This window comes from Psychrobacter fozii (genome assembly GCF_003217155.1).
Classification (GTDB): Bacteria; Pseudomonadota; Gammaproteobacteria; order Pseudomonadales; family Moraxellaceae; genus Psychrobacter; species Psychrobacter fozii.
Window position 1 is genome coordinate 57,672 of the sequence record NZ_QJSU01000007.1, and the last position, 164,941, is coordinate 222,612.

General features: G+C 41.5%; 142 protein-coding genes, 3 tRNA genes, 1 rRNA gene and 2 pseudogenes (1 of these 148 running past the window's edge). 75 read left to right on the forward strand and 73 right to left on the reverse strand.

The window, feature by feature from the left end; all coding sequences use genetic code 11:
- On the forward strand, window positions 1-345 hold the end of the coding sequence (locus DFP82_RS09910) for a UvrD-helicase domain-containing protein (RefSeq protein WP_110923581.1). Its footprint begins 1,155 nt before the window's first position; 345 of the gene's 1,500 nt are visible here — the last part of the coding sequence; its start codon lies beyond the left edge, outside the window; its stop codon occupies window positions 343-345.
- 76 nt (window positions 346-421) lie between these two features.
- Complete coding sequence (locus DFP82_RS09915; protein WP_110923582.1) at window positions 422-1,444, forward strand: tRNA dihydrouridine synthase; 1,023 nt, start codon at window positions 422-424, stop codon at window positions 1,442-1,444.
- Window positions 1,445-1,521: 77 nt separating this feature from the next.
- Here DFP82_RS09915 and DFP82_RS09920 read toward each other — a convergent pair whose 3' ends face one another.
- On the reverse strand, window positions 1,522-1,947 hold the full coding sequence (locus DFP82_RS09920; protein WP_110923583.1) for an MAPEG family protein: 426 nt from the start codon (window positions 1,945-1,947) through the stop codon (window positions 1,522-1,524).
- A 14-nt stretch (window positions 1,948-1,961) separates the two neighbouring features.
- Window positions 1,962-2,375 (reverse strand): OsmC family protein, encoded by a 414-nt coding sequence (locus DFP82_RS09925; protein ID WP_110923584.1) that lies wholly within the window; start codon window positions 2,373-2,375, stop codon window positions 1,962-1,964.
- Window positions 2,376-2,928: 553 nt separating this feature from the next.
- On the opposite strand from DFP82_RS09925, the gene DFP82_RS09930 reads away from it, so the two are divergent.
- Complete coding sequence (locus DFP82_RS09930) at window positions 2,929-3,447, forward strand: RNA pyrophosphohydrolase (protein WP_110923585.1); 519 nt, start codon at window positions 2,929-2,931, stop codon at window positions 3,445-3,447.
- 105 nt (window positions 3,448-3,552) lie between these two features.
- Here the strand turns inward: DFP82_RS09930 and DFP82_RS09935 are convergent, their stop codons facing one another.
- Both DFP82_RS09935 and DFP82_RS09940 read right to left on the reverse strand, forming a co-directional pair.
- Window positions 3,553-4,368 (reverse strand): NRDE family protein, encoded by an 816-nt coding sequence (locus DFP82_RS09935; RefSeq protein ID WP_110923586.1) that lies wholly within the window; start codon window positions 4,366-4,368, stop codon window positions 3,553-3,555.
- 73 nt (window positions 4,369-4,441) lie between these two features.
- On the reverse strand, window positions 4,442-6,103 hold the full coding sequence (locus tag DFP82_RS09940; RefSeq protein WP_110923587.1) for a DUF4139 domain-containing protein: 1,662 nt from the start codon (window positions 6,101-6,103) through the stop codon (window positions 4,442-4,444).
- A gap of 434 nt (window positions 6,104-6,537) precedes the next feature.
- Here DFP82_RS09940 and urtA point away from each other — a divergent pair, with 434 nt between their 5' ends.
- The 11 genes and pseudogenes from urtA (at window position 6,538) to DFP82_RS09995 (ending at window position 20,828) form a co-directional block, all read left to right on the forward strand.
- On the forward strand, window positions 6,538-7,842 hold the full coding sequence (urtA, locus tag DFP82_RS09945; protein WP_425450606.1) for an urea ABC transporter substrate-binding protein: 1,305 nt from the start codon (window positions 6,538-6,540) through the stop codon (window positions 7,840-7,842).
- Between the two features lie 176 nt (window positions 7,843-8,018).
- A complete protein-coding gene (gene urtB, locus DFP82_RS09950) occupies window positions 8,019-9,857 on the forward strand; it encodes an urea ABC transporter permease subunit UrtB (protein WP_425450604.1) in 1,839 nt (612 codons plus the stop codon).
- Between the two features lie 10 nt (window positions 9,858-9,867).
- On the forward strand, window positions 9,868-10,938 hold the full coding sequence (urtC, locus tag DFP82_RS09955) for an urea ABC transporter permease subunit UrtC (protein WP_110923589.1): 1,071 nt from the start codon (window positions 9,868-9,870) through the stop codon (window positions 10,936-10,938).
- A gap of 32 nt (window positions 10,939-10,970) precedes the next feature.
- On the forward strand, window positions 10,971-11,783 hold the full coding sequence (gene urtD / locus DFP82_RS09960) for an urea ABC transporter ATP-binding protein UrtD (RefSeq protein WP_425450607.1): 813 nt from the start codon (window positions 10,971-10,973) through the stop codon (window positions 11,781-11,783).
- Between the two features lie 85 nt (window positions 11,784-11,868).
- On the forward strand, window positions 11,869-12,567 hold the full coding sequence (gene urtE / locus DFP82_RS09965; RefSeq protein ID WP_110923591.1) for an urea ABC transporter ATP-binding subunit UrtE: 699 nt from the start codon (window positions 11,869-11,871) through the stop codon (window positions 12,565-12,567).
- A 320-nt stretch (window positions 12,568-12,887) separates the two neighbouring features.
- On the forward strand, window positions 12,888-13,772 hold the full coding sequence (gene lgt / locus DFP82_RS09970; protein ID WP_110923592.1) for a prolipoprotein diacylglyceryl transferase: 885 nt from the start codon (window positions 12,888-12,890) through the stop codon (window positions 13,770-13,772).
- 33 nt (window positions 13,773-13,805) lie between these two features.
- Window positions 13,806-14,426, forward strand: a pseudogene (thyA, locus tag DFP82_RS09975) (thymidylate synthase); the annotation flags it as partial.
- A gap of 99 nt (window positions 14,427-14,525) precedes the next feature.
- A complete protein-coding gene (locus DFP82_RS09980) occupies window positions 14,526-15,761 on the forward strand; it encodes a tyrosine-type recombinase/integrase (RefSeq protein WP_110923593.1) in 1,236 nt (411 codons plus the stop codon).
- Window positions 15,758-18,214, forward strand: a complete 2,457-nt coding sequence (locus DFP82_RS09985) for a site-specific integrase (protein ID WP_110923594.1) — start codon at window positions 15,758-15,760, stop codon at window positions 18,212-18,214. The genes DFP82_RS09980 and DFP82_RS09985 overlap by 4 nt, the downstream gene beginning before the upstream one ends.
- Window positions 18,214-20,322, forward strand: coding sequence for a site-specific integrase (locus DFP82_RS09990; RefSeq protein ID WP_110923595.1), 2,109 nt, complete (start codon window positions 18,214-18,216; stop codon window positions 20,320-20,322). Before DFP82_RS09985 ends, DFP82_RS09990 begins: the two co-directional genes overlap by 1 nt.
- Complete coding sequence (locus DFP82_RS09995) at window positions 20,319-20,828, forward strand: hypothetical protein (RefSeq protein WP_110923596.1); 510 nt, start codon at window positions 20,319-20,321, stop codon at window positions 20,826-20,828. The genes DFP82_RS09990 and DFP82_RS09995 overlap by 4 nt, the downstream gene beginning before the upstream one ends.
- A gap of 170 nt (window positions 20,829-20,998) precedes the next feature.
- Here the strand turns inward: DFP82_RS09995 and DFP82_RS10000 are convergent, their stop codons facing one another.
- Window positions 20,999-21,850 carry a thymidylate synthase gene (locus tag DFP82_RS10000; RefSeq protein ID WP_110923597.1) on the reverse strand — a complete coding sequence of 284 codons (852 nt, stop codon included), beginning with the start codon at window positions 21,848-21,850 and terminating at the stop codon, window positions 20,999-21,001.
- Between the two features lie 300 nt (window positions 21,851-22,150).
- On the opposite strand from DFP82_RS10000, the gene DFP82_RS10005 reads away from it, so the two are divergent.
- Window positions 22,151-22,741 (forward strand): recombinase family protein, encoded by a 591-nt coding sequence (locus tag DFP82_RS10005; RefSeq protein WP_110923598.1) that lies wholly within the window; start codon window positions 22,151-22,153, stop codon window positions 22,739-22,741.
- Between the two features lie 492 nt (window positions 22,742-23,233).
- The gene (blaRTG, locus tag DFP82_RS10010; RefSeq protein ID WP_110923599.1) at window positions 23,234-24,130 is read left to right on the forward strand and encodes an RTG family carbenicillin-hydrolyzing class A beta-lactamase; all 897 of its coding nucleotides are present in this window, start codon (window positions 23,234-23,236) and stop codon (window positions 24,128-24,130) included.
- A 207-nt stretch (window positions 24,131-24,337) separates the two neighbouring features.
- Here blaRTG and DFP82_RS10015 read toward each other — a convergent pair whose 3' ends face one another.
- The 4 genes from DFP82_RS10015 to DFP82_RS10030 form a co-directional block, all read right to left on the reverse strand.
- Complete coding sequence (locus tag DFP82_RS10015) at window positions 24,338-24,697, reverse strand: hypothetical protein (protein WP_110923600.1); 360 nt, start codon at window positions 24,695-24,697, stop codon at window positions 24,338-24,340.
- 349 nt (window positions 24,698-25,046) lie between these two features.
- Entirely contained in the window at window positions 25,047-26,675 is a 1,629-nt protein-coding gene (locus DFP82_RS10020) for a BCCT family transporter (RefSeq protein ID WP_245905699.1), read from the reverse strand.
- Window positions 26,676-26,838: 163 nt separating this feature from the next.
- Window positions 26,839-28,932 (reverse strand): acetate--CoA ligase family protein, encoded by a 2,094-nt coding sequence (locus tag DFP82_RS10025; protein WP_110923602.1) that lies wholly within the window; start codon window positions 28,930-28,932, stop codon window positions 26,839-26,841.
- 62 nt (window positions 28,933-28,994) lie between these two features.
- Window positions 28,995-30,161: an acyl-CoA dehydrogenase family protein gene (locus tag DFP82_RS10030; protein ID WP_110923603.1), complete on the reverse strand. Its 1,167-nt coding sequence runs from the start codon at window positions 30,159-30,161 to the stop codon at window positions 28,995-28,997.
- A gap of 281 nt (window positions 30,162-30,442) precedes the next feature.
- On the opposite strand from DFP82_RS10030, the gene DFP82_RS10035 reads away from it, so the two are divergent.
- From DFP82_RS10035 to caiE, 3 genes are read left to right on the forward strand one after another with little or no spacing between them, the layout of a single operon-like run.
- Window positions 30,443-31,228: an enoyl-CoA hydratase-related protein gene (locus DFP82_RS10035; protein ID WP_110923604.1), complete on the forward strand. Its 786-nt coding sequence runs from the start codon at window positions 30,443-30,445 to the stop codon at window positions 31,226-31,228.
- Window positions 31,229-31,241: 13 nt separating this feature from the next.
- Window positions 31,242-32,024: an SDR family oxidoreductase gene (locus DFP82_RS10040; protein WP_110923605.1), complete on the forward strand. Its 783-nt coding sequence runs from the start codon at window positions 31,242-31,244 to the stop codon at window positions 32,022-32,024.
- Between the two features lie 16 nt (window positions 32,025-32,040).
- On the forward strand, window positions 32,041-32,631 hold the full coding sequence (gene caiE, locus DFP82_RS10045) for a carnitine operon protein CaiE (RefSeq protein WP_146221336.1): 591 nt from the start codon (window positions 32,041-32,043) through the stop codon (window positions 32,629-32,631).
- Between the two features lie 41 nt (window positions 32,632-32,672).
- Here the strand turns inward: caiE and DFP82_RS10050 are convergent, their stop codons facing one another.
- Together DFP82_RS10050 and DFP82_RS10055 are read right to left on the reverse strand one after the other, a co-directional pair.
- Window positions 32,673-33,629, reverse strand: coding sequence for a GlxA family transcriptional regulator (locus DFP82_RS10050; RefSeq protein ID WP_110923607.1), 957 nt, complete (start codon window positions 33,627-33,629; stop codon window positions 32,673-32,675).
- A gap of 550 nt (window positions 33,630-34,179) precedes the next feature.
- Window positions 34,180-35,472 carry a hypothetical protein gene (locus tag DFP82_RS10055; protein ID WP_110923608.1) on the reverse strand — a complete coding sequence of 431 codons (1,293 nt, stop codon included), beginning with the start codon at window positions 35,470-35,472 and terminating at the stop codon, window positions 34,180-34,182.
- 84 nt (window positions 35,473-35,556) lie between these two features.
- On the opposite strand from DFP82_RS10055, the gene DFP82_RS10060 reads away from it, so the two are divergent.
- Both DFP82_RS10060 and DFP82_RS10065 read left to right on the forward strand, forming a co-directional pair.
- Window positions 35,557-35,766: a helix-turn-helix domain-containing protein gene (locus tag DFP82_RS10060; RefSeq protein WP_110923609.1), complete on the forward strand. Its 210-nt coding sequence runs from the start codon at window positions 35,557-35,559 to the stop codon at window positions 35,764-35,766.
- A 179-nt stretch (window positions 35,767-35,945) separates the two neighbouring features.
- Window positions 35,946-36,584 carry a Cap15 family cyclic dinucleotide receptor domain-containing protein gene (locus DFP82_RS10065; RefSeq protein ID WP_102092630.1) on the forward strand — a complete coding sequence of 213 codons (639 nt, stop codon included), beginning with the start codon at window positions 35,946-35,948 and terminating at the stop codon, window positions 36,582-36,584.
- Here DFP82_RS10065 and DFP82_RS10070 read toward each other — a convergent pair.
- A complete protein-coding gene (locus DFP82_RS10070; protein WP_110923610.1) occupies window positions 36,573-37,673 on the reverse strand; it encodes a nucleotidyltransferase family protein in 1,101 nt (366 codons plus the stop codon). The two genes, DFP82_RS10065 and DFP82_RS10070, sit on opposite strands and share 12 nt — an antisense overlap.
- Window positions 37,674-38,007: 334 nt before the next feature.
- Between DFP82_RS10070 and hsdR the strand changes: the two genes are divergently transcribed.
- The 6 genes and pseudogenes from hsdR to DFP82_RS14885 all read left to right on the forward strand — a co-directional run bounded on the left by hsdR (window position 38,008) and on the right by DFP82_RS14885 (window position 45,369).
- On the forward strand, window positions 38,008-40,434 hold the full coding sequence (gene hsdR / locus DFP82_RS10075; protein WP_220034740.1) for an EcoAI/FtnUII family type I restriction enzme subunit R: 2,427 nt from the start codon (window positions 38,008-38,010) through the stop codon (window positions 40,432-40,434).
- 124 nt (window positions 40,435-40,558) lie between these two features.
- Entirely contained in the window at window positions 40,559-42,034 is a 1,476-nt protein-coding gene (locus tag DFP82_RS10080; protein ID WP_110923612.1) for an N-6 DNA methylase, read from the forward strand.
- Window positions 42,035-42,036: 2 nt separating this feature from the next.
- Window positions 42,037-43,839, forward strand: a complete 1,803-nt coding sequence (locus DFP82_RS10085) for a restriction endonuclease subunit S (RefSeq protein WP_110923613.1) — start codon at window positions 42,037-42,039, stop codon at window positions 43,837-43,839.
- 217 nt (window positions 43,840-44,056) lie between these two features.
- Window positions 44,057-44,341: pseudogene (gene thyA / locus DFP82_RS10090) on the forward strand (thymidylate synthase); the annotation flags it as partial.
- A gap of 64 nt (window positions 44,342-44,405) precedes the next feature.
- On the forward strand, window positions 44,406-44,975 hold the full coding sequence (locus DFP82_RS10095) for a dihydrofolate reductase (protein WP_110923615.1): 570 nt from the start codon (window positions 44,406-44,408) through the stop codon (window positions 44,973-44,975).
- A gap of 262 nt (window positions 44,976-45,237) precedes the next feature.
- Window positions 45,238-45,369, forward strand: coding sequence for a hypothetical protein (locus tag DFP82_RS14885; protein ID WP_265090868.1), 132 nt, complete (start codon window positions 45,238-45,240; stop codon window positions 45,367-45,369).
- Window positions 45,370-45,455: 86 nt separating this feature from the next.
- On the opposite strand, the gene uvrC is transcribed toward DFP82_RS14885, so the two are convergent.
- On the reverse strand, window positions 45,456-47,300 hold the full coding sequence (uvrC, locus tag DFP82_RS10100; RefSeq protein WP_110923616.1) for an excinuclease ABC subunit UvrC: 1,845 nt from the start codon (window positions 47,298-47,300) through the stop codon (window positions 45,456-45,458).
- A 266-nt stretch (window positions 47,301-47,566) separates the two neighbouring features.
- The gene (locus tag DFP82_RS10105; protein ID WP_110923617.1) at window positions 47,567-49,093 is read right to left on the reverse strand and encodes a DUF3360 family protein; all 1,527 of its coding nucleotides are present in this window, start codon (window positions 49,091-49,093) and stop codon (window positions 47,567-47,569) included.
- 516 nt (window positions 49,094-49,609) lie between these two features.
- Here DFP82_RS10105 and DFP82_RS10110 point away from each other — a divergent pair.
- Complete coding sequence (locus tag DFP82_RS10110) at window positions 49,610-50,173, forward strand: DUF4442 domain-containing protein (protein ID WP_110923618.1); 564 nt, start codon at window positions 49,610-49,612, stop codon at window positions 50,171-50,173.
- 218 nt (window positions 50,174-50,391) lie between these two features.
- Here the strand turns inward: DFP82_RS10110 and rplS are convergent, their stop codons facing one another.
- The 4 genes from rplS to rpsP form a co-directional block, all read right to left on the reverse strand.
- Window positions 50,392-50,784, reverse strand: a complete 393-nt coding sequence (gene rplS / locus DFP82_RS10115; protein ID WP_110923619.1) for a 50S ribosomal protein L19 — start codon at window positions 50,782-50,784, stop codon at window positions 50,392-50,394.
- A 212-nt stretch (window positions 50,785-50,996) separates the two neighbouring features.
- Window positions 50,997-51,770: a tRNA (guanosine(37)-N1)-methyltransferase TrmD gene (gene trmD / locus DFP82_RS10120; RefSeq protein ID WP_110923620.1), complete on the reverse strand. Its 774-nt coding sequence runs from the start codon at window positions 51,768-51,770 to the stop codon at window positions 50,997-50,999.
- Window positions 51,771-51,873: 103 nt separating this feature from the next.
- Window positions 51,874-52,407 carry a ribosome maturation factor RimM gene (rimM, locus tag DFP82_RS10125; RefSeq protein WP_110923621.1) on the reverse strand — a complete coding sequence of 178 codons (534 nt, stop codon included), beginning with the start codon at window positions 52,405-52,407 and terminating at the stop codon, window positions 51,874-51,876.
- Between the two features lie 188 nt (window positions 52,408-52,595).
- Window positions 52,596-52,865 carry a 30S ribosomal protein S16 gene (rpsP, locus tag DFP82_RS10130; protein ID WP_110923622.1) on the reverse strand — a complete coding sequence of 90 codons (270 nt, stop codon included), beginning with the start codon at window positions 52,863-52,865 and terminating at the stop codon, window positions 52,596-52,598.
- A 601-nt stretch (window positions 52,866-53,466) separates the two neighbouring features.
- Between rpsP and DFP82_RS10135 the strand changes: the two genes are divergently transcribed.
- The gene (locus tag DFP82_RS10135; RefSeq protein WP_110923623.1) at window positions 53,467-54,945 is read left to right on the forward strand and encodes an ATP-binding protein; all 1,479 of its coding nucleotides are present in this window, start codon (window positions 53,467-53,469) and stop codon (window positions 54,943-54,945) included.
- 56 nt (window positions 54,946-55,001) lie between these two features.
- Here DFP82_RS10135 and DFP82_RS10140 read toward each other — a convergent pair whose 3' ends face one another.
- The 13 genes from DFP82_RS10140 to DFP82_RS10200 form a co-directional block, all read right to left on the reverse strand.
- On the reverse strand, window positions 55,002-55,181 hold the full coding sequence (locus DFP82_RS10140) for a hypothetical protein (RefSeq protein ID WP_110923624.1): 180 nt from the start codon (window positions 55,179-55,181) through the stop codon (window positions 55,002-55,004).
- A 177-nt stretch (window positions 55,182-55,358) separates the two neighbouring features.
- Window positions 55,359-57,047: an ATP-binding protein gene (locus tag DFP82_RS10145; RefSeq protein WP_110923625.1), complete on the reverse strand. Its 1,689-nt coding sequence runs from the start codon at window positions 57,045-57,047 to the stop codon at window positions 55,359-55,361.
- A 309-nt stretch (window positions 57,048-57,356) separates the two neighbouring features.
- Window positions 57,357-58,073: a response regulator gene (locus DFP82_RS10150; RefSeq protein ID WP_021812806.1), complete on the reverse strand. Its 717-nt coding sequence runs from the start codon at window positions 58,071-58,073 to the stop codon at window positions 57,357-57,359.
- Window positions 58,074-58,611: 538 nt separating this feature from the next.
- On the reverse strand, window positions 58,612-59,028 hold the full coding sequence (locus DFP82_RS10155; RefSeq protein WP_011514632.1) for a F0F1 ATP synthase subunit epsilon: 417 nt from the start codon (window positions 59,026-59,028) through the stop codon (window positions 58,612-58,614).
- A gap of 115 nt (window positions 59,029-59,143) precedes the next feature.
- Window positions 59,144-60,577, reverse strand: coding sequence for a F0F1 ATP synthase subunit beta (gene atpD / locus DFP82_RS10160; protein WP_110923626.1), 1,434 nt, complete (start codon window positions 60,575-60,577; stop codon window positions 59,144-59,146).
- 38 nt (window positions 60,578-60,615) lie between these two features.
- The gene (gene atpG, locus DFP82_RS10165) at window positions 60,616-61,497 is read right to left on the reverse strand and encodes a F0F1 ATP synthase subunit gamma (protein WP_110923627.1); all 882 of its coding nucleotides are present in this window, start codon (window positions 61,495-61,497) and stop codon (window positions 60,616-60,618) included.
- Between the two features lie 227 nt (window positions 61,498-61,724).
- On the reverse strand, window positions 61,725-63,269 hold the full coding sequence (gene atpA, locus DFP82_RS10170; RefSeq protein WP_110923628.1) for a F0F1 ATP synthase subunit alpha: 1,545 nt from the start codon (window positions 63,267-63,269) through the stop codon (window positions 61,725-61,727).
- Window positions 63,270-63,362: 93 nt separating this feature from the next.
- Window positions 63,363-63,986 carry a F0F1 ATP synthase subunit delta gene (locus DFP82_RS10175; RefSeq protein WP_110923629.1) on the reverse strand — a complete coding sequence of 208 codons (624 nt, stop codon included), beginning with the start codon at window positions 63,984-63,986 and terminating at the stop codon, window positions 63,363-63,365.
- Between the two features lie 13 nt (window positions 63,987-63,999).
- On the reverse strand, window positions 64,000-64,470 hold the full coding sequence (locus DFP82_RS10180) for a F0F1 ATP synthase subunit B (RefSeq protein WP_110923630.1): 471 nt from the start codon (window positions 64,468-64,470) through the stop codon (window positions 64,000-64,002).
- Window positions 64,471-64,587: 117 nt separating this feature from the next.
- On the reverse strand, window positions 64,588-64,836 hold the full coding sequence (gene atpE, locus DFP82_RS10185; RefSeq protein WP_010197960.1) for a F0F1 ATP synthase subunit C: 249 nt from the start codon (window positions 64,834-64,836) through the stop codon (window positions 64,588-64,590).
- Window positions 64,837-64,869: 33 nt separating this feature from the next.
- Entirely contained in the window at window positions 64,870-65,736 is an 867-nt protein-coding gene (gene atpB / locus DFP82_RS10190; protein WP_110923631.1) for a F0F1 ATP synthase subunit A, read from the reverse strand.
- A gap of 685 nt (window positions 65,737-66,421) precedes the next feature.
- On the reverse strand, window positions 66,422-66,820 hold the full coding sequence (locus tag DFP82_RS10195; protein ID WP_110923632.1) for an ATP synthase subunit I: 399 nt from the start codon (window positions 66,818-66,820) through the stop codon (window positions 66,422-66,424).
- Between the two features lie 265 nt (window positions 66,821-67,085).
- The gene (locus DFP82_RS10200; RefSeq protein ID WP_110923633.1) at window positions 67,086-67,970 is read right to left on the reverse strand and encodes a metal ABC transporter solute-binding protein, Zn/Mn family; all 885 of its coding nucleotides are present in this window, start codon (window positions 67,968-67,970) and stop codon (window positions 67,086-67,088) included.
- A 168-nt stretch (window positions 67,971-68,138) separates the two neighbouring features.
- On the opposite strand from DFP82_RS10200, the gene DFP82_RS10205 reads away from it, so the two are divergent.
- The 6 genes from DFP82_RS10205 to gluQRS all read left to right on the forward strand — a co-directional run bounded on the left by DFP82_RS10205 (window position 68,139) and on the right by gluQRS (window position 73,918).
- Window positions 68,139-68,702 carry a transcriptional repressor gene (locus tag DFP82_RS10205; RefSeq protein ID WP_110923634.1) on the forward strand — a complete coding sequence of 188 codons (564 nt, stop codon included), beginning with the start codon at window positions 68,139-68,141 and terminating at the stop codon, window positions 68,700-68,702.
- Window positions 68,703-68,863: 161 nt separating this feature from the next.
- Window positions 68,864-69,607 (forward strand): ATP-binding cassette domain-containing protein, encoded by a 744-nt coding sequence (locus DFP82_RS10210; RefSeq protein ID WP_110923635.1) that lies wholly within the window; start codon window positions 68,864-68,866, stop codon window positions 69,605-69,607.
- A gap of 99 nt (window positions 69,608-69,706) precedes the next feature.
- Window positions 69,707-70,525, forward strand: a complete 819-nt coding sequence (locus DFP82_RS10215) for a metal ABC transporter permease (protein WP_110923636.1) — start codon at window positions 69,707-69,709, stop codon at window positions 70,523-70,525.
- Window positions 70,526-70,810: 285 nt separating this feature from the next.
- A complete protein-coding gene (locus DFP82_RS10220; RefSeq protein WP_110923637.1) occupies window positions 70,811-71,659 on the forward strand; it encodes a metallophosphoesterase in 849 nt (282 codons plus the stop codon).
- 488 nt (window positions 71,660-72,147) lie between these two features.
- Window positions 72,148-72,585 (forward strand): RNA polymerase-binding protein DksA, encoded by a 438-nt coding sequence (gene dksA, locus DFP82_RS10225; RefSeq protein WP_110923638.1) that lies wholly within the window; start codon window positions 72,148-72,150, stop codon window positions 72,583-72,585.
- A gap of 406 nt (window positions 72,586-72,991) precedes the next feature.
- On the forward strand, window positions 72,992-73,918 hold the full coding sequence (gene gluQRS, locus DFP82_RS10230; RefSeq protein ID WP_110923639.1) for a tRNA glutamyl-Q(34) synthetase GluQRS: 927 nt from the start codon (window positions 72,992-72,994) through the stop codon (window positions 73,916-73,918).
- Between the two features lie 122 nt (window positions 73,919-74,040).
- Here gluQRS and ftsW read toward each other — a convergent pair whose 3' ends face one another.
- Window positions 74,041-75,237 (reverse strand): putative lipid II flippase FtsW, encoded by a 1,197-nt coding sequence (ftsW, locus tag DFP82_RS10235; RefSeq protein WP_181416295.1) that lies wholly within the window; start codon window positions 75,235-75,237, stop codon window positions 74,041-74,043.
- On the opposite strand from ftsW, the gene DFP82_RS14715 reads away from it, so the two are divergent.
- Complete coding sequence (locus DFP82_RS14715) at window positions 75,122-75,364, forward strand: hypothetical protein (protein WP_110923641.1); 243 nt, start codon at window positions 75,122-75,124, stop codon at window positions 75,362-75,364. The genes ftsW and DFP82_RS14715 overlap by 116 nt on opposite strands.
- Window positions 75,365-75,512: 148 nt before the next feature.
- Here the strand turns inward: DFP82_RS14715 and murD are convergent, their stop codons facing one another.
- Window positions 75,513-76,925 carry a UDP-N-acetylmuramoyl-L-alanine--D-glutamate ligase gene (murD, locus tag DFP82_RS10245; protein ID WP_110923642.1) on the reverse strand — a complete coding sequence of 471 codons (1,413 nt, stop codon included), beginning with the start codon at window positions 76,923-76,925 and terminating at the stop codon, window positions 75,513-75,515.
- Between the two features lie 661 nt (window positions 76,926-77,586).
- On the opposite strand from murD, the gene DFP82_RS10250 reads away from it, so the two are divergent.
- The 4 genes from DFP82_RS10250 (at window position 77,587) to DFP82_RS10265 (ending at window position 82,273) form a co-directional block, all read left to right on the forward strand.
- Complete coding sequence (locus DFP82_RS10250) at window positions 77,587-79,086, forward strand: SulP family inorganic anion transporter (RefSeq protein WP_110923643.1); 1,500 nt, start codon at window positions 77,587-77,589, stop codon at window positions 79,084-79,086.
- 171 nt (window positions 79,087-79,257) lie between these two features.
- Complete coding sequence (locus DFP82_RS10255; protein ID WP_110923644.1) at window positions 79,258-80,112, forward strand: universal stress protein; 855 nt, start codon at window positions 79,258-79,260, stop codon at window positions 80,110-80,112.
- Window positions 80,113-80,592: 480 nt separating this feature from the next.
- Complete coding sequence (locus DFP82_RS10260; protein ID WP_010197981.1) at window positions 80,593-80,931, forward strand: P-II family nitrogen regulator; 339 nt, start codon at window positions 80,593-80,595, stop codon at window positions 80,929-80,931.
- A gap of 79 nt (window positions 80,932-81,010) precedes the next feature.
- Complete coding sequence (locus DFP82_RS10265) at window positions 81,011-82,273, forward strand: ammonium transporter (RefSeq protein ID WP_110923645.1); 1,263 nt, start codon at window positions 81,011-81,013, stop codon at window positions 82,271-82,273.
- Window positions 82,274-82,758: 485 nt separating this feature from the next.
- On the opposite strand, the gene DFP82_RS10270 is transcribed toward DFP82_RS10265, so the two are convergent.
- The 3 genes from DFP82_RS10270 to DFP82_RS10280 form a co-directional block, all read right to left on the reverse strand.
- Window positions 82,759-83,142 carry a DUF2147 domain-containing protein gene (locus DFP82_RS10270; RefSeq protein WP_110923646.1) on the reverse strand — a complete coding sequence of 128 codons (384 nt, stop codon included), beginning with the start codon at window positions 83,140-83,142 and terminating at the stop codon, window positions 82,759-82,761.
- Between the two features lie 259 nt (window positions 83,143-83,401).
- Complete coding sequence (locus DFP82_RS10275) at window positions 83,402-83,665, reverse strand: hypothetical protein (protein ID WP_110923647.1); 264 nt, start codon at window positions 83,663-83,665, stop codon at window positions 83,402-83,404.
- A gap of 86 nt (window positions 83,666-83,751) precedes the next feature.
- Window positions 83,752-84,573, reverse strand: a complete 822-nt coding sequence (locus DFP82_RS10280; RefSeq protein WP_245905701.1) for a DNA/RNA non-specific endonuclease — start codon at window positions 84,571-84,573, stop codon at window positions 83,752-83,754.
- Window positions 84,574-84,778: 205 nt separating this feature from the next.
- Between DFP82_RS10280 and DFP82_RS10285 the strand changes: the two genes are divergently transcribed.
- Together DFP82_RS10285 and DFP82_RS10290 are read left to right on the forward strand one after the other, a co-directional pair.
- Window positions 84,779-84,869, forward strand: a tRNA-Ser gene (locus DFP82_RS10285).
- Between the two features lie 283 nt (window positions 84,870-85,152).
- The gene (locus tag DFP82_RS10290; RefSeq protein ID WP_110923648.1) at window positions 85,153-86,511 is read left to right on the forward strand and encodes a tyrosine-type recombinase/integrase; all 1,359 of its coding nucleotides are present in this window, start codon (window positions 85,153-85,155) and stop codon (window positions 86,509-86,511) included.
- Here the strand turns inward: DFP82_RS10290 and DFP82_RS10295 are convergent.
- Complete coding sequence (locus DFP82_RS10295) at window positions 86,508-87,440, reverse strand: hypothetical protein (protein WP_110923649.1); 933 nt, start codon at window positions 87,438-87,440, stop codon at window positions 86,508-86,510. The two genes, DFP82_RS10290 and DFP82_RS10295, sit on opposite strands and share 4 nt — an antisense overlap.
- A 545-nt stretch (window positions 87,441-87,985) precedes the next feature.
- Between DFP82_RS10295 and DFP82_RS10300 the strand changes: the two genes are divergently transcribed.
- The 7 genes from DFP82_RS10300 to DFP82_RS10330 all read left to right on the forward strand — a co-directional run bounded on the left by DFP82_RS10300 (window position 87,986) and on the right by DFP82_RS10330 (window position 93,650).
- A complete protein-coding gene (locus tag DFP82_RS10300; RefSeq protein WP_110923650.1) occupies window positions 87,986-88,879 on the forward strand; it encodes a YagK/YfjJ domain-containing protein in 894 nt (297 codons plus the stop codon).
- A gap of 170 nt (window positions 88,880-89,049) precedes the next feature.
- Complete coding sequence (locus DFP82_RS10305; RefSeq protein ID WP_110923651.1) at window positions 89,050-89,331, forward strand: hypothetical protein; 282 nt, start codon at window positions 89,050-89,052, stop codon at window positions 89,329-89,331.
- 56 nt (window positions 89,332-89,387) lie between these two features.
- The gene (locus tag DFP82_RS10310) at window positions 89,388-90,380 is read left to right on the forward strand and encodes a DUF932 domain-containing protein (RefSeq protein WP_110923652.1); all 993 of its coding nucleotides are present in this window, start codon (window positions 89,388-89,390) and stop codon (window positions 90,378-90,380) included.
- 115 nt (window positions 90,381-90,495) lie between these two features.
- Window positions 90,496-91,608, forward strand: a complete 1,113-nt coding sequence (locus DFP82_RS10315; RefSeq protein ID WP_110923653.1) for a YqaJ viral recombinase family nuclease — start codon at window positions 90,496-90,498, stop codon at window positions 91,606-91,608.
- A 140-nt stretch (window positions 91,609-91,748) separates the two neighbouring features.
- Complete coding sequence (locus tag DFP82_RS10320; RefSeq protein ID WP_110923654.1) at window positions 91,749-92,660, forward strand: recombination directionality factor; 912 nt, start codon at window positions 91,749-91,751, stop codon at window positions 92,658-92,660.
- 162 nt (window positions 92,661-92,822) lie between these two features.
- Window positions 92,823-93,065: a helix-turn-helix transcriptional regulator gene (locus DFP82_RS10325; RefSeq protein WP_245905702.1), complete on the forward strand. Its 243-nt coding sequence runs from the start codon at window positions 92,823-92,825 to the stop codon at window positions 93,063-93,065.
- A 114-nt stretch (window positions 93,066-93,179) separates the two neighbouring features.
- Entirely contained in the window at window positions 93,180-93,650 is a 471-nt protein-coding gene (locus tag DFP82_RS10330; RefSeq protein ID WP_110923656.1) for a hypothetical protein, read from the forward strand.
- Between the two features lie 76 nt (window positions 93,651-93,726).
- Here the strand turns inward: DFP82_RS10330 and DFP82_RS10335 are convergent, their stop codons facing one another.
- From DFP82_RS10335 to DFP82_RS10365, 7 genes are all read right to left on the reverse strand, one after another.
- Window positions 93,727-95,007, reverse strand: coding sequence for a hypothetical protein (locus DFP82_RS10335; protein WP_110923657.1), 1,281 nt, complete (start codon window positions 95,005-95,007; stop codon window positions 93,727-93,729).
- 8 nt (window positions 95,008-95,015) lie between these two features.
- On the reverse strand, window positions 95,016-96,263 hold the full coding sequence (locus DFP82_RS10340; protein ID WP_110923658.1) for a nucleoid-associated protein: 1,248 nt from the start codon (window positions 96,261-96,263) through the stop codon (window positions 95,016-95,018).
- Window positions 96,264-96,394: 131 nt separating this feature from the next.
- Complete coding sequence (locus tag DFP82_RS10345) at window positions 96,395-97,333, reverse strand: hypothetical protein (RefSeq protein WP_110923659.1); 939 nt, start codon at window positions 97,331-97,333, stop codon at window positions 96,395-96,397.
- Window positions 97,334-97,458: 125 nt separating this feature from the next.
- The gene (locus tag DFP82_RS10350; protein WP_110923660.1) at window positions 97,459-97,890 is read right to left on the reverse strand and encodes a hypothetical protein; all 432 of its coding nucleotides are present in this window, start codon (window positions 97,888-97,890) and stop codon (window positions 97,459-97,461) included.
- Window positions 97,891-97,929: 39 nt separating this feature from the next.
- A complete protein-coding gene (locus DFP82_RS10355; protein WP_245905703.1) occupies window positions 97,930-99,195 on the reverse strand; it encodes a restriction endonuclease subunit S in 1,266 nt (421 codons plus the stop codon).
- Window positions 99,185-100,822 carry an HsdM family class I SAM-dependent methyltransferase gene (locus tag DFP82_RS10360; protein ID WP_110923662.1) on the reverse strand — a complete coding sequence of 546 codons (1,638 nt, stop codon included), beginning with the start codon at window positions 100,820-100,822 and terminating at the stop codon, window positions 99,185-99,187. The genes DFP82_RS10355 and DFP82_RS10360 overlap by 11 nt, the downstream gene beginning before the upstream one ends.
- On the reverse strand, window positions 100,816-103,899 hold the full coding sequence (locus tag DFP82_RS10365) for a type I restriction endonuclease subunit R (RefSeq protein WP_110923663.1): 3,084 nt from the start codon (window positions 103,897-103,899) through the stop codon (window positions 100,816-100,818). The genes DFP82_RS10360 and DFP82_RS10365 overlap by 7 nt, the downstream gene beginning before the upstream one ends.
- Before the next feature lie 473 nt (window positions 103,900-104,372).
- On the opposite strand from DFP82_RS10365, the gene DFP82_RS10370 reads away from it, so the two are divergent.
- From DFP82_RS10370 to DFP82_RS14890, 8 genes are all read left to right on the forward strand, one after another.
- On the forward strand, window positions 104,373-105,278 hold the full coding sequence (locus tag DFP82_RS10370; protein ID WP_245905704.1) for a helix-turn-helix transcriptional regulator: 906 nt from the start codon (window positions 104,373-104,375) through the stop codon (window positions 105,276-105,278).
- 88 nt (window positions 105,279-105,366) lie between these two features.
- Window positions 105,367-106,911, forward strand: a complete 1,545-nt coding sequence (locus DFP82_RS10375; RefSeq protein WP_220034737.1) for a hypothetical protein — start codon at window positions 105,367-105,369, stop codon at window positions 106,909-106,911.
- A 93-nt stretch (window positions 106,912-107,004) separates the two neighbouring features.
- Complete coding sequence (locus tag DFP82_RS10380; RefSeq protein WP_110923664.1) at window positions 107,005-108,135, forward strand: hypothetical protein; 1,131 nt, start codon at window positions 107,005-107,007, stop codon at window positions 108,133-108,135.
- A 12-nt stretch (window positions 108,136-108,147) separates the two neighbouring features.
- Complete coding sequence (locus DFP82_RS10385) at window positions 108,148-108,411, forward strand: YkgJ family cysteine cluster protein (protein ID WP_110923665.1); 264 nt, start codon at window positions 108,148-108,150, stop codon at window positions 108,409-108,411.
- Between the two features lie 697 nt (window positions 108,412-109,108).
- Window positions 109,109-110,272 carry a leucine-rich repeat domain-containing protein gene (locus DFP82_RS10390; RefSeq protein ID WP_110923666.1) on the forward strand — a complete coding sequence of 388 codons (1,164 nt, stop codon included), beginning with the start codon at window positions 109,109-109,111 and terminating at the stop codon, window positions 110,270-110,272.
- A 131-nt stretch (window positions 110,273-110,403) separates the two neighbouring features.
- Window positions 110,404-111,117 carry a hypothetical protein gene (locus DFP82_RS10395; protein ID WP_110923667.1) on the forward strand — a complete coding sequence of 238 codons (714 nt, stop codon included), beginning with the start codon at window positions 110,404-110,406 and terminating at the stop codon, window positions 111,115-111,117.
- 1,074 nt (window positions 111,118-112,191) lie between these two features.
- Window positions 112,192-113,580 (forward strand): GntP family permease, encoded by a 1,389-nt coding sequence (locus DFP82_RS10400; protein ID WP_110923668.1) that lies wholly within the window; start codon window positions 112,192-112,194, stop codon window positions 113,578-113,580.
- 184 nt (window positions 113,581-113,764) lie between these two features.
- Window positions 113,765-113,887, forward strand: coding sequence for a hypothetical protein (locus tag DFP82_RS14890; RefSeq protein ID WP_281269553.1), 123 nt, complete (start codon window positions 113,765-113,767; stop codon window positions 113,885-113,887).
- A gap of 307 nt (window positions 113,888-114,194) precedes the next feature.
- Here the strand turns inward: DFP82_RS14890 and DFP82_RS10405 are convergent, their stop codons facing one another.
- The 6 genes from DFP82_RS10405 to DFP82_RS10430 form a co-directional block, all read right to left on the reverse strand.
- Window positions 114,195-115,259 (reverse strand): hypothetical protein, encoded by a 1,065-nt coding sequence (locus DFP82_RS10405; protein WP_181416296.1) that lies wholly within the window; start codon window positions 115,257-115,259, stop codon window positions 114,195-114,197.
- A gap of 81 nt (window positions 115,260-115,340) precedes the next feature.
- On the reverse strand, window positions 115,341-116,879 hold the full coding sequence (locus DFP82_RS10410) for a YHYH protein (protein ID WP_220034738.1): 1,539 nt from the start codon (window positions 116,877-116,879) through the stop codon (window positions 115,341-115,343).
- A 313-nt stretch (window positions 116,880-117,192) separates the two neighbouring features.
- A complete protein-coding gene (locus DFP82_RS10415) occupies window positions 117,193-118,170 on the reverse strand; it encodes a hypothetical protein (protein WP_110923669.1) in 978 nt (325 codons plus the stop codon).
- Between the two features lie 100 nt (window positions 118,171-118,270).
- Window positions 118,271-118,816: a hypothetical protein gene (locus DFP82_RS10420; protein ID WP_110923670.1), complete on the reverse strand. Its 546-nt coding sequence runs from the start codon at window positions 118,814-118,816 to the stop codon at window positions 118,271-118,273.
- A gap of 127 nt (window positions 118,817-118,943) precedes the next feature.
- Window positions 118,944-119,249, reverse strand: coding sequence for a hypothetical protein (locus DFP82_RS10425; RefSeq protein ID WP_110923671.1), 306 nt, complete (start codon window positions 119,247-119,249; stop codon window positions 118,944-118,946).
- A 26-nt stretch (window positions 119,250-119,275) separates the two neighbouring features.
- On the reverse strand, window positions 119,276-119,572 hold the full coding sequence (locus DFP82_RS10430) for a hypothetical protein (RefSeq protein ID WP_110923672.1): 297 nt from the start codon (window positions 119,570-119,572) through the stop codon (window positions 119,276-119,278).
- A gap of 651 nt (window positions 119,573-120,223) precedes the next feature.
- Here DFP82_RS10430 and DFP82_RS10435 point away from each other — a divergent pair.
- Both DFP82_RS10435 and DFP82_RS10440 read left to right on the forward strand, forming a co-directional pair.
- On the forward strand, window positions 120,224-120,766 hold the full coding sequence (locus DFP82_RS10435; protein ID WP_110923673.1) for a redoxin domain-containing protein: 543 nt from the start codon (window positions 120,224-120,226) through the stop codon (window positions 120,764-120,766).
- A 191-nt stretch (window positions 120,767-120,957) separates the two neighbouring features.
- Window positions 120,958-121,752 carry a YdcF family protein gene (locus DFP82_RS10440; protein ID WP_110923674.1) on the forward strand — a complete coding sequence of 265 codons (795 nt, stop codon included), beginning with the start codon at window positions 120,958-120,960 and terminating at the stop codon, window positions 121,750-121,752.
- 60 nt (window positions 121,753-121,812) lie between these two features.
- Here the strand turns inward: DFP82_RS10440 and DFP82_RS10445 are convergent, their stop codons facing one another.
- The 7 genes from DFP82_RS10445 to rsmH all read right to left on the reverse strand — a co-directional run bounded on the left by DFP82_RS10445 (window position 121,813) and on the right by rsmH (window position 131,679).
- Window positions 121,813-122,733 (reverse strand): putative RNA methyltransferase, encoded by a 921-nt coding sequence (locus DFP82_RS10445; RefSeq protein WP_181416297.1) that lies wholly within the window; start codon window positions 122,731-122,733, stop codon window positions 121,813-121,815.
- 197 nt (window positions 122,734-122,930) lie between these two features.
- Window positions 122,931-124,049 (reverse strand): phospho-N-acetylmuramoyl-pentapeptide-transferase, encoded by a 1,119-nt coding sequence (mraY, locus tag DFP82_RS10450; RefSeq protein ID WP_110923675.1) that lies wholly within the window; start codon window positions 124,047-124,049, stop codon window positions 122,931-122,933.
- Window positions 124,050-124,052: 3 nt separating this feature from the next.
- A complete protein-coding gene (locus tag DFP82_RS10455; RefSeq protein ID WP_110923676.1) occupies window positions 124,053-125,513 on the reverse strand; it encodes a UDP-N-acetylmuramoyl-tripeptide--D-alanyl-D-alanine ligase in 1,461 nt (486 codons plus the stop codon).
- Between the two features lie 356 nt (window positions 125,514-125,869).
- The gene (locus DFP82_RS10460; RefSeq protein WP_181416298.1) at window positions 125,870-127,621 is read right to left on the reverse strand and encodes a UDP-N-acetylmuramoyl-L-alanyl-D-glutamate--2,6-diaminopimelate ligase; all 1,752 of its coding nucleotides are present in this window, start codon (window positions 127,619-127,621) and stop codon (window positions 125,870-125,872) included.
- A 78-nt stretch (window positions 127,622-127,699) separates the two neighbouring features.
- Complete coding sequence (locus tag DFP82_RS10465) at window positions 127,700-129,784, reverse strand: peptidoglycan D,D-transpeptidase FtsI family protein (protein ID WP_110923678.1); 2,085 nt, start codon at window positions 129,782-129,784, stop codon at window positions 127,700-127,702.
- Window positions 129,781-130,263: a cell division protein FtsL gene (ftsL, locus tag DFP82_RS10470; RefSeq protein ID WP_110923679.1), complete on the reverse strand. Its 483-nt coding sequence runs from the start codon at window positions 130,261-130,263 to the stop codon at window positions 129,781-129,783. The genes DFP82_RS10465 and ftsL overlap by 4 nt, the downstream gene beginning before the upstream one ends.
- 324 nt (window positions 130,264-130,587) lie before the next feature.
- Window positions 130,588-131,679 carry a 16S rRNA (cytosine(1402)-N(4))-methyltransferase RsmH gene (gene rsmH / locus DFP82_RS10475; protein ID WP_281269554.1) on the reverse strand — a complete coding sequence of 364 codons (1,092 nt, stop codon included), beginning with the start codon at window positions 131,677-131,679 and terminating at the stop codon, window positions 130,588-130,590.
- A gap of 310 nt (window positions 131,680-131,989) precedes the next feature.
- Here rsmH and gltX point away from each other — a divergent pair, with 310 nt between their 5' ends.
- From gltX to DFP82_RS10500, 4 genes are all read left to right on the forward strand, one after another.
- Entirely contained in the window at window positions 131,990-133,516 is a 1,527-nt protein-coding gene (gltX, locus tag DFP82_RS10485; protein ID WP_110923681.1) for a glutamate--tRNA ligase, read from the forward strand.
- 158 nt (window positions 133,517-133,674) lie between these two features.
- Window positions 133,675-134,052, forward strand: coding sequence for a hypothetical protein (locus DFP82_RS10490; protein ID WP_110923682.1), 378 nt, complete (start codon window positions 133,675-133,677; stop codon window positions 134,050-134,052).
- Between the two features lie 122 nt (window positions 134,053-134,174).
- Window positions 134,175-134,250, forward strand: a tRNA-Ala gene (locus DFP82_RS10495).
- Between the two features lie 145 nt (window positions 134,251-134,395).
- Window positions 134,396-134,471: transfer RNA gene (locus DFP82_RS10500), tRNA-Glu, on the forward strand.
- 132 nt (window positions 134,472-134,603) lie between these two features.
- Here the strand turns inward: DFP82_RS10500 and DFP82_RS10505 are convergent.
- Together DFP82_RS10505 and DFP82_RS10510 are read right to left on the reverse strand one after the other, a co-directional pair.
- Window positions 134,604-135,209, reverse strand: coding sequence for a hypothetical protein (locus DFP82_RS10505; protein ID WP_110923683.1), 606 nt, complete (start codon window positions 135,207-135,209; stop codon window positions 134,604-134,606).
- 33 nt (window positions 135,210-135,242) lie between these two features.
- Window positions 135,243-135,542, reverse strand: coding sequence for an SH3 domain-containing protein (locus DFP82_RS10510; protein ID WP_110923684.1), 300 nt, complete (start codon window positions 135,540-135,542; stop codon window positions 135,243-135,245).
- 284 nt (window positions 135,543-135,826) lie between these two features.
- On the opposite strand from DFP82_RS10510, the gene DFP82_RS10515 reads away from it, so the two are divergent.
- Together DFP82_RS10515 and DFP82_RS10520 are read left to right on the forward strand one after the other, a co-directional pair.
- Window positions 135,827-136,480 (forward strand): LysE family translocator, encoded by a 654-nt coding sequence (locus DFP82_RS10515; RefSeq protein ID WP_110923685.1) that lies wholly within the window; start codon window positions 135,827-135,829, stop codon window positions 136,478-136,480.
- Window positions 136,481-136,512: 32 nt separating this feature from the next.
- On the forward strand, window positions 136,513-136,971 hold the full coding sequence (locus DFP82_RS10520) for a hypothetical protein (RefSeq protein WP_110923686.1): 459 nt from the start codon (window positions 136,513-136,515) through the stop codon (window positions 136,969-136,971).
- A 113-nt stretch (window positions 136,972-137,084) separates the two neighbouring features.
- Here DFP82_RS10520 and acnA read toward each other — a convergent pair whose 3' ends face one another.
- Complete coding sequence (gene acnA, locus DFP82_RS10525) at window positions 137,085-139,925, reverse strand: aconitate hydratase AcnA (protein WP_110923687.1); 2,841 nt, start codon at window positions 139,923-139,925, stop codon at window positions 137,085-137,087.
- A 312-nt stretch (window positions 139,926-140,237) separates the two neighbouring features.
- Window positions 140,238-141,245 carry a DUF3025 domain-containing protein gene (locus DFP82_RS10530; protein ID WP_110923688.1) on the reverse strand — a complete coding sequence of 336 codons (1,008 nt, stop codon included), beginning with the start codon at window positions 141,243-141,245 and terminating at the stop codon, window positions 140,238-140,240.
- Between the two features lie 113 nt (window positions 141,246-141,358).
- Between DFP82_RS10530 and DFP82_RS10535 the strand changes: the two genes are divergently transcribed.
- Window positions 141,359-142,075, forward strand: a complete 717-nt coding sequence (locus tag DFP82_RS10535) for a metal-dependent hydrolase (RefSeq protein ID WP_110923689.1) — start codon at window positions 141,359-141,361, stop codon at window positions 142,073-142,075.
- Window positions 142,076-142,120: 45 nt separating this feature from the next.
- Window positions 142,121-142,693, forward strand: a complete 573-nt coding sequence (locus DFP82_RS10540) for a YchJ family protein (RefSeq protein WP_110923690.1) — start codon at window positions 142,121-142,123, stop codon at window positions 142,691-142,693.
- A 42-nt stretch (window positions 142,694-142,735) separates the two neighbouring features.
- Here DFP82_RS10540 and DFP82_RS10545 read toward each other — a convergent pair whose 3' ends face one another.
- From DFP82_RS10545 to DFP82_RS10560, 4 genes are read right to left on the reverse strand one after another with little or no spacing between them, the layout of a single operon-like run.
- Window positions 142,736-145,384, reverse strand: coding sequence for an SIR2 family protein (locus tag DFP82_RS10545; protein WP_110923691.1), 2,649 nt, complete (start codon window positions 145,382-145,384; stop codon window positions 142,736-142,738).
- 35 nt (window positions 145,385-145,419) lie between these two features.
- A complete protein-coding gene (locus tag DFP82_RS10550; protein ID WP_110923692.1) occupies window positions 145,420-146,328 on the reverse strand; it encodes a class II glutamine amidotransferase in 909 nt (302 codons plus the stop codon).
- On the reverse strand, window positions 146,329-146,658 hold the full coding sequence (locus DFP82_RS10555; RefSeq protein ID WP_245905705.1) for a putative signal transducing protein: 330 nt from the start codon (window positions 146,656-146,658) through the stop codon (window positions 146,329-146,331).
- A 47-nt stretch (window positions 146,659-146,705) separates the two neighbouring features.
- Window positions 146,706-147,875 carry a homoserine kinase gene (locus DFP82_RS10560; RefSeq protein ID WP_110923693.1) on the reverse strand — a complete coding sequence of 390 codons (1,170 nt, stop codon included), beginning with the start codon at window positions 147,873-147,875 and terminating at the stop codon, window positions 146,706-146,708.
- A gap of 190 nt (window positions 147,876-148,065) precedes the next feature.
- On the opposite strand from DFP82_RS10560, the gene hisF reads away from it, so the two are divergent.
- The 7 genes from hisF to glmS all read left to right on the forward strand — a co-directional run bounded on the left by hisF (window position 148,066) and on the right by glmS (window position 156,036).
- Window positions 148,066-148,848, forward strand: coding sequence for an imidazole glycerol phosphate synthase subunit HisF (gene hisF / locus DFP82_RS10565; RefSeq protein ID WP_110923694.1), 783 nt, complete (start codon window positions 148,066-148,068; stop codon window positions 148,846-148,848).
- 353 nt (window positions 148,849-149,201) lie between these two features.
- Window positions 149,202-149,723: a 6,7-dimethyl-8-ribityllumazine synthase gene (ribH, locus tag DFP82_RS10570; protein ID WP_110923695.1), complete on the forward strand. Its 522-nt coding sequence runs from the start codon at window positions 149,202-149,204 to the stop codon at window positions 149,721-149,723.
- 240 nt (window positions 149,724-149,963) lie between these two features.
- A complete protein-coding gene (nusB, locus tag DFP82_RS10575; RefSeq protein ID WP_110923696.1) occupies window positions 149,964-150,806 on the forward strand; it encodes a transcription antitermination factor NusB in 843 nt (280 codons plus the stop codon).
- Window positions 150,807-150,808: 2 nt separating this feature from the next.
- Window positions 150,809-151,840 (forward strand): thiamine-phosphate kinase, encoded by a 1,032-nt coding sequence (gene thiL, locus DFP82_RS10580; protein ID WP_110923697.1) that lies wholly within the window; start codon window positions 150,809-150,811, stop codon window positions 151,838-151,840.
- A 3-nt stretch (window positions 151,841-151,843) separates the two neighbouring features.
- On the forward strand, window positions 151,844-152,425 hold the full coding sequence (locus tag DFP82_RS10585) for a phosphatidylglycerophosphatase A family protein (protein ID WP_110923698.1): 582 nt from the start codon (window positions 151,844-151,846) through the stop codon (window positions 152,423-152,425).
- Between the two features lie 195 nt (window positions 152,426-152,620).
- Window positions 152,621-153,997: a bifunctional UDP-N-acetylglucosamine diphosphorylase/glucosamine-1-phosphate N-acetyltransferase GlmU gene (glmU, locus tag DFP82_RS10590; protein ID WP_110923699.1), complete on the forward strand. Its 1,377-nt coding sequence runs from the start codon at window positions 152,621-152,623 to the stop codon at window positions 153,995-153,997.
- A 194-nt stretch (window positions 153,998-154,191) separates the two neighbouring features.
- On the forward strand, window positions 154,192-156,036 hold the full coding sequence (gene glmS / locus DFP82_RS10595) for a glutamine--fructose-6-phosphate transaminase (isomerizing) (protein ID WP_110923700.1): 1,845 nt from the start codon (window positions 154,192-154,194) through the stop codon (window positions 156,034-156,036).
- Window positions 156,037-156,253: 217 nt separating this feature from the next.
- Here glmS and ahr read toward each other — a convergent pair whose 3' ends face one another.
- The 5 genes from ahr to DFP82_RS10620 form a co-directional block, all read right to left on the reverse strand.
- Window positions 156,254-157,261: an NADPH-dependent aldehyde reductase Ahr gene (gene ahr, locus DFP82_RS10600; protein WP_110923701.1), complete on the reverse strand. Its 1,008-nt coding sequence runs from the start codon at window positions 157,259-157,261 to the stop codon at window positions 156,254-156,256.
- Between the two features lie 311 nt (window positions 157,262-157,572).
- Window positions 157,573-158,388 carry a sulfite exporter TauE/SafE family protein gene (locus DFP82_RS10605; RefSeq protein WP_110923702.1) on the reverse strand — a complete coding sequence of 272 codons (816 nt, stop codon included), beginning with the start codon at window positions 158,386-158,388 and terminating at the stop codon, window positions 157,573-157,575.
- A gap of 69 nt (window positions 158,389-158,457) precedes the next feature.
- Window positions 158,458-158,970 carry a flavin reductase gene (locus tag DFP82_RS10610; protein ID WP_110923703.1) on the reverse strand — a complete coding sequence of 171 codons (513 nt, stop codon included), beginning with the start codon at window positions 158,968-158,970 and terminating at the stop codon, window positions 158,458-158,460.
- A gap of 52 nt (window positions 158,971-159,022) precedes the next feature.
- Window positions 159,023-160,051, reverse strand: coding sequence for a methionine synthase (locus tag DFP82_RS10615; RefSeq protein WP_110923704.1), 1,029 nt, complete (start codon window positions 160,049-160,051; stop codon window positions 159,023-159,025).
- Between the two features lie 50 nt (window positions 160,052-160,101).
- Complete coding sequence (locus tag DFP82_RS10620) at window positions 160,102-161,124, reverse strand: DUF1852 domain-containing protein (RefSeq protein WP_110923705.1); 1,023 nt, start codon at window positions 161,122-161,124, stop codon at window positions 160,102-160,104.
- A 443-nt stretch (window positions 161,125-161,567) separates the two neighbouring features.
- Between DFP82_RS10620 and DFP82_RS10625 the strand changes: the two genes are divergently transcribed.
- Window positions 161,568-162,896, forward strand: a complete 1,329-nt coding sequence (locus tag DFP82_RS10625; RefSeq protein ID WP_220034739.1) for an esterase-like activity of phytase family protein — start codon at window positions 161,568-161,570, stop codon at window positions 162,894-162,896.
- 167 nt (window positions 162,897-163,063) lie between these two features.
- Here DFP82_RS10625 and DFP82_RS10630 read toward each other — a convergent pair whose 3' ends face one another.
- From DFP82_RS10630 to rrf, 3 genes are all read right to left on the reverse strand, one after another.
- Window positions 163,064-163,657, reverse strand: a complete 594-nt coding sequence (locus DFP82_RS10630; RefSeq protein WP_110923707.1) for a 2-hydroxychromene-2-carboxylate isomerase — start codon at window positions 163,655-163,657, stop codon at window positions 163,064-163,066.
- 56 nt (window positions 163,658-163,713) lie between these two features.
- Entirely contained in the window at window positions 163,714-164,442 is a 729-nt protein-coding gene (locus DFP82_RS10635; protein ID WP_110923708.1) for an SDR family oxidoreductase, read from the reverse strand.
- Between the two features lie 410 nt (window positions 164,443-164,852).
- Window positions 164,853-164,941, reverse strand: a 5S ribosomal RNA gene (gene rrf, locus DFP82_RS10640); the annotation flags it as partial.

Genomic DNA, 164,941 nt, shown 5'->3' on the forward strand with positions numbered 1-164,941 from the left:
TCTGAAACCAATGAAGGCAGTGATCTTAAAACTCTGGTGAAATTGGTCGACGATCATGGCACTAACGTATTGAGCCAAGCGGTCAATAGCTTGACCAGTATCGAAAATGCGGACTATGTCATCTCAACTGCTCACAAAGCCAAAGGGCTTGAATGGGGAAAGGTGCAGTTGGACGATGACTTTTATTATGATGTCACCACCAATGCGGTCAAGATAAGTCCAGAAGAGTTGCGCTTACTATATGTCGCTTGCACGCGTGCCCAGACCAACTTAGACATTCATAATATTAAAGACTTGATATCAGGATTGCAGACAGGCAAGAAAGTGATTTTTGGTAAGACTTAATTATCCTCCATCTCTGCCAATCTCAAGCTTCATTCTATCTTTCGTTATAGCAACCTTTTAGCAGTGAACAACAAGCATGAATAATAGTCAGCAACTTCAAGCACGTCAAAATACCATCCGTCAGTTATTTGCCAATCCCGTCCGCTTACTTGCGCCAATGGAAGGGCTAACCGATCCGTTGATGCGGCAAATTCTAACGCAGATTGCGGCAGATTTAGGTCGTCCCTATGACTGGTCGGTGAGCGAGTTTATTCGGGTGACTCAGCACGTTTTGCCCGCGCATGTGTTTTATAAATACGTTCCAGAATTGCGTCATGATGCCAAGACGGCCTGTGGCACACCGATTCATCTGCAACTTTTAGGCAGCGAAGCACAACTCATGGCAGACAATGCTGCTTATGCTGCCGAGCTTGGTGCACCTGCCATTGATATCAATTTTGGTTGCCCTGCTAAAACGGTAAACAGCCATCGTGGTGGTTCAGTATTACTGGATGAACCCGAAACCATGTATCAGATTATCAGCGCGGTGCGTCAAGCAGTACCTGCCGATATTCCGGTATCGGCCAAGATACGTTTAGGCTACACCGATACCAGTAGAATGGATGATATTCGTGGCGCGATTAACGACAGTGGTACTGATTGGCTGACCATTCATGCACGGACCAAAACCCAAGGCTATAAGCCACCCGCCTATTGGGATAAGATTCAAAGTTTTAACGCGCTCGATATTCCAGTCATTGCCAACGGTGAAATATGGAATGCAGAACATGCACAGAACTGCATGACGCAAGCTGCTACAGAACATTTAATGTTAGGTCGCGGTGCGGTTACCCGTCCAGATTTAGTTGCTCGTGTGGATTGCGGTTCAGATGATGCCATGCTAAGTACGGCAACGTTGTCGTGGAAAGCGATGGTCACCCATCAGATAAAGTTCTTGGAAGGTCAGGCTAAAACTGAAGTGATATTGGTTGGTCGCTATAAGCAATGGCTCGCGATGCTCATCAAAGGCTATAGCGAAGCAAAAGTCTTATGGGATGCTATCAAACGAGAAAAAAACAAAGCAGTGATTATCAGCGCACTGCAAGCCAGTGTAGGCTAATGATAACTGCTTTTATCTAAAAGCTAAGCTGTCTTAAAACTCATTCATCTTGAAGTTAATAGACTTAACAAACTGTACTAAATACTTACTCGAATCGCTAAATAAAATAGCATCAAAGAACAAGCCATCGATAACGCCCAAAGTATCGAGCGAAAAGCCGACAAATTGGTGATATAAGCCACACAAAAACCAATACGAATCAGCACATATAGCCAAGCCAATACATTGATAATCGCCTGCGGAACGAAGAATAGCATCGCCGTTAAGACAGCCGCCAAAAATATAGGCAACGTCTCATAGCTGTTTTGCTGTGCTGCATTAGCGCGTGCCGCCATTCCTGTCGCATGCTGAAAAAAATCGCGAGGATGCGCATTATTTCTGAGCTTAAAACCGCCAGACGCTTTTGCAACGATTGATACTAACCATGGTAATAAGCTTGCCACCACCATTGCCGAAATGGCAGATGCTGCGGTATTAGAGACCAACTCCAAAAGTGCATTCATTAATATATTCGCCTCTACCCTGCTATAACTTCAAAATCATGAGTGACGTTCACGCCGCCCTGTACCAACATTCTACTGGCTGAGCAGTATTTTTCTGCTGATAAATGGATGGCTTTTTCGACTTGTTTTTCTTTGACATCTTGACCCGTCACCACGAAATGCATATGAATATCGGTATATACCGCTGGTACGGTTTCAGCGCGCTGGGCGGTTAGCTCACAACGTACATCTGTCACTGCTTGACGTGATTTCTGTAAAATCTCTACCACATCATAGCTAGCACAACCACCAAGCCCCAATAGAATCAGCTCCATTGGACTGGCACCTTTTTCTTTGTCTGCATCGATTTGTACATTATGTCCTGACGGTGACACGCCCATAAATGCTTTGTTTTCTTGCCACGTAACACTTGCTTTTGACTCTGACATTTCGCCTATTCCTTATTTCAATTATTAGATTTCAATTAGCAGGTTCTCTACTTTTTATTTTTAATAATACCCGTTGCCTTAATACCGTATTGGTAGTTATATCACGTTGCTAGTGTAGCATAAGCCAAAGCGAGATTTTATATCGCCATTGTCGTTAACTGTCGTTAACTGTCGTTAACTGTCGTTGGCTATTACCATATGCAACTCGTCTGACTTCTTTAATTCACGGTTTGTTGATAACAATATTTTTTTGAGTCGTAGATTAAGACCAATACACTTATATTACCGTCATTACTGAAACTTACCCCTGCCGTAATACCCTTTAAATAAACTTACAAAAGTCTATTTATAACTACTTGATTTTAAACAGCTAAACTCGTGAAACATTTTATAGCAAAATACTGTTACACATTTTGCTTGTTTCTTGGTTTAATAACGGTAATGAATCTTATTTTGACCTAATATCGACAACAATCACCTTATAATAATTATGATTATTGTCATGGTTTTAGATTGAGATAAGCTATTTTAAATAAATTAAAAAGGTTTAGTCATGATAGATGCAGACGGCTTTCGCGCCAATGTCGGCATCATCTTGGCAAATACACAAGGGCAGGTTCTGTGGGCAAAACGTATTGGTCACAACGCTTGGCAGTTTCCGCAAGGCGGTATCGACCGCGGAGAGACGCCGATGGATGCGATGTATCGCGAGCTCTGGGAAGAGGTCGGCCTACATCCGCGTCATGTAGACTTGTTGGCAGTGACGCAAGATTGGTTGCGTTATCGTCTGCCAAAACGCTATGTGCGGCATGGACAACACCCTTTGTGTATTGGGCAAAAACAAAAATGGTTTTTGCTGCGCTTAGATGAGGCAAATACTCAACATATCCGCTTCGATGAAGGGAAGCCGGAATTTGACCATTGGCAATGGGTCAGTTACTGGTATCCACTCGGACAAGTGATTCATTTTAAACGAGGCGTTTATCGCCGTGCCTTGCAAGAACTGGTACGCGAGCTTCCCTTAAAGCAAGAACTGATTATTCCTGAACAAGAAAATCATTTGATAGTGTAATAAATCGCTCAATTTATAATGTAATAAAAAACACCCTTGGTAATTGCTAGAGTTTTTAGCCATTACCAAGGGTGTTTTTTATTGTTGTTCAGCTATCGAATGCAGTCACTTTGAATGATGGTCAAACTCTCGACTGGTAATATTGGCCGTGAAGTTTGCGCCCGTAGCGCCCTCTTTGCGCAACGTCAAAATACTTTGGGTACGAGTCCCATAAGTGGGTACATTGTTTTCTGTATTGCCAAAAGCCACTGGTTCAATATAAACAGAAGACAGCATCTGCTCCACTTCAAACGCCACGCCAGTATCAGGCAGCTTATCTGCTGGTGCGGGTGTACTATCAGATAATACGTCAAAGGCGGCCTCTTGCCAGTACTCTGGTGCACTATTTTTAGCAATGAGCGGCAATACCTCTTGGCGCAATCGTCCTCGCAGTTTTTCCGTCTTAAACCAGCTGTCCTCTGGCTGACCGTTAGAAAGCACATGCAAACCTGCATATAATGGCGTTGGCGCATGACCGCGATTATTGACAATGACGGCTTGTGCTGTATCACCAATAATAAGATTAAAACCAGCATAATCTTGCAAAGTAATATTTCGGGCAAAATCCATTGGGCTAATAGTACTTGTCAAAAAGTCAGTTACGAGCGCACCGCGCGAACGTTCGTTTGTTCCTGCCTGCACGCCATCACGAAAGTTTAGTACCGCAGCCCAACGACCATTCTGCTCAAAAAAACCTGTCTTTTTTTCTTGATGAATGCCTAACCACGTGCCACCGCTTTGCTTATCACGCCCAGCATAAATAGGTTGATCAGACCATTGATGTAGCGACTCAGTTGGACGCTCCAGAAACTCATCACGATTGGACAATAATACCAATGGCAGCTCATCAAATAACTGCCAAGCAATGGCGACGATACACATAGCATTCCTTTTATAATAATCTGTTATACCAACGCTTTTTAGCAAAAATAAAGAGCATCGTTTAAGGTTTTACTTATTGATTGCCAGCTAGCATTTTATTGGCGGGATAGCTAACCTGAGACGTTGAGCGTATCACTTGTGACTGCTTGCTTGGTAAGTCAAACTCCCATGCTACTATGCCTTGATTGTCATTCCAATCTCGTTCGGTTACAGGCGGCGTATTAGTGACCGTAACCTTCAGACTGTCATCGCGACTGATAGGCTCACTGCCCAATACCTGCAAGCGTACACTGCGATTATGCTGATTGGTAAACTGATAGGCGTTGGTGGTCGTTATGGTTTGCGTACGGTTCAGCACGCCTTTCTCGCCTTGCTTGTCTTCATTGGTCAGCTCTTTGACCATCATATTTGGATCACTACCAAAGCCAATGCCTTGCTCTTTTAGCATTTGGTAGCTATAACGTGACTGACCCACATAGTTGTCATCACGGTATAGCTGTAATGACCCATCAACCCAGTCTGGTGTTAGAAATGGCGCTGATGCATACCAATAGGCGGCAGTCTCGACGCTTGGTGTGCTGCGAATCCATAGCTTACTGCTACCAGATTGCTCTCCAATCACTGTACGTACCCGTCTACCATCACTTGGAATACTAACCAGCTGCGGTAAGCGATACTCGATGATACCGTTTTTGTTTTGACTACTGACGGTGAAATTCGGTAGCGGTGCCATACTGACTCCTGCTCCTTTGGTGTAAGCTGCTTCTGCCATCATAACAGGAGCAGCATCCATCATAGGTGACTCACGCCTAACATTAGCATCTTGATTCTCTTCATATAATGACAGACGCTGCACATACGGCAGTTGCCCTGTCGTACTCTGGTTGGGGTTCACGGTACTGAGCGTCACAGGTACGTTTGTCCAATTCTCACCGGTTTGCTGAGCAATAATCGCAGAGGCGGTGATACTTAACTGCTCACTAGTCGTATTTAGGCGGGCTTGATACGCCGGCTCCCAACCTGCGCCGCGCACTTGGTAGTGCAACTTAATATTACTTGGCGAGCGACTGGCGGTACGTACACTCACCTGTGTCACATTATTAAAGGTTGATGTCGCACTGCCTGACATAAGCTGATTAAGTGCGTCTTGAGCGCGAGCCTGACGTTGCTGAATCTCTAAAATTCTTTGGTTAATACTGGTCGCTTGGGTCTCTATATCACGTGCATTGTTAGCAATCGTACTATCCGTATTGACCTGTGTGGCTTTGGTCAAATTCTGCAAGTATGCTTTTGCTAAGCGTGCTGCTTCCAATTCTGCATTGATATTGGCTAACGTATTTTGCTGCGTCTGTACCTTAGCATCACCTTGATATTGACATTGTGCTGCTTGCTCCCCTGTCAGCTCTTCAATACTGATTTCACCGACGTTGACGTTACCCACCGCCTGTACCTGTACACTCAAGCTCTCTTTGTCCATATGAGGTGACAAGCATGAAAATACAACGGTTTGCTCACCATTACCTGTGATGGGCAGTGCCCGTGTCACGCTTGCCGAACCTTGATAAATAGTGACTTGTTCAACGTTGCTCGTGGCCGCTTGCGCCGAAGACAATCCCAATACGGCACTACCACCAAACATAAGCGGCAAAACCAAACATCTAGTCATTTTATTAAGCGGCGGTAATGCGCTGCCATAGTCTGTTGAAACAGACGCCTGTATTACATGTGCGTTCATACATCATTCCTTAGAAGTAAAATCCATTATGGCAGCAGCGCACTTTTACTATCAGACTTGCCATCCTATAAGCGCGCAAGACAATTTTATCAAAAATAATATCTCTCAAAGATATAACCGTAGCGTTTTTGACACTTTTTAGCAACAAATGTCTCTTTCAGAATTAACGTCCTATTCTTATATGCCGCACGGTTTCTCTGTTTATTCCCTTTTATGGTGCAACTTATCAAAGCCTATGCACTAGATTAATGAAAAAACGCTACAATCTTTAATTATTGTGCTGTTATTTCCCGAATAATGGCCTTTTTAACTTGGCACGGAACTTGAACTATTAATTACTGTTAAGTAACAGTATTTTATCTTTTGTATTTACTTAGGAGATGTCCATGTTTTCGTTACCAATTTTAGCCAACCCTCAGTTTGTTGAGTCGAATATTCCTAGCAAACTCAAATCACGCGCGTCATTATTAGCGATAGCTGTCATTAGTAGTTTGAGTCTCGCTGCCTGTCAAAAACCTGCAGAAACCGCGACATCGACAGAGACAACAGCTGAAACGACCACAGAAACAACGACCGAGCCTACCGCTGATGGCGATACTATCAAAGTAGGTATATTGCATTCACTGTCTGGCACCATGGCCATCTCCGAAACCTCTCTAAAAGATACCGCATTAATGACCATTGATGAAATCAATGCCAATGGCGGTGTACTAGGTAAGCAGCTAGAACCTGTAGTCGTTGACCCTGCCTCTGATTGGCCATTATTTGCTGAAAAAGCACGTCAGTTATTAACTCAAGATAAAGTGGACGTCATCTTTGGTGGTTGGACATCGGTATCACGCAAATCCGTATTGCCTGTGGTTGAAGAGTTAAACGGGTTGATGTTCTATCCAGTGCAGTACGAAGGACAAGAGCAATCAGAAAATATTTTTTATACGGGTGCTGCGCCGAATCAGCAGGCCATTCCAGCGGTAGAGTACTTGATGAGTGAGGAAGGTGGCGGTGCAGAGCGATTCGTATTGCTAGGCACTGATTACGTCTATCCACGTACCACCAATCAGATTTTAAAGGCATTTTTGAAGTCAAAAGGCGTGGCTGATGCAGACATCATGGAAGAATACACACCATTTGGTTTCAGCAATTATCAAACCATCGTATCTAATGTCAAAAAATTCTCAACGGGCAAGAAGACAGCGGTAATTTCTACTATCAATGGCGATTCAAACGTTCCGTTCTATCGTGAGCTTGCCAACCAAGGCATCAAAGCGTCAGATATTCCAGTCATGGCATTCTCAGTCGGTGAAGAAGAGCTACGTGGTATCGACACCAGTTTATTACAAGGGCATTTGGCGGCATGGAACTACTTTATGTCAATCAAAAACCCAACCAACAGTGAATTTACCAAACGCTATATGCAATATGCATTAGACCAAAAACTACCGAACGCTGAAAAAGTCGTAACCAATGATCCAATGGAAGCTACCTATGTCGGTATCAATATGTGGAAGCAAGCTGTTGAAAAAGCAGGCACCACTGATGTCGATAAAGTACGTATTAGTATGGCTGGTCAGACGTTCGATGCGCCTTCTGGTTACACATTAAAAATGGATGACACAAACCATCATTTATGGAAGCCTGTGATGATTGGTCAAATTCGTGCCGACGGACAGTTTGACACGATTTTTAAAACTCCAGAGGTTATTCAAGCGCAGCCATGGAGCGAGTACATTCCTAAATAAGCTATCCACTGAATAAATCTGTGCTGATAGGTGCATAAACCAACGACCCAGCACCTACTCTTCACATTTATTTTCAACACGTTATATATCTATACACCTTATCTACACCTCTATTGCTTAGTACGCTAAGCAGTAGAGTCAAGAATTTGTTGACCGTGGAACACAGGGAGCCGCACATGCAGCGTCACATTTTATGCCCCATAGCAGGGCAAATATCATCTAAGAATGGTAATGATCAGCAAGCACCAACGAGCGGGTTAATGAGGCACGCTGCGATTTTTTCAATATTTATACCTTTGCGGCTACTTGCTCTGACTGCATTATTTATAACGATTTTCATCACCTCTGCGCATGCTGACCATGACGGTCAACCACATGACCATGATACAAATACTGCTCATAATGAGCCATCATTGGTCACAACTGCGAACGTATCCACTTCTACTCAAGCCAGCACCTCAGGTACCTCAAATATTTCAATAGCAACTTCTACAAGTTCAGGCGATGCCATTCAACAATTTGTGGCGGGTGATTTTAGCCAGCGTCAAGCCATGTTAAGTGATTGGCCAGGCTCGGTTGAAAGTTTAGATAGCTTGGTTGAATTCATTGCAAATGATGAACTGTATCAAGGTAACAGTGGGCAAACATATTTACTGAATAAAGATGATCAGCTATTTACCTATCCCAATAAAGAAGAGACAGCCGACTGGCCTAGTGACTTATCACAAATAACCTTGACCAATGCGCTGCGCTCGGCGCTCATTTTTGGACAAGCTAAGGTCAAGCTAGCATCTGACAAACCTGCACAGCGACTACAAGCAGTTGATATTTTAGCCAACAATATTGACCAAGTAGATCCGGCCATTATTACGACAGCAGCGGCAAATGAAGACAGTGCTAAAGTCAAAAAGGCACTAACTGCATTACAGGCTCGTATTGATTTCAAAAATGGTGACCTACCCACTCAAATCGCAGCCGCAAAGCTACTTGCTGATAGTGATAACCCACAAGTTTTGGTCGATATTGAATCTGCTCTCGCGGCTGATGGCTTAGATGCCTCGCTTAAAACGGCGCTTATCGATGCTGAATCCAGTGTGTCACGGCGTATTGAAATAAGTACATGGACGGGTCATATTTTCACTGGTATGAGTACCGCCAGTATTTTACTGCTAGCGGCTCTTGGCCTTGCCATTACCTTTGGCTTACTTGGCGTGATTAATATGGCGCATGGTGAGCTGATTATGATTGGGGCTTATACCACTTATATGGTGCAAAACTTCTTTCAAGCTTATATGCCAGATATGGCAGGTTGGTATTTGCTTGCCGCTATTCCGGCTGCTTTTTTAGTCAGCGCTGTTATCGGCATGATTATTGAGCGCATTGTCATTCGCCCACTATATGGTCGTGAGCTAGAAACATTGCTGGCAACATTTGGGGTGAGCTTAATATTGATGCAACTGGTGCGGATGATTTTCGGTGCTCAGAACGTTGAAGTTAGTAACGTGGCATGGCTCAGCGGTGCATATCAAGTGTCATCAAGTTTGGTACTACCTTATAACCGTATCGCCATTATTGGTTTTACGGTCATCATCGTGGCGCTACTGGTGTACTTACTTAATAAGACCCGATTTGGATTATTTATACGCGCAGTCACCCAAAACCGCCAAATGGCAAAAGCAGTTGGTATTCCTTCTGCACGTATCGATATGATGGCATTTGGTTTGGGTTCTGGACTTGCAGGCATGGCAGGCTGCGCGCTTGCTCAAGTAGGCAATGTGGGTCCTGACTTGGGACAAACCTATATCATTGATACATTTTTAGTCGTCGTCGTCGGCGGTGTCGGTCAAGTATGGGGTGCAGTACTAGCAGCCTTAGGACTTGGTGTGAGTGGTACGGTACTCGAGATTGGTATCGGTGCAGTACTGGCTAAGATTGTATTGTTGGTTCTTGTGATTCTGTTTATTCAGAAACGGCCACAAGGTTTATTTGCACTTAAAGGCCGCTTTGTCGAATAAGGAGATTCCTATGATACTGACCAAATTACTGTCTGATACCCCGCGTAGTGCTATTTTAATTGGCTTATGTTTTGCCGTACTACTGATACTGCCTTGGCTACATCTTATGCCGGAGACCTCAGCCTTTCACCTTTCAGCCTACTGGATTACCCTGATTGGTAAAATCATGGCACTGGCCATGGTCGCTCTGGCGCTAGATCTCGTCTGGGGCTATGCTGGTATTTTGAGCTTGGGACATGGTTTGTACTTTGCCTTAGGTGGTTATGCATTTGGCATGTACCTAACACGCGAAACGGCAGGCGATGCGCTTCCTGATTTTATGCGATTTTTGAGCTGGACCGAGATGCCATGGTACTGGGCTGGCACGCAGCATTTTTGGTGGGCAGTCGCACTGGTTGTATTAGTGCCTGGCTTGGTTGCTTTTATCTTTGGTTTCTTTGCCTTTCGCTCCAAAATCAAAGGGGTGTACTTTTCTATCATCACTCAAGCCATGGTCTATGCAGCAGCCTTGCTATTCTTCCGTAATGAGACAGGCTTCGGCGGTAACAATGGCTTTACTGGTTTTACTACCCTTTTAGGCTACGACATTACCGCTGCCTCTACTCGTTCAATGCTGTGCTTTGTCACTGCCGTAGCATTGTTAATCTCTTATATAGGTTTGCGTCATTTAATGAATCAGCCGTATGGGCGAGTGCTTGGCGCTATTCGTGATAGCGAAAACCGCTTGCAGTATTTAGGTTACCGTACGTTGTGGTACAAGCTATCCGCTTGGGTGTTGTCAGCTGTCATCGCTGGTATCGCAGGTGCGCTATATGTGCCGCAGGTAGGCATTATCAATCCGAGTGAAATGAACCCAGTGAACTCGATTGAGATAGCTGTCTGGGTAGCGACTGGTGGTAGAGGAAGCTTAATTGGCGCTATCTTAGGTACTGGTGTGGTGAATGCTGTGAAAACCTACTTTACGGTCGCCTACCCTGAATTTTGGCTATTGATATTAGGTGGACTGTTCGTCGTCGTGACGTTGTTTTTACCCAATGGCATTATGGGCTTGTTCGATCGCTTCAAAAAGGAGAAACAATAATGTTAAATGATAAACCGTCAACGACTGAGCAAATTATTAATGAGTATGGACGTAATCATGGCGGTACTGGCCGCAGTCACCCAAAGCCATCAGGCGTCGATTTTAGCCATGGCATTGCATTATATTTAGAAGGTTTAAGTGTTTGGTTTGATTCATTTCGAGCACTCAATAACTTATCGCTATATATCGAAGAAGGTGAGCTACGCTGTATCATCGGTCCAAACGGTGCTGGTAAAACCACATTAATGGATGTCATCACGGGTAAAACTCGTCCTACCGAAGGTAGCGTATTTTTTGGTCAAACGCACAACCTTGCTAATTTATCCACCGAAGAAATCGCTGAAGCTGGCATCGGACGTAAGTTTCAAAAACCTACTGTCTTTGAAAATTTTACCGTGATGGATAATCTGTTACTTGCTGCGCCGAAAGACAAACGTGTGGTCAAAAGCTTGTTTAATAAACTCAATGCCGATACTCGCGATACTCTTGACGCGACCCTACAACAAATTCGCCTGACCGATAAAATCAACAAGCCAGCTGGTTTGCTCTCACATGGGCAAAAACAGTGGTTAGAGATTGGCATGCTACTAATGCAAAGCCCCAAGCTAATTTTGCTTGATGAGCCTGTAGCAGGTATGACTGATGCCGAAACTGAACATACCGCCGAGCTGTGTCTACGCCTTAAAAAGAATCATACTTTGGTCGTGGTCGAGCACGATATGACCTTTATCGATGCCATCAGTGAAAAAGTCACGGTATTAGCACAAGGAGCGATTTTGGCTGAAGGTACGTTAGCGGAAGTGCAAGCTAATGAAGCCGTGATTGAGTCCTATTTAGGTCGATAGCTGAATTGATAGCTGAAATAATAATATTGACAAACTGCTATGCCATTTAGAGATTAGGAAACGATTCGAATGTTAGGAGACAGCCATGTTACAAGTTAACGATATCAATCAATATTACGGCGGCAGCCATATTTTACGAGACGTCTCGCTTACCGCGCCCATCGGCGAATGCAGTGTGGTACTTGGTCGTAACGGCGTGGGGAAGACTACGCTACTCAAATGTTTGATGGGGATATTACCGATTAAATCAGGAGAGATTTTGCTCAATGATAAAGACATTAGCAAAATGTCATCCGAGCAGCGAGTACGAGCAGGATTGGCTTATGTGCCTCAAGGTCGTGATATCTTTTCGACACTGACCGTAGAAGAAAATATCTTGATTGGTATGGCTAAGTTTTCACGCAGCAAGGCAAAACACGTACCCAAACATTTATACGATATTTTCCCCGTACTCGATGAGATGAAACATCGTCGTGGTGGTGATTTGTCTGGTGGTCAGCAGCAGCAGCTTGCCATTGCGCGCGCCTTAGCCTCCGAGCCGACTGTGTTGATTTTAGACGAGCCAACTGAAGGTATTCAGCCGTCTATTATTAAAGATATTGGCCGAGTTCTACGTGACTTGGCTGACAAAGGTGACATGGCAATTGTACTGGTTGAGCAGTTTTATGAGTTCGCAGAAGAGCTGGCTGACAATTACACCGTGCTATCACGCGGCAAAGTAGTGTCACAAGGCGCTGGCGATACGATGGTTGAAAACAAAGTACAAGATCTGGTCGCTATCTAGCTGCTTTTACTTAACTGCATTTATTTATGAGCACTTGGTAGTGAACACTCAATAACGCTAAAAATTGCGTTTTTATCCTGAGCTGCTAGCTACCAAGATTGGCGCTTGTTCGACAAGTCATCACGAAACCTTTTCACGATTACAGTCATTTGTCCTATTTCCTCCATCATCTTACCTGCTTCCTACCCTATGTGTTCTGCACTGTATCGACCGTTCAACTTCTCGATGCTAACTGATTGGCATCATAGCAATTGTGTATGCTCGACGAATGAAATTTGCTATTATAGTCAGCACTTTATTACCAATATTATGATGCCCTTATGATGATTCATCCTCAGTACGATCCTGTAGCGTTAGCCATTGGGCCTGTTGAAGTCCATTGGTATGGGCTGATGTATTTACTGGCATTTGCTGCCGCTTACGGTCTAGCTTGGTATCGCAGCACCAAACGCGATAACTGGACCACCGACATGGTGTCCGACTTGGTATTCTTTGGTGCGCTTGGCGTCATTTTAGGCGGCCGTGTTGGCTACGTCTTGTTTTATCAGTTCGGTGAATTGCTACAAAACCCTGCCTATCTTTTCAAGGTCTGGGAAGGCGGCATGTCATTCCATGGTGGCTTGATCGGCGTCATGCTTGGTATGCTATATTTCGCTCGCAAGTATAAAAAGACACCATTCCAAGTACTGGATTTCGTCGTGCCATGTGTACCAACGGGCTTATTGTTTGGCCGCATTGGTAACTACATCAATGGTGAGCTGTGGGGCCGTGTGTCTGACGGCGGCTATAATTGGTTGACGTACTTCCCGCAAGCTGCTGCTGCTGATATGCAACAATTGCAAACCAATCCTGAACTCCAAGAGCTGATGACTGAAGTTAATGGTCAGTATCTGCTGCCGCGTCATCCTTCGCAGTTGTATGAAGCGCTTGCTGAAGGTCTACTGCTGTTCTTATTCTTATGGTGGTATTCATCAAAACCACGTCCTCGTATGGCAGCGACCGGTATTTTCATGTTAGGTTATGGCGTTAGCCGTTTCATCATCGAGTTCTTCCGTCAGCCAGACGTCGACCAAGGATTCATCCTGTTAGGTTGGATGACCAAAGGGCAAATGCTAAGCGCCCCGATGATAATCATTGGCTTTATCCTATTAATCTATGCCTACAAACGCGGCATCTATGACTGGGGTAAGCAAGCTGCTTATTGAGCCGTATATTAAACAATACCGACGAGCATTTTTATGATTAACAGCAATAACGAGCAGGGCTATTTAGACTTGCTCAAACACGTTTTATCCACAGGCACGGAAAAAGGCGATCGTACTGGCACTGGTACGCTCAGCCACTTTGGCGCACAGCTACGTTTTGACCTAGCGTCAGGGTTTCCGCTATTGACCACCAAAAAAGTCCATTTTAAATCCATCGCCTATGAGCTATTTTGGTTTTTAAGTGGTAGTACTCACGTTGATTACTTGCAAGCCAATGGCGTACGCATTTGGAATGAATGGGCTACTGTAGAGCAGACGGCGCGCTTTAATCGTCCTGCTGGTGATTTGGGCCCTGTCTATGGTCATCAATGGCGCAATTATGGCGCAACCAAAGATGAAGACGGCAATTACCATGCTGATGGTGTCGATCAAATCACCCAAGTCATCGAGCAGATAAAGACCAACCCTAACTCACGCCGTTTGATTGTGTCTGGTTGGAACCCTGGAGAAGCAGATCAAGTCGCCTTACCGCCTTGTCATACCATGTTTCAATTCTTCGTCGCGGACAATAAACTGTCATGCCAGCTCTATCAGCGTTCAGCAGACTTATTTCTGTTATTCCCCTATAATGATAATTCACAGTATGAATTATTAGCAGCCTAGGAACATCTCATTCCTCTATACTTATAGTGAACATCAGGTCATGCATAATATGATATACAATTTAATCTATGTATTACTTTGGCCTACATTATGGATATTAAGATTTGTTCCAATAGAGAATTAGACCTATCCAAATCTTATTTAATTAGTGAAATACTAGACTTATCATTGGATCAGAAAGTCAAAGTGAATGGGGTTGGTGTATTTGATGATAGTGGTAAAATCCTCCCTATTATCTCTGAGTATTTATCATATCAATTCAAGCACGAGAAGATTGCTTATGAAACAGCAAATACATATGGCAAAAACCTAACTTACTTCTTAAAGTATATCCGTAGTCGTCCAGACTATAACGATGATGAAACTGATGAAGTATTCATTACAGTCCCAGGATATGTAATTCAGGAATACTTTACTTTCTTAAGTAGTGAAGAGCGTAGAAGTTCAGCTACTATTAGAAATCGTGATGGGGCAATATACGCTTTCATTAATTTCCTCTGCAGTTGCACGGAAGACCGTCAGCCGCTTAGAGAGGATAATCCATATAGTAATGGATACCTTTCAAAGGTGCCGAAGCGTACACCCATTATTTCATGCACTCTTGATGATCTCTTCATATTGATTAAATCTACTCAATCAGAACGAGAAAGAGTAATACTTCAGTTTTTATATGACTCTGGTGTAAGGCGTTCGGAGCTGATCAGGGTTACTCTTAAAGATTTTAGAGATCCTATCAACTTTAACTCTGAAAAATTTATTTCAGCAGATTCTGATCAACCTATTCATGCAGGCTACGTACCTTTAGCCATTAAAGGTAGCAAAGGGCGTGGAAATCAAATCAAACCAAGGTGGTCTTTAGTTAGTTCGGCAACCATTAAACGCATACAGAAATATCATGCGTCTCCGCTGTACAAAAAACATGCTCGCAAATATTCAAGTCCAGATGAAACCCCAGCATTTTTTAATGCTAAAGGTACTCCTTATACACGTAGCGCGATCAACAAATTACTTGAGCGTCTGAGCAAGCGTGCAATAAAGAAAGGTCGCCTCAATAGAATCATCTCTCCTCACAAGTTACGGCATGGTAATGCCTATGCAATATTACAATCAAATGACTTGGGATCCGACTATCTAGATCGGCTCGTTATTGTGCAGAAAAACTTAGGTCATAACCAGCTTAGTACTACCCAGATGTATACCAGCATTCCTCAGGAAATCTATAATAGTATTTGTGACGAGAACGGTGACTTAATAACTAGATCCGAGAAGATGAGGCGCTTGTCTGAACAGACGCAATTAAAAATTGGCATTAAGGACATCAAATGAAAAGGTATGGAATAGCAATTGATGGGATTCATGATGATCTTTATGAGCTAGAAACTATCGAAGTAGACTCTAAGAAAATTGAAGAAAAAAAACGGCAGGTTAAAGATGCTCAAGCAGCTGTTATAGAGTGGGTGTCAAGAACAGTCACAGATGTAGAAATACTGTGGGAAATACCCATTAGCAGGGCTAAAAATATTTTAGGTTTTGGTGTATTCACAGAATATATACAAAGTGCAGTAGGAATCTCACACCCTGAAGCACATAAATACAGAGAGCTTACGAACCCTTTGATTGAACAGATGATTAGAGAGGGGATTATAGTAATACCAAATGAAAAATTCAAAACTGCTAGCATCGAAAACAGAAGAAAGCTACTAAATTGGTACAGACAGCTATCAAAAGAAGAAAAGTATGCATTACCTATTTTTGGTAATAAGATTTCGTTTGGGAAAATGTCCTCGGGACAATTTCCCATAAAAATAAATTCCTTAAAGCTTCACGTTGTTAAAGAGGCTTTAGACTTTATTCACAAAGATCTCGAAAAAATTGGTCTAATCAATCCTAACTATAAAAGCGTTGCTGAAAGAACAAATGAAGCGGATATCAATAGAAAAAATCCCCTTGAAAGTCAGATAAGCCGTTTTAATAGATTAGCAGCAACGAACTTAAATACTGCTAGCAACTTCTTTGTTCCTTCAGAATCAGAACCATTTATTCAGGTTGAACAACTATTTGCTTCACAATGCAAGGCTATCTATTCAGAATCAGGCAGGAGCAATTATAGAATTGCGAGTAGTTCATTTATTAATTTTCTGTCTGAACTATATGGAACTGGGCCTTTAAAAATCATGGAAGTTATTGATGAACATACTCTATCTAGATATCGGAAATATTTAGAGCAAAAAATAATAAGCAAAGAGATATCAAGTCATCATGCAAATACAACTTTGAGTTCAGTACGTAAAACACTATCTAGGCTAACTCAAGTACGCGACATGGAGTATAGTTTTTTCGATATAAATGGGTTTGCTACGAGTAGAGAAACAGATACTAAAAAGCCATTTACAATGAACGAGCGGATCCAAATATTGGATGCTATTGAAAAAGGATTAATAGAATCTAGAGCATCTCTTACACCTTACGAAAAAACGGGTATAGGTAGAAATCCTTTGGACAAAAAAGGTTTCATTATAAGAGGTCTCTCGACATTAGAGAATGCGCGATGGCTCTTTGAAAACCTCTTAATGTGTAAGCCAGTTCATTACAATACAGCTAAATCATCTATTGAGAAGTCTTTCTTAAGAATTATTGCCAATTCAGACAAGGGTCTGAGCAAGATATATGACGAATGGGGTGTTACCCCGATAGTACATGTAGACATACTCACACCCTACCTTTTAAGGCTTGCCCAAATTACTGGTTTAAATGTAGATCCTTTACTTTCTCTTAATATGAATGATTATGTAGATTCTCACCCAGCAACATCACGACCTTGTCTCAGATATTGGAAAGAGCGATCTGATGGTCATAAAGAGTACCACCTTGATCTTTTTAATGCAGAACTGACATGGCTTACATCATCTCAAACTAAGTCGGTAAAAATTATTTTTGAAGAATTAGACCAATTAACTAGTGGGATTCGGCAAGACATTGAAGATGATGCTTTTAAAGACAGGTTGTTCATCTATCAGTCGGATAGTACAAAAAAGCACGGCAGAGTGTCTCCAATATTAGGAAACAAACAAATAAATGCAAAAGCATTAGGAGCTAGTTTATCTAGGTTTGTTGAGAAATATAATTTAAAAAATGATGCAGGAGAGCCGCTAACTCTTACAATAAGTCGGTTTAGACCAACTTTTGTTAGTGAGATGCTTAAAAATGGCGTACCTCTACGTGAAATCCAGCTCATGTTGGGACACTCCTCAATTCAAACGACTATTGGTTATCTCGATTCTTTAGATCTTAACTCAATAAGTAGAATCAAGATAAATGATAAATTAAGAGAGATACATCAATCGACTCTGGATAAACAGATTGAGAAGTTGCCAGAAGATATAAAGTCCAAAAACAATCATGAGTTAGTAACGAGCTTTCATACTCCATTAGCTGAGTGCAGAAACATCTTTGACCCGCCAGACTTTGTAAAAAATCTTTCGTCCTACATACCTGGTACTCCATGTTCACAATATAATAAGTGTTTAGGTTGTGACAATGTCATTATTACAGCCAAGAACCTCCCTGAAATTTTTGCAATGAAGCGTGACTATACTCTTTTGGTAGAGCACAATCGCGTCATGGACACACCCTATGGGCATGTGATTTCAGAAAATTTAGAACTGATAAAAGGCATTACAGACCCAGAGCTATCTGATTTTTCCTTAGAAGATTTAGAGAATGGGCAACGTTTAGCAGAATACATTGAAACGACCACACTAGTTGACGGAGTAATCTAATGAACTATGAAACAAAGCTTAATGTATTAACAGGTTTTGTAGGGCATCGTTTCTATATTTTAGATACTTTAAATCCTACTATAGAGCAGCAAAGTGAGTACCGTAATGATGAGTACACAGATAATATAGAATATATGACATCTCTTATGGAAAAACCTGTATCGAAATTATCAAAGTTTTCTGACGTCTCTTGGGACTTTAATAACGACTATCCTAATGCTGCACGAAATGTTCAGGGTGCAAAGCTTCGCATTAGTTTTTCAAAGTATACAGAGATCCCACTATTCGTTTTAATAGAAATGAAAGTTATATTTGAGTTGGCCTTGCTAAACAATTCGATTTTCAAGCTTCAGAGTAAGGAAGGACAAAATCGAACAAAAAAAGTCTTAAAAGCTAATTCCTTAATTACAGTTTTCGAAAGTGGCTTAACATTTATTAATGAAGTCTTTAAACAAGCCTCTCATGAGTTAGGTTTCGAATTTATTCATGAAAAGATCAGGTCTATATCTGACATAACACCCGATCTTTATCACAAAGCCGCTCAAAGCTACGATCGCGTAAAAGGTGTAGAACTAGATAAGTTTTTCAAATATCTACGCAGCCCAGCTTCTGTTAAGTATGTATTTGAAAAGCCTATCGCTTATGTAGAGTTAAATAGCCTGAAATGGAAGAGAGTTGCTAATACTAATCCTTCGAAAAAAGAACAAGTACTGCCAGATCTGGTATTTGAATCTCTCTCGAAAATGGCTTCCTTTATCATAGTTGACTTTTTAAGTGCTATAGGAGCTTCAGCAAAAATATCTGACTCTAACTCCTTTAAAAGGTTTGATACAAGCAACCATCTATCATGGGCAAACAAAGAAAGAGTAACCCACGAAATTTTAAATGCTTATATTGCTATGAGACTAGGAACTAAAGGTTATTCCGCGATTTTCGTTACAAATATGGTGGAGCCCTATAACTGGATGCTCAACAAAAATTCTAATGTTATGGGTGGACTGACTTTACGTAAAGCATTGAAAAAACGTGGTTATAAGTTAGATAATCTTAGAGAATACTTTAACCTCGTAACGTATGCATGCACATATTTAGTAGGTCAGTATACAGGTATGAGACCATCTGAATTATCAGAAGTAAGAGTTCAGGATTGTTCGTGCTTAGTTTACAGTGATGGCGTTTGGCTGATTGAAAGTACGGTCAAAAAACATAAGGGTGAGATTAGTACGGGTTTGTTTGACGATAGATGGGTAGCTATACCGATTGTTCAAGATGCAATATTAGCAGCTTCTTATATTTCAAAAATTAAAGTTTCACCTTATTTAGTTTCTAATGTAGATACAGTTAAACCTGGTAGTTCCCCTCAGTCAATGGATAGTAAGGGCGTTACACATCAAATGAATATTTTCATAAGTCAACTACTCGGTAGAAGCATTGAGAATGAACTAAAATTCAACCCCTACATGCTAAGACACACATTAACATATCAGTTGTTTAAGGCTGAAGTGGGTCTACCTCTAATATCGTTTCAACTGAAGCATTTTGTAGAGAGTATATCCAAATATACATCTACTGGCTCTACTTCAACAGTAACGCTGGGTTATGGTGATATAGGTGAATTGCTGTCAAGAGATGGGAATCGAAAAGGTGATAAGAAATCACTGCGTCGAGCAGCTGAATTAGAGGCTATTAAAACTGCCCATAATCCAAATGGCATATATTATGGTGGTAAAGCGAATGAGCATAAAAAAGGTCTGATCAAGACGTTTAGTGGATATATAGCTGAAGGCTATACGGAAGATGAGATTTATGAGGCTATGGTAGATCAAGGGGTTGCCATGGTCTATATGGGACAAGGGCTTTGCTATGGTGGTAGAGCGGAAGAAGATGACTCAAGCCTACCTTGTATTGGTTCACTACGCTGCAATCCAGCTCGATGCAAACAAGCCGTTGTAACTATTAAACATGCCCCTAAATGGCGTGAAGTTTATACATTAAACAAGGTCAATCTCAATAAACCAGAATATTCACACAATCGCGAGCAAATTCTAGCAGCAATGAACGAAGCCAAAATGGTATTGGAAAATCTTGGTGAGAAAGTTGAACTATGAATGCTTATGACCAAAAGAATAGCGATGATTATGAAGCAAATACATTGTCATTGAAAAAGGCGTTATCAGACATTAAAGGCAATAAGACGTTGAAAGCCACTATCGCACAACTTTCAGAAATGACTGGTATTCATCGGAACACCATCTCAAACAGAGTTTGGCCTGTCCAAAAGCTAAAACAGATCAGAGAAGCCCGAAAGACTAAAGACAAATTGCATGAAGAACAAGTACGTTTAAGCACTACCGATGTAAAAAATGCACTTGAAGCAAAGCTAAGTCGAACACAAAATGAGACTGTTTACTGGTTTAATGAATATCAAGATATGAAACGTGTCGCTCAACATTCAGATAAACGGTTACAACAAATGAGAGAGTCACGAGATTACTATAAGACACTATCTGAAACAGATAAGAGGTCACTATCAGAAGCTGAACTAGAAATTAAGAAGTTGAGAAAAGTGTTAGCTTTAGAAGATACCATATCGAAGAAACAGTTTATGCACTAATCTGTCGAAAATCAATTATGCTATAAAAAGTATAGTCTTAATCCCCTCTTACTTAAAGCTAGGGAGAGCTTAGCTAATAAGCATATACCCTATAGCATAGATCACATATATTAATACTTTATGCCTAACAAAAATTTATCAATTTTCTCAACTTTTACCTTATATCTATATCAAACTGAGAATGGATACGCAATAGACTCATGATACTGGTATCCTTCAACCTCAAAGTCATCCAATGTTACCCAGGTTTCAATATCTTCGAGAGACTTAATTTCAGGGTTGATGTGAAGCTTAGGTGCTGGATACGGTTCGCGTTTTAATTGCACATCGCGCATTAACTCTAATTGGTCTTCATAAATATGTGCATTTACAATCTTGTGATAAGCTTTTCCAGCCTCATGCCCCGTAATTTGAGCCATTAAAGCTAACAAAGCAAAAACCTGGACTTGATTGAAATTTTGACCTAATGGCACATCACAGGAACGTTGGGAAGAAGTCAAATACAACTTTCCTCCTAACGATGAAAACGTATGGGTATGCATACAAGGACGTAAGCATCCCATATGAAACTCACCTGGATTATAGAAAGTTAGGATTTCACCTCGGTCATCAATACCGTTCCGCAAGTTATCATAAATCTTACGAAGCTGATCAAACTCCTCTCCTACTGAATTACGCCATCTCCGTCCTTGTACACCATATACTCGGCCCATATCATCCTCACCTTTACGATAAGGGTTGGCCAACCAAGCTTCATTTTTATTGGCATTGGCATTCCATGTATTACATCCAATAGCTCGAAACTGAGCTGCGCTATCATAACCACGTAGATATCCCAACAACTCTGCGATAGCCGTTTTCCAATAGCTTTTTCGGGTAGTCACTAAAGGAAACTCATTAGCGCCTACGTCGTATTCTAAATCAGCATTAATAACGGTTAAGCAACGCTTTCCAGTCCGTTCATTTTCGACCCATACGCCTTCATCAACTATACGTTGACATAAATCTAGATATTGTCTCATTCAATAACCTTAATTGGACTGTATACTTTTCTCATGAGGTAATTTCTTATTGGCCCGTAATCACAACACATTTTACCTCATGATTTCATTGAGCATTATAAAGTTTAAAGGCATGAATGTACAAACCTGTTCGTAAAGACTCACTGGCTTAAAAATCTATCAATAGACTATACTCAAAAGACAATATCTCTAAACGATAACCTATCTATCATTAGACTTGTTTATATTATTAAACGATAGTAATATCTTACTATTATCAATGAACATTAATTATCAAGTCTAAACAATAGAGGTGGCGCTATGACCGTTCGTATTTATGTGAGAGCCAGTACTAAGGATCAAGACGCTACCAGAGCATTGGCTGATTTAATTACTTTTAGTACAAGCTATAGTGATAACTACATGGAGTACGTTGAGCACTTCAGTGGTACTAAGCTCGATAGACCAGCATTAGCTAAGCTGCTAGAGGACGCTGAGCAAGACGATATACTACTAGTTGAAAGTGTTGATAGACTTAGTCGTCTCTCACAAGATGATTTTGCGATTCTAAAGCAGCGTATCAAAGACAAGGGATTACGATTGGTGGTGGCTGATCTACCAACCACGCATACGGTTAACGAGGGTATGACAGGTGAGATCCTAAGAGTGATTAACGATATGCTGATCGATTTATTGGCGACCATGGCAAAGCTTGATAACGATAAGCGTAGAGAGCGCATTAAACAAGGGTTAGCCAACAGTGGCTATAAGCCCACTGGTAAGAAAGCCAATACCGCAAAACACAATCGTATTAAAGAATTGGCCAGTCAAAACAATATGACAAAAGAGGAAGTCGCTAATGCAGTTGGTGTTGGCGTAGCTACGGTTTATCGAGTACTAAAGCAAGGATGATATCTGAGGTATTTTAACCAGGAATCCTGACTTGATCTTGATTGCCTCCAAAATTTTCGGCGTAGTTTAGGTTGAGTTGAACAGCCCTAGGATTGTCATAGATTCAATATTCTTCAATTGGATATTTGATGAATACTAGCTTGACAATAAGCGAGATATTTATTTATATAGGTTGAGTATTTGAGTATTTGAGTATTTGAGTATTAATTTAGACGTAAAGCCGATCATCTGATACTCGTAGATACGCTCTGATAAACATAAACACCTAAAATAGTCTGTTATAAGTGGTTCCATTATACCAGTCTGTTTTAAGTGGTCTGTTAATAGGTTTGAGGGGTGAGTTAGGTGGTTCCCTTGGGGTATACCCTAAAATCAACAATCCAAAATAAGCTAAGTTAATAATGAATGAGATATAATTATGCTATTAAATATACTTGTTAATTACATATTATATAATCTAAAAATTTGATCCAAAAGGAAAGTTAACTCATCATGGACGTACGTCAACACAAGGCTAGTTTTTTTAGCGTAGTAATTACTTTTTTATGTCTCACGCTATCATTAAATGCTAATGCCACAGACTCAATACTTGAAGCGGTTACCAATGCTGAAACTGAATTAGGCGCTAGAATTGGTCTAGCTGCGCATGATTTGGAAACGGGAAAACGTTGGGAACATAAATCTAATGAACGTTTTCCTCTAAGTAGTACCTTCAAAACACTTGCCTGTGCAAACGTTCTTCAAAGAGTTGATCTAGGTAAAGAAAGAATTGATAGAGTTGTGAGATTCTCTGAAAGCAATCTCGTTACATACTCACCTGTAACAGAAAAACATGTGGGTAAAAAAGGGATGTCGCTCGCAGAGCTGTGTCAGGCCACATTATCAACCAGTGATAATTCAGCTGCCAATTTTATTCTACAAGCGATTGGGGGACCTAAGGCTCTAACGAAATTTTTACGTTCCATTGGCGACGATACTACGCGCCTTGATCGCTGGGAAACAGAACTTAACGAAGCGGTGCCTGGAGATAAGCGAGACACGACAACACCAATTGCAATGGTAACGACACTTGAAAAGTTACTAATTGACGAAACACTATCTATCAAATCTCGTCAACAACTAGAATCTTGGCTTAAAGGTAATGAGGTTGGCGATGCATTGTTTCGTAAAGGCGTTCCAAGTGACTGGATAGTAGCAGATAGAACAGGCGCTGGTGGTTATGGGTCGCGTGCTATTACTGCGGTGATGTGGCCTCCAAATCGCAAGCCTATCGTAGCCGCTCTATACATTACAGAGACAGACGCCTCGTTTGAAGAAAGAAATGCTGTCATTGCGAAAATTGGTGAGCAAATAGCGAAGACAGTATTAATGGAGAATAGCCGTAACTGATTTATTTATAGTTCGAAGCCTGTATAGCGCACCGATCACTAATGGAATATTTATGGTAAGTACACCATGAAGTACACTGCGACTGTTTCAGTGAGCAAAGCCGTTGATACCATTAGCCCATAGCCAAAGATTCAAGTCCTCACTAGGGAACCGAACCTGATTGGTTCGGTGTAGGTATGTCTTAATATGACAATACCTTTAAGACAGTTAGTTTAGTTGGCTCATATCCTTGTCTATCAGAGTAGAGTGGTCAATTTTAAATATTGGATACACATCAATAATAGTCAGTCTTTTAGCGTATAAATCCTGATAATTCAAATATTCTATAATGATCTGATTTTCACATATCATGACCCTCATCGCTCCTTCTTCATATATCTTAAATATCAATGCTTCATCTTGATATATATAAGCAGATATTGAGTTCTGCATATCACTGATAGAAAAAACCATTTTTTTATCTTGTGTATCAATGAATGTGGATTCTAGCAAACCATCATTGTCTATATGACTCTCACATCCAAACATCTCCATAAAATCTACATCTTTAGGATAAAAGAACGACATTTTCTTTCCTATGATCAAAGTCTGTGGTCAATTAATTTCGTACAATTTAGGATGATAGACGAAAGAATGCTAATTATATAGCCATTGCTTCGCTACCTATATGGCAAACGGAACATGTTCCCATAACGCGCGTTATGACAAATGACTTTGGATAGAAGGATTCGGTTTCATTGGTTCCCTTAGGGCATACTTACCTTTAATGCCCAAAGAAATCAGAGGCTCCGGTTGGGAGCCTCTGATTTCGAGAAGGATTTAAAAAGCCGGCTGAACTGTCAGTCTTGTTGCATTGAGTTTAAGGCTTCAGTTCTAGCTCGGCGTTGGCGAAGTAATCCGGATTGGAATTGAACACCTATTCTTTGCCGTTGTCGAGTATCACTTTCTTGCCATCGTCGTACTGTTGTACCACTACATTCTTTCCCTGAACCTGACAGCGGGCGATGGCGTATGGAGAGAGTTCGGCACCAAAGTCACGGTAGGCCCAGCGAACCAAGGATGCAGACATGATAATGAGTACTGGTATCATCGGTAGCGCTACTAGGATAGTGGAGGTCTGAACCGCTTTGAGACCACCAACGGATAGCAGCCCTATACCAACCAAGGCAAGCATAAGAGTCCACAAGATACGATTCCATCTGGCAGGCTCTTCATAACCAGTGAGTTCCTTGGTACAGATCGATGCCAGCATGTAGGCAGAGGAATCTACGGTTGTGGCCAGAAACACAAAGCATAGCAATGTGAATAACGGGATGACCAGCCAGGCTACCGGCAAGGTTTTTAAGATCGCTACGACTGTTGCCGGTATGCCATCACTGCTCAGAATCGCCTGCAGATCGACTGCACCACTAAGCTGCAGGTCAATAGCATAACCGCCCCAGATTGCAAAGAAGGCCCAGCAACCGAGGGTACCCCAGACTACGCCATGAACGATTATGTTCTTAATGGTACGACCGCGCGAGATACGTGCTACAAACAAACCCATCATAGGCGCGTAAGCGATCCACCAGGCCCAGTAGAAAATGGTCCAACTCTCAGGGAAGCCACCCTTTGCCACTGGATCAGTCCAGAAGTTAATGCGGAAAAAATTATCTAAGAACAACCCTACACTGTTAGTCCAAAGGTTCAACAGAAAGATCGTTGGCCCCACAATCAAGACGAAAAACAGCAGTAGAAAACCTAGCGCCGCATTGATATTTGATAGCGTCTGAATTCCCTTGTTCAGACCATTATAGACACTCCAGGCTATCATCGCGGTCCAGGCGGTCAGAATCCCCATCTGCAATCCAAACGAATCTGCCAGTCCGAACATCTCCTGAAAGAGAGCGGACACCAAAGGCACGGAAAGTCCTAGAGAGGTTCCCACACCACCGACGATTGAGAAGATCACAATGACGTCGATCAGCTTGCCGATAGGGCCGTCCACCGCTTTGCCGAGTATACCGCGGCAGGCTTCGCTGAGGCGTAGTACATTGACCTTGCGTACGTACAGAACATAAGCCATAGGCAGGGCAGGCATCAGATACAGCGCCCAAGGCACTACGCCCCAATGGAACATCGGATACATGGCAGCCCATTCGGCTGCCTCAGTGGTGCCGCCTTCAATACCCAAAGGTGGGCCTGACAAGAGGTAGAGCGGTTCTACAAAGGCCCAGTTACAGATTGAGATGCCAATTCCCGCACAGAACAGCATGGAAATCCAAGGAACTGTCTTGAACTCCGGCTGCTCGTCGGGTGCACCCATTTTGATCCGCCCCAGAGGACCGTATGCAAGCCAGACCATAAAAAAGAAACTGCCGATTCCGGTTAGTAAGTAGAGCCAACCGAAGGTGCCGGTGAACGAACTTAAAAGTCCATCAACAGCGGCTTTTCCCGCCTCCGGATATAAAGCAAGAGGAATGCTTGCAGCTAAAATAGCAATTAGCGAAGACCAGAAAATTCCCGGGTCGATCGTTAATTTTTTGTTTTTTTGAACGGTATTCATTACCTTTACCTCACACATAGTCCTTTAGGGAGGGGTACCTCAAGTTTTATTTGTTATTACTTGAGGTGATTATTACCGGCACTTTCAATTATTGATACCTTATATTTTTCTAATATTTAAAAAATTGTTTCAATAAAAATGTGTGTGAACCGGTAGAAAAAAGCTACTGTTGTAATCGAATCAAGGCATCGGCAGCGACTGCACCTTTACCTTTAGGCCTGACCATCAAAGGGTTGATATCCAGTTCGGTAACACTGTCCCAGTGATCCATAGCAAAATCAGCTACGGCCATAATGGCATCTACTACGGCTTCCAAGTCGCCTTCCGGGCGCCCTCGAAAACCTCGCAGCAACGCGCTGCCTTTGAGTGATAGAACAGCCGTACTAGCTGCTTCTCGGGTGATTGGCAGCAGCATAATTGCACTGTCGTTGAGCAGGTTGACTAGAATCCCGCCCGTACCAATAATCAATGCCAGTCCGAACTGTTCATCTCTTTTGAGGCCAATGATCAGCTCGCCAACAAAGTCTGAAATCATAGGTTCGATCAGAAAGCGGGCATCGGCGAGCCCCTGTTCGGCTAAGCGGCCCGCCATTACCTCAACGGCGCTGGCCACGGCGCTGCCATCTTTAAGATTGAGCATGACGGCCCCAGCCTCGGTCTTGTGAGCCAGTCGGTCACTGACCCCTTTCATCACCACCGGGTAGCCAACTTCGTCCGCTGCTTCTACCACATCTGCTTTGCTTACACAGCGACCGCCAGGTAGTTGCAGACCATAGCGGCTAACCAGTTGCTTAGAGGCCCACTCATCTAGCATCTTGCTCTCGCCTTCCACCAATGAAGGCCCGCGCAGAAGTAATTGCTCAGGGTCATCCATTGCGGCCACTTGACGGCGGCGCTCGCCATAACGCACAAGCCGTGCCAACGCTGCAACACCATCTTTCAGGCTTTGCAATGGTGCAATACCAGCTTTCGCTAACCGCTGACGGGCGTTCTCCGGCATTAGCTCGCTGAGGTTAGAGATCACGGCGCAGGTCTTGGGGTGGTTGGCGTGAGCGGCGATTAAAGAATCAACCGCTACTTGCCATTCGTGATCGTCACCAATGCCCTGTTTGGGGAAATCTAACGCTAATACGGTAGCGTCGCAGTCGCCCTCCATCATAATGCCAAATACCTCGGTACAGGCTTCAAGGTTGCCCCAAATCGAGGTGTTGTAGTCTAAGGGGTTGGAAAGACTGGCAAAATCGGGCAACCATTCACCTAGTTTTTGTTCCTGTACCTTGGATAAGCTTGGTAGCTGAAGATTATAGTGATCCAGACTATCGGCTAGCATGGCGCTATCACCGCCGGAGCAGGTCAGCACGCCGATACGATCCCCTTTGGGAAGTTCGCACAGGGAAGCAATCTTCAGGGTTTCAAGCAGCTCAGACAAAGAGTGCACACGAAGGATGCCCAACCTATCGAACATTGCTTGATACATATCATCAGAGCCCGCTAAGGAGCTAGTATGACTCATGGTCAGCTGGGTGCCGATCTCCGAAGTACCTGCCTTGAGCACTACCAGAGGAACGCCTTTCTCTAAAGCCTTCAAGGCAGCACGGCTGAACGTTTCAATATCTTTCAGCCCCTCGATATAAAAACCGATGGCGGTTACACGATCGTCTTCGAGCAGTGGTTCGATATAGTCGCCTGCGCCTAACACCGCCTGATTGCCAACGCTGATTACATGGGTGATTGAAAGTGAGCGGCCGTGCATGGTCAGATTCAGCGCTACATTACCACTTTGGCTGATAATAGCGACGCCTTTGTCGGTACGCTCACCAGAAAGGCGGTCCGGCCATAACGCGACACCGTTGGTGAAATTTAGTAAGCCATAGCAGTTGGGGCCCACTAACGCCATGTCTCCGGCCGCTTCTACCAGTGAGTCTTGGAGTTCATCGCCATTGTCGCCTACCTCAGCAAAGCCAGCTGCGTAACAAACCACGCCACCGCACCCACGTTTATTCAGGTCGGCGACGGCTTGAACCGTCAGCTTAGCGTTGATGGATACGAACGCTGCGTCAGGAGTGCCAGGTAAATCAGCAATACTGGCGAAACAGGGTATACCAGCAATTTCGGCGCATTTGGGATTAACTACCCATATTTCGCCATCAAAGCCGATGTCTCGAGTGTTTTGGATGGGAAGTGCTAGGTTGGAACCGCCAACAAATACAATGCTGCGCGGTGAAAATAGTCGTTGAAGATTTTCTTGTTTTGTCATGATTAGAAACCTTATAAGCCCAAAAAAAGAGTTAGGGCGCGCTTGTGCGTGCCCTAGGGGACTTACCAACCAGTGTAAATATCGAGGCCACGCTTCTTAATTTGGCCGCTGATAATGACACGTTGGATTTCTGAAGTGCCTTCCCAGATTCGGTCGACTCGGGTATCACGCCACAAACGCTCAACTGCTTGTTCACGCATATAACCGCGACCACCCAGAATTTGTACAGCTTTATCGCAAACTCGGCCCACCATTTCGGAACAATACAGCTTCAATGCTGCCGCTTTGGCGTGATTAAGCTTGCGATCGCCAGTCTGGTCGATTTCCCAGCTCAGTCGATAGAGCATAGACTTGGCGGCCATGATTTCGACGCCCATATCAGCAAGCATGAATTCGATCGCTTGAAAGTTATTAATCGGTTGGCCAAATTGGATGCGTTCGGCGGCAAACTTGTTTGCTTCTTCAGCGGCTCGAATGGCGCCACCAACGCAACGGGCGGCTATTCCTAGGCGTGCTTCAACAAACCAATCCTTGGTCATATCGTAGCCTTGGCCGATTTCGCCTAGAACTTTGTCTTCTCCAACAATCACGTCGTTGAAGATGTACTCAGGGTGCTTGAACGCAAAATGGTGGGTATAAAGCGGTGTGCGTTTGAGCTCTACACCAGGTAGGTTCTTTTCAACAAAAAATACGGTGGGTTTGGTTGAATCGCCATCTACGTGAGCGTGTACTAGAATATAATCTGCAATGTCTCCGATGGTTACGAACCACTTCTCACCGTTGATTTTCCAGCCACCTTCGACCTTGTCTGCACGGGTCATGCACTGAGTCGGGTCAGAGCCGGCATCAGCTTCAGTAATCGCGTAGGCGTCGCGACGTTTGCCCTGACAAGTCGGGATTAAATATTCTTCTTTTTGGGCCTGTGTAGCGAAGCGCATGGGATAAGAGGGATACCAAAGTGCATCCCAGATGGCGCCGGTGGCTTTGCCTAGTTGCTCGTTGAGAATGGTTTGTTCAAAGATACTGAAACCTTGGCCGCCATCTTCCTTGCTGTGGTTTGGTGCGTTAAAGCCCCACGCCAATGTGGCATCAATAATCTTTTGGTGGGTTTCACGGCTAATGCCGTCATTTTCTTCACACTCCATTTCATGAGGGAAGAGAACGGTTTCGGTAAACTCTTTGGCTTTTGCCTGCAGTTCAAGATGCTCTTTGGAAAGATTAAAATCCATTGTAAAGTCTCCAGGGAATGTTAGTGTTGCTGATTACGTGCCGTTTGTTTACGGGCCTAAACTCTTATTTACTCTACGCAGGAGTGCAAGGGTGTGGTTGACCAAAAACGACGTATTTATCGTGAAATACGACAATGAGCGGTGTCGTTTTGTGGCGTAATATCTGTTCTGTCGTTTTGGTGCATTTTTATGACGATTTTGTGCAATGGGTATATCGGGCTTTGCGCTAAGGTGGTGGCAAGGGAACAACCAATACAAAAATAACAGAGGGATTGAACAATATGTCAGTGTCTGTACATACCGAACATAGGGGCTCAGTGTTATTAATCACATTGAACAGACCCAAAGCTAATGCGATAGACTGCGCTACAAGTTTTGAGATTTATGAGGCCTTGGCTAAATTTGAGCAGAACCCTTCTCTTCAGGTTGCGATTATTACTGGAGCCGGACAACGCTTCTTTTCAGCGGGCTGGGATCTTAAAGGCGCCGCTGCGGGGGAAGCGGTAGATGCTCACCACGGCCCTGGTGGTTTTGCCGGGCTGACCGAACTTTTCAGTCTGACCAAGCCTGTTATTGCAGCGGTTAACGGCATGGCAGTTGGTGGTGGTTTTGAACTGGTTTTGGCCTGCGATTTAATCGTAGCAGCTGACCATGCTCAGTTCTTCCTACCCGAAGCTCAGATTGGTATTGCTCCTGATTCAGGTGGCGTGTTTCGTCTGCCCAAGCGATTGCCTCGAGCGATTGCCATGGAGATGCTACTAACGGGTAAGCGCCTGAGTGCAGAGGAAGCTCTGCGCTGGGGGCTAGTAAACGCTGTTGTTGCCCCGGACGAATTAATAGCGACCGCACTAGCGCTGGCCGAACGAGTCGCTGCAAGCGCCCCCTTGGCTCAACAGGGAATCATGGAACTAGTCTCTGCCGGAGAATCACTTTCCGTTCAGCAAGCGTTTGAACTTCAGCGTAGCGGATCGCTGCCGGCCTACAAACGCATGCTTCAATCACAGGATGCCGAAGAAGGTAGCAATGCTTTCGCCGAAGGCCGCCCCCCAATCTGGAAAGGGTGTTAAAAGGAGATAGGTTATGGAAAATATATTTAGATCTGATTTGTTTGCTGGTAAAACGGTTCTGGTAACCGGTGGCGGGAGCGGCATTGGACTAGCAATAGCTCGTAATTTCGGCACTTTGGGGGCTCGGGTGGTGATTGCAGCGCGAGACCAGGAGCGATTGATTGAAGCGGGACAGAGCCTGCGTGAGGCTGGTATCGATGCGATCGAACTGGCCGTCAACATCCGCGATAACGATTCCGTGGCAGATCTGATAGAACAGCTGGAGCTGCAGGGAATTGGTATTGATGTATTGGTTAATAACGCTGGCGGACAATTTGCTGCGCCTGCCCTAGACCTCTCTGCCAATGGATTTCGGTCGGTTGTTGACCTTAACCTCACCGGCACTTTTCTTATGTGTCAGGCTTTTGCCCGGCACTGTATGAATCGCAAGCTACCCGGATGTATCATTAATATTGTTTTGTGCCAGGCCAACGGGCTGCCTGGTATGGCGCACGCGGGTGCTGCCAGAGAAGGTGTCGTCAACTTAACCCGAACTCTAGCTTGGGAGTGGTCAAATCTGGGTATTCGAGTGAATGCCGTGGCACCAGGCACTATTAAGACTGAAGCACTGGATCAGTATGACCCAGTTGCGCTGCAAGAGGGCATCGATAAGCTGCTGATAAAGCGCATGGGCTTACCCGAAGAAGTTGCTCAATCAGTAGCTTATTTAGCATCACCCGCCGCTGGTTTTATCACTGGCACATGTCTCGCTCTGGATGGTGGTGAACACTTGACAGGCGCGTCTCCGCAACGCTAATCAAAGGATGACTTTTATGCCCTGTTATGAGTTTGAAGGTTTGATTCCGGTGGTGCATCCCAGTGCTTATGTTCACCCTACAGCAGTCCTGATCGGTGATGTGATTGTTGGCCCCAATGTTTACATTGCTCCGCTAGCATCTCTGCGTGGAGACTACGGCCGCTTAATCTTAGAAGATGGTTCCAATCTTCAGGACAGTTGTGTGATGCATGGATATTGCGACACCGACACCGTTGTTGAAGCTAACGGCCATATTGGGCACGGCGCAATTCTTCATGGCTGTGTGGTTAAGCGTAATGCACTGGTAGGCATGAATGCGGTAGTGATGGACGGTGCCATTATTGGTGAGGACAGCATCGTTGCCGCTGGCAGCTTTGTTAAGGCTGGCTTTAAGGGGTCGCCCCGCCAGTTGTTGGTAGGTTCGCCTGCCAAAGTGATTCGTGAGGTCAGCGAACAGGATTTGCATTGGAAAGGTCTCAATACCCAAGAATATCAGGCGCTAGCTTGGAGATCGGCTGCGAGTATGAACGTGGTTTTGCCGCTGCTGGAGATGGAGGCGGACCGCCCTAGACTCAAAGGAGTAACCGTCGTACAACCCAAGGTGTAAGTCAGAACCAACGCGGCGCATTCAAGATTTCTTTATACAGGCTAGCGGTCTTCACTCGGGCTGCGAGCGAAATATTTGCGGTAGCTTCGGGTGAAATGGGGAGCTGAATTGAATCCGCAGATGATTCTGATTTCAGAAATGCTTAAGCTGGACTCTTTCAGTAACTGTCGAGATCGTTCAAGCCGCAACTTCATGTAATAGCCAGAAGGTGAATCGTTCAGAAAACTGCGAAACAAGCGTTCCAATTGCCGAACAGAAATATGGGCATATTTTGCCAGCTCTTCGGTGGACAAGGGCGACTCCAGATTTGCTTCCATATTTTCCAACACTCGCAGAAGGCGTGGATGGTATATTTTGAGACGTGCGGATAAATCGATTCGTTGCTTGTCCGATTTCTGACGGATACCACTTTTTATAAACTGTTCACAAACCTTGATTGCGAGACTGTGGCCGAGCTCTTCCTGAATGATATAAAGCATCAGATCAATTGCCGAGGTTCCGCCGGCACAGGTAATCAGATTATGATCCACTTCAAACAGCTCGTTGGTGAGTTCCAGTTCGGGGTAATCTTCCTGAAACGAAGGTGCTGCTTCCCAGTGCAGGGCTATTTTGTGCTTTTTCAGAAGCCCAGCTGCAGCCAGAAGATAGCAGCCGGTGTCCATGGCACCTATTAAAGAGCCTCTCCGGTTGAGTTTTTTAAGCCAAGCAATGGTGTCATCCCGGATATAGTTTTTCGGATTAAAACTAGAGCAGACAAAAACATTAAGGGGGACTGCGGCATCACAGATAGCAACCGTTTGTTGCAATGCTAGTAGGTTGCTCGCTGCTACCGGTGGGCCGTCCTCAGAAAGCAGTTGCCAACGAAAAATCTCGCGGCCGGCAAAACGATTGGCTACTCGCAGCGGCTCAATGGCAGACAGTAGTGCGACCATTGCATATTCAGGTAAAAGCAGAAAGGAAATAGTAAAGACACCGTCTTTATCAGGCTTCAGGATCATAGTCATAAACCAAATTTTTACTGAATACTATAACAGACAACAGAATATCTAAGTATCTACACTAGATAAATTTGTCCCCGAATTCAGGTTTTTAGGCTAAGTCCAGTCAGTTATTTCCTATCTAGCTTACTTGGTTGCTTATTTGTAGTTTCTAACTTTCCAAAACCCATTAAGTTAACCGTACGAAGACTTTCAGCAACAAGCTTCTTTAGAATTACTATCTATAGTCGCTATGGGGACGCAGTGATAATATCGATAATTTCTATCGGTTCAAACTAGATTATAGCCTATGTTTATTGCCTTCCAGACAACGACACACCATCCAAATAATTCCTAGAATCAAGAATACGCACGCCTACAGCCCTTCTGGGAAAATTTAATTAGACTAACTCATGAATCCTTGCCTTATAATCATTTGTGTTCTTTGAATACCTGCTTCAGCCTGCCAAAAATGAGCCACACAAGGAGCTAATACTTGGCAAAACTCCCCCGAAAAAATAAAAACCGTAGACTTTAAATCCAGACAAGTGACCCCTTTCGAGAGTTAATGCTATCTACAATATTTCAAATCACTGACTGTAATTGAGCAATCAGTATTTTGCACACCTCCTAGAGTTGTGTAACTTACTTGCTCTAGAGCTCTCTTAGACCTATATGGACTAAATAGCTCATCAAGAGTGTGGTAAAAACCACCATCATCTATTCCAAATACATAATCAAAAAATACCTTAGCCATTGCAGACTGAGGGTGGCTAGCATCGCGAAAAGATTTATTGCGATTCCAACTACCACTATGTATTTTACCGAATACTCTTTCTATATTACCAGAAATAGAGTTTGATGCATGCTTTCTAGTAATATGAGGTTTTTGCACGTATGCAGCGGCACTTTCAACCGCTTTATAGATTATATAGTGCATAACAGAGACAGAGTATTCAGCTAAACATGCTCTGAAAATGCTAATTAGCTTATCGCCAATAGGCGGTGCTAGATCGTTCAGTCTTGACCTAGTGATTAGGTAGCTTAAACACTCTCCTAGCTGTACCTTTTCACACCAGCTCTTAAATTGACTATCCGCTACTAGAGCACTGGTATTTTTTCTAGATTTAGCGTTTATCAAGATTTTAGTAAGATTCTCAATACTATAAGAAAACTCAAAAATCGCTTGATAGAAATCTATCTCTAGCTCTTTTTCTTCGTTGATAGTTACGTATTCGTAGCTATTTTCAGGAGCTAGTATGAGCAGATTTCGGTTAAAGAGATGATGTAGTATCTCTTCATCTAATTTAGAGAATGGTGATAAAGGTAATGATAAATTGTCACGTAGAGAGACTGTATTCCTTAAATTATCTGCCCCTAGGCTCTCTACAGTCGCTGCGAGTAGAAGTTTATCCACGTCGTTAAGCTCAGTGACTGAAGGAGTACTGCTTAATTGAATGCTTCTGCATTGATTGATGTACTCTAGAGCGGTCTGTCTTCTCTCTTCTTCTAAATGCTTTTGTTTAAGACGATACTCTAAGTACTCTTGATCCATTCTTTTTTGAAGCGCCTCCCCGCAATCATCACACCGCCATCTAATAAGATCCAATTGAATTAGTTGTGAACGAGTGTAGCAAATCTTAGTTGTACCGCAGTCTATGCATTGGCAGTCTAGTACAGCAAGATGAGCATTTACTTTAACGATACTAGGTATATCTTGATGCCTAATATCAAACTCTTGACCTATCTCTCTACAGGTATATATAAAACCACTTCGTTTATCACCTTCTCTTAACCAGTATCTTTCACAGATAAGTTTATTAGTTTCTGTTATATCTGACTGATACTCTAGTTTAGTTTTCACGCTCACCCCTTAATACCGACTATATCCCGTGGATATTGTAGCTTACCACTGTGAGTATTGCTATCTTTAGCAGTGGTTAGTGAGATGACGACAGACGAACGTATGATTGCCTTTGGAAAGCGTGTCCGTGAAGTACGTAAAAGCAAAGGAATATCCCAAGAAAGATTGGCGGAGATGGCAGGTATTGATCGTAGCTATATGGGCAATATAGAGCGCGGCGAGAAGAATATTACATTGAAAAAAGCATATGAGATATGCGATGCGTTGGATATTGAGATACAAAATTTAGTATAAAATGCTGATTATGTAAGTTTTAGAGGTCTGTGTATATTTTTAAATCACTTTAATTAAACGTAAGTAGTAAATACATAACTCTTCATAATTAATATCAGTTTATAGGTATATTTTAGTAGTCTATAATAAGCTGAAAATTATCGTAAAATACGTTAAATGCTTTTAGAAAAGAGTTCAATATGGTAAAAGACGGTCATGAATATTGCGTTCAGAATGGATATAACAGATCACATGTAGGTAGATATGTATATGCCTTTGCTACAGCAGTTTCTTGGTTATTGATTTATGCTTTGTTGAAAGTATTTGGTGAGCTTCCATCTCATTGGAATACGATCTTGTCAACGCTTACTACAGGTACACTTTTTTTAGCAGTTTATTTTTTATTTGAGAAATGGATGTGGAAAACCACTCTGTTTTTTAAGATATTAAAATATCCAAACATATCTGGAAAGTGGTCTTGCGATGGAGTTTCAAGCTTTCAGCAAGAAGATGATGATATGATCAAGCAAGATTTTAAATGGAAAGGTGACGTCATAATACTTCAAAGTTGGGATAAAGTTAGAATTAGGCTAGAAACAGAGTATTCCGTATCGAACAGTATTTCTGCAGCTATTGTTTATGATGAGATTGATGAATATAAAATACTTTACAGTTATGAAAACCGACCTAAAGACTTAAATCATGCTGAATTACGTATTCACCGAGGATTTGCAGAGCTAACCCTCAATAGAGACAATGAAAGTGCTACCGTCAAGTATTACAATGTTGACGGTAGGAAAACAATAGGAACAATGTTCTGGAAACGACTAACTAGTTAAATAATGAGACTCTAAACTACTATTATATGAATAGCCTAGATCCTTTTTAATCTCTTTCACGAGATTATCTAAAGCTAGGCTCATAGTTGTTAAAGATGATTTCTTATCTTCAGTATCAAAAATTAATCTAGAATTGTCAGGTGTAAATAAAAGATCCCTACGAAAAGAGTTATTATATAAATAATCAAAAAATCTTTGTGTCTCTAATACAACTGCTAACGGGTAATGACTACCTTTTTTTAAGTTATCTAAGTTTGCATGATACATAATAGATGCTATATCAAAGCTACTGAGGTGTATTTTAGAACCTTCTGTAATTAAGTCAGCCTTTAAAGTCTTACACAGCCGTATAGACTTTTTCAGCCCACCCTCTGTTAAATACCTACACCTAGTATCAATAAGGTAAATATGTCTAAAAGGTAAGTTCATCAAAGTAGTTGGAGTTTTACTATCAAGTATGTTGACTCCAAGATCATACGCCTTTTTTTCTTGTTGGTATTTATCTGTTCTTACCCAGTGAGAAGGCACAACATCAACTTCACGTTGAAGCGAACCACCTACTAACTTAATACATTTGGCACCAGTATTGTCAACTGTTACTGCAGGGTAGGCACTTTTTAATTGGGTGTGACATGCTGCTCTTAATTTGCTTATTTCTGTAATATCTTGAGAACGTAAAGTTTCCAAATAATGCTCTGATCTATAATGTGACTCATCAATAACAAGTAAATCAACATCACTAATACCCTTTATATGTACGTTCAAAGGTACAGAGCCTTGGAGTCTATACGCAGTATTTATACCATGATTATCCAGCAACCTAGATTTAAGCTGTTTTTGAACTCTAACTGCAGTTTCAACGGATATCTCCGTATAACGCTTTCCTACTTCTTGCATTGCACCTAAAGCATAACGTACAGACGGTTTATCTGATGCGGACTGCCAGCTTTCCATAGACTCTTTTAAGGTATCAAGTTCTCTTTTTAAAACTGTATCTTCATTGAGACCATCAAATGAGTAACTAAAATTAGAACCTTTCCTGCGCTCTTCTAACCTATTTAGACGTTGATTAAAGTTAATGTCGGACATATGTTCCTTAGATTATCAGTTAATTGTGACTAAACGTAGTAGTCATCTGTGAATGTAAGTAGAAGACGAAATGTATACCACCTTAAAATAAATATACAATTATTACCTAATGCTATTTCTTAAAATGGTAACTATTAGAATTAAAGTATAAGTTAGTTACCGCTAAGCTAATACCATAGTATTTTTATATCACGTTAATTATGCACTAATATCATATCAAAGGTCTTTAAGTACTTAAGGTTGACACTTCAATAGAAGGATAATACAGAACATATGTTAAAGTATAAGTTACCCCCAACACTAGCTAGATAGGAAGCCTACTGCCATGGCTGGTATCAACAAATTAGAGTTATCCGAAACAGATATTATTAGCAAGTTCATTCTGCCTGCCATTAAGAGTTCAGGTTGGGATGACATGACTCAAATTCGCGAGGAAGTGAAGCTTCGTGACGGTAAGGTTATCGTCCGTGGTCAAATGGCAGTGCGTAAGACGGTCAAATCTGCTGATATTGTTCTGTATCACAAGCCTAATCTGCCGCTTGCTGTTATCGAGGCCAAAGCGAACAAACACTCTATTGGTAAAGGAATGCAGCAAGCGCTTGATTATGCTGGGCTACTCGAAGTGCCGTTCGTGTTTTCATCCAATGGTGATGGCTTTATTTTTCATGATAAAACCAGTACCACTGTCCTCGAAACAGAGATTTCACTAGAGGATTTTCCAACACCAGCCGAGTTATGGGATAAGTACTGCCAGTGGAAAGGCTATACGCAAGCTCAACTGCCTATTATCACTCAAGACTATCATGATGATGGCAGTGGTAAGTCACCACGCTATTATCAGCTACAAGCCATCAATAAGACCATAGAAGCCATTTCTCGTGGACAGGATCGCATCCTGCTCGTAATGGCGACAGGGACAGGTAAAACCTATACCGCATTTCAAATCATCTGGCGTCTGTGGAAAGCGAGAGAAAAGAAACGTATCTTGTTTTTGGCAGATCGCAATATTTTGGTCGATCAAACTCGGGTTAATGACTTTCAGCCGTTTGGCACTGCGATGACTAAAATAGAAGGACGTACCGTTGATCCAGCCTTCGAGATTCATCTTGGCTTATATCAAGCGTTAACAGGTCCAGAAGAGCATCAGAAGGCCTTTAAACAGGTCGCACCAGACTTCTTTGACCTGATTGTCATTGATGAGTGCCACCGAGGTAGCGCTGCTGAAGACAGTGCTTGGCGTGAGATATTGGAGTATTTTAATAGCGCCACACAAATAGGCTTAACAGCGACACCTAAAGAGACTGAAGAGGTATCTAATTCTTATTACTTTGGAGATCCTGTTTATACCTATACCCTAAAACAGGGTATTGAAGATGGGTTTTTAGCGCCCTATAAAGTGGTTCGAATCGATATCGATGTCGATATGCAAGGCTGGCGTCCAACCAAAGGACAGACAGATAAGCATGGCGAACTGATTGAGGATCGTATCTATAACCAAAAAGACTTTGATCGCACTTTAGTGATTGATGAGCGTACTCAATTAGTGGCTCAGACCATTACAAGCTATCTTGAGCGTACTGACCCAATGGCCAAAACCATTGTGTTCTGTAATGACATTGACCATGCAGAGCGCATGCGCCGTGCTTTGATTAACTGCAATCCCGAGCAGGTCAAAAAGAACGAAAAGTATGTCATGAAAATCACGGGTGATGATGAGTTGGGCAAAGCGCAGCTTGATAACTTTATCAATCCAAAGAAAGCTTATCCTGTGATAGCAACAACGTCAGAGCTGATGACGACTGGTGTTGATGCTCAAACTTGTAAGCTAATCGTACTAGATCAAAACATCAAATCGATGACCAAATTTAAGCAGGTTATTGGCCGTGGCACCCGTATCAATGATAAATATGGCAAGCTTTGGTTTACGATTCTCGACTTCAAAAAAGCGACTGAGCTATTTGCAGATGAGCGCTTCGATGGTATTCCTGAACGTATCATGACTGTGACACCATCACAGATTAATGAAGGGAGCGCTGAACTGGACGAAGTGGTAGATGGTGAGTCAGACGCAGAGTTAGATATTGTTAATGGTACTGATCTGGCTTACACAACCCAAGATGATAAGAGCGGCTTTGATTTAGGGGCTGGTATGGGTGATGATATGGGTGTCAGTGAGCCTGCGAAAAAATACCATGTGAAAGGTGTAGCTGTCCAAGTCATGGCGCAGCGTATCCAGTATTATGATACTGATGGTAAGCTAGTCACCGAGTCTTTTCAGGACTATACTCGCAAAACTTTCACCAAGCAGTTCGCTAGTTTGGATGAGTTTACCAAGCGTTGGAATGATACTGAGCGCAAACAGACCATCATTGATGAGCTGGCAAACGCTGGTATTATTTGGGAAGCGTTGCAAGAAGAAATCGGTTCGGACATGGACCCCTTCGACCTAATTTGCCATGTGGTATATGATCAGCCACCTTTGACCCGTCGTGAACGTGCGAATGAAGTTAAGAAGCGCAATTACTTCACCAAGTATTCAGACACTGCCCAAAAAGTGCTTAATGCCTTGCTCGATAAATATGCTGATGCGGGGGTAGAAGAAATCGAAAGCCTAAACGTGCTCAAAGTAAAACCGCTTGATCAGTTAGGTAGTCCGATGGAAATCGTTAAACAAGGCTTTGGTAGTAAACAAGATTATCAGCAAGCCATTAGTGATCTTGAAAATGAAATCTATTGGGCACCGCCACCTAAGCAGGCTTAAGTAACTAGAAAAAATTAGCTACAATCTATATATCTAAGCCTCTTATTGAGGCTTGTTTTATTCATACTATTTATTAAAATCTATCGTTCATTAAGATCCACTGTTTATTAAAAAGAGAAACAACATGTCAATCAGTTCAGTTATCAAGTCTATTCAAGATATCATGCGTCAAGATGCTGGTGTCGATGGTGATGCTCAGCGTCTAAGCCAATTGTCATGGTTATTGTTTCTCAAGATATTTGATGCACAAGAAGAAGCGCTTGAGTTTGAACAAGAAAACTATAAGTCACCTATTCCTGAGAAATACCTCTGGCGTAATTGGGCAGCTGATCCCGAAGGCATCACTGGTGAGGAGTTACTAGAGTTCGTAAACGATGAGATATTCGTTGAGCTAAAAAACCTAACAGCGCCAGTAGATACCAATCCTCGTGGCTTTGTGGTGCGTCAAGGTTTGAGCGATGCCTACAACTATATGAAAAACGGCACGCTACTACGCCAAGTAATTAATAAGCTCAACGAAGTGGATTTTAACCGCTCAGATGAGCGTCATCTATTTGGTGATATTTATGAGCAGCTACTGCGTGATTTACAGAGTGCAGGCAATGCAGGTGAGTTTTATACCCCTCGTGCTGTGACACGCTTCATCGTTGACCGTGTCGATCCAAAGCTAGGTGAGCGCGTCATGGATCCAGCTTGTGGTACAGGTGGGTTTTTGGCCTGTTCATTTGATCATGTCAAAAACAACTATGTCGAAACTGCTGAAGATCATCAAGTGCTACAGCAGCAGATTTTGGGGTTTGAAAAGAAACAACTGCCGCATTTGCTCTGTACGACCAATATGATGCTGCATGGTATCGAAGTACCCGTACAGATACGCCACGATAACACCCTAAATAAGCCACTATCGAGCTGGGACAGTGATATTGATGTCATCGTAACTAATCCGCCTTTTGGTGGCACTGAAGAGCACGGTATCGAAAAGAACTTCCCTGCTGAGTTCCAAACGCGCGAAACGGCAGATTTGTTTTTACAATTAATCATTGAGGTCTTGAAAGATAAAGGCCGCGCTGCCGTCGTATTACCTGATGGTACTTTATTTGGCGAAGGAGTAAAAACCAAGCTAAAGAAAATGCTGACAGAAGAATGTAATCTACATACCATCGTGCGCTTACCAAACGGTGTGTTTAACCCTTATACGGGTATTAAGACCAATATTCTCTTCTTTACCAAAGGTCAGCCAACCAAAGATATTTGGTTTTATGAGCATCCTTATCCTGAAGGCGTCAAAAACTACAGCAAAACCAAACCAATGAAGTTTGAAGAGTTTCAAACCGAGATTGACTGGTGGGGTGATGAGTCTGACGGCTTTACCAGTCGTGTCGAAAATAATCACGCTTGGAAGGTCAGTATTGAAGAGGTCATCGAGCGTAACTATAACCTTGATATCTCCAACCCTTACCAAGGCGAGGTCATTGATTATGACCCTAATAAGCTACTGGCTGACTATGCAAAGCAACAACAGGGCATCGATACGTTACGCAGCCAATTAAAAGATGTACTGGGCGCTGCGCTGTCTGCTAACACGACAGAGGGTAACTAGTCATGAGAGTAGAGATAGGTAAAGACATAAGCAAGCCAGAGCAACTAATTACTGAACATATCGATATCTGGACCAGCGCTGTATTGGCTAAATCTACCAGTGGGCGTGGTAGCAGCAAAAAGTATGAGCTCTACGGTATTACTAAATTGCGTGAGCTGATCTTGGAATTAGCAGTACGTGGCAAGCTTGTCCCACAAGATGATAATGATGAGCCTGCATCTGTTTTGTTAGAAAAAATATCTGATGAAAAAGCCTATTTGATTAAAGAAGGAGAGATCAAAAAGACAAAATTACTTCCAGAGTTAACCGAAGATGAAAAACCCTTCGAATCTCCACAAGGTTGGTGCTTTTACCGTTTAGGTGATTTAGTAGAAAAACTTGGATCAGGTAGCACTCCAAGAGGCGGAAGGAATGCTTATGTTTCTGAAGGAATTCCTTTCTTACGCTCCCAGAATGTAAGAAACGAAGGGTTAGATGATAGCGATATAGCGTACATCAGTAGTGAAACACATCAACGTATGAACAATACAATTGTTTATCCTGGTGACATACTTCTCAATATAACTGGAGCGTCTCTTGGAAGAACTATTATCTTTCCTAATACTTACCCAGAAGCGAATGTTAGTCAGCATGTTACGATTATTAGACTGATTGACCCCAATATCACGCCATTTATATATTTATGCATACGTTCACCTTTACTTCAGAAGATTGTTTGGGAAAGACAGGTTGGAATGGCTATTGAAGGATTAAGTAAAAAAGTTTTAGAGCTCTTCGAAATACCTATACCTCCGCTTGCAGAGCAAAAACGCGTAGTCGCCAAAGTCGATGAGCTGATGATGCTATGTGATCAGCTAGAGCAGCAAACCGAATCCAGTATCGACGCTCATGCGACGCTTGTAGAAGTATTATTAGCCACATTGACAGATAGTGCGGACGCTGATGAGCTGGCACAAAACTGGGCGAGAATTTCTGAGCATTTCGATAGTCTATTTACCACTGAGCAAAGCATCGAAGCCTTAAAGCAAACTGTGTTGCAATTAGCAGTAATGGGTAAGTTAGTTCCACAAAATCCAGAAGATGAACCTGCTTCGGTATTGTTAGAAAAGATTGCGGAAGAAAAAGAGCGACTGATTGAAGATAAGAAAATTAAGCCACGTAAAGCATTACCACCTATTGAAAATGAAGAAAAATTATTTGATTTACCATTAGGGTGGGAATGGTGTCGATTAGATGATATATGCGATGGTATAACTTCTGGATCAACGCCACCTAAGAGTTCATTTATAGATGAAACAGGTATTCCATACTTGAAGGTTTATAATATAAGAAACCAAAAAATAGATTTTGAATACCAACCACAATTTATTGAGGAAGGTTATCACTCTTCAAGTTTGAAGCGCTCTCAGCTTTGCCCAGGAGATGTGATAATGAATATCGTGGGTCCACCTCTTGGAAAGATAGCTATCATTCCCGATACCTATCCACAATGGAACTGCAATCAGGCGATTGTGATGTTTAGACCATTCATTTCAGATCTAAATAAATTTATCTATACCTACTTAGTTTCAGGTATGTTTCTTGATAAGATTGCGCTAATAGGAACAGCTGGTCAGGATAATATTTCAGTCACAAAAAGTCGTTCAATCTTATTGCCAACACCACCTCTTGCAGAACAGCTGCGCATCGTTGCTAAAATCGACGAGCTAATGGTTATTTGTGATCAGCTAAAATTAAGTTTAAAGCAGTCTCAAGAGACGCAAGTTCAGCTTACCGATGCGTTGGTTGATCGAGCTTTAGGGTGAGTTTTAGTATTGGGCTAAGTGTTTTATATGTCTTGATAAGATATAATACCTCTTATCAAGACATGCATTCAGTAAATCAGATAATGTTGGTATTGCTGCTAGAGATAACTGACTGATTACATAGTTCGTAGTGTGCAGAATTAAAAATGCACAGTCAGAATATAGCGCTCTACATTAGAAAATAAAACGACTTGTGCATAAATTAGGGGTTGTAAAATTTCTAGGTGTGCCATTTAATATTGCCAGCTATGCCCTGCTTACCCATATGGTCGCGCAAATTTGTGGTCTAGAAGTGGGCGAATTCATCTGGACAGGTGGTGATTGCCATATCTATCAAAACCACCGTGAACAAGTTGAATTACAGTTGACGCGTTCGCTACATACACTGCCAACGTTGATGCTTAACCCTGATGTTAATAATATTTTTTCCTTCAATTACGAAGACATTAGCGTTGAAGGTTATGAGTCGCATCCTGCTATCAAAGCGAAAGTTGCGGTATAGCATTGGTCTGATTGACTGATTTAAATAAGCTTAAAATTGTAAAAGATAATAAAAAGGATAGATTATGAGTTATGCCCATACCGAAGTTGCCCAAATCGCTGCTATCAGTAGCAACCGTTGTATCGGTAAGGATAATGAGCTGCCGTGGCATATCTCAGCAGACTTGCAGCACTTCAAAAAGATGACGACCAAACAAACGGATGGCGGTATACAAGGTATCGTCATTATGGGTCGTAAGACGTTTGAATCAATGGGCAGCAAGCCTTTGCCAAAACGTGTTAGCTTCATTATCAGCAGCCAATTGGATTACGCTGAGCAAAAAGGCCTCGTTGGAAAAGACAATGCTTACGTAGTACACAACCTAGACGATGCTTTGACACAAGCAGCCAGTCTGGCGCATGGCGCGCACCTTGATACCATTTGGGTGATTGGCGGCGAGCGCGTCTTTAGCGATGCCCTGATGTATACCGACCGTATTGAACTGACCCATGTAGACACCGAAATTACCGATGGTGATGCCTTTTATCCTGAATTGCCAAGTGAATTTGAAGTAGCAGAAGAGTCTGAGCAGATGCACGATGAGAAAAGCGCGTTGGATTTTAAATTTGTGACTTATAAAAGTAAACAAGGCTAATGCCATTTAATGTGGCATTTATCATTTATAAACTATTACTAAGGAGAAACCAAATATGCAAAATTAAAAAAGCCCAGCAAAATTAATTGCTGAGCTTAAAAAACTTTTAGATACGACAACTGTGGAGCTAGGCTCCCTTGTTAGCATACTAATAAATTTTATTTACCTTGGACGGTTCATATATTTTATAGTAAATGCTAATAAGTGTCTACGTCTAGTCTCCATGGTTATGAATTCCTAATCATAATTGTGGAGGTCACTAATGGCTATTCAATGCGGTTATCCTAAAGCTGTGCATGTTCGTTGGTATTTACGCTATCGATTTAATCGTTGGGAGCGCGTTTGCGAACACTGCCGTAGCTATCCAAACCAGCAGCTAAGTTTTGATTTTTAGAGATTAGAGGTTTTAACCTGCTAAATATTACTAACGTTAAAACGACAACAGATTTGGTTCTGTTGTCGTTTTTTTAATATGTCCAGCTACTCATGCAACACTTTATAGACGGTTTTTGCTAGTACTGGTCCAATACCTTGCACCCCTGACAGCTCTTGCTGAGACGCACCAAGTAATTGCTGCATACCGCCAAAGTGATTGAGCAGGTCACGACGACGCTTTTCACCCAGTCCGGGTATGACTTCTAATACTGAGGATGAACGGCGCTTATCACGCTTTTTACGGTGAGCAGTAATCGCAAAACGATGCGCCTCATCACGAATATGCATCAATAAATGCAGCGCTTTGCTATCCATTGGTAGGTCAAGTGGCTCATGATCGATAAAGTGCAATACTTCAAGCCCGGCCTTGCGCCCTTCCCCTTTTGCCACACTAATGAGCAAAGTGTCACCCAGAATACCCAACTCAGTTAATACTTCTTTGGCAATACCAAGTTGACCTTTACCACCATCAATAAGCAATAGATCTGGCAACGGCTGCTTTTTATAACGCCTTGTCAGTACTTGTTTCATCGCTGCATAATCATCACCACCTACGATGTCATGGATAGCATATTGACGATAATCACGGCGACGCGAGCCGCCTTGGTCAAATACCACACAACTACCAATAGTCGCTTCACCCATCGTATGTGAGATATCAAAACACTCAACCCGATCAATGGTTCGATCGGTGACATCCGCCAATACATCTTTCAATGCACCAAAGCGTGCATGCAATTCTAAATAATCGCCCAGCTTGGTTTTTAGCGCGTTATTGGTGTTCAGTTTTGCCAAATCTAACCACTCTGCACGATGTTCACGTACATTGGTTTTGATAACGACTTTGCTACCAAAATGCGTCGCCAATGCCTCACTCACTGCCAGCTGATCAGGTAGCTCATGAGTTAGCATAATTTCTGCAGGCAGATCATCTGTCACCTGAAAATAGAAAGAGGTAATAAAAGCAGATAAATTATCCGCGAGCGACTCGCTGCTGTCGACATCCGGAAAATAGTTCTTACCACCCAGTACCCGCCCGCCACGGACAGTCAGTACGTTGACACACGTCATGCCTGCCTGACTGGCAATCGCAATCACATCGGCCTCACCTTGTACGGTATAGACAGCTTGCTTGGCCTGCACTTCGCGCAGCATAGAGAGCTGATCGCGATAAAATACCGCTTTCTCAAAATCTAACTCTTCAGCTGACGCTTCCATTTTTTCAATCAGAGTGGTATGAATATCGCTAGAATCACCCTTTAAAAAACGAATGGTATTGTTGACGTCCTCGGCATACTCTTCTGCTGATACCAGACCCACGCAAGGCGCGCGGCAGCGTTTGATTTGATATTCAAGACATGGGCGCTTACGTTGATTGAAGAAAGTATTGGTACATTGGCGCATTTGAAACATTTTTTGCATCAGCACCAATGTCTCTTTTGCCGCATGCGCAGATGGAAACGGTCCAAAGAATCGACCTTTTTGATGATTGCCTTTACCGCGACCGTACGCCAATCTCGGATAAGGCTTGTCGGCTGAGATAAACACATAGAGGTAAGATTTATCATCACGCAATAGCACATTATATGGTGGACGGTATTCTTTAATCAGGTTTTGCTCAAGCAGCAGCGCTTCAGTCTCACTACGCGTGATAATGGTTTCGATATCATGGATACGCGCCACTAACGCTCGAGTCTTTGGATGATCGATCGTCTTTGCAAAGTAGCTGTTTACGCGGCTTTTAAGTGATTTAGCTTTGCCAACGTATAAGATATCACCGTTTTTTCCCAGCATTTTATACACACCTGGTAAATTTGGTAGGCGCTGAATTAAATGCTTAAGACGGGCTTTTTTATCATCGATAGGGCTCGATTCTGAGACATTAACCATAGAATTTACTGCTCTCAAGATACTGATATATAGCTAGTTATGGGGCGATAATTAGCATTTTGCAAGAATACTTATACTACCAATCCTCAAAAATATGAATAGTCGTGTCAAACTCGCTGAATCTACTGCAAACCTACTTAGTCTACTAATGATAATTCTTGCCTCTCGTCTTACTCACAACTCAAACTAGAGAAAATATTAGCTTAGCAATAGCCACAAAAAAGCCAGCACTAGGGCTGACTTTTTCATAGGTGAGTAAGACACGATCAATGACGGAAGTTTGCCATCAATGCTGGAATGCCTGGTAGCATACCAACGATAGCCATCACACCAGTCAATACAACAAACATAATACCCGGTATGATCCAGCGGCTCATTTTAGTTAAATTGGCACTGCGTTCTTTAGAACCAATCAAGCCCAAGTTATCGAGCAACAACGTGAGTGACCAACCAAATGCAGGATTTACCAATGCAGACGCGAATACCACGATAGCAGCAGACTGGGTCGTTTTTCCTTCGCGAGTCATTTCCATACCAGCTTCAAGCAGTGGTATAAACACCCCAACGATCAATGCCACACACATCACTGGCTGCCAAATAGCCAAATCCATTGGATAGCCCCAAACCCCTGCGATAATACAAAACAATGCCGTCAATAAGGCACCGGCAGGAATCGGACGTTTGGCAATCGCTGCTGGCACAATATAGGTGCCCCACGATGACGCAAAGTTAGCACCGCCCAATACAGAGCCTACTACCTGACGAAACGAAGCGCTGGTCATTGTGTCATCGATATCCATGAGTACCTTTTCAGTACGTTTAGGATAGCTGATTTTTTGAAAGACCTGATGGCCTAAAAAGTCTGGTGACCACATCGCAACGGCCAAAATAGCAAATGGCAGTACGACAATAAAGCTTTCAACCGTAGGTAATCCTAGCATCCAACCAGTATTTTCACCCCACCAATACATTGGATTCATATTCGGCAAGCCTGGTGCTGTTTTAAACTCAAAGGGCGCGCCCAATGCAAAGGCGAGACCGCCACCTAAAACACAGCTTAGCGGAACCGCAAGCCAGCGTTTTTGCCAATGCTCAAGTAATGCATATAGCAGGATAGTGGCCAAAATAATGAAGAAGGCAATATGCGACATGCCGATACCTTCTGCCCATGCAAAGAGGTTTTTGACCTGTGAGGTAGTACCGATAAACCCTAAGTAAATCAACAGGCCACCGCACACACCTTTACTAGTCAGATTTGCCAGCAGACTGCCCCCTTTACTGATTGCCAATAGCAAGCCAAAAGCACCAATGAGCAGACCAAATGCCATTGGATGGCCACCAGCGGCCACTACAATAGGAATTAGGGGAATAAGGGGGCCGTGAGTACCTGCAAGGTTGGCTGTCGGGAGTAGAAATCCTGAAAATAAGATGATAAAGAATGAAACGATTAATAGCTCATAACGAACGTTTTCTAAAACAAACGCATCGCCCAAACCAAGTGGACCTGCAAATGTTGCAGCAATCGCACCCACCATAACCACTTTACCAATCGTCGCTGCCATTGCAGGAATAGTATCTTCATACTCAAAGCGATAATCACGAAAGGGCAAATTGGGACGCCAGCGTTTGGGCTGCATGATTTGCAATTCATGATTGAGATAATCATCACGACTCTCAAAACTCGAACTTGGTTTGTGCAAATCGACATAGCTACCTGATAACTCTGTGTCGTAATCGGATGGGTTTGACGGCTGTTGATTAGACCCTGAAGAAGGGATCTGAGAGTTACTCATCACATTTCCTTGTGTCGTCTGAGGCTTGATTTAACTGATAATTTGATAATGACATTCAATGTGACTAAAGCGTCCATTAAAAATTGCAAGCCATTGTATGACATGAGAACTCGAAATGCGAACTTAGAACCACTCAAAAAGCCAATACACTATTATAATCTATAAATTAAAGTTTCTATTTAATGCAAAATTTAACTTAATAGAAAACCATGAGGAAAAAACATACCTAATATAGGCTTTAAATTAGAATAAATGAACTTTTTCTTGATAATTATCCGTATCTAGACATTTGTTATCACATAACTAAATATTAAAGATAGGTATAATAAATAGTTTAATATAACTTTTAAGTAATTCTAGAAAATCTATGTCAGTTACGCTTTAAGGCTAGCGGTCTTGATGTTTTTTACTTATGATAAATACCCCCTAATGATTATGCTCAATACAGATACCTTTCAGATAATCAGCTATATCAAAATAAATAGAAAAACTTAGAAGCAATAACAGGATAAGTTCATGCATTTACTACCATCCAATTTTGAGACCTTAAAACGTCGGGCTAAGCAAAGCATCATGCCATTACTGACACCACATTTACTTAAGCTGCGTATCAACACCTACGCACCTTATGTCGGTGCAGGCATCAAAATCGATCATATAAGTCTGGATCAAGGTCTATGCGTCGTCAGTATGGGACTCAATGCTTTGAACAAAAATATCGTCGGTACTCAGTTTGGGGGCAGTTTATATTCTATGGTTGATCCATTTTATATGACTATGCTCATGCACCAACTCGGTAGTAGCTATGTTGTGTGGGACAAAAGCTCAAATATTGATTTTATCGCGCCGGGTTATAGCAAAGTTACCGCACGCATGAAGATTGCCAGCTCCGAAATTATTACCATTCAAGAAATGGCGAAAGATGGTGATGCGGTCTTTCGCGAATATAAAGTCGATATAGTCGATGAGCAGCAAAAAGTTATTGCGGTCGTCACAAAGACGATATATATCAGACTGCGTAAGTACAGTAAGTCTAAAGACCAAAGCAGTCGTATAGATAATTTTGATGACGAAGGTTAGAGCCTACTAAACATGTCATGCTCAACTCTCATTTAAACCCCCACATACAAAAACCCCAACCTAGCTTTCGCATAGATTGGGGTTCTGTCTTTTTTGGTATGGCCCGCTTATTTATATGATAAACCTATGAATAAGGGCTTGTATCTACTTTTGCGTAGTTGCCTTGCCACTTCATTAGCAGCTCAGCAACCGTAGCAAGTTTAAGCAGTTGCTTAAACTTATGCTTTAGCGGCAGCTTTCTTTGGAGCAGCTGCACGCGGAGCAAGTTTTTCGCGGATACGTGCTGATTTACCAGAACGCTCACGTAAGTAGTACAATTTCGCACGGCGAACAGCACCACGGCGTTTAACTTCAATGCTTTCAATGATTGGTGAATGCAATTGGAATGCACGCTCAACACCAACACCGCTTGAGATTTTACGTACGGTAAACGCTGAGTTTAGACCGCGGTTACGCTTAGCAATTACAATGCCTTCAAAAGCCTGTAAACGCTCACGCTCACCTTCACGTACTTTTACTTGAACCACAACGGTATCGCCGGGTGCGAAGCTTGGGCGCTCAATCAATTGAGCATTTTCGATGACCTGAACTAATGGATGCTTGTTGCTCATGAGAGTTATCTCCTCACATTAGATAATAGAGGCTTAACGCATATCACCTGTTTGTAATAATTAATCGCGTCTCTTTATGGTGAGACACAACGTAAATGGTTTATAACCAACGGCCACTATGCTATGACCTGTTTTATTGTTGCTCAAAATTGTGTTTTTTAACTGTTTATCGAATCCGTGCTTTATAAGACAGTTTTTTATCAATCCTAACCTTATAAAGTCTTATTTTTTTCTGCTTTTGCCAATGCTTTCAACCACTTTGCTTGCTCTACCGTTGGTGTGAACGCTTGCCACAAGTCTGGACGACGCGCTTGCGTACGACTGACTTGCTGACTAAAGCGCCACTTAGCGATATTGGCATGGTGACCTGACAGTAAAACCTCAGGAACCGCCATACCAGCAAAATTATGTGGCTTAGTATAATGTGGACAATCAAGCAATCCATCAACGAAGGAGTCTTGCTCAGCTGACTTATCATCGCCCATAATGTCAGGCAGACGACGTATCACACTATCCATTAGCACCATTGCTGGTAGCTCACCACCAGTCAAGACATAATCACCTAGTGACACTTCCATATCGACATACTGTGACAGTAAGCGCTCATCAATACCTTCATAACGACCGCATAATAAAATCATGCCATCGTAATCAGTCATACTGACCACACTACTCTCACTGAGCGTCTGCCCTTGTGGCGACATATAAATCACCGGACAGTGCTCACTATCGACACGGCAGCCATGTTGACTGGCTCGTAAGCGCGCATCCTCAATAGCTTTTGACAATGGCTCAGCCATCATCAGCATTCCAGGACCGCCACCATACGGGCGTTCATCAATACGGCGATAGTTATCAGTGGTATAATCACGTGGATTAATGCATTCAATCGTCACTTGCTCCTGAGTGACTGCCCGCCCCGTGATACCAAAATCACGAATCGTGGCAAACATCTCAGGGAAAATACTAATAACGGCAAAATACATCTGATGTCTACTTGGCGTAGTGGTTAATAATAGTTAAATAAATCGGTATGATTATCGATGATACTTAACAATAAAGCCGAAACTTATATCGTTAAAGCTGTTATCAATAATCACTTGGCCAAGACACTAGCACTGTTTTTTCAGTCATATTGACCTTCATTACAGTTTGCTTATGCCATGGAATTAGGCGCTCTTCATTATCCAAACTGTCTGAGTTTGCCGTTACACGCATGATGTCATGGGCACCGGTCTCAAACATTTCAGTGATATTGCCTAGATATTCATCTTGCTCGTTCATCACGCGCAAGCTGACCAAATCCGACCAATAATATTCGTCTTCAGCTGTTTCAGGCAAAACGTTTTGTTCGACCCAAACGGTAACACCGTTCATGGTCTCAGCAACATTACGATCAGGAACTTGCTCAAATTGAGCCACGATTCCTGTTCCTTGCTCACGCCAAGCTTTAACAGTCAAAGGTTTCATGCCTGTGGCAGTTTTCATCCACCACGGATGCATGTCAAATATTGCCGTGCGATCATCTGTATCACTAAAGACCCAAAGCCAGCCTTTAATACCATAAGGCTTTTTCAGCTGACCAATTTTCATAAGGGCACTAGCGTTTGGAACTGATGACATAACGGCTAACCTAACAATGATTAAAACAGAAATTATAATTACATTTCAATCAAAAGCGATAAACGCAATCAAAATCAATAAACAGTTAATGGCGTACCCTGGTTAGACCAGTTACGCTATATTTACTAAAGTCTACTGAGGTATGCTCATGATTTTGCTATCAGCATCTCAGTAATAGTAACGAAAACTTAAGCAGTTGCTTCAGTTTGTGCTACAGACTTGTTGTAAGCTTTTGCTAATGAAGCAACGCGATCTGAAGGTTGTGCACCTTTTGCGATCCACGCATTGTACGCTTCCATGTTTAGGCGCACTGCTTCTTCTGAATCTTTAGCGAGTGGGTTAAAAAAGCCGATGTTTTCAATATAGCGACCGTCACGCGCGCGGCGTTGATCAGCAACAACTACTTGATAAAATGGGCGTTTCTTGGCACCGCCCCGTGCTAAACGAATAACAACCATGTGAATTCTCTCTTTCGCAGGTATACCAAAAAGGGCATAATTATATCACAGTCTTTATTTATTGAAAACATAAACTGTGCTTATTTAATTATTTATTAACAATAGCTTAAATGCACATCGATGTAAAACATAATTGCTCATAACCTTTTATTTTCAATCAGTAATTTGACTGTCTTCAGCATATGAAATAGCTAAAATACAAAGTCACCTCATCCCAATTCTCACACGCATTTTAGAGAGTCATATGGCTGGTTTATCAAGTCAAAGCGACGTCAGTACCTTTCATTGATTATGCTATAGTTGAATTTAAATAATTTCGAGACAAGGACACCGAGTGCAAGTTATACATTAGTATGCTTAGCGAGGATGACAATGTAGCGTATTTATATGGATTTGATTGTATTCTATGATATGTCTAGCGACCTAATATACAAGTTGCTCAGTATACGTATCAAGCCATATATACTGACCAAGTTCGACACCGTCATCTAGTTGATAATAACCGAGTCTAAAAAGCAGAGTTCATCCTGTAAGCAGTATAATAACGGTTTGGCTCAATAGTCGATTTAATAAAATACCTCTCTCAACATGTTGGATTCATATGACCACCTCACACCCAAAACCACGTCGTAAAGGTTGGCTACCACGCTCCTATTCCAACACTTGGCTGACAACCTTAATGGTCTCCTTTATTGTCCTTATCAGTGTTGGCTTATCGATTTTGTTTTTTTGGCGAAGCTTGTATTTGCCAGAGCTAAAAAACCATGCTCGCTATTTAACGAGCGAGCTACAGCTGATGAACAGTGTCAATCAAGACTGGAAAGACCGTCCTGAGGTACGCCGATGGATTTATCAGCATTCTCATGTGGTGGTGGTGAATAATCCGAATGACTTTCCAGAAGTGTCTGATAAGGCGTTTGTTGGTGTCTTTACTGATGTGTTGCAACGCGAAATTGGTGCACAGTTAGGTCGGCCTGTTGAAGTATATTTTAAATTTAAACCAACACCGCAGCTTTGGGTACAAGACAGCCGAGACGACAGTTTTTGGATTCGTGAGCCAGTGGTCTATTATTCACAGTACAGTCCAGGATTGTTGGTACTATTCCTCATTGGATTGCCTATTCTGTCGCTGCTAACCATTATCTTACTGGCACGACAACTAAACCGCCCATTGCGATATTTACAGCGTGCTGCAACCAACTATATTCGCCTTGGTCACGCAACCACTTTACCAACACAAAAAGGCCCTACAGAGATACGCCAAGTCAATATGGCATTCAATCGTCTATTTACGACGTTAAATCAAGCGCAAAAAGAGCGCACAATTATGCTTGCTGGCATCTCACATGATCTGCGTACACCTTTGACTCGTATGCGATTGACCGCTGAAATGCTACCAGACGACTTCTTTCGAGAAGGACTGATTTATGATATTGAGGATATGGATGCCATCTTGGAGCAGTTTATTTCATTTATGAAAGATGGTTCTGATGAGCCAGTGAGCCTGACTAATTTGAATACCATTTTTAATGAAATCATGGTGCAGTTTGCACCGATGGAATTTATTTATCAGTCAGAGTGTCACAAAGTTGTTCCTATACGCCCCATGTCTATCAAACGCCTCATTATAAATCTGGTAAACAATTCGAAGCGTTATGGTAAAGGACCTATTTATCTATCGGCGACTGTGATGCCGACATTTATAGAGACTATTGAAGATGAAGATAGTGACGTGGTCAGTGAAAGTGCTGTCAATCAGGAAGCACAAGAGCAACTAATGATATGCGTAAGGGATTGTGGTGACGGCGTTGCAGAGGATCAATTAGAGCGTATTATGCAACCTTTTGAACGGGGAGAGACCGCACGTACCACCCAAGGTAGCGGTTTAGGTTTGGCTATCGTAGACCGTATCGCAAGATTGCATCATGGCACAGTAGAAGCTATCAATCATCCTGAAGGTGGTCTACAGGTTTGTGTACGTATACCTTTGCTTTCTAAAGTTGCTGGAGATAAGACTGTCGCTGCCGATACTGAAGAGCGTTCAGGTTCTGATAACAATCTATTGAATAAAGACGACTAAACTGAAAGTGACTAGAGCTAGAAAATACTTCATTGCAGCTTTTGCATGAATAAAAACTAGTCTCTAGTTCCGATGACAGGGGGAATATACTTGGCGCTATTGGTAAACTCTAATGGCTGAGTAATACTTTCTTGCGCAGCTTTTAACGTTTGAGTCGTCGAGGGCTGCTGCAAGAATAAATAATATCCTAGCGTTATTGCATTTAAAACCACCAAACCACCAAATAAATACGGCATCCTTTGCCCTCCTCTACTTTCAAAAAATCTACTTTTAAAACCATTATTGGTACTGCAATACTGATGATGATTACAGCTAAAAAATAATTAGACTGGTGGTAATTTATAACCTATTAATTTATGTCTCAACTACTCTTTAAGAGTAGCTATGACATTATATATTGCCTTTATTTATCATCACTTGTCATCGAAACCACGTTCACTTTTCTCTTGCGTCAACTCGTCAGCAGCCAGAATTTGTGTCAGTGGTTTAATCGGCCATGTCATGACAAATCGGGCACCACCAAGTGGCTCGCTCTCATCGACTTTCATACTACCATTAAACCAAAAAGCAATACGCGATACAATAGACAAGCCCAGACCGTAGCCACCTGATGCACGCGTACGACTATCATCTAGGCGTGAGAATGGAATAAATACTTTTTCGCGATCTGCTTCTGGAATACCATGGCCATCATCTTCAACACTCACAAACGCATTGCCTTTTTTGACACCTGCACTAATGACAATCGTGGTCTCTGCATAGCGTAATGCATTGCCTGCAAGGTTTTGAATCACACGATGTAGATAACGTCGGTCTGCAATGGCGGTTACTTTAGCATTCGGCAGCTTGGTCACTATCTTGATTGGCTTACCTAGTGCATTGGTCTCACGTTCAATCTGCTCAAGCAATTCTCTAAGATTGACTGGCTCCAAATCTAGTTTTGGCGAGCCTTCTTCAAGCTTGGCATAGGTCAAAATCTCATCAATCAAACCATTGAGCGACTCAATATCTTCATCAATATAGTCGCGCTGCATAAAGCGTGAGTCTTCATCATCAGTATCAGCAAGCATATCGACAGCAAAGCGAATACGAGCCACAGGCGTACGTAACTCATGTGACACTGCTCGCGTCAGCTCTCGCTGCGACTCAATCAAACGTTTGATATGTGAAGTCATCGCATTAAAGGTCGCTGCTAAACGGGCAATTTCATCTTGCCCAATCACTTGCACCTGACTTTCAAGGTTACCTTTACTGACTTCATTGACACCGACCTGAATCAACTGCAATTTGCGTTCAAGCGGGAAAATCAATGCATATACACCCAAGCTGATCAAAAACATGCTGATCAAAATCATACTTATAATCAAATTGAGGGGAAACCAGTTAAATAAAGGTACTGGCCCAATCAAAATGGCCATATCATTGATTTCAGAAGGCACTACTATCTGGATAGCCGAATTACTTTTACTGCTATTGGTGTCCTGCAGTGAGATAACAACCTCATCACGGCGCAATCGACCCATCTGATCGGTATCCAAATCCAGCGTATTAACTGCTTTGAATTCCAATGGGAAGGAGAACTTCTCTTCTAACTGAGCCAAGCGTGCACGTTTATCAGGCAGCGTCACGTGATAAGACAAATCATCTAATAAGAATACAGCTATTGCACGCACTTGCTGTTCAGTGACTTGCGTAACCCTAGCCGTTAGGACATTTTTATTGTCAGGTAAACGATAATAGACATCGGCATGCACAGGCTGAGTAACATAGCGTACGACTGTATTGTCATTTTCAAAACGTCGCAATTCACTGGCATTAAAGTCCACGTCAGTAATAGGCACAATACTGAATTTCGAGCCAAACAAACTACTCGCATCAGACAGCCAATACTCACGCTGCTCCGCACTCTCCTGATGAGAAACACCTTCGCTCACCAGATGAAAAGCGCCCTTGGCCATATTTTCACGATAGGACTGTACACGCTCTTTATTGATTGTATCCATCAATAACTGGGCAAATAACGCCACACATAAACAGACTATGAGTAGTCCAGCATAGATACGAACAAAAATACTGTGTTTTAAAGAAGAGACTAATGACATACGTGCCGTGACCAACTTAATGAATAAAAACTGCTGATATCATGCAGCACATAAGCGCTGTATAACAAATAATATCAAACAGTATGGAGTAAAAACTATCCTAGCTATTATGTTTTTTGTGTTGAGCTGATACTTAGCACACTTTGTATCATGTGCAGGGTCTCAGTCACTACAATAATTGTTTAATTAAACCACATAACACTATAATTAAGTTCAAAAATTCAAATTTAGCCATAAAAAAACCAGCATAGTTGCTGGTTTTTTATATGACGATTATCAATAATAAGTAATTGCTCAAAGGAACGAAAATTAGTTGCCTTCTTTCACAAATAAATAACCTTTGCTACGTACGGTTTTAATACGTTTAGGGTTTTCTGGATCATCACCAATCTTTGGACGAATACGTGAGATACGTACGTCAATTGAACGATCTTGACCATCATATTCAATACCGCGTAGACGCTCAAAAATATCTTCACGAGATAGAATACGACCAGCATTAGAAGCTAGCAACCATAAAAGGTCATATTCAGCACTGGTGAAATCAACCAGCTCATCGCCTAGATTCACTGAACGACCACCATTGTCGATGACTAACTCACCAAACTCTAGACGCTGTGGCACGTCTTCTGATGGTGCATTTTCTGAACGGCGTAATAATGCACGAATACGGGCAAGCAAGACACGTGGCTGAGCAGGTTTTGCGACATAATCATCGGCGCCCATCTCAAGACCTAGTACCTGATCCATATCTTCAGTACGAGCCGTCAGCATCAAAATAGGATTTTGGTAATGCGGGCGAACTTCACGACAAACCGTTAATCCATCGCTACCAGGAAGCATCACATCAAGTACAACCAAATCTGGTTGCTCATTGACGATACGGCGAATAGCACGATTACCATCTGTTTCAATCGCTACTTCTAAACCGTTTTTGACCAAGTAATCTTGGGTCAGCATGGCCAGACGCTCATCATCCTCAACAATCAAGATTCGGGGGGTGTTGTCTTCTTCATTCGTTGTCATTGTTATATCCTCTAATACATCTAATTTAAAAGTAGTAAAAGTAAGAGCGGTAAATTAATAGCACCATCACGTGGCACAATTGATGTTCGTATAGCTGTTACAAACTTGGTAGCACAGTATACTATTAAATATACGGCTTCCTATACTATAGCTTATAGTCGTTAACAAAACCTATAAACTACACCTATTAAAACGTTAGTTTACGTCCAAAAAATACGTGATTTACGCAAATAACAGCAGACAAGTTGGTTTTATCACTCTTTGAATGTCTAAATATTGGTAAGTAAACTAACCAAATTAGCTTTTCAAGGAACTTCTAATCGCTTTACTCTCACTCAAAACTTACTCTCTATGACATATAATATAGCGACATATTGTTGTTGTCGCCAGTGACTTTTTAGAAATTGTCTAATATTCTTTGATTCACATATATTTAGTATGGTCACTCTAAAAACAGGCATAAAAAAACAGCCCATAATGGACTGTTTTTTTATCATTGAAAGACTAAGAACAAAGCCTAGCCTTTCAAACAAAAATTTTAAGCACGGTTTTTGTACTTACGGATAGTCTGTAGCTGTGCCACAGACTCTGCTAATGATGCTAAAGCTGCATTAGTCTGTACAGTGTCCGATTGATTGACAAGCATTTGCTCAGCCTTTTTACGTGCTTCAACAATTTTGCTTTCATCAAGGTTATGTGCACGCATGGCTGTATCAGCCAATACGGTAACCATCTTCGGCTGTACTTCTAATACACCGCCTGATACATAGATCACTTCTTCTTCACCGTCTGGTGTTTGCACTCGCATCGCACCCGGTTTTAACAAAGTAATAAGCGGTGTGTGACCTGGCAATACACCAATCTCGCCTTCGGTACCCGTCGCTATTAACATGCTAATTTCGCCTGAATACAACTCTTCACGAGCACTTACGACGCGACATTGTAACGTTGCCATACTTAACTCCTTACTATCAAAACGCGATCAAAAAACAGTAAAAACTGCGATGCGTTACTGATGAGTAGATAAACGTATTATAGCCTATCTACTCGTTAGCCAATGCTTAAGCAACTTACGCTGCAGAAGATTTCATTTTTTCTGCTTTGGCAACAACTTCATCGATGCCACCAGCCATATAGAATGCCTGCTCTGGCAAGTCATCGTATTCACCAGCGATGATTGCTTTAAAGCTAGCAATGGTATCGCGTAGTGGTACATATTTACCAGGTGCACCAGTAAAGATTTCAGCAACGTGGAATGGCTGTGATAAGAAGCGCTGAATCTTACGAGCGCGATAAACAACCAGTTTATCTTCTTCTGATAACTCATCCATACCCAAAATTGCGATGATATCTTTAAGCTCTTTATAGCGCTGTAGGATTTCCTGTACGCCACGAGCAACATTGTAATGCTCTTCGCCGATCACTTGTGGATCTAGCTGACGTGACGTTGAATCCAATGGATCAACCGCAGGATAGATACCTTGTGAAGCGATATCACGGCTTAGTACAACTGTTGCATCCAAGTGAGCAAACGTCGTAGCAGGTGATGGATCGGTCAAATCATCCGCAGGTACGTAAACAGCTTGAACTGAAGTAATAGAGCCTGACTGAGTTGAGGTGATACGCTCTTGAAGCATACCCATCTCTTCAGCTAGTGTTGGCTGATAACCAACTGCTGATGGCATACGGCCTAGTAGTGCTGATACTTCAGTACCAGCTAGTGTATAGCGGTAGATGTTATCAACAAACAGCAATACGTCACGACCTTTGCCAGTAGCAGGATCTTTGGTATCACGGAAGTACTCAGCCATGGTCAAACCAGACAGCGCAACACGTAAACGGTTACCCGGTGGCTCATTCATCTGGCCATATACCATTGCTACTTTAGATTTGCTAAAGTCTTCAGTGTTTACAACGCCAGCTTCTTGCATTTCGTGATAGAAATCATTACCTTCACGAGTACGTTCACCAACACCAGCAAATACTGACAAGCCTTCGTGCTTAAGTGCGATGTTGTTGATCAATTCCATCATGTTGACGGTTTTACCAACACCAGCACCGCCAAACAGACCAACTTTACCACCTTTTGCAAACGGGCAAAGTAAATCAATAACCTTGATGCCTGTTTCTAACAGTTCAGTGCTGTTTGACTGCTCTGCATAGCTTGGGGCTTCACGATGGATAGACCATTTTTCATCAGCAGCAACAGGACCTTCTTCATCGATAGGACGACCAAGAACATCCATGATGCGACCTAGTGTACCAATACCCACAGGTACAGAAATAGGTGCGCCAGTGTTAGTAACTGGTAGGTTACGCTTTAGGCCTTCAGTTGAACCCATTGCGATAGTACGTACGATGCCATCACCTAGCTGTTGCTGTACTTCTAGGGTGGTTTCGGTACCGTCTACTTGCAAGGCATCAAAAATTTTAGGAACTTCGTTACGGTTGAACTCAACGTCAAGAACCGCGCCAATAATCTGTACAATACGACCGCTACTCATTGCGTTCTCCTTGAACTTCTATATATAGGTGTAGTCAATTATGAAACAGCAGCAGCACCGCCAACGATTTCCGAGATTTCTCGAGTAATCGCCGCTTGACGCAGCTTGTTATAAACCAACTGTAAATCGTTAATAAGGTCACCAGCATTATCTGTAGCCGCTTTCATCGCAACCATACGTGACGACTGCTCAGAGGCAATGTTTTCCATTACCGCTTGATACACAATCGACTCAATATAACGGCCAAGCAATTCATCAATCAAAGTCTTGATGTCAGGCTCGTAGATATAATCCCAGCTAAGCTCAGTCTGCATGCCGCTGTCTTCATCAATAAGCGATCCCTCTGGAAGAGGTACTAACTGACTGACTGTCGGCTTTTGAGTCATGGCATTGATAAACTGGTTATATACCACATAGATACGGTCTAAATTACCGTTACTATAGTCCTCAAGCATCGCCTGAACAGGTGCATTCAATTGCTCAAACGTTGGCTTATCACCATAATCGGTCACGGCCGAGGTAACTTTACCACCAAAGTTTTTGAAAAAACTCACACCTTTAGCGCCAATAGCTGCAAACTCAGTCTGTACAGACTGGTCTTGGTATTGCTGGATACTTTTAGTTAAAGCTTTAAATAGGTTGACGTTCAAACCACCCGCTAGACCACGGTCAGAGGTAATGACAATATAGCCAACCTTATTGACTGGGCGCGATACCATATACGGATGTTTGTAGTCTGATGAAGCGTGCACCAAATGTGAGATAACCCGGCGCATACTATCAGCATACGGGCGACCCACTTCCATGCGCTCTTGTGCACGGCGCATTTTACTTGCTGCAACCATTTGCATTGCGCGAGTAATTTTTTGGGTGCTTTTAATACTGGTGACTTTGGCACGTATCTCTTTTAAGCTTGCCATAATGATTCCAATATAAGAGGGTTAAAAAGCATTGGCGCAAGCGACAATCATTTAATATACAACATTAATCTGACAGAGTAATATTTTATATCTTGTGCATTACGCGTTCTAATACCGTCAATGGTTAAAACAGTGGCGCTCTATCTTGGCAAAAATATGATCAGACAACGCGCCACTTTATCAGCTATCAAAGATAGCCATAACCAAATTCGGCTTAACCCGTTAAATTAATAACTGTGATTTTGTTTAAATGTCTCTAGAGCTGACTTTAAACGACCTGCGATATCATCGTTGTAGTTCGCAGTGTCATCAATCTCACGCATCAATTCACTCTGCTCATCATGCATATAGCGTAAGTAAGCTTCTTCGAAAGAACCAATTTTTTCAACAGGCACGTCAGATAAAAATCCTTCATTCGAAGCATAAATAACTGCTGCTTGCTCAGAGATAGACATTGGCTGATACTGCTTCTGCTTCATAAGTTCAGTCACACGCTCACCATGATCAAGCTGTTCGCGAGTTGCGTCATCAAGATCTGAGGCAAACTGAGCAAATGCGGCCAGTTCACGATACTGAGCTAGTGCGGTACGGATACCACCAGATAGCTTTTTGATGATCTTAGTCTGTGCAGCACCACCAACACGAGATACCGAAATACCAGCGTTGACTGCTGGACGGAGACCTGATGCGAATAAACTAGACTCTAGGAAGATCTGACCATCAGTAATTGAGATTACGTTAGTCGGTACGAATGCAGAAACGTCACCAGCTTGGGTCTCAATGATTGGCAATGCAGTTAAAGAACCTGTTTTACCAACAACTTCACCATTAGTGAACTTTTCTACATAAGCAGCATTTACACGTGATGCACGCTCAAGTAAACGTGAGTGTAAATAGAATACGTCACCAGGATATGCTTCACGGCCTGGCGGACGACGTAGCAATAGTGAAATCTGACGATAAGCAACAGCTTGCTTTGATAAGTCATCAAAGACAATCAGAGCATCTTCGCCGCGGTCACGGAAATATTCGCCCATCGTACAACCTGAGTACGGTGCGATATACTGTAGTGCTGCTGGCTCTGATGCTGATGCAACCACAACCGTGGTATATTCTAATGCACCAGTTTGCTCAAGCTTACGTACCACGTTGGCGATGGTCGAACGTTTCTGACCGATAGCTACGTACACACACTTAATGCCAGATGATTTCTGTGCAATAATCGCATCGATAGCCATTGCGGTTTTACCCGTCTGACGGTCACCAATGATAAGCTCACGCTGACCACGACCAATTGGGATCATAGTATCAACGGCTTTATAACCAGTCATTACTGGCTGATCTACTGATTGACGGTCGATAACGCCTGGGGCGATCTTTTCGACTTTGTCAGTCATCTTGGCATCGATAGGACCTTTGCCATCGATAGGATTACCCAAAGCATCAACAACACGGCCTAGCAGCTCAGGACCTACGGGTACTTCAAGAATGCGACCAGTACAATAGGCTTTTTGACCTTCTTGTAACTTTAGGAAGTCACCTAGTACTACCGCACCAACAGAATCACGCTCTAAGTTAAGCGCCATTCCATAGACTTCACCTTCAAACTCAATCATTTCGCCGTACATGGCATCTTCAAGACCATGAATCTGCACGATACCGTCAGATACTTTGACAATCGTGCCTTCATTCTTTGCAGTTGCACCCGCATCAAGGTCTTGAATACGCTGCTTAATCAGGTTACTGATTTCCGCTGGATTCAATTGTTGCATTGCCTTGTTTCCTTTAATTTATGATAACCCGCCCACTGACTTAAATGCTCTTACTATCACGCAGATATTAAATGACTGCGTTGATGAATGGCATTAGGCAGTTAGCTGTGTTTTTAACTGTTGTAACTTGCCGCGCATCGAATCATCAATGATTTTGTCACCGACTTTGATCGTAGCACCTGCCAATAGACTTGGATCAACTGATTCGTGAATCACCACACTAGCGTTTAGCGAGGCAGCGAGACGTGTTTGAATCATTTGACGTTGGTCATCCGTTAATGGATAAGCAGAAGTCACATATGCGTCAAGCTGCTTTAAGCTTACTGCCTTGTGATGACGATAATGCTCATAAACTTCAGGAAGCAGCGCCAGACGCTCTTGTTCTGCCAGCTGCTTAATAAAATTATTGAGCGCTGGTGATACTTTAGGATAGCTAATACTATTACCGTAGCGAGAACCTTTGTTCTCACCTAATAGCTGTTTAAAAGCAGAGTCGTTATCACCAGCCACTTGTGAGTCATAAAGATCAACCAAAGCAGCTGACTTATGCTCAGCCGTAACGGCTGGATTTTCTAGCCAAGTACGGAACGCTTTGTCATTGACAATTGCACCAGCGATAAACAAGAAATTTTCCCACTCGTCTACGGCCCCGTTTTCATTGGCATAGTCAAACGCGGCTCTAGCGTAGGGTCGTGCTAAGGTTGATAAGTCAGCCATTATATCCTCACAGTTACAGCTTCGCCGCCAGTTGGTCTAGCATACTGGCATGTTTTTGCACATCGACTTTGTCTTGCAAAATCTTTTCTGCACCAAGTACAGCCAGTTCAGCAACTTGGGCACGTAATGAGTCACGCGCCTGATTGATTTCTTGGTCGATAGACGCTTGCGCTTGTTGACGAATGCGCTCGCCTTCCACTTGGGCCTGCGTTTTTGCATCTTCGACAAGCTGGTTGGCACTCTTGTTCGCTTGCTCGATTAGAGCAGCAGCTTTAGTCTTTGCAAGAGTAAGCTCCTGCTGGACATCTTGCTCCGCGGTCGCCAGATCTGCTTTTGCTTTTTCTGCGGCATTCAGGCCTTCAGCAATTTTACGCTGACGCTCATTGATGGCACCAATAAGTGGTGGCCACACGAATTTCATGCAGAACATCACAAAGATTGCAAAAGCAATGGCTTGACCGATGAGGGTAGAATTGATATTCACGTGATCACCTCTTTGTTAATGAAAAATCAGTTTCATTGATCATATTTGATAGCCAAACTTTGGCTATGGTTAAGATACAAACTTTGACTACCAAACATTTACAACTGAGCTTTCTGATTAACCTGCTAGAGGGTTAGCGAATAACAATAGCATAGCAATACCAACACCGATCATCGGAATAGCATCAAGAAGACCTGCTACGATGAACATACGAGTTTGTAGCTGTGAGCCTAGTTCTGGCTGACGTGCTACGCCTTCTAGGAATTTACCACCTAGAATAGCAAAACCAATACCTGTGCCAAGTGCGCCAAGACCGATAAGTAGCGCTACTGCGATAACTGTGTAACCACCTAATACTGGATCCATTGATGTATCCTCATTTACCTATTGAATGTCTAATTAATGTTCAGTTGATGATGCGAGCGACATATAAACTATCGTCAGCATCATAAATACGAACGCTTGAAGTGTAATAACTAAGATGTGGAAGATAGCCCACGGTACCGATAACGCCCATTGAATCCAAAACGGCATTAGAGCAATCAGTATGAAAATCAATTCCCCAGCATACATGTTGCCGAATAGACGCAAACCAAGTGATACAGGTTTGGCTATTAGAGTAACTGCTTCTAGGATGAAGTTGATGGGAATCAAAATCGCTTGTACGATTGGGTTTTTGGCGCCAAATGGATGTAGTGTTAATTCACCGATAAAGCCGCCCAAACCTTTTTCTTTAATGCTATAAAAGATAATCAGTGCAAAGACAGAGAACGACATGCCAAGCGTGATGTTAGGATCAGTCGTTGGAACAATCTTAAAGAAAACATGATGTGGATCATGGCCCATTGCGGCACCAATTTGTCCCGCAATACCTGGAACGAAGTCAACAGGTATTAGATCCATCAAGTTCATCAAAAAGATCCAAACAAAGATGGTCAACGCCAATGGTGCAATCAGTTTTGATGTACCACTGTATGAATCACGAACGTTGTTATCAACAAACTCAACGATCAATTCAACTGCTGCCTGCATTTTACCTGGCACGCCTGAAGTGACTTTTTTGGCAACCATCCAAAAGATGGTACAAAATAGAATGCCCAGACCAATTGACCATAGCATAGAGTCAAGATGGATAGCTTTAAAGCCCATTAGCCCTGCTTCTTCAGCAGTATAGGCAACTTTCCAACCTTCGCCCGGCAGATAGCCGTACGTCCAATTCGTTAAGTGGTGAGAGATATATTCTGATGATGTTTGCTCGGATGCCATAATGTAAGCTTCTTATTAATCAACGATTTAATCAACTACCAAAAATATGGTTGTCATCTGATGAGGTTTAGTGTTTTATTTGATGTGCTTATAAGCAAGCAAATAATTCATGCTAACGCGCTCATGTAATCAATAACATCCAACCCATAGTTCTATTACTAGTGCGCAACTCAATAGCTACAAATGAAATTTAGCTATCAAAAAAGGGCTTATGATGAATCAGTAATAGCCCTTGCATGTGTACGAAAAATTATTATATATGTGCTCGCCTACTGTCGTGTTCCACGACTGGCGCCTTATACAAGGTTTGTAAGCAAAATATTTAGCTGCCTATATTAATGCAGCGTTGTATTCGTGTAAAGTCAATTGTTACTTTTTTATCCGTTGTATGAATAAGTTAGCAACGCTTAACGTTTACCAATATAGCTTTACGGCTGTAATTTAATTGTAATAATTTAATTACAAATGATAACGATAGCGAAACTTGCCCTACCCTATCACCGCATTCTTAAATGCTACATTCATTTAGAACACTTATACCACAGTTTTTATAGTCACTAGCGCTGTCATAAGACAGATTTTTATGTTTTGACTTTTTAAAACTAGTCATAGAGAAGCTGGACGGCAGGGTGGCTTGCATAGCGTTATTAATCACAAAACCATATAAATAGTTACATGATTAACCCTAGCGTATATGCCACAACATCCAACTGTGACTAATTTGCATTACCATAAAACCGATAAACAGCGCAGGCGCAGATAGGGGTTGTACGGTAATAAAAATTAGTGCGAAACCTAACACGGCTAATAGCCATTTGGCCATCTGCCCTCGATATAGCTGGCTAACAATATGTTGGCGTGCGCGATATCCAGTATGCCAAAAGATAAAAAAAGCAAATACGGCTTGAGTAGTAAAACTTAGCAACGCACCAATTGCGGCGCTTTTCGTTACAGTAAGCTCACTATCTAACCAAATAGCATCTAGAATCCAAACATCAATAATCAGGATAAACAATACCCAGGCTTGGCGTTTGATATAGATACCAATCTTATCTTTCTGCGTGCGTTTGGCAGGCTTGGTCATCGGTATTCCTATAGCCTTACAATATTGGGATAATCTAGTATCCTTGTGACACTTTTATCCGTGAATCGCTCACTCTACAGGTAATGCCTTTCAACCAAAATTAAACGCCACTTATTATAAGGAGCATGTGAGTTTTAAGCAAGCATAATATGAAATTTGTCAACTATTTAGCATGAAAACACACCTCAAACTAGGCCACACTTCATTTGAAAGCACTTAGTTTGAGGCATGGTAACATTTATTTGAAGAATACTTCGATTTATTCCTACTTATCATCCACACAATTGTTAATTTGCTGTGCCATATTCGTCCACCCTTTTACAAAGTCTTGACTGTCGCTCATGTCTTCGATTTGAGCAGTGGTACTAATTGGTTGCAACTTAGCAAGCAGTCCTTTAGAAACTGCACCTTGGTTAACCATACACATCTGCTTAACAGGACGGTTCTCATTCAACCAACGCAATTGACTTGCTTTCGGAGAGATATGGTGGTCTGGGCTTAAACTACCTGCTAACTTTATATGCGCAGCTTTTTCAATATATTGATAGGCATCATGATAAGCCCAGTAAGGACGGTTTTTCTGTGAGGCTTGTTGTATAGTGGCAACTGCTGTATCCATACGAGCAGCGAATTTTTTAACATTGGCTTGGTAAGTGCTTGCGTACTCTGGGTTAGCACGGCTGTGTATCACGGCCAATGCACGAGTAATGGCTTTGGCATTTTCAGGATCTAGCCAGATATGCGGATCAAGCGTGCCTGCAATCGGCGCGCCTTTCACATCACGAAGTGGATAGCGGTTGAAGGCTTTAAAGTCAAACATAGCAATGGCATTAGGGGCTGTCTCTAAACTGCCAGCCAAGCTGTTTTCTAATGAAGGTCCAAACCAAACGACGAACTTACTGTCTTTAATCGCTTTAATATCGCTTGGACTGACGCTTCCATGATGCCCTACATCACCTGGTTGTAGAATTCTATTGGCGGATGGTGTTCCTTCAGTCACCGCTTCACTGAGTAAAAACATCGGATAGTTGCTCACACTAACGGTTGCTGCTTGAGCATTTAGCGTTAAAAATCCTAGTAGTGCTCCAGAAACTAGCAGACGTTTTATCTTGATGATTGGATGTAGTAACTGATTGAAAGCTGAGTTCATAGTAGGTGTCTTTGATATATGGTTGATAGTGTCGAAATATCATGTTTAGTGAAAAGTGACGATACAGTAGATAACATAAGACAGCTTATCTTATCTTCGTTTTATTATGTTATACTATAACAATAAAAAATATAATAAAACAGCCATTTATTTTTAGGAGTCTGCACCATGTCTATCCACTCATCAGATTGTGAACATCTACATGATGCGCAAGACTTTACGCCGCATGATGTTGTCGAGCGCTTAACCGAAGCAAAAGAGCGATGCCGTTTAAATGGATCGCGCTTTACATCTTTACGTCAGCAAATATATCAGTTGGTATTAGAAGCCAATAAGCCCATCGGTGCCTATGACCTAATCACTCTATTACAGAATATGCGCCTGTCAGATTCTCAGAGCAGTGATGATAGTAAAGAGGCTGACTCAAAAAAGTCCTCATCAAAAAAACAAACCAACAAAAACGTCGCCCCACCAACGGTCTATCGCAGCTTGGAGTTTTTATTGAGCGAAGGTTTAATTCATCAATTAACGTCTATCAATGCTTATGTTCCTTGCTGTCACCCAAGAGCGCAGCATACGGCGGCTTTTTTAATCTGTGGTCAGTGCCAGCGGGTACAAGAATGCAGCAGCCTGCCAGTACGAGAGATGATGAGCTTTGCTGAGCAAGATGTTGGGTTTGTTGTGGAGAATAGTGTTATTGAACTTAGTGGTCGATGCCAAGCTTGCCAATAATCTATCAGTCTTGTTTTCACTATTTTTAGTACTTTTTATTGGTTTTTAATAGCAATATTCTGATTATTTCTATCTTTTACTTATCCATTCGTTGTCATATTATGAGCCCATCTACTTCAATATCTAATCAGCCGCTCTCCCCTACTGCTGATAACCGTCCCATGAAAGATACCAACCAGCTGCTGAGCTTAAGCAATATCAGCTACCATGTTGGACAGCAACGTATCCTTTCAAATATCGATATTGACATTGCGGTCAATGAGACGGTAAGTCTGGTGGGACCTAACGGTGCTGGCAAATCAACGTTGGTTAAACTTATTTTAGGTTTGATTGATCCGACTAAGGGCAATATCACAGCGCATCAGCCACTACAACTTGGCTATGTGCCGCAGCGATTTACCGTACCGCCTATATTGCCCTTGCGAGTCAGTGACCTACTGGGTCAAGCAAATAAAAAGCGTCTAACCGACGAGCAGCGCCAGTTCATATTTGATAATTTAGCATTGACGCATTTGCTGTCACGGCAGATGCTGCATTTGTCAGGTGGCGAAACACAGCGCGTTTTATTAGCCCGAGCCTTACTGGATAAACCCAATTTATTGATTTTGGATGAACCCATGCAAGGGCTTGACCCTGATACTGAGGTTTGGCTCTATCAGTTCATTGACAAGCTACCAGATTTCTTACATTGTGCCATGTTAGTGATATCGCATGATTTGCATTGGGTAATGAGAGGTAGTCGACGTGTTATTTGCCTCAATAAACATATCTGCTGCGAGGGGCAACCAAGCGAGCTGGCCATTAGCACCGAATTTAAAAAGCTATTTGGTCATTATTATGAGCAACCTTATGTGCATCAGCCACATGCTTGCCAGCATCACGCACCAAACGAGCTCGAACAATAATCATCAAAACCAAATATATGATGGCTGTATCTAGCCAGATATTTTTGATATTTACTGATACTGCCTCATGCCTTTATAAAAATTTTACGGATATTTATTATGACCACTTGGTTAACCATTATTGCTCCTGCTTGGATTGCTGGCAGTATTTTAGCACTACTATCAGCACCATTAGGGTGTTTGGTATTGTGGCGCCGTATGGCCTTTTTTGCTGATGCTCTGGCACATGGCACTTTACTTGGTGTGGCCTTAGCTGCTTGGTGGCAACTGCCGATGGGCATTGGTGTTTTGTTAGTCAGCATTGCGGTAGTGTTAGGACTGGTATTAATTGATGATGAACGCTTACCAGCGGATGCCGTATTGGCGGTGGTGGCTGTCTCATTATTATGTTTAGGATTATTGACCTTAACCCAGCTGACAGATCAGCAAGCCAATGTATTAGGCTTTTTATTTGGTAATTTATTGGAGCTAGATTGGGCCGATTTACCTCTACTTGCAGGTAGCGTGCTGGTGGGTTTGGGCTTACTACGCTATATATGGCCAGCGCAAATTAAGCTAGCAACTCACGAAGCATTGGCACGTATTCAAGGTATCAACCCGACACGCCAGCGATTGTTCTTTATGGGGATATTGGCAGGGTTCTGTGCTGTTGCGCTACAGGCAGTCGGCAGCTTATTGATTAGTGGATTGTTGGTATTGCCAGCACTAACCGCACGCTTATGGGTTACATCACCAAAACAAATGGTCATTATATCTTTAGTTATTGCTCAGTTAGGTGTTACTTTAGGAGTTTGGGGCAGCATTTGGCTAGATATTCAGACTGGACTATCTATTGTATTGATATTGGCCATTTTGTTTTTTTTGGCACTGATTTTATCAAAGGTGATAACCTCAAAATTTTGGGTGGCGCGTCATTAGCAGACTATAAAACACCGCATAAAAGAGATCTTGCTTAATTATTCAACTTTATTTGATTAATATTGCTAGAGCTTTGTTTTACTTTATGTTATAAACTTGCCTCGACACTATTGGTATCATTAATAATAGAAAGCTGCCTATAATAGCTGTTGAAAATATAGTGTGGTAACTGCGATTAAATATCATATACGATGGAAAAAGTAGTGAAAACAGATAATAGTGACTCGTTTACTTATGGTCATGTTGACAGCGTCAATTGCTCTGCTTTAATAAGGGACTGACCCAATGCCAAGCAATACTATCAGTAGCATCAGTACGCTAGATGAGCAAGTTAATATCTTACAAGTCACCGATTTACACTTATTGACACCTAGCGCTTTTATTACAGATAACGATAATATTGACAGTGATGAAGCTGCCATTTATCAGCATAGCTTTGAGAAGGTGCTTCAACAAGCATTGAATGAAGATATTCGCTGTGACCTCATTCTCGTGACAGGTGACTTGGTCAATAAAATCATACCTACGATTTATGACCATATCTTTAAGGTATTACAAGCGACCAACATTCCTTTTGCTTGTATTGCTGGTAATCATGACGTCACTGATGAAATTGGCTGTCATTTGCCGTTTTTGCAGCGCACATTGGTTGCTCAGCCTGCTGACCCTCGTTTATTGAGCCAACATATTATTGAAACTGAGTATTGGCAGTTACTGCTGCTAGATTCCTCCATTAGTGGTGAGGTAGCAGGCGAAATAACACCTGCCGACATGAGCTGGTTATGTGAAAGACTCAGTGCTTGTAACAAGCCTACGCTAATCGCCCTACACCATCATGTTATACCGGTAGGCTCTGCTTGGATTGATGCTCACATGGTAGAAAATAGCGAAGATTTTTGGCAGCATATGCTAGCTTTTGAGCATCTAAAAGTAATCATTAGTGGACATATTCACCAAGACCAAGTTCGCTATCGTCAAGGCGTTTCTGTCTATACAACACCCTCAACCTGCTATCAGTTCATGCCCAACGAAGATGACTTTGCTTACGATGAAGACGCTCGACCTGGTTACCGTTGGTTGCAATTAGCCAACAATGGAACGGTTGCAAGCTGGGTTGAAAGACTGGATACTTGATGGCCATAATTACTGGCTCAAAGATAATTTTAACCCTTATATATTAAGCATTTAGCTAACATTAACCACCTTAATATAAAATGGATATCGAAGTAAAATAGCCACCAGTATAAAAAATCACTTCATTATTATTAGAAACAATGATACAACTTATAAAATGAAGACTGCCTAACACCTACCATTAGGTACAATCATAATGGCTAGGATGACTAAGTCGACCATAATTGAGGTTTTAACCGTCAGTGGTTTGCAGTATTTTTTAAACAAGACTATTTAAATAAAGATAAGCGTAACCATATATTTGACCATCGCTATGTTGATGTCAGCATAGCAAGATAGCCATACTATTAGATCAGCTGTGTTACTTGTGTTACCAAGTGGTAAAACGTTTTATAAATGGAAAGCATTATAGCGTTCGTAAAATTAATAACGTCTTATCTGTTGATACGTCGTTTTATTGAATTAATTTGAAAAAGTAGGATACCCATATGAGCACCGTGACCACGAATCCGAGTGAAGTGAAGTTTACTCCTTATGTGCCAGCCAAAGACGAAGAATATATGTCTGATGCTCAGTTAGAGCATTTTAAAGCGATTTTATTGGACTGGAAAAACCAACTGATTGGCGAAGCAGATCGTACCAAGACTTATATTCAAGATGAGTCAAGTGCCATGCCAGATATCAATGATCGCGCGACTCAAGAAGAAGAGTTTGCGTTGGCTTTGCGTACGCGTGACCGTGAACGTAAACTCATTCGCAAAATCGATAAATCTATGTCAGAAATCGAAAATGATGACTATGGTTTCTGTGAGACTTGTGGTGTAGAGATTGGTTTGCGTCGCCTTGAAGCACGCCCAACAGCGACTCAGTGTATCGACTGTAAAACGCTATCTGAAATCAAAGAACGTCAGAACCAAGGCGCTTAGATAAGATAGCTTCAATCAAGCATAAGAAGACCATATTTAAGTACGAGCGACCATATTATTGGTCGCTCGTTGCGTTTTAGGCTATCGTTTCTTTGCTGAATAACCTTTAATCAATCTATAAATATAGCCGCTGACGATAATAGCCCCTAACGATAAGCATTAAAAAACCAATTTTATTTTTAGAAGTCATGTAGTCGGTTCAATATAATTTGGATACAAGGAAGCCGAGTGAAAGTACTACAAATTGTAGGCTGAGCGAGGCTGACACCGTATCCAATTTATAGAGGATTGACTATACTCCTAACAAATTATCTCATTTAATAAATATCTTTTTGGACCCAACTTTATTATTCTATCTGAATAACGCTATCATCGATAACCACCTATTTAAAAAATCAAGACTCCTATGCCTACTCCTTCTCAGCCTATCGGCCGTTTCGCACCTTCACCCACTGGTGAATTACACCTTGGCTCTTTAACGACAGCACTTGCCAGCTTCTGCCATATAAAATCACTGGGTGGTCAATGGTTACTACGCATTGAAGATACCGATATTGAGCGCTGCGATCAACAGTTCACTGAGCAAATCTTGATTGATCTAGAAGCGCTTGGCTTACACTGGGACGGCGATATCATTTATCAATCTGAGCGTATTGATATCTATAATGATTACTTAAACTCTGCTTTGCATTCGCTCACTTATGGCTGCCAATGCTCACGTAAAGGTTTAGAGCAATATTGGGCAAAAGAAGAACAGAGCCAAATTCATAATGAAAACCAGCCAAATAGAAAGCGTTATCCACGCTGCTGTGTCGCCGCTGACCTTGATAGACAGCAGCATAAACTACGCATACAGCTACCAGACTATAAAATTGGCTTCAATGATGGTATTCAAGGAATGCAATGGGATAACCCTCAGCAGACATTAGGTGATATGGTGGCTCGTCGCCAAGATGGCATGATCAATTATATTTTGGCTGCGAGTCTCGATGATGGCTTACAACAAGTTACCCACATCATGCGTGGCTTGGATATATTACCCATGACCACAGCCCAAATTAGCATCATGAATGCTGCTCACTTACCCGCTATCGACCACTGGTATCACTTGCCGTTGATATGCAATCCTGATGGACAAAAACTCTCCAAACAAAACCTTGCACAACCCATCGATACACGCAATACAAGTCAGTTAATCGCTCATGCACTAAAACTATTACAACAACCCGTCGTAGACAGGGATACCCCTGAAAACATGCTCAAGCAAGCCATTGCGCAGTGGGACAACACGCCTCTGCAGAACCAACAACAATTAAACCTGCCTAACTTATAAGAAATGATACTCAAACAAGATGATACTCAAACAAGAGGCAACAAAAAGCGCCACTCATTAGCGACGCTTTTTTAAAGGAAACCAAGCACTAGTTATTAAGCACCATGCATAATAATAAACTGCTAATAATAACGACACTGGCTTTTTTCGATCTCAGGGCTTTCTTTATAAATTTTCAGCAATAGCGCAACCATCACTAGGCTAATCAACATAGATGAGCCACCATAACTAAAGAATGGCATGGTCAAACCTTTGGTCGGAATCGCGCCCATATTCATCGCTGCATTAATAATCGTCTGTGCGATAAATACCACGCCAATACCAAAGGCCGTATAACTCATACGCATCTGCCGACGTTTTAACGCGTTATAACTGATACGCATCGCACTACCGATAATCAGTGCTTCGAGCACCAACACCATAGTGACCCCAACAAAACCTAACTCTTCACCCGTAATTGCTAGTAAAAAATCCGTGTGTGCCTCTGGCAAATGCGATAATTTTTGTACGCTCTCACCATAGCCAACACCCGTAAACTGCCCACGACCAAAAGCAATCAAACTACGTGCTAACTGGTAATCGGTGTCTTGCACATCATCGAACGGATCCATGAACGACATCACACGTACCAATCGATACTGCGCTGTCGTGACCATCAATACTGCGCCACCAACAGCAGCCGCAGCCAATGCTAAGAAGTGCTTATAAGGCGCACCAGCGATATAAAATATCGCAAAGATGGTGCCCAAAATCACGACAAAAGAACCAAAATCTGGCTGCGATAACAACAGCATAGTAATGAGCGCGACCACTAGCATAATTCGCAAAAAGCCATCTAAACCATTACGAACTTCGAAAGACCGGCGTACCACAAAGTCAGATACAAAGACAATCATAACTAGCTTGGCAAGCTCTGCTACCTGAAAGTTAAAAACTCCCAAATTCAACCAGCGCTTAGAGCCATTAATAGGCGTACTAAACAAGGTTGCTACTAATAGCACGCCCGTAATACCGAGTAGCATAAATTGGGTTTCGGTCTTATATAGTGTTCGTAAGGACACGCTATAATAAGGAATAGACGCGATAACCAGTCCAATCGTCATATACAGCAGTTGGTTGTTAAAAAAGTACAGCTCTGTCATACCGCGACTGAGCGCAAAAGGAATAGACGCAGAAGCGACCATTAGTAAACTGAGCACCAGCATGCAGCCGACGCTCGATATCAAAACAGCACGTGCTGACGGCATAGAAAGAATACCATCAGAGCCAGCGGCTTGTTTTGGTTGGGACGAGGAACGAAAAAACGAAGGGAGCGCCATAATTTTATATACACTAACGAACGAAAAACACGGCGTCTATGAAACGCCACCGTTTAAAAAATATGAAGAAGATAATACCAAACAGATCACTTGTCTGGTTATGATTGACAGTAGCAGCAATCTATAAGCAAAACAATCATTTATACAGAAAATGCTTTCTGAGAATAAACACTAACTAAATAACGTTTTATTATTCAATATTGTTGTTTATTCTCAGAACAACTAATTATCAAGCCAGTTAGGTATCAAGACAAATAGCCTTTATGCTAATTTCATTACACACATTCAAGTTGGCTGACCAGTTGACTAAAATGCTCACCGCGAGCAGCGTAGCCACTATATTGATCAAAACTGGCACAAGCAGGAGACAGTAGCACCGCTTGTACTTGCGATAGGCTACTTGATGTCACCTGTTGAATCGTAGCAAAAGCTTTCTCTAGCGTTTGACACTGATGTAATGCCACATCAGTATTAATCTTCGCTGCACGCAGATGTTGTTCAATCAGCTGAGCATCTTCACCGATAAATAGCACTTGGCTAACGTATTGATTAATGAATGGCGTCAGCTCGCCAAATGCTTGGCCTTTACCTTGTCCACCCAAAATCAATAATAACTTGCCGTCTTTTGGCGCATAGACCGCACCTAGCCCTTCGATTGCGGCCATGGTTGAGCCAATATTAGTACCTTTGGAATCATTAAAATAATCAATATCGGCAGCATGAGCGATATATTCACAGCGATGCTCAAGTCCAGTGAAGTGCTGTAACGTATCTAGCATACTATCAAGTGGTAAACCAGCAAGCTCGCCTAAGGCTAAGGCTGCCTGTGCATTGAGCAAATTATGACGACCTTTAATCAACAGTTTGTCTGCCGACAGTAGCAATTCTGTACCACGAGCGAGATAAATCTGACCTTCAGGATCAACGATAAGGCCATACTGGCTTTTATCAGGAGCATGAATACCTGTGCTTACTCTGGTTAAGTTATCAGCGACTAACGGGCGCGTCAGTGCGTCTTCACGATTAATAACGATGGACTTAGCACCCTGAAAAATACGGTGCTTGGCTTGATGATAACCCAACATATCGCCATGACGGTCTAAATGGTCAGGCGACATATTGAGAACTGTCGCTACCTGCGCACCCAAATTAGTGACAGTTTCTAGTTGAAAACTGGATAACTCCAACACAGCCAATGCCATTTCAGGATTATCAAGTAGCGTGAGCGCTGGCACACCAATGTTGCCACCGACACCCACATTGATACCAGCATCTGCGGCCATTTGACCGACCAACGTGGTTACGGTACTTTTAGCATTAGAGCCTGTAATAGCCACGATCGGTACCGTACAAGCTTCACAGAATAGCTGAATATCACTGACCACTGGAATGTGAGCTTGGCGTGCAGCAGCAACGGCTTCGGTAGCCAAAGAGATACCAGGGCTGATAATGATACGTGCTGCTTGCTGTAAGAGCTCGGCATCGATTGCACCGAACTGACGGATATCAACTTCAGCTGGCAATTGATCCGCTAATGTAGGTGCTTCTTGTGCATCAGTGACTGCTACTTGATAGCCTTGCTTGGCCAGATAGCGCGCAACGGATAGACCAGATTGCCCCAAGCCGACCACGACTTGTAGACCACTGCCTTTATGAAGTAAGGCATCTGTTACAGTGTTGGTGGTCATATATATTCCTTCTATTTTACGAGCAAAATGGCATCAAGCAGACCTAATCTATAAAGAGTCCAAATAATGCCTTCAAGATGAGAAGCATCATAACGGTATCGTTCAGATTTCGGTACTGGTTTTTTATGACTTTATGCTATTATGCGCCTGTTTTTATATTAAGTGGCTAGTGCTATAATAGTCGCCCTAAGCTATGAATGGTTGGGTATTCCCCCAAGCATTTTAGTTTAGCATGTTGCCACAGTTAACGCGCTATTCGCGTGTGATTGTCACTTATCTTTAACAGAGATTGGTGTTGCGGTCATGCTCTATCAAGCGACAATGTTTGTTTGACAGATTATTTACCACCCTCTACCGCACAAAGTCATTACTGACTCTATTCATTATTTTAGGTGCTATTTTACGCAACCTATTTTAAACAATATTTTTTAGGTAATCTCACTGAATTTATCATCGTATTAGTGATTGGTGAGCGTATTAGTGATACCAATCATAAATCAGTAGACATACTTATTATCGACCTTTAATAATTCAATGCCACCACATGATGCAATGCGTGTCGTGGTAAAAGAAAGATGGATAGCTACTTTTGTAGCGACGCGATCATTTTATTAATGAGTAATGATTACTTTTTTTGCCTCTAACCCTACGCAGTTTACTTATGACATCTTTTATTGATAACTTACGTGACGAGTGGTTTTCCAACGTTCGCGGTGACGTCTTATCAGGTTTGGTCGTCGCACTGGCACTGATTCCTGAAGCTATTGCTTTTTCTATTATCGCGGGTGTTGACCCAAAAGTCGGCTTATATGCCTCATTTTGTATCGCTGTCGTGATTAGTTTCGTTGGTGGCCGTCCGGGTATGATTTCGGCTGCGACAGGCGCCATGGCACTGGTGATGGTCGACTTAGTCGCCGATCATGGTTTGCAATATTTACTGGCCGCTACCCTATTATGTGGCGGTATTCAGGTTGTGATGGGCTTACTAAAGCTCGGCAATTTGATGCGCTTTGTCTCTCGCTCAGTGGTTATTGGCTTCGTCAATGCACTGGCTATATTGATATTTGCGGCTCAGATTCCTGAGCTTAACCCCATGACTGAACGTGTTGGCATGACGGTTTATATCATGACGGCAGCCGGCTTAGCGATTATTTACCTATTTCCGCTTATTCCTAAGATTGGCCGTGTGATTCCCTCGCCACTTATTTGTATCGTTGGCTTGACGGCTGTCGCGATGTATATGAATCTCGATATTCGTAACGTCGGCAGCATGGGTGATTTGCCAGATTCATTGCCAATGTTTTTATTGCCTGACATTCCATTGAATCTCCAAACCCTACTGATTATTGCGCCTTACTCTATCGCGTTGGCCGTTGTCGGTTTATTAGAATCTATGATGACCGCGACTATCGTTGATGAATTGACTGATACGCCAAGTGATAAAAATAAAGAATGCCGTGGTCAAGGTATTGCCAACGTTGTGTCAGGTTTCTTTGGTGGCATGGCAGGCTGTGCGATGATTGGTCAGTCGATGATTAACGTCAAATCTGGCGGACGCACGCGTCTGTCTACCTTGATGGCAGGTGTTGTCCTACTCATCATGGTTGTATTCTTAAGTGAATGGGTCAGCCAAATTCCAATGGCAGCGTTGGTCGCTGTGATGATTATGGTATCTATTGGGACGTTTAATTGGCAGTCAATTCGTGAGTTTAAAACGCACCCAATGTCATTTAACATTGTCATGCTAGCGACTGTTTTGACGACGGTATTCACGCACAACTTAGCTTATGGTGTGGGCGTGGGCGTTCTACTATCTGCCCTAGCATTTGCCAATAAGATTGGTCAGTTCTTAACCATCTTTAGTGAGTATGATGATAGCAGCAACACCCGCTATTATTACGTGCAAGGACAAGTATTCTTCGCATCTACCACACAATTTTTAGCTAGCTTTGATACCAAAGAAGCACTAGACAGCATTGAAATCGATGTTAGCCAGGCACACTTCTGGGATGTCAGTGCCGTAGATACTTTGGACAAGCTGGTCATGCGCTTGCAACGTGAAGGTATTGATGTCAAAGTGGTTGGACTCAACAATGCAAGTCGAACACTGATTGATCGCTTCTCTGTCCATGATCGCCGAGATATTGGCCTATTGGATTAAGCAGAGTACGTCTGCATGGTAAATGCTGGTGTTGCTTGATAGCATCTAAATAAACAATTGAATAAATAGTTTAATACACAGCTGCAGTGGTTGAGAGAATTGGGTATCAGCATTACCATCCAACTCTTAAACCAAGCAGCTGTATTTTCATTAGAATGATGTGGTGGTCTTATGAGTAATTTAAAACCAGATAGCGTAATCGCCTGCTTAGACTGCCCTGATCACGTGCAAGCGGTGTTAGAGGCTAGCATGTGGGCCTCGACTCGCCTACAAGCGCCTATCGGACTGTTGCACTCTGTGCCGAGCTTACAACAAAAAGCAGCGGTGAATTATTCTGGCTGTTTGAACATCGATGATGAAAACATGCTGCTCGAGCAATTCACAACCAAAGAGCATTTGAGTAACTGTGAGCTAAAGTCTCAAGGCAAGCTATTGCTACATCAAGCCACAACCTATTGTGAGCAGCAGCGCAAAAAGCTGAAGACATATACCTTGCATCGGCACGAAAACCTCAATGAGAGTATCGATTATGTTGACGATAAAGCACAACTTATCATCATAGGCCATAATGTTACCTGCAAAGCAACACTGAGCCAGCTGGTTAGAGTCAGTCACTGCCCCATTTTGGTGACTCATGCACCATTTTTGCCCCCTACTACTGCGTTATTTGCATTCGATAACAGTCCAACGTCGCATAAATTGCTTAATTGGCTCTGTAAAACATCGCTTGTGCGTGCATTGACTGTGCATATTGTGATGATCGGCAAAGACAACTCAGAAAACTGTGATGCCCTACGTGAAGCTTATGCACGTCTCAAACAAGCAGGTATTAAATCTAAAAAAGCATTGCTAGACTGCCGCGATGTCACTGCTGCTCTACATTATTATCAGAATGAAAATGACATCGGTCTACTGATGACAGGAGCCTTTGGTCAATCTCGTATCCGCACATTGTTACAAGGTAGCGATACCAAAAAGCTCCTAGGCAGTACTAAAACACCTTATCTGCTATTCCCTAAAGCGTAGGCTCAAAATAGCCTGTAGCCCACTACATGACTATTATTATCTTGTTAGATGCAGAGCATGAGTACTAATATCAGGCTCTGCCGCCCAGCTTTGCTATATATCAATACACTCTCTAATACTTCTCTCCATCTAGCGCTCAATGCATTTCCACACATTAAATCAATTTAGCAAATCATCACATGAAATACATGGATAGCCTCCCCAAGCACCTAAAAAGTTGGTTATAATAAAGTTTTCGTTGATTCAACGCTAAAGGTTTATACAGGCCATTTATACCCATAATGACAGTGCTTACCGTGGTAGCATAGTCATTACTCTTTGCCCTGAACGTGAGTTTTTTGAGCACAAAGTTCCAATCTTACCTATCCCCCTTGAGTAAATTGGCACAGTTCTTGAATAACTTATGATAAGCAAGGCAGAGATACGATGTACCACAATGCCTCTATCAATCTGCAGCATCACACAAATAAGGAATATTTTATGAAGCTAATCACTGCGATCTTAAAACCGTTTAAGCTCGATGATGTACGTGAAGCGCTTTCTGACATCGGTGTTAAAGGTGTCACCGTTACTGAAGTTAAAGGTTTCGGTCGCCAAAAAGGTCATACCGAACTTTATCGTGGCGCAGAATACGTGGTGGACTTTTTACCTAAAGTAAAAGTTGAAGTGGCTGTTATCGATGAGATGGTTGAACCTGCTATCGAAGCAATCACTCGCATTGCGAGCACTGGCAAGATTGGAGACGGCAAAATCTTCGTCACCGCTCTTGAACAAGTCATTCGTATCCGTACAGGCGAGACGGGTCCTGACGCTATCTAAAAGCATATGACCAACCTATAAACAAAAATTATAGATCACACCGATAAGCTGTATTGCATCAATTCAAGGGGGAATTAATATGCAAAATCAAATCTTCGAGCTCCAGTACGCACTTGATACGTTTTATTTTTTGATATGTGGGGCGCTAGTCATGTGGATGGCAGCGGGCTTCACTATGTTAGAAGCTGGCCTAGTTCGTTCAAAAAACACCGTTGAGATTTTAACCAAAAACATCGCACTTTTTGCGACCGCTTGTACTATGTACATGATTTGCGGTTACGCCATTATGTATGGCGGTGATTTGTTTTTGAGTGGTATCGCAGGTGGTGACACACTAGTAGAAGAGGCTTTGACAGCATCAGCTGAAAACGGCTTTGACGGTGACTCTGTCTACTCTGCCGCGTCTGACTTTTTCTTCCAAGTAGTATTTGTTGCAACCTGTATGTCTATCGTCTCAGGGGCCGTGGCTGAGCGCATGAAGCTTTGGTCATTCTTACTGTTTGCCGTGGTGATGACTGGTGTCATTTATCCACTAGAGGGAAGCTGGACGTGGGGCGGCAATGATGTATTTGGCATGTTCAACTTAGGTGATATGGGCTTCTCTGATTTTGCAGGTTCTGGTATCGTTCATATGGCGGGTGCTGCGGCTGCATTGGCAGGTGTACTACTGTTAGGTGCACGTAAAGGTAAGTATGGCCCTAATGGCGAAATACGTGCCATTCCAGGTGCCAATCTACCATTAGCAGCACTTGGTACGCTCATATTATGGATGGGTTGGTTCGGCTTTAACGGCGGTTCAGTACTAAAGCTTGGCGATATCGCCAGTGCCAACTCAGTTGCCATGGTCTTTTTGAATACCAATGCAGCAGCAGCAGGCGGTGCAATTGGTGCTTTAATAATAGCACGCATCATCTTTGGCAAAGCTGACTTAACAATGCTCTTAAATGGTGCGCTTGCAGGGCTAGTCGCTATCACGGCAGAACCCTCTACTCCATCTGCATTACAAGCCACACTATTTGGTTTAATCGCTGGCGTTATCGTTGTGCTATCTATCTTAGCATTAGATAAAATAAAAATAGATGATCCAGTCGGTGCTATTTCAGTTCATGGCGTAGTCGGTCTATTCGGTCTACTTATTGTACCAATTACCAATCCAGCGGCATCATTCGTCGGTCAGATTGCTGGTGCCGCTACCATCTTTGTTTGGGTATTTGTTGCTAGCTTAATCGCTTGGGCAATTATCAAGGCAGTTATTGGCCTACGTCTCTCTGAAGAAGATGAGTATGAAGGTGCAGATATAGCAGAATGTGGTATGGAAGCTTATCCAGAGTTCGTGAGATAAGTACTTTGAAACCATACTAAACTATAAGCACTAAAAATCCCGCGATACCTTTTGGTAAAGCGGGATTTTTTTGATCAAAATTAGGGTGTGTCCTCATTTCAAAAATGATGGTAAAAATGAGATAAGTTGCAGTCAAACAAGGAAAATAGTGCAGGTAATATCGAGATATTAGTTAACTATTTGACGCTGTTTGGCAAGATTTAGCCATTTTTAACCCATTTAGATTACCATCGATTGAATTGAGGACATGCCCTAGTATCGTTTTGGCAATTATCAAAGTAGTTATTAGCCTACGTCTCTCTGAAGAAGATAAGTACGAAGGTGCAGATATAGCAGAATGTGGTATGAAAGATTATCCAGATTTTGTAAGATAAATACTTTGAAACCATACTAAACTATAGGCATTAAAAATCCCGCGATGCCTTTCGGTAATGCGGGATTTTTTTGATCAAAATTAATATTGATAAAAGAACAACTATATTAGGTTATTTCTTTTTCCATGTTTGACTGCGTGAGAATGGACCAATATAGCCTTTTAGGTTCAGGGTACTGCCATTTAAGCTAGCTGTCATACGATAATCTTTACCTTTCTCAGGATCCGTAATCGTACCACCGCTATATTTACCACCACCATCAGCTTTTAGACCTTTAATGACTTTCATACCAACGTGTTTTTTACCTGTTGCTGAGTTGGTAGCGATAAGTGTCCCTGTTAGCACACCATTTGACTCAGTAATTTTCACTGTGCCTTTTGGTTTACCTTCATCAAAGGTCTGCCAAGTTGTATTGGCGAGTGGATCAGCGGCAAACGCCATAGTGGCTAGACTGATACCTGCAACTGCTAAAGCGGTTTTTGTAAATAATTTCATAAATTGACTCCCTTCATACAATGATTACTCGAAACATTATGTTTCTGATATTCCATGCTTATCCGTTGCTAGAATACTTTATTACAAGCTTGACGATCTCATACTAATTGAAAGCCGATTACTGCCATTGCTTATCAGCCTCTTCAAAGCTTTGAGTGATATAAGCAATGTCTTAATTCATTATAAGCAATTTTTGGACTTTGCCTAGTAGTTTTTTTACACTTTATTATTTCTGTAAAAACAAAACTATATCAAAGGGTTATAGAAATGGATTATCTATATCTTTGCCCAATTGGTCATCATTTTCTTTTGACTTACTGTCATTCTTGCTATAAGTATCATTAACTTCGAAAGCTTGTATGATTTTAGCGGTCAGTGCATGTAGCTGCTGGGCTTGCTCATATCCAGACGCGTCTAAAGTCAGATCAAGATCACCATAAATGATAATTTTGTCTTCTTGATTTTCAATTACAAGCTCACCTATCTGCATACTTTGATGATTATTAGCAAAGGGTTCAATCATTTGGTCATCCATCCTATTAATAGCATCTTACATTATTTCTTAGTATCACTCGCTTTCGGTCATTGTCTACATTCACATATAAACCTCTATGCTTGCAACTGACCCAACAGCCACTCAATAATCGCCCAAACAAATAGCATCCAAGTAGGTTCTTCTGTTGGCTCATCAGCAGGTAAATCAGAACTTTCACCCGCTTTCAGTGGCAAATCGAATGCTTGTTTTTTGGTCTGAGAGTCCAGCATGGGCAGAACATCGATACCGATTTCGGTAGCCAACTCATCAATACTGATAATTTCTATACGCTCCGACTCATCGTTTGGTGCGTAGTAAACCCCTGCTTGATTAGTCGCTGGGATATAAACAGCTTTGAAGAAATGACTGGGTACAAGCACACGATCAGCGAGCTGCTTGGTTTTTTTATTCGTAAATGAAACCCCTGTAATCGTATAGACTTCACCATACTGCTGCGTCAGATATCGAGTCGCTGATTCAATATTACGCCAAATATAACGATTATTACGAGGTGACTGTGGGGCAATATTAGCCAAACTGAAGCTGTCATATTGTTGGCTGCGATTGGCCATATCAGCATTAGGTGCTAAATGTCCGCGATCATAACCAGACTTTGAGTAGTCAGATAATGAGGCGCGTGCGGATTCTGGCAATTTGCTTTCTTCATGAAAACTGTCTTCACGATCAATCTCTTTGGCTTGCTGTAAGCGCTTACGATCTAGATGCTCTGCCGACCATAACGGTGTGCGCGATACGCCTGAATACATGACGGCAAAACCATCCATACATAGCGCTTGCGTCTTATTACTGAGTTTGTCATTGGTAAATTCGGGGTAAACACCACCATAAAAAGACTCACTACACTGAGTAAAATCATCAGCATTTGCTGAAGTCATGCTTATGGCAACCGTCGCAACGGTCATTATTATGCTATTTTTGAGAGTATATTTGAGCCTACCAACACTTATCATTTAACTTTCAACCATCTATGCTTGTTATTACGGATACGCTATCCTAGCAGGCGTCTACAAATAAAGAAAGATAAGGTGTAATTGGTGACATTTTAAATGGTATCCGCTATACTGAGCCAGTCAAAAAAATGGTGAAGTGGGTGAGTGGCTGAAACCGCACGCCTGGAAAGTGTGTATGCGTTAATAGCGTATCGAGGGTTCGAATCCCTCCTTCACCGCCAATCTTATAAAATCTTAGTTTTCCTATCTTATCCCACCCTATCCTAAATTATCCTGTAACTCTTTATAAATAACGCTTCTAGCGTTTTTTTTATGCCTGCTGTTTTCCTAACCTATCCGAACATAACCCACCTATTCCATGACTTGTGTTGGTCTATCCGTTGGTCTATTATTTATATACACCTAAATTAGACCAACATTCGACCTATTTTTATACGCCTTAGACCAACATAATCGTCTTAATGCTGTAAACATATAGCTCGTAGGTATAGGAAATAGACCAACATGTTAAGCGATGCCAAAATTCGTAAACTCAAACCTACTGATAAATGTACCCCTGCTCGTCCAGACAAATATAGCGACCAACAAGGTTTGCAGTTACTGGTACGTAGCTCAGGCACTCGAACATGGGTAAGTGCTTATCGCTTCGATGGTAAGCAGCAGAAGACTACTTTAGGTACATACCCGCAGATGGGCTTAGCAGAAGCTAGAGTAGCTAATGCTGATATTAAGGCTTTAGTAGCAAATGGCATCAATCCAAAGAATAAAAAGCGTCAAGACAAACTTGCGAATGAACAAGCTAAAATGTTCAATGAGTATGCACTTGAATGGTTAGAGGAGCGTAAGCGCAACGTAAAGACTCGCACCTATCAACAAGACTACAATCGCATGCATAAAGACGTTATTCCTAGCTTTAAAGGAATAGCCTTGAAAGATGTGAAATTTGAAGATTGTAAATCGATGGCAGATAGCATTGAAGCTAGGGTCGAAAAAGGAACACCACCACGAGAAGTAACCAGACGCACTATTGATCTCGTTGGCAATATTCTTAAAAGAGCTAAGAGAGAACGTCTAATCGAGGTAAATCATACAGAAGGGTTAAAAGAGCTATATCCGAAAGCGAAAACTAAGCACATGAAACACGTTGAGCTTAGTGAGTTACCCAAGCTATTACAAGACATTGAAGGCTACCATGGTCATGACCAGACTCGATTGGGCATGAAGTTTTTAGCCTATTCATTCTGTCGTACTATCGAGCTACGTATGATGAAATGGGAACATATCGACTTCCCCAACCGTCTATGGCGTGTCGATATTGATAACCTTAAGATTGCGCGTAAGCATGTCGTTCCTTTGTCAGACCAAATGCTAGCAGTGTTAGAAGAGATGAGACCCATCACAGGCCAATACGAATATGTGTTCTATCATACTGGCATGCACCAGCCTTATAGCGAAGAGTTTATTAATAATGCATTAGACATCCTTGGCTACGCTGGCAAGCAGACTGGGCACGGATTCCGTCACATCGCATCCACTAACCTAAACGAACTTGGCTATATGGGGGACGCCATCGAGAAGCAAATGGCACATGACAAGAAAAGTAGCATCCGCGCAGTGTATAACCACGCACAGCACTTAGAAGAACGACGTAAAATCATGCAGGTCTGGGCAGACTTTTTAGACTTACTCAGAGACAAAGGCGAGGTCGTAGACTTCCAAATAGCTCGACAGCAGATTGAGATGTCATTAGAAAACAAACACCCTAGCTCATTACAAAATGCTGATAAGCAAGCTCTAATTAAAGCATTACTAGCTCAAGGGGTTACAGCAGACGAGCTACAAGACTATATTACTAAGCATTAATATAGGTCCTTACCATTTGAATCTAGATAATCTAAATCGTAAAAACGATTAATCAGCATATCAAGCATGGCTGTCTCTGCCAGCCCTTGAACTTCTGACATTTTTTCTAGCCTAGATTTAGTCTCTTTGGTTAGTGGTAAATGATAGGGTTTCTTTGTTTTCCCAGCATTACGGTATTTCTGCTGACTCCAAGCGCGCTTCATTTTATCAATAAAGAGTTCCTCATGGTGGGAACGCCTAGATACATTCTTTAAGTCGCGCTGCTCTAACAAGTGCATTGCTCCTAATCCAGTATTCATGGTGTCTATGGAGGCCAGTATTAAGGCTCTCTTACTTTCATAATTTATGGGGTCAAGATTGTTACGTATGAGCACACCTTTAGATTTTAAGTAGTTTTCTGTCCATTCCATTTGCTTTATATCTCTCGATTTTAACCATTTGGAACAATTATTTAGCCTTTCTATATTTATCCAAAGTGATGCAATCGAATTCAAAATCTCTATCTTTCGGTCTACATGTACGTTTCTGCTTGAGGGAATACTATCAAAATACCATTGTATCTTTTCCATCAAATCGTCATTAATTCCTTCAAGTTGAATGTATCTCGGTGGTGTCATTTTACCAAGAATATCCATAGTGAATAACTGCGCTCTCAAGTTATTTTCAAGCCACTTAAAGTGTTTCTCAGCAATCAGATTTAGAGGCATTTCGGATAAACCTGCTTCAACTAATTCCTTAGCATCTCTTACATCAAGCAACTTTCTTATTAAGGAATTCTTCAAGTTGATATCAGATTCAATGACAAATTTTTCACCTACACTTTCTCTAAGAAAACTTTGTATGTACTTAATTTCTCTTTGAGATAGAGATTTGAACACTTTTTTGAAGTACTGTTCCTTTTCATTATACTTTGCATCATGACTGAGCATATTTGAAAACCCTGTAAATAAATTTATATCACGCGTGATATTTTAGTGTTAATTGCATAATCTTATCATATTATTTTAGTGTTATATTTTCAACAAGTACTTCTCGATGTCTCAGTAAATACGCTTAGTTAACAGGAAATCCTAGATAATATATTATTTATATTCATGTATAGACAATCGTAGCTTACTAACTATTTGATGTTATCTTACCCACTGAAGACTTATTGGTTTAACTGAGTCTGTATTTTGACCTTTCTTGATAATCTTGAATTAATATTGAGTCAATATCTGAAATATTGGGATGAACTAACTCTCAATACTCAAGATATACGTTAACAGCCTAACTCCATCCCAATTTTCATCACTCAAAAAGCCTGAAAACCCTTTATCTGGGCGACGGAAAAACTCTAGAAACTCTGCTCCTGAATTTCTCATATATGGTTGGTATCTATGTTATTAATTAATACTACTTACTAATCACCATTAAAAAATACGAGTCAACACTACTCTATGAACAATTCGTTCTCATTCATAGGAGTAGTCTCATGTCATACCCACGTATCCATCAATCCAAACTTATCAGTACTATTGACTTATTAGTTAGAGATATTCTATTTGGAGATATTGATATCAGCCATGTCAGCGTTCAGCTATCAAAGTTGTATTTACCATTGCTAGACAATTACGATCCCGCATTGAAGTACATGCCAACTATTAAAGCCTTCAAAAAGAGTACTGAAAAAGTGATGGCTCACCCACACTCGCGAAATCACAGGTGGGGCTATTACAATACGGTTCAATTTATTAATTACCTAGGCAATCATGAAGCTCTCATTACAGACGAAGATACTAAGCTGAATAAGCAAGAGAAAAGTAATAGCAAATCGCTTGAAGCAGATTTACGCATATCATTTAAGAAGCATTCTAGGCTACTATTTGTCAGGGTTGATTTATTCTACTTAAAAGACACCATGCATTTCATCACTATTGAGGACTTGCATCGGCACTTAAAAAAGCTCAGGCAGTTTATAGGCAATAAAAAGACATGCTTCAAGGATTTAGTAGGCCATGCTATAGCGATAGAGCAAGGGCATGAACATGGCTATCATTGTCATGTCTTGCTAATCTATAACGGTGCTAAGCGTCAAAGAGATTGGTATTTAGGACGAGTTGTAGGAGAGAAATGGGTGAGTATTACCGAAGATCTTGGCTCTTACTATAACTGTAATAATTATGATTATAAAAGACCCTATGAGGAGAGTGGCACACTAGGTATTGGTATGATATATCGTCACGATGAACAAGCTGTTGAGAATGCGATAAGAACAGCCTTATACCTCACTGACCCTAATAAGACTGACCGCTATACTGACAGGCTTGACCAGCATCTCAAGATCAAGCTACCTAAAATGAAAACTTTTACTCGCAGTATTACTTAAGGTCAAAGTGTAGTAGTCAACTGAATCCATACCAAAGTAATTTCAAATACATACTATTTTAATGAGATAGCGCATTAGTAGTTAATAAAGCGCCTAATCCAATCAACATTTAATCAATAAAGGTCTGCCTCGTGCAGGCCTTTTTTATGCCCAAAATAAAAGGAGTATGTATGAAAACCATCTGTCCATGTTGTCAGTCAACTGCGGTCTATGAGATGACTGATGGCATCAGTATCAATTTGATCGACCAGCTGTTGTCTCCTGCAGTTCTAGTCAGCCTTGGCGTTAGTCTGTGCAAGACGCTTAAGATTCATCCTGCTATAGGCGTGGTTGCAGGCACAACAATCGCAGCACTTATTGAGATGACTCAGTCTCATCAAGCGCTACCAATGCTAGTCAATCAGCAATATCGCTGTGATGACTGCACGCATGTCTTCACCACCTTTCATTAATCCAGTTAACCCACTTCACTTACTTCATTGAATTATCAATAAAAAGGAATATTCTCATGGCACATTTAGTCGAAAGTATGGCATATGTAGGCGAAACCCCTTGGCATGGTCTTGGCAATGAGCTATCACCTAAGCAGCCGTTAGAAGTTTGGGCACGCGAGGCAGGGCTTGATTGGCGTATTGAGTCATCGGATGTCAGCTACATGTCAAGCAATGACAAAGGGCACAACCTCATCATGCCCTTTGCTGAGAACAAGGTGCTCTATCGCAGTGACAACCTAGAGCCGTTATCAGTCGTCAGTCAACGCTACCAAGAAGTACAACCGCGTGAGATTTTAGAGTTCTATCGTGACCTTACGGAGAACTCACACTTTGAGCTTGAGACCGCTGGTGTCTTGAAGGGTGGTCGTAAGCTATGGGCTTTGGCTCGTACAGGCCAGTCAGCAACGCTCAAAGGTAAAGATGTTAGTAACGGCTATCTATTACTGGCAACGGCTTGTGATGGGACGCTAGCCACTACAGCACAATTCACTAATATTCGTGTGGTCTGTAACAACACCCTTGCTGTTAGCTTAGCTAACGGAAGTGGTGGTGTGGTCAAAGTTCCGCATAGTACCTCCTTCGATGCTGATAGCGTCAAGCAACAATTAGGCGTATCGGTGAAGCAGTGGGAGGAGCACGTTTATGAGATGAAGCAATTATCGGAGCGCCGTGTCACTCAAGCGGATGCCGCTAATTATCTCAGCCGTGTGTTCAATGACCAAGACAATAACCTTATCTTGTTTAATAGCGCTAAAAAGCAAAAGGATGCTGTTCCTAATGCCAAAGCGATGAATAAGGTGATGCAGATGTTTAACGGTCAAGGGCGCGGTGCTGATTTAGATGCTGCCCGTGACACAGCTTATGGACTGCTATGTAGTATCACGGAATACGTTGACCATGAACGTCGAGCAATGAGTACCGATAATCGTCTTAACTCAGCATGGTTCGGTGCTGGGGCTAAGCTTAAACAAAAGGGTTTAGAAGAATCGCTACTGATGCTTGCTTAATCAGGGATGTTTGACGTCTAGAAACACAATCAACCACGCCTTAGCGCGTGGTTTTTTTATGTCCATTATTTAACCAGTCACATTAATTCATTAAGCTATTTATAAGGAATTTATTATGGAAACCATCGCATTAAACACAACCACTCAGTCAAGACGCGCAAAGCGTTCAACTGTCAATGCTAAAACAACGCGCATACCTTCAAAAACGAAAGCCAACATTGAGCACTCAACGCCTTTGGTGCCATCGACTCAATCAACCACCGCTAAACGGCTTGTTAGTACCAAAGACTTGAGCCGTGAGGAATGGTTAGCCGTTCGCAAACAAGGTATTGGTAGCTCTGATGCCGCCGCTGCCTGCGGTATCCACCCATACTTGTCGATGCTTGAGCTATGGATGATTAAAACAGGGCGTATGACATCGGATTTAGATGAGAGCATTGCAGGTTATTCACCACTGTACTGGGGTAATACGCTTGAGCCGATGGTAGCTAAATATTATCAAGAGCACACAGGTAATAAGGTAAGGCGCGTCAATGCTGTCTTACAACACCCTGACCCTGAACAGCACTTTATGCTGGCTAATTTAGATTATGCAATAACAGGCAGTGATGAGGTACAGATACTTGAGTGCAAAACCGCTGGTGAGCATGGCGCGAAGCTGTGGAAGCATGGTGTGCCTTTGTATGTGACTTGCCAAGTTCAGCACCAGTTAGCGGTCACTGGTAAAAATGCGGCGCATATCTGCGTGTTGCTATGCGGACACGAAGCTAAAATATACAAGGTTGAGCGTGATGAGCAGCTGATTAATAGTATTCTGTGGCACGAGCGTCTGTTTTGGCAGTATGTAGAGACGGACACACCACCAACCCCTGACCATAGCGAGTCAGCAGCGCGAGCATTAAAGCAGCTTTACCCAAAGCCCAAACCCTCAAGCAAGATTGATTTAAGTGCAGATGACGGTGCCAACAGCTTATTTGAGCAGTTGCTTAGTTACCGTGACTATATGCAAGAGCTAGAAGAACGTCATGATAAGGTGAAGCACCAACTGCAAACATTGATAGCTGATAACGAGGTCGCTGTGTTTGATAAAGGCGCGATCTCATGGAAACGCTCTAAAGATAGTATTGGTTTAGACAGTAAAGCCATTATCAAGGCGCATCCTGAGCTATTAGCCAAATTCAGTAAAACAAAGCAAGGCAGTCGTCGCTTTGTTTTACTTAATGCCTAAGCTAAATATCACTCAATCATCAACACAACAAACAACTAGTCAAAGCTAATTAATCAAAGCAAGCACATAACCGCCCACCTATCACAGGTGGGCTTTTTTATGGCTAAACACATTTTATTAAACACATAAGGAATATAACCATGATTAAAGGTCTAACGATAACCCCGCCAGTCCTAGGTCGCATTAGCATCGGTAAAGTCATTCAAAAAGACGGCAAACGTCTCCCTGCTAAGGATGACCAATTCACTATCACTAGCCAAATCCAAAATAAAGATGGCTGGATTAATCATCCACTTAATGAAAAACTTCGTGCGAATAATGACGGTAAGCTCAGACAAATACCGGTGCGACTGCTATTCAATGACCCTGAGCTGAATTTGCGAGCTGAATACACGCTATTTGATAGGCAAACTGGACGCCCACTTTGCGTAGGCGATGGTGAACATTGCCAGCGTCGAACCAGCAACGGTGTTGAGCAGCTGCCATGTCCATCCCCCGATCGCTGCCCACTAGCCCAAGGCGGTGCTTGTAAACCCTACGGAAGGCTCTATGTGAATCTTAGTGAAGACGATGAGCTTGGCACGTTTATATTTCGTACTACTGGTTTCAATAGTATTCGCACGCTAGCAGCACGCTTGAGCTACTTTGCAGCGGTGTCTGGCAATAAGCTGTCCTGTCTCCCATTACAACTCACGCTCCGAGGTAAGAGCACTACGCAAAGCTATCGTACTCCAATCTACTTTGTGGATTTGACGCTACGTGATGATGTGACTTTGAAGCAAGCAGTGCAAGATGCTGGTGCCATTGACGCAGAGTTAAGTGAACACGGTTTTGACCAAGCAGCGCTAGAAGTAGCTGCTAAGCAAGGCTATGTTAATTCCTGTTTTGAGGTTGATATCAATGAGGTGTCTGAGGGAGCTGAAGAGTTTTATCTAGTAGAGACGGATGAGTCCAATAGTAGTCATCAAGGAGGGTCACAAAATGGTATCGCTCCCTACAATGTCGGTAATATCGAAAGAAGCCTAAGGAAGAGTGTGACAGCTATAAGTTAAAGCAGTTGCAGGAATATGCGACAAAAAAAGGAGCTGATTGATTCAGCTCCTTTTTTTGTTCGACAATGGATGCAGCCCAACTGTATAGGACGCCATAAAAAAATATGGGACTCCCTAACTGTATGAGAGGAAATGCTCTCAATTACTCATAAGGAGCTAGTCATGGAAAATTTAAATACAAGTACTCAGAAAAATACTTCAATGCCAAGCATGCTACCGCTAAAGCAAGTCGTACACTATACAGGACTTAGCAGTACAACGATTTACGATATGCTAGATAAAAAATCAAACCGCTATGATTCTACCTTTCCTATACAGGTCAAGCTATCAAAAGGACGTGTAGCATGGGTAGAAAGCGAAGTCGCTCATTGGATTGAGAACAAGATAGCTGCTCGGGCTCACTGAGCAGCTTATCTCTAATTTATCAATTCATCAGCACACTAACTAACTGCTTAAAGATAATTATAGAACATTTATAGTGAAACCCAAAAACCTAAAAACTTATTACAGGCCACCAGTATGAATTTAGATAACAAGATATTATTAGATATTTCCAAAGAACTTTCTGAAAGCTTATCGAAAAAAATAACTAGAAAGACCATTAAATGGATGCAAAGCCTTGATTCTCTACGAGATCAATATCATCTTACTAATCGCTGGGATGACGTTTGTTATCAGTTTCAAAGCGAGGATTTTTATTATTGGCATTTCTACGAAGATATGATTATGGAGTATGTCATATTACGTATTGAAGAGCTAAATGAACATGAAGCTAATGCAATCTGGTTACAGACTGAGAATTCATATGATTATCTCATTGAGATGGATGAAAATGAGATGGCTATAGACGGTAAATTTGAACCATTGAACTTTTTAAACTGTATTTACGATACAGTAAGATATATTGTAGATGAATACATCTGCACACAAGCAAAAGTCTGGCAAAACGATAAACTCAGAAAACAGCTGAAATATGATTTAGATGAATAAATAAAATTCGCAATTTCTATAATTAATGAAACCTATCGTTTTCGCATAACTTAAGATATCTTTCCTCCGGTAAAATTTATTTTGAAACCAATACTGGAGGAGCTGATATCAACTGCTCTAACGGTGTAATTACTTGCCAGTTATAAAAGTAGTCCAAACAGTTTACAGCCACAAAAATGATAAGAGCTAGCACTAAGAATAAATATCCGGTATGAGCTCTGATCTTATTTTTAATAGGCTTAATTTCAGATTTCCATTTCTCATTAAGAGCATCCGGTATCTTATTTTCTGCTACAAATCCTTTTATTTGACCTCTCAAATGACATAAATTGTAGCCCTGTTGGAGCGTAGCGTACAATACCATGATGGTGTATACGAGAACTGAACCAATCACAAGACTATTAATTTTTGCACTGAACTTTGCCATTGAAATAAGAGCAATGGTTACAGGTATAGCTAAAATTTGAGTCTGTAGACTTGTAATTATTTCATTAGCTTTATCGAGGAATTTTTCAGCATGCTCGGTTATTTTGTCATTAAATTTCGAAAACTTAAAGTCATCTAGGTAAAGACCATATTTAGAAAGTACAGATTGATATATACTTTCTATATTTGTGAGTAACGAAAACACTCTATCTTCCTTGCTTACCCCAACTAGACTATCAAGAATTACGCTTGCAACAATAGTATTTCTTTCAGTTTCGTGAACTAGAAGTGACTGTTTAACTTCATCATTATCATTATTAATGTCAGCGTTTAACCAGCTAGTAAAGTTTTTTACTATGGTAATAAGATTACCTGATTCTAATTTTTTTGATTTAGATTTTTTTGATGAAGCTAAATAAAGTTTAGCCGTCTCTAAGTAGCGATTATCGTCTCTAGGCCTAATTGGGATCTCACTATGAGTCTGTGCAAAAATGACAATTCGTTCATCTTTGTAATAGTAGTGTTTTTTTAGACATTTGATGAAGTCAAAAATTAACTTTAATGTAGGTAATAAAGTACTATCGTTTTTATCTTTGAAGTCATATTTATCTTCATAGACAATTATTTCATTAGGGCTAGTGTCGTGACTCTCATCTTCAAGAGAATGTTCGATATAGCTTTCATATGAAGCATATTGATCCCCAGTGTCAATAATAGTTAAAGTGTAACTTATGTTTTGATCTACCTCATAACAATCATCATTAGTAATAAACTTTGCAATACTCACAAAATGCCCAGCTTCAAAATTTTGAATGAGCGTGATGTCTTCCTGTTTTTTGAAAGTAAAACTACCAGTGATACGCTTGCCAGAGAACTCAACGTTCTGACTTCGTTTCACTAACGTTAGAACTTTCTCACGTAGTTGGTTCATTTGAACCTCTATTTAAATATTTTTCTAATTGCTGGTAAATTCTCTGAGCTAACTTTTATTTCGATAACTGCTTCATCATTATCGTCTTCTTTAAGCTTAATTTCTTCACCAAGTAAACTACGACTACCGCTCACTCTAATAACTTCTTCTTCACCAAGATGAAACGAAAATGTTTCATAATTTTTAAGTGGGTCCGCTGCTGGAGCAAAAATGTTACTATTATTTTCATCAGATGCCGCATAGCCGTTATTTTCTCTAAAAGCTTTAAAACTATCTTCAGCCGCTATAGTCAGATTAGATAAAGTACTTTTAGTTGCTATTATTGGGTCTATTTCGTCAACAATATTAACACTGTCTTTATGCTTGGCTTTATGACTTAGTATTGCAAGAACCTCACTCTGAACTTCTTTTTTGTCTTTCTCGCTAAATGAACTTTGCTTGAGATAATTAATCAAGCTCTTCATTAGTTTAGTCGTTGCTACGGTATCATCTAATCTAATTCTTATCGGTAAGAAGTCTTGAATATATTCAGGAATCTTACTGCTAGTCCCTTTCTGAATCCACGCTATATAATTATCAGCCTGATAAGTACTATCTGTACTTTTATACCTATGCTCTTTAAGCTTTGTAATATTTATTCGACAAGCAATTTTCAAATTAGAGGCATCGATATGGTCAGTATCTATTATCTCTCCTGTCTGTTCATCAATAGTAATGGCATCTGTCAAACTTAATAGCGCAATATCGAGATATTCAACATCACCTAGGGTATAGAAAATCATTGGTAAGTGATCACCAGTAGTCATAGGTTCTGCATACACATGATGATGTAAAGCCTTAGTAATATGACTGGTAATGCGTCTATATCTTGTTTGCTCTATTGACTCTTGATTGATTACCGATTGGTGTTCATTCGTTAAAGGTGGTACAGGAGATAGTACTTCCCAAATACGTACATAAGGAAAAGACAATGTGATAGTAAACCCAAAGCGGAGATACCTTAGCTCTGCCATATTAAATAGATAGTCAGATAGCACTTCTCCTAAAGTATTAGGACTATCGAAAGACTCAATACGTGAATGAGCTAATCCATTTTTTTCTAACTGTTCATCGAAAAAGTCAATTAGCTTCTGAACTTGTAATGTATCAGAGTGAAGCCTTTGTCTGATCAATGGAGGCGTTATAGACGTTTGATGAGCTACTTTGATAATTTGATGTATTATACTTGCTTGGACTACAGCCTTAATTTGGCTCATTGATACTCCGATTAATCAAAATGGATCATATTTAAGAAAAATATAGTTCATTGCCTATCTAGAATATCAGGCTAAAATGGAAACAGCTTTTATAGGTATACTGTTTCTAACTCGACATCACTATAAATCAATTACTCAGGAAAATATTCAGGAACATCTTTAAAAAACTCAGTCCTAATTTCGCTTTTCAATCGATTGAACTCAGTACTCTCTGCTATAACCTTATTTAGGTCACTCCAATCATCAATTTCTTCCATATCACCATCATCAACTATATCGTGTATATCATCTCCAAGCAGCAACACTAAGTCGGGGAGTGCCAAACAATCTATCTCACACTGTATATCATCCCAAAGCTCATCGAACGCAATTTGAGATAATAGATGATCGCTTCCATGATAATTCAAGTAACCAAAATACTCGTACAAGTTACTAAAGGTATCTTCGTTATCAAGTGCGTCCATTTGATAGTACTTTTCTTTTATAGGTCTAACTATCTCTATAATTAACTCATCTCTAGACGAAACATTAGAAAGTTCTCCTAAAGAATATAAAAGCCCGTATAAGTTATCTTTTTGTTTCTCTATATATTCATATTGATAATCAACAGTACGCTGGGTATGTTTATAACCTGTACTCTGGCCTCCATAAAACTCAGCTAAGTCTATCGAAAATTTAGCTAGTGCTATGAAGCTCTCTTCGATTCTAGGATCTAAAAGTTCACCATCAAAAATGTTATTTATTTCATGATGTATGAACGAGATGTAAGCTTGAATGAAAAAGTAATTACACTCTACTATTAGGACCTCTGGGTCATTCACTGCTTCAGTTAACTCCTTAAAGCCCTCTAGTAAAGAATGAGCACTCCTCTCCTCTCTAATCGCAAAAGAGACTTGCTGTAATTTGAATATCAGCCTTAGTTCACTTGCAGAAAAACTGATGCCGTTATACCTAGATATTTCAATATCTCGACCAGAAGAATGATAGATAGATTGAAAAATCATATTATATTTATTATGTTCACGGTATAGCTCTTCTACAACTTCCCTGTTAAACCATTGTTGTTCCATTTTTTATTTCTCAGCCATTTTTATAATGTTAAATCCTAATTTCATAAAGTTGAATCCGCCACCTTACCGTTCATCAGTACAGACAATATCTAGTCTATAAGCTCAACTAAATATTTTCATCTCAGCTAACCTGCTTTTATATGCGGTGTCAGCTCACCACTAGGTGACTCTAATAAGTAGGTTGTCACAAAATATGGCTCTGCCGGAAATGTTAAGGCTTTAGGAATTAGTGGACCATCTACGCCTATTCCATAGTTATTCATATTAGCAAAGGATTTTTCAACAGCTATCAATGTGTCCTCTAAAATGCTGTGCATATATTGATTAAACAAAGGTGCTTCCACAGCCCCAGACATTGTCCCATGCTCAGAGCTAAGCTTGTAATTATCAGGAATCTTTACTACCTGTGCCGTTCGATAGTCAGAACGAGCGAGTATATTAAGAACCGTACTTATCTCTTGATCGGTTGCATCTAGAGCATATGCTCTAAATAAAAAACGCTGAACGACGCCAGTCATTTGATCTACGATTGGCCAAACATTTGCTACAAGCTCCATATTTCCTTCCCTTATTATTATTTTGAAAAAAATTAATACTCACTGACTTACCGTCACCTGCCCATTCATCAGCATAGGAAGTAGCCAGTCTCTTAATGAGGATAATTGCTGATTTTCTAGCTCCAAATTATTCTGCCTAGCAAAGGTATCAGCTACCGTTGCTGTATAGTCATCTACAATTTTCGATTCAGGTAGAATAGTTTTAACTGTCTTTAGTACTGACCCAGATATTTCTTTGAATGTAGAGCCTGATGAATACTGTTCAATTGTTTTTAAACTGTTTCTTACTGAGTAATACACAAACTCGGTTGAGTACCCTTTGTTAGGTATAAATGATTTGAAGCCTTGATTTGTAGTCAGCGGGTTTTGGGCTATAGCCATATAACCAATTGGCGCGCGCGAACTCAAAAGTACTGTGCCAGTAGGATATGTTTTAAGTGAAGCAGACTTGATGCCATCCGCAGTTACGTCCTGTGCTCCTCTCGATATAAATTTATTACCTTGATTCTTAGATAAATCGTTTGGGGTAATCCACGGAGTAGCTATATCTGCAAAGTTATTACGTTCACTTGTCGATGGAGTGCTACCACCTACAACTTGACCGATATCGTCCAAGCTACCATTCTCCCATCCCTCAGGTATGTCCCGCTTCAACACCTCGTTATAAACCATCTTACCGCCAGAGGATTTGTAAGGCTTACTGTTGGCATCAGGAAAATCAAACTGTACAAACCAGTAGTCATACAGTGTCTTTGCCATAGCCTCTAGCTCAACATTAATTTGATTGTTAAGTTCGATTTTCTTTGAAAGCTTAATATATAACTTACCTACCGCTAACTCTAATTGTCTAGATGACAAGCGAGGTATCTTGATATGTCCCAAATCGCCCTTTTTGAAGTGAGGTATGACTAAGCCAACATGAAAATTTTCTATTTTTTGTTGTATAAAATTTGATCTTAATACTGCGAATAAGTACTGATAATCAATTTTTTTAGGATCACACCTAAAACCCATCATATCCTGTGCAAAACAAAAACCTACAGCATCTGGGACTAAACACACACGACCTGGTGTCCCTTTATTGACAAAAATAATATCGTTTGGCTTTGGATGAGCACGAAACCAAGTCTTCATTGTTTCGTCGTTCACATAACGGACATTATCAAAAGTAGGATAAATACTACTGTGCTTGATACAGTTAGTCGCTATTAAAGGAATGCCAGAGTCACTTGTTGGAACAGTTTTCCCTCTATTATCCACTATAAAATCTAAGACATCTGTCAAAGGCGTCATATTATCCTTCATAATTTAATCCCGCCAACTGCTTTTTAATTTCATCTTCCAGCTTGCTAGATTCACTGAACAATTGATCTAAATTATCAGTATAGCCCTGCATTTTTTCTTTAAACTCCTTAGCAGTGATATCGACATACTCAATTTTTACTTCAAAATATTGACCTGCACTAAAGCTATAGTTTTTCGCTTTTATATCGTCATATCTGACGGTAACAGACAAATCATCGACTTGGTCTTTATTATTAAATACATCAACAATCTGTTGCTCTTCTTCAGCACTCAAGACCGTCTTTTGAGTTTTTCCCTCTTTGACTTTCTTACCTAGGTTAGACGCATCGACCAATACGACATCACCATCATTGCTATCATCAATGAATAGAATCGATACGTTAGTACCAGTAGTAGCGAAAATATTTGAGGGCATAGAAACTACACCAGCGAGCATCTTTTCATCTACTAATTTTTGGCGAATCTTTTTATCAATACCAGACTGGGCCGTAATAAAGCCAGTAGGGACAACCACGGCTGCTTTACCACCTTTTTTGAGCGAAACAATGATGTGCTGTAAGAACAGCTGATAGATTTCCATCTTGTCTGCACTTTTAGGCTTAATTTTTGGAACACCCGCAAAGAAGCGTTCTTTATTCTCTTTACTATCTAATGCATCTCGATAATCGCTAAAGTCCAGTTTGAATGGTGGGTTGGAGACGATATAGTCAAATTGCTTAAGCATCTCACCGTTTTTATGGTACGGATGCTGAATTGTATTACCCTGAATCACGTTAGGTATAGAATGCACTAAATTATTTAAGATTAGGTTTAAGCGTAATAGGTTCGATGATTTTTGTGAGATATCTTGGGTGTAGATAGTACAACGGTCTTCACCGATGGCATGAGCAACGTTCATCAATAACGTACCTGAACCTGCTGAAGGGTCGTAACAGGTGACATTCTTTACCGTGCCGCGCTCCGCTTGTGGCACCAGTATCTCAGCCATAATGCGAGCGACCGCATGAGGCGTGAAATACTCGGCATATTTACCGCCCGAGTTACTGTTATAGTCTTTAATTAAGTACTCAAAAATACCGGCATAAAAATCGAATTTTTGGTCAAAGATACGCTCAAAGCTAAACTCAATCAGCTTATTGATTACCGCACGGCAAAAATCATCACGCTTAGACTCATCAGCGATGTATTGGCTTAGACGATCAAATAGCACGACCTTTGCACCACCATCTGTTTTTACCGCAAAGATGTCGTTGTTCTTAATCGCTATATCAATCAGCGTGTCATCAAATAGCTTAGCAAAGTCAGGCGCGTTACTTTGGCTGAATAGATAGCTAATAAAATGCTGGGGCTCCAAACGAGCAGTGTCTGCGCTCATCTGTAGCTGTAGCATCTCATAGTCTTCATCACTCATATCACTAAGCGACTTTTCCCAGTTATTAGCTTTAGCGACATCCTCATCTATTTTCTTAGCCTCATAAGAAAATTTATCGTTTAGAAACTTGTACAAGAATATTTGGGTAATGATTTTGAACTCATTACCGTCATTACCTAGACCATAATTGGCACAAATACTTTTTAAACTATCGATTAATTCTTGGGTTTTCGCTTTAAACTCAAGCTCTACCATGGTCTTGCTCCAACGTTATATTCATTGATGTATTCTGAGACAACCAGCTTATTAATGTAGCGTGAACTGTCAGGTTTTAATTTGATCTTGTGGTCTTTCATAAAACGTTTGATGACGATGGGCATCATCTGCCCTTCAAAATAGCTTTCATTATCGACGATTTGACTGCTGTTAAGCACCTTCTCATCCGCATCATTTTTTACAGCCATTAGTGCTTCATGTATGGTGCGTTCGGAGCTGTTTATATCAGTCTGCTGCTGCTCCGTCAGACGCTTATGTATGCGAGCATATTTGGCATCACCTTTATATTTATGTCGCATCTGCTCATTCATACGGTTGAGCTCTTTTATGCGTTTATGAATCTTAGTAAGCTCATCAATATTTGCATTCATCTGCTCTTGTGAGACTTCGCTCAGCTTTCTCTTTTTAAAGATTCGTTCTAGCTCTTCTCTTAAACTAATGAATTTAGGATCTTGTTGATCAAAGTTACTAGCCATTGCTTCACGAGTTTTGCGTAGGGTGCTTTTAAGTTCATCAGCTAGTACCAGCTCTTCTTCGCCTACTTTAGTAAACTTAAATATCACATCTTCTAAGGCTTGGTTAAGTAAATTACTTGTGCCTATCCCCTGCTCTAGATTCTGCTTAGTATTCAGTAAATCAAGATGCTGACTGGTCTCTCGGTAAAGAACATTTAACTTATTGAAATCAAGCTCTTCTAAGAATTTATAGTCACCTTGAAGCCGAACCAGATTATATAGACTTCTAGCATCAGCCAGTACCTTTTTAAGGCTAAGTACCATTTCTCTATCTTGAATCTGGCTAATTTGATCGCTGAATAACTCCATGTTATCCGTCTCGTAAAGAAACAGTACGTCCTTAACATGCTCAATTTCCTGCTGTATCTCTTCGTGCGATTTAAACAGATGTGAGTAGCTCTCCATCTCATCGCCAAACTCTGACTGTAACTCTTCGAAATAGGCTTTATTAGTCGCATCAAACTCTTTACTGATATCTGCGAAATCAACCACGTAGCCATATCTAAAATCTTTATAGGTACGGTTCACACGAGTGAGCGCTTGCAAGAGATTGTGTGCACGAACCATACGCCCAAGGTATAGCTTCTTCAAACGCTTGGCATCAAAGCCAGTCAGTAGCATGTTGTACACAAATAAAAGATCTATCTTTCCAGCCTTAAAATCTTCTATCCAGTCTTTACGTTCTTCTTTAGTACCAATATCGTGCAAAATCAATTGAGCAGATTTAACTTTTGTTTCTTCATGACGTATCTCTGCCAAGGTTTTAATATTGGAGTTCGGCTCTTGATTGTTAGTAGCCGCTTCGTCTTGAGCATAGAGTTTATTAAAAAGCTCAAACATCTGCTTGGCTTGTGGTGCGCTATCACAAATAACCATGCCACCGATGCTCGCATCATTTAGCGCCCCACGGCTTTTTTCAAAATCTGACACAATGTATTCAAGCATCGGCTCAACAAAGCAAGAATGAGCATATATATCTTCACGCTTAATACCGCCTACTAGCACTTTTGCTTTAGCAAGAGCTTCTTGTAGGATAAGTTTATAGCTGGTAGATATCTCTTCTCTTATCAGTCGCAGAGTATAGCCATCAGCAATAGAAGCATTGTAATAGTACTTATGGATATAATCGCCAAACAATGCTCTTGAGTTGTAGTCATCCCCCAATAGCGGTGTACCTGTCAGACCGATTTTAATAGCATTAGGGTCTGATTCTTTTAGGTTCGCTAAAAAACTGCCTTTAGGATTATAGCTACGATGCACTTCATCTAAAAAATATATTCGCTGAATATCAACGTTATAGTCTTTTGTTGAAGCAACGTCAGGGTCGTCTTTAAACTTGTGTATATTGACCACTGTAATCTCAGGTACACCTGCATCATTGTGAATGGCTTTGGTTGCCTTAATGTCACGCGCAAAATCATCTCTGGAGTCAACGGTTCGAACTCTTAGACCACGCGCTGTAAACTCACGCTGTGCTTGTTGTAGTAAGTCTAATCGATCAACAATGAAGTAAAACTTAGGTGTTATTCGTTGCTTTTGAAAATAGTCGGTTAGAAAGCGTACATTATAAAAAGCCAAGGCAGTTTTACCGCTGCCTTGTGTATGCCAGATAATACCTTTTCTAACGCCTTCGTCGAGCTTGTTACCAATAGCCTTAGTCGCAAATATCTGCGGATAACGCATGATATGCTTTTCTAACCCTTTAGTCTCGTTCACATAAACCAGCGCATAACGCAAAACAAATGCTAACCGCTCACGACTGAGTAAAGAGGTACAAATGCTATTAGTAGGACGTTCGGGCTGCTTATTGGTTTTAAATTCCGAGCTATTTCGAATAACCTCTAAGTTGTTATCCTTCAGTACTCTAAGCTCATCAGCTTCAGTAATTGGCTTTAGTAATGCTGTATAGTTGAACGTCTCTTCTTCACGGAAATAGTTAAATATTGGTTTTTGGTAAGAAGAGCTGGCATAAAAAGCTCCACGTAATGGTTCAGGGTCGCCATCCACGTATTCCATGTTGTTTGAAAAAATCATAAACTGCGTGATATTAACGAACCGTTTGAACTTAGGGTTCTCAAATCGTGTATTGATACGATTTCTCTCAGCGATAATACCTTCTCGATTATGCGGCTTTTTGACCTCTATAAACACTAATGGCATACCATTGATGAGCAATGTTATATCAGGACGGAACTCTTCGTCGCCATTTTTGCAGGTTAGCTCTGTAACCACATGAAAGCTATTATTATTAAAGTTTTCGAAATCAATTAGCTTCGTACCTGAACGCTCAGATAGCTTGTCAAAAAAAGCCTTCCCTAAATCCTCATTGTCTAAGAGCAACTTCACATCTTCGAATAGACGTTTGACCTCATCGTCTTTAATACCCTTATTTATTCGTATCATGGCATCATGAAACTGCTCAGGGAAAATATTAGTATCGATGTCCCATTTAGCATCTTTAAGTGATAAATATTGATAACCTAGCTTCATCAAGTGAAGGATTGTTGGGATTTTTACACGGGAATCTTCATTGAAGCTCATGATGAATAGCTCACTTAATCAATAATAAAATGGTTGTAGTAGCAAATCTATAGATAAGAGTCACTATACGTCAATCGGTGTCGTTAGTTTTTTCATTTTAGGCATCAGTATAGCAATATCAGATAAATTTTGAATGTTTCTATCTATAGGCTAACCCCTGTAGGTCTTAGCTTAAACTATCGAACTCCAATTTAACTATCATAATTATAGGCATTTCATACTTTCACGATTGCTCTCACTAGTTGAGAGCTTTTTTACGGGTTGAATATTATTGAATGCGATTAACCTATCATTAGACACAACCTGTCATTACTACCACTTATACTTGCTAACATAAACCAAGGAAACAGTAGGCTCAATAATACGAACAACTGAATATTTGTTTTATTTCTATTGACAGCAATGTATAAAAGCAGATAATTACAATCTTGTAATAAAAAAATAATATATAACAACAAAAAAGGATGTACACGTTGATAGGCAGTAAAAAACACGAACGTTTGGCTTATCGGCTATCAGATATCATCATCCGCCTAAATAACGGTGAGCGTCTCAACATTGACACGCTGACCCAAGATTATCAAGTCTGTACCCGTACGCTTAAACGTGACTTTCAAGAGCGCTTAGCCATGCTGGACTTTAGTGACTCAGGTCCAGTTTTTTATCAGCTATCACCCAATCGAGTTGGATATTTGAACTTGACTGAGATTAAACGCTTCGCAAATTTTGCAAGTGTGCAAGACCTACTGCCTAAGATTGACCGACAGTTTTTTTATGACAAGCTAAATCAGAGTATTGTGATAAAAGGTTTTGACTATGAAAATATTCAAGCACGAACTCAAGAATTTAATCTCATCAATCAAGCTATTAGGGACTGCCGAATAATTACTTTTGATTATCAAAAAGTCAGACAGCAAAATAGTGAAAATTCGAAAAAACACTATCATCTTGAACCCTATCATCTGCTTAATAAAAATGGTATCTGGTATGTGATAGGTAGACATGATGCACAAACGCGTAATTTTTGTTTTACCCAAATATCTAATCTGTGTGTCACTGACAAAACCTTTGACTGTGATGAGCAAATTAAAGCAGGTTTAATAAACACAGATAGCTTATTTTTTGATAATCACATCAATGAGATTGTATTGCAGGTCAGTGCTAAGGTAGCAGGATATTTTGAGCGACGAGACCTACTACCTAATCAAGAATTGATTCGTAAGCTGGATAATGGCGATCTATTGCTGGCTTGTCGTCAGGTACACCCGCGTGAGGTCACACCAATTGTGCAATATTGGCTACCCCATATCAAAATTATCAGCCCCTCTACTGTTCAGGAGCAAATGGAGAAAGTTTTGAAAAGCTATGTGTCTATGTAGAAAGGTTTTATAAGCAATATTGAGATGACTGTTTTACTATTAGCTTCCATTAAATCAAGGGAAGTAACTGATATTTAAGAGGTTGATAATGAATACTGTAGTTAAGGAGTATAAGCAGCAAGAAAGCATAGATTCTGATTTACGAAATATTGCGATCGCAAGTGCAGAACACGAACTTATTCAACGTTATGGTACAGCAGGAAGTCAATTTTTAATTGGGCTTCGCGGTATTAATTATGAAACAGGACAATTGTTCGATAGAAGCTTATTAAAAATAAGTCAAGGCAACTTAAATCCTGATTACGTTAATCAAAATGTGAAACAACAAGCAGGTTTCTCAGCTGAGGTTGCAAGCGTTTCAAAACGTAACGCACAGGCTATTATCAATAAGGAGTCATCTCGTTTCTCTAGAAGTGAAGATATTGCAGGTTATGGAAAAAATCATAATGTCGTAGATATTGTAGAACTATTAGATGATAGTGAAATCACCTCACAAATGAAGTTTATAAAAGACCCAAAAGAATTATTGAAAAACATTGCTTGTGGAGAAGGTGAAAAGAAAGATTTTTCACGTTATCTTAGTGTCGATAAACTTGAAGTTCCGACGGAACAAGTCGAGGACATGAAAGCTATATGTAAAGAAGAAGCCAAAAAACTAGCTAAGCAAAGTGATGCACTTAGAAAGTTAGGCAAAACTGAGCTAGCTGATATAAAACTAAAACAATCCAAGAACTACGGAAGTTTAGAGGGCAAAGTAACAGATTCTGGATTAACAACTGAAGAAGCCATTCAATACAGACTTAACCCTAAAGCTATGACCGCAAAGGATATTGGAAAAGTAAGTCATGAAGCTGGTTTAGAAGGTCTGAAATTTGGTGTGGCTATTGGTGGCTCTATATCCGCTGTAAACAATGTTGTAGCTGTTTATTCAGGTAATAAGGAGTTCTCAGAAGCTGTATTAGCTATAAGTAAAGACACTCTTATTTCAGGTGCAACCGGCTACGCTACCGCTGCTTCAGGTACTGCCATAAAAACTTATATGGCACAGTCATCAAAAGAAATTGTACGTAATATCTCAAAAAGTAATATGCCAGCAATGGTAGTAACCGCTTGCTTATCAACAGGTAAAAGTATAAAGAAATACGCTATTGGAGAACTTACTGAAGCGGAACTTTCCCAAGAAATTGGTTTATCAGTTACCGGCATGATGTCGTCCTCCATGTTTGCCGCTATTGGTCAAGTCGCCATACCTATTCCAGTATTAGGTGCATTAATTGGTGGTATGGTTGGTTATGCTCTGACCAATACAATGTATCAAAGCTTTTTCGATGTTTTAAAAGATGCCAAATTATCAACCGAACGTAGACAGCTTGTAGAGATGCAATGTGAAGCTGCAAAGTTACTTTCGAAAGAATACGAGTTAAGAATTAAAGACCTATTTGCCTATCGTATTCAAGAATTAGAACTATATAGCAACAACATGTTTGATGCTTTAAATTCACCCGATATTGATCCAAATGAATTTTGTTCTAAGATGAATCGCTTCGCTGAAGAACTTGGTACAAAGCTTTCTATCAACAATATAGCTGAACTTGAAGCCGCTATGATCTCTGACGAACCATTAGTCATTTAAAACAATGTACACAAAGCAAATATATCAAAGATTTTTTATCTATTGAAAAAATTATTGATATTTAGTCAGTAAATATAACAAAAGGGAAATATCATGCCAATTCCATTAGTAATCGGTATAGCCGCAGGCTTAGTAGGAGCAGGGAAAACAAGCAAAGCTTTGTATGATAATAAAAAATCTTCAGAAGCAAATGCTACTGCTCAAGGTATAGCAAAACGAGCAGAACGTAATCTAGAGAGATCTCGTGAACAATGTCAAGAATCTCTAGCGACATTAGGTGCAAAGAAAGCTGAAACTTTCACAGGTGATATTACCTCTTTCATAACTACTTTTGAGAAAATTAAAAATATCGATTTTCAACATAGTGGTGATCTAGGCAACTTAACCGCCAAAGGTTTTAGCAATGTCGTACTCGCAGAGCTTAAACAAGAATTGTCATTCGTTATCGATTCTGGTTTAGGTGTTGGCGGTGGAGCTCTTGGAGGAGCTCTAACTGCTTTTGGCGCCTATAATGGTACGATGATGTTTGCAACTGCAAGTACCGGTGCAGCTATCAGTACATTTAGTGGTATAGCTGCAACCAATGCAACCCTCGCATGGTTGGGTGGTGGGACTTTAGCCACGGGCGGTATGGGAGTTGCTGGTGGTGTACTGGCTCTTCAGGCTTTGGCAGCAGGGCCTGGGCTGCTCATTGCTGGCTGGTATATGGGTAGTAAAGCGAAAACTAAGTTGAATGATGCTCATAGTAACATTGCTAAAGCTAAAGAGTTTGCGGCTGATATAGATAAAGCGGTAGCATTAACAAACGGCATTAGAGCAGTAGCTGATAAAGCGACGACAATCATTTCTACTTTATGTAAACACCTAAGTCTTAGCTTGAATAAACTTGAAGCAGTAATTGAAACACAAGGAACCGACTTTTCACAATACAATGATGCTGCAAAAATGATAGTTTTACGCAATGTAAAAATCCTTCAAGTTCTTAAGGTTGCTATTGATACTCCTATTCTTGATAAAGAGGGCAGACTGTATGGTAGTGCCGATGCAAATTTAGCTAAAATAAATTCTAGTATCGCTGATGGTTTTTCTAAAATAGAAAATGAACCTGACTCTCAACTTGATATAAGACACTATAGGATAGCGCTTTTAGCACAGTTAGTGGCTTTGAAAAATTACAAAGCTGGGCTACAGCCACAGCTTACATTAAAAAATGATCTGAGTTGAGAGAGGCGTATAATGCCTAAAACCTTATTTCCATGTACAGCTTGTGGTCAATGCTGCAAAAATGTCCATTTGAGTGAGCATACTGATTATCTAGACCGAGGTGATGGCATGTGCCATCACCTCGATGACAGTAGTTTGCTTTGCACCATTTATGAAGACCGCCCTCTTATTTGCCGTGTAGAAGACTATTACGAAAAACATCTTTCACATTTGTATGAATGGGACGGATTTGTAAAAATGAATATAGAAGTGTGTGAACAGCTTAAAGATAGTTAGGAATACCTCATTATCTGAAACTTGTTAATGACAAATAGCAATCAAAAGTATAAATATTAAAATAACAGAAATATCCTAGGTTACCAAAAATGCTTTTTTAGTGATAATATATGTTTGAAACTAAATAGTGACGTAGAAACATTTAGTTACACTTAATTAAAATATAAACCTAATTGTCTGCTTTGCATCCAATACTTATTCTTTGTTGGTCTAATAGTTGGTCTATAAAGTATAAAATAACAACTAAATACTTTAATATCAGTTACTTACTTTATTGGTTTGACTTCCTCCTTCACCGCCAATTTTATTCTGCTTAAGTAAAACCTTAGTTTTCCTATCTTGTCCTACCCTTCCCTAAATACCCATCAAATTCTTTACTAGTAAGACTTTCAGTCTCTACTTATTATCTTCTGCTGTCCGAAATACTCCCGTTCAACTTACTTTATTTCTTCACTCTTTTTGCTTATTTCGAAGTAATACAAGCCATAAATAGATGTTTACTGTCAAACCCATATAAAAACTGCTGATACTTTAGCTAAACCGCTTTGAGCATTATTCCTAAACCCCAGTAGAACGCTTATTGAATGAATAAATGCGTATTTTGTTGATTCCTATCAATTAGCTTGTCACTAACGATAAATGATATGATTTAATCAAAATAAAGCCTTAACGTGCTCTAGCAATATTGGGAAAGACGATGTCTCAAAATGGTAATGATACCGATCAAATGATAGTCAACCTTCAAGCGCTCACAGCATTTGGTAAAAACTATGATGAGCTCAACCCAATCATAACTGAGCATAAAGCTAGTCAATTAGCACTCGATGATACTTGGATACAGAAAATTTGGCGTTGGGCAGATAGTTTTGACATTAATGATGAGGCTATACCTCGTGATAAAAAAGCTTTGCTAGCATTAAAAAGTATCGTTTTGGAAGCTCAAGATTTTACCGAACTACCTGAGAGTATCGGACAGCTTAAGAATTTAGATCGGCTTGAACTAAATTATAACCAGCTTAACGCGTTACCTGAAAGCATTGTACAACTACAAAATTTACTTCAACTTGGCCTTAATGGTAATAATCTTAAAGCACTACCTGAAAGTATCGGACAGCTTAGTAACTTAACTCAACTTGGTCTCACTGGCAACAATCTCAAAGAATTACCTGAGAGCATCGGACAGCTTAGCAACTTAGCTCAACTGACGCTTGGTAGTAATACTCTTAATGAATTACCTGAGAGCATCGGACAGCTTCATGATCTGACTTATCTTTCACTTTTTGACAATAATCTCAGTTCTTTACCTACTAGCATTGGACAGCTTAATAACTTAACTTGTTTCTTTCTTGCTAATAACCATTTGAGCGCATTACCTAAGAGTATTGGTCAGCTTAGCAACTTAGAGACACTAACGCTTAGTGGCAATAAAATCAGTACATTACCCGAAAGCTTTGGTGAGCTTAATAACTTAACTCAACTGACTCTCAGTGATAACAATCTTAATGAATTACCTATTAGCATTGGACAGCTTGACCGTTTAGAGATACTGAATCTTGATAACAATAACCTCAGCAAGCTACCTGAAAGTATCGGACAGCTTGGTAACTTGACTAAACTGATGCTTAGTGGCAATAAGCTCAGCGAATTACCCATAAGCATCGGACAACTTAGGCGTTTGGAGATACTTGATCTTTCCGATAACGGTTTGAGTGTACTGCCTGATAGTATCGGACATTTGAGCCAGTTAAAAACTCTATACCTTAAAGGTAATAGAATTAAACATCTTCCGGAAAGTATTAAGCACAATAGCGACTTGTGTATTTATGACGATAGCGGCTTATTAAGTAAGGATCTCTACTAAATAAATCGCATTTTCTAAACTGATTAAAGGTACAAACCAAAGTCACATTTAAAGATTGATACCTGTGGTCAAATCCGTACAAACCGCCCATACTTATCACACTTATTTAAATAGAATAAAGGAATTAAACTATGAAAACACTAGGATTGGGTATTGCAGCAGGGCTAGGATTAAGCGCTTGTGCTAGCGGCATAAGTGGTGGGACAACGGTTAATAATCAAAATAACGACATTGATAAAGTTGTCACGCAATACACCATTGAGACTGCGATGCTCAATATCTATACCAAACAACGGAGTGAAAAATTGGTTGCTATTGTAGGCAATCAAAGTGTCTCAGCGGACATTCAAATTACACCTAAAGGCAGTATTCAATTCAACAATAAAGCAGTGCAAGGTGCCGAAGTAAATACCATCAATAAAGTTAATAATCGAATCACTGATCAGTCAGTCGCTATCAATTACTTTACCCTGAATCCATTAGTGTTTCATGGCTTTACAGATAGCACAGGCAAATATTCACTATCGAACCAGACAACTATCATTCCTAAGATGGCTACAGTCGGCGACTCAAGTAAGTTGATGACTGAAACCGTCTATGCTGACAGCAGTATGCATAAAAAAATAGGGTCGTACGAACAAGACTGGTCTCTTGCGCGAGACACCAATAATACGGCATGGCTCTGTATAGAAAACTCAAAAAACTTATTACTGAGCTCTGATCCTATAGGCACTTCATCAGAATGCTACAAGATTAATGCCAAAGGCGATATCTTAGCAAGTAAGGTGACATTAAGGCAGCCATCTACAAATGGGACTAAGACAGTGACGTTTGTTAGTCAGTAGTTTATGCAAATATCGTTGAATGTAGATTCCTCACTGGATACTCATACAAATAACGAGTTTTTTTCTAACGTATGACCTATCTTTAGGTTATAGAGCAAACCAATATTAAAATCGCATGGTCGTCTTAGATCATTTTAAGCTATCGTTTGAGACACTTTACTTCTTTAAGAGCGGTAACAATCTTAGGAAGATACTGTTCTGTGCCAATTATCGACAAGATTTTCATCATTTTATTTGTCTACCAGTTAAATAACATTTACATCGCTATTCCTATCTGCGAGCCGTTGCGCTCAAATTAGCATTGTTGACTACTATATTTTTGACGGCTTCTACTTTGAACTCCGAACTATAACTGTACGTCTCATTAGCCATGACACCCTCATCATCACATCATTATTTAACCAAGCTTATCACTACCACTTCTTCAGCATAACGTCATCTTACTTTTCAGAGTAAACCGCTAGGACCCTCTAATGACTATTAAGATTTAATAGTTGATATTTATTTACATGTCTGTTAGATTTTAACTTGATACATAATATATCGTTTTATTTATATTCATAGGTGGGTAGCAGATAATGACTTGATGCTCTCACATAACCTCATCTATGAAAATTGTATTAGTCATATTTGGTTCATGCTAAGGATAGCTATTATGAACAATCATTCCCTAGGTTCGCTCTTACAAGCTAAAAATATTCAAGTATCGATCAATCAAATAGCATTAGCTTTCGCTACAAGGCCATAGCTATAAGTATTTGTTGCTCTGAATACTCTTGGATAGAGAGAACAAGTCAGGTTGCATTCAATATCTTAAATATATTAAGCATTAATCGCAATATTCTATCTGCAAAATGCTTAGATATCAGTACCTCTCCCTTGACACTATGACATAAGGTAATTTTATTCATTTGTCATTCATGACGATATTTCACCATCTAAATAGCAACTACTGAGAAGACTCTAGAAAGTATTATTTAATAAAAACTAGACTAAATTCTGTTTATAAGAAGAATCACCTGATTCACAAATTATAATTTAAAGCGTATTTTTCCATGGAAGGAAATTGAAACTATGAGCATTTTTGCTATTTTTTTGTCTTTGTCACTTTTGATATATTTTGCCTATAGAGGGGTTAGCGTATTAGTTTTGGCTCCCTTACTCGCTATTGTAGCTGTTGTTTTAAGTGGCGATAGCAGTCAAACCATGGGGATTTATACTGAAGTATTTATGCAGGGTCTTGGAGGCTTTGCTGTGAAATATTTCCCACTATTTATCTTAGGTGCGATTTTTGGCAAGTTGATGGAAGATTCTGGTTACGCCTATAGCATCGCACGTAACATAGTGGATAAACTGGGAGACAAACATGCTTTGTTAGCCGTCGTCTTAGCATGCTCAATCTTAACTTATGGAGGTGTGTCAGCCTTTGTCGTTACTTTCGCAATATATCCCATTGCTGCCGCCCTATTTAAGCAGACAAACATACCTAAAAGACTGATACCTGGAGCCATCTGCATCGGTGCCCTAACTTTGACCATGACGGCATTGCCAGGCTCACCTGCCATTCATAATGTTATACCGATGCCTTATTTTGAGACCGATGCATTTGCAGCTCCTGGTTTAGGCATTATTGCCTCGATAGTCATGCTAGGCGGAGGTATGTTGTGGATGAATCGCCAAACGCGTATTGCAAGTGCAAACAATGAAGGTTATGGAAATCATACGTTAAATGAAAAAGAGCCTCACTCAGGTATCGACATACCCAATTTTTGGCTCGCATTATCGCCTATTCTCATTGTGATAATAGGCAACTATGCTTTTTCAAAAATCATAATACCGTTATGGAACAACAGTTACTTAGCTGACGAAAAGTTTGGTGGGGTAACGCTAAGCTCAGTTATTGGTATATGGGCCATTATTTTATCGTTGTTTTTAGCTTGTATATTTGTGATTGCTTCGAGTTTCAAAAGAATAGATAGTGTGGCAGAAAGTTTAAACAAAGGCGCTACCGGATCTTTACTGCCTATTTTTAACACAGCTTCAGAAGTAGGTTATGGTTCCGTGATTGCAACTCTGGCAGGTTTCGCGATTATCAAACAGTCTCTCATGGGAATTTCACCTGGAAACCCTCTCATATCAGAAGCAATCATGATTAACGTTTTAGCAGGTATTACAGGATCAGCTTCAGGTGGTTTGGGTATAGCGTTAGAAATTATGGGCGCAAGCTATATGCAATTGGCAGAACAATATAACATTGACCCCGAACTGATGCATCGTATAGCTTCTTTGGCTTCAGGTGGCTTGGACTCATTACCACATAACGGGGCAATAATAACAATGCTAACCATTTGTGGTTTGACTCATAGAGAGTCCTATAAAGACATATTTGCTACTGCTGTGGTCATTCCTTTAATTGCTCTCACTCTAGTCATCATACTCGGTACCGTATTTGGGTCTTTTTAAAGAGAAAAGCTAATGTCTATACCATAGAAAGGAGCATTGCCACTTATTGGAGTTATTATAGATAACTCTGGAAATTTGTCATATGCTCTTAGCTACGTTTACTCTTTCAAATACAGTTCCACCATAGAGGCAGGCTTGGTATGTGTTTTTCTAGCTGAGCATGACTCGTGTCAATAGGTAAGTAATGGCAAGCACTTCATCAGAATGCTACAAGATCAATGCTAAAGGCGATATCTTGGAGAGCAAGGTGACACTAAGTCAGCCATCTACGAATGGCACTAAGACGGTGACGTTTGTTAGTCAGTAGTTTATGCGCATATCGTGTATGTAGAGTACGCATTGGATACTCATACAAATAGCGAGGTTTTTTCTAACGTATGACCTATTTTTAGGTTATATATAGTCGGTTCAATATGATTTGGATACAAGGAAGCCGAGTGAAAGCACTACAAGTAGCAGGCTAAGCGAGACTGACACCATACCCAATTTATAGAGGATTGACTAGAGCAAGCCAACGATATAGATGGCTTGCTCCATTTTTCTAAAATAATTCCTGCCAACCTAAATATGTGTGTTGTCAGCTCGTTTGGAACAACACCAATACTTTCCAGATTTTATGATCCATTTACTGTGTAGCGTACAATAACTTCATTATCGAGTACTACATTGGTTGACCAAATGAATTCAGCATCTGCTTTTTCATTATCAAAAATATCTATGAAATTGGTATAAGCTGATTTGTTGTCTACCCCAATGGTTTGGTTACTATAGGTGGTGGCATTCGGCCAACTAGAGTCATCAAAGTCTGCTTGTTGCCAGTTGGTAGGCAATTCCCAGTGCAGGCCATAATCTGCCGAACCGTCTTGTACATTAGCTGTGGTAACACAATTACTAGACAGTCGCTCGCTACCTGACTCACTAACACAGGACAAGTCTCTAATAGGTGCGGTATAAAAGGTTTGTGCTTTCCAGGTTTCATCAGTCTTGGCGATGATGTTGTTATCTTTATCTTTGATCACAGCGACTAGACCACCATCTCCTGCATGAAATTCTGAGCCATTATTACTCTCTGAACCAACACCTAAGTTTTCTTCCCAATCCACCAAATGCATAGCAACGGTAAACGGTGCTTTCGCTTTGAAACGCACTATGTTTGAATTGAACTGAGTAAACGGTACATTGTCACGTCCGACTGCTACGCCATTTACGTACATCTCAAAGTAATTATCTGCAAAGACATAAGCGGTATACACCTCACCATCTGCGTCTACTTCAATGATGTCCGAACCATCAAGTTGAGCTAAAGCTTCACTTGCAGTGCGATAGTCGTTGCTCGTACAAGGGTTGTTTAAGTCGGATGCCACTGGGAAATCTGTATTGAGCAAATTGGTCGCTGCTGGTACTGTCCATGTTTTACCGTCAGTTGACTGGATACTGCCGATGTTGGTTTGACGACCACGGTCACATTCATAGGCGTTTGTCACGTCAGTCTGAGCAACACCTTGGGTTAAGCTAGCGGTGCCAGTATAGCTGCTGGCATCTGCACTACTATTTACTGATGTTGTCGTTTGCTCATTGGCATCGGTAGCCGCTGAGTCTATCTGAGTTTGGCTACACGCCGCCAGCAATACAGCAGATACTGTCGTGGTTAGCAAAGCAGGTATTAAAATAGGTTTCATTAGGATTCCTTAGCATTATATAAGATGGTTTTTGAAATCAGCTTATTATTTCTATAACTGATCATTATCATTGAATGCACACTATTTTTTCTGTATGTCATCAGTGCGTTTATAAGTCTGTACGGTCGTACCCTCTGGATCAATAAATTCAAAAGTATAAGTATCTTTAGTCGCTTCAGTAGCGCCCCAACCATAGTTAAGCTTATGCTCTTGACCGTCATGGGTATACGTTAGACTGTATTGAGTCGGACTTATGATCTTATAATCTGTGATCTCAGCTCCGCGCAAAGGCGTTAGCGCTGGACGAACGCCGTGCGTATGCGCTTGCGGTGCAATCTCATTTTCTGGCGCTGTCGTATCTGGGTTCACAGTAACCTTACCGCGCAAACCGGCAATTAAATACGGAAACTCTGAAGTAGCATGGTATTCATAGCTACCGTCTTCATTGAATTTGCCTAGATATTCATCAAGCTCATCATCGGTTTCACCATAGACAGGAAAACCATCTAGCGCATAAGCAATGGGCTTACCTTCACCAACTTGTGACTGTAGATGGGTTGGTGCAAGATGATAGTGGTAGTCATCAGCGCGTCCAGAATGCCCGCCCCAATTGTCTAATTCTCCGAATGCTTTGGCGTCCTCACCCCGATTGTTTAATGGGTTGAATATAGGAATGCCATTAGCTGCAATAGCGATGGCCCCTTTCATAAAATTGTCTTTGGCCATTAAAGGCTCATCGGCAAGCTCAGGCTGTAAGGGAATGACCCAACTGTTCTCATTGGTATAATCCTGGTCGATAGGTACTTGCTGTTGCCAACTGGTGATACCGGTCATCATTTCATGGCTTGGGACACCATTTGATTCGACATACAGATATTTATCATCATGATGGGTACTGACGTTATCGAATGAGCCAAATACTGACGTCATAAAATCAATATCATTGGCTGGTACTGGCAAATGAGCAACCGCCTCTTTAGTCTTTTCACCGATATTTTGGGCCGTCTCAGTACTGCTACAAGCCACAAGCAACGCAGCTGAACCCAATACACCAAAAACTGAATAAGCTACTTTTGAGGTTCGGTTTTTTTTGTGGCGTATATTCAAAACATAGAAGAAAACCAAACCACTCGCTAAGACCAAGCCACCCAACAGGTAGAAGAATAAAACAGAGCGCATGTCACTGTTATCCGTTATAACAGAACTTTCCGCATCAATTTTGTTTAGCGCAGTCCCATTATCATTGGCGATAACAGTAGTATCGCTTGTATTTTGGATAGCCGTTAATTGATTACTACTTACTAGATTTTCAATCACTGCTAGCTGATTGATCGCTTGAATATGGGCGTTTTTTTCCAGAATATAGGTTTGATCATTGGCTGAAAAGTCTGACAAGTTGAAAGAGAGTAGCTGATGGTGACTGTCGGTTAGATAAACCATGTCGTCTTCTAATTTAATAAAATCAGCAGCGACACTAGGCTGGCCGGTGATCTGCCATTCTTTGGCAGGCAGAGTATGTGCACTAGGATCATGGGCGTAGGCAGAGGTCAGTGATGAAACCTGTATGGCCGTGACAATAGCCAGCAAGCTGAAAGCTCGAGCCGTTTTTATAAGGGTCATAACACGCTCTCGTTTGGATTGATATTTGAAAATTAGTCATAGTCAGACTATATACGTATGCACCTGTCTAACCATCGTGGCTACTTGTCATTACTCACTCAAAAATTGTAGTGACAAAATGATGAATTCATTATATTGAGAATATAATATCAACTTTTACTTTAGATAAACTTTAATAAATGTTAAGTCCTATTGCGTTTTTTACTATGGAAATCCCATAGACTATATCTTCGCCTGATCTACTATCATTAATCGCCATGCAACGTATGGCGATGACTAGCAGTGTTCTTATATTAGACAGCATCGTGCAAAATCAAAAACGCATCCCACTGTCTTCTAAACATTGCAGCGGGTTTTTATCAGACGCACAAGGTTGGATTTTTTTGAGTTCATCAAGCGATAGATATTCAAAATAATTGGTCAGTGCAACACGAGCATCTGGGTCGTTTATAAAATAACCATCATCATATATTTTATCTTTCCAACTTGGATTTACTCGATACAAATAAGACTTATAGTCTATATTAGCTAACGCCTCGTCAGGGAGCTGATCAAAAGGGCCATCGTAATAGTTGTTTTTATAAACATTATTGGCATTAACGCCTACTAATATGGCAAACTTTTCCATAGGCAAGTACACAAATTGAGTCCTAGCACCCACTTTAAGTACGTCGCTAAAAGGATAGTAAAATTCATCATCTCTGGATAAAGGATTAATATAATAGAAGTTATTGGTAGTAGGATGAAATGCCAAATAGAGTGTGACTCCCGAATCATCCATCATTGGTAGGTTGACTTCAAAACCTTGAATCTCAAGCGTCTTTACAAAATCAGCATCCGGCTCTATCTGATTAATCTCAAGGTTTTTTTTGATATTTTTGAAGGTCAATTGATATAAGTTAGGTTGATGCTCTTTCAGGCTAAATATGTCTGATGACTTATATAGTTTATGATGCGTTTTAAACTCACCTCGTTCTTTGCCGGCTATGTCATAAAAATATATAAAGGATAAGCTGCCCTGCTGTCTTAACTTATGACCTACCAACATATTGCCTTTTATTAAGTTGCCTTGATGGTAAAAGTTAAAGTAATAATAGCCCTCTGAAGGGTAAATAGTGAGGGTATCGTCAGTCTGTGATAGCACGTATGCAAAAACGTCATCTACATTATCAATATCAAGCTCAGTATCCTGATACAGCTCATTGATCATTTTCTCGTTAGTATTTAGGGCATTGGCTTGAGCAGAGTACAAAAAAAGCAGACTCACCAGTAGGTAACAAAAGGTTTTCATGAATACTCTCCAAAATGTGGCTTAGTACATAAAAAATGACAGCTAAACGTTTAACTGTCACCTTGTTCTACTCGTAGATAGCATATATAGCATTGCTCAATTATTTTGTTAGTTTCATAGACTCAAGCTCAACGTTTTCATCGTTGATCCCTACTTTAGTAGTGATACAGTTATGAGTTTTGCGGGTTTTGCCAAATAGATGACCTGCGCTTTTCGCCAGTTCTTCTTCACCGCTCGTAAATTCGCGTGCTTTAAAAATCTTAAAAGATTTTTTGGGCCAATGCGAGTCAGACTTGCCCCAACGATGACCTCCTCGCTTAGTTTCAGTCATTTCACTTTCAACGAATGCGCCACAAACCTCGCCGTAGCTTTTGTTCGTCATGTTATTTTTTTCAGCAAACTCGGTTAGGGCTACTTGCGATGCATCCTCTTCCAACGGCACGTTCACCTTTGAGGACACCATGTTTGCCTTGCCCTTTTTCTTCTCTTTCCCAGTGGTGCTCCAATTATGCGTCCACGCCGCAATCGCACTGTTTTCCGTTACAGTCATACCACTTTTGGCACCTGCCATATCATCGGCAGCATGGCTGAGCCCTATTAGAGACATACTCAGTGTCAGTATCGTTATTTGCTTATAAATATTCATAATATACATCCTTGTGTAAAAGTATTTAATATCAACAAACCACTATGAATAGCTGAAACTACTGTAAAAAACTACGTTAGGTTTACCATCAAATGATCCACATGATGGATTTTCTCTCTGAGCCTCTTCAGGGTCTTGATTGATTCTTAAAGTCTTCGATAGCTTCAAGAGCTTTGTCTTTTCTTCTTTGCCAAGGCCATCTGAAACCTTGTTCTTTATCCATTTCAACATCATTTGAATTATTAATGGCACTGGATTTATTATCTGTCGGTACTTTTTCTTTTTTCTGCATGGTTGGTTGCACTGTTTCATTGACACTCATCATTGAGGTTTCAGAGATGCGTAAGTGTTGGGTGTCAACGTCTTCAGCATGAGAGATGATAGCTAACGGAAAAATAAAAATGCTAGTTAAAATGGCTTTCCATAATTTCATCGTGGTAGTCCTTTATAGTTAATGAACTAACAGCACTTTGGACGCTCAGGTGTCGCTACTTCTTTGTTCTTCTTCTGCCAAGGCCAGCGCCATCCTCGTTCAGCATCAACTTCTACATCGCTACCGTCTTGAATGGTGTTTGACTTTTCGCTCATGTGGTCATGTTCGTTATGCATTTTCATGGCTGATGGTGCTGCTTCATTGACACTCATCATTGAGGTTTCAGAGATACGTAAGTTTTGGGGATCAACGTCCTCAGCATAAGAGATGGTGGCTAACGGTAAAATACAGATGCTGGCGAGTACAGCTTTTGCTAATTTCATAGTTATAATCCTTTATGGTTGCTTAACTCCGATACGTAAGATTAGAAATCCATACAGCCAATTAATTTAATTAGATAAACTAACCAAATTAATTAGTATAACTAGGTATAGCAGAAATATTCATCATTTTCCATGAATATATTTTGTGATAAATATGAACATCTTACTTAAAAGGGCATGCCAAAATACGAGCTCAACTATCCCATTAACTACCACTCGCTTTTTATCAATGAATAACCAGTGTGGAATGAACTGATAGCACAGCGTGGTGAGTAGGCTTAGGATAAGAAGTGGTTATATCTGTCCAATGGATACATAGTGTTTATTTGGTTGTATCGATTGCAGACGAAAACCTATATAAGAGACTCGAAAAAGGCAATGAGATACGAGGTTAAATGTATGACAGCTACGAGGATACGTTTGGTGATAGCTCCTATTAGAAATATCTATAATTAATAGTTAAAGGAACTGAAGATACGTTTTAGATTCATAAAATAAAAAGGATACCGACATTCATAAAACCTTGCACTCGCTAACAAAAAGCCAACTTCATTATTGAGCGTTTATTTGTAGTATCGGTACTGAGCATATTGAACGATCAATCAAATTCAACATAAATAACTTTTTAATAAAACGATAAGGATAAAAATAATGTCAACAGACTACACTCAAAAACTTCATGCTGGCGTAAAATTCCCAGAGATAGACGTAACCATGCTAAATGGCGAAGTAAAATCATTAGGTACGCCCGAAAATGGTCATGACTGGAAGATGGTCGTTGTCTATCGCGGTAAACATTGCCCAAAATGTACTCAATACCTCACTCAGCTTGAATCTATAAAAGAGTCGTTTGCTAAGGTAGGCGTTGATATCATCGCCATCTCAGGTGATAGTAAAGAGCAATTAAACGCCCACCTAGAAGAGCTAGATATTAACTTCCCTATCGCTTACGGTCTAACTGTTGAGCAGATGAACACGCTAGGTCTATACATCTCTGACCCACGCTCAGAGAAAGAAACTGATCATCCATTCGCTGAACCTGGTCTGTTTGTTATCAATGCAGAAGGTAATATCCAAATCCTCGATATTTCAAATGCACCATTTGCCCGTCCAGATCTAGAAGTGCTGGCTGGCGGCTTGGCTTTTATTAGAAATCCAGAAAACAACTATCCTGTCCGTGGTATGCATCGCTAGAGGTTGTTTAAATAGCAGTTTTATATATCTTTCAAAAAAAGAGCTCCCAATTAGGGAGCTCTTTTTTATTTGCCTGAAGAATCCATATTCTATCCATCTATCATAATGTACGACTGTGATAATCTTAGACTCGGCACTTTTAAAACCATTCTCCAATATATCGGTTATCTACATACAAGCGTATTATTTCTATGTCAAAATTATTATTTACCATCAATCGCGTCATCTTATTCACTATCGGTATCGTGATCATCGTTGACTGTATTGCTTTAATGGCTATTGGCAAAATTAATTTTGGCTCGGTAGCACCGTTGCTATTAGGGATTATCTTTGTCGCTCATGGACTATTTTGGCAAGCCATTCGCAAATATTGCTGCCAAAACCCTTGGTTAAATCGTTTATGGTATGGACTGTGGGCTGCATTTACGCTTTGGCTCATTAGCTTTGGGCTTTTTATCTGGTCATTACAGCAGCAGATTACGCTTAGCAAAGGGCCTGCACCGACCGTGGCAGCGATTATTGTATTGGGTTCAGGAACGGTAGCAGGCAAACCAACACCGACTCTCGCCAAGCGTCTAGATAGCGCTGTACCACTGATCAAATCACAACCTAATGCACTGGTCATAACCAGTGGTGGCGTGGGCTTTCAGCGTACACGTAGCGAGGCCGATATTATGGCAACGTATCTACACGAATCACATGCCATCGCATTCGAGCGTATTTTACAAGAAGGTAAAAGTACCAGTACCGAAGAGAATTTAGCCAATAGCCGAGACATCTTAGAAGCAAACGGGCTGTCTATCGCTGAGCCCATCGCTATTGTGACCAGTGACTTTCATACCATTCGTGCAGCCAGTATCGCCAAGCATCAAGGCTATCAGCAGCCAATCACTGTCGCCAGTCCGACCCCTTTACTCATCCGCTATAATGCTTGGTTTCGTGAGTATTTTGCCTTTGTGAGTGGTTGGCTACTAGGAGAGTATTAATGCTAGCCCTATTCTAGTCATCAGTACGGTATACCTATATAGGTACACTGTTAGAAGCAGCTACTTATCAGTCGTCTTTTGCAAGACATAAACCACAAACTTTGCCTCAGTATTAAATGGCTTCATTTCCACAGCTTCTAGCAACGTCTGTCTTTTCTCGCTACGTGCACGATAGGCATAAGGGGTCATGGTCATTAAATCAGCCAAATCACCTGCTGATAACGTCAATTCTGTACTGACACGATGAGTATCTAATAGCGTGAAATACGGTGACAACTCTGTTAAAAATTTATCAGAATCATGCTCGCGAACATCATCAAACAAGGCATCACGCATCGTTGCTAAATGACCTGCATCCGGCTTGGCAATGATTAGATAGCCATCATCAGCCAATACTTCAGCAAAAGCCTCTGGCAAAATGGGACTAAAAATACTACTGATGCCCGTCATACTATGAGCGCGTAATGGTAGGTGTGCGGCGCTAGTCACCAGTGGGTAGATTACTGTCGTCTGGGTAGATGGTTGTTCGTTTTGTTGATACCACAATTGAGCTGCCATTTTGCTCACTTTAGCCAGCTCAACCACAGCAGGCTTACTGATATCAGCAGCGATTAAAGTATCTATCACTTCCGTGCCCAGTTGCGCCATTGACTGTGTGTAGTAGCCTTCTCCGCAACCAATGTCTAACCAATTTACCTGTTCATTTGATGACAATAACGCCACCATTTTTTGGCAAATTAAGTCATTTAATGGCTGATAATGCCCAGCATGCAAAAACCGCTTGCGAGCCTCAATAGATTGCTGACTGTCGCCTGGGGCTTTAGATTTTTTTTGCTGTACTGGTAGCAGATTGACATAACCCTGACGCGCCACATCAAATGGATGTGCTGTTTGCTTAGGGTGTAAGCTACCATCACAGCGCCATGTATCCGCAGCAGGCTGTAGTGGAGATTGACAAAGGGGGCAGATAAATAAGGACACAGGTTTCTCAAAGTCATACAAATATGACTGACATTTTAGCAAAATTTGCACTCGTTCATGCAGAAAAGAAGCGGTTAAAAACGTGATGGCTGGAAAACAAAAAGCCACTTCAAATGGATTTGAAGTGGCTTTTTAGTCAACAGTATTGAGATTGGTTCAACGTCAATCAGAATGACGATATCGACATAGCTTTAAAGTTAACGTAGCTTTAGAGTCATTAGACCTAAAATAACAAGAATGATAGCGATAATCCAAAACCTTGCCACCACTTGCGTTTCTTTCCAGCCAATTTCTTCAAAGTGATGATGTAATGGTGCCATACGGAAAACGCGTTTTTTGCGCAGTTTATACGAGCCAACCTGTAGCATAACCGATAGCGCTTCAGCGACGAACAAACCACCCATAATGGCGAAGGCAATCTCTTGACGAGTCATAACCGCAATCGTACCGAGCATCGCACCGAGGGCAAGTGCGCCGACATCACCCATAAATACCTGTGCCGGATGCGCATTAAACCATAGGAAGCCAAGCCCTGCACCAATCATCGAGCCACAGACAATGATGACTTCAGAGTTGTAAGCGATATAAGGCACATGTAAGTAATCAGCAAAGCGTACATCACCTGATACATAGGCCATCGCACCCAAACCTGCCGCGACTAAAACCACTGGCAAGATGGCCAAACCATCTAAACCATCGGTCAAATTGACAGCGTTAGAAGCACCATTAATCACAAAATAGGTAAAGATAATAAAACCAATACCAAATGGCACTGCCGAAAATGGAATCATCCAGTCTTTAAAGATAGGCAATAACAAATCCTGCATCTCGCGAGTAGTTGCAATATCTGGCTGTAACGTCGCGATATAATACAAAGATATACCGACAAATAATGCACCCATCGATAGCCAAAAATATTTTTTGCGAGCGATTAGGCCTTTGGGGTTTTTATATTTAATCTTGAGCCAATCATCTGCCCAGCCTACTGCCCCAAAAATAACCATGACAACGAGCAAAATCCAGACATAAGGATTGTTTAGACGTGCCCACAATAGCGTCGATACCCCAATGGCACTGAGAATCAGGACACCACCCATGGTTGGGGTACCCGTTTTAGCCAAATGCGATTGTGGTCCGTCATTACGAATCGCTTGACCGTACTTGAGCGAACGCAGATGTCGAATGACAGGTCCACCCAACGCCATGCTAAAAGCAAGCGCGGTCACGACCGCAAGTAATGCTCTCAACGTCAATGAAGAAACCGCAGAAAACGGCGTATAATACTGGCCAAGCCAGCCAAACAACCAAACTAACACCGCCTACTCCTCGACTAGCGCATTTATAAGAGTTTCCATTTCCATGGAACGAGAGCCTTTGAACAACACAGTACAAGGCTTCGCTTGTTGCGCTTGCAAATATGGCTGTAAATACTGTAATAAACTGTCTTTATCCGCAAATGCATGGGCGCTAATATCAGCAATCTCTTGCGCGCCAGCCACGGTATAAGGGGCATACTCACCAACACAAAGCAGCACATTGATGCCTGTGGTCGCAATGGTACGACCCAAACTTTGATGTTCACTGATAGCTGCTTCACCGAGCTCACCGATATCACCTAACACCATCACTTGCGTACCAGTCTGCGCGGCCAATACTTTGGCAGCGGCACGTACCGAATGAGGGTTGGCATTATAAGTATCATCAATTAAGCGATGCATACCAAGCAACTGACTGTTCAAACGGCCTTTGGCTGGACGGGCATTTTCAAGCCCAATTACGATGTCACTGACAGCAATATTGAGCGCGTGCGCACAAGCAGCGGCGGCCAAGGCGTTATTGACATTATGCTCACCAGCTAGTGGCAAGTTGATATCATGAACTTGGCTGCCAATATGCAACTTAAACTCACTGCGCTCAGGCTCTACATCGAGATGGCTAGCACTAACATCAGTATTACCAAAGCCAATTACATGAGACGTCTGCTTTTCAGCGATACGGCGTAATTGATTGGTAAAATCATCCTTATCAGGAACAATCGCAAACTGGTCATTGGTTAATGTGCTATAAATTTCTGCCTTAGTTTGACAGATACCTTCGCGGCTACCAAATTCACCCAGATGCGCAGTGCCAATATTTAGGATACAAGCTACATCAGGCTGAACAATTTCAGTCGTATAGGCAATCTCACCAATATGATTGGCGCCCAACTCTAAGATAGCATAACGATGATGATCCGACAGCTCAAGCAGCATCATCGGTACGCCCAAATCATTATTGAGGTTGCCACGGGTAATCAGTGTCGGTGCCAATCGGCCAAAGATACTGCCGAGCATTTCTTTGCAGGTGGTCTTGCCGCTAGAGCCAGTAATGGCAATCACGGTCAAGTCTTTATGCTGCTGGCGACGAAAAGCGGCCAATTGCCCTAGCGCCAAGCGTGTATCACTCACTACCAACTGCGGAATACTGTTTGGACTGGTAATAGGACGCGATACGATAGCAGCGATAGCACCTTGTGATGCCGCCATATCGATATAATCGTGACCATCAAAATTGTCACCACTCAGCGCTAAAAATATATCACCCGGCTTTATCGTGCGAGTATCGGTAGCGATACGATTGCCAGTGACAGCGTCGTTTGGTAACTCGGTCTGTCCTGCATTTATTTGTTCTGGTGATAACTGCCAATGACCATCAAGAGATGCTGTCGCAGCAAGCAAATTATCTACTTGCCAGACATACAGCCCTTGCGACTGAGTGGCAGTATCGTTGTCGGCTGTCATAGTGATTACCTTATATGATGACTACTTAATTTTTATAAATATTAGGGTCTGTTGAACATTCAAATATTAGGGCTGCTGATGGCTAAAATTGCACCAAACTAGGCGCAAGTCGACGATAATGTCGAGACCTTAGCTAGGCTTGTAACAACGTTTGGGATAATTTTAGCATCAGCCTTTCAGGGCAGTACTAGTTTTTGCCAATATATGGCGAAATTGTTTCACCTAGAATAACTAGGCATCAAAAATTTCACTGCATATTGTCTAAAAAAATAGTGACTGCCAGCACCACATTTGAATGTTCAACAGACCCTAGACTTTTAAATGATTGTGACGTAAAAACCGTCATGGCCAATTGCCTATACTCGGCCCGCTTGCGCTAGCGTTTGCTGCAAAATGATACTGTCATCAAAATCATAACGGACGTGATTAATCTCTTGATAAGTCTCGTGGCCTTTACCAGCGATAACAACAATATCATCGGCAGCGGCATGACTGACAGCATACTCAATGGCTGCTTGGCGGGCAGGTTCGATATGCGTACGTTGATATTGCTCTGTACTCATGCCAGCTTGCATGTCTTGTAAAATCACATTGGGATCTTCGGTACGTGGATTGTCAGCCGTCAAAATAACTTGATCAGCACCCGCCAATCCTGCTTGTGCCATCAATGGACGCTTGCCAGCATCACGATCGCCGCCACAGCCAAACACCGCCCACAGCTGTCCTTTACAGTGAGTCTTGAGACTGGCCAACACTTGGCTCAATGCATCAGGCGTGTGCGCATAATCCACGATAAAACAGCCATCATTAGACGGCACACGCTGCATGCGTCCAACAGCACCTTGTAACTGCGGCACAACGGCGGCTATACGCTCAACGTCACTGTATATTCCATTATCAAAATCGTTTGAGTTCACACTAAGCGCCACTGAAGCAGCAATAGCCGCGAGCAAATTAGCAACGTTAAAGCGTCCTAATAACGGACTTACGATGTTTATGTTGCTTATCTTCTCATTACCAGAGCCATTACTATTAATATCACTACGCAGGGTAATTTCGACACCTTGTAGACTTGGTTTAATGTCAGCCGCCACAAAGGTAGCTGTTTTTGATGGATTTAAACTATAGGTCCAAACGATTACATCGCTGGCCTGCGCCGTATCGATCATAACCTGTGCATACTCGTCGTCGATATTGATAATAGCATGCGTCAAATCAGGAAAATGAGCTCTATCAAACAGCTTGGCTTTTGCCGATGCATACTCTGCCATATCGGCATGATAATCTAAATGGTCACGACTCAAATTGGTATAAATCGCCACAGATACTGGCATGCTTTGCAGGCGCTGCTGATCTAATCCATGAGAGCTAGCTTCCAATGCTAAGAGTTCAGCATTCTCTGTCCCCATTTGATATAGGAATTGCTGGACCGCTAAGGCATCACCCGTGGTATGGCTGGCTTGTACCAATGCACCAAGTCGACCATTACCCGCTGTACCCATCACTGCACTACTCATGCCAGTTAACTGGGTTAATTGCGCCACCAATTGACTGATAGTGGTTTTACCATTGGTGCCCGTTACTGCAACGACCTTTGGTAAAGTCACTGGTTGTTGATACTGCAAATTAGATTGGATTAAATCACCTAGAAAATCACGGATATTGGGTACGTATAATACAGGACAAGATAGCGCAGCTAATTGTTGCTGTGCATGCAAAGCGCTATCTCCAGATGAGGTGATATCGGTAAAACTTGATATATTAGCCGTAGTAAACAGAGCAATAGGATCGACTTCCGATAGAATAAAAGCCGCATTTTTAGCAGCTTGAGATAGATAGTCGCGGCTTTTTTGACAGTTTGGTGTTTGGCTTTTTAAGAGAATGAATGCGTCGTTCATTTCAAGCTGACGACTGTCTAAACGGAACTGGTGAAATGGGATGTTAGCGACTACATTTATATGATTTGACTTGTCTTGAGTCGCTGCCTGATTAGCCGATGCTGCTACCATCGCCGTCCATACCTGCTGTAAACCCTGTTTATGACTGCTATTGACTTCAAGCAATTGTTGCAAGGTAACAGGAGCATTGTTCGGCGATGAGATAGTCATTGGCAAATCCTAAATGGTTAAAACAAATCGAATAATTAAGCGCTAAACATTGAAAAACGGTCAGTTACACTTTTACTGCTATGGCTCTTCCGTTTTTAACGGCTTGTCCAAAGGTACATTATATAGACGTAGTGCCTCTTTCATGACGTTATGGAATACAGGGGCTACCGTCAAGCCAGCATAAATTTGACCGCGAGGATCTTCAATGAGCATTACACCCACTAATCTTGGATTGGACGCTGGCGCCATACCAGCAAAGACGTTGCGGTACTGGTCGGTATAATAGCCGCCATCTGGATTAATACGGCGCGATGTACCTGTTTTACCAGCGACACGATAACCATCGATAGCGGCAGCTTTTGCCGTACCACCCTGCTCGGTGACACTTTCTAGCATTTGGACAATCGACATTGCCTTTTCATGCGCCATAATACGCTTGCTCGGTAGCGGCTTATCATTTTTGATTAGGGTCAATGGATGCATGACGCCACCTGCGGCTAGCGCTGAGTAAGCTTGCGCCACCTGCGCCAGAGTCACTTGTAGGCCATAACCATAACTGACGGTTGCACGGCGTGCTGTCTCTTTCTCTTTTGGTGTCACAACCAGACCACTTCCTTCACCAGGGAATTTTAATGGTGTCTTCGAACCAAAACCAAACTGCCTTTGCATATTACTAATAGCATCGGCTGGCAGTGATAGCGCAATCTTAGTCGACGCTACGTTACTAGATTTCTGTAATAGCGTTGCCAGATTAATCATACCCAGATTATTGTGATCCCGAATGGTATAGCCACGCACACGAATAGATCCAGGATTGGTATCGATTAAAGAGGTCGGTGTATATTTACCAGAATCCAAGGCGGCAGCAACCGTAAATGGCTTCATTACTGAACCCGGTTCAAACACATCAAGGAGTGCACGATTACGCTGGTTTTCACCAGTCATCTCATTTAGGTTGTTTGAGTTAAATGACGGCCATGTCGACAGTGCAAGAACTTCACCCGTTTGCACATCGACGATCATACCTGTTGACCAACGTGCTTTTTGTAAACGACCTGCTTTTTCTAGCTCTTTATAAAGCAAATACTGCAAGCGCGAATCAATGGTCAATGCCACATCTTTACCCGGTATTTCGGGTTCAATTTGCTTAATTTCTTTTAGGCTGTTTTGTTTGGCATCTTTTAATACCAATACTTTACCATCATCACCTGCCAGCTCGGTTTCATACTGACGCTCGATACCGGCACGACCTTCATAACCCCCTTCAGGGTCGCTCGCACTTTGTCCCATAAAGCCCAATAACTGCGAATTTGGTTGCGGCTGCGGATAATAGCGCTGAAAGAAATTCTTTTCATAGATACCAGGGAAATCAAGCGAGCTGACACTCTGAGCAATCTCAGGCGTTACTTTATTCAACAATGGCAGATAATGCGAGCCTGCGCCCGACGGCAGTGCGGCTTTTACTGCTACTTCGTCAGTGACATCAATACTGTCATCAATGGCGGTGACTTTTTTTAACTCGTCGACTGAGATGTTGGCAGCAGCAGCAAGCGTGGTCAGATCCATATTATCTAGACGCTTTTGCATACGCGCCTGTAATTGTGGACTGCTAGGGTTGGTAAGAATAATCCGCTTTAGTTCATAATATTCACGCGAATAATCATGCGGACTAAAAGACACGGTGGCAAGTGGTGCGCTGACGGCTAATGGCAGGTCATTGCGATCGGTAATCATGCCACGATAGGATTTTTGCGTACGCACGCTGGTAATAAGCTCATTACCTTTGTCTTGGTAGAACTGGGCATTAGCGACTTGTAAATAATACGCACGAGCTATGAGTAATCCCAATACGACCAGTGCGATACCCCAAATAGTACGGAAGCGATTCTTATCATGCTCAAAGCCGCCACGAGAGGAAGCGCCAGACGCCTTACCCAAAAATGCTCTTTTGGCTTTTTGATTTTTGACGCTGGTATAGGCACCCTTATCTTCATTCTTTTTTAGGCGATCAAATAGTTTGGCTTTACGGTTACCAGAAGATTGTTTTTCAGGCTTACTGCTCGTTTGTCCAGATTTAGCCGCGCTAGCAGGACGCAATGGCTTAGTGACCTTACCGCTGGCTGGTTTTTTTCTGGTACTTTTGACAGGTTTTTTATCACTCATTGTCCTGCCTCCGCTTCCGTAACATCAGGAGACAAATCCGTAGAAGCCCGTGGTCCAACAGCATATGACTCTTCGTCATCTGAATCAGTAGTGTCCACTGGTACCAATACCGTAGCGGCTCCTGGCTGGATAATGAGCTTGTCTTTAAGGGTTGGTGAGAACATACCCAACTCAGACACAGCACGACTGGCAATTTGCGGTGTCGCACTAAATGTCTGTTGTTCAATGAGCAAGCGCTGGTGCTCAACTTGTAGCTTACGCTCTTGTTTTTTCATGTCTTGCAAGGTTTTATAGTCCTGATGATATTGCTGAACGCCTTCTGCTGTTTTGATACCGCTCCACACAATCGCGGCAGCTATTATCAATAGCACTGCCACATAGATACTGACCACATTAAATCGGCGCACGAATAGCTCGCCGATATCGTTATTATAGGGCGGTGCGGCGCGACGTTTTGTCGGTTTGTCAGATATTGCCATGACGATCTCAAAAATTGAACTTCAAAATATAAAAAGCGATAACCGTCTATGAGTGATGCAACACTCATGAGCCATCAGCACCATCAGAAAAGATAAAGGTAAAACCAAACAGACAAAAAAGAAAGCAACTGTCGAGCCTAGCAGAAAATGTTTACAGGTTTTTAACAGCCACGTAACCATTAAAACATCAGTCCTATCTCATAAACCGATAGGTGACCAAATACTATGCCCAAGCGTTGAAACATCTAAGCACTTATATTTCTAAGCACATATATGTCCAAGTACTTAGAATAAGTAGATATTTATGTACCAACTACCTAGACTCTACTGGTCGCTGACAGGCAGATAGTCGATATCCGTACGTGTTGCCATGCGCAACCATGCACTACGCGAGCGTGGATTTTGACTGGTTTCAGCTTTGCTTGGACCCACACGTTTCGGCTTGCTAAAGTAACGTGGACGATTGGGCGGCATCGGTAGCTTTTCGTCTTCTGGATACTGTCCTTTGCTATGGCGCTGCAAAAACTGCTTGATACGGCGATCTTCAAGTGAGTGAAAGCTAATAACCGCAAGCTGTCCACCGGATTTCAAAATTGGGATACTTTGTTCTAAAAAGGCATCGACATCGCCAAGCTCATTATTAATAAAAATGCGCATTGCCTGAAAGCTCTGAGTCGCCGGATGCTTGCCGCGCTGCCAGTTAGGATGCGCCACTTTGATCACTTCTGCCAGCTCAAGCGTGGACTTGTAGCTCTCCATTTGCTTAATCGCACGTGCAATACGGCGGCTATGACGCTCTTCGCCAAAGTCATAAAGCACATTAGCCAACGTTTCATCATCGACTTTCATCAGCCATTCAGCGACCGATTGGCCACGACTGGTATCCATGCGCATATCAACAGCACCATCACGCATGAAGCTAAAGCCACGACTGCCATCATCAATCTGCGGTGAGGAAATACCCAAATCCGCCATCAAGCCGTCAACTTGCACGATACCCATGGCTGCTAGACTGTCCGTCAATGTCGCAAAACTGTCATGAACCACTTTCACACGGCTATCTGTACTTGCCAGCTCTTGAGCCACGCTTATGGCTGTCGGATCTTTATCAAAAACAATCAGCTGCGCATCATCGGCCAGCTGACTTAATAGTAGCCTGCTATGACCACCGCGCCCAAAGGTCGCATCAACGTAGATGCCACTTATGTTAAGGCTGTTTTGATCGACACTGTTTTGATCATCATTGCCTGTTTGCTTCGGCAAAGATTTGACACCCAAGACGGCAGCGACTGTTTCTGGTAGAAGCACGGCATCATGAACAAAACTTAATTCGTCAGAGTGGGTATCGTCAGCAGTTTCAGTATGATTTACGTTAGATAGTGGCTTATTTTCTGGCTTATTATTTAATAGTGACACAAACGACTCAGTAGATGGCGACCATATTGGCCAGTAATAGTAAAAAATCAGATGAAAATAAACAAGTTATGCCTTGCTTAGCATTATTATCGCAAGGATATATCTGTAGTCAAGCGCTAGAAGGGCTTTTCATTAAAAATATCCTATCTCTCTGTTATACTAGCGCTATATTTTACGCTATTTTTCTACTTTGACGACTATTGTTTCATCCGTATTTTTTATTCAAATATTTCATTCATATTTGTCATTGCGATTTTTTATTACCCTCTTTCACTGCTAAATTCATTAACAAACGTATTTTGAGATTCCTATGACCCAAACATCGACCCAAGCATCAACACGCCCTGTCCGTACTCGTATCGCGCCTTCACCCACTGGCTTTCCTCACGTAGGGACAGCTTACATCGCACTATTTAACTTGGCCTTTGCTAAAGCGCATGGCGGCGAATTTATCTTACGTATCGAAGACACTGACCAAACGCGCTCAACCGAGCAATCAGAACAAATGATTTTAGACGCACTACGTTGGGTCGGTCTAGACTGGAGCGAGGGTCCCGATATCGGTGGTCCACACGCCCCTTATCGTCAGAGCGAGCGTAGCGACATTTATACCAAACACGCTGAGATACTCATAGAAAAAGATCATGCGTTTCGCTGTTTTTGTACCAGTGAAGAGCTAGATACCATGCGTGCTGAGCAAATGGCCAATGGCGAGACCCCACGTTATGACGGTCGCTGTGCTCATCTTGCACCAGAAACCACCGAAAAATTGGTCACTGAAGGTAAACCGCATGTGATTCGTATGCGTGTGCCTACCGAAGGCATCTGCCAAGTACATGACATGCTGCGCGGTACGGTTGAGATTCCTTGGACCCAAGTCGACATGCAAGTGCTGCTAAAAACAGACGGCATGCCAACATACCATTTAGCCAATGTCGTCGATGACCATTTAATGGACATCAGTCATGTGATGCGCGGTGAAGAGTGGTTGAACTCTGCGCCTAAGCATCAGTTGCTTTATGAATATTTTGGTTGGGAGATGCCAGTACTTTGCCACATGCCATTACTGCGTAACCCAGACAAATCAAAACTGTCTAAGCGTAAAAATCCAACCTCTATCACCTACTATCGTGATGCAGGCGTGCTACCTGAAACGTTGCTCAACTATCTCGGTCGTATGGGCTACTCAATGCCAAATGATGCTGAGCAGTTTACCTTAGAAGAAATGATTGCTAGCTTTGATATTCAACGTGTGTCACTTGGCGGCCCTATCTTCGATATCGAAAAGCTCAACTGGCTAAACGCAGAATGGCTACGCGCCCTCACCCCTGAAGAATTAAAGAACAAAATCCTCGACTGGGCCAGCAACAGTGACAAGCTGACTGCTATTGCAGCGGCGATTCAGCCACGTATCGAATTGCTATCTGATGCGGTTAATTGGGGTGGTTTCTATTTCCAAAACCTACCTGATATTAATGCCGAAAACTTTACCCATAAATCACTGACACCTGAACAAATCATCGAGATGCTTCAGCTGTCGTTATGGCAGCTAGAAGTCTTACCGACTTGGTCGGAAGAAAACATCTACGCCACTCTAAAAGGTCTGGCCGCTCACCTCGATATTAAGATGCGTGACTTTATGGCGCCGTTCTTTATCGCTATCGCTGGTAGCACGTCATCGACGCCAGTCATGAACTCTATGGCGATTATCGGTGCTGATATGACGCTAACTCGCTTGCGTCATGCGGTTGATGTACTGGGTGGCCTAGGTAAAAAGAAACTGAAAAAGCTTGAGAAACAAGCGGCAGAATTGCCAGACTTTTTGGCTGCTGAATAGTTTAGCTACTGAATAATTTATCTACTAAACAGTCGATTAACTGAAATTTTTGAATGTAGAAGGGTCAGGCCAGTTCTGACCCTTTTTCGTTATTAATAGGTATTATTACCTTTAGACTATTAAATATCCTTTATCAAACTTCTTCACTGGAAATAAACATGGCCGCCAAAACCGTTACGATAGAAAGCAAAGATTATGTCTTTAACACGCTTAAAGAAGCGCAGAAATACTATGACGCCATCGTAAAAGAGCTTTTTGATGCCAAACTTACCCTGACAAAGGGTCAAGATTTCGAAGATTTAAAATGGATATACACCACTTACTGTGGTTATACCAATCATAATCTAGATAAATTAAGCAAGTTTGACATCACTGGCTTTAAAGGTATCAGAACCGTCAGAGAAAAAGGTGGTCAATATATCCCTACTGAGTGCTGTGTAATTATATTCTCTGATGGTAACTCTAATTGTACCGAAGAAGAGTTTTATACGGATAAAGCCATCAAAGAGATCTCTCTTAAGCAAAATCCACGCTAATTTGGCCTTGTTAAGCTATTAAAATAGGCTAAAACGCTTTTTTTTGCATATTTATGGATTATTTTTAAAATAGTGGTTGACAGGACTGTCGGTCTTGCATAAAATACGCACACTCTTAGCGAGGGGCTATAGCTCAGTTGGTAGAGCACTTGCATGGCATGCAAGGGGTCAACGGTTCGACTCCGTTTAGCTCCACCATACTATTTATTGCAATGCTCAGTACTACTGAAATTTATAATAGATACTCGCTAGTAGGACGATATCAGCACCTAGGCAATGCTTACTTGTAAGCTATCTGATATTGTGAAGTACCGTTGTAACCATTGGTTATAACACTCTATGCGTCCCCATCGTCTAGAGGCCTAGGACACCGCCCTTTCACGGCGGTAACGGGGGTTCGAATCCCCCTGGGGACGCCACTATTCGGCGTCACTTATTAGCACTTTTGCTTAGCATTAGATTAGACTAGTAAGCGAACAATAAAAAAGCCCAGTCATCATACGGTGACTGGGCTTTTTTATGTTTGTTGATTTTTATCTAGCATTAATTAATCAACATTGCACTAGCACTCTAATAGCAACCAGCTTGTTGTCTAGGAAACTCAGATATAGCAGATTATCACTAGTTTTTTCACGGACAGAATACATAATGTCGTAGGCTGTTTTTATACCAGTAGACTCTATGCCAACCGTGTTGTCTGAGACTGTCGCCTTATTTTTATAAACTTCAAATTTTTCAAGGCTTAAGCTTTTAGGATTGAAGTTGTTATCGATTAATAGTTCATTGTATTTAATACGAAGCCCATCAGGGATGCCCACTATTTTCATGATAGCGCCCTGATTATCTGTGATATCAACTTCCATATTGCCATACTGATAAATCGCTTCTTCTCCGCTCTCTCCTATTTCTTCTTCAGTAAAAAAACCGCCACACTCAACGTCACTCATTTTCTTGAATTCACCGTCGAATGTGGTCATGCTTTTAATTTGATCTAAGCTAAACGCTTTACCAATTTCGATTTCTCTTATATTTGCGTCAGAATATTTCTCGATTTTTATATTACTATCAGAAGCTTCTGCGTTTGGTGTGTTAATGCCAGTGCTACACGAGCAAATTAAAAAAGACATAGCAAATATGAACACATACTTATCAATCACATGACCATCCTCTGAAACTGCAAAATTGTCGTATTAGCGATCATAACAAGAAACAAACTCTCTAATCGCCCAGCCCCATTGCCTATACTCGCCCTTATAGTAACCTTCTAGATAAACCCACGGACGGTTTCTACTATCATAAGTGACTTCTGTGACATACACTTCGCGATCATTACGCAGCTTATTAATAATCTTGCCATTAGGTTCATCGCGGATGTTTAATGGTGTGTCAGTCGGATCTGTTACTTTGCAAATTCTCTCAGCATGCGCAGCACTTATCCCAACAGTCGTCGCAAAAACAGATACAGCAATAGTATAAGCCAAACGTTTCATCTCAAATCCTTATTATCAACAAATGTTTCATCTATTGCTGATATATTATCAGAGTTCAAACAGCCATATCTGCGATTTTTATAAGATATTTACGTTTTATCCATTTCACAGGGACTGAGCGTAGAGTGTGTATTCTGCTTTCTAAAATCAGTATTTATTGAGTGATTTACTCTATTGCTAACTCACTCAATGCTAGCTACTATCCACCCTATAAGAGTTTTATAAAAGACATAAAACGCTTATCACATACGAACAACTAGAGTTATTAAAAGAAGGGATTCGCTATGTTCGGGATTGAGAACTATCTAGGGTTTATTTTGGCTGCTATTTTGTTAAACCTAACCCCAGGCACGGACAGTATGTACATCATTACCCGTAGTATTTCGCAGGGACAAACGGCAGGGTTTTATTCTGTGTTGGGTATTACTTCGGGTATTCTGGTACATACGCTACTGGCTTCGCTAGGATTGTCCGTGTTACTTGCCAACTCTCCTACGGCATTTATGCTCGTTAAATATATTGGTGCTGGATACTTGTGCTATTTGGGTGTCAAAATGCTAATGAGTAAACAGCAGCCTTTGATAGCCAGTAGTTTGCAGGGTAGCGAGAAGCCAACATCCATCAAACCTATAGACCATTGGCAAATATATAAGCAAGGTGTACTTACCAATACCTTTAATCCAAAAGTCGCGTTATTTTTCCTCGCATTTTTCCCGCAGTTTATTGACTCCAGTTATGCTTATGGCATGCTGTCATTTTTAATGTTGGGACTAACCTTTGCTGTTACTGGCTTTATATGGTGCTTGTGTTTGGCACTGCTGGCGTCAAAGTTCGGCAAAAAACTAAGAGAGAATCCAAAAATTGAATCGATGATGAATAAAATAAGTGGTGTCGTATTTATGGGGCTAGGAATTAAGTTGTTGACTGAGAAGGGTTGATAGAATTGGAATACATAGTAGAGGAAATAATAATGAACGATGATAGTAAGAAAAAATTTACTTTGCTACTTGAAGAGTTACTGAATACCAAATGCTCAGAGCCAAGGCAAATAGAGATAAACCTTGAACTAAATAAATTATCTCCCGATCCGTTTTGGAGTGATTATATATTCTGGAGTGATGAGTATGTAAGCGCAGAAGGAAATGTAAACTACGAGAAACTGTTTGATAAAATTTCTGAGTACCCAAATTCTTACGAGTATAAAACAAAGAGTCGCATTTTAGAGCTGGCTCAAAAACTTATTACTAGAGATTTCTCTGATATTAATGAAGTTGACATAGTAAATGAGATCAATGAACTGTCTCCTGATATCAGTTGGACGAACTACCTTTTTGTCGATAAAAGCTGCTTAAACGATGACGGTAGCATCGATAAAGAAAAGTTCTTAAATAAAGTGTTTAAAGAGAGCTGGAATGAGAACTTCAGATAAGTTAAGTAAATAGATTTTCAGATATTTGCTTTCCCTTTTCTCAGACAATAAAAAAGCCCAATCCCCTACTTTGACGGAGATTGGGCTTTTTGTCATATTAAGTTAATACATAACTAGCCTGCTTCTTTACTCTCAGCAGCCAGCTGACGCAGTACATAGTGCAACACGCCACCGTGACGCACGTATTCACGCTCTTTTGGCGTTTGTAGCATGACATTGACTACAAAACTCTCAGTTGAACCATCAGCACGTGTAGCCGTGACCGTCGCTGTTTTGCTTTCACCATTGTCTAGACCCGTGATACTAAGTACCTCGGAACCATCTAGATTATAAGTCTCTGCATTTTCACCTTCTTTAAAGGTCAATGGCAGCACACCCATACCGACTAGATTTGAACGGTGAATACGCTCAAATGAGCTGGTCAATACCGCTTTTACACCGAGCAAAATCGTACCTTTGGCAGCCCAATCACGGCTAGAGCCAGAGCCATATTCCGCACCGCCCAATACCACGAGTGGGCGCTTGTCTTCTTTATACTTCATCGCCGCATCATAGATAGCCATTTCTTCACCATCTTGGAGAGTGGCTTTATCACCATTAAAGTAATAGGTATAGCCACCCTCTTTGCCAGCCATCATCGTATTCTTGATACGGATATTGGCAAAGGTACCACGAGTCATAACCGCATCATTACCACGGCGTGAACCATAGCTGTTGAAATCGGCTTGTAGCACGCCACGCTCTTGCAGATACTTGCCTGCAGGCGAGTCTGGGTCGATATTACCCGCTGGTGAGATGTGATCAGTAGTGATTGAATCACCGAACAGACCTAAGATACGTGCGCCTTCGATATCAGGGATACCTTCTGGCTCCATGGTCATACCATCAAAGAACGGTGGGTTTTTGATATACGTTGACCCTTCATCCCATGGATACAGTTGGCTATCCGCTGAACTGATCGCGTTCCATGCTTTGCTACCTGCAAACACTTCACCGTAATTTTTGCGGAACATATCAGCATCGATATTATTAGCAATCAGCTCGTTAATCTCTTCTGACGTTGGCCAGATGTCTTTTAAATAAACATCATTACCATCTTGATCCTGACCGAGTGGATGCGTGGTCATATCGATATCGACCGTGCCTGCCAACGCATAAGCGACAACCAACGGTGGTGAAGCTAGATAACTGGCTTTGACGTGTGAGTGAATACGACCTTCAAAGTTACGGTTACCAGACAGTACCGCCGCAGCGACTAGGTCGTTTTCTTCGATCCCTTTTTCGATACTTTCAAGCAATGGTCCTGAGTTACCGATACACGTGGTGCAACCATAACCTACTAGATAGAAGCCTGTTTTTTCCAGCTCATCCATCAGCTTGGTTTTTTCTAGGTAATCAGTCACCACTTTTGAACCAGGTGCTAATGACGTTTTAACCCATGGTTTGGCTTTCAGGCCTTTGGCTGCTGCTTTTTTGGCGACTAAACCTGCACCAATCATGACCGCAGGGTTTGAGGTATTGGTACAAGAAGTAATGGCGGCAATCACGACTGATCCATCACGTAGCTTGTGGTCTTTCTCATCGATACTAACGGTAGAGAAGACGCCATTTGCAGGTTGATATCCATCATCTTGATCATCGTTCATTTTTGGCTGAGCTGCTAAATGTTCAGCTTGTTCTTGCTCACCGCCTTCTTGGTCAAAGCGTATTTTACCATCGACTTCTGACTTGCGATCTTTGGTCATTTTTTCTAACGTTTCACCAAACTTCTCATGCATATCAGACAGATTGATACGCTGCTGTGGTAAGTTTGGACCAGCAAGTGCTGGCTGTACTGAAGCCAGATCTAATTCTAGCTTGCTTGAATAAGTTGCAGCTGGCGTATCGGCATCGTGCCATAAGCCTTGCGCCTTGGCATACTTTTCGACCAACTCAATTTGCGCTTCATCGCGACCAGATAGGCGCAGATAGTCAATCGCCATTTGGTCAATTGGGAAGATGCCACAAGTCGCACCATACTCTGGCGACATATTGGCAATCGTTGCACGATCAGCCAGTGGCATACTGTGTAAGCCTTCACCATAGAACTCGACGAACTTACCAACCACACCATGCGCACGTAACATCTCGACCACACGCAATACTAAATCCGTCGCAGTGACACCTTCAGTTAGCTTGCCTTTCAGCTCAAAGCCAACCACTTGTGGAATTAGCATTGATGATGGCTGACCGAGCATCGCCGCTTCCGCTTCGATACCACCCACGCCCCAACCAAGTACACCGATACCATTAATCATGGTCGTATGGCTATCTGTACCAAACACCGTATCTGGATAAGCTGTCAGCTCACTTTTACCATCGACAGTGACATCTGCTGCCATCACGACACGGGCTAGATACTCAAGGTTGACCTGATGCACGATACCCGTCGCTGGTGGTACGACAACGAAGTTTTCAAAAGCGTTACGACCCCAATGTAGGAACTCGTAACGCTCATTATTACGCTTAAATTCGATTTTTTCGTTGAGATCTAGCGCGTCTTCACGGCCATAAGCATCTACTTGTACAGAGTGATCGACGACCAGCTCACTAGGGATAAACGGATTGATTTGCTCAGCCTTACCGCCAAGCTCAACCACCGCATCACGCATCGCTGCCAAATCGACCACAGAAGGCACACCCGTGAAATCCTGTAGCACCACACGTGCTGGCATAAAGGCAATTTCTTTTGACGCTTCTGCGCCTGCATCCCAGTTGGCAACGGCTTCGATATGGTTTTTTCCGACTGATTGACCGCCGTCTTCGTTACGTAATAGGTTCTCTAATACGATTTTCATGCAAAATGGCAGCTTACTGATGTTTTCGTAGGTTTTGGTTAGCGCTGGCAAGCTGTAGTAGGTATGTTCCTTGCCATCGACCGCAATCGTGTCTTTTACATCAAAAATATCGCTCATAGTAGCTTCCTTATCGTTGTTATATCCTGAGCATAAGCAGTCTTGCGCTTATGCTGATAACTGGTGGCTAGATAAATCCTTCATCACTGTTTTCTAAAATTAATCGTTATTTAAAATGAGGAGACGTAAATCTCAACGAACAAAATGGCTAAATACCCTTTAAACCATCTCTTTATCATTTAATAATAACGTTCTTTTACCATAACAAATATATCAACCTTTGTTAACGTCTAGACGTAGTCAAATCGTGGCACAATCGTAAACGTAACAACGGCTTAGCCACTTATCTACCAATACTTCAGCCATTTCACACTAATTACTTTTTTGACGGCGACCACTACGAAACACATAGTCATCATCGTAAAAACTCGGATCAGCATTTTCTGACCAAAAATGCGGCACACCCAAAATAGGCAACGGTGCAAGCTGGCGCGGTGTGACATCGTTTTTTGATAATAATTCGTCCATATAGTACGCAACTTCATCATCTAAATAACGCATACGCTCAGCTAACGATAGGTTAAAGAATTCTTGTGCAACATGAATGACAATGCTGTGAGCGCATAAGGGTTTTCGCGGGTATACCAACTGCTCAAGCAGTGCATGACCAAAGATATATACTGCGGCTTGTGCATGGCTATTAGACTGTTGCGGGTCGTCCCATTTAACACGTGGCTTCACCAAACTTGCCTGCCAGTCGAAATTGACTAATGCCTCACCGATACTAGCATCAGAAGTCACTAGCACTGCCCCATTCTCATCAAAGACAGTAATGGTGTCACGCACACGCCCTCGACGCTCACTAATACCCTGCGCGGCAATCTCTAGCATATGGTAATAGTTCAGCATGGCTTTGGTTTTCGGAAAGGTCAGCCAAATACTGCCGTTAAATAAATCATGTAAGTTGTCACGGGTCGGGATGTTACCAGTCGTTGCAATAAAGCTTTCGTACGCTTCGCCTTCAGGCAGCGCATCCTGTGAGACGAACTTCAAGGTATGGGCTTGATTATTATGAGTGGGCTTAGTCATTGGTAGCTCTGCTTGCCCATGACTGCTCTGCTCATTACTGCTTTGCTGATTAAATGCATTGTTTAATACACCTGCAATGACATCTATTGGCTGACCCTCATATACCACAGCATTGTTTTGTTCACTTGATGAGATTAGGCTGTGAATAGCAGCGCTGATGATACTCAGCTGATTTATATGGCACATCCATGGCACTTGCCAATCAATGTCAGCGAAGCTTTTATCCAGCATAGGTGGGCTCTCAGATAAAACATCAGCATCAAGGGCAACAGGGGAATCAGTGATAAGCATAGGAGCGTTCTCTGTTAAGCATTTGGCTACGCTATGGTATCATGGTGCGCTTTTTTACTGCTAGATGAGCCGCTCGAAAGGTCTTTTTGAGCGCTATGGATGAATGAGTTTTTATGGCAAATTTTAATACCCACCTGAATGTCGCATTTATGGTCAGCGGCACGCTAAGTTTGACGGTTTATAAAGCAGGATTAATTGATGATTCAGGCTTTTTGGTGTGCGTGGCGCTTGGGACTATTGGCGGGTTATTACCGGACTTAGATTCTGATAATTCCACACCGATTAAGCTTGGTTTTAATATTACCTCGTTTATCTTTGCCTTTGGACTCGTCATGCACTGGCGCAGTGATTTGAGCTTACTTGCATTGATAGTATTGTGGCTAGCTGGCTACGGTTTTATGCGCTATGTTGTATTTTATGTCTTTACAAATATGACAGTGCATCGCGGTGTGATTCACTCTGTGCCGTATATGGCGATACTTGGACTGGGTTTGACGTGCCTGAGCTACTATGCCGTGCAGCTACCACTGACCACCAGTTGGTTTTACGGTTTATTCTTGTTCGGTGGCGCGATGGTACATCTATCATTGGACGAGCTGTATAGCGTCAATCTGTCCAATATGAAGATGAAACGCTCATCGGGTACGGCGATGAAGTTTTATAAGCATGACGACAAATGGTGGTATCTATTGCTATATACATTGCTCGCTATACTGGTATATATGGCACCACCTTTTGAAGCGTTTTGGGCGCAACTCCGTGATCCTACTCCTTGGGCACAGCTCAAAGTCGGCATATTGCCAGAGTTAATAAAAAGCATGCTGCAATAAAAGCACCTTAAAGCCGTAAAATCCAAACGAAAAGTAGAGTAACCCATGCAACTGTCCCTACAAACTTGCCCTTGCCAAATCAATCCAGCATCAGAATCTGTCAGCTCAGCGCTACTTTATAAAGAGTGCTGCCAGCCTTATCATGACAGTCTTTGTCATAAAGAAGTTGATCAATCAGATGGCATATATGCAGACTCTGCCGAGCGATTGATGCGCACGCGCTATAGTGCGTTTGTGTTGGTGAAGCCAGAGTATATCGTCAAGACTACGCTGCCAACGCAGCAAGCATTACTTGATGTGCAAGCAATTGAGAGTTGGGCGAAGGAAACGGGCTGGACAGGGTTAGAGATTGTAGAGCACACGCCAAAGCTAGGTAAACGTCATGCACAGGTTGAGTTTAAGGCGTATTTTAATGCCAAAGGTAATACAGGTGATTTAGCAGAAAAAGTACAAGCGCATCATGAGCTGTCCACCTTCGTGAAGGCAAAAAGCAAAGCTAACGATGATGCGCACTGGTACTTCTTAGATCCGACGGTTGCGATGACTGTCAGCCAAAAGCAACCGTGTATTTGCGGCTCAGGCGAAAAGTTTAAGCGGTGTTGTGGAGTTTATCTATAGTTAAATAACTAAAATATATAGTATTGTAATAAAACTGCAAAACTATATAGCAGTCAAAGATTTTTTCACTTTTAACTTATCATCGTCTGATAATATTACCCAATCATTACAAGCAAGAAAAGCGTTTCTATCTCTTTTAACTAGTTTAATTAGCTCTTGTATAGCTTGATGATGATTTTCACCTAAAATCAGCTTAGCTCCAATTCGAACATTCTTATCCTTCGAGTTATTAACAAAATTTCTGAGTAAGTCCGCTTCAAATTTACTGCTTTCTAATCTCTTGTAACTGTACATCGTGTTTATAGTTATAATTTCACAATCGAAGTCGTAACCACCTTTTTTATAACTTTTATAAAGATTGCTTAGATCTTCATATTTCTCACTTTTTAAGAGTAAGAAACTTTTTCTATTAAAATAGTTCTCGTCGAAACTCTTATACTCATATTGTTTGTTTAAATAATCTATAGATTCAGAAATAAATCCTTGCTCTTCTTTGATCAATGATAAGAAATTATAGAAGTGGTAAGGCTCAATATCCATTTCCTTAGTGTTAATGATTATCTCTATTTTTCTCAAAATTTCTTTATCTAAATACCTTACTATTTTAATAACGTCTTCTGCATAATCAAGGAAATCTTGACTTTTCATAGCACTTTCAATATTTTCTCTTATATAACTTTCATCATAATCATATAGAAGAAGAAATCTAGCTTTAGACACGACCACAATTGTTGGGTTATCTTTATTTTTATTTTCAGGGTCTACTTCTGATAGATAAAAACTAAGTATTTCGTTGTAACTAAAATCTAGTTCTGAATTTAAAAACAGTTTGTTAATTAGCTTTTTTATTTCATATCTTTCAGAGCGGCTTGCTTTTGTTAGTTTTAAAATTAAATGTTCCAAGAGCCGTTTTGAGGAGTCCACTTCATCGAAAAGATTTACAAAATAAGTTTCCAAACCAAAATAATATGTGCTTTCTGAGTTTATCTGTCTTGCACTTGATATTAAATCACTAGCTTCTTTCTTAATCCTTAACTTGACATCTTTTTCTTTTGAGCTTAAATTGAATTCGTTATATAGCATTCTAAGCTTATAAGACCATGCGCTATTCTTTAAGCTTGGTTCTATTTTTATACTTTTTTCAACTATAGGTCTTATTTCCTCACAGAAAGACTTATTTTTATAACTTTTCAAACTATCAAAAATCTCAAACCTCAATTTAATTTTGTAATTTAGATATTTATAGTTATTATTAAATAGTTCATCATATTTTTCAGCCTCATACAATCTATCTATAATTTTTTTGTAATTTTTTAATTTAGGTAAATAATAGTCAAAATTATAGCGATCATATTCTATAATTTCTTCTGACCATCTACTATTATCAAAATCTAAATTTAGCCTTTTAGAAAAACTTATTAGCTTAGATAACCACAACATTTTAACTGGCACTACCTCTGACTCAGCATAGTAAATTTTAGTTTTTTCATAGGCCTCTTTTAAGTCTTCACTGGCTAATTTATCTATCTCAAACACTTTTCTTTGATCATGTATTGATGCTTTGTTATTTAATACATCATTATCTTCGCTGATGCCTATAGATATATAATCAGATATGGTTTGGGTTTCACTCTCATATTCTAGAGCTTCTATATCTTCTCTTATTCTTTCATCTGTAAAGATTTCTTTACTTGCTACTATCTGTTGAATTATTTTTTGCTGCTTAGACTCTCTATAGGTATTAAATATCTTCTTTGAGCCTACAAGCTCATGATGCAACTCATTAAAAAACTCATCAAAACCCTTAATTATGACTGGGTAAACACCATCCTTCCAGAAAAAACTTTTTAGTTTAGGATTAATTTCATCTTCTTCTCTCAAACACCAATACAAACCATTCTTTAAATAGTTATCTGATTTAATTAGATATTCTAATATATCCATTATAGAACGGTCGCTACCTGAATACCCTAATACTATTAACCCGTATTCCTTACAAAATTCTATCAGTTTATCTCTGATATTGTTTTCCAAGGACTCGGTTTCTTTTAAAGTACTTTTTATATCTTCAAATAAATAATCCCCATGCAACTTGATTATTTTAGGTCTTTTAGACGTAACAGAGATCGAATGTACAGATGAATCATGAGCACATACAATAGGTCTTTTATTAGATAGTTGATAGAAAGCCTCATTCACAAGATCATCAAAATTAGTAGTGAATATAGAATCGAAAAAATTATGTTTAACTAATGATACTAAATAAGCATATCCTATCGATGGTAGCCTTCCATCTACCTCTTTTTCAATAAACCTTCTACGCTGAGGTGCTAGATCGAATTTTTTTTCGAACAAGGAAGAATAAGGATTCGAAACATCGAACCAACTTGCATGTACTCTTTCAAAATAATTTCTTAATTCATTATACCTAGCATGTAGGTCGTTTTCTGAACTAGCATTTGTTATTCTAAACTTTTCGTTAGTATCCCTTTCATAGAGTTCTTCCATCCATTCAACTATTAATTCAAAGGCAGTTGAAATACCAGAACTTCTTGAAGCTCCTGCACCTAGGAAAATTGAATAGTTAGAAACATCTTTATTTTCTTTAGTCTTTACATATCTGACAAGATCTTTAACCGTTCTTATCTTATGCTTTAACTCACCAGAGTCCATTAGGTCTTTTGCTTTCATTGTTTACGTCCATTGTTTTAATTAAATTGAAAGTATCAAACACTCGCTCCAACGGCTCGTGCAATCGCAATACCTTCATCAACGGTCAAAAACTTGCGCTGACTTGGGCTATCTTTATAAATGACATCACCATCTTGAAATATTAAGCATTCATTGACCGCTAACTGTTGCCATTTTTCGTTTTCAGTCAATGGCACGGTGACTAAAATAGTGACCTTATCAGCATCTGTGGTTACATCGCCAAAATTAATCGCCAAGTCATCGTCCGCCAATTTTGCCTCACCAAATGGTGCTTTACGCGTGAGATAAAATAATAAGCTACCCGCATAGGCCAGTTGCCACCTACCATTTGATATCAAGCAATTAAATAAACCGTTGGCAGATAGATAACGACATTGCGTAGTCAAAAAATTAAACAGCGTCTTGTCATCAGGACGGCTCTTAAAGCTACTTTTAAGGCGATTGACCAAATAACAAAATGCCATTTCGGAGTCAGTTGAGCCAACTGGCTGGCAGTGTGAGCCATTACCATTGTCTTGTAAGCGCTGACAGCGTTTAATGAATTCGCTATTCATCTGCCCATTGTGCGCAAACACCCACTGCTCGCCCCATACTTCGCGGACGAATGGATGCGTGTTGGCCAAGCAGTTCTGCCCTTGGGTAGCCTTACGGATATGCGCAATGACGTTCATGGCTTTGATTGGGTAGTTATTGACCAAGTCAGCCACTGGTGACAGATGACTTGGGCGATTGTCATGAAACAGACGCAGTCCCGTTGAATCATTTGCCGCTTTATCACTATTCACACAATCGCTACGTTCAAAAAACGCAATGCCAAAACCATCTTCGTGGCTGTCAGTCATACCGCCACGCTTGCGAAATCCTGCAAAGCTAAAACCAATATCCGTTGGGGTGTTGCTGTTCATTCCTAAGAGTTGACACATTTATAAAGTACCGCCGTTATTGTCGTTCATTATCGGGTTGCTTTGAGTAGAATTACTTTGAGCGTCAGATAGCGCATCAAAGTCCGCATCACTCATCTCATCCAGCAAGGCTGCACCATCGGTTGGAATGGTCGCTAAAATACGCTGAGCTTCTGCCAAATCCGTATCTTGTACCCACAGCACTGCCCCTGAGTTCATACCAGGAATGCTACTCAGCGCTTGCATGGATACCGTAATGTTATTATTTCTCAGCAAATTGGCATGCAATTCGCCTTGCATATTGGTGTCGTAGCGTGCCAGCTTGTGCCAGTTGTCAACTTGATCGGTCATGGGATCGCCTTATAGTTTTGGTACCAGAATAAGTGAATAAGCAATGCTTACGACAATTGATCTAGCGTATATTCTTTGATTGCGAACTCACTACTATTGCTCAATTTTTCACGGGCTTGCTCAGCTTGCGTGATGCTGCTAAACACACCGATTATTTGATTGTCTGATGTAGTTCCAGAAAGCACAAATACGGTGTTTTGCGATTTTTCAACATGCGCCCAGTGATAAGCGGCCAGACGTTTCATCAAGTCAGGGTTTTTGACCATGATGTTATCACCCGTACGACCTTCGGTACGGTTGTAATGAATCACGTTTAGACGCAATAACCAAAAAATCACCGCCGCTTTGGCTAGCATAACAGGCAACGCACGCTTTTCATCAAGGCCAAGTGCGCGTTTAGACTCATACCCTTGTAAGAATGCCGCCATCTTACTGCGGTCAAAGTTCACTGACTCGCCTTGCTCAGCCATGCCCCACGTCGTGCAAAAGTCATTGATGGTAATGGCAATATCCATCACATAATGCTCAACACTGACCTCGGTAAAGTCTAATAAACCAGTGAGATGCTCTTCCCCTTTTTGCAGATTCCATAGGGTGTTGTCCGCAAACATATCTAAATGACACAAACCATTTGGCAACGTTGTCAGTGGCAACTCTGTGTAAGAGCGCCAAATATCACTCATCAATTTGGCTTCATCACCTGGCATAAACTGCATTTCACGATCGCGTACATCTGCCCACGGGTATAAAGGTACGCCATACTGCTCAGCAGGCTGTAATGCTTGCAGCGTCTCATGCAACATCGCTAGAGCAGCACCGATATCATGGCACATCGCTTGCGTGGTTTGCTCTGGATGCGACCCTGCTAGGCATGGCACTAGCGTAATAGCTTTGTCTTCGTAATGAATGACATAGCGTTTATCATCGTCATCCGTTTGAACACTATTGGATTCAATAACTGATAGCGGTGCGGCAACCGGTAGCTTACCGTCTAACTGATTGAGAATAACCGCCATTTTTTCGATATCAGCAGGTGGACGCTCTTCGAATAAAGTTAATACATAAGAGTATGCGCCATCTACATCGTCAGTCGTTTGAATAAACCAGTTTGAGTTTTTTATCCCTTGGGTAATCGGAATAGCACGCACGAAAGACACGCCAAAGCTCTGGCAAAAGGTGGCAAACTGGTCATTGGTTAACTGGGTATAGACGGACATGACATCTCACTTTTAGCAATTGAATAAGAAGTTAAATAGAATAGATTGAGGCGGTAATCACAGCAATTGTACCGCGCATGGGTAAACTATGGCGAAATGCATAATAATCTTACGAAAACCTGCCTGAGACAGCGGTGTTTTTGCTAGACTAGCGCCTATAGAATGAATTGATTATAAGGTGAAAGACCCTATGTTAGCAAAGCGTATCATTCCTTGTTTGGACGTTGATAATGGCCGTGTGGTCAAAGGCGTACAATTTGTCGATATCAAAGACGCAGGTGACCCTGTCGAAGTGGCCAAACGCTACAACGAACAAGGCGCTGATGAGATTACTTTTTTAGACATTACGGCGACCAATGATGAGCGCGATACCACTTATCATACCGTTGAGCGCATGGCCGAGACTGTATTCGTCCCGCTCACCGTTGGCGGTGGCGTGCGTAAAATCGCTGATATCCGCAATTTGCTCAATGCTGGCGCGGATAAAGTAGCGATTAATTCAGCAGCAGTTTTTACCCCAGAGTTCGTTGGTGAAGCCTCACAGAAATTCGGCAATCAATGTATCGTCGTTGCCATCGATGCCAAGCGTGTCGCGGATATCAATGTTAATGGTATTGTCGTCCCACGTTGGGAGATATTCACTCACGGTGGTCGTAAGCCAACTGGCATTGATGCGGTTGCTTGGGCGAAAAAGATGGCTGATCTGGGTGCAGGTGAATTATTAGTCACCTCGATGGACGGCGACGGTACTAAAAAAGGCTATGACTTAGCTCTAATGCAACAAATCACTAGCCAAGTAAATGTACCAGTCATTGCCTCAGGCGGCGTCGGCAACTTACAACATTTGGCCGAAGGCGTATTAGAAGGTGGCGTCGATGCAGTGCTCGCAGCCAGTATCTTCCATTTTGGTGAATACACGGTACAAGAAGCCAAAGCATATATGGCAGCGCAAGGGATACAAATGCGTCTATAGTCAATCATATATAAATTAGATAGGGCGTTAGGCGTGCTGAACCTACTATTTTTAGTGTTTTCACTCGCCTACCCTGTATTTAAATGTGATTGAGCCAACTAAGACGTGTTTGATATTCGACCATGGCAGTGCCCATTTATAAATGTCTAATACGCCCCATATAACACACTGGTAAAATACAAATAAATTAGAAAAAAATGTTATCATAGCGCTAACCACTTATTTTCGTTCATTTAACTGCCGATTTGTTAGAAAACCAGATAATCAAACCTGTTATTTGAATGCATCACTCTATTTAGCTGTTCACTTACGCCCACATCTTTATTAAAAGCCAAATAAGCAAAGGATTTTTTATGTCAAATCTACAACAGCAACGCAATGACGTGACTCATATCGACGGTAATTTACATCAAAACAAAGACGTTCGTATTGGTATCGTAGTCGGTCGTTTTAATGGTTTTGTGGTTGAATCATTGGTAGATGGTGCAATTGATGCACTACTACGTCATGGTGTATTGGGTAGCAATATCACCGTTATTCGCGTTCCTGGTGCTTTTGAATTGCCATTGGTTGCCCAACGTGCCGCTGAGTCTGATCGCTTTGATGCCATCGTTGCTTTAGGCGCTATTATTCGTGGCAGCACGCCGCATTTTGACTTCGTTGCTAGCGAATCTGCAAAAGGCTTGAGTGCTGTAGCGATGGATTATAATATCCCTGTTGCAAATGGCGTATTGACCACTGATAGCATTGAACAAGCAATTGAGCGTGCTGGCACGAAAGCTGGTAACAAGGGCTCAGAAGCGGCAATGGTTGTCATAGAAATGCTTGCTGTCTTATCACAGTTAGATATTGATGACGAAAGTGCTGACGCTTAGTTTTATTGATCGTTAGTATTGACCATTAGACAGTCTCTATTTGACTGTCTAACGGTTTTATTAGCACAGGTAAGCAGTGCTATTTAAGCAGCATCTATAAGTAATATTGTTTGTGACGTTGATGAAGGTTATGGTTATTACGATAACCCTCATCCACTTCGATATCCAAGACTGACTGGCAAAACGTGCCAGCCGACCACTATTTAACATTCTATTTCAAAATTCAGGTATTGACCCCTTATGACTGACCAACTCAAGCACGCTATTAATGCTGCGAAAACCGCACAAATCAATGATAAACAAGCGGAAGCTACTCGTATAGCGAGCAGCAGTGCGGGTGATCAAACCTTCGATATGAGTGAGTCTTCTTATAAGACCAGTCACACTGCCATTCGTAAGGCGCGCCGCTTTGCGATGCAAGGTCTATACGAGTGGCTCGTCACTGATCGCCGTTTTGATGTAGACGGCAAGCTCGGTTGGAAAGCCAATGCGCCGCATGATATCGCTGCCCGTACGCGCGCGACCAATGCCATGCACACCGTACATATCGGCTACTATCACGAAATGATGCGTGATATCCCAGAGCAAATTGAAGCGTTGGATGCTCTAATTCTTCAGCATCTTGATCGCGACATTGATAAGTTGGACACTGTTGAACACGCTATTCTGCTTATTGGTACTTATGAGCTGCAGAATCGCTTAGAGATTCCTTATAAGGTAGTACTTGATGAAGCGATGAAGCTTAACAATCATTTCGGTGCCACTGACGCACACAAATTGATCAATGCGGTATTAGATAGAATGGCCGTTGAGCTACGCGCTACTGAAGTAGAATCAGACACTAAAGCCAACCTGCGTACGTCACAAAAATCAGCGGCTAAACAAGCTCAAGTGAAACCAGTTGATAGCACAGAAGCCACAAACGAAAGCGCTATTGATGACAGCCCAACTGCATCAAACAAACCTCGTATTAGCGCAAATAACACTAGTGTCAAACGCAATAGCGCTAGTAAAGCCAGTGCAAATATTAGCGAGTTTAAAGCGAGCAAAAAAGACGCTGACGATGCTAAAAAACAAGACTAGCCATGAATGAATTTGAGCTGATTGAGCGTATATTTTCGCAAATGCAAGCGGCAAATGCACCATTAGCTGGTATCGAAAAAGGTATCGGTGATGATGCAGCTGTCATGGCCTTGCCAGCAGGGTCACGATTAGTCAGCTGTATTGATACATTGGTTCAAGGTCGACATTTTAGTGCTGATTGGCAGCAAGTCAACGAGCTGGCATTTGCGATTGGTTATAAAACCGTCGCTGTCAACGTCTCAGACATCGCAGCGATGGGTGCGACCCCGCATAGTATTTTATTGGCACTAGCGTTACCTAAACAACTTGCTAACGAAAAATGGCTCACTGAATTTGCCAAAGGTTTATTTCATGCCTGCCAGCTATTTGGTGTTTCCCTTATTGGCGGTGATACCACACGCAGTGATAATTTAGTACTGAGTGTCAGCGCGCAAGGATTGCTTGCCGCAGACACCCCAGCTGTATATCGTTCAGGTGCACAAGTTGGTGATAAGATTTATGTATCAGGGACGCTTGGCGATGCCAGTTATGCCCTGCAACATCCTGACAGTACCCAAGGTAAAGAGTTGGCTCACAGGTTACATATGCCAACGCCCCGTATCGCCTTAGGGGCAGCACTGGCAAAGATTGGCGCAACGGCGATGATAGACATCTCTGATGGCCTTTATCAAGATATCGGGCATATCTGTCAGCAAAGCGCTGTAGGCATGCGTATTGATGTGGAGCAGCTACCTACTAGCGAACCATTGGCAACTATTGATTTATCTGAACGCTTGTTGTGCCAACTGGCGGGTGGTGATGATTACGAGTTAGCTTTTACTTTACCTGCACATATTGAACCACCTATTGGTAATACACCAGTTACCTGTATCGGTGAAGTAATCGCACTGTCAGATGATCTAGTGACAGATGCAAACAGGTCTATAGCATTACACCCTGAACTATATTATCAAAATCAGCTAATCACACCCACTCAGCACGCGCCATTTGCCACATGGCCCAACCTTACTGGTTACCAACATTTTACAGGTTAGCTCATGACTGATCACGATTTATCCAAGCCTGATATCAGCAAAGCCAATGACTGCCCACCACTGCCTAAAAACGCCAGTGCGCTCGATCGTATGGTCTATTGGTTAGGCATTGGTTTGGGCAGTGGTCTGCCGCGCCGTGCCCCCGGTACTTGGGGTACCGTTGGTGGGTTAATCATCGCCATACCGCTGATGAGCTTGGGCTTCATACCTTTTCTAATTCTGACAATTCTATCTTGTATTTTCGGTATTTGGATTTGCGGACGTACTTCTGAGCTAATGCAGGGCCATGATGATCCGCATATCGTCTGGGATGAGTGGTCTGGTATTTGGATTACCCTACTGCCTTTCTCTTATATGGGTGTTGCGACCACAAACTTTTGGCAAGATGTGTCTCAAGATCTTTCTATTTTCGCTATTGTTATCGCTTTTATATTATTTCGCTTTTTTGACATTATTAAGCCGCCGCCAATTGGCTGGGCAGATAAAAAAGTCGCAGGTGGGTTGGGTATTATGCTCGATGACATCATCGCAGGTATTATGGCAGCAGTGTTATGGGTAGTGGTTATGTTTGGTGTGCTGTTATAAGTAACCATAGCCGCTATGATAGTGAGTGATCACAACATAACCTCTTATGCAGCAATTTGAATGCTATCCTCTTGCATAGAGGATTTATTTATCGTTATCAGATTGCATTACAAAGCATGCACATCACAGCATTTTTCTAAATGAACATTTGCGCTATAATTCAATATTATACTTTGTTACATTTGTAGGGCTACTATGACATCTCCTCTCTCAGTAATTATTCTCGCTGCTGGTAAAGGCACGCGTATGCAATCAGCTAAGCCAAAAGTCCTTCAGACCTTGGCAGGCAAATCTTTGCTGAGTCACGTCCTAGATACGTGTCATAAGCTAACTGTCAACGAGACCATTATCGTTCATGGTTTTGGCGGCGACCAAGTCAAATCGGAAATTATCGATCAGTATACGCAATCGTCAATTACTTGGGTTGCTCAGACTGAACAGCTAGGTACAGGCCATGCGGTCAAAGTGACGCTGTCTGATTTACCGAAAGAAGGACAAAGTCTCATTCTCTACGGTGATGTGCCTTTGGTGAGCCATCAAACTCTATCAGCACTGAAGACAGCCAATACTAATGGCATGTCTATGCTGACGTTGACGGTGGATAATCCATTTGGATTAGGTCGTATCAAACGTGACCATGTAGGCAATATCACTGCCATCGTTGAACAAAAAGATGCCAGTGTCGACGATCAGCAGATTCAAGAGATTAATAGCGGCATTTATTGTGTCGATAATGCGCTACTACATAAATACTTACCTGAACTGTCTAACGACAACGCGCAACAAGAATACTATCTTACCGATATTGTCAAAATGGCAGTCGCTGATGGTATCACGATTGCGGCGATTGAACCTGAGCATACCTTTGAAATTGAGGGTGTCAATAACCGTCAACAGCTTGCCAGCTTAGAACGTACATGGCAAAGTAAACTGGTCGCTGACTTACAAGAAGCAGGTGTACAGTTTGCTGATCCTACCCGTGTCGATATTCGCGGTACATTGACAGCAGGCCAAGACGTGTTTATCGATGTCGGTGTCGTATTCGAGGGCAATTGTACGCTAGGTGACAACGTCTATATTGAAGCAGGCTGTGTTATTAAAAACTCCCAACTCGGTAATGCTTGTCATATAAAGCCTTACTGCGTCATCGATCGCGCTGAGATTGGTGCGGGTGTCGATGTTGGTCCGTTTGCTCATTTGCGTCCTGACACGGTATTGTCCGATAACAGTAAAGTCGGTAATTTTGTAGAAATTAAAAAATCGACCATTGGTCAAGGCAGCAAAATAAACCACTTAAGTTACGTCGGTGATGCCACCGTCGGTATGGGCGTCAATATCGGAGCTGGTGTCATTACCTGTAACTATGATGGTGCTAATAAATCACAAACCATTATTGAAGACAATGCCTTTATTGGCTCTAACGCTAGCTTAGTCGCGCCAGTAACGATTGGTGACACAGCAACGGTCGCAGCAGGCTCTGTGATTACCAAAAACGTGGATGCTAGTGCATTGGCGTTTGGCCGCGCGCGACAAACACAGAAAGACGATTTTCAACGACCAACTAAAAAATAATCGATGCGCCAATAGTTGAGTCAATAACAGTCAGACTTAAACAAATTAAGCAGCGCGGCAATCTTTGTGGTGCTGCTTAATTATATCTAACACGCTAAAAGCTTATCTGCTGAAAAGCTTGTTGATTGGTAAAGTACTTCTATATAGAAAAGTTAAACTCTCAAAACAACAAAAATTAAACTTAAGGAATAGCCATGTGTGGAATTGTAGGGGCAGTTGCTGAACGTAATATCGCCAATATCTTGCTTGAAGGTCTTAAGCGTTTAGAGTACCGCGGCTATGATTCCGCTGGCTTGACCGTTATTCGTGATGGTGAGTTACACCGTGAGCGCCAAGTGGGCAAAGTACAAGCACTGGTCGATGCAGTCGCTGTCAATCCAGAGTTCTTTGATGGCCATATCGGTATCGCTCATACACGTTGGGCAACGCATGGCGAGCCAGCACAGCGCAATGCACACCCGCATGTCTCAGGTAAAATCGCGGTGGTGCATAATGGCATTGTTGAAAACTATGCTGAGCTTAAAGAAGCACTAATAGCTAAAGGTTATGTGTTTACGTCGCAAACAGATACTGAAGTCGTTGCACATCTGATTAATGATATTTATAAAACAACACCTGACTTACTAGAAGCCGTTCGTACTGTTATTCCATTATTACATGGTGCCTTTGCCCTCGGTATTATACATATTGACTGCCCAGAAGAGCTTATTACTGTACGTTTAGGCTCGCCACTGGTGATTGGAGTAGGTATCGGTGAGAACTTTATCGCCTCAGATCAGTTAGCACTTCTGCCAGTGACTAACCGCTTTATGTATTTGGAAGAAGGTGATATCGCCAAATTGACTCGTAACAGTATTCGAGTCTACGCGGATGGCATTGAAGTTACGCGTCAAATACATGAAATTGATGCAACCCAACACAATGCAGATAAAGGCGAATTCAAGCATTATATGCTCAAAGAAATCTATGAGCAGCCAGATGCAGTCGCACGTACCATTGAGATGGGTATCGATAAAAGTGAAACTGCCAAACTGCGTAATGACTTTTTACAACGTCATGAAACGCAGCTTTCAGGTATTCGCCATGTGCAAGTTCTCGCTTGTGGTACCAGCTATCACTCAGGTCTGGTCGCAAAATATTGGTTTGAAAGCCTTACTCGTATTCCCTGTTCGGTTGAGGTAGCCAGTGAGTTTCGTTATCGTAATCCCGTAGTGGTTGATAACTCACTAGTCATTTGCATCTCTCAGTCTGGTGAAACGGCTGATACTTTGTCTGCGCTACGTGATATTCAAAAGCATACCCCAGCAGGTCTAGTAAGCTTAGCGTTATGTAATGTTCCTACTTCATCGCTGGTACGCGAGACAGATATTTTCTTACCGACACTAGCAGGTCCTGAGATTGGTGTGGCATCTACCAAAGCATTTACCACCCAGCTTGCAGCGCTTATGTTATTAGTCATGAAGGTCGGTGTCATTCAACAGCGTATGACCAATGATTATGTAAGCACACTGATTGGCGAGCTACAACTGCTGCCGGGCCAACTACATGCCAGCTTAAACCTTGACACACCTATCAAGACGATGAGTGAAAGCTTTGAAGATAAAAGAAGCTGCTTGTTCCTAGGCCGTGGCTTACAGTTTCCTATTGCATTAGAAGGCGCATTAAAGCTTAAGGAAATTTCTTATATTCATGCAGAGGGCTATGCCGCAGGGGAGCTAAAACATGGCCCATTGGCATTGGTTGATAAAGACATGCCAATCGTTGTACTAGCGCCTAAAGACAGCATGTTCGATAAGCTCAAAGCCAATATGCAAGAGGTACACGCGCGTCACGGTGAGTTGTTTGTGTTTGCCAGTGAGTCTAGTCAGATGATCGCAGAAGATAGATTGCATGTGGTTTATGTACCGGATGTTTGTGAGACACTAGCACCTATCGTCTATAGTGTGCCCGTACAGCTACTGTCATACCATGTGGCGGTTATGCGTGGTACTGACGTCGATCAGCCTCGCAATTTAGCAAAGAGCGTCACGGTGGAATAATTGTTGCCAAGATATAATTATGATTGTCATTGAGTAATTAGCTATCATCCTGAGTAATAAAGTATCATCCTATTGATTATGACGTTTACCCCTGCTGTTGTTAATTCAATAGCAGGGGTTTTTCGTTCAATAACATCATAAATTTGAATAAAAAAATAGCGATATTCTATCTATAAAACAGAGTATCGCTACCATGATTGAATCTAGTTGGTTTTAGTTATTTTTGGTCTCTTTCTAATACTACTCTATAGCGAGCATTACCACTTTCTAATCTTGCAAACGCTTCGTTTATCTCAGACATTTTGTACGTTTCAGTCACTGGCTGAATATTGTGACGCGCAGCAAAATCTAACATTTGGCGAAGGGTAGACGGTGACCCAGCTGGCGAACCTGACACGCTATTTTGAGCCATAATCAGTGGTGCAGCTGAAATCTCTAGTGGGGCAGCCAATAGCCCAACAAAATGCAATCGACCTTTAGGTTTCAAGGTTTTGATAACGGCGTTCCAATTCATATCAACGTTCACAGTCGAGATAACCAAATCAAAAGAGCCTGCTGCTGCTTCAATGTCGCTCTCATTTCTTGAATTTAGGCTATGGTGCGCACCCAATTCTTTTGCTTCTTCCATTTTTGATTCGCTGGTGAATGCTGTTACTTCACAGCCCCATGCATTAGCAAATTGTAGTGCCAAATGACCTAAGCCACCAATACCAATAACCGCCACTCTAGAAGTTGGTTTGATATCGTATTGCACCAATGGGTTAAACACTGTGATACCGCCACAAAGCAATGGCCCCACTGCATTGAAGTCCAAGCCTTCTGGAATTTTAATAACGCTGGTGTCTTTTGCACGTACTTTATCTGCAAATCCACCGTGGTTACCAATAATAGTGCCTTCTTGCTCAGCACATAAATTGTGGTCACCACTCATACACAAATCACAAACGTTGCAATAGCCTTTGTGCCAGCCCAAACCGACTTTATCACCAAGCTCTAAGTGTGTGACATGCTGACCCTTTGCCAATACTTTACCTGCCACCTCATGGCCACCCACAAACGGATATTGGGTCATGCCCCACTCATTCTCCCACATAGATAGATCACTGTGACAAACACCGCAGCTGTGTACTTCAATTTCTACTTCGTGATCGCCTAGTGTGCCAGGGTCGTATTGGTAAGGGGTGAATTCTCCGCCTTTTTCTTTTGCTGCATATGCATTAATCATGGTTATTCCTTATTATTAGGGTTGATCATCTCGTTTTTATCAAGTGAAAAAACACTCATTATTGAGATTGTCTCAGCACTTGTTTAAACAACTGTTTCAACAGCAATACTCACAAGTAGACCGCTCAACTTGAACGAGCTAAGATTACCATAATACCGAGACATATCGGCAAAACAAGACGAATCACCAACACGACTATAAACAGAACCCATTATAAAAGATAAGGGTCAGAGCAATAGTTGACTATCACTTCGACCCTCGATTCGTTATTAGCATTTGTATTTATGAGCTGATGGTTTGATTCTTTACACTCAAACCAGTCCTTTATAAAGAAAATAGCATCCTACTATGGTCAACAATACTGCAAAACACTTTTTTAATAATTGTGGTGATAGTATATGAGCCACTTTCGCACCTATCTTTGCGGTAAAAAAGCTCATGATACTGATACCTAAAAAGGCATAAATGTGGACAAAACCAATCGTATTGGACACATCTACTTGCTGCTTCATTCCAAAAAACATAAACCCTAACGCACCTGCAATGGCAATAGGTAGACCACACGCCGCTGACGTACCCACTGCTTTTTGCATGACCACACCATAACGCGTGAGATAAGGTACGGTTAAACTGCCACCACCGATACCAAAGATGGCCGAAGCTATACCAATAACCCCGCCTGCCGCCAGTTGCTTAGGTTTTGAAGGCAATACTATATGGACATTGCCAGCATCGTGATTTGTTTTCTTTTTACCACCCTTAAACATTTTAAAGGCAACCCAAAGCAAAAATACACCAACAATGAGCTGAAGATATAATCCAGATATCTGTCCTGCAATCCCTGCCCCTAAAAAACACCCTATCGCTAGGCCTGGTGCCAGATTTTTAAAGACAGGCCACATAACTGCGCCTTTTTTATTGTGCGCCATTAACGAGCTGATAGACGTGATAATAATGGTCGCAAGCGAAGTACCCAAGGCTAAATGCATAATAGTGTCAGCAGGATAGCCCATTTGGGTAAAAACAATGAATAATAGTGGCACGATGATGGTTCCACCGCCCACACCGAAAAGCCCTGCAGCAAATCCTGCTAGAGCACCTATGATTAAAAAAATGATTAATTCCACGGATTATTTACTTCTTAGTTAGATTTGGTGAAATGCTTACTATATTTGTTTGATAATGAGATAGCTGACTTAAGCAATGTCTACTTGAGCCATCTGCCCCACTTGGTGATAAGCACGATTAAAATAAACCAAACTTTCCTCTCGTATGCCTCGTTGGGCAGATTGTTTAATAGCGACAACGCGACACATAAACACACTGTGTGTACCAACCTCTTGAATATGCTCTATCTCACAGTCAAAACTGACCAACGCATCTTCTAATACAGGGGCGCCTGTTTGCAATTGCGTCCAAGCGCCATATTCAAAGCGCTCTGCTGAATGCAATTTAGAAGCGAATGCATTGGATATCTGTTCATGCTGTGCACCCAATACATTAACACTTAAGATTTTATTTTCAATAAAATAGCCATGTGATCGAGACGTCTGATTCATACAGACAAGCAGGGTCGGCGGCGTATCTGTGACGCTACATACTGCAGATGCCGTAAACCCATGAAGACCAGATGGGCCTTCTGTGGTGACAACACTTACTGCGGTTGTCAATAAAGACATGGCATCTCTAAAGTCAGTTGCTTCAATCATATCTTAAGTCCTAAATTTCAGATCAGTAAACACTCATGTGTACCAATAAACGCTAGGCAGTCAGCTCTTGACGCACGATTTGAGCACCGGCACTTAATGCTGCAAGCTTGCCTCTTGCAACTTGGCGAGACAAAGGTGCCATACCACAATTGGTTGCAGGATACAGCTTGTCAGCATCGACAAATTGTAATGCTTTGCGTAGCGTATTTGCTACCTCTTCTGGTGTCTCAATAGTATTAGTTGCCACATCAATGGCACCAACCATCACTTTTTTACCGCGAATCAATTCAATCAAATCCATTGGCACATGTGAGTTTTGACATTCGAGTGAGACAATATCGATCTTAGATTGTTGCAGTTGAGGAAAGGCTTTCTCATATTGACGCCACTCTGAACCCAGTGTCTTTTTCCAATTATTATTGGCTTCGATACCGTAGCCGTAGCAAATATGTACTGCTGTTTCGCATTTTAGACCTTCAATAGCACGCTCTAACGTGGCAATGCCCCAGTCGTTTACGTCATCAAAGAATACATTAAATGCGGGTTCATCGAACTGGATAATATCAACACCAGCTGCCTCTAGCTCTTTTGCTTCTTGATTCAGAATTTTAGCAAATTCCCAAGCCAGTTTTTCGCGACTTTTATAATGACTGTCATATAGGGTATCAATCATCGTCATTGGCCCTGGTAGCGCCCACTTGATTGGTTGACTGGTTTGCTGACGTAAAAATTTAGCATCTTCTACAAATACTGGCTTTTGGCGGCTCACTGCGCCAACAACAGACGGCACGCTCGCATCATAGCGATTACGAATTTTGACCGTCTCACGCTTTTCAAAATCGACGCCATCCAGATGCTCAATGAACGTGGTCACAAAGTGCTGACGGGTCTGTTCGCCATCACTGACAATATCAATGCCTGCATGTCTTTGTTCTTGCAGCGACACACGTAGCGCATCTTGTTTGGCTTCCATCAGTTGCTCGCCTTCTAATGCCCAAGGTGACCAAATTTTCTCTGGTTCTGCTAGCCAAGAAGGTTTCGGTAAGCTGCCAGCAGTTGATGTCGGTAATAATAATTTCATGTGATTCATCTTCTTATTTATTTTTTATTATGTTAATTAGTGAGGATCAGTTAGGCAGCTTGTTTCTTAGACACATTTTTTTTGGCCACTTCACTTGTCACATCGTAGCTTGCAGCCCACTCTTCCAGAATGGCTTGGTACGGCTTAATGAACTGTTCTTCAGTGAATTTGCCTTGTGTTACAGCCATCTGGCTACGCTCGGCGCGGTCATACACAATTTGAGTCAGTGAGTAATCTTGGTACTTTAAGCTCGGTTGATACACTTCACCTGCGCTCGAGTTGGCATTATAAATCTCAGGACGGTAGATTTTTTGGAACGTCTCCATCGTACTGATAGCGCTTATCAGCTCAAGATCAGTGTAATCACTTAGCAAGTCGCCGGCAAAATAAAAGGCTAAAGGTGCCGAACTATTTTCAGGCATAAAGTAGCGAACGGTTAAGCCCATCTTATGAAAATAATCATCAGTCAACGAATAGTCATCTTGTCTGTACTCAACGCCTAAAACAGGATGCTGGTTGGCGGTACGATAATAGGCTTTACTGGTTGAAACACTGAGGCAAATCACAGGTTTTTTATGAAAATTAGCGTTGTAAGCTTCTGAGTTCAATAAGTATTGAAACAGTTTGCCATGCAACTCACCAAAATTATCTGGCGTTATTGATGCTAGATTCTTATCACGATGCTCTGGCAATACCACGCTAAAATCGTAGTCACGTACATAAGAAGAGAAACTATTACCAATCATACCGTCAATACGTTTGTTATCTTTATGATCAACTATGGTTGTTTGCAGCGTCTCAATAATTGGGAATGTATGACCATTGCCTTCGACATCCATATCGACAGAAATGATATCGACCTCGACAGAATAACGGTCTGCTGTCAGATTGTCCCAATGCGCCAACGCATTAAAACGGTTATTTATCATGCGTAACGTTTTACGTAAATTTTCTTCGCGGTGCTCGCCACGTGCCAAATTTGCAAAGTTAGTCGTCAAACGCGTGCTGTCTGCAGGCTGATAGTTTTCGTCAAAACGAATGCGCTTAATTGAACAGGTAAATTCTTTACTCATGGTATCTACTGCCTTAATCTATTCTCATTATCTGAGACAAAACCAAATTTGTGTATGGAGTAGATTATGCCTGAATCGCAACATGAATAAAAACGACTTAATTTAAATAAAAGATGAATTTAATTCATTTTAGTAGTTTTTAAATAGCTTTTCTGTATAAAAAACGATTAGATAGTAGAAATAGTTATCACTCATCTAACGAAATAACGAAATCTATAGATTTTTGATTTGAATGAGCATGTATACATAGATAAGCACAACCATATCTCTTTCATACTATCTTGAACCAAGTTAAACAGCTTCTTTAGCGTGAGTCTTGATGTCATTAAACAGACATACTTCATAGCCATAATTCAATCTTCTTGATTAACTATCAACAATAATAAATTGAAGAATTGGAGAAAAAAATGTACACAAGAAGGGCTAATTTTTTGAGAATAAGTATGGCTATCATCGCAACGACTGGTATTGGTCAGTTAGCAACAGCAGCGGATGCCTACCCTGCTGAATTGGTCTCACATGCCCTACTACCCTCTCAAACATTTATCTCTGCTCCGACTGATGCGCCCAAAGATTTGCAGGTCAGTGGTAAATACACTACTGGGAAATTGATTGAAAAACTTGGCAGTATTGAAGGAAAGTCGGCAGGTCGTCCCACTGGTATCAAGCTACCGTTTCCGGGACAACCTGTACAAGGGCATTCTGGTATTAAATATATGCCTGATGGCAGTTATTGGATATTGACCGATAATGGTTTTGGCAGTAAAGCCAATTCACCAGATGCCATGTTATTCATGCGTCAGTATCGAATGGATTGGGATAAAGGGGTTTTTGAACCTATAAAAACTATTTTTTTCAATGACCAGAATGAAGTGATACCTCACCGAATTACGCATCAAGACAGTAATCGCCGCTATCTGACAGGATCTGATTTTGATCCTGAAAGTTTCCAAATCATTGATGGTGATATTTGGGTCGGTGAAGAGTTTGGCCCATGGTTACTAAAATTCGATAGTAAAGGCACACTTAAAGCCATGTATGACACAAAAGTAGACGGAGAGACCGTACATTCTCCAGACCATCCCGCCTTACAATTACCAAGCAAACCCGATGACAATCTACCGTTATACAGTATTAAACGCTCTAAGGGCTTTGAAGGTATGGCATCAGCCCCAGATGGACGTTATTTATACCCTATGTTAGAAGGCGCTGTTTATAACCAAAAGCGTCAACAATATGATTCAGTCGATGGTCAGAACTTCTTGCGCATCTTACAGTTTGATACCAAGCGTAATACCTATACTGATAAGAGCTGGAAATACATACTTGATAATAACGAGTATGCGATCGGAGATTTCAATATGATCGATGATACTTATGGTTTGATTATTGAACGAGACAATTTAGAAGGTGTAAGTGATAAAGCTTGTCAAAAAGCAGCTGTAGATAAAAGTAAATGCTTTGACAAACCAGCCGTATTCAAACGTATATATAAGGTCAAATTAGACCCTAAAAGTGAGATCGCTGAAAAAGTGGCTTATATTGATTTGATGGCCATTAAAGATACTAAGGCCGTGGCTAAAAAACCTTTAGTAGGTGAGAAATTTGTATTTCCATTTTTTACTATTGAAAATGTAGACATCATCGATGAAAGCCACATCGTGGTAGGTAATGATAACAACCTGCCTTTTTCCTCTAGCCGAGACCCAAATCGAGCAGATGATAACGAACTATTATTGTTAGAGGTCAAGGATTTTTTACAGGCGAAATAAATTGTCATTAGTGCTTGTAGTAGATCATAACTAAACTAGAAGTTAGAAAGTCTTCAGCTATAAGACACCAAAATAAACCCCTGCTATTTTCAATATTAGCAGGGGTTTTCTATGTATTTAAACAACCATCATTCAGGTACTTTCAGTTCATACATTGACGCTACACATTAGATTGAGTCTTTTAAAGCATCCTCAACGAAACTCAAGCGATCTTGTCCAAAGAACATTTCACCATTTACGAAGAAACTCGGTGCACCAAATACACCTCGCGATACAGCTTCCTCAGTAGTCGCTTTCAAACGCTCCTTGATCTCAGTATCGCTTATACGTGTCATAAAATCAGTGGCATCAATACCCGCTTTGACCAAAGCTTCAGCGACTACCTCTGATGATTCCATATTGAGCTTTTCAGCCCATAAAGCATTAAAGATGGCCGTTAGACAACTTGGAAACTCAGGTTCTCCTAGGTAAGCAGTAATACCTCGCATGAGATGCATCGTATTCAACGGAAAAAATGGATTGAACTCAAACGGTACCTGATAAATAGTTGAGAAGCGCTTAAGGTCTTTAAGCATATAAGCACCTTTCGCAGGTACTGCAGCTGGTGAAGTGTTACCAACAGCTTGAAAAACGGCTCCAAGCAACATAGGTCGCCAAATAATTTTAGCATTGTAACGTTGTGCTATGCTCTCTAATTGTGTCCATGCCAAATAACTGGCTGGACTGCCCACATCAAAGAAAAATTCTATTGGTTTACTCATCTTTGCACTCCTTGCAATATATATTAAAACCTTGGGGATTTATCGTTAGATAAATGTTAGAAAGTTTCCATCCACGGGCGTAAATCCAGCTCATGCGTCCAACTGTCTCTCGGTTGGCAATGCAATTGCCAATACTGCTCAGCGATATGCTCAGGATTCAAGATGCCATCTTGGTCTTTAAGTGCATAGCGCTCCGGAAAATTGTCACGGATAAATGCCGTATCAATAGCACCATCAATAATAGGGTGCGCCACATGTATACCTTTTGGTCCTAACTCACGTGCCATGCTTTGCGCCAAAGCACGTAACGCAAATTTAGCGCTAGCAAAAGCCGAAAAACCTTTACTGCCTCGCAAAGAAGCTGTTGCTCCAGTGAAAATAATCGTGCCTTTTCCACGTGGAATCATAACTTTTGCAGCTTCTCTACCTGTCAAAAATCCAGATAGTGCTGCCATTTCCCATACTTTTCGAAAGACTCTTTCTGTGGTCTCTACAATCGAGAAATGCACATTTGCACCGATATTAAATACCACTACTTCAATCGGCCCAATATCCTTTTCAATATGAGCGAATAACTCGACCATCTCTTTTTCTACACGCGCATCACAACCAAATGGCTTGGCTACTCCACTAGCTGCCTCAATATCACTGACTAACGTGTTTAGTTTATCGACGCTTCTTCTAGTCACACATAAAGTAAAACCTTCTTTTGCAAAACGTTTTGCAACAGCACTACCCGTTGCATCCCCTGCTCCAATTACAACCGCTACAGGTGATCTATACATATCTATTTCCTTATAGATTTCTTTTTAGAACTAACAAAAATGTAGCCTTATTTATGCATACTGTCAAGCTAACCTATTACTCAATAGTAAAGGAGATAAAATATGCGTTGGGATGAACTTGCTAAGCATTTTTGCTCGATGCCTCGTACGTTAGCTAGAGCTATTTCCCCCAAACCATAGGCAAAAGAAAACCCCCTTTGACTTAAGTCAAAGGGGGTTTATCTAGAATAGAGAGCTGACGAACGAGAAGAGCGCCGTTTGAATTGAAGAAATGGCTTAAAAGCAAAGCACCGCTTTGCTAGGCAGCGCAAGAGTAAATCCTTTCAATAGGATTTGCTGCGCCAGTCACTAGGAATAAAAGATAAAAAAAAGAGCCACCCGGTTAAGGATGACTCTTTTTAAGTATAGAGAGCTGACGATGACCTACTCTCACATGGACGAATCCACACTACCATTGGCGCAACGATGTTTCACTTCTGAGTTCGGGAAGGGATCAGGT

Excerpts from the sequence above, each read along its gene's own strand:
- DFP82_RS09915 (WP_110923582.1), top strand. The coding sequence starts at position 422 with ATGAATAATAGTCAGCAACTTCAAGCACGTCAAAATACCATCCGTCAG.
- DFP82_RS09920 (WP_110923583.1), bottom strand. The coding sequence starts at position 1,947 with ATGAATGCACTTTTGGAGTTGGTCTCTAATACCGCAGCATCTGCCATT.
- DFP82_RS09925 (WP_110923584.1), bottom strand. The coding sequence starts at position 2,375 with ATGTCAGAGTCAAAAGCAAGTGTTACGTGGCAAGAAAACAAAGCATTT.
- DFP82_RS09930 (WP_110923585.1), top strand. The coding sequence starts at position 2,929 with ATGATAGATGCAGACGGCTTTCGCGCCAATGTCGGCATCATCTTGGCA.
- DFP82_RS09935 (WP_110923586.1), bottom strand. The coding sequence starts at position 4,368 with ATGTGTATCGTCGCCATTGCTTGGCAGTTATTTGATGAGCTGCCATTG.
- DFP82_RS09940 (WP_110923587.1), bottom strand. The coding sequence starts at position 6,103 with ATGAACGCACATGTAATACAGGCGTCTGTTTCAACAGACTATGGCAGC.
- urtB (WP_425450604.1), top strand. The coding sequence starts at position 8,019 with ATGCAGCGTCACATTTTATGCCCCATAGCAGGGCAAATATCATCTAAG.
- urtC (WP_110923589.1), top strand. The coding sequence starts at position 9,868 with ATGATACTGACCAAATTACTGTCTGATACCCCGCGTAGTGCTATTTTA.
- urtE (WP_110923591.1), top strand. The coding sequence starts at position 11,869 with ATGTTACAAGTTAACGATATCAATCAATATTACGGCGGCAGCCATATT.
- lgt (WP_110923592.1), top strand. The coding sequence starts at position 12,888 with ATGATGATTCATCCTCAGTACGATCCTGTAGCGTTAGCCATTGGGCCT.
- DFP82_RS09980 (WP_110923593.1), top strand. The coding sequence starts at position 14,526 with ATGGATATTAAGATTTGTTCCAATAGAGAATTAGACCTATCCAAATCT.
- DFP82_RS09985 (WP_110923594.1), top strand. The coding sequence starts at position 15,758 with ATGAAAAGGTATGGAATAGCAATTGATGGGATTCATGATGATCTTTAT.
- DFP82_RS09990 (WP_110923595.1), top strand. The coding sequence starts at position 18,214 with ATGAACTATGAAACAAAGCTTAATGTATTAACAGGTTTTGTAGGGCAT.
- DFP82_RS09995 (WP_110923596.1), top strand. The coding sequence starts at position 20,319 with ATGAATGCTTATGACCAAAAGAATAGCGATGATTATGAAGCAAATACA.
- DFP82_RS10000 (WP_110923597.1), bottom strand. The coding sequence starts at position 21,850 with ATGAGACAATATCTAGATTTATGTCAACGTATAGTTGATGAAGGCGTA.
- DFP82_RS10005 (WP_110923598.1), top strand. The coding sequence starts at position 22,151 with ATGACCGTTCGTATTTATGTGAGAGCCAGTACTAAGGATCAAGACGCT.
- blaRTG (WP_110923599.1), top strand. The coding sequence starts at position 23,234 with ATGGACGTACGTCAACACAAGGCTAGTTTTTTTAGCGTAGTAATTACT.
- DFP82_RS10015 (WP_110923600.1), bottom strand. The coding sequence starts at position 24,697 with ATGTCGTTCTTTTATCCTAAAGATGTAGATTTTATGGAGATGTTTGGA.
- DFP82_RS10020 (WP_245905699.1), bottom strand. The coding sequence starts at position 26,675 with ATGAATACCGTTCAAAAAAACAAAAAATTAACGATCGACCCGGGAATT.
- DFP82_RS10025 (WP_110923602.1), bottom strand. The coding sequence starts at position 28,932 with ATGACAAAACAAGAAAATCTTCAACGACTATTTTCACCGCGCAGCATT.
- DFP82_RS10030 (WP_110923603.1), bottom strand. The coding sequence starts at position 30,161 with ATGGATTTTAATCTTTCCAAAGAGCATCTTGAACTGCAGGCAAAAGCC.
- DFP82_RS10035 (WP_110923604.1), top strand. The coding sequence starts at position 30,443 with ATGTCAGTGTCTGTACATACCGAACATAGGGGCTCAGTGTTATTAATC.
- DFP82_RS10040 (WP_110923605.1), top strand. The coding sequence starts at position 31,242 with ATGGAAAATATATTTAGATCTGATTTGTTTGCTGGTAAAACGGTTCTG.
- caiE (WP_146221336.1), top strand. The coding sequence starts at position 32,041 with ATGCCCTGTTATGAGTTTGAAGGTTTGATTCCGGTGGTGCATCCCAGT.
- DFP82_RS10050 (WP_110923607.1), bottom strand. The coding sequence starts at position 33,629 with ATGATCCTGAAGCCTGATAAAGACGGTGTCTTTACTATTTCCTTTCTG.
- DFP82_RS10060 (WP_110923609.1), top strand. The coding sequence starts at position 35,557 with ATGACGACAGACGAACGTATGATTGCCTTTGGAAAGCGTGTCCGTGAA.
- DFP82_RS10065 (WP_102092630.1), top strand. The coding sequence starts at position 35,946 with ATGGTAAAAGACGGTCATGAATATTGCGTTCAGAATGGATATAACAGA.
- DFP82_RS10070 (WP_110923610.1), bottom strand. The coding sequence starts at position 37,673 with ATGTCCGACATTAACTTTAATCAACGTCTAAATAGGTTAGAAGAGCGC.
- DFP82_RS10080 (WP_110923612.1), top strand. The coding sequence starts at position 40,559 with ATGTCAATCAGTTCAGTTATCAAGTCTATTCAAGATATCATGCGTCAA.
- DFP82_RS10085 (WP_110923613.1), top strand. The coding sequence starts at position 42,037 with ATGAGAGTAGAGATAGGTAAAGACATAAGCAAGCCAGAGCAACTAATT.
- DFP82_RS10095 (WP_110923615.1), top strand. The coding sequence starts at position 44,406 with ATGAGTTATGCCCATACCGAAGTTGCCCAAATCGCTGCTATCAGTAGC.
- DFP82_RS14885 (WP_265090868.1), top strand. The coding sequence starts at position 45,238 with ATGGCTATTCAATGCGGTTATCCTAAAGCTGTGCATGTTCGTTGGTAT.
- uvrC (WP_110923616.1), bottom strand. The coding sequence starts at position 47,300 with ATGGTTAATGTCTCAGAATCGAGCCCTATCGATGATAAAAAAGCCCGT.
- DFP82_RS10105 (WP_110923617.1), bottom strand. The coding sequence starts at position 49,093 with ATGAGTAACTCTCAGATCCCTTCTTCAGGGTCTAATCAACAGCCGTCA.
- DFP82_RS10110 (WP_110923618.1), top strand. The coding sequence starts at position 49,610 with ATGCATTTACTACCATCCAATTTTGAGACCTTAAAACGTCGGGCTAAG.
- rplS (WP_110923619.1), bottom strand. The coding sequence starts at position 50,784 with ATGAGCAACAAGCATCCATTAGTTCAGGTCATCGAAAATGCTCAATTG.
- trmD (WP_110923620.1), bottom strand. The coding sequence starts at position 51,770 with ATGTATTTTGCCGTTATTAGTATTTTCCCTGAGATGTTTGCCACGATT.
- rimM (WP_110923621.1), bottom strand. The coding sequence starts at position 52,407 with ATGTCATCAGTTCCAAACGCTAGTGCCCTTATGAAAATTGGTCAGCTG.
- rpsP (WP_110923622.1), bottom strand. The coding sequence starts at position 52,865 with ATGGTTGTTATTCGTTTAGCACGGGGCGGTGCCAAGAAACGCCCATTT.
- DFP82_RS10135 (WP_110923623.1), top strand. The coding sequence starts at position 53,467 with ATGACCACCTCACACCCAAAACCACGTCGTAAAGGTTGGCTACCACGC.
- DFP82_RS10140 (WP_110923624.1), bottom strand. The coding sequence starts at position 55,181 with ATGCCGTATTTATTTGGTGGTTTGGTGGTTTTAAATGCAATAACGCTA.
- DFP82_RS10145 (WP_110923625.1), bottom strand. The coding sequence starts at position 57,047 with ATGTCATTAGTCTCTTCTTTAAAACACAGTATTTTTGTTCGTATCTAT.
- DFP82_RS10150 (WP_021812806.1), bottom strand. The coding sequence starts at position 58,073 with ATGACAACGAATGAAGAAGACAACACCCCCCGAATCTTGATTGTTGAG.
- DFP82_RS10155 (WP_011514632.1), bottom strand. The coding sequence starts at position 59,028 with ATGGCAACGTTACAATGTCGCGTCGTAAGTGCTCGTGAAGAGTTGTAT.
- atpD (WP_110923626.1), bottom strand. The coding sequence starts at position 60,577 with ATGAGTAGCGGTCGTATTGTACAGATTATTGGCGCGGTTCTTGACGTT.
- atpG (WP_110923627.1), bottom strand. The coding sequence starts at position 61,497 with ATGGCAAGCTTAAAAGAGATACGTGCCAAAGTCACCAGTATTAAAAGC.
- atpA (WP_110923628.1), bottom strand. The coding sequence starts at position 63,269 with ATGCAACAATTGAATCCAGCGGAAATCAGTAACCTGATTAAGCAGCGT.
- DFP82_RS10175 (WP_110923629.1), bottom strand. The coding sequence starts at position 63,986 with ATGGCTGACTTATCAACCTTAGCACGACCCTACGCTAGAGCCGCGTTT.
- atpE (WP_010197960.1), bottom strand. The coding sequence starts at position 64,836 with ATGGATCCAGTATTAGGTGGTTACACAGTTATCGCAGTAGCGCTACTT.
- atpB (WP_110923631.1), bottom strand. The coding sequence starts at position 65,736 with ATGGCATCCGAGCAAACATCATCAGAATATATCTCTCACCACTTAACG.
- DFP82_RS10195 (WP_110923632.1), bottom strand. The coding sequence starts at position 66,820 with ATGACCAAGCCTGCCAAACGCACGCAGAAAGATAAGATTGGTATCTAT.
- DFP82_RS10200 (WP_110923633.1), bottom strand. The coding sequence starts at position 67,970 with ATGAACTCAGCTTTCAATCAGTTACTACATCCAATCATCAAGATAAAA.
- DFP82_RS10205 (WP_110923634.1), top strand. The coding sequence starts at position 68,139 with ATGTCTATCCACTCATCAGATTGTGAACATCTACATGATGCGCAAGAC.
- DFP82_RS10210 (WP_110923635.1), top strand. The coding sequence starts at position 68,864 with ATGAAAGATACCAACCAGCTGCTGAGCTTAAGCAATATCAGCTACCAT.
- DFP82_RS10215 (WP_110923636.1), top strand. The coding sequence starts at position 69,707 with ATGACCACTTGGTTAACCATTATTGCTCCTGCTTGGATTGCTGGCAGT.
- DFP82_RS10220 (WP_110923637.1), top strand. The coding sequence starts at position 70,811 with ATGCCAAGCAATACTATCAGTAGCATCAGTACGCTAGATGAGCAAGTT.
- dksA (WP_110923638.1), top strand. The coding sequence starts at position 72,148 with ATGAGCACCGTGACCACGAATCCGAGTGAAGTGAAGTTTACTCCTTAT.
- gluQRS (WP_110923639.1), top strand. The coding sequence starts at position 72,992 with ATGCCTACTCCTTCTCAGCCTATCGGCCGTTTCGCACCTTCACCCACT.
- DFP82_RS14715 (WP_110923641.1), top strand. The coding sequence starts at position 75,122 with ATGCAGCCGACGCTCGATATCAAAACAGCACGTGCTGACGGCATAGAA.
- ftsW (WP_181416295.1), bottom strand. The coding sequence starts at position 75,237 with ATGGCGCTCCCTTCGTTTTTTCGTTCCTCGTCCCAACCAAAACAAGCC.
- murD (WP_110923642.1), bottom strand. The coding sequence starts at position 76,925 with ATGACCACCAACACTGTAACAGATGCCTTACTTCATAAAGGCAGTGGT.
- DFP82_RS10250 (WP_110923643.1), top strand. The coding sequence starts at position 77,587 with ATGACATCTTTTATTGATAACTTACGTGACGAGTGGTTTTCCAACGTT.
- DFP82_RS10255 (WP_110923644.1), top strand. The coding sequence starts at position 79,258 with ATGAGTAATTTAAAACCAGATAGCGTAATCGCCTGCTTAGACTGCCCT.
- DFP82_RS10260 (WP_010197981.1), top strand. The coding sequence starts at position 80,593 with ATGAAGCTAATCACTGCGATCTTAAAACCGTTTAAGCTCGATGATGTA.
- DFP82_RS10265 (WP_110923645.1), top strand. The coding sequence starts at position 81,011 with ATGCAAAATCAAATCTTCGAGCTCCAGTACGCACTTGATACGTTTTAT.
- DFP82_RS10270 (WP_110923646.1), bottom strand. The coding sequence starts at position 83,142 with ATGAAATTATTTACAAAAACCGCTTTAGCAGTTGCAGGTATCAGTCTA.
- DFP82_RS10275 (WP_110923647.1), bottom strand. The coding sequence starts at position 83,665 with ATGATTGAACCCTTTGCTAATAATCATCAAAGTATGCAGATAGGTGAG.
- DFP82_RS10280 (WP_245905701.1), bottom strand. The coding sequence starts at position 84,573 with ATGACTTCAGCAAATGCTGATGATTTTACTCAGTGTAGTGAGTCTTTT.
- DFP82_RS10290 (WP_110923648.1), top strand. The coding sequence starts at position 85,153 with ATGTTAAGCGATGCCAAAATTCGTAAACTCAAACCTACTGATAAATGT.
- DFP82_RS10295 (WP_110923649.1), bottom strand. The coding sequence starts at position 87,440 with ATGCTCAGTCATGATGCAAAGTATAATGAAAAGGAACAGTACTTCAAA.
- DFP82_RS10300 (WP_110923650.1), top strand. The coding sequence starts at position 87,986 with ATGTCATACCCACGTATCCATCAATCCAAACTTATCAGTACTATTGAC.
- DFP82_RS10305 (WP_110923651.1), top strand. The coding sequence starts at position 89,050 with ATGAAAACCATCTGTCCATGTTGTCAGTCAACTGCGGTCTATGAGATG.
- DFP82_RS10310 (WP_110923652.1), top strand. The coding sequence starts at position 89,388 with ATGGCACATTTAGTCGAAAGTATGGCATATGTAGGCGAAACCCCTTGG.
- DFP82_RS10315 (WP_110923653.1), top strand. The coding sequence starts at position 90,496 with ATGGAAACCATCGCATTAAACACAACCACTCAGTCAAGACGCGCAAAG.
- DFP82_RS10320 (WP_110923654.1), top strand. The coding sequence starts at position 91,749 with ATGATTAAAGGTCTAACGATAACCCCGCCAGTCCTAGGTCGCATTAGC.
- DFP82_RS10325 (WP_245905702.1), top strand. The coding sequence starts at position 92,823 with ATGGAAAATTTAAATACAAGTACTCAGAAAAATACTTCAATGCCAAGC.
- DFP82_RS10330 (WP_110923656.1), top strand. The coding sequence starts at position 93,180 with ATGAATTTAGATAACAAGATATTATTAGATATTTCCAAAGAACTTTCT.
- DFP82_RS10335 (WP_110923657.1), bottom strand. The coding sequence starts at position 95,007 with ATGAACCAACTACGTGAGAAAGTTCTAACGTTAGTGAAACGAAGTCAG.
- DFP82_RS10340 (WP_110923658.1), bottom strand. The coding sequence starts at position 96,263 with ATGAGCCAAATTAAGGCTGTAGTCCAAGCAAGTATAATACATCAAATT.
- DFP82_RS10345 (WP_110923659.1), bottom strand. The coding sequence starts at position 97,333 with ATGGAACAACAATGGTTTAACAGGGAAGTTGTAGAAGAGCTATACCGT.
- DFP82_RS10350 (WP_110923660.1), bottom strand. The coding sequence starts at position 97,890 with ATGGAGCTTGTAGCAAATGTTTGGCCAATCGTAGATCAAATGACTGGC.
- DFP82_RS10355 (WP_245905703.1), bottom strand. The coding sequence starts at position 99,195 with ATGAAGGATAATATGACGCCTTTGACAGATGTCTTAGATTTTATAGTG.
- DFP82_RS10360 (WP_110923662.1), bottom strand. The coding sequence starts at position 100,822 with ATGGTAGAGCTTGAGTTTAAAGCGAAAACCCAAGAATTAATCGATAGT.
- DFP82_RS10365 (WP_110923663.1), bottom strand. The coding sequence starts at position 103,899 with ATGAGCTTCAATGAAGATTCCCGTGTAAAAATCCCAACAATCCTTCAC.
- DFP82_RS10375 (WP_220034737.1), top strand. The coding sequence starts at position 105,367 with ATGAATACTGTAGTTAAGGAGTATAAGCAGCAAGAAAGCATAGATTCT.
- DFP82_RS10380 (WP_110923664.1), top strand. The coding sequence starts at position 107,005 with ATGCCAATTCCATTAGTAATCGGTATAGCCGCAGGCTTAGTAGGAGCA.
- DFP82_RS10385 (WP_110923665.1), top strand. The coding sequence starts at position 108,148 with ATGCCTAAAACCTTATTTCCATGTACAGCTTGTGGTCAATGCTGCAAA.
- DFP82_RS10390 (WP_110923666.1), top strand. The coding sequence starts at position 109,109 with ATGTCTCAAAATGGTAATGATACCGATCAAATGATAGTCAACCTTCAA.
- DFP82_RS10395 (WP_110923667.1), top strand. The coding sequence starts at position 110,404 with ATGAAAACACTAGGATTGGGTATTGCAGCAGGGCTAGGATTAAGCGCT.
- DFP82_RS10400 (WP_110923668.1), top strand. The coding sequence starts at position 112,192 with ATGAGCATTTTTGCTATTTTTTTGTCTTTGTCACTTTTGATATATTTT.
- DFP82_RS14890 (WP_281269553.1), top strand. The coding sequence starts at position 113,765 with ATGGCAAGCACTTCATCAGAATGCTACAAGATCAATGCTAAAGGCGAT.
- DFP82_RS10405 (WP_181416296.1), bottom strand. The coding sequence starts at position 115,259 with ATGAAACCTATTTTAATACCTGCTTTGCTAACCACGACAGTATCTGCT.
- DFP82_RS10410 (WP_220034738.1), bottom strand. The coding sequence starts at position 116,879 with ATGACCCTTATAAAAACGGCTCGAGCTTTCAGCTTGCTGGCTATTGTC.
- DFP82_RS10415 (WP_110923669.1), bottom strand. The coding sequence starts at position 118,170 with ATGAAAACCTTTTGTTACCTACTGGTGAGTCTGCTTTTTTTGTACTCT.
- DFP82_RS10420 (WP_110923670.1), bottom strand. The coding sequence starts at position 118,816 with ATGAATATTTATAAGCAAATAACGATACTGACACTGAGTATGTCTCTA.
- DFP82_RS10425 (WP_110923671.1), bottom strand. The coding sequence starts at position 119,249 with ATGAAATTATGGAAAGCCATTTTAACTAGCATTTTTATTTTTCCGTTA.
- DFP82_RS10430 (WP_110923672.1), bottom strand. The coding sequence starts at position 119,572 with ATGAAATTAGCAAAAGCTGTACTCGCCAGCATCTGTATTTTACCGTTA.
- DFP82_RS10435 (WP_110923673.1), top strand. The coding sequence starts at position 120,224 with ATGTCAACAGACTACACTCAAAAACTTCATGCTGGCGTAAAATTCCCA.
- DFP82_RS10440 (WP_110923674.1), top strand. The coding sequence starts at position 120,958 with ATGTCAAAATTATTATTTACCATCAATCGCGTCATCTTATTCACTATC.
- DFP82_RS10455 (WP_110923676.1), bottom strand. The coding sequence starts at position 125,513 with ATGACAGCCGACAACGATACTGCCACTCAGTCGCAAGGGCTGTATGTC.
- DFP82_RS10460 (WP_181416298.1), bottom strand. The coding sequence starts at position 127,621 with ATGACTATCTCATCGCCGAACAATGCTCCTGTTACCTTGCAACAATTG.
- DFP82_RS10465 (WP_110923678.1), bottom strand. The coding sequence starts at position 129,784 with ATGAGTGATAAAAAACCTGTCAAAAGTACCAGAAAAAAACCAGCCAGC.
- ftsL (WP_110923679.1), bottom strand. The coding sequence starts at position 130,263 with ATGGCAATATCTGACAAACCGACAAAACGTCGCGCCGCACCGCCCTAT.
- gltX (WP_110923681.1), top strand. The coding sequence starts at position 131,990 with ATGACCCAAACATCGACCCAAGCATCAACACGCCCTGTCCGTACTCGT.
- DFP82_RS10490 (WP_110923682.1), top strand. The coding sequence starts at position 133,675 with ATGGCCGCCAAAACCGTTACGATAGAAAGCAAAGATTATGTCTTTAAC.
- DFP82_RS10510 (WP_110923684.1), bottom strand. The coding sequence starts at position 135,542 with ATGAAACGTTTGGCTTATACTATTGCTGTATCTGTTTTTGCGACGACT.
- DFP82_RS10515 (WP_110923685.1), top strand. The coding sequence starts at position 135,827 with ATGTTCGGGATTGAGAACTATCTAGGGTTTATTTTGGCTGCTATTTTG.
- DFP82_RS10520 (WP_110923686.1), top strand. The coding sequence starts at position 136,513 with ATGAACGATGATAGTAAGAAAAAATTTACTTTGCTACTTGAAGAGTTA.
- acnA (WP_110923687.1), bottom strand. The coding sequence starts at position 139,925 with ATGAGCGATATTTTTGATGTAAAAGACACGATTGCGGTCGATGGCAAG.
- DFP82_RS10530 (WP_110923688.1), bottom strand. The coding sequence starts at position 141,245 with ATGCTTATCACTGATTCCCCTGTTGCCCTTGATGCTGATGTTTTATCT.
- DFP82_RS10535 (WP_110923689.1), top strand. The coding sequence starts at position 141,359 with ATGGCAAATTTTAATACCCACCTGAATGTCGCATTTATGGTCAGCGGC.
- DFP82_RS10540 (WP_110923690.1), top strand. The coding sequence starts at position 142,121 with ATGCAACTGTCCCTACAAACTTGCCCTTGCCAAATCAATCCAGCATCA.
- DFP82_RS10545 (WP_110923691.1), bottom strand. The coding sequence starts at position 145,384 with ATGAAAGCAAAAGACCTAATGGACTCTGGTGAGTTAAAGCATAAGATA.
- DFP82_RS10550 (WP_110923692.1), bottom strand. The coding sequence starts at position 146,328 with ATGTGTCAACTCTTAGGAATGAACAGCAACACCCCAACGGATATTGGT.
- DFP82_RS10555 (WP_245905705.1), bottom strand. The coding sequence starts at position 146,658 with ATGACCGATCAAGTTGACAACTGGCACAAGCTGGCACGCTACGACACC.
- DFP82_RS10560 (WP_110923693.1), bottom strand. The coding sequence starts at position 147,875 with ATGTCCGTCTATACCCAGTTAACCAATGACCAGTTTGCCACCTTTTGC.
- hisF (WP_110923694.1), top strand. The coding sequence starts at position 148,066 with ATGTTAGCAAAGCGTATCATTCCTTGTTTGGACGTTGATAATGGCCGT.
- ribH (WP_110923695.1), top strand. The coding sequence starts at position 149,202 with ATGTCAAATCTACAACAGCAACGCAATGACGTGACTCATATCGACGGT.
- nusB (WP_110923696.1), top strand. The coding sequence starts at position 149,964 with ATGACTGACCAACTCAAGCACGCTATTAATGCTGCGAAAACCGCACAA.
- thiL (WP_110923697.1), top strand. The coding sequence starts at position 150,809 with ATGAATGAATTTGAGCTGATTGAGCGTATATTTTCGCAAATGCAAGCG.
- DFP82_RS10585 (WP_110923698.1), top strand. The coding sequence starts at position 151,844 with ATGACTGATCACGATTTATCCAAGCCTGATATCAGCAAAGCCAATGAC.
- glmU (WP_110923699.1), top strand. The coding sequence starts at position 152,621 with ATGACATCTCCTCTCTCAGTAATTATTCTCGCTGCTGGTAAAGGCACG.
- glmS (WP_110923700.1), top strand. The coding sequence starts at position 154,192 with ATGTGTGGAATTGTAGGGGCAGTTGCTGAACGTAATATCGCCAATATC.
- ahr (WP_110923701.1), bottom strand. The coding sequence starts at position 157,261 with ATGATTAATGCATATGCAGCAAAAGAAAAAGGCGGAGAATTCACCCCT.
- DFP82_RS10610 (WP_110923703.1), bottom strand. The coding sequence starts at position 158,970 with ATGATTGAAGCAACTGACTTTAGAGATGCCATGTCTTTATTGACAACC.
- DFP82_RS10615 (WP_110923704.1), bottom strand. The coding sequence starts at position 160,051 with ATGAAATTATTATTACCGACATCAACTGCTGGCAGCTTACCGAAACCT.
- DFP82_RS10620 (WP_110923705.1), bottom strand. The coding sequence starts at position 161,124 with ATGAGTAAAGAATTTACCTGTTCAATTAAGCGCATTCGTTTTGACGAA.
- DFP82_RS10625 (WP_220034739.1), top strand. The coding sequence starts at position 161,568 with ATGGCTATCATCGCAACGACTGGTATTGGTCAGTTAGCAACAGCAGCG.
- DFP82_RS10630 (WP_110923707.1), bottom strand. The coding sequence starts at position 163,657 with ATGAGTAAACCAATAGAATTTTTCTTTGATGTGGGCAGTCCAGCCAGT.
- DFP82_RS10635 (WP_110923708.1), bottom strand. The coding sequence starts at position 164,442 with ATGTATAGATCACCTGTAGCGGTTGTAATTGGAGCAGGGGATGCAACG.